The sequence below is a fragment of the Streptomyces sp. TOM-9 genome (assembly GCF_056858595.1).
This window is the reverse complement of the sequence record NZ_JBXEQB010000001.1, coordinates 4032501-4263186: the sequence shown is the minus strand read 5'-3', so window position 1 is coordinate 4263186 and position 230686 is coordinate 4032501. Positions and strand designations below refer to the sequence as shown.

The 230686-nt window shown below is 73.1% G+C and carries 192 protein-coding genes, 3 tRNA genes and 1 pseudogene (1 of these 196 running past the window's edge); 116 read left to right on the top strand and 80 right to left on the bottom strand.

The window, feature by feature from the left end; translation table 11 throughout:
- Window positions 1–73 precede the first annotated feature (73 nt).
- The 4 genes from sepX (at window position 74) to AC1VWI_RS19665 (ending at window position 5124) form a co-directional block, all read left to right on the top strand.
- Entirely contained in the window at window positions 74–946 is an 873-nt protein-coding gene (gene sepX, locus AC1VWI_RS19680) for a divisome protein SepX/GlpR (RefSeq protein WP_499512325.1), read from the top strand.
- A 61-nt stretch (window positions 947–1007) separates the two neighbouring features.
- Window positions 1008–1081: transfer RNA gene (locus AC1VWI_RS19675), tRNA-Ala, on the top strand.
- 213 nt (window positions 1082–1294) lie between these two features.
- Window positions 1295–1627 carry a nuclear transport factor 2 family protein gene (locus tag AC1VWI_RS19670; protein WP_499516860.1) on the top strand — a complete coding sequence of 111 codons (333 nt, stop codon included), beginning with the start codon at window positions 1295–1297 and terminating at the stop codon, window positions 1625–1627.
- A gap of 443 nt (window positions 1628–2070) precedes the next feature.
- Complete coding sequence (locus AC1VWI_RS19665; RefSeq protein WP_499512324.1) at window positions 2071–5124, top strand: FG-GAP-like repeat-containing protein; 3054 nt, start codon at window positions 2071–2073, stop codon at window positions 5122–5124.
- Window positions 5125–5280: 156 nt separating this feature from the next.
- Here AC1VWI_RS19665 and AC1VWI_RS19660 read toward each other — a convergent pair whose 3' ends face one another.
- Window positions 5281–5484 carry a cold-shock protein gene (locus AC1VWI_RS19660; RefSeq protein ID WP_499512323.1) on the bottom strand — a complete coding sequence of 68 codons (204 nt, stop codon included), beginning with the start codon at window positions 5482–5484 and terminating at the stop codon, window positions 5281–5283.
- A 236-nt stretch (window positions 5485–5720) separates the two neighbouring features.
- Between AC1VWI_RS19660 and AC1VWI_RS19655 the strand changes: the two genes are divergently transcribed.
- From AC1VWI_RS19655 to AC1VWI_RS19635, 5 genes are all read left to right on the top strand, one after another.
- Entirely contained in the window at window positions 5721–6347 is a 627-nt protein-coding gene (locus AC1VWI_RS19655; RefSeq protein ID WP_499512322.1) for a PadR family transcriptional regulator, read from the top strand.
- 251 nt (window positions 6348–6598) lie between these two features.
- Window positions 6599–7339 carry an ABC transporter ATP-binding protein gene (locus tag AC1VWI_RS19650; RefSeq protein ID WP_499512321.1) on the top strand — a complete coding sequence of 247 codons (741 nt, stop codon included), beginning with the start codon at window positions 6599–6601 and terminating at the stop codon, window positions 7337–7339.
- Window positions 7336–10197, top strand: a complete 2862-nt coding sequence (locus tag AC1VWI_RS19645; protein ID WP_499512320.1) for an FtsX-like permease family protein — start codon at window positions 7336–7338, stop codon at window positions 10195–10197. Before AC1VWI_RS19650 ends, AC1VWI_RS19645 begins: the two co-directional genes overlap by 4 nt.
- 73 nt (window positions 10198–10270) lie before the next feature.
- Window positions 10271–11014, top strand: a complete 744-nt coding sequence (locus tag AC1VWI_RS19640; RefSeq protein ID WP_499512319.1) for an aminoglycoside 3'-phosphotransferase — start codon at window positions 10271–10273, stop codon at window positions 11012–11014.
- A 75-nt stretch (window positions 11015–11089) separates the two neighbouring features.
- A complete protein-coding gene (locus AC1VWI_RS19635; protein ID WP_499512318.1) occupies window positions 11090–11809 on the top strand; it encodes a vWA domain-containing protein in 720 nt (239 codons plus the stop codon).
- Here AC1VWI_RS19635 and AC1VWI_RS19630 read toward each other — a convergent pair.
- Window positions 11796–12380: a hypothetical protein gene (locus AC1VWI_RS19630; RefSeq protein WP_499512317.1), complete on the bottom strand. Its 585-nt coding sequence runs from the start codon at window positions 12378–12380 to the stop codon at window positions 11796–11798. The genes AC1VWI_RS19635 and AC1VWI_RS19630 overlap by 14 nt on opposite strands.
- Before the next feature lie 207 nt (window positions 12381–12587).
- Here AC1VWI_RS19630 and AC1VWI_RS19625 point away from each other — a divergent pair, with 207 nt between their 5' ends.
- Entirely contained in the window at window positions 12588–13943 is a 1356-nt protein-coding gene (locus tag AC1VWI_RS19625) for a hypothetical protein (protein ID WP_499512316.1), read from the top strand.
- A gap of 303 nt (window positions 13944–14246) precedes the next feature.
- Here AC1VWI_RS19625 and AC1VWI_RS19620 read toward each other — a convergent pair whose 3' ends face one another.
- Window positions 14247–15905, bottom strand: a complete 1659-nt coding sequence (locus tag AC1VWI_RS19620) for an IucA/IucC family protein (protein WP_499512315.1) — start codon at window positions 15903–15905, stop codon at window positions 14247–14249.
- Window positions 15906–15979: 74 nt separating this feature from the next.
- Between AC1VWI_RS19620 and AC1VWI_RS19615 the strand changes: the two genes are divergently transcribed.
- Entirely contained in the window at window positions 15980–17581 is a 1602-nt protein-coding gene (locus AC1VWI_RS19615; RefSeq protein ID WP_499512314.1) for an IucA/IucC family protein, read from the top strand.
- Here AC1VWI_RS19615 and AC1VWI_RS19610 read toward each other — a convergent pair.
- From AC1VWI_RS19610 to AC1VWI_RS19595, 4 genes are all read right to left on the bottom strand, one after another.
- Window positions 17530–18294, bottom strand: coding sequence for a peptidoglycan-binding domain-containing protein (locus tag AC1VWI_RS19610; RefSeq protein ID WP_499512313.1), 765 nt, complete (start codon window positions 18292–18294; stop codon window positions 17530–17532). The two genes, AC1VWI_RS19615 and AC1VWI_RS19610, sit on opposite strands and share 52 nt — an antisense overlap.
- Window positions 18291–19244, bottom strand: a complete 954-nt coding sequence (locus tag AC1VWI_RS19605) for a hypothetical protein (protein ID WP_499512312.1) — start codon at window positions 19242–19244, stop codon at window positions 18291–18293. Before AC1VWI_RS19605 ends, AC1VWI_RS19610 begins: the two co-directional genes overlap by 4 nt.
- A gap of 76 nt (window positions 19245–19320) precedes the next feature.
- The gene (locus tag AC1VWI_RS19600; RefSeq protein ID WP_499512311.1) at window positions 19321–20799 is read right to left on the bottom strand and encodes a dihydrolipoyl dehydrogenase family protein; all 1479 of its coding nucleotides are present in this window, start codon (window positions 20797–20799) and stop codon (window positions 19321–19323) included.
- Between the two features lie 259 nt (window positions 20800–21058).
- A complete protein-coding gene (locus AC1VWI_RS19595) occupies window positions 21059–23593 on the bottom strand; it encodes a SpoIIE family protein phosphatase (RefSeq protein ID WP_499512310.1) in 2535 nt (844 codons plus the stop codon).
- Between the two features lie 229 nt (window positions 23594–23822).
- Between AC1VWI_RS19595 and AC1VWI_RS19590 the strand changes: the two genes are divergently transcribed.
- Together AC1VWI_RS19590 and AC1VWI_RS19585 are read left to right on the top strand one after the other, a co-directional pair.
- Window positions 23823–24263, top strand: a complete 441-nt coding sequence (locus AC1VWI_RS19590; protein ID WP_499512309.1) for an OsmC family protein — start codon at window positions 23823–23825, stop codon at window positions 24261–24263.
- 144 nt (window positions 24264–24407) lie between these two features.
- A complete protein-coding gene (locus tag AC1VWI_RS19585) occupies window positions 24408–25019 on the top strand; it encodes a TetR/AcrR family transcriptional regulator (protein ID WP_499512308.1) in 612 nt (203 codons plus the stop codon).
- 85 nt (window positions 25020–25104) lie between these two features.
- Here AC1VWI_RS19585 and AC1VWI_RS19580 read toward each other — a convergent pair whose 3' ends face one another.
- Together AC1VWI_RS19580 and AC1VWI_RS19575 are read right to left on the bottom strand one after the other, a co-directional pair.
- On the bottom strand, window positions 25105–25413 hold the full coding sequence (locus AC1VWI_RS19580; protein WP_499512307.1) for a GNAT family N-acetyltransferase: 309 nt from the start codon (window positions 25411–25413) through the stop codon (window positions 25105–25107).
- On the bottom strand, window positions 25410–25679 hold the full coding sequence (locus AC1VWI_RS19575; protein ID WP_499512306.1) for a DUF2630 family protein: 270 nt from the start codon (window positions 25677–25679) through the stop codon (window positions 25410–25412). The genes AC1VWI_RS19580 and AC1VWI_RS19575 overlap by 4 nt, the downstream gene beginning before the upstream one ends.
- 186 nt (window positions 25680–25865) lie before the next feature.
- Here AC1VWI_RS19575 and AC1VWI_RS19570 point away from each other — a divergent pair, with 186 nt between their 5' ends.
- The 3 genes from AC1VWI_RS19570 to AC1VWI_RS19560 all read left to right on the top strand — a co-directional run bounded on the left by AC1VWI_RS19570 (window position 25866) and on the right by AC1VWI_RS19560 (window position 29943).
- A complete protein-coding gene (locus AC1VWI_RS19570; protein WP_499512305.1) occupies window positions 25866–27389 on the top strand; it encodes an MFS transporter in 1524 nt (507 codons plus the stop codon).
- 274 nt (window positions 27390–27663) lie between these two features.
- Window positions 27664–28860, top strand: coding sequence for a MarP family serine protease (locus AC1VWI_RS19565; RefSeq protein ID WP_499512304.1), 1197 nt, complete (start codon window positions 27664–27666; stop codon window positions 28858–28860).
- 177 nt (window positions 28861–29037) lie between these two features.
- Window positions 29038–29943: a DMT family transporter gene (locus tag AC1VWI_RS19560; RefSeq protein ID WP_499512303.1), complete on the top strand. Its 906-nt coding sequence runs from the start codon at window positions 29038–29040 to the stop codon at window positions 29941–29943.
- Between the two features lie 21 nt (window positions 29944–29964).
- Here AC1VWI_RS19560 and AC1VWI_RS19555 read toward each other — a convergent pair whose 3' ends face one another.
- The 4 genes from AC1VWI_RS19555 to AC1VWI_RS19540 all read right to left on the bottom strand — a co-directional run bounded on the left by AC1VWI_RS19555 (window position 29965) and on the right by AC1VWI_RS19540 (window position 32898).
- On the bottom strand, window positions 29965–31044 hold the full coding sequence (locus tag AC1VWI_RS19555) for a glycerophosphodiester phosphodiesterase family protein (RefSeq protein WP_499512302.1): 1080 nt from the start codon (window positions 31042–31044) through the stop codon (window positions 29965–29967).
- Between the two features lie 139 nt (window positions 31045–31183).
- Window positions 31184–31834 carry an HAD family acid phosphatase gene (locus tag AC1VWI_RS19550; protein ID WP_499512301.1) on the bottom strand — a complete coding sequence of 217 codons (651 nt, stop codon included), beginning with the start codon at window positions 31832–31834 and terminating at the stop codon, window positions 31184–31186.
- 60 nt (window positions 31835–31894) lie between these two features.
- Entirely contained in the window at window positions 31895–32089 is a 195-nt protein-coding gene (locus AC1VWI_RS19545; protein WP_499512300.1) for a DUF397 domain-containing protein, read from the bottom strand.
- The gene (locus AC1VWI_RS19540) at window positions 32086–32898 is read right to left on the bottom strand and encodes a helix-turn-helix domain-containing protein (RefSeq protein ID WP_499512299.1); all 813 of its coding nucleotides are present in this window, start codon (window positions 32896–32898) and stop codon (window positions 32086–32088) included. Before AC1VWI_RS19540 ends, AC1VWI_RS19545 begins: the two co-directional genes overlap by 4 nt.
- A gap of 179 nt (window positions 32899–33077) precedes the next feature.
- Between AC1VWI_RS19540 and AC1VWI_RS19535 the strand changes: the two genes are divergently transcribed.
- The gene (locus AC1VWI_RS19535; protein WP_499512298.1) at window positions 33078–33293 is read left to right on the top strand and encodes a DUF4287 domain-containing protein; all 216 of its coding nucleotides are present in this window, start codon (window positions 33078–33080) and stop codon (window positions 33291–33293) included.
- An 8-nt stretch (window positions 33294–33301) separates the two neighbouring features.
- On the opposite strand, the gene AC1VWI_RS19530 is transcribed toward AC1VWI_RS19535, so the two are convergent.
- The 3 genes from AC1VWI_RS19530 to AC1VWI_RS19520 all read right to left on the bottom strand — a co-directional run bounded on the left by AC1VWI_RS19530 (window position 33302) and on the right by AC1VWI_RS19520 (window position 36972).
- A complete protein-coding gene (locus tag AC1VWI_RS19530; RefSeq protein WP_499512297.1) occupies window positions 33302–34126 on the bottom strand; it encodes an arylamine N-acetyltransferase family protein in 825 nt (274 codons plus the stop codon).
- Between the two features lie 51 nt (window positions 34127–34177).
- Window positions 34178–36211 (bottom strand): MDR family MFS transporter, encoded by a 2034-nt coding sequence (locus AC1VWI_RS19525; RefSeq protein WP_499512296.1) that lies wholly within the window; start codon window positions 36209–36211, stop codon window positions 34178–34180.
- Window positions 36212–36282: 71 nt separating this feature from the next.
- Window positions 36283–36972, bottom strand: a complete 690-nt coding sequence (locus AC1VWI_RS19520) for a MerR family transcriptional regulator (protein WP_499516859.1) — start codon at window positions 36970–36972, stop codon at window positions 36283–36285.
- Window positions 36973–37138: 166 nt separating this feature from the next.
- On the opposite strand from AC1VWI_RS19520, the gene AC1VWI_RS19515 reads away from it, so the two are divergent.
- The 4 genes from AC1VWI_RS19515 (at window position 37139) to AC1VWI_RS19500 (ending at window position 40828) form a co-directional block, all read left to right on the top strand.
- Window positions 37139–38650, top strand: coding sequence for a flavin-containing monooxygenase (locus tag AC1VWI_RS19515; RefSeq protein ID WP_499512295.1), 1512 nt, complete (start codon window positions 37139–37141; stop codon window positions 38648–38650).
- Window positions 38647–39579, top strand: coding sequence for an alpha/beta fold hydrolase (locus AC1VWI_RS19510; protein ID WP_499512294.1), 933 nt, complete (start codon window positions 38647–38649; stop codon window positions 39577–39579). Before AC1VWI_RS19515 ends, AC1VWI_RS19510 begins: the two co-directional genes overlap by 4 nt.
- On the top strand, window positions 39576–40469 hold the full coding sequence (locus AC1VWI_RS19505; RefSeq protein WP_499512293.1) for an SDR family oxidoreductase: 894 nt from the start codon (window positions 39576–39578) through the stop codon (window positions 40467–40469). The genes AC1VWI_RS19510 and AC1VWI_RS19505 overlap by 4 nt, the downstream gene beginning before the upstream one ends.
- Window positions 40470–40567: 98 nt before the next feature.
- Complete coding sequence (locus AC1VWI_RS19500) at window positions 40568–40828, top strand: hypothetical protein (protein WP_499512292.1); 261 nt, start codon at window positions 40568–40570, stop codon at window positions 40826–40828.
- A gap of 81 nt (window positions 40829–40909) precedes the next feature.
- Here the strand turns inward: AC1VWI_RS19500 and AC1VWI_RS19495 are convergent, their stop codons facing one another.
- The 3 genes from AC1VWI_RS19495 to AC1VWI_RS19485 all read right to left on the bottom strand — a co-directional run bounded on the left by AC1VWI_RS19495 (window position 40910) and on the right by AC1VWI_RS19485 (window position 47288).
- A complete protein-coding gene (locus AC1VWI_RS19495; protein WP_499512291.1) occupies window positions 40910–44281 on the bottom strand; it encodes a S41 family peptidase in 3372 nt (1123 codons plus the stop codon).
- A gap of 50 nt (window positions 44282–44331) precedes the next feature.
- A complete protein-coding gene (locus AC1VWI_RS19490) occupies window positions 44332–45531 on the bottom strand; it encodes a serine hydrolase domain-containing protein (protein WP_499512290.1) in 1200 nt (399 codons plus the stop codon).
- A 101-nt stretch (window positions 45532–45632) separates the two neighbouring features.
- Window positions 45633–47288, bottom strand: coding sequence for an FAD-binding dehydrogenase (locus tag AC1VWI_RS19485; RefSeq protein WP_499512289.1), 1656 nt, complete (start codon window positions 47286–47288; stop codon window positions 45633–45635).
- Between the two features lie 109 nt (window positions 47289–47397).
- On the opposite strand from AC1VWI_RS19485, the gene AC1VWI_RS19480 reads away from it, so the two are divergent.
- Window positions 47398–48177: an SDR family NAD(P)-dependent oxidoreductase gene (locus tag AC1VWI_RS19480; protein ID WP_499512288.1), complete on the top strand. Its 780-nt coding sequence runs from the start codon at window positions 47398–47400 to the stop codon at window positions 48175–48177.
- A 488-nt stretch (window positions 48178–48665) separates the two neighbouring features.
- Here AC1VWI_RS19480 and AC1VWI_RS19475 read toward each other — a convergent pair whose 3' ends face one another.
- The 5 genes from AC1VWI_RS19475 to AC1VWI_RS19455 all read right to left on the bottom strand — a co-directional run bounded on the left by AC1VWI_RS19475 (window position 48666) and on the right by AC1VWI_RS19455 (window position 56074).
- The gene (locus AC1VWI_RS19475) at window positions 48666–49508 is read right to left on the bottom strand and encodes an EamA family transporter (protein ID WP_499512287.1); all 843 of its coding nucleotides are present in this window, start codon (window positions 49506–49508) and stop codon (window positions 48666–48668) included.
- Entirely contained in the window at window positions 49505–49990 is a 486-nt protein-coding gene (locus tag AC1VWI_RS19470) for a YbaK/EbsC family protein (protein ID WP_499512286.1), read from the bottom strand. Before AC1VWI_RS19470 ends, AC1VWI_RS19475 begins: the two co-directional genes overlap by 4 nt.
- A gap of 54 nt (window positions 49991–50044) precedes the next feature.
- A complete protein-coding gene (locus tag AC1VWI_RS19465) occupies window positions 50045–51664 on the bottom strand; it encodes a penicillin-binding transpeptidase domain-containing protein (protein ID WP_499512285.1) in 1620 nt (539 codons plus the stop codon).
- Between the two features lie 167 nt (window positions 51665–51831).
- The gene (locus AC1VWI_RS19460) at window positions 51832–54252 is read right to left on the bottom strand and encodes a SpoIIE family protein phosphatase (RefSeq protein ID WP_499512284.1); all 2421 of its coding nucleotides are present in this window, start codon (window positions 54250–54252) and stop codon (window positions 51832–51834) included.
- A 91-nt stretch (window positions 54253–54343) separates the two neighbouring features.
- Window positions 54344–56074 carry a dolichyl-phosphate-mannose--protein mannosyltransferase gene (locus tag AC1VWI_RS19455; protein WP_499512283.1) on the bottom strand — a complete coding sequence of 577 codons (1731 nt, stop codon included), beginning with the start codon at window positions 56072–56074 and terminating at the stop codon, window positions 54344–54346.
- 90 nt (window positions 56075–56164) lie between these two features.
- On the opposite strand from AC1VWI_RS19455, the gene rsmI reads away from it, so the two are divergent.
- The 11 genes from rsmI to AC1VWI_RS19400 all read left to right on the top strand — a co-directional run bounded on the left by rsmI (window position 56165) and on the right by AC1VWI_RS19400 (window position 69247).
- Window positions 56165–57049 carry a 16S rRNA (cytidine(1402)-2'-O)-methyltransferase gene (gene rsmI / locus AC1VWI_RS19450; protein WP_499512282.1) on the top strand — a complete coding sequence of 295 codons (885 nt, stop codon included), beginning with the start codon at window positions 56165–56167 and terminating at the stop codon, window positions 57047–57049.
- A 191-nt stretch (window positions 57050–57240) separates the two neighbouring features.
- Entirely contained in the window at window positions 57241–57639 is a 399-nt protein-coding gene (locus AC1VWI_RS19445) for a hypothetical protein (RefSeq protein WP_499512281.1), read from the top strand.
- Window positions 57640–57670: 31 nt separating this feature from the next.
- On the top strand, window positions 57671–58576 hold the full coding sequence (locus tag AC1VWI_RS19440; RefSeq protein ID WP_499512280.1) for a TatD family hydrolase: 906 nt from the start codon (window positions 57671–57673) through the stop codon (window positions 58574–58576).
- Window positions 58577–58807: 231 nt separating this feature from the next.
- Window positions 58808–60055 carry a resuscitation-promoting factor gene (locus tag AC1VWI_RS19435; RefSeq protein WP_499512279.1) on the top strand — a complete coding sequence of 416 codons (1248 nt, stop codon included), beginning with the start codon at window positions 58808–58810 and terminating at the stop codon, window positions 60053–60055.
- A gap of 39 nt (window positions 60056–60094) precedes the next feature.
- The gene (rsmA, locus tag AC1VWI_RS19430) at window positions 60095–60988 is read left to right on the top strand and encodes a 16S rRNA (adenine(1518)-N(6)/adenine(1519)-N(6))-dimethyltransferase RsmA (protein ID WP_499512278.1); all 894 of its coding nucleotides are present in this window, start codon (window positions 60095–60097) and stop codon (window positions 60986–60988) included.
- 106 nt (window positions 60989–61094) lie between these two features.
- A complete protein-coding gene (locus AC1VWI_RS19425; RefSeq protein WP_499512277.1) occupies window positions 61095–62030 on the top strand; it encodes a 4-(cytidine 5'-diphospho)-2-C-methyl-D-erythritol kinase in 936 nt (311 codons plus the stop codon).
- Between the two features lie 82 nt (window positions 62031–62112).
- Complete coding sequence (locus AC1VWI_RS19420) at window positions 62113–63414, top strand: acyltransferase family protein (protein ID WP_499512276.1); 1302 nt, start codon at window positions 62113–62115, stop codon at window positions 63412–63414.
- Window positions 63415–63464: 50 nt separating this feature from the next.
- Window positions 63465–64643 carry a hypothetical protein gene (locus AC1VWI_RS19415; protein WP_499512275.1) on the top strand — a complete coding sequence of 393 codons (1179 nt, stop codon included), beginning with the start codon at window positions 63465–63467 and terminating at the stop codon, window positions 64641–64643.
- A 114-nt stretch (window positions 64644–64757) separates the two neighbouring features.
- Entirely contained in the window at window positions 64758–66548 is a 1791-nt protein-coding gene (locus AC1VWI_RS19410; RefSeq protein ID WP_499512274.1) for an ABC-F family ATP-binding cassette domain-containing protein, read from the top strand.
- A gap of 106 nt (window positions 66549–66654) precedes the next feature.
- A complete protein-coding gene (locus AC1VWI_RS19405; protein ID WP_499512273.1) occupies window positions 66655–68238 on the top strand; it encodes an outer membrane protein assembly factor BamB family protein in 1584 nt (527 codons plus the stop codon).
- 277 nt (window positions 68239–68515) lie between these two features.
- Entirely contained in the window at window positions 68516–69247 is a 732-nt protein-coding gene (locus AC1VWI_RS19400) for a response regulator transcription factor (RefSeq protein WP_499512272.1), read from the top strand.
- On the opposite strand, the gene AC1VWI_RS19395 is transcribed toward AC1VWI_RS19400, so the two are convergent.
- Both AC1VWI_RS19395 and AC1VWI_RS19390 read right to left on the bottom strand, forming a co-directional pair.
- On the bottom strand, window positions 69171–69503 hold the full coding sequence (locus AC1VWI_RS19395; RefSeq protein WP_499512271.1) for a hypothetical protein: 333 nt from the start codon (window positions 69501–69503) through the stop codon (window positions 69171–69173). The genes AC1VWI_RS19400 and AC1VWI_RS19395 overlap by 77 nt on opposite strands.
- Before the next feature lie 11 nt (window positions 69504–69514).
- Window positions 69515–71185, bottom strand: coding sequence for a sodium:solute symporter family protein (locus AC1VWI_RS19390; protein ID WP_499512270.1), 1671 nt, complete (start codon window positions 71183–71185; stop codon window positions 69515–69517).
- Window positions 71186–71288: 103 nt separating this feature from the next.
- Here AC1VWI_RS19390 and galT point away from each other — a divergent pair, with 103 nt between their 5' ends.
- From galT to AC1VWI_RS19370, 4 genes are all read left to right on the top strand, one after another.
- The gene (gene galT, locus AC1VWI_RS19385) at window positions 71289–72338 is read left to right on the top strand and encodes a galactose-1-phosphate uridylyltransferase (protein WP_499512269.1); all 1050 of its coding nucleotides are present in this window, start codon (window positions 71289–71291) and stop codon (window positions 72336–72338) included.
- Window positions 72339–72437: 99 nt separating this feature from the next.
- Complete coding sequence (galE, locus tag AC1VWI_RS19380; RefSeq protein ID WP_499512268.1) at window positions 72438–73427, top strand: UDP-glucose 4-epimerase GalE; 990 nt, start codon at window positions 72438–72440, stop codon at window positions 73425–73427.
- Window positions 73424–74569, top strand: coding sequence for a galactokinase (galK, locus tag AC1VWI_RS19375; RefSeq protein ID WP_499512267.1), 1146 nt, complete (start codon window positions 73424–73426; stop codon window positions 74567–74569). The genes galE and galK overlap by 4 nt, the downstream gene beginning before the upstream one ends.
- 445 nt (window positions 74570–75014) lie before the next feature.
- Window positions 75015–75830 (top strand): LuxR C-terminal-related transcriptional regulator, encoded by an 816-nt coding sequence (locus AC1VWI_RS19370; RefSeq protein WP_499512266.1) that lies wholly within the window; start codon window positions 75015–75017, stop codon window positions 75828–75830.
- Window positions 75831–75905: 75 nt separating this feature from the next.
- Here AC1VWI_RS19370 and AC1VWI_RS19365 read toward each other — a convergent pair whose 3' ends face one another.
- Both AC1VWI_RS19365 and AC1VWI_RS19360 read right to left on the bottom strand, forming a co-directional pair.
- Window positions 75906–77393 carry an SH3 domain-containing protein gene (locus tag AC1VWI_RS19365; RefSeq protein ID WP_499512265.1) on the bottom strand — a complete coding sequence of 496 codons (1488 nt, stop codon included), beginning with the start codon at window positions 77391–77393 and terminating at the stop codon, window positions 75906–75908.
- A 242-nt stretch (window positions 77394–77635) separates the two neighbouring features.
- Window positions 77636–78133 (bottom strand): MarR family winged helix-turn-helix transcriptional regulator, encoded by a 498-nt coding sequence (locus AC1VWI_RS19360; RefSeq protein ID WP_326575414.1) that lies wholly within the window; start codon window positions 78131–78133, stop codon window positions 77636–77638.
- A 121-nt stretch (window positions 78134–78254) separates the two neighbouring features.
- Between AC1VWI_RS19360 and AC1VWI_RS19355 the strand changes: the two genes are divergently transcribed.
- Window positions 78255–79076, top strand: a complete 822-nt coding sequence (locus AC1VWI_RS19355) for a trans-aconitate 2-methyltransferase (RefSeq protein WP_499512264.1) — start codon at window positions 78255–78257, stop codon at window positions 79074–79076.
- A gap of 5 nt (window positions 79077–79081) precedes the next feature.
- On the top strand, window positions 79082–79450 hold the full coding sequence (locus tag AC1VWI_RS19350; RefSeq protein WP_499512263.1) for a VOC family protein: 369 nt from the start codon (window positions 79082–79084) through the stop codon (window positions 79448–79450).
- A gap of 65 nt (window positions 79451–79515) precedes the next feature.
- Here the strand turns inward: AC1VWI_RS19350 and AC1VWI_RS19345 are convergent, their stop codons facing one another.
- From AC1VWI_RS19345 to AC1VWI_RS19320, 6 genes are all read right to left on the bottom strand, one after another.
- A complete protein-coding gene (locus tag AC1VWI_RS19345) occupies window positions 79516–80010 on the bottom strand; it encodes a hypothetical protein (RefSeq protein WP_499512262.1) in 495 nt (164 codons plus the stop codon).
- Window positions 80011–80058: 48 nt separating this feature from the next.
- Window positions 80059–80646 (bottom strand): aminoacyl-tRNA hydrolase, encoded by a 588-nt coding sequence (gene pth / locus AC1VWI_RS19340; RefSeq protein ID WP_499512261.1) that lies wholly within the window; start codon window positions 80644–80646, stop codon window positions 80059–80061.
- Between the two features lie 85 nt (window positions 80647–80731).
- On the bottom strand, window positions 80732–81340 hold the full coding sequence (locus AC1VWI_RS19335) for a 50S ribosomal protein L25/general stress protein Ctc (RefSeq protein ID WP_499512260.1): 609 nt from the start codon (window positions 81338–81340) through the stop codon (window positions 80732–80734).
- A gap of 187 nt (window positions 81341–81527) precedes the next feature.
- Entirely contained in the window at window positions 81528–82505 is a 978-nt protein-coding gene (locus AC1VWI_RS19330; protein ID WP_329187428.1) for a ribose-phosphate diphosphokinase, read from the bottom strand.
- A 139-nt stretch (window positions 82506–82644) separates the two neighbouring features.
- The gene (glmU, locus tag AC1VWI_RS19325) at window positions 82645–84084 is read right to left on the bottom strand and encodes a bifunctional UDP-N-acetylglucosamine diphosphorylase/glucosamine-1-phosphate N-acetyltransferase GlmU (protein ID WP_499512259.1); all 1440 of its coding nucleotides are present in this window, start codon (window positions 84082–84084) and stop codon (window positions 82645–82647) included.
- Window positions 84085–84191: 107 nt separating this feature from the next.
- Window positions 84192–84262: transfer RNA gene (locus tag AC1VWI_RS19320), tRNA-Gln, on the bottom strand.
- A 245-nt stretch (window positions 84263–84507) separates the two neighbouring features.
- On the opposite strand from AC1VWI_RS19320, the gene AC1VWI_RS19315 reads away from it, so the two are divergent.
- Window positions 84508–85497: an acyl-CoA desaturase gene (locus AC1VWI_RS19315; protein ID WP_499512258.1), complete on the top strand. Its 990-nt coding sequence runs from the start codon at window positions 84508–84510 to the stop codon at window positions 85495–85497.
- A gap of 76 nt (window positions 85498–85573) precedes the next feature.
- On the top strand, window positions 85574–86176 hold the full coding sequence (locus tag AC1VWI_RS19310) for a TetR/AcrR family transcriptional regulator (protein WP_018559808.1): 603 nt from the start codon (window positions 85574–85576) through the stop codon (window positions 86174–86176).
- An 89-nt stretch (window positions 86177–86265) separates the two neighbouring features.
- Here the strand turns inward: AC1VWI_RS19310 and ppc are convergent, their stop codons facing one another.
- Complete coding sequence (ppc, locus tag AC1VWI_RS19305; RefSeq protein WP_499512257.1) at window positions 86266–88995, bottom strand: phosphoenolpyruvate carboxylase; 2730 nt, start codon at window positions 88993–88995, stop codon at window positions 86266–86268.
- A gap of 139 nt (window positions 88996–89134) precedes the next feature.
- On the opposite strand from ppc, the gene AC1VWI_RS19300 reads away from it, so the two are divergent.
- A complete protein-coding gene (locus AC1VWI_RS19300; RefSeq protein WP_499512256.1) occupies window positions 89135–90484 on the top strand; it encodes a sensor histidine kinase in 1350 nt (449 codons plus the stop codon).
- A gap of 649 nt (window positions 90485–91133) precedes the next feature.
- Here AC1VWI_RS19300 and AC1VWI_RS19295 read toward each other — a convergent pair.
- Window positions 91134–91613: an SUKH-3 domain-containing protein gene (locus AC1VWI_RS19295; RefSeq protein ID WP_499512255.1), complete on the bottom strand. Its 480-nt coding sequence runs from the start codon at window positions 91611–91613 to the stop codon at window positions 91134–91136.
- Complete coding sequence (locus AC1VWI_RS19290) at window positions 91610–92104, bottom strand: YwqJ-related putative deaminase (protein WP_499512254.1); 495 nt, start codon at window positions 92102–92104, stop codon at window positions 91610–91612. Before AC1VWI_RS19290 ends, AC1VWI_RS19295 begins: the two co-directional genes overlap by 4 nt.
- Before the next feature lie 309 nt (window positions 92105–92413).
- Between AC1VWI_RS19290 and AC1VWI_RS19285 the strand changes: the two genes are divergently transcribed.
- The 4 genes from AC1VWI_RS19285 (at window position 92414) to AC1VWI_RS19270 (ending at window position 97495) form a co-directional block, all read left to right on the top strand.
- Window positions 92414–92980, top strand: a complete 567-nt coding sequence (locus AC1VWI_RS19285; protein WP_499512253.1) for a hypothetical protein — start codon at window positions 92414–92416, stop codon at window positions 92978–92980.
- Window positions 92981–93057: 77 nt separating this feature from the next.
- Window positions 93058–94044 (top strand): HNH endonuclease, encoded by a 987-nt coding sequence (locus AC1VWI_RS19280; RefSeq protein ID WP_499512252.1) that lies wholly within the window; start codon window positions 93058–93060, stop codon window positions 94042–94044.
- Window positions 94045–94052: 8 nt separating this feature from the next.
- The gene (locus AC1VWI_RS19275; RefSeq protein WP_499512251.1) at window positions 94053–96443 is read left to right on the top strand and encodes an SUKH-4 family immunity protein; all 2391 of its coding nucleotides are present in this window, start codon (window positions 94053–94055) and stop codon (window positions 96441–96443) included.
- Window positions 96444–96532: 89 nt separating this feature from the next.
- Window positions 96533–97495, top strand: a complete 963-nt coding sequence (locus AC1VWI_RS19270; RefSeq protein ID WP_499512250.1) for a DivIVA domain-containing protein — start codon at window positions 96533–96535, stop codon at window positions 97493–97495.
- Here AC1VWI_RS19270 and AC1VWI_RS19265 read toward each other — a convergent pair.
- Entirely contained in the window at window positions 97480–97836 is a 357-nt protein-coding gene (locus AC1VWI_RS19265; RefSeq protein WP_499512249.1) for a hypothetical protein, read from the bottom strand. The genes AC1VWI_RS19270 and AC1VWI_RS19265 overlap by 16 nt on opposite strands.
- Window positions 97837–97840: 4 nt before the next feature.
- Window positions 97841–99325 carry an MFS transporter gene (locus AC1VWI_RS19260; RefSeq protein ID WP_499512248.1) on the bottom strand — a complete coding sequence of 495 codons (1485 nt, stop codon included), beginning with the start codon at window positions 99323–99325 and terminating at the stop codon, window positions 97841–97843.
- A gap of 368 nt (window positions 99326–99693) precedes the next feature.
- On the opposite strand from AC1VWI_RS19260, the gene AC1VWI_RS19255 reads away from it, so the two are divergent.
- From AC1VWI_RS19255 to mfd, 3 genes are all read left to right on the top strand, one after another.
- Window positions 99694–100482 carry an ABC transporter ATP-binding protein gene (locus tag AC1VWI_RS19255; protein ID WP_499512247.1) on the top strand — a complete coding sequence of 263 codons (789 nt, stop codon included), beginning with the start codon at window positions 99694–99696 and terminating at the stop codon, window positions 100480–100482.
- Window positions 100479–103058 (top strand): ABC transporter permease, encoded by a 2580-nt coding sequence (locus AC1VWI_RS19250; RefSeq protein ID WP_499512246.1) that lies wholly within the window; start codon window positions 100479–100481, stop codon window positions 103056–103058. Before AC1VWI_RS19255 ends, AC1VWI_RS19250 begins: the two co-directional genes overlap by 4 nt.
- 692 nt (window positions 103059–103750) lie before the next feature.
- Window positions 103751–107290 carry a transcription-repair coupling factor gene (gene mfd / locus AC1VWI_RS19245; protein ID WP_499512245.1) on the top strand — a complete coding sequence of 1180 codons (3540 nt, stop codon included), beginning with the start codon at window positions 103751–103753 and terminating at the stop codon, window positions 107288–107290.
- 85 nt (window positions 107291–107375) lie between these two features.
- On the opposite strand, the gene AC1VWI_RS19240 is transcribed toward mfd, so the two are convergent.
- Window positions 107376–108461 (bottom strand): acyltransferase, encoded by a 1086-nt coding sequence (locus AC1VWI_RS19240; RefSeq protein ID WP_499512244.1) that lies wholly within the window; start codon window positions 108459–108461, stop codon window positions 107376–107378.
- 524 nt (window positions 108462–108985) lie between these two features.
- Here AC1VWI_RS19240 and AC1VWI_RS19235 point away from each other — a divergent pair.
- The 5 genes from AC1VWI_RS19235 to AC1VWI_RS19215 all read left to right on the top strand — a co-directional run bounded on the left by AC1VWI_RS19235 (window position 108986) and on the right by AC1VWI_RS19215 (window position 112942).
- Window positions 108986–109633: a DUF4956 domain-containing protein gene (locus tag AC1VWI_RS19235; RefSeq protein WP_499512243.1), complete on the top strand. Its 648-nt coding sequence runs from the start codon at window positions 108986–108988 to the stop codon at window positions 109631–109633.
- On the top strand, window positions 109630–110460 hold the full coding sequence (locus AC1VWI_RS19230; RefSeq protein ID WP_499512242.1) for a polyphosphate polymerase domain-containing protein: 831 nt from the start codon (window positions 109630–109632) through the stop codon (window positions 110458–110460). Before AC1VWI_RS19235 ends, AC1VWI_RS19230 begins: the two co-directional genes overlap by 4 nt.
- A complete protein-coding gene (locus AC1VWI_RS19225; RefSeq protein ID WP_499512241.1) occupies window positions 110457–111350 on the top strand; it encodes a hypothetical protein in 894 nt (297 codons plus the stop codon). Before AC1VWI_RS19230 ends, AC1VWI_RS19225 begins: the two co-directional genes overlap by 4 nt.
- Before the next feature lie 167 nt (window positions 111351–111517).
- Complete coding sequence (locus AC1VWI_RS19220; protein ID WP_499512240.1) at window positions 111518–111820, top strand: hypothetical protein; 303 nt, start codon at window positions 111518–111520, stop codon at window positions 111818–111820.
- 6 nt (window positions 111821–111826) lie between these two features.
- The gene (locus AC1VWI_RS19215; RefSeq protein WP_499516858.1) at window positions 111827–112942 is read left to right on the top strand and encodes an acyltransferase; all 1116 of its coding nucleotides are present in this window, start codon (window positions 111827–111829) and stop codon (window positions 112940–112942) included.
- Window positions 112943–113026: 84 nt separating this feature from the next.
- Here AC1VWI_RS19215 and AC1VWI_RS19210 read toward each other — a convergent pair whose 3' ends face one another.
- Complete coding sequence (locus AC1VWI_RS19210) at window positions 113027–115345, bottom strand: glycosyltransferase (RefSeq protein ID WP_499512239.1); 2319 nt, start codon at window positions 115343–115345, stop codon at window positions 113027–113029.
- Window positions 115342–116730 (bottom strand): glycosyltransferase family 29 protein, encoded by a 1389-nt coding sequence (locus tag AC1VWI_RS19205; protein WP_499512238.1) that lies wholly within the window; start codon window positions 116728–116730, stop codon window positions 115342–115344. The genes AC1VWI_RS19210 and AC1VWI_RS19205 overlap by 4 nt, the downstream gene beginning before the upstream one ends.
- Before the next feature lie 453 nt (window positions 116731–117183).
- On the opposite strand from AC1VWI_RS19205, the gene AC1VWI_RS19200 reads away from it, so the two are divergent.
- Window positions 117184–118152 (top strand): glycosyltransferase family 2 protein, encoded by a 969-nt coding sequence (locus tag AC1VWI_RS19200; protein ID WP_499512237.1) that lies wholly within the window; start codon window positions 117184–117186, stop codon window positions 118150–118152.
- Between the two features lie 2 nt (window positions 118153–118154).
- Window positions 118155–119546, top strand: coding sequence for a polysialyltransferase family glycosyltransferase (locus tag AC1VWI_RS19195; RefSeq protein WP_499512236.1), 1392 nt, complete (start codon window positions 118155–118157; stop codon window positions 119544–119546).
- Here AC1VWI_RS19195 and AC1VWI_RS19190 read toward each other — a convergent pair.
- From AC1VWI_RS19190 to AC1VWI_RS19180, 3 genes are all read right to left on the bottom strand, one after another.
- The gene (locus AC1VWI_RS19190; protein WP_499512235.1) at window positions 119543–121072 is read right to left on the bottom strand and encodes a protein kinase domain-containing protein; all 1530 of its coding nucleotides are present in this window, start codon (window positions 121070–121072) and stop codon (window positions 119543–119545) included. The genes AC1VWI_RS19195 and AC1VWI_RS19190 overlap by 4 nt on opposite strands.
- Window positions 121069–121662 carry a hypothetical protein gene (locus tag AC1VWI_RS19185; protein WP_499512234.1) on the bottom strand — a complete coding sequence of 198 codons (594 nt, stop codon included), beginning with the start codon at window positions 121660–121662 and terminating at the stop codon, window positions 121069–121071. The genes AC1VWI_RS19190 and AC1VWI_RS19185 overlap by 4 nt, the downstream gene beginning before the upstream one ends.
- A gap of 100 nt (window positions 121663–121762) precedes the next feature.
- Window positions 121763–123772, bottom strand: a complete 2010-nt coding sequence (locus AC1VWI_RS19180; RefSeq protein ID WP_499512233.1) for an N-6 DNA methylase — start codon at window positions 123770–123772, stop codon at window positions 121763–121765.
- Window positions 123773–123993: 221 nt separating this feature from the next.
- Here AC1VWI_RS19180 and AC1VWI_RS19175 point away from each other — a divergent pair, with 221 nt between their 5' ends.
- The 15 genes from AC1VWI_RS19175 (at window position 123994) to AC1VWI_RS19105 (ending at window position 138943) form a co-directional block, all read left to right on the top strand.
- Entirely contained in the window at window positions 123994–124731 is a 738-nt protein-coding gene (locus AC1VWI_RS19175; protein WP_499512232.1) for a hypothetical protein, read from the top strand.
- A gap of 77 nt (window positions 124732–124808) precedes the next feature.
- On the top strand, window positions 124809–125540 hold the full coding sequence (locus AC1VWI_RS19170; RefSeq protein ID WP_499512231.1) for a DUF6585 family protein: 732 nt from the start codon (window positions 124809–124811) through the stop codon (window positions 125538–125540).
- Window positions 125541–125599: 59 nt separating this feature from the next.
- Window positions 125600–126517, top strand: coding sequence for a GmrSD restriction endonuclease domain-containing protein (locus AC1VWI_RS19165; protein WP_499512230.1), 918 nt, complete (start codon window positions 125600–125602; stop codon window positions 126515–126517).
- Window positions 126518–126647: 130 nt separating this feature from the next.
- The gene (locus AC1VWI_RS19160) at window positions 126648–127289 is read left to right on the top strand and encodes a SurA N-terminal domain-containing protein (RefSeq protein WP_499512229.1); all 642 of its coding nucleotides are present in this window, start codon (window positions 126648–126650) and stop codon (window positions 127287–127289) included.
- Between the two features lie 74 nt (window positions 127290–127363).
- Window positions 127364–128389 carry a nucleoside triphosphate pyrophosphohydrolase gene (locus AC1VWI_RS19155; RefSeq protein ID WP_499512228.1) on the top strand — a complete coding sequence of 342 codons (1026 nt, stop codon included), beginning with the start codon at window positions 127364–127366 and terminating at the stop codon, window positions 128387–128389.
- A 65-nt stretch (window positions 128390–128454) separates the two neighbouring features.
- Window positions 128455–128976: a DUF6479 family protein gene (locus tag AC1VWI_RS19150; protein WP_499512227.1), complete on the top strand. Its 522-nt coding sequence runs from the start codon at window positions 128455–128457 to the stop codon at window positions 128974–128976.
- A 45-nt stretch (window positions 128977–129021) separates the two neighbouring features.
- Window positions 129022–129723, top strand: a complete 702-nt coding sequence (locus AC1VWI_RS19145) for an endonuclease V (RefSeq protein WP_499512226.1) — start codon at window positions 129022–129024, stop codon at window positions 129721–129723.
- Window positions 129716–130981: a cytochrome P450 family protein gene (locus AC1VWI_RS19140; RefSeq protein WP_499512225.1), complete on the top strand. Its 1266-nt coding sequence runs from the start codon at window positions 129716–129718 to the stop codon at window positions 130979–130981. Before AC1VWI_RS19145 ends, AC1VWI_RS19140 begins: the two co-directional genes overlap by 8 nt.
- A gap of 117 nt (window positions 130982–131098) precedes the next feature.
- On the top strand, window positions 131099–132121 hold the full coding sequence (locus AC1VWI_RS19135) for a transglycosylase family protein (protein ID WP_499512224.1): 1023 nt from the start codon (window positions 131099–131101) through the stop codon (window positions 132119–132121).
- Window positions 132122–132303: 182 nt separating this feature from the next.
- The gene (gene eno / locus AC1VWI_RS19130; protein ID WP_499516857.1) at window positions 132304–133584 is read left to right on the top strand and encodes a phosphopyruvate hydratase; all 1281 of its coding nucleotides are present in this window, start codon (window positions 132304–132306) and stop codon (window positions 133582–133584) included.
- Window positions 133585–133667: 83 nt separating this feature from the next.
- The gene (locus AC1VWI_RS19125; RefSeq protein ID WP_499512223.1) at window positions 133668–134171 is read left to right on the top strand and encodes an FtsB family cell division protein; all 504 of its coding nucleotides are present in this window, start codon (window positions 133668–133670) and stop codon (window positions 134169–134171) included.
- 30 nt (window positions 134172–134201) lie between these two features.
- A complete protein-coding gene (locus AC1VWI_RS19120) occupies window positions 134202–134750 on the top strand; it encodes a DUF501 domain-containing protein (protein ID WP_499512222.1) in 549 nt (182 codons plus the stop codon).
- On the top strand, window positions 134747–135688 hold the full coding sequence (locus tag AC1VWI_RS19115) for a Ppx/GppA phosphatase family protein (protein ID WP_499512221.1): 942 nt from the start codon (window positions 134747–134749) through the stop codon (window positions 135686–135688). Before AC1VWI_RS19120 ends, AC1VWI_RS19115 begins: the two co-directional genes overlap by 4 nt.
- 364 nt (window positions 135689–136052) lie before the next feature.
- The gene (locus tag AC1VWI_RS19110; protein WP_499512220.1) at window positions 136053–137420 is read left to right on the top strand and encodes an NAD(P)/FAD-dependent oxidoreductase; all 1368 of its coding nucleotides are present in this window, start codon (window positions 136053–136055) and stop codon (window positions 137418–137420) included.
- A gap of 197 nt (window positions 137421–137617) precedes the next feature.
- Entirely contained in the window at window positions 137618–138943 is a 1326-nt protein-coding gene (locus AC1VWI_RS19105; protein ID WP_499512219.1) for a class I SAM-dependent methyltransferase, read from the top strand.
- A gap of 58 nt (window positions 138944–139001) precedes the next feature.
- On the opposite strand, the gene AC1VWI_RS19100 is transcribed toward AC1VWI_RS19105, so the two are convergent.
- Both AC1VWI_RS19100 and AC1VWI_RS19095 read right to left on the bottom strand, forming a co-directional pair.
- Window positions 139002–141503, bottom strand: coding sequence for an ABC transporter permease (locus tag AC1VWI_RS19100; protein WP_499512218.1), 2502 nt, complete (start codon window positions 141501–141503; stop codon window positions 139002–139004).
- A gap of 45 nt (window positions 141504–141548) precedes the next feature.
- Window positions 141549–142367 carry an ABC transporter ATP-binding protein gene (locus AC1VWI_RS19095; RefSeq protein ID WP_499512217.1) on the bottom strand — a complete coding sequence of 273 codons (819 nt, stop codon included), beginning with the start codon at window positions 142365–142367 and terminating at the stop codon, window positions 141549–141551.
- A 316-nt stretch (window positions 142368–142683) separates the two neighbouring features.
- Between AC1VWI_RS19095 and AC1VWI_RS19090 the strand changes: the two genes are divergently transcribed.
- Window positions 142684–142766 (top strand) — tRNA-Leu (locus AC1VWI_RS19090).
- 37 nt (window positions 142767–142803) lie between these two features.
- Here the strand turns inward: AC1VWI_RS19090 and AC1VWI_RS19085 are convergent.
- Together AC1VWI_RS19085 and AC1VWI_RS19080 are read right to left on the bottom strand one after the other, a co-directional pair.
- A complete protein-coding gene (locus AC1VWI_RS19085; protein WP_499512216.1) occupies window positions 142804–143670 on the bottom strand; it encodes an AraC family transcriptional regulator in 867 nt (288 codons plus the stop codon).
- A gap of 31 nt (window positions 143671–143701) precedes the next feature.
- Window positions 143702–144634 (bottom strand): LysR family transcriptional regulator, encoded by a 933-nt coding sequence (locus AC1VWI_RS19080; protein WP_499512215.1) that lies wholly within the window; start codon window positions 144632–144634, stop codon window positions 143702–143704.
- A 116-nt stretch (window positions 144635–144750) separates the two neighbouring features.
- On the opposite strand from AC1VWI_RS19080, the gene AC1VWI_RS19075 reads away from it, so the two are divergent.
- The 4 genes from AC1VWI_RS19075 to AC1VWI_RS19060 all read left to right on the top strand — a co-directional run bounded on the left by AC1VWI_RS19075 (window position 144751) and on the right by AC1VWI_RS19060 (window position 149361).
- Window positions 144751–145146, top strand: coding sequence for a VOC family protein (locus tag AC1VWI_RS19075; RefSeq protein WP_499512214.1), 396 nt, complete (start codon window positions 144751–144753; stop codon window positions 145144–145146).
- A 53-nt stretch (window positions 145147–145199) separates the two neighbouring features.
- Window positions 145200–146711 (top strand): metallophosphoesterase family protein, encoded by a 1512-nt coding sequence (locus AC1VWI_RS19070; RefSeq protein ID WP_499512213.1) that lies wholly within the window; start codon window positions 145200–145202, stop codon window positions 146709–146711.
- A 271-nt stretch (window positions 146712–146982) separates the two neighbouring features.
- Window positions 146983–148278, top strand: a complete 1296-nt coding sequence (locus AC1VWI_RS19065) for an alkaline phosphatase (protein ID WP_499512212.1) — start codon at window positions 146983–146985, stop codon at window positions 148276–148278.
- Between the two features lie 219 nt (window positions 148279–148497).
- A complete protein-coding gene (locus tag AC1VWI_RS19060; RefSeq protein ID WP_499512211.1) occupies window positions 148498–149361 on the top strand; it encodes a Bax inhibitor-1/YccA family protein in 864 nt (287 codons plus the stop codon).
- Between the two features lie 85 nt (window positions 149362–149446).
- On the opposite strand, the gene AC1VWI_RS19055 is transcribed toward AC1VWI_RS19060, so the two are convergent.
- Complete coding sequence (locus AC1VWI_RS19055; RefSeq protein WP_319161564.1) at window positions 149447–149677, bottom strand: DUF4287 domain-containing protein; 231 nt, start codon at window positions 149675–149677, stop codon at window positions 149447–149449.
- Between the two features lie 106 nt (window positions 149678–149783).
- Between AC1VWI_RS19055 and AC1VWI_RS19050 the strand changes: the two genes are divergently transcribed.
- Window positions 149784–150107: a hypothetical protein gene (locus tag AC1VWI_RS19050; protein WP_499512210.1), complete on the top strand. Its 324-nt coding sequence runs from the start codon at window positions 149784–149786 to the stop codon at window positions 150105–150107.
- Between the two features lie 15 nt (window positions 150108–150122).
- Here AC1VWI_RS19050 and AC1VWI_RS19045 read toward each other — a convergent pair whose 3' ends face one another.
- Together AC1VWI_RS19045 and AC1VWI_RS19040 are read right to left on the bottom strand one after the other, a co-directional pair.
- Window positions 150123–150935, bottom strand: coding sequence for a hypothetical protein (locus AC1VWI_RS19045; protein ID WP_499512209.1), 813 nt, complete (start codon window positions 150933–150935; stop codon window positions 150123–150125).
- 250 nt (window positions 150936–151185) lie between these two features.
- Window positions 151186–152406 (bottom strand): acetyl-CoA C-acetyltransferase, encoded by a 1221-nt coding sequence (locus AC1VWI_RS19040; protein ID WP_499512208.1) that lies wholly within the window; start codon window positions 152404–152406, stop codon window positions 151186–151188.
- Window positions 152407–152581: 175 nt separating this feature from the next.
- Here AC1VWI_RS19040 and AC1VWI_RS19035 point away from each other — a divergent pair, with 175 nt between their 5' ends.
- Together AC1VWI_RS19035 and AC1VWI_RS19030 are read left to right on the top strand one after the other, a co-directional pair.
- Entirely contained in the window at window positions 152582–153019 is a 438-nt protein-coding gene (locus AC1VWI_RS19035) for a helix-turn-helix transcriptional regulator (RefSeq protein ID WP_499516856.1), read from the top strand.
- Between the two features lie 61 nt (window positions 153020–153080).
- Complete coding sequence (locus AC1VWI_RS19030) at window positions 153081–153497, top strand: VOC family protein (protein ID WP_499512207.1); 417 nt, start codon at window positions 153081–153083, stop codon at window positions 153495–153497.
- 580 nt (window positions 153498–154077) lie between these two features.
- Here the strand turns inward: AC1VWI_RS19030 and AC1VWI_RS19025 are convergent.
- On the bottom strand, window positions 154078–155103 hold the full coding sequence (locus tag AC1VWI_RS19025) for an SGNH/GDSL hydrolase family protein (RefSeq protein ID WP_499516855.1): 1026 nt from the start codon (window positions 155101–155103) through the stop codon (window positions 154078–154080).
- A 116-nt stretch (window positions 155104–155219) separates the two neighbouring features.
- Window positions 155220–156056 carry a helix-turn-helix transcriptional regulator gene (locus AC1VWI_RS19020; protein ID WP_499512206.1) on the bottom strand — a complete coding sequence of 279 codons (837 nt, stop codon included), beginning with the start codon at window positions 156054–156056 and terminating at the stop codon, window positions 155220–155222.
- A 201-nt stretch (window positions 156057–156257) separates the two neighbouring features.
- Here AC1VWI_RS19020 and AC1VWI_RS19015 point away from each other — a divergent pair, with 201 nt between their 5' ends.
- Window positions 156258–157643 (top strand): cystathionine beta-synthase, encoded by a 1386-nt coding sequence (locus AC1VWI_RS19015; protein WP_499516854.1) that lies wholly within the window; start codon window positions 156258–156260, stop codon window positions 157641–157643.
- Between the two features lie 367 nt (window positions 157644–158010).
- Window positions 158011–158832: an inositol monophosphatase family protein gene (locus AC1VWI_RS19010; RefSeq protein ID WP_499512205.1), complete on the top strand. Its 822-nt coding sequence runs from the start codon at window positions 158011–158013 to the stop codon at window positions 158830–158832.
- Between the two features lie 124 nt (window positions 158833–158956).
- Here the strand turns inward: AC1VWI_RS19010 and AC1VWI_RS19005 are convergent, their stop codons facing one another.
- Window positions 158957–159403, bottom strand: coding sequence for a hypothetical protein (locus AC1VWI_RS19005; RefSeq protein ID WP_499512204.1), 447 nt, complete (start codon window positions 159401–159403; stop codon window positions 158957–158959).
- A gap of 85 nt (window positions 159404–159488) precedes the next feature.
- Here AC1VWI_RS19005 and AC1VWI_RS19000 point away from each other — a divergent pair, with 85 nt between their 5' ends.
- Together AC1VWI_RS19000 and AC1VWI_RS18995 are read left to right on the top strand one after the other, a co-directional pair.
- A complete protein-coding gene (locus tag AC1VWI_RS19000) occupies window positions 159489–160841 on the top strand; it encodes an acyl-CoA synthetase (RefSeq protein WP_499512203.1) in 1353 nt (450 codons plus the stop codon).
- A gap of 75 nt (window positions 160842–160916) precedes the next feature.
- Complete coding sequence (locus tag AC1VWI_RS18995) at window positions 160917–161792, top strand: MurR/RpiR family transcriptional regulator (RefSeq protein WP_499512202.1); 876 nt, start codon at window positions 160917–160919, stop codon at window positions 161790–161792.
- Between the two features lie 37 nt (window positions 161793–161829).
- On the opposite strand, the gene AC1VWI_RS18990 is transcribed toward AC1VWI_RS18995, so the two are convergent.
- From AC1VWI_RS18990 to AC1VWI_RS18980, 3 genes are all read right to left on the bottom strand, one after another.
- The gene (locus AC1VWI_RS18990; protein ID WP_499512201.1) at window positions 161830–163050 is read right to left on the bottom strand and encodes a cytochrome P450; all 1221 of its coding nucleotides are present in this window, start codon (window positions 163048–163050) and stop codon (window positions 161830–161832) included.
- A gap of 73 nt (window positions 163051–163123) precedes the next feature.
- The gene (locus AC1VWI_RS18985; protein WP_499512200.1) at window positions 163124–164488 is read right to left on the bottom strand and encodes an NAD(P)/FAD-dependent oxidoreductase; all 1365 of its coding nucleotides are present in this window, start codon (window positions 164486–164488) and stop codon (window positions 163124–163126) included.
- Complete coding sequence (locus tag AC1VWI_RS18980; RefSeq protein ID WP_089222253.1) at window positions 164478–164687, bottom strand: ferredoxin; 210 nt, start codon at window positions 164685–164687, stop codon at window positions 164478–164480. Before AC1VWI_RS18980 ends, AC1VWI_RS18985 begins: the two co-directional genes overlap by 11 nt.
- A 154-nt stretch (window positions 164688–164841) precedes the next feature.
- On the opposite strand from AC1VWI_RS18980, the gene AC1VWI_RS18975 reads away from it, so the two are divergent.
- Entirely contained in the window at window positions 164842–165420 is a 579-nt protein-coding gene (locus tag AC1VWI_RS18975; protein ID WP_499512199.1) for a hypothetical protein, read from the top strand.
- Window positions 165421–165459: 39 nt separating this feature from the next.
- On the opposite strand, the gene AC1VWI_RS18970 is transcribed toward AC1VWI_RS18975, so the two are convergent.
- The gene (locus AC1VWI_RS18970; protein WP_499512198.1) at window positions 165460–166749 is read right to left on the bottom strand and encodes a type III PLP-dependent enzyme domain-containing protein; all 1290 of its coding nucleotides are present in this window, start codon (window positions 166747–166749) and stop codon (window positions 165460–165462) included.
- Between the two features lie 197 nt (window positions 166750–166946).
- Here AC1VWI_RS18970 and hutU point away from each other — a divergent pair, with 197 nt between their 5' ends.
- Genes hutU through AC1VWI_RS18945 form a run of 5 tightly spaced genes read left to right on the top strand, consistent with a single transcriptional unit; the run spans window position 166947 to window position 174033 of the window.
- Window positions 166947–168641: a urocanate hydratase gene (gene hutU, locus AC1VWI_RS18965; protein ID WP_499512197.1), complete on the top strand. Its 1695-nt coding sequence runs from the start codon at window positions 166947–166949 to the stop codon at window positions 168639–168641.
- Entirely contained in the window at window positions 168638–169846 is a 1209-nt protein-coding gene (locus AC1VWI_RS18960; protein ID WP_499512196.1) for an allantoate amidohydrolase, read from the top strand. Before hutU ends, AC1VWI_RS18960 begins: the two co-directional genes overlap by 4 nt.
- Window positions 169843–171201 (top strand): formimidoylglutamate deiminase, encoded by a 1359-nt coding sequence (locus AC1VWI_RS18955; RefSeq protein WP_499516853.1) that lies wholly within the window; start codon window positions 169843–169845, stop codon window positions 171199–171201. The genes AC1VWI_RS18960 and AC1VWI_RS18955 overlap by 4 nt, the downstream gene beginning before the upstream one ends.
- Complete coding sequence (gene hutI / locus AC1VWI_RS18950) at window positions 171198–172370, top strand: imidazolonepropionase (protein WP_499512195.1); 1173 nt, start codon at window positions 171198–171200, stop codon at window positions 172368–172370. Before AC1VWI_RS18955 ends, hutI begins: the two co-directional genes overlap by 4 nt.
- Before the next feature lie 49 nt (window positions 172371–172419).
- The gene (locus AC1VWI_RS18945; RefSeq protein WP_499512194.1) at window positions 172420–174033 is read left to right on the top strand and encodes a beta-N-acetylhexosaminidase; all 1614 of its coding nucleotides are present in this window, start codon (window positions 172420–172422) and stop codon (window positions 174031–174033) included.
- Window positions 174034–174103: 70 nt separating this feature from the next.
- Here the strand turns inward: AC1VWI_RS18945 and AC1VWI_RS18940 are convergent, their stop codons facing one another.
- Window positions 174104–174988, bottom strand: coding sequence for an RNA polymerase sigma factor SigF (locus tag AC1VWI_RS18940; protein ID WP_499512193.1), 885 nt, complete (start codon window positions 174986–174988; stop codon window positions 174104–174106).
- Between the two features lie 196 nt (window positions 174989–175184).
- On the opposite strand from AC1VWI_RS18940, the gene AC1VWI_RS18935 reads away from it, so the two are divergent.
- The 7 genes from AC1VWI_RS18935 (at window position 175185) to AC1VWI_RS18905 (ending at window position 181945) form a co-directional block, all read left to right on the top strand.
- Window positions 175185–175553 carry an STAS domain-containing protein gene (locus tag AC1VWI_RS18935; RefSeq protein WP_499512192.1) on the top strand — a complete coding sequence of 123 codons (369 nt, stop codon included), beginning with the start codon at window positions 175185–175187 and terminating at the stop codon, window positions 175551–175553.
- A 142-nt stretch (window positions 175554–175695) separates the two neighbouring features.
- The gene (locus tag AC1VWI_RS18930) at window positions 175696–176196 is read left to right on the top strand and encodes an ATP-binding protein (RefSeq protein WP_499512191.1); all 501 of its coding nucleotides are present in this window, start codon (window positions 175696–175698) and stop codon (window positions 176194–176196) included.
- Window positions 176197–176338: 142 nt separating this feature from the next.
- Window positions 176339–176980, top strand: a complete 642-nt coding sequence (locus tag AC1VWI_RS18925) for an LPXTG cell wall anchor domain-containing protein (protein ID WP_499516852.1) — start codon at window positions 176339–176341, stop codon at window positions 176978–176980.
- A 116-nt stretch (window positions 176981–177096) separates the two neighbouring features.
- Window positions 177097–178422, top strand: coding sequence for a beta-xylosidase (locus AC1VWI_RS18920; RefSeq protein WP_499512190.1), 1326 nt, complete (start codon window positions 177097–177099; stop codon window positions 178420–178422).
- Between the two features lie 72 nt (window positions 178423–178494).
- The gene (locus tag AC1VWI_RS18915; RefSeq protein ID WP_499512189.1) at window positions 178495–179646 is read left to right on the top strand and encodes a DUF916 domain-containing protein; all 1152 of its coding nucleotides are present in this window, start codon (window positions 178495–178497) and stop codon (window positions 179644–179646) included.
- A 5-nt stretch (window positions 179647–179651) separates the two neighbouring features.
- Window positions 179652–180662, top strand: coding sequence for a hypothetical protein (locus tag AC1VWI_RS18910; protein ID WP_499512188.1), 1011 nt, complete (start codon window positions 179652–179654; stop codon window positions 180660–180662).
- 44 nt (window positions 180663–180706) lie between these two features.
- Window positions 180707–181945: a hypothetical protein gene (locus tag AC1VWI_RS18905; RefSeq protein WP_499516851.1), complete on the top strand. Its 1239-nt coding sequence runs from the start codon at window positions 180707–180709 to the stop codon at window positions 181943–181945.
- Window positions 181946–181961: 16 nt separating this feature from the next.
- On the opposite strand, the gene AC1VWI_RS18900 is transcribed toward AC1VWI_RS18905, so the two are convergent.
- Genes AC1VWI_RS18900 through AC1VWI_RS18890 form a run of 3 tightly spaced genes read right to left on the bottom strand, consistent with a single transcriptional unit; the run spans window position 181962 to window position 184837 of the window.
- Window positions 181962–183158: a dipeptidase gene (locus AC1VWI_RS18900; protein WP_499512187.1), complete on the bottom strand. Its 1197-nt coding sequence runs from the start codon at window positions 183156–183158 to the stop codon at window positions 181962–181964.
- Window positions 183159–183161: 3 nt separating this feature from the next.
- A complete protein-coding gene (gene purE / locus AC1VWI_RS18895; protein ID WP_361797940.1) occupies window positions 183162–183665 on the bottom strand; it encodes a 5-(carboxyamino)imidazole ribonucleotide mutase in 504 nt (167 codons plus the stop codon).
- Between the two features lie 32 nt (window positions 183666–183697).
- Window positions 183698–184837 (bottom strand): 5-(carboxyamino)imidazole ribonucleotide synthase, encoded by a 1140-nt coding sequence (locus AC1VWI_RS18890; protein WP_499512186.1) that lies wholly within the window; start codon window positions 184835–184837, stop codon window positions 183698–183700.
- A gap of 106 nt (window positions 184838–184943) precedes the next feature.
- Between AC1VWI_RS18890 and AC1VWI_RS18885 the strand changes: the two genes are divergently transcribed.
- Complete coding sequence (locus tag AC1VWI_RS18885) at window positions 184944–185501, top strand: GtrA family protein (RefSeq protein ID WP_499512185.1); 558 nt, start codon at window positions 184944–184946, stop codon at window positions 185499–185501.
- A 7-nt stretch (window positions 185502–185508) separates the two neighbouring features.
- On the opposite strand, the gene AC1VWI_RS18880 is transcribed toward AC1VWI_RS18885, so the two are convergent.
- Both AC1VWI_RS18880 and AC1VWI_RS18875 read right to left on the bottom strand, forming a co-directional pair.
- Window positions 185509–186777 carry a sensor histidine kinase gene (locus AC1VWI_RS18880; protein WP_499512184.1) on the bottom strand — a complete coding sequence of 423 codons (1269 nt, stop codon included), beginning with the start codon at window positions 186775–186777 and terminating at the stop codon, window positions 185509–185511.
- A 37-nt stretch (window positions 186778–186814) separates the two neighbouring features.
- A complete protein-coding gene (locus AC1VWI_RS18875; protein ID WP_018559726.1) occupies window positions 186815–187489 on the bottom strand; it encodes a response regulator transcription factor in 675 nt (224 codons plus the stop codon).
- A gap of 343 nt (window positions 187490–187832) precedes the next feature.
- Between AC1VWI_RS18875 and AC1VWI_RS18870 the strand changes: the two genes are divergently transcribed.
- Window positions 187833–189335, top strand: coding sequence for a peptide MFS transporter (locus tag AC1VWI_RS18870; protein WP_499512183.1), 1503 nt, complete (start codon window positions 187833–187835; stop codon window positions 189333–189335).
- A gap of 817 nt (window positions 189336–190152) precedes the next feature.
- Here the strand turns inward: AC1VWI_RS18870 and AC1VWI_RS18865 are convergent.
- The gene (locus tag AC1VWI_RS18865; protein ID WP_499512182.1) at window positions 190153–191496 is read right to left on the bottom strand and encodes a UDP-glucose dehydrogenase family protein; all 1344 of its coding nucleotides are present in this window, start codon (window positions 191494–191496) and stop codon (window positions 190153–190155) included.
- 180 nt (window positions 191497–191676) lie between these two features.
- On the opposite strand from AC1VWI_RS18865, the gene AC1VWI_RS18860 reads away from it, so the two are divergent.
- A complete protein-coding gene (locus AC1VWI_RS18860) occupies window positions 191677–192744 on the top strand; it encodes an LCP family protein (protein ID WP_499512181.1) in 1068 nt (355 codons plus the stop codon).
- 84 nt (window positions 192745–192828) lie between these two features.
- Here the strand turns inward: AC1VWI_RS18860 and AC1VWI_RS18855 are convergent, their stop codons facing one another.
- On the bottom strand, window positions 192829–194058 hold the full coding sequence (locus AC1VWI_RS18855; RefSeq protein ID WP_499512180.1) for an LCP family protein: 1230 nt from the start codon (window positions 194056–194058) through the stop codon (window positions 192829–192831).
- Window positions 194059–194176: 118 nt separating this feature from the next.
- Window positions 194177–194440: a DUF1876 domain-containing protein gene (locus AC1VWI_RS18850; protein ID WP_499512179.1), complete on the bottom strand. Its 264-nt coding sequence runs from the start codon at window positions 194438–194440 to the stop codon at window positions 194177–194179.
- A gap of 118 nt (window positions 194441–194558) precedes the next feature.
- On the opposite strand from AC1VWI_RS18850, the gene AC1VWI_RS18845 reads away from it, so the two are divergent.
- Entirely contained in the window at window positions 194559–195101 is a 543-nt protein-coding gene (locus AC1VWI_RS18845) for an acyl-CoA thioesterase (RefSeq protein ID WP_018559720.1), read from the top strand.
- Window positions 195102–195121: 20 nt separating this feature from the next.
- Here the strand turns inward: AC1VWI_RS18845 and AC1VWI_RS18840 are convergent, their stop codons facing one another.
- A complete protein-coding gene (locus AC1VWI_RS18840; RefSeq protein ID WP_499512178.1) occupies window positions 195122–196567 on the bottom strand; it encodes an LCP family protein in 1446 nt (481 codons plus the stop codon).
- Between the two features lie 83 nt (window positions 196568–196650).
- Here AC1VWI_RS18840 and AC1VWI_RS18835 point away from each other — a divergent pair.
- A pseudogene (locus AC1VWI_RS18835) lies at window positions 196651–197694 on the top strand (glycosyltransferase family 2 protein); the annotation flags it as partial.
- A gap of 16 nt (window positions 197695–197710) precedes the next feature.
- On the opposite strand, the gene AC1VWI_RS18830 reads toward AC1VWI_RS18835, so the two are convergent.
- The 5 genes from AC1VWI_RS18830 to AC1VWI_RS18810 form a co-directional block, all read right to left on the bottom strand.
- A complete protein-coding gene (locus AC1VWI_RS18830) occupies window positions 197711–199600 on the bottom strand; it encodes an LCP family protein (RefSeq protein WP_499512177.1) in 1890 nt (629 codons plus the stop codon).
- A 205-nt stretch (window positions 199601–199805) separates the two neighbouring features.
- Window positions 199806–201479: an LCP family protein gene (locus AC1VWI_RS18825; protein ID WP_499512176.1), complete on the bottom strand. Its 1674-nt coding sequence runs from the start codon at window positions 201477–201479 to the stop codon at window positions 199806–199808.
- A gap of 54 nt (window positions 201480–201533) precedes the next feature.
- The gene (locus tag AC1VWI_RS18820) at window positions 201534–203318 is read right to left on the bottom strand and encodes an LCP family protein (RefSeq protein ID WP_499512175.1); all 1785 of its coding nucleotides are present in this window, start codon (window positions 203316–203318) and stop codon (window positions 201534–201536) included.
- 120 nt (window positions 203319–203438) lie between these two features.
- Window positions 203439–204674, bottom strand: a complete 1236-nt coding sequence (locus tag AC1VWI_RS18815) for an LCP family protein (RefSeq protein WP_499512174.1) — start codon at window positions 204672–204674, stop codon at window positions 203439–203441.
- Window positions 204675–204803: 129 nt separating this feature from the next.
- Window positions 204804–205556 carry a TIGR03089 family protein gene (locus tag AC1VWI_RS18810; protein WP_499512173.1) on the bottom strand — a complete coding sequence of 251 codons (753 nt, stop codon included), beginning with the start codon at window positions 205554–205556 and terminating at the stop codon, window positions 204804–204806.
- A gap of 116 nt (window positions 205557–205672) precedes the next feature.
- On the opposite strand from AC1VWI_RS18810, the gene AC1VWI_RS18805 reads away from it, so the two are divergent.
- From AC1VWI_RS18805 to AC1VWI_RS18795, 3 genes are all read left to right on the top strand, one after another.
- Complete coding sequence (locus tag AC1VWI_RS18805; RefSeq protein ID WP_499512172.1) at window positions 205673–207202, top strand: peptidoglycan recognition protein family protein; 1530 nt, start codon at window positions 205673–205675, stop codon at window positions 207200–207202.
- Window positions 207203–207266: 64 nt separating this feature from the next.
- Window positions 207267–208349: a mannose-1-phosphate guanylyltransferase gene (gene manB, locus AC1VWI_RS18800; protein WP_499512171.1), complete on the top strand. Its 1083-nt coding sequence runs from the start codon at window positions 207267–207269 to the stop codon at window positions 208347–208349.
- A gap of 107 nt (window positions 208350–208456) precedes the next feature.
- Window positions 208457–209434, top strand: a complete 978-nt coding sequence (locus AC1VWI_RS18795; protein ID WP_499512170.1) for a DNA-3-methyladenine glycosylase family protein — start codon at window positions 208457–208459, stop codon at window positions 209432–209434.
- A gap of 52 nt (window positions 209435–209486) precedes the next feature.
- Here the strand turns inward: AC1VWI_RS18795 and AC1VWI_RS18790 are convergent, their stop codons facing one another.
- Complete coding sequence (locus tag AC1VWI_RS18790; protein WP_499512169.1) at window positions 209487–209819, bottom strand: hypothetical protein; 333 nt, start codon at window positions 209817–209819, stop codon at window positions 209487–209489.
- Window positions 209820–210407: 588 nt separating this feature from the next.
- Between AC1VWI_RS18790 and AC1VWI_RS18785 the strand changes: the two genes are divergently transcribed.
- Window positions 210408–211328 (top strand): hypothetical protein, encoded by a 921-nt coding sequence (locus AC1VWI_RS18785; protein ID WP_499512168.1) that lies wholly within the window; start codon window positions 210408–210410, stop codon window positions 211326–211328.
- A gap of 536 nt (window positions 211329–211864) precedes the next feature.
- Here AC1VWI_RS18785 and AC1VWI_RS18780 read toward each other — a convergent pair.
- From AC1VWI_RS18780 to AC1VWI_RS18770, 3 genes are read right to left on the bottom strand one after another with little or no spacing between them, the layout of a single operon-like run.
- Entirely contained in the window at window positions 211865–213133 is a 1269-nt protein-coding gene (locus AC1VWI_RS18780; protein WP_499516850.1) for a coenzyme F420-0:L-glutamate ligase, read from the bottom strand.
- Between the two features lie 32 nt (window positions 213134–213165).
- Window positions 213166–214137, bottom strand: a complete 972-nt coding sequence (gene cofD, locus AC1VWI_RS18775; protein WP_499512167.1) for a 2-phospho-L-lactate transferase — start codon at window positions 214135–214137, stop codon at window positions 213166–213168.
- Between the two features lie 25 nt (window positions 214138–214162).
- Entirely contained in the window at window positions 214163–214672 is a 510-nt protein-coding gene (locus tag AC1VWI_RS18770) for a cysteine dioxygenase (RefSeq protein WP_499512166.1), read from the bottom strand.
- 590 nt (window positions 214673–215262) lie between these two features.
- Between AC1VWI_RS18770 and AC1VWI_RS18765 the strand changes: the two genes are divergently transcribed.
- The 3 genes from AC1VWI_RS18765 (at window position 215263) to AC1VWI_RS18755 (ending at window position 220952) form a co-directional block, all read left to right on the top strand.
- Window positions 215263–215526: a WhiB family transcriptional regulator gene (locus tag AC1VWI_RS18765; RefSeq protein ID WP_018559705.1), complete on the top strand. Its 264-nt coding sequence runs from the start codon at window positions 215263–215265 to the stop codon at window positions 215524–215526.
- Window positions 215527–215679: 153 nt separating this feature from the next.
- Window positions 215680–219474, top strand: a complete 3795-nt coding sequence (locus AC1VWI_RS18760; protein ID WP_499512165.1) for a glycosyltransferase — start codon at window positions 215680–215682, stop codon at window positions 219472–219474.
- The gene (locus AC1VWI_RS18755; RefSeq protein ID WP_499512164.1) at window positions 219471–220952 is read left to right on the top strand and encodes a DUF5719 family protein; all 1482 of its coding nucleotides are present in this window, start codon (window positions 219471–219473) and stop codon (window positions 220950–220952) included. Before AC1VWI_RS18760 ends, AC1VWI_RS18755 begins: the two co-directional genes overlap by 4 nt.
- A gap of 46 nt (window positions 220953–220998) precedes the next feature.
- On the opposite strand, the gene AC1VWI_RS18750 is transcribed toward AC1VWI_RS18755, so the two are convergent.
- Window positions 220999–221451, bottom strand: a complete 453-nt coding sequence (locus AC1VWI_RS18750; protein WP_499512163.1) for a metallopeptidase family protein — start codon at window positions 221449–221451, stop codon at window positions 220999–221001.
- A gap of 302 nt (window positions 221452–221753) precedes the next feature.
- Between AC1VWI_RS18750 and AC1VWI_RS18745 the strand changes: the two genes are divergently transcribed.
- The 8 genes from AC1VWI_RS18745 to AC1VWI_RS18710 all read left to right on the top strand — a co-directional run bounded on the left by AC1VWI_RS18745 (window position 221754) and on the right by AC1VWI_RS18710 (window position 230016).
- Window positions 221754–222173, top strand: coding sequence for a DUF3499 domain-containing protein (locus AC1VWI_RS18745; protein ID WP_499516849.1), 420 nt, complete (start codon window positions 221754–221756; stop codon window positions 222171–222173).
- A 139-nt stretch (window positions 222174–222312) separates the two neighbouring features.
- Window positions 222313–223671, top strand: coding sequence for a phosphomannomutase/phosphoglucomutase (locus AC1VWI_RS18740; RefSeq protein WP_499512162.1), 1359 nt, complete (start codon window positions 222313–222315; stop codon window positions 223669–223671).
- 189 nt (window positions 223672–223860) lie between these two features.
- Window positions 223861–224040 (top strand): Trm112 family protein, encoded by a 180-nt coding sequence (locus AC1VWI_RS18735; RefSeq protein WP_431967699.1) that lies wholly within the window; start codon window positions 223861–223863, stop codon window positions 224038–224040.
- A 128-nt stretch (window positions 224041–224168) separates the two neighbouring features.
- Window positions 224169–225320, top strand: coding sequence for an SIS domain-containing protein (locus AC1VWI_RS18730; protein WP_499512161.1), 1152 nt, complete (start codon window positions 224169–224171; stop codon window positions 225318–225320).
- Between the two features lie 4 nt (window positions 225321–225324).
- Entirely contained in the window at window positions 225325–226533 is a 1209-nt protein-coding gene (gene manA, locus AC1VWI_RS18725) for a mannose-6-phosphate isomerase, class I (RefSeq protein ID WP_499512160.1), read from the top strand.
- A gap of 95 nt (window positions 226534–226628) precedes the next feature.
- Window positions 226629–227573, top strand: coding sequence for a cation diffusion facilitator family transporter (locus AC1VWI_RS18720; RefSeq protein ID WP_499512159.1), 945 nt, complete (start codon window positions 226629–226631; stop codon window positions 227571–227573).
- Window positions 227574–227811: 238 nt separating this feature from the next.
- Window positions 227812–229263, top strand: a complete 1452-nt coding sequence (ahcY, locus tag AC1VWI_RS18715) for an adenosylhomocysteinase (RefSeq protein ID WP_499512158.1) — start codon at window positions 227812–227814, stop codon at window positions 229261–229263.
- A gap of 129 nt (window positions 229264–229392) precedes the next feature.
- The gene (locus AC1VWI_RS18710) at window positions 229393–230016 is read left to right on the top strand and encodes a hypothetical protein (protein ID WP_499512157.1); all 624 of its coding nucleotides are present in this window, start codon (window positions 229393–229395) and stop codon (window positions 230014–230016) included.
- Window positions 230017–230039: 23 nt separating this feature from the next.
- Here the strand turns inward: AC1VWI_RS18710 and AC1VWI_RS18705 are convergent, their stop codons facing one another.
- Window positions 230040–230686, bottom strand: the 3' portion of a protein-coding gene (locus AC1VWI_RS18705; RefSeq protein WP_499512156.1) for an RDD family protein. The gene runs 376 nt beyond the window's last position; the window shows 647 of its 1023 coding nt (coding positions 377–1023); the start codon falls outside the window, past its right edge; it ends in the stop codon at window positions 230040–230042.

Below are 230686 nucleotides of genomic sequence, written 5' to 3'. Positions count from 1 at the left end.
TATCAGCCAGATCGTGCGACACACCGCGCCAAATTGCGTATGCCCTGTCGCGAACCCCCCTACCGTGTGATGCGTGAGCAGCAGCGGCCTCATCTACGCAGTCATCGTCGGGGCCTGGGCTGCCTACTTGGTGCCGATGTGGCTCCGTAGGCAGGACGAGCTCAACGAAGCGCGCCCGACGGAACGCTTCAGCACCGCCATCCGGCTGTTGTCCGGACGTGCGGCACTGGAGCGCAGGTACGCCAAGACGGAGGACCCGGAGTCGGAGGCCGAGGCGGAGCCCGCGGTCGACGTCCGGGCCCTTGCCGTGCCCGCGACGGAAGTGAAGCCGAAGTCCCGGCAGGGCGGTCAGGCGGGCGCGTCGGGGAAGCCGGCGAAGCAGGGCGGCCAGGCGAAGCCCGGGAAGTCGAAGAAGCCCAATCCGCGGGCCAAGGTGCTCGCCGCCCGCCGCCGCACCATCACGCTGCTCTTCCTGGGCTTCACCGCGGGCATGATCGTCGCCGCCGTCGGCGGCGTCTCCTTCCTCTGGGCCCCGGCCGCGCCCGCCGTGCTCCTCACGTTCTACATCGCCTACCTGCGCGCCCAGGAACGCCGCCGCTTCGTGGTCAAGCTCGACCAGCGCCGCGCCGCCGACGCCGCCAAACGGCTGCGTGAGGCCCGTACGACCCGCGAGCCCGCCCCCCTCGAAGCGCACGACGTGGTCGAGCCCGCACCGCCCGCAGAGGAGCCCGCGACGGCCGACCGGCGCGCCCTCGTGGAGCAGACCGACCACGCCGAGTGGGTCGACCAGCAGCGCGTCCCCACCGAGGACACCTGGGAAGTCCCGGCCCCGCGGCCGAGCTTCTCCACCGCCCCGGTCACCCCGCGCCGCTCCCGCGACCGCTCCCGCACCCCCCTGTTCGACCAGCACGCCGACCGCGACCGCCCCCGCGCCGCCAACGAATGACCTCCCGGCGCCGGGGGCGCGGAGCACCCCCGCCGGGATGCTAGAGTTTTCCTCGTTGCAAGGGCCTGTGGCGCAGTCCGGTAGCGCACCTCGTTCGCATCGAGGGGGTCAGGGGTTCGAATCCCCTCAGGTCCACAGCAGCTCGAAGCCCCTGTCGGAGAGATCCGGCAGGGGCTTTGTCATGCCGTACAGCAGCGAAGTGCAGCAGCCACCGTCGCCTCGACCACGCTCAGTCGGCACACCAGTTGCGCGGCACCTGCCTACCTGAGCAAAGATGCGCGCGTGAGCCATGAACCGGACGAGGTGAACGAGGCGATAAACGAGGCGATAGCGGGCGAGCTGCGTCTCATGGATCCCGGCGTGCGGGCGTCACGGTCCCTGACCGGGCAACTGCTCGACCCTGAGTTCGTCGAGGTCGGCTCCTCGGGCCGGCGATGGACTTATGCGCACATGCTGGCCGAGCTGTCGGACATGGAAGGCAGCTCCGAAGACGGTCCCCGTTACGAGCCCACGGACGTCACGGGAGTCGTCCTGGCTCCCGGACTGGTGCACCTCACGTACGAGACGACGATCAACGGCCGGCGGGCGCGTCGCAGCTCACTCTGGCGTCAGCGGAGCAGCGGAGCGGAGTGGCGGATGTACTACCACCAGGCCACTCCTGTGCCGCCGGAAGTCGAATAGCGGGGATTCCGCATCGAGCGGGTCACCAGCGCGGAGGCCGTGCCACTCTTGCGCCGGAACGGGCGGGGAGTCAGGGGGAATCCCGGTGCGCAGAGAGAATCCCCCCAGGTCCACAACACATGAGATCCCGGTCCGGCGGTCACCGTCGGGTCGGGGATCTCGGCGTTCGGGCCTCGGGTCGTGGGGTTCCCGCCCGGCGAGCCGTGCCGGGGGCGGAAGGGCTGACGCCGATGGAACGGAAAGAGCCCGGTGGGTGAACATCATCCGCCGGGCCCGTTCGGGTGCTGCCGCCGCTTCCGGGGCCGCTGGGGCGGCTGTTACGGTCCTTGACAATTGCGTGGGGGGTACAAGCCGGGGGGCTTGGGGAATCGCGCGGCGCGGGAGCGCCGCGCACGGCTGCCGCTGTGCCGCTCCGCTTTCTTCGTGACTTCCAGGAGGAACGGGTGGCCAGACGTGCCCTCGTCCGTATCGCCGCCGTGACCGCCGCCCTGGCGTGCGCGGTTGCCGTGGGCTACGGTCCGCCGCCGACGCCGGCCCGGGCCGCGACGTCGCAGGAGACGGTCATCCCGGCCGAGCCCCGCTCGATGCCGCAGCGGGCCTCGCTGCAGAGCGCAGGTGTCTCCGGGTTCCTCGAGTACCGCTCCGTCTCGGCGCGCGGAGCCCTGTGGTGGACCCGCAACGACGGTACCCGGGTGCAGATGGACGACCCGGGACGACACGGCCCGGCCTCGTTCGGCACCTCCGGCACCTCGGACGTCGTCGCCCTGGAATACCAGCACCACGTCGTCCTGCGGGACATGACGGACGGCACCGTGGACACCGTCACCGTGCCCGGCGAGCAGTACTACATGCAGACGTACGGACGGACCGTGATCAGCGGCCAGAACACCAACGGGGAGCACACCGGACTGCACCTCCTGCACGACGACCACGGCACCACGGTGGACGTCCCGGTCACCGGGCTTCCGGAAGGCGCGGTCTTCCCCCACTTCCCGCACGGGTCCAGCGACGGATTCCTGCTGTTCGTCTCCCTCCCCGGCACCTCCACCGGCTCCTACGCCTGGGTCGACGTGGCCACAGGCAAGGCCGTCCTCCTTCCCGCAGGCGTCGCCGACTCGGCCTCGGTGGTCGATTCGCGGTACGTCCTGAGCCGGGCGCCGGGCACGGTGGCGGCCTACGCGCGCGGCAGTTGGGACGCTCCCGCGCACACCGTCGCGCTGTCCGACGACGCCAAGGTCCTGGGCGCGGTGGGGGACGCCCTCGTCGTGGCGCGCCATGTGCCGGAGTACGGCGTGGCGGACTCGAACACGGCCGTGTGGCGGTTGTCCGCCGTGCCCTTCGACGGCTCTGCGGAGCGCACGCTGGTCACCCGTGCGTCCGCGACGGCGGTCCCGGCCCCGGACGGGAGCCTGGTCTTCGCGGGAGGCGAGTCGGCCACCGACTACGGGATCGGGAGGATCACCGCCGACGCCGACGGGCGTCCGAAGGCCACGCGCATCACCGACCTGCCGCCCGTGCCCATGGCCGTCGAGCAGGTGGCGGTGTCCAACGGACGGCTCGTCACGCTGGAGAACGGCAACGGCCTGACGGCCTTCTACAGCCGTGACCTCGGCGGCACCGCCCAGGTGACGTACGGCGAGCGGCGGCAGGTGGCCCCCGTCGCGCGCCGGCACAGCAACTGCACCACCGGGTGCCCGCTGATCAAGGCCACCGGCGACGGGCGCGTCGTCTACACCGGCTTCGCGAACGCCGGCGAGGCCGACGAGCAGAGCCTCTACGCCACGGGCGACGGCCCGGCGAGCGCGGTGACCGAGCGCGACACCGGCTTCTCCGGCCCCGAGGACGTCGCACTCAGTGCCGCTTCCGGCCGGACGGCGGTCGTCTGGTACCGGCACGGCAAGGACAACTACAACTTCACCGACCTGGACACCGGGAGCGTGCTGCGCAAGCTCCCGGAGGGGTCGCGCTGGGCCCTGTGGGGGCGCACCCTGTGGACGCCGACGGGGACGACGGGTGTGGCCGCCCAGGACCTCCGTACCGGCGCACGGATCACCAGCTTCCCGCTGACGGGATGCTCCGACACCGCGGCCCTGGCGGCGGTGGGCCGCTGGGTGCGCTGGGCGTGCCGGAGCGGGGACACGGTCAAGGGCGGCGTCTACAACACGGTGACCAAGAAGCAGGTCGCGCTGCCCTCCACGGGCGTCCAACGACTCGGCGACGGCTTCGTCGTCTCGCGTGAGAGCGACGGTGTCCTGACCCTGTACGACGTCCACAGCGGCACCGTGGTGAAGCGGACGCTCGCGGGCAACTCCGTCTCCTGGTCGGTGGACCCGTACACCGGCTACATCGCCTACACCGACACCGCCCAGAACGTCCACGTGCTCGACGTCGCCGTACCCGCGTCCGCGTTGAGCGTGCCGGACGCGCAGGTCGGCACGACCGTCGACACCGACTCCACCCCCGTGGGCTGGCGCGGGAAGTGGTGGCTGTCCAAGCCCGCCGCGTCGTGGCAGCTGGTGCTCAAGCGCAAGGCGACCGGCGCGGTCGTGCGGACGGTGAGCGGGGGCGCGGCCCGGGCCACGATCAGTGCCGTCTGGGACGGCCGGGACGCCAAGGGTGCCCTGCTGCCCAACGGCGCCTACACCTGGACGCTCAGTGCCGTCCCCGCCGACGGCGCCGGCGCGGCACTGACGACCTCCGGAAGCGTGAAGCTGAGCGGTGGAGCGGCCGTACGACGGGACTTCGCGGGCGGTGACGGCTTCGGCGAGCTGCTGACGCTCACCTCCTCCGGCACCCTCGCCTTCCAGAAGGGCAACGGCACCGGGAAGTTCTCGGGCACGCTCTCGGGCGCCGGGTGGCCCGCCACCATCACCGCGGTCCCCTACGGCGACGTGAACGGTGACCGGTGCAACGACGTGATCGTGCGCTTCGGCAGCGGCACCCTGCGGGCGTACAAGCCGGGCTGCGGCAAGGCGGTCACGACGTCGACGCCGTACACCTCCCTGGGCACAGGCTTCCAGCAGTACAACGTGCTGACCTCGCCGGGGGACGTGACGGGCGACGGCCGTGCTGATCTGATCGCGCGCAAGTCCTCCAACGGTGACATCTACCTGTTCGCCGCGACGAGCGGTGGGAAACTGGCGGCGGGCAAGCGGATCCGGGCGTCGTGGGACGAGTACAAGAGGCTCATCGGCGCGGGCGATCTGAACGGGGACGGGTTCGGCGATCTGCTGGCCCAGGACAAGTCCAACGAGCTGTGGCGCTACGAGGGCGACGGCAAGGGCGCGTTCAAGGCCCGGGTCCTGGTCGCGAAGGACTGGGGCACCACGTACAACGCGGTCGTCGGCGTCGGTGACATCACGGGCGACGGCAAGGCCGACCTGGTGGCCCGGGACACCGATGGCGTCCTCTACCGGCAGACCGGTTACGGCAAGGGCACCTTCGCCGCCCGTGTGAAGATCGCGACGGGCTGGAAGGCCTACAAGAGCGTGTCCTGAGTCGTTCCCGGCCGGCGGACACGCCCGGCTGACATGCCCGGCGGACACGGTCCGGCGGACACGGCCCGGCAGACCGAGTTCCGGTCGGCCGGGCCGTCGCGCCTGACGTCAGCACCACCGCAGGCGGGGTGACTCAGTGCGCGGGGCAGGTGCCCGTCAGCCGCGGACGATGTTCTCCGCCTGCGGGCCCTTCTGTCCCTGCGTCACGTCGAAGGTGACGTGCTCACCCTCGGTGAGCTCGCGGTAGCCGTTGCCGGCGATGTTCGAGTAGTGGGCGAACACGTCCGGCCCTCCCCCGTCCTGCTCGATGAAGCCGAAGCCCTTCTCCGCGTTGAACCACTTCACGACGCCAGATGCCACGGTGTTCGTCCTTCGCATGCTGCTGCTGCGGCGCACCCAGGGCGCGCCGGCGGACCCTCGATTCCGGGCCGCCGCTCCTTGCTTACCCGATGATGCGCTGCCTTCGCCAGCGAATACGCCTGCGTCGGCGCAGGTGTCTTCGCGCGCCCTGTGTTTCGCGGAGGCGGACACCCTCGCAGGGCACGCCCTCGTGACGGACGTTGGCGGGGTCGACATACTTGGTATATATACTCGGTATGTCGATCCGTCACGGGCTGCTCGCCCTGCTGGAGCACGGGCCTCGCTACGGGGCCCGGCTGCGCGCCGAGTTCGAGAGCCGCACCGGTGCGACCTGGTCCCTCAACGTCGGCCAGGTCTACACGACCTTGAACCGGCTGGAGCGCGACGGGCTGGTCGCGCAGGACGGTGAGGACGGCTCGGGCCACGCGCTCTACCGCATCACCGAGGCGGGTCACGCGGAGCTCGGCTCCTGGTACCGCAGCCCCGTCGACCGCAGCAACCCGCCCCGCGACGAACTCGCGATCAAGCTCGCCATGGCGGTGAGCGCGCCGGGGGTCGACGTCCGGGACGTCATCCAGCTGCAGCGGCGCCACACCCTGCGGGCGATGCAGGACTACACCCGGCTCAAGGCCCGGACCCCGGAGCCGCCGTCGGACCGGCCGGAGGAAGTGGCCTGGGCGCTCGTTCTGGAGCAGCTCATCTTCCAGACCGAGGCCGAGGCGCGCTGGCTCGACCACTGCGAGGCGCGGCTGGTCAGGGTGGCGGCGGCCGCCCGGGCCCGGCAGGCGGATGCGGATCCCGGGCGGGAGGCCGCGGACGGGGGCGCCCCCCGGGGCGGCCGCCGCCGCGCATCGCGCCCCTAGGCCGTGTCGTCAAAGTCCCGCCTGCCCAGCGGCGCCTGGCACGGCACCTCGCTGCGTTGTCGAATCGTCCGAGTAGCCCACTACGAGGACGACTCTCCGCCTTGCGATGCACCGCACCAGACGCCGCTGGGCCCGCCCTCCGGGCGGCCGGCGCTCCTTTGACGACACGGCCTAGCCCCGCCGCCGACCACCGCGCCCCGGATGCCCCCGCGGCCTCCCGGGGCCCCGTACGCCCTTCGAAGAGGACCGCCTTGTCCCTGCTCGCCACCGAACCCCTCCTGCGCATACGCGACCTGACACGGACGCACGGCAGCGGAGCCACCGAGGTGCACGCCCTGCGCGGTGTCGACCTCGACGTCCACGCGGGCGAACTCGTCGCCGTCATGGGACCGTCCGGCTCCGGCAAGTCCACCCTGCTGGCGATCGCGGGCGGTCTGGACGCACCGACGTCCGGCAGCGTGACGGTGGAGGACACCGAGCTCACCACAGCGGGCCCCAGGGAGCTCGCGGCACTGCGCCGACGCCGTATCGGCTACGTCTTCCAGGACTACAACCTCATCCCCGCCCTCACGGCCGCCGAGAACATCGCCCTCCCCCGCGAACTGGACGGCGTCCCGCTGCGCCGGGCGCGCAAGGAGGCCGTCGCCGCCCTGCGCGACGTCGGGCTGGAGCACCTGGCGGACCGCTTCCCGGACGAGATGTCCGGCGGCCAGCAGCAGCGCGTCGCCATCGCCCGGGCGCTCGTCGGGGAGCGCCGTCTGCTGCTCGCCGACGAGCCGACGGGCGCGCTGGACTCGGAGACGGGGGACTCCGTCCTCGCCCTGCTCCGCAGGAGGTGCGACGCCGGAGCGGCCGGCGTCCTGGTGACCCACGAACCGCGGCTCGCCGCCTGGGCGGACCGGATGGTCTTCCTGCGGGACGGCACCGTCGTCGACGAGACCAGGAGGACGTACGCCGAGGCGCTGCTCACGGAGGGGACGGGAGGCCGGTGACCGCCCGGATCCACGCCTGGCGGGCGGCGCTGCGGATCGCCGGCCGGGACGCCCGGCGGACCCCGGGCCGCACCCTGCTCGTCGTCGTCATGCTCGCCCTGCCCGTCTTGGGCGCGTCCGCCGCCGACGTGACGCTGCGCAGCTCGCAGCTCTCGCCGGAGCAGCAACTGGACCGCACCCTCGGCCAGGCGGACGCCGAGCTCCGCTACCCGCGCTTCGGCCCCGTCCTCCAGGGGCCCGACCCCGACGACGTCGCTGTGGACCGCACGCCTGTCGAGGGGGCGACGGGCGGCGCAGCCGACGAGCCGGCCGGCGCACCGTCCCCGGCCGTCGCCGCGCCCGTCCTCGCGCGGGCCGTGCCGGCGCACGCCCGGACGCTCGAAGAGATCACCGGCGTCGCCAAGGTGCGCACGGGACATGGCACGTTGAACGCGGACGTCCTCGAGCTCAGGACCGCCGACCCGATGACCCGCGGCATCATCACGCTCAAGCGGGGCCGCTACCCGGTCCGCCCCGACGAGGTCGCGGTGACCGCCCACCTGCTGGAGGTGAGCGGCCTGCGGGTGGGTTCACGGCTCACCGTGCGGGACCTCACCCGCCCCTACCGCATCGTCGGCGCCTACGAACGTCCCGGGGACCTGACCGCGGACGAGGTCAACGCCCTGCCCGGAACGCTGCTCGCGCCCTACGGCCGGATGCTCGCGGCGGCCGGCACGCCGCCGCTCGAACCGCCGACCGGGACCCTCCTGGTGGCGGTGCCCGGCGGGTACGGCTGGGCCATGGTGAAGGAGGCGAACACCCGGGGCGTGACGGTGCTCTCGCGGGACGTCACCCTGCATCCGCCGGCCCGCGCCGACGTGCCGCTGTACCGGGAGCACCCGGAGCTGCCCAGGCCCCGGCCGGTGTCCCCGCGGGCCACCCAGGCGGCGACCGCCGTCGCTCTGGCGCTCGCGGAGGTCTGCCTGCTCACCGGGGCCGCGTTCGCCGTCGGCGCCCAGCGTTCACGCCGGCAGTTCGGTCTCGTCGGCGCGGGCGGCGGCGAGGCGAGGGACATCAGGGCCGTCGTCCTCGGCGGCGGTCTGGTCACCGGGGTGGTCGCGGCCGCGGTGGGGAGCGTCCTCGGTCTCGGCCTGGCCGCGGCCCTGCGCCCCGTGCTGGAGGAGTGGGGCGGCGCGCGGTTCGGAGGTCTCGACCTGCGCCCGCTCGACCTGCTCGGCATCGCGCTCCTGGCCGTGCTCGCGGGTCTGGTGGCCGCGGCCGTGCCCGCCGCCGCGGCGGCGCGGCAGCCGGTCCTCGCCGCGCTCACCGGTCGCAAGGGGGTACGGCGTTCCGGACGGCGGCTCCTCGTCGCGGGACTGGGCGCGTTCCTGCTCGGGACGGCGATCGCGCTGTTCGGGGCGGTGAGGACCGAGTGGAAGGTCGTCGTCGCGGTGGGCAGTGTCATCGCCGAGACCGGCGTCGTCGCGATGACCCCGACGTTCATGGGCGTCGCCGGCCGGCTCGGGCGCCGGTGGGGCCTGTCGCCGCGCCTGGCGCTGCGGGACGCCGCACGCAATCGCGCGCGTACCGCCCCCGCCGTCGCGGCCGTGCTCGCCGCCGTCGCCGGCACCGTGACCGTCGCGGCCTACACCGGCAGCACGGCCGCCCAGGAGCGCGCGGAGTACGAGGCCTGGCTGCCCACCGGAGCCGTCTGGGTGACGGTGGACGAGGACCGCGGCCGCGACGCCCCGGCTGCCAGGAGCGCCGTCGCCCGGCACCTGCCCGTCGGCGTCGAGGCGGACGTGGACCAGTTGTCCACCGGCCGTGCCGGCTGCGACGAGGACGGGATGTGCGGTCACGTGGACGTCCTGAGGCCTCCCGCCAAGGAGTGCCCGCTGTACGACATGGGTCCCTCGAACCCGCTGTCCTCCCTGCCCCGTGCCGAGCTCAGGAAGCTGGCCTATGACTGGCGCTGCACGTACGACAGCGCGGGCATGACCACTCCCAGCGGTGTCCTGGTCGGCGACGCGAAACTGCTGACCGTGCTCGGCGTCGACGACCCCGGGGCGGTGGCGGCCCTGGCGCAGGGGCGGGCCGTCTCCCTCGACCGCCGCAACGTCGACACCCACGGCAGGGTCGCCGTCCGGTTGGTCACCGACGACCTGGCGGCGAACGCCGCCGAAGCGCGGGGGAAGGAGCCGCCGGGCAGGGTCGTCGAATTCCCCGTCCACCAGGTTCCCGGCAGCCCGCGCAACTACGGCGTCGACGTGGTCGTACCCCGGGCGGCGGCCAGGTCGGCGCACGTCGGGACGGTGCCGCTCGGCGCGTACTTCACCACCACGCACCCGCCGACCGACACGCAGCGGCAGATGACGCAGCAGGCCCTCGACGACACCGGAGCCGACGTCCGGTTCCATCTGGAGGAGGGCCCCGACGACCCGACCGGCGTCGTGCCGCTGGCGCTGGGGATCTTCGCCGCGGTCATCACACTCGGCGCCGCCGGAACCGCGACCGGCCTGGCACGCGCCGACGCCGAGACCGACCTGGCCACCCTCGCCGCGGTCGGCGCGCCGCCCGGGATCCGCCGACTGCTCAGCGCCTTCCAATGCGCCGTCGTGGCCGCCACCGGCGTCGTGCTGGGCGCCGTGACCGGGATCATCCCGGCCATCGGCCTTCGCCTGGTCGACCGGCGCATCATGCTGGCCTTCCACCAACGGCAGCTCGACGAGGGCACCGCGCCCCGGATCACCGAGCACGTGTTCATCGTGGTCCCCTGGGGGCTGCTGGCCGCCCTGCTGATCGCGGTGCCGGTGGTGGCGGCCTGCCTGGCGGCACTGGCCACCTCGTCGAGACCGACGACCACGCGCCGGGCCGCGTAGGGCACTTCTGCCGTACGCCCCGGCCGGGGGAAATGGGCTGGCCTTCGGCGGGGTTCGGGGGGAACATGCGGCGGTGGGGATTTCGGGGCCGCCGGACGGCGAGGTGGAGGTGCCCGCGCCGATCGGGGCGCTGGCGGGGGAGCGGACGCCGCTGCCCGTGTGGCGGAACGAGGCGGGCGGGGTGACGTTCCGGCTGGGGGCGGGGGAGGACCGGCTGTTCGCCAAGTGGGCGCCGGCGGGCTCGGGGCTGGATCTGGCGGCCGAGGCGGAGCGTCTGGAGTGGGCGGGCCGCTTCACGCCCGTGCCGCCCGTCCTGGAGCACGGGGCGGACGGGGACGGGGCCTGGCTGGTGACGCGCGGGCTGCCCGGGGAGAGTGCCGTCAGCCCGCGCTGGACGGCGGATCCCGGCACCGCGGTGCGTGCGCTGGGCGCCGGGCTGCGTGCGTTGCACGAGCGGCTGCCCGTGGACCGCTGCCCGTACGACTGGTCCGTCGGCACCCGGCTGGAACGCGCCCGGCGGTCGGGCAGGGACGTGCCGGGGGACCTGCCGCCGGCGCCGCCCGTCGAGCGGCTCGTGGTGTGCCACGGCGACCCCTGCGCGCCCAACACGCTGCTGGGGGACGACGGGACCTGGTCGGGCCACGTCGACATGGGCGCCCTCGGGGTGGCCGACCGCTGGGCCGATCTGGCCGTCGCCACCTGGAGCACCGAGTGGAACTACGGCCCCGGCTGGGAGGACGCGCTCCTGGACGCGTACGGCATCGCCCCCGACCCGGAGCGGACCGCCTTCTACCGGCGGCTGTGGAGCGTCACCTGACCGGTGACCCCGGGCGGGCGGAGGTGGCACGATCGGGGAGGAAGCGGAAGCGCGAGCGTGAGGGGGCGGGGCGCGATGGCCATCGGTCTGGAGAAGGTGCAGGCGGCGGCGCCCGGGCTGGTGAGCCTGTACAAGGGTGCCCGGGTGTCGCTGGAGAAGGCCGGGGTCGCGGGGGAACGGGCCGCGGTGTACCTGGTGCTGGACCGGTCCGGCAGCATGCGGCGGCACTACCGGGACGGCACGGTGCAGCGGCTGGCCGAGCAGGCCCTGGGGCTCGCGGCGAACCTCGACGACGACGGGGTCGTGCCGGTCGTCTTCTTCTCCACCGAGGTGGACGGCGTCGCCGAGATCGGCCTCGACGGCTACGAGGGGCGGATCAACGCGCTCCACGACAGCTACGGCCACATGGGCCGCACCAACTACCACCTGGCGATGCAGGCGGTGATCGACCACTACCGGGCGTCCGGCGCGACGCAGCCCGCGTTCGTCATCTTCCAGACGGACGGCGGCCCTTCCTCACGCACGGCCGCCGAGCGGCTGCTGTGCTCCGCGGCCGGGTTGCCGCTCTTCTGGCAGTTCGTCGGCTTCGGGGACCCGGAGGGCAAGGACTTCGACTTCCTGCGCAAGCTGGACGAACTCCCGGTGCCTGCCAAGCGGGTGGTGGACAACGCCGGTTTCCACGCCGCCGGGGAGGAGCCCGCGGCGGCGTCGGACGCCGAGCTGTACGCGGCACTGATGGAGGAGTTCCCGCAGTGGCTGGCGGCGGCGCGGGCGGCGGGCGTCATCCGGGGCTGACGGTCACCTCGGCGGGACCGGCGGTGGGACCGGCGGTGGGTGCGGCGGCCGCGTCGACGAGGCGGTCGAGTTCGGCGGCCGACCCGGGTGCGAGCCGGTAGACGCCCTGGAGGCCGACCGACCGCATCAGACGGCCGTCCTCGACGAACCGCAGCCGGCGTTCGGCGCGGCGCGAGCGGTAGGTGAGCCGTTCCAGCAGCTCGCCGGGGACGGTGGTGCCGAAGTCGAGCGGGGTGCCGGGCGGGCCGAGAAGCACCTCGGACACGCAACCGCCCTCCAGCGGCGACCAGTCGGGCAGCTTCGCCAGCTCGTCCGCGGCCTCCTCGTACGGGATGATCCGCGCCACCTCCAGGCGGCCCAGCACATGGAGCCTGGTCCGGTGGACGCGCAGCGGGAAGACGCGGTCGCCGGGCCGTACGCCCGCGAGCCGGAAGCTGGGCAGGGACTGGTGCGGGCCGCCGAACAGGACGCGGAGCGGGCGTCCGGCGTAGCCGTCGTGCGTCAGCCGGCGGCAGAGGTCGTTGGTCCACAACGTCGTGAAGGACTGCGGGGCGTCGGACGGTTGCGACATGGCGGCCACCGTAGGGGGCGGGACCGACAACGGCCGCGAGGGGGCGGGGGCGTGCCGTGTGACCGAGGTCATGGCAGGGCCGGTGGTGGATCCGCCACGGGGCGCCCGGGCCACGTGGGATGCTCGGGGCGGTTGTTACCCGCCGGTAAGTCGCGGGTCGCCCTCTCTGCCGTGCGTACCCCCCACCACACGCTCCGAGGACCCTCCATGCGCGCATCCGCCTCCAGGCACGTCCGCTTAGCCGCCGCCGCGGCCGTCTCCCTCCTGCTCGCCGGGTGTTCGGCCGCCGCCGTCCCTTCGGCCGCCACCCCCGCCCAGGCCGCGCCGCCGTCCGCCACCGCGCGGGCCGCGGCCGGTGTCCAGGCCGCGCCGTCCCATGACCTCACCGTCAAGGCGGCGCCCACGAACACCTCGACCGCCGTCGCCCGGGCCGGCGGCGACGGGCACGCCCGGCGGGCGGCGCTCAAGGTCGCCTCGTACGACGGCACGACCCGGCGGGCCGTCATCTCCGCCGCCGAGGCGCCGCGGACCGGCGACGTGATCGCCAGCGGTCCTGCCCCCGGAGCCCCCGACGGGCTGCTGGCCGAGGTCACCCGCGTCCTGGACGGCGACGGCGCACGGACCCGGGTCGAGACGGCGCCCGCCACGATGAGCGCCCTGCTCGGCGGGGACAAGGCCGAGGGCACCGTGCCGGTCGACCCCGCGGACGTGGACGTCGAGCCCCTGGTGGCGGACGTCGAGGTCTCCCGGGCCACGGCGGGCGGCCGTACGACCGGCCCGGGCGGTGCCCGGTTGCCCCTGGGCAGCCTGCGCGTGGACGTCGGCGCGGAGGCCGGGGTGCCCGCCGCGGGCCTGCGGGTGTCCGGTTACGTCGAGGTCGCTCCCGAGGTCGAGTTCTCCTACGACGGCGGTCCGGCGTTCTCGCCCGACGCCGCGTTCCTCGGCCTGTCGGGACGGTGGACCTCCGGCTGGGAGGTGCGCGGCCGGGCCGCCGTCTCCGCGGACGGCGGCCGGCCGCTGCGGGTGCCCTTCGCCAGGCTGCACGCGGACCCGGTCATCCAGGTCGGGCCGGTCCCGGTGGTCGTCAACCTCGACCTGACCTGCTACCTCCAGGTCGAGGCGGACGGCACGGTGAGCGTCGACGTACGGCAGGACCTCAAGGGCGGCTTCCGCCTCGGCGGCGACTACGAACGGACCGCGGGCTGGCGGCCGGTCACCGCGGCCGACATGACGAGCACCCCGGTCCGCGCCGCGCTGACCGCCACCGGCCGGGTCAAGGCCACGGTCGGCGCCGAGGCGAGCGTCGGCCTGTACGGGGCGGTGGGCGTCACCGCCGACCTCGCGCCCTACCTGCGCGGTGAGGCCACGGCCGGCGCCGCGTCCCGGGGCAGCGCCGGCTCCGCGGCCCTGGCCTGGAGGCTGTACGGCGGTGTGGACCTCACCGGGGCGCTGCAACTGCGCCTGGGCGTCTTCGGCACCCCGCTCATGGAGCAGCGCGTCCCGCTCGGCGCCGTGCACCGCGAATGGCTCCTGGACGACGGCTCCCTCCGGCCGAGGGCCTGACTCCGGCCCGGTGCCCGCTCCCGGTTCGGGCCGTCAGAGCAGGGGGTTGGGCAGGCCCGTCCAGTGGTCGCCGTTGGTGGCCCCGGCAGGGTGCCCCCGTGTGCTGGTCGCCCCGTGCGCCTCCGTCCTGGCCTTCTGCCTGGCGGCGGCGTCTCGTCGGGGCCGTCCCGCTAGAGCCTGTCGTCAAAGGAGCGCCGGCCGCCCGGAGGGCGGGCGCCGCTGGGCAGGCGGGACTTTGACGACACGCTCTAGGGGGAGCGGTGCGCTGCTCCCGCTGTTCGGCGACGCTCCCGGTTCGGGCCGTCAGAGCAGGGGGTTGGGCAGGCCCGTCCAGTGGTCGCCGCTCGCGGAAGTCTCCAGCCGCATCAAGGTGAGTGCCTTGACGGGGAGTTCGGGGGCGGAGAGCAGGGCCGCGCGGTCGGTGCGGGTGTCCGCCGTGGCGGGAAGGGCGTCGAAGGCGCGGGCGGTCTCGGTGCGCACCGAGGCCCACAGCCGTGCCTCGGTGGGGCGATGGGCCTCGCCGAGCGCGGAGACGAGGCTGCCGAACGTGGTGGCGACCAGGGATCCGTAGAGCTTGGCGTGCAGGACCGCGGGGTCGTCGCTCAGGCCCCGGCCGAGCGGGGGCACGGTGACGCCGTGCCGGGCGAGGCGGGCCGGGCTGATCCGGACGTCGGCCAGGTCGCGGTAGACCAGCCGCAGCGGCCGGGCGTGCCGGTCGAGGATGACCAGGAGGTTCTGCCCGTGCGCCTCCAGGGCGACGCCCTGGGACAGCAGCCGCAGCATGACCGGCAGCGCGAGCCGGGCGAAGGCGGTGAGCCAGGCGGTGCCGTCCTGCGGGGCGCCCGGTCCCGCGGCCGTGAGCAGTGAGCGGAGCAGGGGCGGTCCGCCGTCGGCGGGCCGCCCGGTGAGCGCGGCGACGGGCAGCACGCTCTCGCCGGCCGCCGGGTCGGCGAAAGCGGACGGGGACTCCCGCAGCAGCGCCGCGAGGTCGGGGCTGGCCTCACCGCCGACGACCGCGGCGGCCGCCGCGAGGTTGCGGGTGACGCGCAGCGTGCCGCCGCCGAGCCGCAGGGTCAGCTCGTCCAGCAGCGCGGACAGAGGCTCGCTGTCGGTCACCGAGCGGGCCGAGATGTCGCGGACGGCCGAGGTCATCCGCATGCTCAGCGCCGTCTTCAGATGCGGCCCGCCGTCGAGCGGGGCGAGGGTGCGCACCGACATCAGCGGCCGGGTGGGGACCGCGGCCTCGGCGTACGGGCGCAGCCCCAGGGCTGGCAGGATGTGCCGGGTCTGCCAGGGGTGGACGGGCAGCAGGAGCCGGTCGCCGTCGCGGAACCGGTCCGGCCAGGCGCCCGTGACCAGGGAGCCGGCGGCCGGGACGGCGACGAGGTCGAGGGCGACGACGGGCCGGTGCTCGGGCCCGAAGGCCAGTTGCTCGGCCACGGAGAAGCCGGGACGGCTGCGGCAGCACGGGTGGTAGGGATGGCCGTCGACGACGCCCTGCTCGAAGGAGGCGAGCGTCGGCGGCCGGCCGCCGTGGCCCGCCATGCCCGCGGCGCCCGCCCGGGACAGGGCCAACGAGGCGACGCTGTCGTCGAGTTCGTCGCGCAGCAGGCCCGATCCCGGCAGCCCGAGGGCCTCCACCAGGGCGGCCGGGTGGTCGTGGGGCCGGCCGTCCAGCAGCAGGGCGGGCTCGTCCTTCGGCGACCCCAGGTCGTGCGGCAGCCGCCGCGGCCCGGTGAGCACCCGGCCGTCGAGGAACAGCACGCGGTCCGGGCCGCGCGAGGCGACGCCCGGCAGGGGTTCCAGGAGCAGGGCACGCCACAGACGGCCGAGGACGGCGGCGCGGGCACCGGGGAGCGCGGCGGTGTACGCGTCGTGCAGGTCAGGGCGGAGCGGCGCCAGCTCGGTGGCGAACGCCGTCTCCAGGGGGCGCCGCGTCGCAGCCGCCGAGTGCGGGTACATGATGGGTCCCTACCCTACGAGGAGGCGGCCGACCGTGCATCGACCAGCGCACCGACCAGCGGGAACGAGCCGTCGTGGGTGACGCCTGGGACCGCGCCGAGGCGCTCTCCGCGACGGCCCTGCTGAACTGCCTGCTGCGCGAGCTGGCCGAGGCCGCGGGCGAGGACGGGGGCCGTCCGGTCCACCGGCTGCCCGCGACCGGCCGGCTGCTGCGGGTGCGGGCCGGGCGCCATCCCGCCGGGCCCGAGCTGCGCGCCGGGGACGGCTGGCGGCCGCTCCCGCTGGAGGCGCTGGTCGACGTCGCCGCCGCGGAGCTCACCGCGCGCACCGGTGTCGCGGGCACCGGGCTGCCCGCCGAGATCGGCGACAGCCGCGACGTGCTCGCCGCCCTGCTGGAGGCCCGCGAGCACGCACCGCCGCCCGCCGATCCGTACCTGCGTTCCGAGCAGGCCCTGGTGGCCGGTCACCGCCACCACCCCGCCCCCAAGACCCGCGGCGGCGGCCCGCCGGAGAGCTGGCTGCCCTACGCGCCGGAGGCGCACACGAGCTTCCCGCTCACGCTGCTCGCGGTCCGCGCGGACCTGCTGGCCGGTGAGGGCGACACCTCGGTGCTCGACCGGCTGTACCCGGACGTCCCCGAGGGCCACCGGGTCCTGCCCGCGCACCCCTGGCAGCTGGCCCTGCTGGGCGACCTCCCCGCGTTCCGGGACGGACGTCTGCTGCGCCTGGGGCACACCGCCGTACCGGCCGTGCCGACGGCGTCCCTGCGGACGGTGTACCTGCCGGACGCCGACCTCTTCCTGAAGTTCAGCCTCGACGTGCGGATCACCAACGACATCCGCCGGCTGTGGCGGCACGACCTGCGCTGGCTCGGGCCGGTGGACGAGGTGCTGCGCGCGGTCCCGGAGGCGGACGTCCTGTCCGACCGCGGCTACCGGACCGCCGACCTGGGCGGCCTCGACGCGTTCGAGGGGCTGGCCGTGCTCGTCCGGGACGGCTTCGGGGAGCACCTGCGCCCCGGGCTGACCCCGCTGCTCGCGGCCGCCGTCGCCGAGGGGTACGAGGGCAGCCCGCTCGCCGCGCCGGGCCTGACCGCGGACGGCGCGCTGGCCTGGTGGGAGGCGTACCTGCGGCAGGTCGTGCCGCCGGTGCTGCACGCGTACCTCCGGCACGGGGCGGTGCTGGAGTGCCACCTGCAGAACGTGCTCGTCGCCGTGGACGCCGACGGCGTGCCCGGCCAGGCGCTCTTCCGCGACCACGAGGGCGTCAAGCTGGTCGAGGAGCGGCACCACGAGCTGCTCCGCCGCCACGCACGTCCGGACGCGCCCGGGCCCGGAGTGGACGCCGCCCACGGCTGGGAACGCCTGGTCTACTGCCTCGTCACCAACAACCTGCTGGAGATCGCGGGCGCCGTCGCCGAACGCCACCCGGAGCTCACGCCGGTGCTGTGGGCGCGGGCCCGGGCGTTCCTCGCGGAGTGGGCGGCCGGGCAGGGGGACCCGGCGCCCGTGCGGGAGCTGCTCGCCGCCCCGTACGTCCCCGCGAAGACCAACCTGCTGCTGCGCTGGACCGGCGCGGACGGCGCCGCCGCCCGCTACCTGCCGCTGCCGAACCCGCTGCGGCCTCAGGGCGCCGTGGTGACCGACTCCAGCGAACGGCGCGTGGCGGGGCCGTAGAACCCGGAGGTGTCGCCCGTGACGCCGTAGCCCATCTGGTACCGCTGGACGGCGTACTTGACGCCGCCGTCGTACTTGCCGTCGGCCGGACCGTCGTAGAGCTGGACCTGGGCGAGCCGCTGCTGCAGCGCCAGGACCTCGGGGCCGCGCGAACCGGGCTTGAGCACCGCGCCGGAGCCGGCGGTCGCGGTGCCGGTGGCCCCGCCCGGGGCGGTCGCGGTGCCCGTGGCGGAGGCCCGCGGCAGGGTGCCGGACGCGGAACCGGAGCCGGACGGGGAGGCCTCGCCCGCGCCCGTACGCGCCGACGGGACCGGGGCGCCGCGCGAGGGCTCCGCGGTGCCGTCGGAGTCCGGCAGGCTCGGCAGCGTGAGCCGCGGCGGCGAGGTGCTCGGACCGGGCAGCGCACGGTCGGCCTCGCCCGGACCGGTGACGAGGTGCCCGAGCAGGGCCAGGACACCGACGCCGGCGACCGCCCCGGCCACCGTGACGACGGCCCGCAGGCGCCGCCGGGAGCGGGCCGCCCCGCCGCGCGCCCCGCGGCGCCCGCCCGCCGGGTGCGGTACCCGCGGCGGCGGCTCCTGCGGGTCGCCGGGGCCACCGCCCGTGCCGTGCGGCGTGTCGGGGAACACTTCGGCGTAGTCGGGCGTGGGCCCCTCGGAGCCCACGCCTATCAGCGGTCTGGCGGTCGTCCCGCCCGCCCGGCCGTCGTTCATCTCTCCTCGCCCGCCTGGTCGGGCACGAGACGTTCGAGGACGTCCTGGAACTCCTCGCCGACGGTGATCAGCAGCCCGTCGCCGTCCTTCCGGCTGAGCTGGGTCAGCACGCCGTCCCGCCACCAGTAGACGTACGGGCTGATGGGGCCCACCGCGTCCTCGTGGCCCGCCGCCGCGAAACCCGCCATGCCGTTGAGCGCCGGGATGACGCCGCTGTCACGGATGGCGTGGAAGGCCAGCTGGTGCCGGAACGGCATGGCCACCAGCGCCCCGTCGGCGGTCAGTGGCTCCCCGGTGACCCGTTCCACCAGCTCGTCCAGGACCAGCACCCGGGCGGCGGTGAAGAAGGAGTCCCCGACGAGGACGTCGAAGCGCACGTCGGCGTGCCGGACCACCTCGTGCCGTTCCACCGGCAGGTCGCGCAGGTTGAGCAGGGCGCGGCCGCGCAGCTCACGGGCGTCGCCGAGCGGGACCAGGGCGTGGTCGGCGAGCGTCATCACGCTCTCCGGGAGGTCCAGGGCGAGCACCTCAAGCAGCCCGGGCGCGGCGATCCGGGCGTAGCGGAAGGTCTCCGGGTCGACGGCGTCGGGGGTGACCAGACGCGGGTAGAGCCGTTCGCGGATCTCCTCGGCGGGCAGGGTCTCCAGCGGCGAGGGCCCGTCGAGGGTGCGCAGCACCGCACCGATGTGCTCCCGCGCCAGCAGCGGCCACACGCGCGGGCCGCGCCGGTCGTTGTGGCACAGCGCGGCGAGGTTGCCGAGCCCGAAGCGACGGCCGGAGTCGTCGGTCACCATGTCGGCGAAGACCGTGACCTCCAGCCCGAGTTCGGCGAACGACTCGCGCACGATCGCGCGGAAGCGCGCGCCCTCGTCCACCGAGAAGAAGGCGTACTCGGGGTCGCGGGGTGCGTCCCGCTGGTCACGCTTCGGCCCGCGCCGGAAAATCCCCACCTCAACTGTCCCCTCGACCTGGACTCGACGAGCAGGGCGCGATCCTATCGGCAGGCGCCCGGGGCCGCCGTCTCCGTCAGGCTTCGCCGTCCGGCGCGTCCCGGTAGGTCTCCAGCAGCCGCAGCCACACCTCGCTCATCGTGGGGAAGGCCGGTACGGCGTGCCACAGCCGTTCCAGCGGCACCTCGCCGGCGACGGCGATGGTGGCGGAGTGCAGCAGTTCGCCGACCGACGGGCCGACGAAGGTGACGCCGACGAGGTGACCCCGGTCCAGGTCGACGACGGCACGCGCCTTGCCCTTGTACCCGTCGGCGTACAGCCCGGCTCCGGAGACGTTGCCGATGTCGTAGTCCACGACCTTGACGCGGCGGCCCTCCCGCTCGGCCTGCTCGGCGGTGATGCCGACGGCGGCGGCCTCGGGCTCGGTGAAGACGACCTGGGGGACGGCGACGTTGTCGGCGGTGGCCGCGTGCCGGCCCCAGGGGGCGGTGTCCAGGGGTTCCCCCTTGGCGCGGGCGGCGATGGCGGCGCCGGCGATACGGCCCTGGTACTTGCCCTGGTGGGTGAGGAGGGCGCGGTGGTTGGTGTCCCCCGCGCAGTACAGCCAGCCGCCCTCGACGCCCTTGACCAGGCAGGTGTCGTCGACGTCCAGCCACGCCCCGGGGGTCAGGCCGACCGTCTCCAGGCCCAGGGCGTCGGTGTGCGGGACGCGGCCGGTGGCGAACAGGGCCTCGTCGGTGACGAGTTCCGACCCGTCGGAGAGCACCAGGGTGACCGGCCCGGACTCCGACGCCCTCCGCAGTTCGGTGACCGACACGCCGGTGCGGATGTCCACCCCGGCGGCGCGCATCCCGTCCGCGACGAGCTCGCCCACGAACGGCTCCCAGCGGGGCAGCAGCCCGGAGCCGCGGACCAGCACGGTCACCTCGGAGCCGAGCGACCGCCAGGCGGTCGCCATCTCGACGCAGACGACGCCTCCGCCGACCACCGCGAGCCGCCCCGGCACCTCGGGGGAACTGGTGGCGTCGCGGCTGGTCCACACGTGGTCGTCGGCGATGCCGGGCAGGTCGGGCAGTTGCGCGCGGGTACCGGTGCAGACCGCCACGGCGTGCCGGGCGACCAGGACGCGCTCGCCGCCGTCCGGGGTGTCGACCACGACCCGGCGCGGGCCGTCGAGCCGGCCGCGGCCCCGGACGAGGTCGATGCCGGCCGAGTCCAGCCAGCCCACCGCCCCGTCGTCCTTCCAGTTCCCCGTCCACCAGTCGCGGCGGGCCAGCACCGCGGCGGCGTCGAGCCGCCCGCCGGCCGCCTCCCGTGCCCCCGCGACCGCTCGCGCCGCGTCCAGGGCGGCCTGCGGGCGCAGCAGCGCCTTGCTGGGGATGCACGCCCAGTACGAGCACTCGCCGCCGACCAGTTCCGCCTCGACCACCACGGTGGTCAGTCCGGCCTGCCTGGTGCGGTCGGCGAGGTTCTCCCCGGTGGGGCCCGCGCCGATGACGATGACGTCGTAGGTGTCCGTGCTCGCGTTCGTGCTGCTGTCTGCCGCCGTGGTCATGGTTCCACCGTAGGCAACACCGCGTCCGCGCACAGCCGGAACCAGCGTGTCCCGCCGCTTCACCCGTATGGCGAGGGGCGTCCCCGCCGTGGTGACCGGCCCCAGGGGGTGGGACGGGCGGCGGCGCCGGGAGCCCGCCTCGTGGACATCGCCCGGGGCGGATGGGGAGCGGGACCTCGCGCGACTGGGGGGCCATCAGGGCGAGGCCGGAGGCGGCGCCCGAGGGTGCCGGCGTCTGCGGCCGCCGGTCGGGGGCGCTTCACGCGGGCAGTTGCTGCTCCGTCCAGATGACCTTGCCCCGTTCGGTGTAGCGGGTGCCCCAGCGGCGGCAGAGCTGGGCGACGAGGAAGATCCCGCGGCCGCCCTCGTCGGTGGTGGCCGCGCGGCGCAGCCGGGGGGAGGTGCCGCTGGCGTCGGCGACCTCGAAGACCAGCGCCCGGTCGCGCAGCAGCCTGGCCTGCACGGGGCCGGCGCCGTGGCGGATGGCGTTGGTGATCAGCTCGCTGGCGATCAGCTCGGTGGTGAAGGTGAGCTCGTCGAGGCCCCAGGCGCGCAGCCGGCGGGTGATCGCGGAGCGGAGCGCGGAGACGGCCGCGGGGTCGTCGGGCACGTCCCAGCAGGCGACCTGACGCTCGTCCAGTGACCGGGTGCGGGCGACGAGCAGGACGACGTCGTCGGCGGAGGGGGCGGGGCGCAGCGCGGCCTCGAGCGCCGCGCAGACCTCCTCCGGCGGGCAGCCCCGCGGGACGGCGGTGAGGGCGCGGCCGAGTCGGCGCATCCCGGTGTCCGGGTCGAGGTGGCGGCCCTCGATGAGGCCGTCGGTGTACAGGACGAGGCCGCTGCCCTCGGGGACCGCGAACTCCGCGGCCTCGAAGGGGAGTCCGCCCAGGCCCAGGGGCGGCCCGGAGGGCAGGTCGGGGAAGCGCACCTCGCCGTCCGGGGCGAGCAGCGCGGGTGGCGGATGACCGGCCCGGGCCAGCTGGCAGCGCCGTGCGACCGGGTCGTAGACCGCGTAGAGGCAGGTCGCGCCGGCGAGGCCGGGACCGGCGCCGCTCTCGTCGTCGAGGCGGACGACGAGGTCGTCCAGGCGGCCCAGCAGCTCGTCCGGGGGCAGGTCGAGGGCGGAGAAGTTGTGCACGGCGGTGCGCAGCCTGCCCATGGCGGCGGCGGCGTGGATCCCGTGCCCGACGACGTCACCGACGACCAGGGCCACCCGCGCGCCGGAGAGCGGGATGACGTCGAACCAGTCGCCGCCGACCCGGCCGCGCGCCGCGGGGAGGTAGCGGTGGGCGACGTCCACGGCGTGCTGCTCCGGTACGCCGCGGGGGAGCAGGCTGCGCTGGAGTTCGAGGGCGAGGTGGTGCTCGCGGGTGAAGAGCCGCGCGTTGTCGATGCAGACGGCGGCGCGGGCGGCGAGGTCGCGGGCGAGGGTGAGGTCGTCCTCGGCGAACGGTTCGGTCCGCGCGGCGCGTTGGAAGGTGGCGACGCCCAGCAGGGTGTCGCGGGCGCGCAGGGGTACGGCGATGACGGCGCTCGGCTCGCCGTCGGGGCCCGGGGCGGTGTCGCGGACCGCGGAGCCGCCGTACAGCGCTCTGGCCTGGGGGCTGTCCGGGACGAGGTGAATCGGTTCGCCCCTGGCGTACGGGCCGTGGCCGCGGGCCGCGCCGTCCGCCGCCACCCGGCGCAGCCCCGCCCCGGGGCCCCCGGGGGCACCGGGGGCCGTGCCGTCCAGGACGGGGCAGTACAGGTCGACGGTCGCGTGGTCGGCGAACCGGGGTACGGCGGCCTCGACGATCTCGCGGGCGGTGCGGGCGACGTCGAGCGTGGTGCCGATCCGCAGGGCGGCGTCGCTGAGCAGTTCCAGGCGGCGGCGCGCGGCGACGGCCAGGCGGCCGACCCCCGGCTCGCCGACCAGCAGCGGGCGGCGTGCGGCCGCGCCGGGGGCGTCGCCGCGCGAGCCGGCGTCGCCGGGCACGCTGACCTCCACGACGGAGCCGCCCGCGAGGGGCCGGCACAGCAGATGGGCCGTGCGGCCGTGGGAGAGGGGGAGTTCGAGCGCCTCCCGCCGGCCGGCGGCGATCAGCCCGGCCGCGGTCTCGGCGAGCACCGACTCGTCCCCGTCGGTGAGCCCGGCCGGGGGGCCGACGCCGGGGATGTGCCCGGCGCCGTCGAGCCGCAGGGGGGCGGCCGCGGCGCCGCGGTGCTCGGCGGTCAGGTAGCCCTGCAGCAGGGCGCGTTCGCGTTCGCCGCACTCCTCCAGGAGCCGCTGCTCGATGGCGAGGGCGCAGCCGCGGGCGAGTTCGGCCATGAGGGGGTGCGCGTCGCCGTACAGGCTGGTGAGGTCGAGCACGCCCTCCACCCGGCCGCTGAGGGGGTGGCGGACGGGCACGCCGAAGCAGGTGAAGCCGCGCAGGGCGGCGGAGAAGTGCTCCTCGCCGGAGACGCGGACGGGGTGCCGGGCGGCCAGGGCGGTGCCGATGCCGTTGGTCCCGGCGTCGAGTTCGTGGTAGCTGAAGCCCGGGGCGAGCCGGACCCGGTCAAGGGCGGGCAGCAGCGGCGGCTCGGCTGCCCGGCGGTCGATCACCAGCCCCCGGTCGTCGGTGAGCAGGACGGCGGTACGGGTGCCGGAGAGCGTGCCGGCGAGCCGGTCGAGGACCGGACCGGCGGCCCGGACCAGTGCCCCGGTGGGGTCGACGTCGTCGGTGTACGGGACCTCGAGCCGTTCGGGGTCGAGGCCGGCGGTCTGACAGCGTTCCCACGAAGCGAGGATGGGTACCCGCACGGATTCGACCACCAGGCTCACTCCTTGACGTCCGCGTCCCAGGTCCCGAACGTAGGGCGGCGGCACGGCGACGGGGGGCGGGTCGGTGAAATCCCCGCGTACAGCCACCCTTGTGGGTGACGGCCCGTTTGACAGGGGGCAACACGACCGTCACGGCGGGGGAGATCGCTTCGCGAAGCGGCGTGCGGTGGTGAAGACTTGGACCCGCCGCAGCCGTACGCCGTACTTGGGAGGATCCACCATGTCCACCACGCCCCACTCCACCACGCGGGTCGCGCACACCGTCTGGGACGGCAGTCTGACGGAGGGCAGCGGGGTCGTGACCCTCGACTCCTCCGGCATCGGGGAGTACCCGGTGACCTGGGTCGCCCGTTCCCAGGAGCCGGGCGGGAAGACCAGCCCCGAGGAGCTCATCGCCGCCGCCCACTCCAGCTGCTTCTCGATGGCCCTGTCGGCCGGCCTGGGCAAGGCGGGCACCCCGCCGACCCGGCTGCGCACGCAGGCCGACGTCACCTTCAAGCCGGGCACCGGGATCACCGGCATCCACCTGACCGTCGAGGGCGAGGTGCCCGGGATCGACGAGGCGGAGTTCGTCAAGGCGGCCGAGGACGCCAAGGCGAACTGCCCGGTGAGCAAGGCGCTCGCGGGCACGGAGATCACGCTCACGGCCTCGCTGGCCTGACGCCGCGCGGCGCCGGCCCGTGAGCCGGCCCGCGAGCCGGACCGCGTGCACCGCCCATCGAAACGTTTCGGTTTCGGTGGGCGGTGCCATATTGTCGTTGGGATACGAAACCGTTTCGCAGGGGACGAGAGACGGAGCAGGAACATGACGACCGACGCGAGCGCACCGGCGCGCCGCACCCGGCTGACGCCCGAGCGGGAGCAGGAGCTGTACGGCGCGGTGATCGACCTGCTGCGCGAGGTCGGGTACGACGCGCTGACGATGGACGCGGTCGCCACCCGCACCCGGTCCAGCAAGGCCACCCTCTACCGGCAGTGGAAGAGCAAGCCGGAGCTGGTCGTGACCGCGCTCAGGTGCACCAAGCCGGTGCACGTGGAGAACGTGGACACCGGTTCGCTCCCCGGCGACCTGCACGAGCTCGCCGACCGCATCGGCGACGGCTCGGACGTGGACACCCCGCTGATCCGGGGCCTGGCCCACGCCTCCGCCACCAATCCCGACCTCGCCGAGGCGATGCGCCAGCACCTGATCGAGCCCGAGCTCACCGGGGTGCGGCAGCTGCTGGGGCGGGCCGCCGACCGGGGGGAGATCGACGCCGCCGTCCCCGCGGCCGAGTTCATGCCGCACATGATGCTCGGCGCCGTGATCACCCGCCGCCTGCTGGAGGACGTGGAGGTCGACGCCGCCTTCATGCACCGCTACATCGACGCGGTGGTGCTGCCGGCCCTCGGCATCGGGCCGGGGCGCGGGCGCTGACGCCCGTTCCGGCCGGTTGTCGTGTGCGGGTGCGTTGCGCCTGCGGCGGGCGGGGGAAGACCAAACCGCAGCCGCGCCGCAGGCGTCAGTCGCTGACCGTGCTGCGCGGCCGGTACTCCAGGTCCTCGTACTCGGGGTGGTGCGCGATCCAGCCCGCGATGAACGGGCAGGCCGCCAGCACGCTCTGGCCGTGCTCCCGCGCCTCGTCCAGCGCGTGGCGGGCGAGCGCGGAGCCCACGCCCCGGCCCTCGAACTCCGGGTCCACCTCGGTGTGCAGGAAGGCGATCATCTCGGGGGTGCGGATGTACGTGGCGAAGCCCGCCAGCCTGCCGCCGACGTGCGCCTCGTAGCGGCGCGCGCCGGGGGTGTCCGTCACCTGTGCGGCGCTCTTCACGACTGGTAGCCCTCCACGGTGTGGGAGGGGCGCACCTTCGCCTCGCCCGGGTCCCCGCCCGCCTCGGTCTTGGCGCGGCGCTGGCGGAGCAGGTCCCAGCACTGGTCGAGCTCGCGCTCCAGCTCGTCGAGCCGGGCCTGCTCGGTGCCGCTGTCCACCCTCCCCTCGCTGAGGAGTTCGCGCAGGGTCCGCTCGTCGGAGACCATCGCGCTGATCCGTTCCAGGATCGCCCTCTCGGGGCGATCTCCCGTGTGCTGCTCGGCCACGGCCGCACCTCCCTCGGTCCTCGGCTCCCACTCTAGGCAGCCGGTTGCGCCCCTGCGATCGAAACACTTGCGTTTCGATAAGGCGGGCCCTAGTCTCGACGTGTACGAAACGGTTTCGTATCTCGTCGGGTTCCCGGCGTCCCGACCCCTCCCTGCCTCCCCGTGACCGACTGGAGCGCGTCCCGCATGTCCCAGAGCACCGCCGACCCGAAGGCCGGCACCGGCCTACCCCCCGTGGGGGCCGAGACGAAGGCGCCCGACGCCCCGGCGGCGCAGCGCTGGTGGGTCCTCGCCGTCATCGGCATCGCCCAGCTGATGGTCGTGCTCGACGCGACCATCGTGAACATCGCCCTTCCCTCGGCCCAGGCCGACCTGGGATTCACCGACGGCAACCGGCAGTGGATCGTCACCGCCTACGCCCTCGCCTTCGGCAGCCTGCTGCTGCTCGGCGGCCGGATCGCGGACCTCTTCGGCCGCAAGACCGCCTTCCTCATCGGCGTCGCGGGCTTCGCCGGGGCCTCCGCGCTCGGCGGCGCCGCCGGCAGCTTCGAGATGCTGGTGACCGCCCGGGCCCTGCAGGGAGCCTTCGGAGCGCTCCTCGCGCCCGCCGCGCTCTCGCTGCTCACCACGACCTTCACCGACGCCAGGGAACGCGCCCGCGCCTTCGGCATCTACGGCGCCATCGCCGGCTCCGGGGCGGCCGTCGGCCTGCTGCTCGGCGGGGTGCTGACCGAGTACCTGAACTGGCGCTGGACCCTCTACGTCAACCTGGCCTTCGCGCTGGTCGCCTTCCTCGGCGGCGCGGCCCTGCTGCGGCGGGCGAGCCGCCGTCCCGGCGCGACGATCGACCTGCCCGGCACCGTGCTGGTCTCCGCCGGGCTGTTCGCCGTCGTCTTCGGCTTCTCCAACGCCGAGAGCCACGACTGGAGCTCGCCGCAGGTGTGGGGCTACCTGGCCGCGGGCGCGCTGCTGCTGGCCGCCTTCGCCTGGTGGCAGACCCGGGCGCGGCACCCGCTGCTGCCGCTGCGCGTGCTGCTGGACCGCAACCGGGGCGCCTCCTTCGCCGCCTCACTGGTCTCCAGCGCCGGGATGTTCGCGGTCTTCCTCTTCCTCACCTACTACCTGCGGCTCACGCTCGGCTACTCCTCGGTCAGGACGGGCCTGGCCTTCCTCCCGCTGGTGGGCGCCCTGATGGTGGGCGCCCAGGTCGCCACCACCGTGCTGGTGCCGCGGGTGGGCCCGAAGCCCGTGGTGCCGGCCGGTTTCGGCCTCGCGGCGGCGGGCCTGGCCTGGCTGACCGGGCTCGGCCTGTACAGCGGCTACGCGGCCGACGTGCTGCCGCCGCTGCTGGTGATCGGCCTGGGCATGGGCCTGATCTTCCCGCCCGCGATGAACCTGGCCACCACCGGTGTCGGTGCCGAGGACGCGGGCGTCGCCTCCGCCGCCGTCAACGCCATGCAGCAGGTCGGCGGCTCGATCGGCACGGCGCTGCTGAACACCCTGGCCACCGGTGCCGCCACCGACTACGCCCTGGCCCACCGCACCGATCCGCTGGTGAAGGCGCAGGCCGCGCTGGAGGGCTACGGGACGGCCTACTGGTGGGCCGCGGCCTTCTTCGCCGCCGGCCTGGTGATCAGCTTCCTGCTGTACCGGCGTGGAATTCCCGCTCAGGACGGGAATGCTGAGGCCGCCCCGGTCGTCCACATGTAGGGGGGATGAGCTGCGGGGCCGCCCCTGAGCGGTGGGAAGGTCCCGCACGCGCCGACCCGTGGGGACGGGGTGCGGTGCGACGGAGGGCCCGGTGCCGGCGTCCGTGGTTGCACACGGAAGCCGTGCCGGGCCTTTCCCATGCGATTCCACGGTGATCCGGGGAGCCCGGGGCGGATGTGACGGAATCTGCGTGCGGTGCACCGCAAAAGGGAACCTATGGTCAGTTAATGTGCGTTTTCACTGGTCCATAGGGTTTCGTCGAAAGGCCCCTCGGTTGAACCTGCTCGACCTCCTGCTGCTGGTGCTGACCGTCGCCTACGCCGTCGCCGGCTTCCGGCGCGGACTGGTCGCGGGCTGCATCTCGCTCGCGGGCTTCCTCGGCGGTGCGGTGGTCGGCGTGTGGCTGCTGCCGTACGTGCTGCAGTACGTCGAGTCGGGCACGCCACGGGCGACGCTGGTCGCGCTGCTGACCGTCCTGGTGCCCGCGGCCGGCGGGCACGCCCTCGCCTCCGGGGTCGCCTGGAAGGTGCGGACGGGTCTGGACTGGGGTCCGCTGCGCTGGTTCGACGGGGTGGGCGGCGCGGTGGCGAACGCCGTGGCCGTGCTGCTGGTCGCCTGGGTGGCCGCGAGCGTGCTGGTGACGTCCTCCTCCAGCGTGCTGGCGCAGTCGATCCGCGGGTCCGAGGTGCTCGGCACGGTCCAGGACACCATGCCCCGGCAGGCACCCACCTGGTTCAGCAGGGCGACCAGCGCACTGGCCGAGGCCGGGTTCCCGCAGGTGTTCAACCCCTTCGAGTCCGAGCCCGTCAACGGGGTGCCCGCGCCCTCCGGGGACAACGTCACCACCGCCGCGGCCGGCGCGGCCGCGCGCAGCACCGTCAAGATCGAGGGCGTCGCCTTCGTGGACGGCCGCCGCCAGGGCCAGGAGGGCACCGGTTTCGTCTTCGCCGACGAGCACGTCATGACCAACGCCCACGTGGTGGCCGGGGTGGACGAACCCGCGGTGCAGGTCGGCGGGCTCGGGCGGGCCTACCGGGCCACCGTGGTGCTCTTCGACCCCGGCAAGGACGTCGCCGTCCTGGACGTCCCGGGGCTGGACGCGCCCGCGCTGAGCTTCACCGACGACGCCGTGAGCGGTGACGGCGCGGTCGTGGCGGGCTACCCGCAGGACGGCGGCCTCGACCTGCGCGCCGCGACGGTGGCCGGCCGGATCCGCGCCACCGGCCAGGACATCTACGGCGACGGCACGGTCACCCGCGACATCTACCAGGTCCGGTCCGTGGTGCGCCCGGGCAACTCCGGCGGCCCGCTGCTGGACACCTCCGGACGTGTCTACGGGGTGGTCTTCGCCCGCTCCACCGCCGACTCCACGACGGGCTACGTGCTGACCGCCGACGAGGTGCGCTCCGACGCGCAGCGCGGGGCGCACGCCAAGGAGCCGGTGGACACCGGCGACCGGGCCGCGCTGTGACGGGCGCACGGTGACCGCAGGACCGCGGCAGGCCTCCGCATACGTTCGACGTTAGACTTTCCCTTTACGCGGAAAACCGGGCGAACCCATCGAAATCGTCGAACCCATCGGGCGTCGTCCGGCGCCGAGCCGGACGAGGACGACCGCGGCCGAGCACGCCGGAGTGGTGCCGTTGTCATGATCTCCATCCTCTTCGCCGTCCTCGCGGCCTGCAGCAACGCCTTCGGGACGGTCCTGCAGCGGCGCGCGGTGCTCACCGTCCCCGCCTCGAAGTCCCTGCGCCTGGGCCTGATGAAGGACCTGCTGCGCACCCCGGTCTGGCTCGCCGGCATCCTCGGCGTCATCCTCGCCGCGATCTTCCAGGCGCTGGCGCTGGGCAGCGGTTCCCTCGCCGCGGTCCAGCCGGTGTTCATCCTGGAACTGCCGCTGGCCCTGGTGATCGGCGGCATGGTCTTCCACGTGGAGCTGTCCCGCAAGGCCTGGGTCAGTGTGGCGTGCATCGCCGGGGGCCTGGCGCTGTTCCTCTTCTCGATGGCGCCCAGCGGGGGGCGGGACCAGGTGCCGGGCATCTGGTGGGTGCCGACGCTGCTGATCGTCGGCGGGCTCGGCGCCGTGCTGGTGCTCGCCGGGCTGCGGCGGCCCACCGGCCTGATGCGCGCCGCCTGCCTCGGTGGGGCGGCGGCGGTCGGCAACGCCCTCACGGCCGCGCTGATCAAGTCGTCCATGGACGTCCTGGAGCACCAGGGGATCGCGGCCTGGCTGCTGTCCTGGCAGACCTACGCCTTCGCCGCGGCCGGCGGGTTCTCGTTGTTCCTGCTGGGGACCGCGATGCAGGGGGGACCGCTGATCGCCTCGCAGCCCGCCCTGACGCTCGGCGACGCCGTCGTCGGCTTCTGCCTGGGGGTCACGCTCTACGGCGAGCAGCCGCGCACCGGCTTCTGGCTGCTGCCCGCGCTGGCGGGGTTCGCGGTGCTCAGTTACGGCGTCTTCGCGATGTCCCGCACGCAGTGCCTGTACAAGTGCGTCCACCCCGAGGAGCACCTGGCCAGCCCGGCCGGGGAACCCGCCACCTCGACCATGTGAGCCCCACGCGCGGACGCCTCGTCAGTGGCGCGGGGCGGGGTACGCCTTGGGCAGGCGCATGCCGCGGTCGGCCATGATCTGCCGGACGTGGTTGGGGTAGTCGGTGATGATGCCGTCGATGCCCATGTCCATCAGGGCCTCGATGGTCGGGTTGTCGTCACAGGTCCACGGGATGACCTTCAGGCCGCGCTTGTGGGCGTCCTCCACCATCTTCTCGGTGACGTAGAACGTGAAGTTCGGGTCGGCGATGGTGCCGTTCTGCGGCATGCCGTAGACCGGGGAGAGCGCCTTGACGCCCGGTATGGCGGCGGCGGCCTTGACGAAGTCGCCGTCGTAGTCGTCGGCGTCGATGCCGCCGAGCCACGGGGAGGCGCCGGGCTTGCCGACCTGGAGGAAGTCGTAGTTGGTGAGCGCCACCAGCGGGTACTTCGGCGCGAGCTTGTGCATCTCGTTCAGGGCGCCCCAGTCGAAGGACTGGATGGTGACCTGCTTCTCGATGCCCGAGCGGTGGATCTCCTCGAAGACCCGGCGCACGAACAGCTCGCGCGGCGCGGTCTGCTCGGGAGCGCCGGCCTCCACCTTGGTCTCGATGTTGAGCTTGACCTTCTTGGCCTTGTAGCTCTTGACCAGGCCGAGGACGTCCTTGAGCTCCACCATGCGGTGGCCCTTGATCTGCTCCTGCTCGGGGAAGCCGGGCAGCTGCTGGTAGCCGCAGTCCATCGTCTTGATCTGGGCCAGCGTCAGGTCCTTGATGTACTTGCCGACGTACGGGTACATCGGGTCGCCGGCCGTCACGGGGCCGGTGTCCTTGCACTTCTGGGCGCTGATCTGGCGGTCGTGGTTGACGACGACCTTCTGGTCCTTGGTGACGTGGGTGTCCAGCTCCAGGGTGCTCACCCCGAGGCGCAGGGCCTTGCCGAAGCCCTCCAGGGACTCCTCGGTGGTCATGCCGATGCCACCGCGGTGGGCCTGCAGGTCGAAGGAGGCCTTGGGGGAGTGGCCGTGGCCGTGACCGTGGTCGGCCGTGGCCGCCTGGGCGGCGGTGGGGACCACGAGCGCGGGAACGACGGCCAGGGCTGCGATTGCGTGCCGGAGGGACATTTACACCTCGTCTACATCGGACGAACAGGACCTGGTGACGCTAAGCCGCAGGTCGAGCGCGTACGAAGCCCGCGCGTGAGGGCATGGTGAACGCCCGGGGAACGATCGTCCCCCGGGCGTGGCCCGGTCACGGACGGTGTCAGTCCAGGAGGCCGTCGTAGTCGGGGAGCTTGAAGGTGCGCTCGGCGTGGCCGCCCACCAGGTCGGTGGTGTTGTTGCCGATGTTCGCGACGATCGTGTAGCCGCGCTTCTCGACGGCGGCGCGCTGCGCCGTCTTGTACGCGCTGACCTCGTCGAAGAGGTCCGGGATCGAACGGCCGTAGAGCCCGGCGACCGGGTAGCCCTCGCGGTCGAGGTTGTAGTGCGTGGCCGGGTAGATGAAGTCCGGCCGGGCGGTGACGAAGAAGACGTCCACGCCACGGGAGTCCGCGTACCGGGCGAGGTCACGCGTCGGCGCGACGGCCGGCGGGAACCACCAGTCGAAGTACGTCTCCAGCGCGGTGTTGTCGATGTCCAGCACGATCGCCAGCTTCTCGCCGGGCTTCCGGGCGGCGGTGCGGTCCTGGACGTAGGTGTGCGCCTGGTCGATCACCGGGCGCACGTCCCGCAGCCAGGTCTCGTGGTCGACCGAGGCGGCGGTGGCGGAGGCCGTGGTGGCCGCCGCCACCGGGACGCCGGTGGGCTCGGCGGCGTGCGCGTCGGCGGGGAGCGCGATGCCGGACACCCCGGCGGCGATGATCGCCGCGACGACGGCGCCGCGTCTCCAGGTGAGGGTTTTGAGGGTTGTCATGCACCGTACGTTCGCTGGTGCGGGTGAGCGGAAACTGGCGTTCGGATTACCGGTTGGTAACTATCCTTGGGGCTCGGACAATTGGCCGGCGAAGGCCACGAACGCGGTCCACGCGTCCGGCTCGAAGGCCAGAACCGGGCCGGACCTGTCCTTGGAGTCCCGTACGTGGACGGCGGCCGGGCCGACCGCCACCTCGACGCACTGACCGCCGTCGCTGCCGCTGTGACGGGACTTGAACCACACGAGAGCGCTCACAGTTCACCCGCAATCTGCTCGATCACCTTGGCCGAGTCCTCCGGCGTGAGGGCCTGCGCCCGGATCATGCCATAGCGCTGGTGGAGCAGACCGGCCCTTTTCCGGTCATCGGTGAGCAGGCCCCCGGCCTGGCCCTCGGCGTAGGCGAGCAGGTGGCGTTCGGGGTTCTCCAGCAGGGTGAAGGGGCCGTCGAGTCCGGCGTGGGTCCCGTAGCGTGCCGGCATCACCTGGATCTGGACGTTGCGCCGCCGCCCCACCTCGACGAGGTGCCGCAACTGCTCCCTCATCACGGCCGGTCCACCCGTCGGGCGGCGCAGGACCCACTCCTCCAGGACGAAGGAGAGCATGCACACCGGCTTGCGGGTGAACAGCGCCTGGCGGGCCAGCCGGTCCTCGGTCCAGCGCTCGGCCTCGTCCTCCTCCAGGGCCGGACAACGGGCCGCGAAGACCGCGCGCATGTAGGCCTCGGTCTGCAGCAGGCCGTTGACGACATGGGAGTCGTACGCGCCCAGGCTCAGCGCCCGGGCCTCCTCGTCCGCGTACTCCCCGTACCCCACGGGCAGCCTCTCCCGGGACAGATGGGGTGCCACCGCCTTCAGCACCCCGGATGAGCCCAGCAGTTGCTCGGCACTGTCGATGAACGCCGTGCTGGCGATGCGCTCACCGCACTCGATCTTGACGGTCTGCGACTTCGAGTAGCCCGTGTGCGCCGCCACCGCGTCCAGGGTGAGCCCCTGGCCCTCGCGCAGCGCCTTGAGCAGGTCCCCGAAGATCCTCATGCTCACCGAGCGCTTGTCCTCGACCGTCACGCGGCCACCCCCGTCCGGCTCCCCTGGCGTCGTCCCGCAGCGCCACGCTAGGCACGCGGCGGCCGGCGGCGCGCCGGGAACCGGCGGAATTCACCTGACGCGGGGAATCGCGGACCGGGTGTGACGCAGGCCACGCCACGGTGTCGATGGATTCACGGCGCCCGCGCGGTCCACCGGGCATGACAGAAAACGTGAAGGGCCCGGCGAGTTACTTCCCGTCGATTGAGAAGAAGTACGGCCGGCCGGTCGAGGAGTGGAAGGAGCTCATCCGCTCCTCCCCGCTGACCCGGCACATGGAGCTCGTCGGCTGGCTGAAGGCCGAGCACGGACTCGGGCACGGACACGCCAACGCCCTGGTGGCGCACACCCTCGCCGAGGGGAAGGACGCGTCGTAGCCACCGGGTCACTCCGGCAGTCGCGTCCCCTCCGGAAGCCGTACGGCGAAGTCGTCCGCCAGGACCCGCAGCACCTCGTCCGCGTCCGCCAGTTGCCGTTCCTTGCGGGTGCCGTCGGCCGTGGTCTCCGTCAGGCGGCGTCCGGTCAGGGACAGGTGCGCGTCGCCGGTGGTGCGCTGGGCGTAGACGCCGCGGGAGAAGGGGGAGCGCGGGTTGGTCGCCACGTGCCAGTTGATGACCTCGTAGTCGGGGGCCTGGAAGGGCTCCACCGTGAAGGCGTACTGGTCCTCCCAGCCGTCGTCACCGGTGCCGGGCGGGTACGCCTGGAGCTTCCACAGTTCCAGCGGCCCGTCGTGCGGCGCGTGGACCAGCCGGTGGCGGCGCGGCGCGTCGTGCAGTTCCACGTCCGGCACCAGCGGCAACGGCTCCAGCAGGGCGCCGATGCTGCCGAAGCCGACGTCGCTCACGTACGGCACCGGCTCGCCGGGCACCCCGGCGAGCATGAGCATGTGCGTACGGGGGCGGACGTCCCCCGGCTTCGCCCCCACCAGCACGCGTGCGGTGAGCAGCGTGACCCGGAACCCGAGGGCGGTGAGCGCCGCGGCGAACAGGGTGTTGTGCTCGTAGCAGTAGCCCCCGCGCCGGCCGTGGACGAGCTTGGCCTCCAGGTCGGGCAGCGCGAGCGAGGGCGCCCGGCCCAGGACGGGGTCGAGGTTCTCGAACGGGATGCCCAGCATGTGGGCGCGGTGCACGGACCGCAGCACCTCCGCCGTGGGGCGGCGTTCACCGGCCCAGCCGATGCGGGCGAGATAGGCATCGAGATCGAGCGTCATACGACCACCCTACGGATGCGCGGCGATTCCTTCGCCCCACGGACCGGGCCCCTACACGGGCGCGGGGTGGCGGTCGTCCTCGCTCTCCTCCAGGAGTTTGCGGGCGAGGCTGTCGACGGCGCGGTCCATCAGGACACGGTCGGCGGGGTCGGCGATCGTCCAGTCGTCGAGCCGGGAGTCCAGCCAGCGGCGCCAGGCCGCGGCGAGGAGGTCGAGCTGGGCGCGGCCGGCCGCGGTGAGGGCGAGGGCGTCGCCGTCCATGCGGGCCCAGCCGCCGCGGGCCACCTTGGCGAAGGCGGGTTCGAGGACCTCGCCGGGCATGCGGTGGGCGCGGGCGACGGCGTCCAATGAGGCGCCGCCCTGGAAGCGGTCGCGCCAGTGGATCTGCCCGAGCGCCCAGGCCTCGCCCGGGGTGAGTGGGGAACCGGAGTCGGCCAGGATGCGGAGGGCGACGGCGGGCTCCGCGGCGTGTTCGCGGCGCATGACGCCCGCGACCGCACGCTCCAGTTGGACGACGGCGTCGGGGGAGTCGGGGGCGGAGAAGCCCTCGCCCATGTCCGAGGCGCCGGCGCGGGCGCTGTCGCGCAGCGGCACCTCCTTGAGGAACCAGGCGATGACGAAACCGGCCAGGGCCACCGGGGCGACCCACAGGAAGACGTGCTGGATCGTGTCGGCGTAGGCGTCGACGATCGGGGCGGCCCGGTCGGGCGGGAGCGCCCGCAGGGCCTGCGGGTCCTGCGCCGCGGCGGCCGGGACGCCGGGCACCTCGGCGAGGGCGGCGGACAGGGCGGGGCCGAGCCGGTTGCCGTACAGGGTGCCGAAGACGGCGGTGCCGAAGGCGCTGCCGAGGGTGCGGAAGAAGGTCACCCCGGAGGTGGCGGTGCCCAGTTCCGCGTACGCGACGGTGTTCTGGACGGCGATCGTCAGGACCTGCATGGCCAGGCCGATGCCGAGGCCGAAGACGAGCATGTACAGGGACTCCAGCCACGGCCCGGTCGCCCGGTCCATGGTGGACATCAGGTACAGGCCGAGCGCCATGACGGCGGTGCCCGCGATGGGGAAGGCCTTGTAGCGCCCGGTGCGGCCGATGACGGTGCCGGAGGCCATGGACGTGCCGAGCAGTCCGGCGACGAGCGGGAGGGTGCGGACCCCGGACTCGGTGGCGGAGACCCCGTCGACGAACTGGAGGTAGGTCGGCAGGTAGGTGAGCGCGCCCAGCAGCGCGAAGCCGACGATGAAGCTGAGCAGCGAGCACACGACGAAGACCGGGTTGCGGAACAGGTGCATGGGGAGCATCGGCTCCTTCGCGCGCAGCTCGACCAGGACGAACGCGGTCAGCAGCACGGCCGAGGAGACGAACAGCCCGACCACGACGGCGGAGTCCCAGGCGTACTGGCTGCCGCCCCACTCCAGGGCGAGCACCAGTCCCGAGGCGCCCAGGGCGACCAGCGCGATGCCCGCGTAGTCGACGACGGGGCGGACGGCGGCCCGGACGACGGGGACGGTACGGGCGGCCATCACGACCATCACGATCGCGACGGGGACGTTGACGTAGAAGCACCAGCGCCAGGTGGCGTGGTCGGTGAACAGACCGCCCAGCGTCGGGCCGACGACCGTCGTGACCCCGAAGACCGCGCCCAGCGCGCCCTGGTACTTGCCGCGCTCGCGCAGCGGGATGACGTCGGCGATCAGGGCCATTGCCGTGACCATGAGCCCGCCGCCGCCGATGCCCTGGACGGCGCGGGCGACGATCAGCATGAGCATGCTGGTGGCGGCGCCCGCGAAGACGGAGCCCGCGACGAAGACGACCGCGCTGACCTGGAAGACGACCTTGCGGCCGAACAGGTCGCCGAACTTGCCGACCAGTACGGTGGAGACGGTCTCCGCCAGCAGGTAGGCCGTGACCACCCAGGCCATGTGCCCGGCGCCGCCGAGGTCCGCGACGATCGTCGGGAGCGCGGTGGAGACGATCGTCTGGTCCAGGGCCGCCAGCAGCAGGCCGAGCACGATCGTCACGAAGACGACGTTGGTCTGGCGGCGGCTCAGGGCGGGCGGCCGGCCGGCGGTGGGGACGGTGACGGCCATGGCTCCACCCTCGCGCGGGCCCGCCGGTGCCGCCCGGCCACACGCCCGTACGGGCTATGCGTCGGCGTCCGCTACCGCTTGAGCTCCTCGCGCAGCCTGCGGTCGATCGCCAGGGCGAGCTCCGCCTCGACGACGGCCTGCACCAGGGGGCGCAGCCGGGCGATCGCCTCGCTCAGCCGGGTGGTGTCGCCGGACTGCAGGTCGGCCTCCGCGTCCGGCAGGACGTAGGTGCGGGCCAGCTCGACGAAGAGCTCGGCGAGCAGGTCCATGCGGCCCCGCATGGCGCGGCCCGCGGCGAGCACCTCGGCGAGCGGGACGCCCTCCCTGACCAGAGCGGCCGAGGCCTCCAGCAGCCGGCGGCTGACGTGGACGACGTCATCGCCGTCCACGGCGAGGTAGCCGATGTCCAGGGCGGTGGCCAGGTTCTCCGCGGTGGCCTGGTCGCCGTAGTGGTCGGCGAGGCCCTCCGGGGTGAGCCGCAGCGGCTCCTCCTCCGACCAGCGGGTGGGCAGTCCCGGGTCCAGGCCGAGCAGTTCGCCGACGTCGCGGCGGCCGCTCTCCCAGGCGTCCATCAGTTCGGCGATGCCGCCGAGGGTGTGGCCCCGTTCCAGCAGGGCCGTGATGGTCCGCAGCCGGGCCAGGTGGTGGTCGTTGTACCAGGTGATGCGGCCCTCGCGGCGCGGCGCCGGGAGCAGCTTGCGCTCCCGGTAGAAGCGGACGGTACGCACCGGGACCCCGGCCGCTTCGGCCAACTCGTCCATCCGGTACTCGCGCTCGTGCGTCGCCACGCCGATCAGCCTATGCGGTGTGCGCGTCACATCGCGCGGTCCGCCCTCTACCCCTGGTAACGCCTTCTGGTCTACGCTCCGAACCGTGCCAGTGAACACTGGCGCGATTCGGCAAGGGGCGGCACCGAGAGGCGGCGGTATGGCCGGACACAGCGAACACGTGCGGGTTGCGGTGATCGGATCGGGGTTCGGCGGACTCGGCGCCGCCGTACGGCTGCGACGCGAGGGGATCACCGACTTCGTCGTCCTGGAGCGCCGGGACTCCGTCGGCGGGACGTGGCGGGACAACAGCTACCCGGGGTGCGCCTGCGACGTGCCCTCGCACCTGTACTCGTTCTCCTTCGCGCCGAACCCGCAGTGGCCGCGCACCTTCTCCGGCCAGCCGCACATCCGGGCCTACCTGGAAAGGGTCGCGGACACCTTCGGCCTCCGCCCGCACCTGCGCCTCGGCACGGAGGTCACCGAGGCCCGCTGGGAGGCCGGCGCCCGGCACTGGCGCATCACCACCTCCCGCGGCGAACTCACCGCCGACGTCGTGGTCTCGGCCACCGGGCCGCTGTCCGACCCCAAGCTGCCGGACGTCCCCGGTCTCGACGCCTTCCCGGGGAAGGTCTTCCACTCCTCGCAGTGGGACCACGACTTCGACCTCAAGGGCAAGCGGGTCGCCATGGTGGGCACCGGGGCCTCGGCCATCCAGATCGTGCCCGCCATCCAGCCCGAGGTGGAGCGCCTGACCGTGGTGCAGCGGACGCCCCCGTGGGTGATGCCGCGCATGGACCGCGGGATCAGCCGGGCCGAGCAGTGGCTGCACGGCAAGGTGCCGGCCACCGCCAGGGCGCGGCGCGGACTGCTCTGGCTGATCCGCGAGTTCCAGGTCGGCGCGTTCACCAAGCGCCCGGCGATGATGCGCGGCGCCCAGGCCATGGCGGCCGCGCACCTGCGCAAGGCCGTCAAGGACCCGGCGCTGCGGGCCAGGCTGACCCCCGACTACCGGATCGGCTGCAAGCGCATCCTGCTGTCCAACGACTACTACCCGGCGCTCGCGCGGCCCAACACCGAGGTCGTCGCCTCCGCGCTGAAGGAGGTGCGCGGCTCGACCCTCGTCATGGCCGACGGCACCGAGCGCGAGGCCGACGCCATCGTCTTCGGCACCGGCTTCCACGTCACCGACATGCCCATCGGCGAGCGGGTGTTCGGCGCCGACGGCCGCTCGCTGACCGAGCACTGGAAGGACGGCATGGCCGCGCTGCGCGGCTGCACCGTCGACGGCTTCCCCAACCTGCTGTTCGTCATCGGACCCAACACGGGCCTCGGGAACAGCTCGATGATCCTCATGATCGAGTCCTCGCTGAACTACGTCGCCGCGTACCTGCGCGCCCTGGACACCACCGGCGCCGCCGCGCTCGACGCCCGCCCGGAGGCCGTGCGGTCCTGGAACGAGGAACTGCAGCGCCGCATGGCGCGCACGGTCTGGAACACCGGGGGCTGCGTCAGCTGGTACCTGGACGACCAGGGCCGCAACACCACCGTCTGGCCCGGGACGACCTCGGAGTTCCGGCGCGCCACGCGCCGGCTGGAACTGCAGGAGTACGAGATCGTGCCCGCCGGTGCCCCCGGGGAGCGCACCGAGCGCGTGGAGGTGGCCTCGTGACCGCGTCCGTCTTCGACCTCCCGGCCGCCCGGCGCACGCACCGCGTGCGGTCCGCGGACGGCACCGCGATCCACGTGGAGGAGTACGGCCCCGAGGCCGGCACGGCGCCCACCGTGGTGCTGATCCACGGCTGGACGTGCAGGACCCTTTTCTGGGCCCCGCTCATCCACGAACTCGCCGGGGAGTACCGGGTCGTGGCGTACGACCAGCGCGGCCACGGCGCCAGCGGGACCCCGCGCCGCGGCGGCTACGGCACCGGCGCGCTCGCTGACGACCTCACCGCGGTCCTGGAGGCCGTCGTCGAGGGCGACGAGAAGGTGGTGCTGGTCGGCCACTCCATGGGCGGGATGACCGCGATGGCGGCCGGCGACCGCGCCGCCGTGCAGACCCGCACGGCCGCGGTGCTGCTGGCCAGCACCGGCAGCGGGCGGCTGCTCGCCGAGGCGGCGGTGCTGCCCCCGCGGGTGCGCAGCAAGCGGGTGCGCGACGCCTTCCACCGCTTCCTGCTGGTCAGTTCGGCGCCGCTCGGCCCGCAGTCCGCGGTGACCCGGGCCGCGCTCAAGTACGGGATCCTGGGCGCGGCGTCGAGCAAGGAGCTGGTGGCCGCCACCGCCCGCATCGTGCACGCCTGCGGGCGCCGGCAGCGCGCGGCGTGGGGCCGGGTGCTGGCCGGGCTCGACCTGGACGCGGGCGTCCGCGCGCTGCGCGCGCCCACCGCCGTGCTCGTGGGCGGCGCCGACAAGCTCACCCCGCCGGCGCACGCGCACGGCATGGCCGCCCGGCTCTCCCGGTTCGCCGGGCTCACCGAACTGCCGGGCCTCGGCCACATGACGCCGCTGGAGGCACCGGCCGCGGTGGCGGGCGTCGTACGCACCCTCGTAGAGGACCACCTGCGGCCCGGGGCCCAGGTCAAGGAGGAGACGGCATGAGCAGGTCGCTGAACGGGCAGGTCGCGGTGGTGACCGGTGCCGCCCGCGGGGTGGGGGCGCTGCTGGCCCGTAAACTCGCCGCGCGCGGCGCCCGGTTGGCGCTGGTGGGGCTGGAGCCGGACGAACTGAAGCGCGTCGCCGCGGAGATCGGCCCCGACACCGGGTACTGGACGGCCGACGTCACCGACCGGGAGGCCATGGCACGGGTGGCCGGGGAGGTCGTCGAGCGCTACGGCCGCGTCGACGTCGTCGTCGCCAACGCCGGTGTGGCGACCGGCGGTCCGTTCCTCGACGTGGACCCCGCCGACTTCGAGCGCGTCATCCAGGTCAACCTGCTGGGCAGCGTGGTCACCGCCCGCGCGTTCCTGCCCGCCCTGCTCGCCTCGCGCGGCTACCTGCTGCAGATCGCCTCGCTCGCCGCGATCACCCCGGCGCCGCTGATGACCGCGTACTGCGCGAGCAAGGCGGGGGTGGAGTCCTTCGCGCACTGCCTGCGCGCCGAAGTCGGCGTCAAGGGCGTCAAGGTCGGTGTGGGGTACCTGAGCTGGACCGACACCGACATGGTGCGCGGCGCCGACGAGGACGAGGTGATGCGCGAGGCCCGCGCACGGCTGCCCTGGCCGGCCAACCGCACCTACCCGCTGGAGCCGGCGGTCGAGCGCATCGCGGACGGGATCGCCCGCCGCTCGCCGCACGTCTACGCCCAGTGGTGGCTGCGTGGAATGCAGTCCGTGCGCGGGTACTTGCCGGGCCTTATCGGGGGTGCCCTGGGGCAGCGCGAAATGCGCCGCCTGGAGCCGAGGATCGCCGCCGCGGGCGGCATCCGGCACGGACTCGTCGGCCGCGGCGGCGCCGCGGACGAGCGGGCCCGGTCGGAAAGACCCGTCTGACCAGCGCTGTTCACGGAACGCGTTCGTCCGAAATGCGTACTGTGTCCGGCCGTGTCAGCCTGGTCGAGGCCCATTCCATACATCACGAAGGAGTGATCATGGGCAAGAACGACCCCACGCGAAACAAGGCCGGGCAGCAGAACCGCCCGCAGGCTCAGCCCCAGTCCCAGGAGCGCATCGGCCAGACCCGCGAGCGCGTTCCGGGCACGGCAGGCGAGCCGATGCGCCAGCAGGGCAAGCAGCAGCACCGCGAGCCCGGCCACGGCCAGCCGTCCAGGACGTCCCCGCAGTCGATGCCCAAGGGCGACCGCCAGCGCTCGCTGGAGGAGATCGACGAGCGGCAGGACCGGGACAGCTGACCCGCGTGGTCCAGGCGTGAGCGTGGAGGGGCGCGCCCGTTCAGGGCGCGCCCCTTCCGTCGTCCCTGACGGGGGAGGGACTCAAGGACGCGGGGGGAGCGGGGGCCGACGCCGGTCCGGGCGGTCGGACAGATCGGGCGGTGTGGAGGCCGGGTGCTTCTCCAGCAGGTCGAGTGCCGTCTGCACGGCGACCTCCAGGTCGGTGCGGCGACCCTCCGCCCAGTCCAGCGGGGTGCGGATGATCGGGATGTCCGGCTCCACGCCGTAGTTCTCCACCGACCAGCCGTAGGCCTCGAACCAGGCGGCGTTCATCGGCACCGTGATCACCGTGCCGTCGCCCAGCCGGTGCCGGCCGGTCATGCCGACCACGCCGCCCCAGGTGCGGTGGCCCACCACCGGGCCGATGCCCAGCAGCCGGAACGTGGCGGTGATCATGTCGCCGTCGGAGGCCGTCGCCTCGTCCGCCAGCGCCACGATCGGCCCGCGCGGGGCGTTGCCCGCGTAACTCACCGGCTGCGCGTGCCGGGTGTGGTCCCAGCCGAGGATCTTGCGGGTCAGGCTCTCCACCACCAGGTCGCTGATGTTGCCGCCCGCGTTGCCGCGCACGTCGACGATGAGCGCCGGGTGGACGATCTCGATGCGCAGGTCGCGGTTGAACTGCGCCCAGCCCGAGCCCCCCAGGTCGGGGATGTGCAGGTAGCCGCACCTGCCCTCGCTCAACGCCCGGACGACCGCGCGTCGTTTGGCCACCCAGTCCTGGTAGCGCAGCGGCCGTTCGTCCACCAGCGGCACCACCGCGACCCGGCGCGGATGTCCGCCGTCGGGCGGGGTGAAGGTCAGCTCCACCGTGGTGCCGCCCGCGGCCGACAGCAGCGGACCGGGTCCGGCGACCGGGTCGACGGCACGGCCGTCGACGTGGGTGAGCGTCGCGCCCTCCAGGACGCCGGTGCCGGCCAGCGGAGAACGGGCCCTGGAGTCCGAGGACTCGCCGGGCAGGATGCGCGCGAGCACCCACCGGCCGTCCTTGGTGTGGACGAAGTTGATCCCGAGCAGCCCGATCGGCCGCTGGTAGTGCGGCGGCCCCTCGCTGCGGCGGGCGGGCGCCACGTACGCGTGCGAGGTGCCCAGTTCGCCCAGGACCTCGCGCTGCAGGTCGGCGAACTCGTCCGGGGTGGCGACCCGTTCGACCAGCGGACGGTACTGGTCGAGGATGGCCGGCCAGTCGATGCCGCACATGTCCGGCGCCCAGAAGTAGTCGCGGATGATCCGCCCGGCCTCGTCGAACGCCTGCCGCCACTCGGCGGGCGGGTTCGCCTCGTGCAGGATCCGGCGCATGTCGATGTAGACGGTGGAGTCCAGGTCGCCCGGCTCGTACGCCGGGACCACGGTCAGGTCGCCCTCGTCGAAGACCACCAGTTGCGTGCCGTCGCCGCTGACCCGGTACCAGTCCATGTGCCGCACCAGCTCGACCCGCTTGGACTTGGCCAGGCCGAAGTACTCCAGCGTGGGGCGCGCGGAGGGGTCGGTCGGATTGACGAAGGTCTCGCCGAGCGCGCCGGAGATCGGCCAGCGCAACCAGGTCAGCCCGCCCCGCACCGCCTCCAGCGAGCTGTACTTGGAGGCGGGCACCGGGAAGGGCGTCACCCGCATCGGCAGTCCGGCCGCCTCCACCGCCAGCGGCCCCTCGGCGAAGCCGGTCGGGTCCAGCCCGCCCCCCGGCGGGCGGCCCTCCACGGGCAGCGCGAAGGGCGAGGGCGTCGCCGAGTGCAGCGGCACCAGGTGCGGGCGGCAGCCCAGCGGGAAGGACAGGTCGCCGGTGTGCACGTCGTACACCGGGTCGAAGCCGCGCCAGGACAGGAAGGCCAGGTAGCGGCCGTCACGGGTGAAGACCGGCTGCTCGTCCTCGAAACGGCCGTTGGTGACGTCGATGAGGGTGTGCTTGCCGGTCTCCGGGTCCGGGCTGAGCCGGGCGATCCGGATCTTCCGCAGCGAACGGCCGATGACCGGGTGGGACCAGGCGATCCAGTTGGAGTCCGGGGAGAAGGACAGGTCACGGACGGGGCCGTTGGTGGAGCGGACGAGCTCGGCCACGACGCCCGACTCCGCGTCGACCATGAGCAGCCGCCCGTCGTGGGAGGCGACGGCGAGGATCTGGCCGTCGGGCGAGGGCACCAGTTCGTGGACGCGGCCGAGCAGCCCGCACGCCAGCCGCGTGCCGCCACTGCGGCACGGGGGCCGCGGCAGCGTCTGCCCCTCGGCGGACGCCGGGTCCTGCGCCGTTTCGTCCTCCGCCTCCTCCTCCACGGACCGCAACGCCTGTGCGACGGCGTCGTCGGCGTCGGCGATGTCGGCCGCGGCCAGCGCCGCGGGGCGGCCCGGCAGCGCGGCGATCTCGATGGCGTCCTCGCCCTCGGCGTCGGTGACGAAGGCGATCCGCCCGGTGTCGCCCAGCATGACCGGCAGCCGGACCCGCGACCCGGGCACGTCGGAGATGGTGCGCGCGGGCCCGTCGCGGTGGGTGAGCCAGTACAGGCTGCCGCGCACGCACACCGCGCTGGCGCGGCCGGTGCGGTCCACGGCCAGCCCGTCCAGGTACGCCGAGGCCGGGACCTGGTACGGGCGCCGGCCGGCGCGCGGGCCGCCGAGGTCGACCGCGACGCGGTGCGGCACCGACCCCGGGCCGAGGTCGTCGACCAGCCACACCTCACCCGCGCACTGGTAGACCACGCGCGTGCCGTCGGTCGCGGCGCTGCGGGCGTAGAAGTCGGCGTGGTCGGTGTGCCGCCGCAGGTCCGTGCCGTCCGGCAGGCAGGAGTACAGGTTGCCGACGCCCTCGTGGTCGGAGAGGAAGGCGATGCGCCCCGCCACGAACATCGGCGACTCCAGGTGGCCGTCGACCTCCGGCACCAGCCGCCGGCACTGCAGCCACAGCCGCCCCGTCGCCCCGCCCCGGTACCGCTTCCACGAGGCCGGTTCGTGCGGCGCGGTCGCCGTCAGCAGCAGCGTCCGGTGCTCGCCGCCGGCGCTGTCGTCCACGGCGATGTCCGACACCGGGCCCCAGGGCAGACGGCTGCCCGGGCCGCCCTCGTCGGGGATCGCGTAGGCCCACGTGTAGTGCGAGAACGGCTCGCCGTGCGACGAGACCGCCAGGATCCGGCCGTCCGGCGTCCATGAGCGCACGCGCGTGTCGGTGCTGCCCCAGTAGGTCAGCCGGCGGGCCGGGCCGCCCTCGACCGGCGCGACGTACACCTCGGGGTCGAGGGAACGCCAGCTGTTGAAGGCGATCACGGAGCCGTCGGGCGAGAAGCGCGGATGCCCGACCCGGATCCGGTCGGCCGTCACCCGCCACGCGCGCCCCTCGTCCAGGGGCGCGACCCAGATGTCGTCCTCGGCGACGAAACAGAGCCGCTCGCCGTGAACATGCGGAAACCGGAGGTATGCGGCGTCGCTCACTCATCCATCGTTCGCGGCTCCCGGAGCCCGGGCAACTTTTCCGGTCCGCGTCAGCGCAGGCACTCCCGTACCGCGCGGACCAGTGCCTGGGCGCGGGGATCGGCGGTGACGTTCTTCTGCATGCCGTTGGTGACGTATCCGAAGGCCACGGCCTCGCCGGGGTCCGCGAAGCCCAGCGACCCGCCGCGGCCGGGGTGGCCGAAGGAGCCGGGGGACAGGAGCGGGGCGGCCGGGCCGTGCAGCATGAAGCCCAGGCCGAAGCGGGTGTTCACCACCAGCACGCGGTCCGGGCCCTCCGACTCCGGGGTGCGTGCCGAGGTGAGCGTCGCCGGGGCGAAGAGCCGCGCCCCCGGGCCCTCGACCTCCCCGATCAGCGCGGCGTAGAAGCGGGCCAGCGAGCGCGCGGTGGCGATCCCGCCGGAGGCCGGCAGCTGCGCCGCGTGGTACGCGGGGTCGTTCTCGTCCGGCAGCGGGTCGATCGCGCCGAACGCGCGCCGGGTCAGCGACGACGGGTCCTCGTACGCCTCGGTCACGTTCCGCTTGGGTCGCGCCCGCAGCCCGGCCGCGGCCGGCGGCGGCGGGGTCTCCACGGCGGCGATCCGCCCGACGCGGCGCTCCTCGCCCGCGGGCAGCCCGACCCACAGGTCGAGGCCGAGCGGGCGGGCGATCTCCTCCGCCACGTAGCGCCCTATGGACCGGCCGCCGCTCGCCCGCTGCACCAGCTCGCCGATCAGCCAGCTGTAGGTCTGCGCGTGGTAGCCGTGGTCCGTCCCCGGTGCCCAGAACGGGGCCTGGGCCGCGAGCGCCCGCGGTCCGCTGCTGCCGTCCTGCGCCTGGCCCGGGCTCAGCGGGGTGTCCAGCGCCGGCACACCGGCCCGGTGCGCCAGCGCGTCGCGGAACGTGACCCGCTCCTTGCCGGCGGTCTTGAACTCGGGCCAGTACGTGCCGACGGGCGCGTCCAGGTCCAGCTGGCCCCGCTGGTGCAGCAGGAGCAGGCACGCCGCGGCCACGCCCTTCGTCGCCGAGCGCACCACCTGCGCGGTGTCCTGCACCCAGGGCGCGCCCCCGTCCCCGTCCCCGTCGGCGGAGCCCGCCCACAGGTCCACGACCTTGCGGCCGTCCCGGTACAGCGCGACGGCCGCGCCGCGCTCGCCCCGCTCCTCGAAGTTCCGGACGAAGGCCTCCCGGACCGGCTCGAAGCCTTCCGTCACTGCCCCGTGGACGTCCACCACAGCCCGTGCTCCCACCATGCGCCGCCGTTGTTGCTCCTCCCATGGTGCCTCCCGCCCGCGACCGGTCAGGACCGGGGTCGGCACGGCGCGGCAGCGCCAAGGGGTGTCCCGGGAAGCGGTCAGGCGGTCGCCTTCGCCGCCGCGCGGCCCGCAGTACGGCCGGAGAAGATGCAGCCGCCGAGGAAGGTCCCCTCCAGCGAGCGGTAGCCGTGCACCCCGCCGCCGCCGAAGCCGGCCGCCTCACCCGCCGAGTACAGCCCGGGCAGCGGCTCGCCGTCGGCGCGCAGCACCCGCGCGTCCAGGTCGGTCGCCATCCCGCCGAGCGACTTGCGGGTCAGGATGTTCAGCCGTACGGCGATCAGCGGGCCCGCCTTCGGGTCCAGCAGCCGGTGCGGCGCCGCGGTGCGGATCAGCTTGTCGCCGATGTAGTTGCGGGCCCCGCGGATCGCGGTGACCTGCAGGTCCTTGGTGAAGGTGTTGGTGATCTCGCGGTCGCGGGCCTCGATCTCGCGGCGCAGCGCCGTCTCGTCGATCAGGTCGTCCTTGGTGATCGCGTTCATGCCGCGCACCAGCGCCGCCAGGTCGTCCTCGACGACGAAGTCGACGCCGTGCTCCTTGAACGCCTCGACCGGGCCCGGCGCGCCCGGCAGCGCGCGCTTGAGCACGTCGCGCACGCTCTTGCCGGTCAGGTCCGGGTTCTGCTCGGAGCCCGACAGCGCGAACTCCTTCTCGATGATCTTCTGGGTGAGGACGAACCACGTGTACTCGTGCCCGGAGCGCATGATGTGCTCCAGCGTCCCCAGGGTGTCGAAGCCCGGGAAGAGCGGCACCGGCAGGCGCTTGCCGGTCGCGTCCAGCCACAGGGAGGACGGCCCCGGCAGGATGCGGATGCCGTGCCTGGCCCAGATCGGGTTCCAGTTCTCGATGCCCTCGGTGTAGTGCCACATCCGGTCGCCGTTGATCAGGTGTGCCCCGGCCGCCTCGGCGATCCCCAGCATCAGGCCGTCCACGTGTGCCGGAACGCCCGACAGCAGCTTGCGCGGCGGCGTGCCCAGCCGCTCCGGCCAGGCCTTGCGCACCAGGTCGTGGTTGCCGCCGATCCCGCCCGAGGTGACGACCACCGCCTGCGCCCTGAGCTGGAACTCCGCGCGGATCTCCCGCGAACTCGCCTGGCCGCGCTCGGCGTCGCTGTCCACCAGGACCTCGCCCGCCACGCCGTCCACCGCGTCGCCCGTCGTCGTCAGCGCCGTCACGCGGTGCCGGAAGCGCAGCTCCACCAGCCCCTTGGCGACCGCCTCCCGCACCCGGCGGACGAACGGCGCCACGACACCCGGCCCGGTGCCCCAGGTGATGTGGAAGCGGGGCACCGAGTTGCCGTGCCCGGTGGCGAGGTAGCCCCCGCGCTCCGCCCAGCCGACCACCGGGAAGAACCGTATCCCCTGCGCGTGCAGCCAGGACCGCTTCTCGCCGGCGGCGAAGTCCACGTACGCCTCGGCCCACTTGCGCGGCCAGTGGTCCTCGGCACGGTCGAAGCCGGCGGTCCCCATCCAGTCCTGCAGGGCGAGTTCGCGGCTGTCCTTGATCCGCATCCGGCGCTGCTCGGGGGAGTCGACGAGGAACAGCCCGCCGAAGGACCAGAACGCCTGACCGCCGAGGTTGCTCTCCGGCTCCTGGTCGAGCAGGAGGACCTTGCGGCCCGCGTCGGCCAGCTCGGCCGTCGCGACCAGACCGGCCAGCCCCGCTCCGACGACGATGACGTCCGCGTCCAGCGCCATGGTGTGCCTTTCCGCTCCCCTTTGGTGTGCAGGCACGTTACGCTACGCGCGAGTAAGGAGGCGAGAGGGCAGCGCCTCTCAACATCGCTCGCCCGCGGGGGATGACGCCATGCGCAGGTTCGAGGGACACGTCGCCGTCGTCACCGGAGGCGCCCAGGGCATCGGCGCGGCGACCGCCCGGCGCCTGATGTCCGAGGGCGCGGACGTCCTGCTGGCCGACCTGGACGGGGAGCGTGCCGCCGCGACGGCGGAGGCCCTCGGCAAGGAGACCGGCGGCCGGGCCGCGGCGGTGGCGTGCGACGTCGTCGACCAGGCCGCGGTGGACGCCGCCATGGCGTACGCCGCCGAGCGCTTCGGGCGGCTCGACGTGCTCGTCAACAACGCCTACGCCTGCCACGTGGACCCCCCGCGGTTCGAGGACCTCCCCGACGCGGAGTGGTACGAGGACCTGGAGGTCACCCTCACCGGGGCCATGCGCTGCGCCCGCGCGGCGCTGCCGCTGCTGGCGCAGGCGGGCGGGCGCGGGGCGATCGTCAGCATCGGCTCCGTCAACGGGCACATGAACTTCGGCAACCACGCCTACAGCGCCGCCAAGGCGGGCCTCGCGTCGCTGACCCGCACGCTGGCCGTGCACGCCGCCCCGCGCGGCGTCCGGGTCAACCTCGTCGCCCCCGGCACGGTGCGGACGCCCGCGTGGGCGGGGCGCGACGAGGCCCTCGACCGCCTCGCCGGGGTGTACCCCCTCGGGCGGGTCGGCGAGCCCGACGACATCGCGGCGGCCGTCGCGTTCCTCGCCTCCCAGGACGCGTCCTGGATCACGGGCCTCACGCTCCCCGTCGACGGGGGCATCCTCGTCAACGGGTCCGGCTTCCGCGCGGCGTTGGACTGACGCCCGGGGTGCGTTCTGTGGGGCCCGGTGTCTGTGTGCCGCCCGGTGGTTGTGTGCGGCTCAGTTGCGCCTGCGGCGGGCGGTTTCCCCGCCGCCCGCCCTCCCCCAGCCTTCGGCCGGGGGGGACCCCCATCCGGCGCGGTCAGTGCGGGCCTGCGCTCCGTTGGAGTGGGGTCGGGGCCGCGGCGGCGCACTCCCCCAGCCTTCGGCCGGGGGGACCCCCATGGGCGCACCCCGCCACACCCCCTCCCGTCGTATGGGCGCATGACGGCCGGTGGGGGGTATGTAGGGCACTTGCGGCAACCCCGGACCGCTCTCTGAACCCCCAACGGCCGTTGGTCGCGGAACCAACTGAGGGGGCGGGGAAGTTGGGGGCACCCCCGGCCGAAGGCTGGGGGAGGGAGGGAGGGAGGGAGGGCGGGCGGGGGATGCCCGCCGCAGGCGCAACGCACCCGCGCACAACCACCGGGCCACAGACGAACGCGCCGTCACACGTGAAGCATGAGCCCGATCCCGGCCACGACCACAAGCGCCGCGACGATGCGCGGGCGCCCCAGCCGCTCCTTGAAGAAGACCGCCCCGATGACCGCCCCCGCGATGATGGAGGTCTCCCGGAGGGCGGCGATCGGCGCGAGGGCGCCCCGCGTCTGGGCCCACAGGACGAGGCCGTACGCGGACATGGACAGTGCCCCGCCGAGCAGCCCGCGGGCGGCGACCGGGCGCAGCTGCGCGGGGAGCGCGGCGCGGCGCACCGCGAGGGCGCAGCACACGAGCAGGACGCCCTGGATGAGCAGGAGCCAGGCGACGTAGCCCAGGGCGGTGCCGGACGCGCGGACGCCGACCCCGTCGACCACGGTGTACGCCGCGATGGTCAGCCCGGTGCCCACGGCCGCGCCCACCGCCGGCCAGTCCTTGCTGCGGCCGCGCATGCCCCACAGGGCGGCCCCGCCCAGCCCGGCGGAGGCGACGAGGACGCCCGCGGTCTGCAGGGCGTCCGGCACCTCGCCCACGAAGACCGCCGCCAGCAGCGTCACGACCATGGGGGCGACACCGCGCGCGATGGGGTAGACCTGCCCGAAGTCCCCCAGCGTGAAGGACTTCATCAGCAGGTACATGTACGCCATGTGGATCCCCACCGACACGATCAGGTAGGGCCAGGCGTCCCCCGCGGGCAGCGGGGCGAACCCGGCGATCGCCGCGCCGCAGATCGCTCCGCCGCCCCCGACGAGGGTGAACGCGACGAGCTGGTCCTTGATGCCGTGGGCGATGGCGTTCCACGCCGCGTGGGTGACCGCCGCGAGCAGGACGGCCGCCGCTATCAGGGGCGTCACGCGGTGCGTTCGCGGACGTCGGCGAGGGTCGCCCCGGCGTGCCCGACCAGTTCGGCCGGGGCCATGGGGAAGACGGTGTGCGGGGTGCCGGCGGCCGCCCACACGGTGCCGTGCGCCAGCAGCCCCCGGTCGGCGAGGACGGTGGTGCGGGTCCGGTGCCCGAAGGGGGGTACGCCGCCGATGGCGTACCCCGTGGTCTCGCGCACCAGGTCCGCGTCGGCCCGGCGTACCTCGCCCGCGCCGAGTTCGGCGCGGACCCGCTCCACGTCGACCCGGGACGCGCCGTCCATCAGCACCAGCACCGGGACCCCGTCCGCCGCGAAGATCAGGGACTTGACGATCTGGCCGAGCTCGCAGCCGATCGCCGCGGCGGCCTGCGCCGCGGTGCGGGTCGCGTCCGGGAAGGCGCGCACGGGTACCTGGAGCCCCAGCGCGGTGAGTGCCTCCGCGAACCGGGGATGGGCTGCAGCTGATGTCGACATGACCAGCACGCTAGCCCTCGGCGGGGCCAGGGTGCCAAGCCATTTGCGGGCGGGTCACGAGGCGGCCTTCAGCACCGAGGCCACGATCGGCCCGGCGGAGTCGCCGCCGTGCCCGCCCTCCAGGACCATCCCGGCGGCGGCGACGTCACCGCGGTAGGCGAGGAACCACCCGTTGGGCTGTTCCTGGCCGCCGACCTCCGCGGAGCCGGTCTTGGCGCCGACGTCGCCGTAGACCCCGCGCATCGCGCCGGCGGCGGTGCCGCTCGACGCGGTCAGCCGCATCATCGACTTGAGGTTGCTCCGTACGCCGGACGGGAGGGCGCTGCCCGCCTTCGCCAGCGGACCCTCGATCAGGCCGGCGGCCACCAGCCGGGGCTGGCGGAACACCCCGTTCTGCACGGTGGCGGCGACGGAGGCCATGTTGAGCGGGCTCATCTGTATCTGGCCCTGGCCGATCATCTCCTCCGTCATCTCGTCGCCCGGGCCGCCGGGGACGCGGCCGTCCCAGGCCGGGACGCCGACGTTCCAGGTCCGGCCGAAGCCGTAGTAGCGCTGGGCGACCGAGGGGACCGAGGACTCGTCGAGGTGGCCGGCGAGCTTGATGAAGCCGGTGTTGCAGGAGATCGCGAAGTCCCGCTGGAAGGTGGCCGAGGGGTCGGAGGAGCTCTCCACGTTGTGGAACATCTTGCCGTTGTCGAAGTTCGCGGTCGCCGGGCACGGCGCCGGGGTGCCCGGGGACACGCCCTTTTCCAGCAGGGCGGTCGCGGTGACGACCTTGAAGGTGGAGCCGGGGGCGACCTGCGCGTTGAAGGCGTTGTTGTTGTCGCTCGCCGGGTTGTTGGCGAAGGCGAGGATCTCGCCCGTGCCGGTCCTGACCGCGGCGACCGAGGACTGGCTGCTGCGCTTGACCGCCTGCTCGGCGGCCTTCTGCAGCGTCGCGTCCAAGGTGGTGGGGAGCTTCGCGGCCGTGCCCTTGGTGATCACGTGCAGCGTCTGCCCGGGGCCGTCGGCGCCGTTCACCCAGGTCTCGATGCCCGGCTTGCCGCCGGAGAGCTTGGCCCCGTAGCGCTCGCGCAGCTGCGGCAGCACCGAGGCCAGGGACGGGTAGTCGTCGGCGTCCAGCTCCTTGCCGTTGCGGTCGACGACGACCACCGGCGGCGAGGCGGCCTCACCGGTCTCCAGCGACTGACCTTCCGTCAGTTTGGGGTGCAGCACCGCGGGTTCCCAGTCGACCAGGGGGCGATGGGTGGTCTCGCCGCGGAAGACGGTGAGGGCCGAGGAGTACGTCCACGTGGAGGACTTGCCCTGGTAGGAGAGCGAGGCCACGACCTTGAACGGCACCACGGCCCCCTGGGCCGTGCCCGGCGTCAGCCGTACGCGGGCGACGTGCGCCTGCTCCCGGTACGCGGACAGGTCCCCGGAGGCCGCCGCCGCGTGGTTGGTGAGGGCCCCTGCCGCGGTGGTGTCCCCCTTGGCCCACGCGGCCAGGAAGTCCGCGGCGGTCTTCTTCACCTCCGCCGCGGTCGGCGGCCCGGTCTCCACCGGGGCGGCCTCCGTGGCGAAACCGCCGCCCCCGGCCAGCCCGTTGTAGATGTTGTACGCCCCGTACCCCGCGGTCCCCACCAGTCCCGCGGTCAGCGTGGCGACGATCCCCAGCTTCACACCTCGGCGCATGGCACCGACCCTCCCCGTGGTCCCCCTGAACGTGTTCAAAAATGAGGCAATGCAAGCGCACTCTACGGGACGGAGAGGGACCTGAGGCTGTCGACCGGGTCACAGCTTCGGCACGCGCTTCCCATCGATCGGGAAAGTCCGCCGGTCGGGGCCATCGCGCGGCGGGGTCACCGTTCCGGCCCCGGCGGCAGCCGTTCCTCGTCGGTGAGGGCCAGTTCCGCCCAGACGATCTTGCCTCCCGCGGTCCTGCGGACACCCCACCGCGTGCACAGCTCCGCGACGATCAGCATGCCCCGGCCGCCCTCGTCGGTGGGGTCGGGACGGCGCGGCAGCGGCGGGCCCGGACCGGCGTCGAAGACCTCGCAGGCCAGCTTCATGTGCCGGATGAGCCGCATCCGTACGGGTCCCGCCCCGTGCAGGACGGCGTTGGCCAGCAACTCCGCGACGATCTGCTCGGCGGCCGCCCGCAGCCGGTCCAGCCCCCAGACGGACAGCTGCCGGGCCGCCTCGGCCCGCACCCGTCCGACCGCGGCCGGATCGGCGGGCACCTCCACGGTGAACACCCGGTCGGGGCTCAGCCGGCAGGTCTTGGCCAGCAGCAGGGCGACGTCGTCGTCCTGCCCGCGCTTGGGCAGCAGGTCGACCACCGCGGTGCACAGGTCCTCCAGCGACGTGCCCGGCGGCCGGCTGAGCGCGGTCCGCAGGCGCTCCAGACCCTCGTCGATGTCACCGTCCCGGGTCTCCACGAGCCCGTCGGTGTACAGGGCGATCACGCTCCCCGCGGGCACTTCCAGGTCGACCGACGGGAAGGACCGCAGTCCCACGCCCAGTGGCGCGCCGGCGGGGATCTCCGGGAAGGCCGCCGTGCCGTCCGGGGTGATGATCACCGGCGGCGGATGCCCGGCCCGGGCGATGGTCAGGCGCTCGTCGGTGGGGTCGTAGACCGCGTACAGGCAGGTGGCGCCGAGGATGCCGGCGGCGGGCGAGGGCTCGTCGGAGTCCTCGAAACCCAGCCGGACGACGAGGTCGTCCAGCGCGGACAGCAGCCGGTCGGGGGGCAGGTCCAGGCCGGCGAGGGTGCTCACCGCCGTGCGGATCCGCCCCATGGCCGCGGCGGCGTTGAGCCCGTGCCCGACGACGTCCCCGACGACCAGGGCCACCCGGGCACCGGACAGCCGGATCACGTCGAACCAGTCGCCGCCCACGCCGTCCTGCGTGTCCGCCGGGAGGTAGCGCCAGATCGTCTCCAGGGAGAACCCGGCGCTCGGGTTGCGGGGGAGCAGGCTGCGCTGCAGCGTCAGGGCCATGGTGTGCTCGCGCGTGTAGCGGCGGGCGTTGTCCAGGCTGAGGGCGGCCCGGCTGACCAGCTCCTCCGCGAGCGTCCTGTCGTTCTCGTCGAACGGCGTGGGGTTCTCGCTGCGGACGAGCACGGCGACACCGAGGATCTCGTCCCGCGCGACAACCGGGAGGATCAGCAGGCTGTGCATCCCGAGGTCGAGGACCCGCTCCAGTCGCCGCGGGTCCTCCTCCAGCCACGTGCCGGGCTCGGTGTCCAGCTCCGTCTCCATGTACGTCCGGCCGGAGCTCAGCACCTCGATGAACGGCGAGTGCGGGGGGACGAAGACGGGGCTGCCGCGTGCGTAGAGCGACTCCCGGAAGTCGTGGTGGACCGAGGCGATCCCCGCCCGGTGGAAGACGGGGACGTTGCCGTCCTCCAGCGGGCCGAGCCGGGTGAGCGGGGCGTCACCGAGCCGCACCGATTCCGCGAGGTCGATCGTCGCGTAGTCGGCGAGCAGCGGCACCAGCAGGTCGGCGAGGTCCTGCGCGGTCTGCAGGACGTCCAGGTTGGTCCCGATGCTGGTCGCCGCGCGGCCGAGCACGGTCATGCGGTCCCTGGCCCGCCGGCTCTCGGTGACGTCCACGTTGACCGAGCAGACGCCGGCCCGGCCGTGGCGGACGTCCTCGATGCGGAAGACGGAGAGTGCGTAGGCGCGGTGCCGCAGCCGGTCCAGCTGGCTCAGCTCCCGGTCGATCACCGGGACGCCGCTCTCCAGGACCTCGCGCAGCAGGGCCTCGACCTGCTCGGTGTTCGAGTAGAGCGGTGACTCGTCCAGGTGCCGGCCCAGGCGCTCCTCCCGGGAGAGGCCGAACGCCTCGGCCAGGGCGTCGTTCAGCCACGCGGTGCGCAGGTCGCTGTCCCAGATCGCCATCGGGAAGGGGCACAGCTCCGCGGCCGACTCCAGCACGGACGCAGGCACCCCGGCCGTCGCGACCAGCCAGTCCGTCGTGCCCGAGGCCCCCGGCAACCCGGTCACCCGCAGGTCCACGTCCAGCAGCCCGCCGTCGCGGTGCCGCAGCGCGACCGGACCGGCCCACTCCCACGTGAACCCCCGCGGCCCGCCCGCCGGGCCGTCCAGCAGCATCGAGGCCGGCCTGCCCAGGACGTCCGCCGCCGCGTACCCCAGCAGCCTCCGCGCGACCTCGGTCCAGCGGACGAGGACCCCCTCCGCGTCGACCACCGCCAGAGCCGCGCCGACGCTGTCGAGCGCCGACGCCTGACCGGGCACGTTGCGATCGGGGGCGGACATACGTGACATTCCCTCGGGGTTCACGCTAGGTCCGTGGTCGTCCCCCTGCAAACGGTCACCGAGCAGGTCAGCGGCCCCGCGGCCGGGCGGGTCAGATCCAGGTGTCCAGCCACATCCGGTCGCGCCAGGCGTCCATGGGGATCGTCTGCCCGGTGTAGAGCGGGAAGAAGTAGATGAAGTTCCAGACGATCAGCAGCACCAGCGTGCCCGCGCCGACCGCGCCCCACATGCGGCGGCGTTCGCTCGCGCCGGGGGGTCCGAGGAGCGCGCCGAGCATCATCGCGAGCGCGAGGCAGAGGAAGGGCACGAAGACGACCGCGTAGAAGAGGAAGATCGTCCGGTCCTGGTAGAGGAACCACGGCAGGTACCCGGCCGCGATGCCGCAGGCGATCGCACCGGCGCGCCAGTCGCGGCGGAAGATCCAGCGGTACAGGACGTACAGCAGGGCGAAGCACCCGGCCCACCACAGCAGCGGGGTGCCGATCGCGAGCACCTCGCGGGCGCAGCCGCCGGCCGCGGTGCAGTTGTCCTCGCCGAGCTTGGGGGACTCGTAGAAGTACGACACCGGGCGGCCCAGGACCAGCCAGCTCCACGGGTTGGACTGGTAGGTGTGCGGGGAGTGCAGGTTGACGTGGAAGTCGTACACCTGCGACTCGTAGTGCCACAGGCTGCGCAGCGCCGCCCAGGACCGGGAGGGGAAGCCGCCGTCGCTCTTGGCCCAGTCACGGTCGTAGCCCTTGTCGGTGGTGAACCAGCCGAGCCAGGACAGCAGGTAGGTGACGACGGCGACGCCGACCACGGACAGGCCCGCCCACAGCCCGTCCAGCCAGAACGCCGTCAGCCGGGGGTGGCGGGCACCCGCCAGGCGGCGGGCGCCGGCGTCCCACAGCACGGTGAGGACGCCGAACAGCGCCAGCACGTACAGGCCGTTCCACTTGGTGCCGATGGCCAGGCCCAGGCAGATCCCGGCCGCGATCCGCCACGGGCGGACGCCCAGCCACGTGAAGGAGGCGACGCGGTCGTCAGGGCGTCCCTCGGGCAGGGCGGCGGCGAGCCGGGCCCGTGCGCGGTCCCGGTCGATCAGCAGGCAGCCGAAGGCGGCCAGCACGAAGAACATGACGACGAGGTCGAGCAGGGCGACGCGGCTCATGACGAAGTGCAGGCCGTCGACCGCCATCAGGCCGCCCGCGAGGCAGCCCAGCGCGGTCGAGCGGAACAGCCGGCGGCCGATCCGGCAGAGCATCAGCACCGACAGCGTCCCGAGCACCGCCATCGCGAAGCGCCAGCCGAAGGGGTTCAGCCCGAAGATCCACTCACCGGAGGCGATCACCCACTTGCCGACCGGCGGGTGCACCACGTACGAGGGGGCGTCGGAGAGCGGGATGGAGGGCGGGGTGGCGAGGATCAGGTCGTTGGCCTTGTCCGGCCAGCTGCCCTCGTAGCCGTACTGCAGGAGCGACCAGGCGTCCTTCGCGTAGTACGTCTCGTCGAATATCACCGCGTGCGGGCTGCCCAGGTTCCAGAACCGCAGCAGGCCCGCGAAGAACGCCACGAGCAGCGGCCCGCCCCAGCCCGTCCAGCGGGCCAGCCGGCGCGCCGTCGCCGGGCCCACGCCGAGCGCCGCCCACGCCCGTGTCCCCGGCTCGGGGAACGGCGGGACCAGGCGCTCGCGCACGTCGGGGCGCGGGCGGTCCACGTAGCCGAAGCGGCGCAGCTGCCGCTGCCAGGGGCTCTGCTCCTCCGCGGCCTTGGGGGCGTCCTCGACCCGGTGCGCATGCGTCGCGGTGTCACTCGTCACCGGGCCATCGTAGGGAAGCCGCATGTGTATGTGCTGAGGACCGGGCCAACCGGGGGTACGCCGCCGTGCCGCGGCAGGCCCGGCCGGGTGTGCCGCGGATGGGAGACTGGGGCGGTGACTAGCTCCGCAGGACCGGCCGCAGGCGTACTCGTGCTCGCAGGGACCCCCATCGGTGACGTCGCCGACGCGCCGCCCCGGCTCTCCGCGGAGCTGGCCGGGGCCGACGTGATCGCCGCCGAGGACACCCGGCGGCTGCGCCGGCTCACCCAGTCCCTGGGCGTGACCACCACCGCCCGGGTCGTGTCCTACTTCGAGGGCAACGAGACGGCCCGCACCCCGGAGCTGGTCACGGCGCTGGAGGAGGGCGCCCGGGTGCTGCTCGTCACCGACGCCGGGATGCCCTCGGTCTCCGACCCCGGCTACCGGCTGGTCGCGGCCGCCGTCGAGCGCGACATCCGGGTGACGGCCGTCCCCGGACCGTCCGCCGTGCTGACTGCGCTCGCCCTCAGCGGCCTGCCCGTGGACCGCTTCTGCTTCGAGGGCTTCCCGCCCCGCAAGGCCGGCGAGCGGCGGGCCCGGCTGGGCGAGGCCGCGGGGGAGCGGCGCACCCTGGTGTACTTCGAGGCCCCGCACCGCCTCGCCGACACCCTCGCGGCGATGGCCGAGGCCTTCGGCGCCGGGCGCCGGGCCGCCGTCTGCCGCGAGCTGACCAAGACCTACGAGGAGGTCCGGCGCGGTCCCCTGGAGGAACTGGCGGCCTGGGCCGCCGAGGGGGTGCGCGGGGAGATCACCATCGTCGTCGAGGGCGCCCCGGAGACCGGGCCGCAGGAACTGGACGCCGCCGAGCTGGTGCGCCGGGTCCGGGTCCGTGAGGAGGCGGGGGAGCGGCGCAAGGAGGCGATCGCGGCCGTGGCGACGGAGGCGGGGCTGCCCAAGCGGGAGGTCTTCGACGCCGTGGTGTCCGCGAAGCACGCCGCGAACCAGCCCACAACCGGCTAAACGCGGCGCGGTGCAAAGTCCTATCGTAGGAGAGGGAAAAACCTGGGCCGCCTGCTCGGCCCCGCGTCACATACTCCCCAAAACTGGCTCAAGAAAGGGCACCCCCGCTATCGCCGGCGCCTTCCCGGGCGTTCGCTGATGGAGGGAAGTCCCGCTCCGGACGCCTCGTCCGGAGGGCAACAGGAGCTGCCATGAGCGAGACCATCGGAACCGATGGCACGGTTCGTGAGGCGTACGCCTTCGTCTGCATCAGCTGCGGACGGGGATGGGAGCAGGCGTACGAGATCGAGCACCACGTCGACGCGCAGGGTCACGAGGTCGTCTGGTACATGGCGGACGGCAAGCGGGTCCCGTCCCCGCTGACCCGGCCGACGTGCGTGGAGTGCGAGAGCCACAAGGTCCGCATCATGCGGGCCGGACAGGTCTCCGATGTCGCCGGGTCCTGGTCGGCCACCGCGGCCGCCGGTCCCCTGCCCGCGGCCTCCGACATGCGCCGGGTGCCGGCCGCGCCCGCCGTGGAGGACGCAGAGCGCCGCGCACGGCACTGGTCGCCCCGCAACCTGCTGCACCGCAGGAGGGACGCCCGGTAGCCGCCGCGGCCCCCCGCCTAGGATCTGGGGCATGCCCGAGCAGAACCAGAGCCAGAGCCGGCGCCCGAAGAAGGACGCGTCCGCCGCCCCTCCCCTCCCCGAACCGCTCGCGGTCCCGGTGGCGGACTCGCACACCCACCTCGACATGCAGGAGGGCAGCGTCGAGGAGGCGCTGGCGAAGGCGGCGTCCGTCGGCGTGACGACCGTGGTCCAGGTCGGCTGCGACGTCGACGGCTCCCACTGGGCGGCGCGCACCGCCGGGGCGCACGACCAGGTGTGGGCGGCGGTCGCCCTGCACCCCAACGAGGCCCCCCGGATCGTCCACGGCGATCCGGACGGGTGGTCGCGCCAGGGGGCCCGCGAGGCGGGCGGGCTGCCCGCGCTGGACGCCGCCCTCGCGGAGATCGACGCCCTCGCCGCGCTGCCCCAGGTGCGCGGCGTCGGCGAGACCGGGCTGGACTACTTCCGCACCGGGCCCGACGGCGTCGAGGCCCAGCAGTACTCCTTCCGCCGCCACATCGACATCGCCAAACGGCACGGCAAGGCCCTGGTCATCCACGACCGCGAGGCCCACGCCGACGTGCTGCGCATCCTCGACGAGGAGGGCGCGCCCGGCACCGTCGTCTTCCACTGCTACTCCGGCGACGCGGAGATGGCCAAGCTCTGCGCCGACAAGGGCTACTACATGTCCTTCGCCGGCAACGTCACCTACAAGTCCGCCCAGGACCTGCGCGACGCAGTGGCCGTCGCCCCCGCCGAGCTCCTCCTGGTCGAGACCGACGCGCCCTTCCTCACCCCCGTACCGCACCGCGGCCGCCCCAACGCCCCCTACCTGATCCCGGTCACCGTGCGGGCCATGGCCGCCGCCCGGGGTGCCGCGGAGGACGAGCTCGCCGCGGCCATCGGGGCCAACACGGCCCGTGCCTTCGGCTACTGACGCCGCGTCGCACGGTTCGCGCGGTCGGCGTAACGCCGGATGTCCGATTCCGGACGCCCGGTGGCCGCGCCGGCGGCCGCCGGGGGCGGCGCAGGGCGCGCTGACCACGGTCACGATGGGTGTCGCGGCCCCTTCGTCCGGCGACACGGCGTGACCGTCCGGCTTGGGAGAGTGGCGAATCCTCCGCTATGGTCCCGGTTCGGTCCGATCGGACCGGGCCGGAGGTACGCCGTGAGCAACATGAGCAAGGCGGGCACGACGCAGGCCGGAACACGGTCCTACGCGGACGGCCCCTACCGCAGGACACCGGGCACGGCCCCCGCCGACGAGGACGTCGAGCCGCGTCCCGGACGCGCGGCCGCCCGGCGCAGGCGCGCCGCACGGCGCCCGGACGCGCTGAGCAGGCTGCTGCCCCAGGCCCTGGTCGTCGCCTGCCTGGCGGGCGGCAGCACCGCCTACCTCGCCGGCGGCAAGGCCGTGCAGCTCAGCGTGGACGGCCGGCCGAGCACCCTGCACACCTTCGCCGGGAGCGTGGAGGAACTGCTGCAGCGCCAGGGCATCGAGGTCGGCGACCACGACATCGTGGCCCCCGACCCCGACGCGGAGCTGCAGGACGGCGACACCGTCGCCGTCCGGTACGGCCGCCCGATCGCGCTGACCCTCGACGGCCGGCCCCGCCGGATCTGGACCACGGCCGGCACCGTGGACGGCGCCCTGCGCCAGCTGGGCGTGCGCGCGGACGGCGCGTACCTGTCCGCCTCCCGCGGCGAGGCGATCGGGCGGCACGGGCTGGAGCTGGACGTCCGCACCGAACGCCAGGTGACCTTCCTCGTCGACGGCCACGAACGGCCGGTGCGCACCAACGCCGCCACCGTCGGCGAGGCGCTGCGTGACGCCGGCATCGCCCTGCACGGCCTCGACACCACCTCCGCCGACCCCGACAGCTTCCCGCGCGAGGGCCAGACGATCTCCGTCCGGCGCATCCGGGGCCACGACGAGGTCCACGAGGAGCCGGTGCCCTTCCCCGTCGAGCGGACGCAGGACCCCTCGCTGTTCGAGGGCACCACCGCCGTCGACACCCGGGGCAGGAACGGGCTGCGCCGCGTCACGTACGCGTACCGCACGGTCGACGGGGTCCGGCGCAAGCCGCGGCGCATCGCCGAGGAGGTGCTGCGCGAGCCCGTGCGGCAGGTCGTGCGCGTCGGCACCAAGCCGCTCCCCGACAGCGTCCAGGGCGCCGACCACCTCAACTGGAAGGCCCTCGGCCGGTGCGAGGCGGGCGGCCGCCCGAACGCGGTGGACGCCTCCGGCACCTACGGCGGCCTCTACCAGTTCGACCAGCGCACCTGGCGCAACCTGGGCGGCCACGGCCGCCCCCAGGACGCCTCCGCCAAGGAGCAGACGTACCGTGCCAAGCGCCTGTACATCCAGCGCGGTGCCAGCCCCTGGCCGGTGTGCGGCCGCAAGCTCTACTCCTAGCCCGCCGGAGGTCCCGCCGGGCCCGGATACCCTGGAGCGGTGAGCACCACCGACCACTCCGGTCCCGCCGACGACGCCCTGCTCGGCCCCGCCGACATCCGTGAGCTGGCCGCCGCGCTGGGCGTCCGCCCCACCAAGCAGCGCGGCCAGAACTTCGTCATCGACGCGAACACGGTGCGCCGCATCGTGCGCACCGCGGACGTCCGGCCCGACGACGTGGTCGTCGAGGTCGGCCCGGGGCTCGGCTCGCTCACGCTGGCGCTGCTGGAGGTGGCCGAGCACGTCACCGCCGTGGAGATCGACGACGTGCTGGCCGAGGCCCTCCCCTCGACCGTCGCCGCCCGCCTGCCGGGCCGGGCCGGCCGCTTCGCGCTCGTGCACCGCGACGCGCTGCGCGTCGAGGAGCTGCCCGGTCCGCCGCCCACGGCGCTGGTGGCCAACCTGCCGTACAACGTGGCCGTCCCGGTGCTGCTGCACATGCTCGCGACCTTCCCGAGCATCGAGCGCTCCCTGGTCATGGTGCAGTCCGAGGTCGCCGACCGGCTGGCCGCAGGGCCCGGCTCCAAGGTGTACGGGGTGCCCTCGGTGAAGGCGGCCTGGTACGCCGAGGTGAAGCGGGCCGGGGCCATCGGCCGCAACGTCTTCTGGCCCGCCCCGAACGTGGACTCCGGCCTGGTCTCGCTCGTCCGCCGCAAGGAGCCGCTCGCCACCACCGCGACCCGCGAGCAGGTCTTCGCGGTCGTGGACGCCGCCTTCGCGCAGCGCCGCAAGACGCTGCGGGCCGCGCTGGCCGGCTGGGCGGGCTCGGCCGCCGCCGCCGAGGAGGCGCTGGTGGCCGCGGGGGTGTCGCCGCAGGCGCGCGGGGAGGCACTGACCGTGGAGGAGTTCGCGGCGATCGCCGAGCACGGCGGTGGCGGCCGCTCACTGCGGTAACAGAGGGCACAATGGGGGCGCCGCCGTGCCCCACGCACCGAAGGCCCACGCACCGACGGCCCCGCATCGAGTGCGCCACGCTCACGCTCCGAGGAGAACCGCGCAAGTGACCCGCCGACCCGCGTCCGTGACCGTCCGCGTCCCCGCCAAGGTCAACGTCCAGCTCGCGGTGGGCGGACCGCGCCCCGACGGCTTCCACGACCTGGCCAACGTCTTCCTCGCCGTCGGCCTGTACGACGAGGTCACCGTCACTCCCCTGGCCTCCGGCATGGGCGACCCCACCGCCGAGGAGCTGCGGATCACGGTCGCCGGACCGGACGCCGACCAGGTCCCGGCCGACGCGAGCAACCTCGCCGCCCGCGCCGCGACCGCGCTCGCGGCGCGGCACGGGCTGGAGCCGCACGTCCACATCCACATCGCCAAGGACATCCCCGTCGCGGGCGGCATGGCCGGCGGCAGCGCCGACGCGGCGGGCGCCCTGGTCGCCTGCGACGCACTGTGGGGCACCGGCGCGAGCCGCGAGGAGCTGCTCGCGATCTGCGCCGGACTCGGCAGCGACGTCCCGTTCAGCCTGGTGGGCGGCGCCGCCCTCGGCCGGGGCCGCGGCGAGCTGCTGGAGCCGCTGGAGACCGGCGGCACCTTCCACTGGGTCTTCGCCGTCGCCGACGGCGGCTTGTCCACGCCCGAGGTCTACCGCGAGTGCGACCGGCTGCGCGGCGACGCGGAGGTGCCGGAGCCCCAGGCGTCCCCGGCCCTGCTGGAGGCGCTGCGCACCGGTGACGCCGTGGCCCTCGCCGCCTCCCTGGCGAACGACCTCCAGCCGGCCGCGCTCTCCCTGCGCCCCTCGCTGGCCGCGACCCTCGCCGCGGGCGCCGAGGCCGGCTCCCTGGCCACCCTGGTCTCCGGCTCCGGGCCCACCACCGCCTTCCTCGCCAAGGACGCCGAGTCCGCGCAGGCCGTGGCCGGCGCCCTCGCCGCCTCCGGCACCTGCCGCGCGGTACGGGTCACCACCGGCCCCGTGCAGGGCGCGACCCTGCTCTGAGTACCCGTACTCACCGTCTTCCGGGGCGAGTTGAGTAGGGCGGGCCTGACGGAGCGGCGCCCCGGCGCGGGATCGTGCCGTCATGGGGATGACAGCCGGAGAGATCGCCGCGACCACGCCCGCGGCACGGGACCGTTACGTCGACTTCCTGCGGGTGGCGTCGCTGGCCACGGTCGTGCTGGGGCACTGGCTGATGGCGGCGGTGACCACCGGGGCCGGCGGTGGCGTCGAGGTCGGCAACCTGCTGGCGCTGCGCCCGGCGCTGCAACCGCTGACCTGGGTGCTGCAGGTCATGCCGGTGTTCTTCTTCGTCGGCGGCTTCTCGCACGCGCTCTCCTACCGCTCCGTCGCCCGCTCCGGCGGCGGGTACGCGGCCTTCCTGCGGGCCCGGCTGCGCCGGCTGCTGCGGCCGACGATGCTGTTCGTCGCGGTGTGGGCCGCGGGCGCGCTGCTGCTCCCCGTGCCGGACGTGGCGGCGCGACTGGTGGCGCAGCCGCTGTGGTTCATCGGGATCTACCTCGGCATGGTGGCCTTCACCCCGCCGTTGCTGCGGCTGCACGAGCGGTACGGCTGGGGCGCCTTCGTCGCGCTGTCGGCCGGCGCGGCCGTGGTGGACGTGCTGCGCTTCGCCCTCGACGTGGCCTACGTGCCGTTCCTGAACTTCGCCTTCGTCTGGCTCGCGGTGCACCAGTTGGGCTTCCTGCGGGCGGACGGCAGGCTGCGCCTGCCCGCGGCGGCGGCCGCGTGCGGGCTGGCCGGGGCGGTCGCGCTGGTGGCGCTCGGGCCGTACCCGCTGTCCATGGTGGGCATGCCCGGCGAGCGGATCTCGAACATGGCGCCGCCCACGCTCGCCCTGCTCTGCCACGGCGTGTGGCTGGTCGGCGCGGTCGAACTGCTGCGGCGCCCCGCCGCGCGCCTGCTGGAGCGCCCGCGCGTGTGGCGCGGCGTGGTCACCGCGAACGGCATCGCGATGACGGCCTTCCTCTGGCACCTCACGGCCATGCTCGCCGTGTACGGCGCGCTGACCTCCCTGGGCCGCACACTGCCCGCCCCGGCAACCGCCGCCTGGTGGGCCCAGGTGCCGCTGCGCGTGGCGGCCGCGACCGCCCTCACCGCCGCCCTGGTCGCCGTCTTCCGCCGCGCCGAACGCCCCCCGGCCCCGCGCCCCGCCCGGGCGCCGGGCCCGCTCTCCGGCCCTGGTGCCGCGTTCGGCGTCGCCCTCGCGCTGCTGGGCGTCCTCGGCCTGTCCGCCGTCGGCTTCGGCGGCCTCCTCGACGGCCACTCGGCCACCCTGATCGCCTTCCGCGTCACGGCCCCGGCCGCCGTCCTCATGGCCGTCGCCGGCTGGGCCCTGGTGGAGCGGTCGGGCCGCAGCCGGGGCTGAGGACGACACCTCGGCGTGGCCCGCCGTACCGAGGCCGATACGGTCTGCGTGTGAAGCAGCAGATCCTCGCCGAGATCGACGGCATAGCCTGGGACCGGTTCTTCCACGCCTACCAGGTGGCGACCGACACCCCCGGCCATCTGAAGGCCCTGCTCGGCGACGACGAGAAGGCCGCGTCCACCGCGGCGGACCACCTGTGGTCGGCGATCCTGCACCAGGGCACCGTCTGGCCCGCGACGGCACCTGTGGCGAGGATCGCCGCCCGGATGCTGGCGATCCCCGAGATGCGAGAGGGTGCCCTCACCTTCCTGAAGGATGTGGCGGCCGCCGTCGATCTCGCGGACGCCGTTCCCGAGTTGCGGGCCCGGGCGTATCCCGCCGTCCCGGAGTCGGCATCCGCGATCGACACCTGGCTCGCCCGGTACCTCGCCGAGGACGAGGACGGGCAGGTGGATCTCTGGACGGAGGACGGGGAAACGGGCGACCTCGTGCTCACGCGCGCGGCACTCGACTGTTACGACGCGCTCCCCGACCTCTTCGACCCGGTGGCGGAGTTGCTCGACGACCCCGATGCGGACGTCCGCACCGCGGCATGGGCCGCCGCCGCCCCGCTGCTGCGTCATCCGGCGACGGCTCCCCGGGCCGCCGGCCTGAGGGGGCGCCTGGAAGCCCAGGCCCACGCGACCGGGTCCGTCGAGGCACGCGCCTCGCTGCTCCTGGATCTCGGCGAACTGGGCGGTGAGCCCCGTGCCTGGCTGGCCGACCCCGACCCGGCGGTGCGGACGGCCGCCGCGCTCGCGCCCGCTCTGGCGGACGACCCGCACGCGCTGGACGTACTCGTGGACGCGACCCGCTCCCCGCGGGCATTCGACAGGCTCTCCGCGCTGCCCCGCTTCGGTGGCGAGCCTCCGCGCTGGACCCTGGTCGCCGTGCTCTGCGCCCGGGTCACGGACTTCGCCGCACTGTACGAGAGCGCGGCGGCGGCGGTGCCGCTGGGCTTCCGGCTCGCTCCGTGCCCGGACCTGGGGCCGTATCTGCGGGTCGCCTTCCCCGAAGGCCTGCCCGAGGCGCCGACCGCCCAGCAGAGCGCCTTCGCCCGCGATGTCGCGGCCCGTGACGATCTATGGGACGCGGTCAACGGCAACCGGAAGATCACGTTCGCCCGGCTGGGCCTGCCGGACGACCGTGAGGCCTGGCAGCGACTGGGCGCGCGAGGCACGGTCGGCTGACCGGGAGCGGGGCGGGACCACCCGCACTGGTGTCCGGGGGGCGGTCGCCGTACCCGGGGGGTAGGCGGGCCGCACTACCCTGGGAGGTCGTTCTTTCGTAGTGACAGGAGTCCCATGGCCGTCAACCTGGTCAACGTCGAGTCCGTCAGCAAGGTGTACGGAACACGCACCCTGCTGGACGGGATCTCGCTCGGCGTGTCGGAGGGCGACCGCATCGGCGTCGTCGGCCGCAACGGCGACGGGAAGACGACCCTGATCCGGATGCTGGCGAAGCTGGAAGGCCCGGACACCGGGCGGGTGACGCACACCTCGGACCTGCGGCTGGGCGTGCTGACGCAGCACGACAGCCTGGACCCGCAGGCCACCGTCCGGCACGAGGTGGTCGGCGACCGCGCGGACCACGAGTGGGCGGGCGACGCGAAGATCCGGGACGTGCTCACCGGCCTCTTCGGCGGGCTGGACCTGCCCGGCTTCCCGCAGGGGCTGGACACGGTGATCGGGCCGCTCTCCGGTGGTGAGCGCCGCCGGATCGCGCTGGCGAAGCTGCTGATCGCCGAGCAGGACCTGGTCGTGCTCGACGAGCCCACCAACCACCTCGACGTCGAGGGCATCTCCTGGCTGGCCGGCCATCTGCGGGCACGGCGCTCGGCCCTGGTGTGCGTGACCCACGACCGCTGGTTCCTGGACCAGGTCTGCACCCGCATGTGGGACGTGCAGCGCGGTGACGTCCACGAGTACGAGGGCGGTTACAGCGACTACGTCTTCGCCCGCGCCGAGCGCGAGCGGATCGCCGCGACCGAGGAGGTCAAGCGGCAGAACCTGATGCGCAAGGAGCTGGCCTGGCTGCGCCGCGGCGCCCCCGCCCGCACCAGCAAGCCGCGCTTCCGCATCGAGGCGGCCAACGAGCTGATCGCCGACGTGCCGCCGCCGCGTGACAACGCCGAGCTGATGAAGTTCGCGACGACCCGGCTGGGCAGGACCGTCTTCGACCTGGAGAACGTGACCGTGCAGGCCGGGCCCAAGGTGCTGCTGAAGCACCTGACCTGGCAGCTGGGCCCCGGCGACCGGGTCGGCCTGGTCGGCGTCAACGGCGCGGGCAAGACGTCCCTGCTGCGGGCGCTCGCGGACGCCGCCGTCAGCGAGGGCGAGCAGCAGCCGGTGGCCGGCAAGGTGGTGGTCGGCAAGACCGTACGGCTGGCCTACCTGTCGCAGGAGGTCGCCGAACTCGAGCCGTCGCTGCGGGTGCTGCAGGCGGTGGAGTCGGTGCGCGGCCGCGTCGACCTCGGCAAGGGACGGGAGGTGACGGCGGGTCAGCTCTGCGAGAAGTTCGGGTTCACCAAGGAGAAGCAGTGGACCCCGGTCGGTGACCTGTCCGGTGGCGAGCGGCGCCGGCTGCAGTTGCTGCGGCTGCTGATGGACGAGCCCAACGTGCTCTTCCTCGACGAGCCCACCAACGACCTGGACATCGAGACCCTGACCCAGCTGGAGGACCTGCTCGACGGCTGGCCCGGCTCGATGGTGGTCATCTCCCACGACCGGTACTTCCTGGAGCGCACCACCGACCGCACCTTCGCCCTGCTCGGCGACGCGACGCTGCGCATGCTGCCGCGCGGCATCGACGAGTACCTGGAGCGGCGCCGCGCCGCCGTCGAGGCCGCCACCCCCGCCCCCGCCCCCGCCAAGCCGAAGGGCGGCGGCGACAGCCGCGCGGCCAAGAAGGAACTGCAGCGCATCGAGCGGCAGCTGGACAAGATCGGCGAGCGGGAGTCGAAGCTGCACGCCGCCATCGCCGAGAACGCCACCGACTTCGAGAAGGTGGCCGAACTCGACATGGAGCTGCGGTCGCTGGCCGCCGAGCGCGAGGAACTGGAGATGCGCTGGCTGGAGCTGGCCGACGAGGTGTAGCAGTGCCGTAACGGTCCTTCGGCGCGGGGCGGAACGGTGCGTCACCGGTGGTACAAAGAGGGTCACCGTCCGCCCCCGCACACCTGTGCCCGAAAGGTGCCCGCTGATGTCGCAGCCGCCGCCTCCCCCCGGCAACCAGCCCGGATTCGGGCCGCAGCCGCCTCAGTACGGTTACCCGCCGCAGCAGCCCAACCCCTACGCCCAGCCGCCGACGCACCCCCAGGGGCAGCAGCAGCCGCCCCCGCCCCCGCCCCCGCCGCCGGGCCCGTACGGCCCCAACCCGTACGCCCAGGCGCCGACCCAGCCCCTCCCCGGGTACGGCTACCAGCCGTACCCGCAGTACCCGCAGCCGCCGAAGCGCGGCAACGGCAAGGTGGCCGGGATCGTGGCGGCGGCGATCGCGGCCGTCCTGGTCGTCGGCGCGGGGGTCTTCCTGGCCGCGGGCGGCGGCGAGGACGGGCCCGCGGACACCCCGGCGAAGGGCGGCGGCAGCAGCCGCCCGGCCGGCGACGGCCCGCTGAAGGCCCGCGCGTTGTGGGACAAGAAGGCGGTGCGCCCGCCCAAGTCCGAGATCACCGCCCCGGTCGCGGAAGCCTGGTTCACCGGCAACGCCGTCGTGAAGACGATGCCGGACGCGCTGCGTTCCTTCGACCTCGACAGCGGCAAGGAGAACTGGTCGATACCGCTGGAGGGGGAGTCCTGCCCGGGCCCGGAGTCGGCGGCCGGTGACCGCCTGGTGCTGCAGTACGGCACGGACTGCGACAGCGTGATCGCCGTCGACATCGCCCACGGCAAGAAGCTGTGGGCGAAGAAGCTGCCCGACCCGGACGGCCGGACCTCGCACAGTTACTCGCAGATCGCGCTCACGGGCGACACGGCGGCGGTCTCCTGGATCGGCGGTTCGGTCGCGTACAAGATCAGCACCGGGGCCGTGCTGTGGACGCCCAAGGCCGGTTCGGAGTGCACCGACAAGGGCTACCACGGCGGCACCGCGCTGGTCGCGGTCGTCGAGTGCGGCGGCTTCGGCGGTGACGAGTACGTGCAGGGCCTGGGCGCCGGCGGCGCCAAGAAGTGGTCCTGGCAGGTGCCGAGCGGCAGTGAGGTGTACAGCGTCATCTCCACGGACCCGGTGGTCGTGGGGCTGTCGGCGGGCAGCCTGTCGATGACCGACATCGTGTACCTGGACGGCGGCAAGATGAAGAGCCGCATCTCGCTGGGCGCGGGCGGCGCGGACGCCACGTACCGGATCCACTGCGAGGACAACCGGTGCACCAACGTCGCCGTCGACGGCACGACCATCTACCTGCCCACCAAGACCCATTCGGGCAGCGGCACCTCCTACTCGCAGACGAACGAGATCGCCGCGCTCGACCTCACCACCGGCAAGCCGAAGTGGCTCGCCAAGCCCGACCAGGAGCGCGAGCTCAAGATCGTCGGCGTCAGCGGCGGCAAGGTCGTCGCGTACCAGAAGAACACCTACGACAAGCCGGGCCGCCTGCTGCGGCTCGATCCCGCGACCCGCGGGTTCACCGTCTTCATGGAACTGCCGGAGAGCGGCAAGGACCTGGAGAACGACTTCCTGGACAGCGGTTCGGGCTGGTGGCTGTACCAGGACCACTTCTTCCTGACCTCCGACCACATCTCCGCCTCCGCCAACCTGACGGACCGGTCCATCGCCGCCTTCGGCTGACCGGGCCGCGGGGAGAGCGACGGCGCGCGGGCCCGCAAACAAGCACACCCGGTCGCAAGTCGGCCATGTTTGGAGATAATGCGGATTTAGGGAGGCTTCTGCCGAGTAGGGGGCGCAAAGCGTCGAACAAGCGTGTACCTTCCCGGGCATGGCCCGGGGCCGCCGCGGGGGCACAGGCGGTATGCCGGAGGGGCTTCGCCGCGGCATGTGAAGGGGGACCGGCTTGGACTCGGTGGGCAGGCCCGCACCAGTCCATGGGGGGATGAGGGGGACGCCCATGGGCGTACGGCTCGTCGTCGTCGACGACCATCGTCTGCTGGCCGAGGCGCTCGCCTCGGCGCTGAAGCTGCGCGGGCACCGGGTGCTCGCGGCGGCCGCGCCCGCGTCGGGCGCGGCGGATCTCGTACTGAGCCGGTCGCCCGAGGTGTGTCTGATCGGGACGGCGGCGCCGGCCGAGCCGGGCGCCTTCGACGCGGTCGTGCGCATCAAGCGGGAGCGGCCGGGGGTCGCGGTGCTGGTCCTGGGGCCGGTGCCCAACCCGCGCGGGATAGCCGCCGCGTTCGCAGCCGGCGCCTCCGGCTACGTACGGCACGACGAGCGGATCGAGGGCGTCGAGCGGGCGATGGCCAAGGCGCGTGCCGGCGAGGTGGCCGTTGCGCCCGCGCTGCTGCAGGGCGCGTTCGCCGAGTTGCTCAACCCGGTGGCCGAGCCGGACGACGAGGGCACCAGACTGCTGCAGATGCTCACCCCGCGCGAGGTCGAGGTGCTGCTGCGGGTCGCGGAGGGTGAGGACACCCGGCTGATCGCGGCGGGCATGCGGATCGCGCCGAGCACCGCCCGTACGCACGTCCAGCGGGTGCTGATGAAGCTGGGGGTGGGCTCCCGGCTGGAGGCCGCCGCCCTGGCGGCCCGCACGGGGCTGCTGGACCGGGTCAGTCACCATCTCCCGGGCGGTGCGATCCCGGCTCAGGCGTCTCCTGCGCAGCGGGCGGCGGAGGAGGGGGACTGAGCTTCATCCACAGGAGGAAGAGCAGTCCCAGCACCAGCATGCCGATCCCGGTCCAGAGGTTGATGTTGATGCCCTGGGCCTTGGCGATGTCCGCGTCGGACGCGGTGATCCCGGCGATGGTCACGATCACCCCGTAGACCACGAAGAGGCCGCCGATCACACGGCGCACGTCGAACAGGCGTGCCGCCGAGGCCGACTTCTGCTCCAGGTCCTCGATGCGGTGCTGGAAATCCGGCTCGTTGCCGTACTCGCTCACGACGCGTCACCTCACAGGGAGAAGGGGATGTAGCACAGCACGGCCAGGAGGACGGCGCCCCAGCCGAGCAGTGCGGGCCTGCGGTACCAGGCGTCGTCGCCCTGGGCGGGCGGCTCGGCCATGCCGGGGGAGGTGGTCCCGTAGACGAGTCCGGCCAGTGATTCGACGGGCTTGGGCTTGGTGAACCACGAGACGAGGACCATCACCACACCGCCGACGACGAAGGCGGCGATGGCGGAGACGAAGTTGGCGCCCTGGTCGCTGGGGATCGAGATCAGTCCGCCCTTGTAGAACCCGAAGTAGTTGATCATCGCGGCGACCGTGCCGCTCAGCAGCCCCCAGAAGCCGGCCGCGGCGGTGGAGCGCTTCCAGAACATGCCGAGGATGAAGACGCAGAACAGCGGCACGTTGAAGAACGAGAACAGCGTCTGCAGGTAGTTCATGATGTTGCTGAAGGACGAGGCGATGAAGGCCGTGCCCATGCCGATCAGCACGCCGATCGCGGTCACCACGCGGCCGGTGGTGACGTAGTACAGGTCGGGCCGGTCACGCCGTACGTAGGCACCCCAGATGTCGTACGTGAAGACGGTGTTGAAGGACGAGACGTTGGCCGCCATGCCGGCCATGAAGGCGGCGAGCAGCCCGGTGATCGCGATGCCGAGGACGCCGTTGGGCAGCAGGTCGCGCATGAGCACCGGGATCGCGTCGTTGTACTGGAGCCCGCTGCCGGGCTTGCCGATGCCCGGCTCCATGACGAGCGCGATCAGCCCCGGCAGGACCACGATCAGCGGGATGAAGATCTTGGGGTACGCGGCGATGAGCGGGGTGCGCTGGGCGGCCGAGAGGTTCTTCGCGGACAGGGCGCGCTGCACCTCGGCGAAGTTGGTCGTCCAGTAGCCGAAGCTGAGGACGAAACCGAGGCCCAGCACGATGGTCAGCCAGTTCGCCCCCAGCGGGTTCGGCGAGCCGATGCCCGTGCCGTCCCAGGCGGTGAGGAACGCGGCGCCGTGCGAGTCGGTGAGCGAGTCCGTCAGCCCGGACCAGCCGCCGACCCGCTTCAGGCCGACGACGGTGAGCGGGATCAGCGCCGCGAGGATCACGAAGAACTGCAGCACCTCGTTGTAGATGGCCGAGGACAGGCCGCCGAGGGTGATGTAGAAGAGCACGAAGAAGCCGGAGACGACGATCGCCACCCACTGCGGCCAGCCGATCAGCGCCTCCAGCACGATCGCCATCGCGTAGAGGTTGACGCCCGCGATCAGCAGAGCGGACACCGCGAAGATGATCGAGCTGAGCAGGTGCGAGGCCGGTCCGAAGCGGTGCAGCAGGAACTCCGGCACGGAGCGGACCTTGGAGCCGTAGTAGAACGGCATCATCACCAGGCCGAGGAAGACCATGGCCGGAATGGCGCCGATCCAGTACCAGTGCACCGTGTACGCCCCGTACTGTGCGCCGTTGGCGGCCATCCCCAGGATCTCGGTGGCGCCCAGGTTGGCGGCGATGAACGCCAGACCCGTGACCCAGGCGGGCAGTGACCGGCCGGACAGGAAGAAGTCGAGGCTGGTCCGGACGGCGCGGCGGGCGGCGAAGCCGATGCCGAGGACGACGACGAAGTAGATCGCGAGGATCGAGTAGTCGAGCGCGTTCGTGGGGAGCCGTAGCCCTTCTGCCAGGTTCTGCATGGTGTGATCACTCCCCGCAACGGGGTCTCCGTTGACGTTGCTGTTGCGTTGTGGTTCATTGTGTTTGGTTCTGTTTGTTGGCGTGGTGTGAGGAGCCCGCAGGGTGAAGAAGACATCGACCCGGCTCGCCGACGGGCGCGAGCTGATCTACTACGACCTGCGCGACGACGAGCCCCGCGACGCCGTCGACCGCCGCCCGCTGGACCCGGTGACCAGCGCCTCGGAGATCCGTCAGGACCCGCTGCTCGGTGACTTCGTCGCCATCGCCTCCCACCGTCAGGCCCGCACCTACCACCCGCCCGCGGACGAGTGCCCGCTGTGCCCTTCCCGGGACGGCCGGTTGAGCGAGATCCCGGAAGACCACTACGACGTGGCCGTCTTCGAGAACCGCTTTCCCTCGCTCACCGGAAAACATGGCCGTTGCGAGGTCGTCTGCTTCACCGACCGGCACGACAGGTCCTTCGCCGACCTCACCCCCGAGCAGGCGCGGCTGGTCCTCGACGCCTGGACCGACCGCACGGCCGAACTCTCCCGGCTGCCCGGCGTCGAGCAGGTCTACTGCTTCGAGAACCGCGGTGAGGAGATCGGCGTCACCCTCGGCCACCCGCACGGCCAGATCTACGGCTACCCGCACGCCACCCCGCGCACCGAGCTGATGCTGCGTTCGCTGGAGCGGCACCGCGAGGCCACCGGCGGCCGCAACCTCTTCGACGACCTCGTGGCGCGCGAGCGCGAGGACGGCAGCCGTGTCGTCCTGGAGGGCGAGCACTGGACGGCGTTCGTGCCGTACTCCGCGCACTGGCCGTACGAGGTGCACCTCTACCCCCGCCGCAGGGTGCCGGACCTCACGGCCCTGGACGAGGCGGCCCGCGCCGAGTTCCCCGGGCTCTACCTGGAACTGCTGCGCCGCTTCGACCGGCTGTTCGGCCCTGAGGGGGCACCGCCCACCCCGTACATCTCCGGCTGGCACCAGGCGCCGTTCAGCAGCGCCCAGCGCGAGGAGTTCGCGCTCCACCTGGAGCTGTTCACGATCCGCCGCACCGAGGGGAAGCTCAAGTACCTCGCGGGCTCCGAGTCCGGCATGAGCGTCTTCATCAACGACGTGCCGCCGGAGACCGCCGCGAGCCGCCTGAGGGAGGTCGCCTCCCCGTGAGCGGCGCACCCGTGATCGTCACCCCGCCCCCTACCGGCGAGTGTTCATCCGGCGCCGCTACCGTGGCCCCGAGTCGAACCCGAGAAAGGCTGTGACCCTGTGAGCGACCCGAGCACCAAGAAGGTTCTGGTCACCGGAGGCGCCGGTTACGTCGGCAGCGTCGTGGCGGCCCATCTGCTGGAGGCGGGCCACCGGGTCACCGTCCTGGACGACCTGTCCACCGGCTTCCGGGACGGCGTCCCCGAGGGCGCCGACTTCGTCGAGGGGCGGGTCCAGGACGCGGCGAAGGTGCTCGACGCCACCTACGACGCCGTGCTGCACTTCGCCGCCAGCTCCCAGGTCGGCGAGTCCGTCGTCCACCCCGAGAAGTACTGGCGCAACAACGTCGTGGGCACGCTCGACCTGCTCACGGCGATGCGTGACGCCGGGGTCCGGCGGCTGGTCTTCTCCTCCACCGCCGCCACCTACGGCGAGCCGAAGTCCGTCCCGATCACCGAGGACGACCCGACGCTGCCGACCAGCCCGTACGGCGCGTCCAAGCTCGCCGTCGACCACATGATCACCAGCGAGGCCGTCGCCCACGGCCTGGCGGCGGTCTCCCTGCGCTACTTCAACGTCGCGGGCGCCTACGGGGCGTTCGGCGAGCGCCACGACCCCGAGTCGCACCTCATCCCGCTCGTGCTGCAGGTCGCCCAGGGACGCCGGGAGGCGATCTCGGTCTTCGGCGACGACTACCCCACCCCCGACGGCACCTGCGTCCGCGACTACATCCACGTCGCCGACCTGGCCGAGGCGCATCTGCTCGCCGTCGACGCGCCCGCCTCCGGCGAACACCTGATCTGCAACCTCGGCAACGGCAACGGCTTCTCCGTACGCGAGGTCATCGAGACCGTCCGCCAGGTCACCGGTCACCCCGTCCCCGAGGTCGTCGCCCCGCGCCGCGGCGGCGACCCGGCCGTCCTGGTGGCCTCCGCCGAGCGGGCCAAGGAGCGCCTGGGCTGGCGTCCCTCGCGCACCGACCTCGCCGAGATCGTCCGCGACGCCTGGACCTTCGTGCAGGACCTGCGGGACCGGGAGGGCGCCAAGTGAGCGAGGACGGCTTCCGCGCCACGTACGGCACCGGCCCCGAAGGGGTCTGGGCCGCCCCCGGCCGGGTGAACCTGATCGGCGAGCACACCGACTACAACGACGGCTTCGTGATGCCGTTCGCGCTGCCGCACACCACCGTCGCCGCGGTCGCCCGCCGCGCCGACGGCCGGCTGCGGCTGCACAGCGGCTCGCCGGACGTCCCCGCCGGCGTCGTCGAACTGCACGTCGACGAACTCGCACCCGACGGCGGTGCCGGCTGGGCCGACTACCCCGCGGGCGTCATCTGGGCGCTGCGCGAGGCCGGGCACGAGATCACCGGCGCCGACATCCACTTCGAGAGCACCGTCCCCACCGGCGCCGGCCTGTCCTCCTCGGCGGCCCTCGAGGTCGTCACCGCCGTCGCCCTGAACGACCTCTACGGCCTGGGCCTGGAGCGGTGGCGGATCGCCCGGCTCTGCCAGCGCGCGGAGAACGTCTACGTGGGCGCCCCCACCGGGATCATGGACCAGACCGCCTCGGCGTGCTGCACCGAGGGGCACGCCCTGTGGCTCGACACCCGCGACCTGTCGCAGCGCCAGATCCCCTTCGACCTGGCCTCCCAGGGCCTGCGGCTGCTCGTCGTCGACACCCGGGTCACCCACGCCCACAGCGAGGGCGAGTACGGCAAGCGGCGGGCGGGCTGCGAGGAGGCGGCGGCGCTGCTCGGCGTGGACGCGCTGCGGGACATCCCGTACGAGGGGCTCGACGAGGCCCTCGCCCGCGTCGAGGACCCCGAGCTGCGGCCGCTGGTACGGCACGTGGTCACCGAGGACCGCCGGGTCGAGCGGGTCGTCGAACTGCTGGAGACGGGCGACGCCCGTGCCATCGGGCCGGTGCTGACCGAGGGCCACGCCTCGCTGCGCGACGACTTCAAGGTCTCCTGCCCGGAACTCGACCTGGTGGTGTCGGCCGGTGTGGAGGCGGGTGCCCTCGGCGCGCGCATGACCGGCGGCGGCTTCGGCGGTTCGGCGATCGTGCTGGTGGAGGAGTCCGCCGCGGAGAAGACCGCCGAGGCGATCGCCGGTGCCTTCGCCACGGCAGGCCACCGCGAGCCGCGCATCTTCACCGCGGTGCCGTCCGCGGGGGCCCGCCGGCTGGTCTGACCCGCTGCGGAGACAGGGAGCCGGCCCCGGCACCGGGGCCGGCTCCCTGCCGTGGGACGCCTGCACGGCAGGAAGTCCGTCCCGCCCGGCGGGTGGTCGGACACCGCGGGGACGACGACAGGGAGTCCACGGCCCGCGCCCCGACCGGCGCTGCCGCGGTCCGGCACGCCTTTCTCCGTCCACCGCTGTGGAAAACCGCACCGTGGGCCACAGTCCGGCACGTCCCGGGGGAACTCCGTCCCGCAAGTTTTTCCATTCGGGCGCCTTTGTCTGCTCCTGCCCCTACGCTTTTTGGCAGCGCCGGTGGGGGCCGGCGGCATCAGGGGGCGAGACACAAGGGTTCGGTACCTGGTTGGGGACGGCTGCTAGCCCGGCGGCGTGCGGCGTCCGCTCCAGGTGCCGGGCCTCCGTGCACATCGACCTCGTCCGTGGGGGGAAGTGCCGAATGCCGGGAGTGGGGCCCGTGGGACGAATCCGCGTTCTCGTCGTCGACGACCACCGCATCTTCGCCGAATCGCTCGCGGCCGCCCTCGCGGCCGAGCCCGATGTCGACGTCTCGGCCGCCGGGAGCGGGGCGGCTGCCCAGCGCTGCCTGGAACGCGCGGCCTCCGACGGCCGCCGCTACGACGTGCTCCTGGTCGACGCCGACCTGGGGACGACGTCCGCCGTGGGGGTCCGGGTGATGGGCGCACCCAGGGCCGCCCCGCTCGGCGCGGCCGACGGCGGCGCCCAGGCCGGACTCGACGGCATCGCCCTGGTGGAACGCGTACGGTCCGAACACCCCGCCACCCGGACGGTCGTGCTCGCCGAGCGGGACGATGCGCGCCGCGCCGCCCGGGCCCTGCAGGCCGGCGCCTGCGGCTGGGTCGCCAAGGACTGCTCGCTGTCCCGGCTGCTGGCCGTGATGCGCGGCGTGCTGCGGGACGAGACGCATCTGCCGCCCGCCCTGCTCACCGGCGTCCTGCGGGAGTTGACCGCCGCGCGCCGGCACCGGACGGAGAGCGAGCGGCTGGTGGAGTCGCTCACCCCGCGCGAGCAGGAGGTGCTGCGCTGCATGGTGGCCGGCCTGGGCCGCAAGGCGGTCGCCGAGCGGCTGTACCTGTCGCCGCACACCGTCCGCACCCACATGCAGAACGTGCTGGGCAAGCTGGGCGTGCATTCGACGCTGGCCGCCGTGGCGCTGGCCCGGCGGGCCGGGGTGCCACCGGCCGACGGAGAGGGCGGCCGGGTGGGTTCCGCGGCCCCGGTCCAGCACGTCTGACGGCATGGAGCGCGGCGGATCGCCCTCCCCGTGACCGGGGAGAGCGACCCGCCGGGTCACCGCGGATACCCGCGGTCATTCACCGCCGACGCCGGTGGCCGGCGCCGGGCGGTCACCGCTGACGCCGGTGGTCGGCGCCGAGCGGCTGGTGTCACGGTCGTTGGCACGGTCGCGGTGACCGTTCTCCTGACCGCGGTCATTGAGGCCGTCGAACGGGTCGCGGCCGTTGTTGTCGCCACGGTGGTTGTCACCCGCGTCGTCGAAGGGGTCGCGGTTGTTGTCGCCGCGGTTGTCGCCCCGGCCGTTGCCGCCGCGGCCGTTGTCCCCGCCGTTGCCGCCGCCGTTGCCGCCGCGGCCGTTGTCCCCATGGTTGCCGCCGCGGCCGTTGTCACCGCGGTTGCCGCCCCGGCCGTTGTCGCGGCAGTTGAAGCCACCGTTGAAGCCGGGGACGCCCACGAAGCCGGGACCGGCGATACCGCCGACTCCGCCGACGCCGCCGACGAAGCCCGGACCGCCGACGCCACCAACGCCGCCGACGCCGCCGACGAAGCCCGGACCGCCGACGCCACCAACGCCGCCGACGCCGCCGACGAAGCCCGGACCGCCGACGCCACCAACGCCACCGACACCGCCAACACCGCCGATGCCACCGACGCCACCGGGACCGCCGACGAAGCCGGGACCAGCGATACCGCCGACGCCACCGACACCGCCGACACCGCCGACACCGCCGACACCGCCGACGCCGCCGACACCGCCGACGCCGCCCACAAAGCCGGGGCCACCGCGACCGCCGGGGCCGTCGCTGCGCTTGGCGAGGGCGACGCTGTCCAGGGGTTCCTCGGCGCGGCTGTCCTCGCGGAACGGGTCGTCCACGCCGTTGAAGCGCTCGTCGCCGCGACCGTGCTCGCGGCCGCCGCGCCCGTTGTTGCGGCAGATGCCGACGCCGCCGATGCCACCGACGAAGCCGGGGACGCCGATGCCGCCGACCCCACCGACGCCGCCGACCCCACCGACACCGCCGACACCGCCGACGCCGCCGACGCCGCCGACACCGCCGACGCCGCCGACGCCGCCGACCCCACCGGTGCCGCTGCACCAGCCGGGCACGGGACCGACGTTGGCGACGAAGCGGGCCGAGGACCAGGCCCAGAGGTTGCCGCTGAGCTGGTACCAGCGGGGGTTGCCGCCGATGGGGCTGCCCACGGACTTGCAGACGATGGCCACCAGGGCGTTGAAGGGGATGACGCCGACGCTGCCGAATTGGACGCCCGGTCCGCTGCGGACCCGCAGACCCGTACGGGCGACGACGCGGCCCTGGAACAGGGCTGCGTTGGGGGAGCGTGCGGACTTCACCGCCACTTCACGGGACAGGTCCCGGAGACGCTCCGAGGGGGAAACGAGTTCACTTTGGCCGTCCGGTCCAGGAGCGGCAGGCACCCCGGCGGCAGGCCGGCCGTCGGTGGCGAAGGCGGTGCCCATGGTGCCGATGGCGAGGGTGCCGGCCAAGGCGCCGGTCACCGCGGTTGCGGCTATCTTGCTTGCGCGGGTGTGCAGAGTCATCTGCATCTCCAAGGTGGAGCGGGACCCGGCGGGGTCCAGGGAAATGGAAGCCGGACGCGCCCCGACCGCCTTCCACTTGACGTTGTCGGAATGTGGTGCGCCGGCAGCCGCAAAAGTGGCCATTTGAGCCTTTATGCGGCGTTCACGGTCATCACGCTAAGTGCGCCACTTTGTGTGCGCAACCGGTGGCGGAGCGTGGCCGTTTGTGATCACTCCCTGGCGGTTACGCCGGGTAATCGCCGTCAGCCGGGGACGTTGTCGAAGGGTGCGGTCAACTGTCGGAGCAGGTTCGCGAGTTCCCCCCGCTGGCGGCCGGAGAGCTCGCCGAGGATGGCCCGCTCCTGGGCCAGCAGGCCCGCCAGGGCCTGGTCCGCCCGGTCCCGTCCCTCCGGGGTGAGCCGTACGAGGACGCCGCGCCGGTCCGAGGGGTCGGGTAGCCGCTCCACGAGCCCCTTCTTGGTGAGCCGGTCGATCCGGTTGGTCATCGTCCCCGAGGTGACCAGCGTCTGGGTCAGCAGCTGTCCGGGGGAGAGCTGGTAGGGCGCGCCCGCGCGGCGCAGGGAGGTCAGCACGTCGAACTCCCAGGGCTCCAGACCGTGCTCGGAGAACGCCAGTCGACGGGCCCGGTCCAGATGCCTCGCCAGCCTGCTGACCCGGCTGAGCACCTCGAGCGGTTCGACGTCGAGGTCAGGGCGCTCCCTGCGCCACGCAGCGACCAGCCGATCGACCTCGTCCTCCATGGAGATCAGTGTAAGGGTTGTGTCGACATGAAGTCTCTTGACATCAAGAGATTAGCTCTGGAACCTTGTGGGCAAGGTCGGCGGCAGGAAGAGATCCATCTCTCGCCAGGGAGTTCGAAACATGCCCGCAGCAGCCTGGGATCCCCAGCAGTACCTCCACCACTCCACCCACCGGACCCGCCCCTTCCACGACCTGCTGGCCCGGATACCGGAGCTGCCCGGCGCGAGCCCGCGGATCGCGGACGTCGGCTGCGGTCCCGGCAACGTGACCGCCCTGCTCGCGCAGCGCTGGCCCGATGCCCGGATCACCGGCCTCGACAGCTCCGCCGAGATGCTGGAGGCCGCCCGGGCCTACGAGGGCCCCACCGCAGGGGGCGGCAGCCTCACCTTCCGCCCCGCCGACGCCGGCCACTGGGTCCCCGACGGCACCTACGACCTGATCGTCTCCAACGCCGCCCTCCAGTGGGTCGAGGGCCACGCCGAGCGCTTCCCCCTCTGGGTCGAGCACCTCGCTCCCGGCGGCGTCCTCGCCTTCCAGGTCCCCGGCAACTTCACCTCGCCCAGTCACGCGCTGCTCGGCGACCTCTGCGACTCCCCGGCCTGGCGCGACCGCCTCGGCGAGGGACACGGCCGCCGCTACGTCCACATCCTCCAGCCCCCCGGCTACCTGGAGCGCCTCATCGAGATCCCCGACGTCGAGGTGGACGTCGACGTCTGGGAGACCACGTACGTACAGCTCCTGCAGGGCGAGGACGCGGTGCTCGAATGGACGAAGGGAACGGCGCTGCGCCCGGTGCTGACCGCCCTCGAGGACGACCCGGAGGCCACCGGGGAGTTCCTCGGCCAGTACCGCGACCTGCTGCGCAAGGCCTACCCGGCGGGGCCGCACGGCACCGTCTTCCCCTTCCGGCGGATCTTCGCCGTCGCACGGAAAGCGGGGTGATCCCGATGATCACCGCCCTCGACCACGTCCAGCTCGCCGCCCCGCCCGGCTCCGAGGAGATCCTGCGCGCCTTCTACGCGGGGGTCCTGGGGATGAGCGAGGTCCCCAAGCCGCCGGTGCTCGCCGCCAGGGGCGGCTGCTGGTTCGCCGCGGGCCCGGTCCAGTTGCACATCGGCGTCGAGGAGGACTTCCGCCCCGCCCGGAAGGCCCATCCGGGCTTACGCGTGAGCGGCATCGGGGTCTACGCGGACCGGCTGGAGTCCCGCGGCGCCGCGGTCGTCTGGGACGGTGACCTGCCGGGCCATCGCCGTTTCTACACCGACGACCCGTTCGGCAACCGTCTGGAGTTCCTGGAGCCCGTCGACGCCGTGTGACACCCCGGCGGCGCCGGTCCCCCCGCGGGGCCCGGCGCCGCCGGGCGGCACAGCCGGCACAGCCGTCACAGCGTGAGGAAGGCCGCCCCCAGGAGCGCGGCGCCGGCCAGGGCGGCGGTCCAGGCGGTGCGGGGCCAGCGCAACCCCCCGGCCAGGACCAGGGAGGCCAGGAGCAGGGCGCCGCCCAGCGGGACCCAGGCGTGCAGCACACCGGCGAGCCCGGTGCGCACCACGTCGTCCGTGCCGGGCTTGACCGCGACCGGTATCCGCTCGCCGGTGCGGTGGGTGACCGCCTTGTCGATCGTCACCTTCCCACGGAGGGAGCCGAGACCCTCCGGCACGAAGGGGCCGGTGCAGGTGTCGGCGCCGCAGGTGGAGACCGTCATCGTGCCCTGCTCGCGGCCCTTGGTGAGCATGACGTGCTGGGCGGTCTTCCACGAGGTCCACACCCCGGCCGCCAGCATGACCAGGACCAGCGCGCTCAGCACCACGATGCGGCCGACCAGCAGCAGCCCCCAGGCGCTCTCGGCGGTGCGGCGGGCGAGACTCCGTTTGACCATGCGGGCGATCCTTGGCCATTGCATGGCACTCGGTCAACCTTTCGATGGTCAACCGTTGTAGGTGCCCTGCGCCCTCTCCAGCCCCTCGCAGACGAGCGACTCGACCGCGTCGGCCGCGCGGTCCACGAACCACTCGAGCTCCTTGCGCTCGGTGGAGGAGAAGTCCTTCAGGACGAAGTCCGCGACCTGCATCCGCCCCGGCGGGCGGCCGATGCCGCAGCGGACCCTCAGGTACTCGGGGCCGAGGGACTTGGTGATCGACTTCAGGCCGTTGTGGCCGTTGTCGCCGCCGCCCTTCTTCAGGCGCAGGGTGGCGTAGTCGATGTCCAACTCGTCGTGGACCGCGACGAGGTTGCCGAGCGGCACCTTGTAGAAGTCGCGCAGCGCCGTCACCGGGCCTCCGGAGAGGTTCATGTACGTCATCGGCTTGGCCAGCACGACGCGGCGGCCGCCGATGCGCCCCTCGACGACCTGGGACCGGCTCTTGTGGGTCTTGAAGCGCCCGCCGATCCGGTCGGCGAGCAGGTCGGCGACCATGAAGCCGATGTTGTGCCGGTTGCCGGCGTACTCCGGTCCGGGGTTGCCCAGACCGGCCACCAGCCAGGGCCCCTCGGGGGCGCTTTCCGCTGCGCTCATGCTCATGTCGTCCATTCAACAGGACCGCCGCCCCGCTCCTTGCGGAGCGGGGCGGCGGACGGGGAACTGCGGGTGCTGCCCGTACTTACTCGGCAGCGGCCTCGGCGCCCTCGCCCTCGGCGCCCTCACCCTCGCCCTCGGCGGGAGCCTCGGCCTGGGCGGCGACGACCTGCAGGACGACGGTGTCCTCGTCGACGGCCAGGGTGGTGCCCTTGGGGAGCGGGATGTCCTTGGCGAGGATGGAGGTACCGGCCTCCAGGCCCTCGACGGAGACGGTGACGCCGTCGGGGATGTGGGTCGCCTCGGCCTCGACGGGCAGCGCGTTGAGCACGTGCTCCAGCAGGTTGCCGCCGGGGGCGAGCTCGCCCTCGGTGTTGACCACGATCTCGACGGTGACCTTCTCGCCGCGCTTGACCGCGAGCAGGTCGACGTGCTCCAGGAAGCCCTTCAGCGGGTCGCGCTGCACGGCCTTGGGGATGACCAGCTCGTTGCCGTCACCCTCGATGTCCAGGCTGATCAGGACGTTCGGGGTGCGCAGGGCGAGCAGCAGGTCGTGGCCCGGCAGGGCGACGTGCTTGGGGTCCTGGCCGTGGCCGTAGATGACACCGGGGACCTGGTGCGAGCGGCGGATGCGGCGGGCGGCGCCCTTGCCGAACTCGGTGCGCAGCTGCGCGGAGATCTTCACCTCGGACATGGGGATCACACTCCTCGTGATGACGACGGGACTTCGGTCGGTCGCCCAGCCCACGACGGGCCGTTCCACTTACGAGGAGCGCGTCGATAACGGAGTCCGCCGTCGAAACGGGAACGGCCTCCCTCGCCGAGCAACTCGCAGAGTCTACCCGGCGGGGAGGCCGCCCCGGAAATCGATCAGACGGTGATCAGTGCGCGTCCTCGAAAAGGCTCGTCACGGAGCCGTCCTCGAAGACCTCGCGGACCGCGTTGGCGATCGTCGGTGCGATCGACAGCACCGTGATCTTGTCCAGGTCCAGCTCACCCGGCGTCGGCAGGGTGTCGGTGAAGACGAACTCGCTCACCTTGGAGTTCTTCAGCCGGTCCGCGGCCGGGCCGGACAGGACGCCGTGGGTGGCGGTGACGATGACGTCCTCCGCGCCGTTGGCGAACAGGGCGTCCGCCGCGGCGCAGATGGTGCCGCCGGTGTCGATCATGTCGTCCACCAGGACGCAGATGCGGCCGCGCACGTCACCGACCACCTCGTGCACGGTGACCTGGTTGGCGACGTCCGGGTCACGCCGCTTGTGGACGATGGCCAGCGGCGCGCCCAGGCGGTCGCACCAGCGGTCGGCCACGCGTACCCGGCCGGCGTCGGGGGAGACGACGGTCAGCTTCGAGCGGTCGACCTTGGCGCCCACGTAGTCCGCCAGTATGGGCAGCGCGAACAGGTGGTCGACCGGGCCGTCGAAGAAGCCCTGGATCTGGTCGGTGTGCAGGTCGACCGTGAGGATCCGGTCGGCGCCCGCGGTCTTCATCAGGTCGGCCACCAGGCGGGCCGAGATCGGCTCGCGGCCGCGGTGCTTCTTGTCCTGGCGGGCGTAACCGTAGAACGGGACGACCACGGTGATGCGCTTGGCGGAGGCCCGCTTCAGCGCGTCGATCATGATCAGTTGCTCCATGATCCACTTGTTGATGGGAGCGGTGTGGCTCTGGATGACGAAAGCGTCCGAGCCGCGGGCCGACTCCTCGAAGCGGACGTAGATCTCACCGTTCGCGAAGTCGAAGGCCTTCGTCGGCACAAGGTTGACGCCCAGCTCACGTGCCACCTCCTCCGCGAGCTCGGGGTGTGCGCGGCCGGAGAAGAGCATCAGCTTCTTCTCACCGGTCGTCTTGATCCCGGTCACTGCACCGTCTCCTTGGTGTTCAACGCAGCTTCGCCCTCGGTGAGGGAGCTGGCGGAATTGTGTGCACCTCACACGGTACGCGCTGCGTGGCGCGACCGCGCACGTGGGGAAGGCCACCCCGCACGCGCTCCCCTGCCGGTCAGGCCTCCGGCGCGGCCTGCTGGGCCTGTTCGGCGGCGTGGGCCGCCGCACTGCCGGGCCGCTTCCTGGCCACCCAGCCCTCGATGTTGCGCTGCTGGCCGCGCGCGACGGCGAGCGAACCGGCCGGCACGTCCTTGGTGATCACGGAGCCCGCGGCGGTGTAGGCGCCGTCCCCGACTGTGACGGGGGCCACGAACATGTTGTCGGAGCCGGTGCGGCAGTGGGAGCCGATCGTGGTGTGGTGCTTGGCCTGCCCGTCGTAGTTGACGAAGACGCTGGCGGCGCCGATGTTCGTGTGGTCGCCGATCGTCGCGTCGCCGACGTAGGACAGGTGCGGCACCTTGGTGCCCTCGCCGAGGGTGGCGTTCTTCATCTCGACGTAGGTGCCGGCCTTCGCCTTGGGGCCGAGCTTGGCGCCCGGGCGCAGGTAGGCGTACGGGCCGACCGAGGCGGCCTCGCCGATCTCCGCGCTGACGGCCACGGTGTTGCTCACCGTGGCGCCGGGGCCGACCAGGGTGTCGGTCAGCGTGCAGTTGGGGCCGACCACGGCGCCCGAGGCGAGGCGGGTCGCGCCGTACAGCTGGGTGTTCGGCAGCACCAGGGTGTCGGGTTCGAACTCCACGGTGACGTCCAGCCAGGTCGACGCCGGGTCCATGATCGTCGCGCCCTCCAGCATCGCCCGGTGCAGCAGGCGGTCGTTGAGGATGCGGCGGGCCTCGGCGAGCTGCACGCGGTTGTTGATGCCGGCGATCTCGCGGTGGTCCTCGGCGACCGAGGCGCCGACGCGGTGGCCGGCCTCGCGCAGGATGCCGAGGGTGTCGGTGAGGTACTCCTCGCCCTGGGCGTTGTCGGTGGTCACCTTGGCCAGCGCGTCGGTCAGCAACTGCGCGTCGAAGGCGAACACCCCGGAGTTGATCTCGGGGATGGCCCGCTGCTCGTCGGTGGCGTCCTTCTGCTCGACGATCGCCAGCACCGAGCCGTCGGCGCCGCGCACGATGCGGCCGTAGCCGGTCGGGTCGGGGACCTCGGCGGTCAGCACGGTGACGGCGTTGCCGTCGGCGGTGTGGGCCTCGACCAGTGAGCGCAGGGTGTCCGGGGTGAGCAGCGGGGTGTCGCCGGCGGTGATGACCACCGTGCCGGACAGCTCCGGGAGTTCCGCCAGGCCCGCCCGGACCGCGTGGCCGGTGCCGTTCTGCTCGTACTGCACGGCGGTGCGGACCGCGGCGTCGGTCCCGGCCAGGTGGGCGGTCACCTGCTCGCGGGCGTGGCCGACCACGACCAGCAGGTGCTCGGGCTCCAGGGCGCGGGCCGCGGCCACGACGTGTCCGACCAGGGAGCGGCCGCTGATCGTGTGCAGGACTTTGGGGGTCGCCGACTTCATACGGGTGCCCTCACCCGCGGCAAGGACGATGACGGCGGCCGGGCGGTGGGCGCTCACGGAACGGACTCCTCGGCGTGGGGTGAAGGTCACCCGAAGGATACCGGGGCGTTTCGGGCGGTGAACGCGGAAGGGTCGCGACGGTTGCCGCGACCCTTCGGTCAGTGCTCCGCTGCCAGGATTCGAACCCGGACTTAAGGGACCAAAACCCTCAGTGCTGCCGTTACACCACAGCGGAAGGAAACCCCGGCCGAACAGGACATCCGGTCAGGGTGCCCGTCTGGCCTCCACCACTATGCCGCACCGGCGGCCTCCAATGCGACGAGAAAGATCGGTACTTCCCCTCGTCAAAGGTGGGTACAAGTGCCAAGAGCCGTATTCCCGCCGACACGCGTGCTCTGTTCGGCCTTCACTTAGCCCTGCCATACTTACGAAGCCGTAAGTTACGGTGGCGTAGCCCCCGACCTTCATTGAGGGACCACCATGACCACACAGACCGACGTGATCACCGAGTCCCCGGAACCCGGGGCCGGCTCCGGGGCCCCGCTTCCCCGTGCCACGCTCGGTGGTGACAAGAAGCAGTCACTCGAGCAGATCACCCTCGGACTCTTCATCGGCATCCCCTTCCTCGCCCTCGTCGCGGCGATCCCGCTCGCGTGGGGATGGGGCCTGAGCTGGCTCGACCTCGGCCTGATGGTGGGGATGTACTACCTCGGCTGTCACGGCATCACCATCGGCTTCCACCGCCACTTCACCCACGGCTCCTTCAAGGCCAACCGCCCGCTGAAGATCGCCCTGGCGATCGCCGGGTCGATGGCCGTCGAGGGACCGGTCGTGCGGTGGGTCGCCGACCACCGCAAGCACCACAAGTTCTCCGACGCCGACGGCGACCCGCACAGCCCCTGGCGCTACGGCGAGACCGTCCCCGCCCTGATGAAGGGCCTGTGGTGGGCCCACATGGGCTGGTTGTTCGACGAGGAGCAGACCCCCCAGCACAAGTACGCCCCCGATCTGATCAAGGACCCGGCGATCCGCCGGATCAGCCGTGACTTCTGGCTCTGGACGTCCGTCTCGCTGCTGCTCCCGCCGCTGATCGGCGGCCTGGCGACGATGTCGTGGACCGGCGCCGCCACCGCCTTCTTCTGGGGCTCCCTGGTCCGTGTGGCCCTGCTGCACCACGTCACCTGGTCGATCAACTCGATCTGCCACGCGGTCGGCAAGCGGCCCTTCCGCTCCCGCGACAAGTCCGGCAACGTCTGGTGGCTGGCCGTGCTGTCCTGCGGCGAGTCCTGGCACAACCTCCACCACGCCGACCCCACCTCCGCCCGGCACGGCGTGCTCCGCGGCCAGGTCGACTCCAGCGCCCGCATCATCCGCTGGTTCGAACTGCTCGGGTGGGCCAGTGACGTACGGTGGCCGACCGCTGACCGGATCGCCGCCCGCCGTAAGGAGAGCGTCAGCGAAGCGGCATGATTGACGGGTGAGCGACGGCAGAAGCAGCAGCAGGGGCAGCGAGGGTACGCCGTCGCGGCGTGCCCGACGGGTCCGCATGACGGGCAAGGAGCGCCGCGAGCAACTCCTCGACGTGGGGCGCACGCTCTTCGCCGAACGCGGTTTCGAGGGCACCTCCGTCGAGGAGATCGCGCACAAGGCGGGCGTCTCCAAGCCCGTCGTGTACGAGCACTTCGGCGGCAAGGAGGGCCTCTACGCCGTCGTCGTGGACCGCGAGATGCGGTGCCTGCTCGACATGGTCACCGGTGCCCTCACCGGTGGCCATCCACGCGAACTGCTGGAACAGGCGGCCTTCGCGCTGCTGGACTACATCGAGCAGTACACCGACGGCTTCCGGATCCTCGTGCGGGACTCGCCCGTCGCCCAGTCCACCGGCACCTTCGCCTCACTGATCAGCGACATCGCCACCCAGGTGGAGGACATCCTGGGCATGGAGTTCAAGCAGCGCGGCTTCGACGCCAAGCTCGCCCCGCTCTACGCGCAGGCGCTGGTCGGGATGGTGGCGCTCACCGGGCAGTGGTGGCTGGACGCCCAGAAGCCCAAGAAGGCGGAGGTCGCCGCACACCTGGTGAACCTCTCCTGGAACGGCCTGTCCGGGCTCGAGCCCAGGCCGCGGCTGATCGGCCACCGCAAGAACTGACGCCGCGCCCCGCTCCGCACGCACAGGACGAAGGGCGGTGCCCCCCGCCGCGGGGGGCACCGCCCTTCGTCATGACCTGCCGCGGGTGGTCAGCCGGTGTTGCGCAGGCCGGCCGCCACGCCGTTCACCGTCAGCAGCAGCGCGCGGGCGAGCAGCGGGTCGGGCTCCTCGCCGCGGGCGGCGGCCTCGCGCTGCCGGTGCAGCAGCGCCACCTGGAGGTAGGAGATCGGGTCGAGGTAGGCGTCCCGGATCCGGAAGGTCTGCTGGAGCACCGGTTGCGCGTCCAGCAGCTTCGCCTCACCGGTGATCCGCAGCACCTCGGCGACCGTCAGCTCGTGCTCGGCCTTGATGACGTCGAAGACGTGCTTGAGTCCGTCGGGCACCAGGGTGCCGACGTAGTGCTCGGCGATCCGCAGGTCGGTCTTGGCCAGCGTCATCTCGACGTTGGACAGGAAGTTCCGGAAGAAGTGCCACTGCTCGTACGCCTCGGCGATGTCCGCCTCCCGGCCCGCCTCGCGGGCGGCCTTCAGGCCCGAGCCGACGCCGTACCAGCCCGGCACGATCTGCCGCGACTGCGTCCAGCCGAACACCCACGGGATGGCCCGCAGCCCGTCCAGGCCCGCCCCGCTGTCCGGGCGGCGCGAGGGGCGCGAGCCCAGGTGCAGTTCGGCCAGCTGGTCCACGGGGGTGGAGGCGAAGAAGTACGCGGGCAGGTCCGGGTCCTCCACCAGCCGCCGGTAAGCGGAGTGCGCGGCGTCGGAGACCACGTCCATGGCCGCGTCCCAGCGGGACAGCGCCTCCTCGGACTGGCGGGGCGCGGTGTGCAGCGCCGAGGCCTGCAGCGTGGCCGCGACCGTCAGCTCCAGGTTCTCCCTCGCCAGGGACGGGATCAGGTACTTGTCGGAGATGACCTCGCCCTGCTCGGTCACCTTGATCTCACCCTCCAGCGTGCCCCACGGCTGCGCCAGGATCGCGTCGTGCGTCGGGCCGCCGCCCCGGCCGACGGTGCCGCCGCGGCCGTGGAAGAGCCGCAGCCGCACCCCGTGGCGGTGCGCCACGTCGCGCAGGCTCCGCTGCGCCCGGTGGATCTCCCACTGCGAGGTGGTGATGCCGCCGAACTTGGAGCTGTCGCTGTAGCCGAGCATGACCTCCTGCACGTCGCCGCGGAGCGAGACGAGCTTGCGGTACGAGGGGTCGGAGAGCATCTCGTCGAGCAGCCTGTCGGCGACCTTCAGCTCGTCGGTGGTCTCCAGCAGCGGCACGATGCCGATCTTGGCGATCCCCGCGTGCAGGTCGATCAGCCCGGCCTCGCGGGCCAGCACCGCCGCCGCGAAGACGTCGTCGGAGCCCAGGCACATCGAGATGATGTACGACTCGACCACCTCGGGCCCGAACCGCTCGAAGGACTCCCGCACCGTGTCGAAGACGCCCAGCGTCTTCGCCCCCGCCGCATCCAGCGGCGCCGGGGACGGCGCCAGCGGCCGCCGCGAGCGCAGCTCCTTGGCGAGCAGCCTGCGCCGGTAGTCCCGCGGCATGTCCGCGTACCGCCAGGACTCCTCGCCGAGCCGGTCGAAGAGCTGGCCGAGGGCGTGGTGGTGGGCGTCGGCGTGCTCGCGGACGTCCATCGTGGCCAGCTGAAGACCGAAGGCGGCCAGCGTGCGGATGGTGCGGTCCAGACGGCCGTCCGCGATCAGCTCACCGCGGTTGGCGCGCAGCGAGTCCTGCACCAGACGCAGGTCGGCCAGGAGGCCGCCGGTGCCGAGGTAGTCGCGGCCGGGCACGTGCGGTGTGCCCTTGGCCAGCCGCTCCCGGGTGTTGAGCAGCTTCTGCCGGATGCAGGTGGCCTTGAGGCGGTAGGGCTCCTCCGCGTTCAGCCGCTTGTAGCGGGGGCTGATCTCCGGGAGGCGCTGCAGGTCCTGCTCCAGGTCGGCCAGCAGCTCCGGCGAGGCGCCCGAGTTGCGGATCGAGTTGGACAGCGCCGCGCGCAGGTCGTCGACCAGCTCCAGGGCGTCGGTGATGCCGTGCTCGTGCTGCAGGATCAGCACGTCCCAGGTGACCTGCGGGGTGACGTTGGGGTTGCCGTCCCGGTCGCCGCCGATCCAGGTGCCGAAGGTCAGCGGGCGGGTCTCCGCGGGCAGCGGCACACCGACCCGCTCCAGCTCGACCGCCAGGTCCTCCAGCACGTCGCCGACCGCGCCCGCGTGCAGCTCGTCCAGGTAGTAGATGGCGTTGCGCGCCTCGTCGGCGGGCTCGGGGCGCACGACACGCAGTTCGTCGGTCTGCCAGAGCAGGTCGATGTTCTCCGCCAGACGCAGGTCGCTGCGGCGGCGGTCCCCGCCCGCCTCGACGGACTCGTCCAGCAGGGCGGCGATCACCCGCAGCTTGTTCAGCACGCTGCGGCGGGCCGCCTCGGTCGGGTGGGCGGTGAAGACCGGACGCACGTTGAGGTTGCGCACGGTCTGCCGCAGGTGCTCCGGGTCGGCGTCCTTGAGCAGGTCGGCCGTACGGGCCAGCAGCCCGCCGTCGGCCGCCCTGCGGGAACGCAGCTCACGGCCCCGGTGCACCTGCTCGGTGACGTTGGCGAGGTGGAAGTAGGTGGAGAACGCCCGTACCAGCTTGGCCGCGGTCTCCAGATCGGTCTCGCCGAGCAGGGCGGCGGCGGCCTCGCCGTCGCTGCGGGTCAGCGCCCGCACCCTCTCGACGAGATCGAGGAGCTCCGGGCCCTCCTGCCGGACGAGCGTCCCGCCGAGGAGGTCTCCCAGGCGGCGGATGTCCGCGCGGAGGGGGGCGCTGCCGGTGGTGTTGTCGGCGCTGCTCACAGGTGCGGCTCCTCGTGCAGTGGAATGGTCGGCGGCATTGTCCGGACCGCGCTGTCCGACGGCACAAGGATAGGTCGGGGCCGCCCCACGGACCGGGGCTGACCGCCAGGCGGACACCGTCGCGTCTAGGCTGGTCCGTATGAGTACGACGGGGGAGTACGTACCGGACGGGGCCGGCGGACGAAGCCGGGTGGTCGCCGGGCCGTGGTGGTGGCCCAGGCGGCGCAGCATGGTGCTCGACGTGTCCCTGGCCTTCGTCTCGGCCGTGGAATGCCTCCTGGAAGGCGCGGCCTTCGCCGAGAAGTCCGGGGTCTCGCCGGTCGTCACGGGTCTGTTCGGCCTGCTGGTCGGCTCGGTGCTGGTGCTCCGCAGGCGCTGGCCGGTCCTGGTCGTCCTGGTCTCCATCGCCGTCACACCGGCCCAGATGGGCATCCTGCTGAGCATCGTGGGCCTCTACACCCTGGCCGCCTCCGACGTACCGCGGCGGATCATCGCGGTGCTGTCGGGGATGACCATGCTCGGCATGCTGATCGTCACCTTCCTGGAGATGCACGGTGACCTCGGCGGCGCGGCGTACCACGCGCCGCTGGCCGTGGTCGTCCTCACCTCCGTGCTCGCGGCGGTCGGCGTCACCGCGCCGCCGGTGCTGCTGGGCCTGTACGTCGGCGCCCGGCGCCGGCTCGTGGAGAGCCTGCGGGAACGGGCGGACGGCCTGGAGCGGGAGCTGTCCCTGCTGGCCGAGACGGCCACGAGCTCCGCGGAGCGTGCCCGCATGGAGGAGCGCACCCGCATCGCGCGCGAGATGCACGACGTCGTCGCACACCGGGTGAGCCTCATGGTCGTGCACGCGGCCGCGCTGCAGGCGATCGCCGTCAAGGACCCCGAGAAGGCCTCGGCCAGCGCGCAGCTCCTCGGGGACATGGGCCGGCAGGCGCTCAACGAACTGCGCGAGATGCTGGGCGTCCTGCGGGCGGAGCCGGTGACGGCGGCGCGGGCGGCGTCGGCGGGTGCGGCGGTCCGTGTCGTGGCCGCTGCGGAAACGATTGCGCCCGCCCCGTCCCCGGTCGCGGCCGCGACCGGGGACGCCGAGACGGAGGACGAGCAGGGGCCGTGCCTGGCCGAGCTCAGGCGGCTGCTCGACGAGTCGCGTGCCACCGGGATGGACGTCGAGCTCACGGTGGAGGGGGAGGAGCGTCCGCTGGCGGCGCGGGTCGAGGCCACGGTCTACCGCGTCGTGCAGGAGGCGCTCACCAACGTCCACAAGCACGCGCCCGGCGCGTGGGCCCGCATCCGCCTCGCCTACCGCGAGGCGGAGGTCGCGGTCCTGGTGCAGAACGGGCCCTCCGACGGGGCGCCCGCGCTGGTGCTGCCCAGCGGGGGCAACGGGCTGGTCGGCATGAAGGAGCGCGTCACGGCGCTCGGCGGGGGGTTCGCCGCCGGCACGACCCACGAGGGCGGGTTCCGCGTCTCCGCAATGCTTCCCGCCTAGCGGTACGGCCCGGGGTCGTGGTTGCGGCCGGTGGTTGTGCGCGGGTTGTTTGCGCCTGCGGCGGGCATCCCCCGCCCACCCGCCCTCCCCCAGCCTTCGGCCGGGGGGACCCCCATCCGGCGCGGTTGGTGCGGGCCTGCGCGCGTGTGTGGTGGGCCGGGGTCGGGGCCTCCGGGGCTGGGCATTCCGTACCGCATATTTATGTGCATGGCGGGCGGTCCAGGTCGTGCCGTCTGTGCCGCACAACACATACACGTCAGCGTCCAGAACGCCCACCCTCCCCCAGCCTTCGGCCGGGGGTGCCCCCAACAACCCCGCCCCCTCCGTATCGCCGGGCGACCAACGGCCGGACGAGGTGGGGGTTGTGGGAAGTCGTTCCGCAAGGCATGGGGGTTCCCCCCCGGCCGGAGGCTGGGGGAGGGTTGGCACACCCCCACCACCGGCGTGCACACGCCGACGAAACCCCAGCCACCGGGCAGGTGCGGCGCCGCTGTGAGGTTGCGCCAACCCTCCCCCAGCTACCGCTGGGGGTGCCCCCAGCCTCCGGCGAGGCCGACCCGCAACCAGGTCACCGCGCGGCCGCAACGCGTACGCGCACAACGACGGGCCGCAAGGGGCACCCCCCACAACAACGAACCGGCGGGCGCGGTCAGGTCGTGAGGCGGTGGGGACGGGAGCCCGTCGTGAGGGCGCCCAGGGCCGCGTCGATGGTCGGGCCCAGGTAGTAGTCGCCGGTGTGGTCGAGGCAGTAGACGCGCCCCTCCGCGTCGATCGCGAGCTGCCCGTGGCCCGCGGACTCCTCCCCGAGCGGTGCGACCTCCGTGTCGAGCGCGCTGCCGAGGTCGCCGAGGGTGCGCGCGAGGTGCAGCCCGTGGAGCGGGTCGACGCGGACCGTGCTGGGTGCGACGTGGCGGCCGGGGGAGGTGACGGCCGGCACGGTGAGGCCGCCGAACTCGGCCCAGGCCTCGACGGCGGCGGGGAAGACGCTGTGGCGGTGGCCGCCGGGGGAGACGTAGGCGCGGAGCGTGTCGGCCCAGACCTCGGCCTGCCGGATGTCCCAGCGGCCGGGCTGCCAGCCGGCGGCGCGCAGGGCCACGTCGACGCCGACGGGGAAGCGGGTCGAGTTCATTCGGCGTCGGCTCCCGGGTCGAAGGCGCGGACGCCGAAGTGGGCGAGCAGCGCCTCGCAGGAGCGGCAGGGCGGGGTGTAGGTGCCGTGGGCGGGGTCGCCGTCCTCGCGTATGCGGCGGGCGGTGAGCTTGGCACCCTTGAGGGCCTTGCGGGCCTCGCCGTTCGTGAGCGGCTTGCGCGCGGCGCGTTTGCTGCGGGCGCCGTCGACGGTGGTGAGGTGGCGGGACAGCAGCACCGGCTCGGGACATCGCCCGGTGAAGCGCTCACGCTGGGCGACGGGGAGGGCGTCGAGGACGTCCTGGACGAGCGGGTGGAGCGGGGGCGGCTGGTCCGCCTTGGCGCCGGTGCAGGTGAGGACCTCGTCCTTGACGGAGAGCGCGGCGGCGACCGCCGGCAGGATCCCGTCGCGCCGATGGCGCAGCGCCGGTGGCGCGGGCGCTTCGTCGGCTCCCCAGTTGAGCCGCGGATCCGCGGCGTCTCTCGTCAGCATCTTCGTACGGCCCTCCGATCCGTCCTCGCGTCGAGGACGTCCCCCTATGTGCGTAAGACTGCCAAACGGACAAGGCGTTACGGAAGTCGGTTGTGAGGTGAGAGGTTTACTTTGTGCCGGATGTCACGGCACTGTGGGGAGATGCGTATCGTCGTCCGGTGTGCTGCCGCAGCGGTGCTCCTTGCGTTGGCCATTGGTTGTACGGATAGTAGCGCCGGGTCGGACGGGAGGGCCAAGCCCACGGAGAACGGCCGGGATTCGACCACGGCCTCCACGAGAGGGGCACAACGCGCGCTCACCGCGGCCCGGTTGAAGGCGGCGCTGATCACCTCCGCCGATGTGCCCGGTTACGTGGTGACGGGCGGCGCGGGCGTGCCTGTCCCCGAGGAGGCGCTGACCGCGGACCGGCCCGGGTGCCGTCCCCTGTCCGACCCCGTGAGCAGCCGTCCCGTCCGGCCGCGCACGGCCCAGGTGACGGCCGCCGTCACCAGGCGCGGGGCGCTCGGCGGTGACGGCGGGCTGGACCTGCTGCTGCTCGCCGCGCACCGGCCCGGCGAGGCGGGCGAGGTCGTCGCCGGGATCACCGCCGCCCTGAGGCAGTGCCGTTCCTTCGGGACGACGGACGGGGAGGGACGCGCCCGGCACTTCGCCGTCCGTCCCGTGCGGGCCCCCGCGGTGGGCGACGAGGCGGTCGCCTACGTGATGACCGACACCGCCGACGCCACGCGAGGCACCGCCACCGTCACCGTCGTGCGCACCGGGGGCAGCACGGCCACCTACGTCACGGTCAAGCCGTCCGGGGACCCCGGGGGACCGCCCCCGGCCGTCGCACGCGCCCAGCACGGGAAGCTCGCCGCGGCCGCCGTCCAGCCGTGACCGGAACCAGCTCAAGCGCCTCTTGCCACACCCCATAGGCTGTGCCCAACACCGGATCCAGCATGGGGGCATCGGCAATGACGACAGGTCGGCCCGGGTATCGGGCCGCGCCACCGAACGCGGCTTACGCCGGTCAGATCGTGCACTTCCCGGACCCGGTGCGGCGCGCCCGCCACCCGCAGGGCGTACGCGTGGACGAGCGCGGCTTCCCCGACTTCTCGCCGTACGCCCGCGCGGCGGCCGAGATCGCCGAACCGCCGGACGGCTTCGGAATCGACGAACTCCGGCTGACCGACTACGTGTCGGCCAACGCCGCGCAGCACGCCGCCGGTCACGAGCTGTGGGGCAGCCTGTCCCCCGTCGCCACGCCGCACGGGTGGAGCTGGCACCACGTCGCCGGCAGCCGTCGTCTGGAGCTGATCCCCGCCGAGGTCAAGTCGTTGCTGCGGCACCACGGGGGCCTGGCCACCACCGCCTCCGCCGACCACGACAAGCGCGGTACCCGGCCGCTCCAGGAGACCCGGCCGGTCCACTTCGGCGTACGCAAGGACGGGGTCGCCGTCACCGAGCAGCAGGTCCGGGACGTCGAGGAGGAGCTCGGCTACCGGCTGCCCGGCGCGTACCGCACCTTCCTCAAGGCGGCGGGCGGCAGCGCACCGCGCGGTGTCGCCCTGCTGCCCATGCTGGGACTCCTGGTCGACCAGCCCTTCTTCACCGTGCGGGACGAGGCGGCGGCCAACGACCTCGGCTACGTCAACAAGTGCCTGCGGGACCACCTCACCAAGGACTACCTGGCGATCTCCTACGTCCAGGGCGGTGTGCTCGCCGTGAAGGCGCGCGGCGCCGACCTGGGTTCCATGTGGCTGTGCCCGTACGACGACGTGCGGGACGCCGACGGCGCCTTCGGCTCCACCGAGGAGCGGGTCACCGGGCTGCTGCTGCCCTGCGGCGAGGACTTCGACGCCTTCCTGGCCGCGCTCGCCGGCGACCCGCCGGAGCTGGAGACGGTGGCGAACCTGATGGTGGACGGCGGCTTCGCCCGTGCCGTCCCGGTGGAGGGGTGAGGCAGGACATGGTCACGTTCGCGCAGGCGCAGGAACGCGCCGAGCGGTGGATCAACGCCGACGTCCCGGCCTACCTCGCACGTGAGGTGCAGGTGCGGGAGTTCGACCGGGGCTTCGTGGTCTGGTCCGAGCCGAGGGACGGCGGCCCGACCTCGGACGACGGGGAGACCCGCATCGTCATCGCCCGGGACAGCGGCGACGCCACGCTCTGGCCCGCGCTGTCCGTGGGCGAGATCATCCGCCGCTGGGAGGAGGTCTACGGCGCCGCGGCCGGCGCGGTCGCGGACGCCGTGCCGGAGCGGCCCAAGCGGATCGACCTGGAGGCGACGTCCTTCCTGCTGAGCCCGCCGCAGTGGCTGCAGGACGCCGCCGACCGGCTCGGCATCCCCGACCGCCGTGACGTTCCGGACGGCGCCCTGGCCGAGACCGTCCCCACACCGCCGCGCGCCCCGGCCCCGGTCACCACGCCCGGTCCCGCCACGCCCACCCAGCCGTACGTCCCGACCCCGACCCCGCCGATGCCGACCCCGTACGGCGGCGCGCCCACCCCGCCGCCCGCCGCGTGGCGGGACGCCAACGACAGCCAGGGAGCGGGGGCGTCCGTGCCGCCGCCGGCGACCGTCTACGCGCCGCCGATCAGCGACTCGGACGACGCCCACACCCCGCCGCCGATGACGAGCGCCGAGGCCAGCACCGAGCGGCTGCCCGGTGTGGCGGAGGCCGGGACGCCGCTGCCGGGGCCCCAGGCGCAGGGCGGTTACGGCTACCCCGTCGCCGGCGGCGGCACGCCGCCCCCGCCTCCGCCGCCCCCACCGGCCCCCGGGCCCGGCGCCTACGGCTACCCGGGCGGCTCGTCCACGCCCCCGCCGCCGGGGCCCCCGCCCTCCCCGTTCGGCGGTCCGGCCGTGGCCCCGCCGCCCCCGCCGCCGGTGGCCCAGCAGGGCCCGCCCCCGCCGCCGCCCGCGCCTTCCACCCCCGCCAGGCCCGGCCCCGGGGACGTGCACCAGGCCGCGACGATGCTGTCCCGCCCGGACGGCCCGCCTCCGCCGCCGCCCCCGCCGCCGCCCGGTCCCGGCCGCGGCGCCGCCGACGTGTCCGCCGCCGAGACCTCGAAGGCCGGCCCTCCCGGACCGCCCGGACCGCCCGCGCCGCCGCCCGGTCCGGGCGTGCCCGGCACCCCGGCTGCCGGGTACGTGCCCACGCAATTGGTGCAGCAGCTCCCCGCGAACGACCGGCCGGCGGCCGGGGACGTGCACCAGGCCGCGACGATGCTGTCCCGCCCGGACGGCGCCGCCGGGGCGTCGGCACCGCCCCCGCCCCCGCCGCCGCCCGGTCCGGTCGCGGCGCCGCCGCAGCCCCCGGCGTACGGCTACCCCCAGCAGCCGCAGGCCCAGCCGCAGCCGCCCACCGGGGTGCCCACGGTCGGCCCCGGCTACCTGGCCGTGCTCCGCTACCGCGCGCAGGACGGCTCGGAACAGCAGCTGATGCGCCGCTCCGCACCCGGTACGCCGCACCCGGAGTGGCAGATCCTGCACGAGCTGCGCGCCCTCGGCGTGCCGCCGCAGGCGGTGCTGGAGCTGCACACGGAGCTGGAGTCGTGCGACCTGCCGGGCGGCTACTGCGCCCGGATGATCCGCGAGACCTGGCCCCAGGTGCGGATCAGCAGTACCGCCCCCTACGGCAAGGACCACGCGAGCCGTCGCGCGGGCGTGCAGCACCTGCTGACGCACCTCGGCGAGCTGCACCAGGTGGCGAGCGCCCCGGCGCACGCGCACCCGCACCGGGTGCCGCTGCCCGAGCCGCACCAGGTCCAGCGGGTCCCCCCGGTCCCGCTGGACGCGATCGGGCAGGAACTGGCGCAGTCCTTCGGGCCGCAGGGCGTGTTCCGCTTCGACCAGCGGGCGGTCGCCCGCCAGGGCGTGCCGGACCTTGTCGCGCAGACGCTCACCTGGTCCGGGCTGCCGGTGGACTTCGGGCCGTTCTTCTGGGCGCAGGCCCAGCCGGGGCGGCCGGTGCCGACCCTGGCGGAGCTGGCGGCCGAGCGCGGCGTGCAGCCGGCCCCGGACGCGGGCTCGTACCTGGTGATGGGCAATGACTTCGGCCGCCAGCTGTGCGTGCAGTACGGCACGGCGCACATCGTCGCGGTGCCGCTGGAGGCCGGGCCGGGCGGTACGGCTCCCGTGCCGCAGTTCGTCAACACCAGCCTGCCGGAGTTCGTCCGCTGCCTGGCACTGCTCGGGAAGATGTGGCGCTGGCGGCTCGGCCTGACGCCCGAGCAGGCAGGCCGCTGGACGGTCGACTTCCAGAACCAGCTGGCCGCGCTCGACCCGGCGGCGGTGGCGTCGCCCGAGCACTGGTGGCCGGTGCTGATCGAGCAGATGTGGGACGGGATGCTCTAGGTCCCCGTACGGCGTCGCTCCGGCTGGTCTGCGGACCGGTCGGAGTGTCGCGTTATGGGTAAATCCGGCAAATCCCCGAGAATAGGGGTATGAGTACGGCACACCCCCGCGGCGGCCACGGCTTCGCCACCGTCCGTGGCCGCGGGTACCGCACCGAACAGGTCGACCGCTTCCTGGAGGAGCTGTCCGAGGACCGCGACGCTGCCTGGGAGCGTGCCGCGCGGCTCACCGTCCTGGCCAACGAGATGACCGCGGAGTGCGCCGCGCTGCGCGAGGCGGTCTCCACGCTCTCGCCGCCCACCTACGAATCCCTCGGGAAGGGCGCACTGGACCTGCTGCGGCTGGTCGAGGATGAGGCGGCCTCCGTACGCGAACAGGCCGAGGAGGAGGCCCGGCACGCGCACGACGCGGCCGCGGCCGCCCGCCGCACCCTCATGGACGAGGCCCGCGCGGCCGCCCACGCCCGCCGCGGCACCACCGATGAGCAGGCCGAGCAGGTGCTGGAGCAGGCCCGTGCCGACGCCGGGCGCGTGCTCGGCGAGGCCCGCGAGGAGACCGGCCTGCTGCGGGACGAGGTCGCCCGGGAGCTCGACGCCGCGCGGCGGGAGGGCGAACAGGCGCTCGCCGAACTGGAGAAGGAGCACCGCGAGCGCTTCGACACCCAGGAGCACGAACTCGCTGAGGGCGAGGCCGGGGTCGACTCGCGCCTCGCCGAACTCACCTCGTACGCCGAGGCCATGGTGGACGACGCCCGCCGGGCCCTGGCGGAGACGGAGGAGGCCGCGCGGCGCCGCCAGGAGGAGGCCGACGCCGCCGCCGCGGATCTCCTCGCCCAGGCCAGGGTGCGGGAGGAGCGCATCCGTCTGGCCGCCGAACGCGAACTGCGCGAGCACGAGGTCCGCCGGGAGGAGATCCGCGAGCACCTCGCCCACGTCCGTGGCAGCCTCGCCGCCCTCACCGGGCGCGAGGCCCCCGACGCCGAGGAGGAACCGGGCCCCGCCGCCCCCGACGTGCCCTCCCCCTCACCCGGGGACGATCAGGAACCGCCGTAGGCGGGGAACTCCCCGCTGTCCAGGACCCACGGCCCCACGGGGACGGCGTCCCCGAAGGCGTAGTCGTGGCGCGCCCGGTAACGGGGGCTGTCGTCGCCGGGCGCCGGCCCCGGATCGGAGAGGACGGCCAGAGTCTTGTCGCGCGTGGCCGGCCCAGTCCGGATCGTCGGCCATCTGGCCTCGATCTGCCGCCGCAGCCGCAGGGCGATCAGCTCGTGCCGGTTGAGCGGCGGCATCGTCAACGTGATGACGCCCTCGCCGATCTCCACGGCCCGGGTGTCCTCGCGCCCCATCAACTCGGCGGCGATGGCCCGCATGCGCGCGTAGCTCTTCGCGTCCACGGCGTCACCGTACCGCCGGGTCCTCCTCCAGGACCGGGAAGCGGCGGGGCGCCACCAGCAGGACGGCGGCCAGGGACAGGACCGCCGCGACGGCCGCGCCGGCGTAGACGTGGTTGACCGCCGCCGCGACGGCGCGGCGCACGTGGTCGTCGACGTGCGCGGCGCCGGCGATGGAGTCGAGGTCGGTGCCGGAGCCGTGCAGGCGGGAGGCGAGGGTGGCGTTGGCGACGGCGCCGAAGACGGCCGCGCCGACGCTCTGGCCGACCTGGCGGCAGAAGAGGATCGACGAGGTGGCGGTGGCCCGTTCGCTCCACGGGACGGTGGACTGCACGCCGACGATCAGGGGGAGCTGGAAGAGCCCGAGGGCGGCACCGAGCAGCAGCATCACCAGGGTGGGCTGCCAGGCGGGACCGGCGTACGGGAGCAGCACCAGTACGACGAGGACGACGGTGGCGGCCGCCATGCCCAGGGCGGCGGTGTTGCGGAAGCCGATGCGCAGGTAGACGCGGTTGCTGAGGGCGGCGGACAGCGGCCAGCTGAGCGTCATCACCGACAGCACGAAGCCCGCCGCTATCGGGCCGAGCCCGAGCACGGTCTGGGCGTACGTGGGGAGGAAGACCGTCGGGGCCACCATCAGGACGCCGAGCATGCCGAGGGCCAGGTTGACGGCGACGATCACCCGGCGCCGCCAGACCCAGCCGGGGATGATCGGCTCGGCGGCCCGGCGCTCGGCCCACACGGTGAGGGCGCCCAGGACGAGGCTGCCGCCGAGCAGCCACCACCGGGCGGGCCCGCCCTGCACGAGGCCGGTGATCAGCAGCCCGCCGGAGAGGAAGAGCAGCAGCGCGCCGGGCCAGTCCACGCGGTGCCGGGTCCGCTCGCCGACCCGCTCGCGCAGATGACGGGAGATGAGCAGGAGCGCGACCGCCCCGACGGGCAGGTTGATCAGGAAGATCCAGCGCCAGCTGGCGTAGCCGGCGAACAGCCCGCCGCACAGCGGCCCGAGGACGGCGGAGACCGCCCAGACCGTGGAGATCGCCGCCTGGATGCGGCCGCGCTCCTTGAGCGGGTACAGGTCGCCGGCGATCGTCTGCACGGTCCCCTGGATGGCGCCGCCGCCGAGCCCCTGCACGATGCGGAAGGCGATCAGGCCGGCCATGTTCCACGCCCCGGCGCACAGCACGGAACCGAGCAGGAAGATCCCGATGCCGGTCAGCAGCACGGGCTTGCGGCCGAAGGTGTCGGCGAGCTTGCCGTAGACCGGGAGGGTCACCGTGACCGCGAGCAGGTAGCCGGAGAAGAGCCAGGAGAAGACGGAGAAACCGCCCAGCTCGCCGACGATCTGCGGCACCGCGGTGGAGATGATCGTGGAGTCCATCGCCGCCAGCGCCATGGCCATCATCAGCGCGGCGACCACCGGGCCGCGCCGCTGCGGCCCCGTCCCGGAAGCGGTGGCGGCTGCGGTCGCGGGCTGCTCGGTGCGCTCCACGGGACCCCCTGGTTGTGTGTACGACACACGATTTCATGCCGGGCCCCCGCGCGCACAGGGGGTTCCCGCAGGCCGGACGGCGGGGCTTGAACCTCCCGCGACCGGAGGCTGCAGGCTCGACCCCGAGCCGGGTCCGCCGAAAGGTGCAGTCCCCCTAGGGGTCCCACCGAACTTTCTCCTACCCCCGGTTCGTACCGGCGGAGGACGAGGGAGCCCTCCTGGGCTCCCTAGCCTTCTGGTGGGGCTAACCCCCGGGCCGATACGGAGACCCGCACCATCGTTCCGGCCCCCTCCCCGAAGCCAGTCTTGGTACGCGACGCAGCCCGCCCCGAAACGGCGGCGACGACCACTCGAACAGGAGCAGTCCAGTGACAACGGCAGTATCGATTCCCAAGTCCGGGGGCAGCGGAGAACGTACGGCCGTGGCCGCCCGGGCCCGTCAGGTCACCAAGGCGTACGGCTCGGGCGAGACCCGGGTCGTGGCCCTGGACGCGGTCGACGTCGACATCGACCGCGGCCGCTTCACCGCGATCATGGGGCCCTCCGGCTCCGGCAAGTCGACCCTGATGCACTGCCTCGCCGGTCTCGACACCGTGACCGACGGCCGGATCTGGGTCGGTGAGACCGAGATCACCAAGCTGAAGGACAAGAAGCTCACCCAGCTGCGGCGGGACAAGATCGGCTTCATCTTCCAGGCCTTCAACCTGCTGCCGACCCTGAACGCGGCCGAGAACATCACGCTGCCCATGGACATCGCCGGCCGCAAGGCCGACCCCCAGTGGCTGCAGCGGGTCGTGGAGACCGTCGGGCTGGCCGGCCGCCTCAAGCACCGGCCCGGCCAGCTCTCCGGCGGTCAGCAGCAGCGCGTCGCGGTGGCCCGCGCCCTCGCCGCCCGGCCGGAGATCATCTTCGGTGACGAGCCGACCGGCAACCTCGACTCGCGCGCCGGCGCCGAGATCCTCGGCTTCCTGCGCCGCTCGGTCGACGAACTCGGCCAGACCATCGTCATGGTGACGCACGACCCGGTCGCCGCCTCGTACGCCGACCGCGTCCTCTACCTCGCCGACGGCCGGATCGTCGACGAGATGCGCGACCCGACCGCCGACTCCGTCCTGGAGCGCATGAAGGACTTCGACGCCCGTGGGAGGACGTCGTGACCGTCGTCAAGACCTCGATGCGCAACTTCGTCGCGCACAAGGGACGCATGGCGCTGTCCGCCATCGCCGTCCTGCTGTCGGTGGGCTTCGTCTGCGGCACGCTCGTCTTCACCGACACCATGACGTCCACCTTCGACAAGCTCTTCGCCGCCACCGCCTCGGACGTCACGGTCACGCCCAAGGGCGCGGCCGGCAACGACGAGATGCAGATGACCACCAAGGCGGCCACCGTGCCCGCCGCCACCGTCGCGCGGCTGAAGGAGGTCGACGGCGTCAAGTCCGCGTCGGGCGAGGCCAACAGCCAGACCCTGACCGTCACCGACGCCGCCGGGGAGAACCTCGGCCCGACCTCGGGTGCCCCCACCATCGGCACCAACTGGGACTCCACCGAGCTGCGTTCGGTCGACGTCACCTCCGGCCACGCCCCGCGCGGGCCCACCGAGGTGATGGTCGACGCCGACACCGCCGACAAGAAGCACCTCGAACTGGGCGACGAACTGCGGGTGATCGCCATCCCCGGCGAGTTCCGGGCCCGGATCAGCGGCATCGCCACCTTCAAGGTCACCAACCCCGGTGCGGCGATCTTCTACTTCGACACCGCCACCACCCAGACCAAGCTCCTCGGCGCCAAGGACGTCTTCAGCAGCGTCGGGCTGACCGCGAAGCCCGGGGTCAGCGACGAGCAGCTGAAGAAGAACGTCACCGCCGCCCTCGGCTCCACCGCCGGCTACAAGGTGCAGACCCAGGCCGAGTGGACCGCCGAGAACCAGAACGACATCGCCGGCTTCCTCGACGTCATCAAGTACGCGATGCTCGGCTTCGCCGGGATCGCCGTCCTCGTCGGCGTCTTCCTCATCGTCAACACCTTCTCGATGCTGGTCGCCCAGCGCACCCGGGAGATCGGCCTGATGCGGGCCATCGGCGCCAGCCGCCGCCAGGTCAACCGCTCGGTGCTGGTCGAGGCCCTGCTCCTCGGCGTGGTGGGCTCCGTGCTCGGCATCGGCGGCGGCGTCGGGCTCGCCGTCCTGCTCATGAACCTCATGGGCAGCGCGGGCATGAACCTCGACACCTCCTCCCTGACGATCAAGGCCTCCACCCCGGTCATCGGGCTCGTCCTCGGCGTCGTGGTGACCGTCCTCGCCGCCTACCTGCCCGCCCGGCGGGCCGGCAAGGTCTCCCCGATGGCCGCGCTGCGCGACGCCGGCACCCCCGCCGACGCCCGCGCCGGCAGGGTGCGCGCCTCGATCGGCGTCGTCCTCACCCTCGCGGGCGCCGCCGCCCTCGTCGCCGCCGTGCAGGCCACCAAGGCCGCGGACGGCTCGATGTTCCTCGGCCTCGGCATCCTGCTCACCCTGGTCGGCTTCGTGGTCGTCGGGCCGCTGCTCGCCGGTGTCGTCGTCCGGGTGATCAGCGCGGGCGTCCTGCGGGCCTTCGGCCCGGTCGGCCGCCTCGCCGAGCGCAACGCGCTGCGCAACCCCCGGCGCACCGGCGCCACCGCCGCCGCCCTCATGATCGGCCTCGCGCTCGTCGCCGGCCTGTCGGTGGTCGGCTCCTCCATGGTGGCCTCGGCGACCGACCAGCTCGACAAGTCGGTCGGTGCGGACTTCATCATCGCCTCCGACAGCGGCCAGCCGATCACGCCGCAGATCGAGCAGGCCATCAAGGCCGCGCCGCACCTCGCCCACGTCACCGACTACAAGTCCCTCGACGTCAAGCTCACCGCCCCCGACGGGTCGGTGTCCGACACCTCCCTGTCCGCCGCGGACCCGACGTACGCCCAGGACCTCCAGGTCAAGACGGTCGCCGGCGAGCTGTCGGCCGCCTACGGCGCCAACGCGATGTCGGTCGGCGAGAACTTCGCCGACAAGCACAAGGTCAAGCTCGGGGACGAGCTCGCCGTCCGCTTCGCGCACGGCGAGACCGCCACGCTGACGGTCGCCGCGATCACCTCCGCGGACACCGTCTTCGACCAGGGCGCGATGTACACCAACATCACGACCGCGGCGCGCTACGTGCCGGCCGACCGGATGCCGATCAACGACATCATGTTCGCCGCCGCCAAGGACGGGCAGCAGGACGCGGCCTACGCCGGGCTGAAGAAGGCGCTGCACGACTTCCCGCAGGTCCAGGTCCGCAACCAGGCCGACTACAAGCAGTTGCTCAAGGACCAGATCGGCCAGCTGCTCAACCTGATCTACGGCTTGCTGGCCCTGGCGATCATCGTCGCCATCCTGGGCGTCGTGAACACCCTCGCCCTGTCGGTGGTGGAGCGCACCCGGGAGATCGGCCTCATGCGGGCGATCGGCATGTCGCGGCGGCAGCTGCGGCGCATGATCCGCCTGGAGTCGATCGTCATCGCCCTCTTCGGCGCGGTGCTCGGCCTCGGCCTCGGCATGGGCTGGGGCGCCTCGGCCCAGCAGCTGCTGGCGCTCCAGGGGCTCGGGATCCTGGAGATCCCCTGGCCGACGATCATCACCGTCTTCATCGGCTCGGCCTTCGTCGGACTCGTCGCGGCGCTGGTGCCGGCGTTCCGGGCGGGGCGGATGAACGTGCTGGGTGCGATCGCGACGGAGTAGCGCGCGGAGCGCGCAGCGGCCCCGGGTACGCATCTTGCGTGCCCGGGGCCGTCGTCGTGTGCGGGTGCGTTGCGCCTGCGGCGGGCGGTTTCCCCGCCGCCCTCCCGATTGCCCGGCGCGGTCAGTGCGGGCCTGCGCTCCGTTGGGGTGGGGTCGGTGCCGCACCGGGGTACGCCCCCAGCCTTCGGCCGGGGGCGTACCCCGCCACACCCCCTCCGGTCGTGTAGGCGACTAACGGCCGGAGGGGGTGAGAAGGCGGTCCGGGGTTGCCGCAAGTGCCCCACTGACCCCCCCCCACCGGCCGTCAGTCGCCCCATCCCGTGGGAGGGGGTGTGGCGGGGTGCTCCCCCCGGCCGAAGGCTGGGGGAGACGAGCGGCGGACCCGGCGCCGAATAACGTGGACCAGCACCGCGAGCGCTGTGGGGTCCCCCCGGCCGAAGGCTGGGGGAGTGCGCCGGCGCGGCACCGACCCCACAACGACCGCGCGAGGCGGTCACTGACCGCGCCGGGCAATCGGGCGGGAGGGTGGGAGCACCCCCCACGGCCACCCCCGGGGCCCGCGCGCAAACGACCCCGGACAGGTTGCGGCGCCGGCTGTCCGCGGAGCGTCGTACGCTGGGACACCCCGGCTCGTTCGACGCGTCGGGCTGTTCGCGTTGCCCCGCCTGTCTGCCTCTGGGACGGAAAGCCACATGAGCCTGAACGGTCTGCTCGACGTCGTCGTGGACGACCCCGCGCTCGCGGAGGCGGTCCGCGGTGCCGCGGACGGCAACCGCCCGCACGTCGACCTGGTGGGTCCGCCCGCCGCCCGCCCGCTGGCCCTGGCCGCGCTCGCGGCCCGCGCCGGCCGCACCCTGCTGGCGGTGACGGCGACCGGTCGTGAGGCCGAGGACCTGGTCGCGGCCCTGCAGTCGCTGCTGCCCGAGGACTCCGTGGTGGAGTACCCGGCCTGGGAGACGCTGCCGCACGAGCGGCTGTCGCCCCGTTCGGACACCGTGGGCCGCCGCCTGGCCGTGCTGCGCCGGCTGGCGCACCCCAGCAAGGACGACCCGACCGCCGGCCCGGTGCGGGTCGTGGTCGCGCCGATCCGTTCCGTGCTGCAGCCGCAGGTCAAGGGTCTGGGCGATCTGGTCCCGGTGGCCCTGCGCACCGGGACGACCGCCGATCTGAACGACGTCGTGGACGCCCTGGCGGCCGCCGCGTACGCCCGGGTGGAGCTGGTGGAGAAGCGCGGCGAGTTCGCCGTGCGCGGCGGGATCCTGGACGTCTTCCCGCCCACCGAGGAGCATCCGCTCCGGGTGGAGTTCTGGGGCGACGACGTCGAGGAGATCCGCTACTTCAAGGTGGCCGACCAGCGCTCGCTGGAGGTCGCCGAGCACGGCCTGTGGGCGCCGCCCTGCCGGGAGCTGCTGCTCACCGACGAGGTGCGGGCGCGCGCCGCCGAGCTGGCCGAGGAACACCCGCAGCTGCGCGAACTGCTGGACAAGATCGCCCAGGGCATCGCCGTGGAGGGCATGGAGTCCCTCGCCCCGGTGCTGGTGGACGACATGGAGCTGCTGCTGGACGTGCTGCCGGCCGGGTCGATGACCGTGGTCTGCGACCCGGAGCGGGTCCGTACCCGGGCCGCCGACCTCGTGGCGACCAGCCGGGAGTTCCTGGAAGCCTCCTGGGCGGCCTCCGCCGGGGGCGGTGAGGCCCCGATCGACCTGGGCGCGGCCTCGCTGTGGAGCATCGCCGACGTACGCGACCGGGCCCGTGAGCTGGGCGTCCCCTGGTGGTCGGTGAGCCCGTTCGCGGCCGATGACGAGCTGGAGGCGGACACCCTCAAGCTCGGCATGCACGCCCCCGAGGTCTACCGGGGCGACACCGCCCGGGCGCTGGCCGACACCAAGGGCTGGCTCGCCGACGGCTGGCGCGCGGTCTACGTCACCGAGGGCCACGGTCCCGCCGCCCGCATCGTGGAGGTGCTGGGCAACGAGGGCATCGCCGCGCGCCTCGACACGGGTCTGGACGGGCCGGTCGAGCCCTCCGTGGTCCATGTGGCCTGCGGCCCGCTGGAGAGCGGCTTCGTCGACCCCGCCCTGAAGATCGCGGTGCTCACCGAGACCGACCTGTCCGGCCAGAGGTCCTCCACCAAGGACATGGGGCGCATGCCGTCCCGGCGCCGCAAGACCATCGACCCGCTGACGCTGCAGGCGGGCGACTTCATCGTGCACGAGCAGCACGGCGTCGGCCGCTACGTGGAGATGGTGCAGCGCACCGTCCAGGGCGCCACCCGTGAGTACCTGGTGGTCGAGTACGCGCCGGCGAAGAAGGGCCAGCCGGGGGACCGGCTGTTCGTGCCGACCGACCAGCTGGAGCAGATCACCAAGTACGTCGGCGGCGAGGCGCCCTCGCTGCACCGCCTGGGCGGCGCGGACTGGACGAAGACCAAGGCGCGCGCCAAGAAGGCGGTCAAGGAGATCGCCGCGGACCTGATCCGGCTGTACTCCGCCCGCATGGCCGCGCCCGGCCACAGCTTCGCGCCGGACACCCCCTGGCAGCGGGAGCTGGAGGACGCGTTCCCGTACGCGGAGACCCCGGACCAGCTCACCACGATCGCCGAGGTCAAGGAGGACATGGAGAAGACGGTCCCGATGGACCGGCTGATCTGCGGCGACGTCGGCTACGGCAAGACCGAGATCGCGGTGCGGGCGGCCTTCAAGGCGGTGCAGGACGGCAAGCAGGTCGCCGTCCTGGTGCCCACCACGCTGCTGGTGCAGCAGCACTTCGGCACCTTCTCCGAGCGCTACTCGCAGTTCCCGGTCGTGGTGAAGGCGCTGTCCCGGTTCCAGAGCGACAGCGAGGCCAAGGCGGTCCTGGAGGGCCTGCGCGAGGGGTCCGTGGACGTCGTCATCGGCACCCACCGCCTGTTCTCGTCGGAGACCAAGTTCAAGGACCTGGGCCTGGTCATCGTCGACGAGGAGCAGCGCTTCGGCGTGGAGCACAAGGAGCAGCTGAAGAAGCTCCGCGCCAACGTCGACGTGCTCACCATGTCCGCCACGCCCATCCCGCGCACCCTGGAGATGGCGGTCACGGGCATCCGCGAGATGTCGACGATCACCACCCCGCCGGAGGAGCGGCACCCGGTGCTGACCTTCGTCGGCCCGTACGAGGAGAAGCAGATCGCCGCCGCGGTCCGCCGCGAACTGCTGCGCGAGGGCCAGGCCTTCTACATCCACAACCGGGTGGAGAGCATCGACAAGGCCGCCGCGCGGCTGCGCGACCTGGTCCCCGAGGCGCGGATCGCCACCGCGCACGGGCAGATGGGCGAGTCGGCGCTGGAGCAGGTCGTGGTGGACTTCTGGGAGAAGAAGTTCGACGTGCTGGTCTCCACGACGATCGTCGAGTCGGGCATCGACATCTCCAACGCCAACACCCTCATCGTCGAGCGGGGCGACAACTTCGGCCTCTCCCAGCTGCACCAGCTGCGGGGCCGGGTCGGCCGCAGCCGCGAGCGCGGCTACGCCTACTTCCTGTACCCGCCGGAGAAGCCGCTCACCGAGACCGCCCACGAGCGGCTGGCGACGATCGCCCAGCACACCGAGATGGGCGCCGGCATGTACGTCGCCATGAAGGACCTGGAGATCCGCGGCGCGGGCAACCTGCTCGGCGGCGAGCAGTCCGGCCACATCGCGGGCGTCGGCTTCGACCTGTACATCCGCATGGTCGGCGAGGCCGTGGCCGACTACCGGGCCGGCATGGAGGCGGGCGGCGGCGAGGTCGAGGAGGCCCCGCTGGAGGTGAAGATCGAGCTGCCGGTCGACGCGCACGTCCCGCACGACTACGCGCCCGGCGAGCGGCTGCGTCTGCAGGCGTACCGGTCGATCGCCGCGGTGAACTCCGAGGAGGACGTCAAGGCCGTCCGCGAGGAGCTCACCGACCGCTACGGCAAGCTCCCGGAGCCGGTGGAGAACCTGCTGCTGGTCGCCGGGCTGCGGCTGCTGGCCCGCCGTCTGGGGGTCTGCGACATCACCCTGCAGGGCAACAACGTGCGGTTCTCGCCCGTCGAGTTGCGCGAGTCGCAGGAGCTGCGGCTGAACCGCCTCTACCCCCGCACGGTCGTGAAGCAGGCGGCCAAGCAGATCCTGGTGCCGCGCCCCACCACGGCGCGGATCGGCGGCAAGCCGGTGGTCGGCCGGGAACTGCTCGCGTGGACGGCGGAGTTGCTGACCACGGTCCTGGACAGCTGAAGCCTCAGGGGACGCGAAAGGGCCCCGTCCGCGCGAGGTCGAGCTGCGCGGACGGGGCCCTGTCGCTCCGGAGGCTTCCCGAGGTTCAGCCCAGCAGGCGCCGCAGGTTCAGCCGGCCCCACAGCAGGCTGGTGGAGAACGACAGCACCATCACCGCCAGGACCAGCCCGACCAGCAGCACCGCGGCCACCGGTCCGCTCAGGTCCGGCGAGACCACGCGGTGGACCAGTTCCTCGACGAAGAGCACGTGCACCATGTACGCGCCCAGCGCCGCGCCGGCCAGGTGCTTCAAGCGCGGCTGGAAACGCTCCGGGATGCGGATCCGGCTGACCAGCAGCAGGACGCAGACGCTCATCGCGGCCACGAAGAGGTGGGCGTTGGGGATCACGTAGTGGACCCGCGTGTTGTACCAGAGGCACCCGGCCATGGTGAGCGGCAGCAGCACGACCAGCCACCGGCGCCACGGGACGGCGCCGGCCGGCAGGGCGAAGAGCATGGCGCCGCCGACCGCGTACACCAGGGAGTAGGTGCCGAAGCCCCAGGCCACGGGGGGCAGGTCGGTGTGGGTCAGGTCCCCGGCCAGGGCGAGGACGCTCGGCAGGACCGCGATGCCCAGCAGCACCGCCCCCAGCCCCCAGGGCCGCTTGCCGTCCTTGATCAGCATCGCGAAGGCGAGCAGCACGATGATGGGGATGTAGTTGTACATGAACCACAGGTGGTAGGCGGGCTGCACGGAGCCGATGAGGGAGTCCCTCGCGAGCTCGGTCATGGGCCGCTCGTTGCGGTCCCGCAGCCAGGCCCACACCAGGTAGACCGCCGTCCACGCGAAGAGCGGGACGGTGTTGCGGACGATCCGCTGCCACATCCGGGCGCTGTCCCGCGGCGGGGCGCCGACCAGCACCGCCCATCCGGCGATGGCGAAGTACATGGGCACCGCGAACGGGTTGACCGCCTCGGCCACGTGCCCCGCCCAGTACGTCGCGGCCCCGTGGGACGCGTCGTTCCCGGTCGAGCGGATGAACTGGGAGCCCACGTGGCCCAGCATGACGGTGGCGGAGCACAGCAACCGCATCAGGTCGATGTCGTAGCGGTGTTCCCGCGCGTCGGCGGAGTGTCCGGGGGAGGCGGAACTGCGCTGCAACGGCAGTCGCACGGCTGTTTCATTCGACACCGCGTGATGATCGGGCACATGGGTGTCGTGGAGCCGAACGGTCACCCAACTCCCCGGGGCCCGGCGGTATCGGAACGGTCTCGGTCCGCCGGGCGGTGTGCCCGTTCACCCGTGATTCGCCGTGATGTGGCGGGGGGTTCGTCCGGCGTCATCGGAGCGGGCTTTCCCTCACCCCTTCGGGTGTCATTGTCCGATGGCCGGAACGCGTGTGTGGCGCCGGGTCCCCTCTTCCCGCCTGGCGTTTCCCGCCCGGCCCGGCGTCCGGGGGTGCCGGTGGGCGGTTTGCCCGGCGGGGGGCGCGGGGCTAGCGTCCGGCATCGCTGGACGGATCGTCCGGCGTGGATGGACGGCGCCGGGACGCCCGCCCACGCCGGGGTGGTCCGTCCCGCGCGCCGATGACTCCCGGGCCCGGGGATCCGCCGTCCCATCCCCCTTTCCATGGACGGATCCCCGGGACCCGGGCCCACCATCCAGCCCCCGGAGGAACACGTGCCCGGACCACACCCGCCCGCCCGGCGCCGCGCATGACGCACGGACCCTGGGACCTGCTCGCCCGCGGTGGAGTGGACGTCCTGTCCCTCATGGCGCTGGTGGGCCTGCTCTACCGGCGCGGCTGCCCGGCCCCGCAGATGCCGCTGGTGCTGACGGCGCTCAACGTCGGCCTCTTCGCGGCGATGAGCGCGATGGGCGCGGGATCGTTCCCGGCCGGGGTGGGCTTCGGGCTGTTCGGGATGCTCTCCCTGGTCCGGTTGCGCAGCACCGCCTTCACCGCCCGGGACGTCGCGTACACCTTCACGGCGCTGGTGATCGCCCTGTGCGGAGGCCTGCCGCAGCGGGAGATCTGGTTCGTCGTGGCGCTGGACGTGCTGGTGCTCGCGGCCGTCCTGGTCGTCGACGACCCGCACGCCCACCGGCCGACCCGGGTGGTGCGCCTCACCCTGGACCGCCTGTACGCCGACCCCGCGGCGGTCCACCGGGAGGTCGTGCTGCGGTTCGGCCAGGAACCGCTGGCGGTGCTCGTGGACGAGGTCGACTTCGTGCGCGAGACGACCCGGGTCTCGGTCCGCTACCGCGGCGACTCGCCCCTGGGCTGGGGGCTGCCGGACGACGGTGCGGGGCCCGCCGCCGGACGGGGCGGCCAGGACAGCCTGCTCGAGAGCAGGCTCGTGTGACCGGCCCGGAGGGTTTCGCCGAGGCGCTGGGACTGGCCCCGCTGCGCGGGGCGACCCTCGCCGAGGTCGACGCCGCCGCGGCACTGCAGCACCGGGTCGACCGCAAGTACCTGCTGCCGGCCCTGTCGGCACGCTGCCTGGTCGCCGCCCTGGCGCCGACGCACCACGTGCTGGACGTCGGCGGCCGCCGCACCACCGGGTACCGCAGCACGTACTTCGACACCGCCGGGCTCGGCGCCTGGTACGCGCACGTGCAGGGGCGCAGGCGCCGCTGGAAGGTCCGTACCCGGCTCTACGTCGAGGACGGGCTGTGCCGCGTCGAGGTCAAGACCAAGGACGGCCGCGGCGCCACGGTCAAGCACGCCCGCACCCTGGCCGCCCGGGAGTACGGCCTCATCGGCGCCGGGGCGGCCGCCTTCGTCGACGACGTGCTCGGCGCCGCCGGGGTCCCGGTCCGCTCCGGGCTGCTGTCCCCCGCCGGGGAGATCCGCTACGTCCGCGCGGCCCTCGCCGACCTGGCGGCCGGCAGCCGGGTCACCCTCGACGGCCGGCTCACCTGCCACCGCGGCAGGGCGACGGCCGCGCTGAACCACGGCTTCGTCCTCGTCGAGACCAAGGGCGGTCCCCGTCCGGGCGCGGCCGACCGGCTGCTGATGGGCCTGGGGGTACGGCCGCTGCCGCTCAGCAAGTACGTCGTGGGGCAGGCCCTGCTCGTCCCGGGCCTGCCCGGGAACGACGTGCGCCGCCTGGTGCGGTACTGCTTCCACGCCCCCACGCGCGCCGAACCGGAGGCCCGGGTCCCCGGCCCGGCCGGACCGGCGTGGTGAGCACGGCCCACCGCAGGGCGCCCGTCCGCCCCCGGGCCCCCCGCACGGGCCGCCGGTACCCCGCCGTCGCCGTCGCCGCCGTGGCCGCGGCGGTCCTCGGCCTGATCGGCACCCACGTCACCGCCCCCGCGGACCCCGGGGCGGGCGGCGCGGTGCGGCGGATCGAGCAGGACCCGCCGCCCCCGCTGTTCCCCGACGCCGAACTGCGCGGCTGGACCACGCGGCTCGACGCGCAGCAGCGGGCCGCCGACGCGCTCTACGCCCGGTGGCGGTCGGGGCACGGCACCGCCCGCGACGACCCGGCGTTCGTCCGCTGGGCGGCGGCCCGGATGCCCGATCCGCCCGCGGAAGCCGCACGCGCCGCCGGACTCGGGGAGGTCAGCCGTCTCGCCCGTACGCGCACCGCCGCCGGCCGGACGGCCGCCGCGTGGCTCGCCGCCCACGGGGAGCGGGACATCTGGCGCCTGTACCTGGACGACCGGCGCGAACTGATGCCCCGCGCCGAGGGCGAGGCCGCCCGGGTCCGCCTGGACGCGGCGCTGGAGCTGGCCGGCACGATCAGCGGCCGGCTCGCCGGGCACTACCGGCGGTCCCGCCCCTCCGCCCTCGATCCCGCCCTGGGCCCGGCCCGGAAGGCCACCCCGGCCGCCGATTGCGCCTGCGCCTACCCGGCGGCGCCCGCGGCGCTCTCCTCCGCGGCCGTCGCCGTCCTCACCGCCCTGGCCCCGCGGCGCGCCGCCGAGTACCGCTGGATGCAGGTCCAGGTGGTGCACGCCCGGCTCTACACCGCCGACCACCTACGGGACGACCTCCTCGCCGGCGCCCTGCTCGGCGCACTGGTCGGCGACTACATCCGGGCGGCGGACACCACCCCGACGAACCGCGCATGACCCAACGGCACCCCGTGTGACCTGCGGCGCCAGCTCGTCCGCACACCAGGTTCACCTGGACGCCACCCCGGGAACGCCGGTGTTCACCACATTCGCACCCCCCTCCCCCCGTGGCGTCCCATAGTCTGCCGGGGCAGGTGATATCGGACAGCGACCGGGACGGATCCATGCACATCGCCGTCTTCGCCGAGGTGCCGGAGGCCGTGGGCCGGACCGGGTGGGCGGACGTGCCCGGCGAGGAAGCCGGGGAAACGGGGTACACGGGGGTCCAGGAACTGTTCGACATCACCCGGTTCGGAGAGCGGACGGACCGCGCGTGGGGGCCGGCGGTCACGGACGGCCGGGCCGTCCCACCCACCGGCCCGCTGCCCACCGTGCCCGCGATGACGGACCGGGCCCCCGTCCACGACCATCCGATCCCGGAGCCCGGCCGGACCCCGGCCGAGCTCCGCGAGCGCACCCGGGAGTGACCCCCGATCTCCGCCCAGACGACCACCGCCGCCCCCGCCCTCACCACCGGTCACGCGACCGGGACGAGCGAGGCGTCCACCACGCCCGTCGCCCGGCCGCGTGAGCACAGATACGACATCGACCTGCTGCGCGTCCTGTGCTCCATCGGTGTCATCGTCTGCCACGCCGCCGGCCAGCTCCTCAACGCCGTGGGCCGAGAGCCCTCCGGCGGCCGGCCCGTCTACTGGACCGGGCTGGTCTCGGACGGGCTGACCCGGTGCGCGGTGCCGCTGTTCTTCGCGATCGCCGGCTGGGTGGTGCTGGTCGGCGCGACCCCCCGGGACGGCACGCAGGTCCGCAGACGGCTGACCCGCATCGTGGTGCCGATGGGCGTGTGGACCGCCGCGTACCTCGTCTGGGACTGGATCCGGGACACCAACTCCCGTCCCACGCAGCGGCTGGCCCTCGAGTCGCTGTTCGGCTCGATCCAGCCCGCGTACCACCTCTGGTACCTGTACGCCTACGTGCCGGTGATCCTGCTGCTCTCGCTCGCCGCGCTGATCAAGGCGGGGAAGCGGCCCTGGGGCCTGGGCGTGCTGCTCGTCCTGCTGGCCATCGCGCCGACCTTCATGGGCGACCTCGGCAAGGTCGTCCACGTGAACCTGCCCGACTTCGAGTGGAACCTGTCCCCGTACCAGGTCGCGTACGCCGCCGCCGGGTCCGCGCTGCTCGCGCTGCCGCTCGCGGCCACCACCGGCCGCGGCCGGCGGCTGAGGTGGCTGGCGGCCGGGGTCTGCGCGTGGGCCGCGGTGGTCGCGTACGAGCACTGGGTGCACTACCCCTCGCCCTACGCGGGCCTGGCCGTGCCGTTCCTGGCGGGCGCGCTGGTGATGGCCCTCAACCGGATCAGCATCCCGGAGCGCCTGCGCCCGCTGGTGTCCCGGCTCGGCGGTGCGGCCTTCGGCGCCTACCTGGTGCACCTGATGTTCCTGCGGGCGCTCGCCCCGCACCTCGTCTCCGCCGACGCGGGCTGGCCGGGCGCCGTCCTCATGATCACGCTGCTGGTGACCGGGACCGTGGTGCTCTCCTTCGCCGCCAGCCTGCTGTGGACGCGCCTGCGGCTCAACCGCTGGCTGGGCTGACCCCGAAGGCCCGGAGCACGTGACGGAGGGGCGCCGTGTCACCGACACGGCGCCCCTCCTGAAGGACCGGTTCCCCCGGGAGGCTCAGCCGAGGACGGTCTTCAGCTTCGCCACGTTGTCCTGCGTCACCTTCCACAGCGCCTCCTGGCGCCCGTGGACGTCGGCGACGGTCGCCGACAGGTTGTCCAGGATGCCGATGGAGCGCTCCGCGAGGATCGCGCCGAGGTTCCGGTCGTGGACGGAGACGCCCCACTCCGGGCGCTCGATGTCGGACAGGAAGTACGCCATCTTCGGGTGGGAGATCAGGCTGATGATGGGCGTGCCGCAGCCGAACGGGATCATGCCCGCGTGGCCGCGCATGCCGATCACCAGCTTGGTGCGCGCGAAGGCGGTGCGCAGCTGGTCGGTGTCGAAGTCGTACATGGGCTCGACCGGCAGCGAGATGCCGTACTCACGCCGCAGGTCGAAGACGAAGCGCTCGTCGTCCAGCGCGTGGGCGGCGTAGCGGACCTCGGCGTGCTTGCCGATGGCACGGACCGCGGTGGCCATCTCCCGGAGGAAGTGGTCGTAGTCGTGGCCGAAGCGCAGCCCGGCGCGGTCGTAGGCGCAGTTGATCAGCACCGTGTCGTCCCGCTCCACCGGGTCCTGCCAGCCGGGCACCAGCTGGCGGGAGACGGTGGTCGGGCAGGGCTGGAAGAGCACCCGGTCCTGCAGCTCCGCGGGGAGCAGCGCGCGGACCTTCTCCACCGAGCCGTGGTTGCGCAGACCGAAGAACGCCGACTTGGAGACCAGCAGCCGCAGGCTCTCCTCGAACCGGCGGCGCGTGTACGACTGGCCGTCGAAGGCGTTGTAGCCCACCGCGAAGACCGCCAGCGGGACGTCGATCTTCTCCAGCAGCCGGTCCGGCACGTTCCACTGCCAGGCGCTGTTGCCGTTCGGCGAGGTGTCCGGGATGAACAGGCCGCCGCCGCCGATGACCAGGCCGCGGCGGGAGTTCACCCGCTCCAGGGCCGCCTCGTCGAACAGCTTGTGCGCGTGGATGGAGTGCCAGCCGCGGTCACCGGTGTCCGGGCCGAAGCAGAGTCGGACCGTCTCGGGCAGGATCTTGTCGCCCGCGTTGCCCTGGCGCTCCATGTAGAACGCCACGTGCGCCAGCTGCTCGGAGGGGGTGCCGGTCTCGGCCGGGCGGGCGGCGATCGCCTCCGCGCGTTCGTACGAGATCCGGCAGGCGCGGTCGCTGACGTCCGCGTTGAGGCCGGCCAGGGCGTACTCGCGGGAGGCCGTGTTGTCGCCCAGGATCCACGCCATGTTCGCCAGCCGGCCGAAGGGGCGGGCGGCGGCCGGGGCGTGGGCCGTGGAGAGCAGCAGGTGGGCCGTGGCCTCCTCGTAGCGGGAGGTCGACATCAGGGCCTGGCCGAGCAGCTCGTGGGAACGGCTCTCGTCGGCCGGGATGGGCGAGCGGCCGAGGATCTCCACCGCGTCCTCGTACCGGCCCTTGGACAGGTACGCCTCGGCGACCTCGCGGATGCCGTCGTGCCGGCTCTCGCTCGCCACGAGGTGGCGGCCGAAGTGGATCAGCAGGTCCGGGTGCTTCTCGTCCTCCAGGGCCAGGAAGCGCTCGACGAAGTCCGCGTGGGGGAGGTCGTACTCTCGCCACGCCGCCTCGGCGCCCGAGTAGCCGTGCTCGCCGCCGTTCCACGGCTTGTGACGGCCGGTGAAGTGCAGGATGACGACGTCTTCCTCGTCGGGGGAGCGGTCGCCGGACAGCCGCCGCTTGACGAAGTTGTAGCGCGGGTCGATCTTGACGAACTTGCCCGCGAGCAGGGCGTTGAGGATGCCCTGGTCGTGCTTGTCGAGCTCGTACGTGCCGGAGGTGCCGACGGCGTCGATCTGCGCGCAGAACTCGTCGGTGAGGTACTCCTTCTGGATGACCAGCAGGCCGCTGTTGAGCTTCGACTGGTCCAGCAGGAACTGCGGCACCGCGCCGACGCCGTGCCGCATCCGCAGCAGCTCGCCCAGGTCGCCGAGGACGACCATGTCGGTGTCGAGCGTGATGACCGTGTCGTAGTCGCGGATCCGGAAGACGTCGAGGATGAAGTACGCCTTGCGGATCAGGTAGTTCTCCGGGTCGCCCTTGACGAAGTCGTCGTAGCGCTCGGGGACGACACGGCGCATGACGACGCGCGGGTGCAGCTTGCGGATCTCGGTGACCGAGGCCGGCTGCAGGTCGTCGTAGAGGACGACGAAGTCCTCGCAGAGGCCGGGGTTGGTCAGGGCCAGGCTGCGCAGCAGGGTGAGGAAGCCGGGCAGGTAGTTCTCGTCGACGTACGACGCGAAGGCGACGCGGCGCTTGCCGGTCAGCGTTTCGCTCCGGGGCGCCGGAACCGGGACAGAGGCGGTCATCGGAGCGATATCCTCATTTCAGTGACGTCCTGGGCGCGGGCCATGACCCATTCCTTCTCGTCCGCGTAGCCGTGCGCGGTGGCGATCGGGAGCTTCATCGCTTCCTGCAGGCGGTAGGCACCGCTGTCGTAGAAGTCGAACCCGATGAGGTCGATCTTCGGGTTGACGTCCAGGAAGTCCAGCAGCCACAGCATGTTGAAACCGCTGGTGGGGATGGACGGCATCGCGTCCTCGCCGATCCTGCCGATCTCGCGCACCGGCCAGCGCAGCGTGCGGTCGCCGACGTAGCGCTGGGCGCCGGGGACCAGGCGGCGGCGGACCGAGTTGCGCCACTGGTGGTGGCTGCCGCTGAAGACCAGCCGCGTCTGGACCTTCTTGTCCCAGTTGAAGTTGTGCAGGTGGATCGTCGCGTGGATGTCGGTCTTGGTGCCATTGGCCGGCGCCTCGATCCGGTACGAGTTGAAGCGGACGACGAGGTCGTAGGAGTCGATCTCCTGACCCATCGTGCTGGAGCCCACCCGCTGGGAGTTGGCGACCAGGCAGATCGTCTTCCCCGCGATGAGGTTGCGGAAGTCGCTGAGGCCGACCATCTCGGAACCGGTCAGCGCCGGGTCCGGGATCGGGTCCAGCTCGCGCAGCCGGCGGTCGTCGGCGTACAGCTCGAGCAGCTCGGTCGAGCCGGCCAGCCGGCCACGGTCCCGCTCCAGACGGATGTTCACGTAGTCGGTCAGCGCCGCGCGCACCGAGGTGGCGGAACCGTCCTGCTCGCTCATCCCGACGAGCGCGGCCACGAGCCGGGGCTCGGCGCGCTCCCAGTCGCCGGCGTCCTTGAGGGCCAGGCCCTCGGCCCACAGCTCGGTCTCCGGGACGCCCGCGAACTCACGCGAGCCCGGGGCCTGCTTCTGGAGCAGCTGCAGCGTCTGCGCGAGGCGCTCGCCGCTCTCCCGCAGCTTGGTGATGCGGCCCGCGATGTTGAGGTCGTCGTTGGGGGTCAGCGCCAGGAAGCGCTCGTACGCGGCGATGGTGGCCGCGTCGTCACCGAGCGCGTCCATCAGGCGCGCCCGCAGGCGCCAGCCGGCCCGGGACTGCCTGCGGACGCCGAGGACCGTCTCGGTGATGCGCGACGCGAGCTGCAGCTCGTCGGCGCCCTGCACGTCCACGGCCTTGTTGCCCACATCGAGCAGGGCGTCGAAGACCTCGGGGTTCGACTTCGGCCAGGTGCTCTTCCCGCCGGTGAGCGCGGCGGCGTCACCCGGATCGGTCATCGCGGCCGCGTACCGGGCCAGCAGTTCCCGGATCGCCTCGGCGAGCTGGCCCTTTCTCCAGTCCAGGTTCTTGGCGAGCTTGCCGCCGTGGACCGCACAGGACCGGACGCACTCGGCCACGGAAACCGAAGCGATCGGAATATCCGCGCCCGCGGAGTTGTCCAATCTTTTCTCGAGCCATCCAGCCCGGAACTTGACCATGCTGCTCCCAACAATGACACGGCCGCTGGGGAGAACTGCATGGGTTTCCCGCGCGGATCAACAGACGCCGCCCGGGCACCTCGACGCACATGGACACGCGCACGGCACATGGGGCGGAGGCGATCACCATAGGGAGTGGATGTGACGTTCAAGTGAACGAGGATCTAAGCGGATGCGAACGGGGAAGGCGGCGGCCGGGGGATACCGTGGACGACGTGGGGAAAAGCGGGAGTTCGTATTCCGTATTCCCTGCGTTCACCTTGCCGAAGCATTCCCGACGCCCCCTCTGGATCTAGTCCGATACGCTTGTCCTCCGGCACCGTCCGGGGGGCCGGAGTCCGTGGCCCGCGTCGAGATCGTCTGGATTCCCAGGTGCCCAAACTTTCGGTAATCGTCCCCTTCCGCAATATTCAGCCATACGCGCACGACATGTTGTGCGGGCTGGCCAACAATGCGGGGGCGGACACCGAGTTCATCCTCGTAGACGATCACTCGACAGACGGCACCCCGGAGATCCTGGACCACTGGGAGCGCCGGCTGCCGGGCATGAGGGTGATCCGGCACGAGCAGAACAAGGGCGTCGCCCAGTCCCGCAACAGCGGACTGGACGCGGCCGGCGGGACGTACGTGACCTTCCTGGATGGCGACGACTGGTACGCCCGCGGCTACCTCGACGAGCTCGTCGCCGGCATCGAGCGGCTGGACTGCGACTTCGTGCGCACCGGGCACGTCAAGGCCACCGGCACCGAGCGGGTCGTGCACCGCCCCCCTGCCAGGCGCTGGGACGCCGTGCTCCACCCGCGCGACGCGATCACGCCCTCGCACGTGTCGACCATGGTCGACTACCCCTTCGTCTGGGCCGGGATCTACCACCGCCGGCTCTTCGAGGACGGCGGCATGCGCTACAACACCGGTCTGCGGACCGCGGAGGACCGCGAGTGGGTCTGGCGGCTGCACCTGACGGCCCGGTCCTTCGGGGTGATCCGCCCGCTCGGGGTCTTCTACCGGCGCGGGGTCAGCGACTCGCTCACCCAGATCAGCGACGGCCGGCAGCTGGACTTCATACCCGCCCACGACGCGATACTCGACGACGTGCTCGCCGACCGCGAGGCCGAGCGCTTCCTGCCCAAGATCGTCCGCACCTACTGCGCGCTGATCGCCTTCCACATGTCCAACGTGCGGCGCTACGACACCGGGACCGGCAGGCAGCTCAAGCGGCAGTCCGCCGCCGCCCTGGCCCGCATGCCGCAGGACGTGCTGGACCGGACCCTCGCCGAGATGGACATCCAGCGCGCCCACGTGCTCCAGCGGCTGCGCGGCGACGCGCCGAAGGCGGCCTGACGATGACCCTGCCGACGGCCGAACGGGCTGAGGAGAGCATGAACCACGACCGGGCCCAGATCTTCGAGGTCTCGACCCTCTACGGCGCCGCGACCCTCGCCGCCGCCCTGGACGCCGGCGCCTTCGGGCCCCGCACCGGCACCCGGCGCATCCTGCTGGTGAGCAACAACGCCCCGGTCCCCGAGACGGTCGTCCAGCTCTCCGACATGCACGGGTACCAGCGGATCGTCACCCGCTTCGACGAGGTCGTCTCGTGGAACGAGGTGATCCACCCGCACCGGCCCTCCAAGTGGGCCCCGCTGGAGGACGAGAGCTCCATCTGGCAGCGGTTGTTCCGGCATTCCTGGGGCCTGGGCGACGTCCCCGTCGAGCTCGTCGTGGAGTCGATCCAGGTCAACCCGGCACGCGCGCTCGCCACGATCTTCGCCGAGAGCGCCGTCCACGTGTACGCGGACGGCCTGATGAGCTACGGGCCCACCCGTGAGAAGCTCCCGGGCCCCCTCGGCAACCGCGTCCAGCGGGTCCTCCACCTCGACCTGGTCCCCGGACTGCGCCCGCTGCTGCTGGCGGAGACCGGCGCGGAGCCCGAGCTCGTCCCCGACGACGCCTTCAGGGCCGTGCTCAAGGAGATCGCCGTCGAGGCGGCGGACGACCCCCGGCTCACCGCCCTCGCCCAGGACCCGCCGACCGCGGTGCTGCTCGGCCAGTACCTCGCCGCCCTGCGCATCCTCACCCCGCAGGAGGAAGAGGAGCTGCACGTCACCATGGTGCGCGGCGCGATCGCCGCGGGTCACCGCTCGATCGTCTTCAAGCCCCACCCCACGGCGCCGGCCGGCTACTCCAAGGCGATGGAGGAGGCCGCGGCGGCCGAGGGCGCGCGGCTGCGCGTGCTGGACGGCCCGCTGCTGGCCGAGACGCTGTACGAGGTCTGCCGGCCGGAGCTGGTCGTCGGCTGCTTCTCCACCGCGATGCTCACGGCGAGCGCCTACTACGACGTCGCGATCGCGCGGGCCGGGACCCGTCTGGTGCTGGACCGGCTCACGCCGTACCAGAACAGCAACCGCGTCCCGCTGACCATCGTCGACCACTTCGTGCCCGACGTCGACACCCCGGGTGCCCAGGGCGGCGCCGCCGGGGAACTCGCCCCGCTCGTACGGGCCGTGGGCTTCTGCATGCAGCCCAGGATGCACCCCGGGCTGCGCGAGGAGACCGCGGCGTGGCTGCGGGACCACCTCGGCCCGGACACCGAGTACTACTTCCGGCGCCGCCGCCTCACCGCGCTCGGGCTGCCCGGCGGCGGCCCGCTCAGCGCCGCCCAGCGGCTGCGCGGCAACACCACCGTGCGCCGCATGGCACGCGTGGCCCGCCGCCTGCGCTCCCGGCCCAGGCGCTAACGCCCGACCTGCCCCAGCCAGGTCAGCGTCCGCCGCACCTCCAGCGAGAACGGGTGGTGCGGCCCGTGCACCCGGTCGGAGTCGTACAGCAGGCGGGACAGCACGTCGTGGGCGGCCATGCGGTCGCCCACCGACAGCAGCAGGTGGCCGATGCGGCGCCGCACCTCCAGCGGCAACTCCGGGTCGGTGGCGCGGTACTGCTCGAAGGAGGGCAGCAGCGCCCGGTACTCGGCGAGTGCCGCCGGGGCCTCGCCCAACTGCTCCAGGCACTGCGCGGCCTCGTAGCGGTACTGCAGCGACTGGCGGCCCAGCGGCCCCGACTCCGCGGCCAGTTCGTCCGCGAGCCGGCGCAGCTCCGGCAGGGCGCGGCGGTACTGGCCGTCCTCCATCAGCGTGGCCGCGTACTGCTTGCGCAGCATCCGCACCACCGGTGACTGCTCGCCGTGCTTCTCCGCGGCGGCCGGCAGCACGCCGCCCAGGATGTCCACCGCCTGCGTGATGCGTCCGGCGTCGAGCAGCCGCTTCACCTCGTCGACGGCCTCCGCGATGCCGTGGCCCGCGGGGGCCCCGGTCGCGCCCGGGGCGGGGGTGGGCTGCGAGGGGGCGGCCGGCCGGTCGGGCCAGGGCGCCAGCGGACGCAGGAAGGGGCGGGTGGGGTCCATCGGCCCGAGGGAGCGGTGGACGACGCCGGGCACCGGCAGCAGCGGCGCCAGCCGGCGGTAGGTCTCCTGGGCGTCGGCCGGGCGGTGCTGCGGGTCCTTCGCCAGCAGTTGCAGCACGAGCGCCTCCAGTGGTTCCGGCACCTCCGGGCGCACCTGCCGCAGCGGCACGGGCTGCTCGTACAGGTGCCGGTGCAGCACGCCGAGAGCCGTGGCGCCCGCGAACGGGACGGTGCCGCTGACCAGTTCGTGCAGCAGCACCCCGAGCGCGTACAGGTCGGTGCGGGGCCCGACGGCGCCGCTCATCGCCTGCTCGGGCGCCATGTACGCGGGCGTCCCGATGGGCGTGCCGGTGTGGGTGAGCCGTGTCGTGTCGGTGTCGAGCACGGAGGCGACGCCGAGGTCGAGGACGACCATGGTGCCGTCCGGACGCACCATCACGTTGCGGGGCTTGAGGTCGCGGTGCACGATCGGCACCGCGTGCACCGCCGACAGCACGGCGCACAACTGCGCGGCCACGGCGACCGCCCACGGCCAGGGGTAGGGGTCGTGCTCGGCGAGGTGGTCGGCGAGGTCGGCGCCCTCCACGTACTGCATGACGAAGTACAGCTCGTCCGCGTCGCTGCCCGCGTCGTGGACGGTGACCAGCCCCGGATGGTCGACCTGGGCGGTGACCCGGCACTCCCGCTCGAAGCGCCGGCGCAGCTCCTCGGCGTCGGCGCCGCCGGCCACCTTGTCCGGGCGCAGCAGCTTCACGGCCACCCGCCGGTCCAGCCGCCGGTCGTACGCGGTCCACACCTGGCCCATGCCGCCCTGACCGAGGACCGTGGCCAGCTCGTAACGGCCGGCGACGATCCGTCCGTTCACTGACCGCCCTCCTGCTTGCGCAGCAGGTCGCTCAGCTCGTCCAGTTCGGCCCGCACCTGGTTGATCCGCGGCGGGTGCGGGTGCGGGTGCGTGTGCGGGGGCGCGGGCGACTGCGGCGGCACGGGGGCCTGCGGCGCGGCGGGCGGGGGCGGGGTCGTGCGGTAGGGGTTGAAGTCCACCGGCGGCTGCGGCGGCGCCTGCTGGTGCGGCGGGGGGTACGGCACGGTCGTGGCGTACGACGGGTAGCCGGGCACCGCGGCCGCCCGGTGCAGCGCCAGGTCGGCCACCAGGTAGTGGACGCCGACCAGGGGGACGAGGGCGATGGCGGTGAGCATCGCCACGTCGGTCCAGGGGCTCTCCTCCGGCAGCGTGCCGACGGTCGCGAAGGAGGCGATGCTCACCGCGGTGCAGATCCAGAAGAACACCCAGTCCATGGTCCGGCGCCGCTGGATGGCCAGGTGCAGCAGCGGGAGGCCGGACAGGAAGCCGCAGCTGATCGCGGTGATCGTGAGGAAGATGACACGGAGCGTGATCGCCGTGGCCTTGGACTGAGCGGGTGGGTACGGCGGGACCGGGCCGGGGCCGTTCATCACTGCTCTCGTACTCCCTGGACATCAGTGCGGAGGACAGCTGCGGGTGGTATCGCGAGAGTATCCGCCGTCGCCGACGGGCTGTCACCCGATCCCGTAACTATTCGGGACGCACCGTGCCGTCGGTCAGCCCGTCGTAGAGCCCCTGCACCAACTGCTCACCCAGCTGTCCCGCCAGCCGCAGGGTCTCCTCGAAGGCGGCCAGGGTGCGGAAGCGTTCCCCGTACCGGCGCTGGTCGGCCGGCGGCAGCCGCGGCACCTGGAGCCGGCGGACGTCCAGCCGCGTCGCGGTGGAGGCGTAGCTGCTGGCCTGGCGGTTGTTGGCGGTGCCGCGCAGGAAGCCGGCGAGGAACCAGGGGTCCAGGGCGGCCGGGTCGGGGCGCAGCAGGTGGAGGTTGCGGCCGAGGGCCGCCCCGGCGGTGGCGGCGTCGACGACGCGGGCGGCCGAACCCCGGCCGAGCACCGGGACGACCACGTCGCCCTCCCGCGTCAGGACCGGCTCCTCCTCGGGCGGTCCCTCGGGCAGGCTGCCGCTCGGCGCGCCACCGCCGAGGACGTCGTGCTCGGTGAGCACGGCGGGACCGCCACCGGGGCGGGCGCTCCCGGTGCCGCCCGCTCGCAGCACCAGCGCCCCGGCACGGGCCAGTTCGCCGACCGTGGTGAGCGGCCAGCGGGCGGGCTCGGCCGCCCCGGCGGGGGCGGGGGTGAGCTCGGCGGTGCGCAGCAAGGTGGCGGCCAACCGGTCGCGCACCCCGGCGAGTTCGGCCGCCCCGCCGCCCGCGGCGGGCGGCGGCAGGTGGCGGGCGGGGGCCAGGTCCACGTCGTCGTCGAGCAGGTCGATGACCTTCAGGGCGCGGCTCACACCGGGTCGTTCCTCCGTGGTGCCGTGCCGGTCGAAGGAGTGCCAGGCGTCCAGCACGGTGGCGCGCACCGACTGCCAGGGCACCTTCTCACCGCCGGGGGCCGCGTCCTGCGACCCCGCGGTGTCGACCAGCAGCAGGTGCGGGGAGGCCGCCGTGCCGGCGCCCGGCCTGCGCAGCACCCACAGGTGGAGCGGGATGCCGTACGGGGGCGCGGCGCCGGCCGGGAGCGCGACCACCGCGCGCAGGGCGCCGCGCCGCAGCAGGTCGGCCCGGATCCGGCGGCCGGAGCGGCGCGAGGCGGCGGCGGGCGGCATGAGCAGCACGACGGTCCCGCCCTCCCGGACCCGGGCCAGGCAGTGCTGCACCCAGGCGAGTTCGGACTCGGTGCGGGCCGGGAAGCCGTACTCCCAGCGGGGGTCGTAGGCGAGGTCCTCGTGGCCCCAGTTGCGCTCGTTGAACGGCGGGTGGCACAGCACCGCGTCGGCGGCGAGCCCGGGGAAGGCGTCGGCGCGCAGGCTGTCGCCGCCGGCGACCCGCACCACCGCGGCGGGGTCGGCGTGCAGCGCCAGCCGCAGCGCCGCCAGCGCCGCCAGGTCCGGGTCGGCCTCCTGGCCGTACACCTCGTGCGGGGCCTCGACAGCACGCAGCAGGGTGCCGGTGCCGCAGGCGGGGTCCAGCACGGTACGGGCGGGACCGGCGAGCGCGGCCATCAGCTCGGCGGCCGCGGCCGGGGTCAGCGTGTACTGCCGGGGGTTGGCGTCCAGGTGGCGTCCGAGCAGGAACTCGTAGGCCTGGCGCGGGCCCATCCCGGCGGCGAGCTCGGCGGCGCCGTGCAGCAGTTCGGCGTCGACGGGGGCGCCGAGGGCGAACCGCCCGCCGAAGTGCCGCTCGAAGAGGTCCCGTACGGCGTCCTCGGCCGCGGCGCCCTCCATCCGGGGCCCGTCGGCGGGGTGTTCACGGACGAGCAGGCAGACGGCACCGGCCTGCCGGAGCGCGGCCGCGGTGCCCGAGGGATGGGACTCGGCCCGCTGCCAGACCCGTTCACGCAGCGGGACCTCGGCGAGTTTGCCCTGGGCGCGGAGCCAGCTCTCGACCTCCGGCAGCGCGAAGGCCGGGCTGGTGTCGGTGCCCCCCACCGGCTTGGGGAAGTCGGCATGCCTGCGGCGCCAGTTGCTGACGGCCGCCCGCCCCACCCCGGCCAGCCGTGCGATCCCGGCGGCGGTCACCTCGCTTGCGTTCTCCGGCACCTGGCTGGCTCCCTTCCCGCGGCGGGGTACGGCTGTGGCCCCGAGCATACCGGTGAACGAAAGTTCCGACCCTTCACGCGTGAACTCGCGCGAATCGAGATTCCATGTTGACTCGGTTCACAGCTCATGCTGTCATTGACTCATCGGTTCACGGAGTCCCCGGGCGTTCCGCCGGCCCGCAACCGTCATCCACACGCTGTCCACCAGGGGGGACGATCCTCATGACCACCACTCGCGGAGCGCTCACGGCGCTCGGCTGCGTCACCGCCGCCCTCACGATGGCCGCCTGCGGCCCGCTCGGCGGCACGGCGGAACCGGCCGCCACCGGCCTCGCCGACCAGCCGGCCGCCACCATCGAGAAGAAGGCCGTGGCCGCCATGAAGTCCGCCCCGGCGATGACCGTCGACCTCGACGGCATCTCCGACGGCGAGCGGATGAAGTTCCGCATGACGATGAGCAGGACCGGCGACTGCAAGGGCGAGGTCACCGCCGAGGGCGGCACCGTCCAGCTCGTCAAGGCGGGCCCCTCGCTCTACATGAAGGGCGACGACGCCTTCTGGAAGAGCCAGGGCTCCGACGGCGCCGCGATGAAGGACCTCCTCGCCGGCCGGTGGATGAAGACCAAGGCCGACACGCCGGACAACAAGGACCTCGTCGAGGCCTGCGACCTGAACGCGTTCCTCGTCGAGGTGGAGAAGGACTCGGACGGCGAGCTGGGCGGGAAGAAGGGCGAGCCCACCACCGTGGCGGGCACGCCCGCCGTGCCGATCACCAGCAAGGACGGGTCCGAGACCACCACCGCCTACGTGGCCACCGAAGGCAGGCCGTACCTGCTGAAGCTGGTCGTCAAGGGCGGCAAGGAGCCCGGCACGATGGTCTTCTCCGACTTCGACGAGGCGGCCGCGATCACCGCCCCGGCGGCCAAGGACACCGTCGACATCGACAAGCTCGCCGGCTGAGCCACCGGCTACGATCCCCGGGCCCTGGCGCGCGCCGCGCCAGGGCCGTCCCCTTCCCGAGAACGGCGGAACGCACCATGGAAGACCGGATACCCGACGACATCGCCGCCCTCGCCGCGGCCGAGGGGCTCGGGCGGCACCGCCTCACGATCATGCCGAAACGGCACGGCTTCCTGATGACGTGCAACTTCGTGTTCATGATTCTCGTGGGGCTGGCCTGCTTCGTGCTGCCCGGCCTCTGGTTCCTCCACCATGCCCTGCGCACCCCCAACTTCTCCCGCAAGGCCGCCGCCCGGCGCCTCCACTTCTTCGAGTCCGGGCTGGTCGAGATCGACCACGCCGGCGTCCCCGCCGCCTTCCGCTGGGACTCGATGACGGTGCTGCAGGAGATCACCGAGTCCTACGTCAACGGCGTCCACGTCGCCACCGGTTACCGCTACACGCTGCACAAGCCGGACGGCACGGTCCGGAAGATCCTCAACTTCTACGCGGAGCCGGAGCGGTGGGGGCCGTTCATCCAGCAGGAGGTCGCCGGCTTCCAGCTGCCGGGAATGCTGCGGATGCTGGCGGAGGGGCGGACGCTGACCTTCGGGGACATCTCGGTCAACCGCTCCGGCGTCGCGACGCCCCGGCGCGGTGCCGTCACCTGGCAGGAGATCGAGGGCGTCCGGGTCACCGACGGCGTGCTCGTGCTGAAGAAGGCCGGCAAGTCCCTGTCCTGGTCGTCCAAGAAGGTCAAGGACATCCCGAACTTCCTCCTCTTCCTCTCCCTTGTGGACGAGCTGCGCCGAACCGCCGTCGCGCACTGACCGTTCGGGCGCCGTACGCCCCCTGCCCGGCCCCACCTGCCACCCCCTAGAGTGCCAAGGTGCTTACAACCAGGGCGGGAACGGCAGCGGCAGCCGTCGCCGTGCTGCTCGGCGTGGGTCTGGCCGGGTGCACGGGCGAGGGCCTCGGCAGCGGCACGGGCAGCGGGGCCGGGAGCGACGGGGCACCGAAGGGCAGCGCGCTCAAGGCGGTCGGCGACCTGGCGGTGAAGGGCCGGGCGCCCAAGACGGGCTACGCGCGGGACGAGTTCGGCGCGGCCTGGGCGGACACCGACCACAACGGCTGTGACACTCGCGACGACATACTCCGCCGGGACCTCACCGGCACCTCCTTCCGTGCCGACCGGGGCGGGGACTGCGTCGTCGCCTCGGGCACCCTCGACGACCCCTACACCGGGAAGCGGATCGACTTCACGCGCGGGCGCAGCACGGTCGACATCGACCACGTCGTGGCGCTCAGCGACGCCTGGCAGAAGGGCGCCAAGTACTGGTCCCCCGACAAGCGCAAGCAGATCGCCAACGACCCGCTGAACCTCCTCGCCGTCGACGGCCCGACCAACCGCGGGAAGGGCGACGGCGACGCCGCGACCTGGCTGCCGCCGGACAAGGCCTTCCGCTGCCCGTACGTGGCCCGCCAGGTGGCAGTGAAGAAGAAGTACGGGCTGTGGGTCACCGGGGCCGAGAAGGCCGCCATGGAGAAGGTGCTGGACACCTGCCCCGACGAGCCCCTGCCGGACGCCGGCAGGCCGGTGACGTCCGGCGGCGGGAACGGCGGCGGCGGCGACAGCGGCGGCTCCGGTCCGGGCGACGGGAAGGAGGGCACCGCCCCCTCCCCGGGTGCCTCGTACGCGAACTGCGCAGCGGCCCGCGACGCCGGCGCGGCCCCGCTGCACCGCGGCGACCCCGGCTACTCCCGGGCGCTGGACCGCGACGGCGACGGGGTCGCCTGCGACACCTGAGGTGCCGCGGATCGTTTGCGCAGTGTGTTGTGCGGATCGCTGGATATCCCGGTGCCCTGCTCAATATCCTCGATCACTGCATCACTGCCAGGTCGTGCACCGTCGCTCGATCCCTTGCCGGGAGGCAAAAATGCTCCGCCGCAGGACTGCTCTCTCCGCCACCGCCGCCGCAGCCGTGCTGCTCGCAGCGCCACTGCTGACCTCCTGCGGCACGCCGCACGCGGGTGCCGCGGCCGTCGTGGACGGCCGGCAGATCACCGTGGAGACGGTCCAGGCGAAGGTCGCCGCGGTGCGCGCCGCGCAGGAGAAGACCCCGCAGGCCGCCCAGCTCATCGAGGCCAGCAGCGACCTCCAGCGCAACGTCGTGCACCGGCTGGTGCAGAACGAGGTGATCGAGAAGGCGGCGCAGGACGTAGGCGTCTCCGTCACCCGCAACGAACTCCAGGAAGCCCGCGGGGACACCGAGAAGCAGGCGGGCGGCAAGGCGGCGCTGGAGGCCCAGCTGCTGCAGACCTACGCGATGGTGCCCGCCGACATCGACGAGAGCATCCGCACCGACCTGCTGATGCAGAAGGTCGCCGCCCACTACGGCGCCGACGTGCAGACCCCCGAGGGCCAGACGGCGCTGATCAAGGTGCTGCGCGACACGTCGAAGAAGCTGAACATCGACGTCAACCCGCGCTACGGGAAGTGGAACTCCGACAAGCTCGACCTGGACGACACCAAGGACCCGTGGCTGACCGAGGTGAGCCGCCGCGCCGCCCAGGCCTGATGCACCGGAACCGGGGCCGGGTCCGACCTCGGACCCGGCCCCGGCGCTGTCGCACGGCGAGGTAGTTTCGTCGGGTGGACCACTCCGATGACTCCGCCCGTCCGGGCCGCCTGGTACTGCTGACCACCACCCACCGGGTCGCCCCCGGCCTGCTCTCCTGGCCCGCCTGGGAGCTGCTGCGCGCCGCCGACCTGGTCGTCTGCCCCGACCCCGGGCACCCGCAGCTGCCGTACCTGCGTGAGGCCGGGGTCGCCGTCGAGCCGTCCGCGCCCACCGGGCGGGAGCTGGTCGACCTCACCGAGGGCGGCCGCACCGTGGTCTACCTGGCCGGCGGCGAGGGCGACCGCGGCGTCACCGACGAGCTCGCCCGGCTCGGCGGCTCCGGCCGGGTCCGCATGCCGGACCTGGAGCTGCTGCCCGGGTCCTACGACCTGCCGGGCGCGCGGCTGCTCGACCTGGTGCAGGTGATGGACCGGATCCGCCGCGAGTGCCCCTGGAGCAGCGTCCGTACCACCCAGGAACTGGTGAAGTACGGCATCGAGGAGGTCTACGAGCTCGCCGAGGCCGCCGAGGAGGGCGACCGGGAGGCCCTGCGCGAGGAACTCGGCGACGTGCTGCTGCAGGTCGTCTTCCACGCGCGGATCGCCCAGGACGACCCGGAGGAGCCGTTCTCGATCGACGACGTCGCCGCCACCATCGTGGAGAAGCTGATCCACCGGCACCCGCACGTCTTCGGCGACGAGGTCGCCGAGACGCCGGAGGACGTCCGCGAGCACTGGCTGCGCACCAAGGCCGAGGAGAAGCGGCGCGGCTCGGTCACCGAGGGCATCCCCCTCGGCCAGCCCGCGCTCGCCCTCGCCGCCAAGCTCGGTTCCCGGGCCCGCCAGGCGGGCCTGTCCGTGGCCGTCCCCGGCCAGGACGCCGCCGACACCGGTGAGCGCCTGCTGGCGCTCGCGCTCGCCGCCCAGGAGGCCGGCATCGACCCGGAGTCCGCCCTGCGCGCCGCCGCGCGCCGCTACCGGGACGCGATCCTGGAGGCCGAGAAGCCCGGGGCCGGGAAGCCGGAGGCCGGGGAGCGGGAGGCCGAGAAGCAGGGCTGACCCTCCGTTCCGGGTCATCCCCGCTGTCCCGAGTGAATTTGGGGCAGATCGGGTAAATGGGTCATATGATGCGAGCACTGGAACAGATCCAGCTGGCCGTGCCGCACGACTACATCGTCGGCATCGCGCCGCTGGTAGTGGGCATTTTCCTGGTCGGGATCCTGGTCGGCGCGGTGTCGATCGGGATGTGGGCCCGGGGCAAGGAACCGCCCCCCGAGCAGAAACCGCAGCCCCGTGGCGGGGCGTGGCACACCCGCCAGGAGTACGGCCGCGAGACCCCGGCCGACCACGGCCCCGGCCACCAGGACGGTGAGCGGCACACGCTCACCGAATGGCGGGAGCCGGACGAATGGCCGCAGGACGGCGTCCGGCGCCTCCCACACTCCCTGAAGGGCTTCGGCAACTGGGGCTCCCACGGCGTGCCCGGCCCCGAGGGCGCCACCCGCGGCCCCGCGGGCACCCGCAGCCCCGAGGGCGGCACCCGCACCCCCGCCGGCACCGCGGGCGGGTCCCCGGGCGCCGCTCCCAGAGGCGCACCGACCCGTTCCGGGCCGGGACAGGAGGAAGGCGGCAAGGAGGAGCACTGAGCCGCGGCCGCCGGGCCCGGCCGTGGCCGCTCTAGGCTGGCGGCCATGCGCATCGACGTAGGGCACGCGTGGCCGCGCGACGAGGCGGAGGCCCGGGCCCTGCAGGACCGGCTCCGTCCGCTGGCGGACCACCGCGGGCCGGGCCCGCAGCGGCCGCGATACGTGGCCGGACTGGACGTCGCCTACGGCGGCGGTCACGGTGTCGAGGGCGACACCGTCGCCGCCGCCGTCGTCGTGCTCGACACCGCGACGCTGGCCCCCGTCGAGCAGGTCACGGCGACCGCCCGGGCCACGTTCCCCTACGTCCCCGGGCTCTTCGCCTTCCGCGAGCTGCCCGTGCTGATCGACGCGCTGGAGAAGCTCTCCGTCACGCCCGACCTGCTGCTCTGCGACGGCCAGGGGCTGGCGCACCCGCGGCGCTTCGGGCTCGCCTGCCACCTGGGCGTGGTCACCGGCCTGCCGGCGGCGGGGGTGGCGAAGACGCCCTTCGTCGGCACCTGGGACCCGGCCGCGCTCGGCGACGCCCGGGGATCGACCGCACCGCTGGTGGACGCGGGTGAGACGGTGGGCCGGGTGCTGCGGACCCAGGCCGGGGTGAAGCCGGTCTACGTCTCGACCGGCCACGGCGTCGACCTGGACACCGCCTGCCGTCATGTGCTCGCCCTGGCCCCCTCCTACCGCCTCCCGGAGACGACCAGGCTCGCCGACCGGCTCAGCCGCGACCGGCTAACGTCATGGGGTGCATGAGAGCGTGACCCCCGACCCCGGCATCCCGGCCGCCCCCGAGCTGTTCACCTGGCAGTTCGCGACCGATCCGTACCCCGCGTACGCCTGGCTGCGCGAGCACTCCCCGGTGCACCGCACGACCCTGCCCAGCGGGGTGGAGGCCTGGCTGGTCACCCGGTACGCGGACGCCAAGCAGGCGCTCGCCGACGCACGGCTCAGCAAGAACCCCGTCCACCACTCCGAACGCGCCCACGCCAAGGGCAAGGTGGGCATCCCGGGCGAGCGCAGCGCCGACCTGATGACGCACCTGCTCAACATCGATCCGCCCGACCACACCCGGCTGCGGCGGCTGGTCTCCAAGGCCTTCACCCCGCGCCGGGTGGCGGAGTTCGCGCCGCGGGTGCAGGAGCTGACCGACCGCCTGATCGACGGTTTCGCCGCCAAGGGCGAGGCGGATCTCATCCATGAGTTCGCGTTCCCGCTGCCGATCTACGCCATCTGCGACCTGCTGGGCGTCCCCGCCGAGGACCAGGACGACTTCCGCGACTGGGCGGGCATGATGATCCGGCACGGCGGCGGGCCGCGCGGGGGAGTGGCCCGCTCGGTGAAGAAGATGCGGGCCTACCTGCTGGAACTGATCCACCGCAAGCGCTCGGAGCTCGGCGACGACCTGATCTCCGGACTGATCCGGGCGAGCGACCACGGTGAGCACCTCACCGAGAACGAGGCCGCCGCGATGGCCTTCATCCTGCTCTTCGCGGGCTTCGAGACGACCGTCAACCTCATCGGCAACGGCACCTACACCCTGCTGCGCCACCCCGAGCAGCGGCGGCGGCTCCAGGACTCCCTCGCCCGCGGCGAGCGCGAGCCGCTCGCCACCGCCGTCGAGGAACTGCTGCGCTACGACGGGCCGGTGGAGCTGGCGACCTGGCGGTTCGCGACCGAACCCCTCACCGTCGGCGGGCAGTCCGTCGCCACCGGCGATCCGGTGCTGGTCGTCCTGGCGGCCGCCGACCGCGATCCGGAGCGCTTCGCCGACCCGGACACCCTGGACCTGTCGCGCCGCGACAACCAGCACCTGGGGTACGGCCACGGCATCCACTACTGCCTGGGCGCCCCCCTCGCGCGGCTGGAGGCGCAGTGCGCCCTGGCGACGCTTCTGACCCGGCTGCCGGACCTGCGACTTGCCGCCGAGCCGGCCGACCTGAGGTGGCGCGGCGGCCTGATCATGCGGGGCCTGAGGACCCTGCCGGTCGCCTTCTCACCGGAACGTGACTGACAGGACGTCAGAACGTGATCTTCGCGTGATCCGTGGGACACCGACTTGTGATGCATGGGCCAAGACCACTACCGTCGGGCGCCATCGCAGTATTCGAATGTGAAAGGCGATGCCGCAATGCTGAAGTCCGGGAACGGCCGACACCGCAAGCCGCGTCAGGCCCCGACCGCCATGGTCGCGGTCGCGGCGACCGGGGCGGGCCTCACGCTCCCCCTCTTCGCAGCGAGCGGCGCCAGCGCCGCCGACGCCAACAGCACCTGGAACGCGGTCGCCATGTGCGAGAGCGGCGGTCTGTGGAGCTCCAACACCGGCAACGGGTTCTTCGGCGGCCTGCAGATCACCGAGGAGACCTGGGAGCAGTACGGCGGCGCCCAGTACGCCGAGCGCCCGGACCTCGCCAGCCGCAACGAGCAGATATCCGTGGCCGAGAAGATGCTCGCCGAGCTCGGCCCGGACGCGTGGTCCGGCTGCGCCGACTCCTCAGGACTCACCGACGCCCTCGACGACCTGCTGCACGGCGGCCAGGACCAGGACGGCCAGGGAACGGGCGACTCCACCGGCTCCGGCGACCAGGACACCGACGGGGACGGCACCACCACCGGCGACGACAGCACGGGCACCACCTCCCCGGGCACCGACGAGGACACCACCGCCACCCCGGACGCCGACGCGACCGAGGGTCCCGACGCCTCCGCGACCCCCTCCGCCGACGACAAGGGCAAGGGCAAGGGCACCGGCAAGCACCGCAAGCCGGAGACCGGCACCGGCACCGGCACCGGCACCGCCACCGACGGCACCGCCACCGGGAACACCGCGGGTTCGACCGGTACGCAGAGCGGCGACCCCGCCGGCCTGCCGGCCCACTTCGTGGAGGGGGAGGCCGCCTGGGGCGTCCTCCCGCTCACCACCGACACGCGCGCGGAGACCAAGAAGGCCGACACCGGCCGGGACAGCGGCACCAGCGCCAAGACCACCACCGGCAGCCGCTACCTGGTGCAGGAGGGCGACTCGCTCTGCGAGATCGCGATGGAGCAGCACGTCGGCGGCGGCTGGCGCGGCCTGTACGACGCGAACCGCGACGTCATCGGCGACGACCCGAACGTGATCAGCCCCGGCTCGTACCTGGACCTCGGCCGCTGAGTCCGCCGCGCGCCGCCGGGCCGGGAGTCCACCCCCGCCCGGCGGACACCGGCTGACATCGGGCTGAACTTTCTCCTCCGTTCCGCAGCAGGGCGCGTCCATCCCCCGAGCGTGCCCGGCCGGGGCTTTTCGGGTCGGTTAGGCTCATGCCGAAACGAAGAGACATCCAGAAGGAGACCCACGTGCCGTCCATCGACGTCGTCGTAGCCCGGGAAATCCTCGACTCGCGAGGCAACCCCACCGTCGAGGTCGAGGTCGGCCTCGACGACGGCAGCACGGGCCGTGCAGCCGTCCCCTCCGGTGCGTCCACCGGTGCGTTCGAGGCCCTCGAGCTCCGCGACGGTGACAAGAGCCGTTACCAGGGCAAGGGCGTGGAGAAGGCCGTGCTGGCCGTCATCGAGCAGATCGGCCCGGAGCTGGTCGGCTACGACGCGACCGAGCAGCGGCTGATCGACCAGGCGATGTTCGACCTGGACGCCACCCCGGACAAGTCCTCCCTCGGCGCCAACGCCATCCTCGGTGTCTCGCTGGCCGTGGCCCACGCCGCCTCCGAGGCCTCCGACCTGCCGCTCTTCCGCTACCTGGGCGGCCCGAACGCCCACGTGCTGCCGGTCCCGATGATGAACATCCTGAACGGCGGCTCGCACGCCGACTCCAACGTGGACATCCAGGAGTTCATGATCGCACCCGTGGGTGCGGAGTCCTTCTCCGAGGCCCTGCGCTGGGGCGCCGAGGTCTACCACACCCTCAAGGCGGTCCTGAAGGAGCGCGGCCTGTCCACCGGCCTCGGCGACGAGGGCGGCTTCGCGCCGAACCTGCCGAGCAACCGCGACGCCCTCGACCTGATCGTCGAGGCCATCAAGAAGGCCGGCTACCAGCCCGGCCAGGACATCGCGCTCGCGCTCGACGTGGCCGCCTCCGAGTTCTACAAGGACGGCAGCTACTCCTTCGAGGGCAAGTCCCTGTCGGCGGCCGAGATGACCGCGTACTACGCCGAGCTGGTGGCGGCGTACCCGCTGGTCTCCATCGAGGACCCGCTGAACGAGGAGGACTGGGACGGCTGGAAGACCATCACCGAGGAGCTCGGTGACAAGGTCCAGCTGGTCGGCGACGACCTGTTCGTCACCAACCCCGAGCGTCTGCAGCGCGGCATCGACAGCGACACCGCCAACGCGCTCCTGGTCAAGGTCAACCAGATCGGTTCGCTGACCGAGACCCTCGACGCGGTCGAGCTGGCCCAGCGCAACGGCTACAAGTGCATGATGTCGCACCGCTCCGGCGAGACCGAGGACGTCACCATCGCCGACCTCGCCGTCGCCACCAACTGCGGCCAGATCAAGACCGGCGCCCCCGCGCGCAGCGAGCGCGTCGCCAAGTACAACCAGCTGCTGCGCATCGAGGAGATCCTCGACGACGCCGCGGTGTACGCCGGCCGCTCCGCGTTCCCCCGCTTCAAGGGCTGACCCCGTCCGGTGCCGCCCGCCGCGTCCGCGGCGGGCGGCACCGTGCGCCAGCAAGGGCCACCCGAACCCCACCGGAGGTGCACGTGCCGGATCGCTTCTCCACCGCGACGCGCATCCGTGCCCTCGGGGCACAGGCGCAGGCCCGCGTCTACCGCGCGGCCGGCCGCCCGCGACCCGCGCTGCCCCGTGGCCGCAACCGGCTGACCGGCCGGGCCGCGCTGCTGGCGCTGGTCGTCTGCGCCCTGGTCGTCGCCCTCGCCTACCCCATGCGCCAGTACGTGGCGCAGCGCTCGCAGATCGCCGACCAGCGCAAGCAGGCCGAGCAGGCGCGCAAGCGGGTGGACGAGCTGCGGGAGGAGAAGGCCCGCTGGCAGGACCCGGAGTACGTCAAGGCGCAGGCCCGGGCCCGGCTGCACTACGTACTGCCGGGCGAGACGGCGTATACGGTGGTGGAGCCCACCGGGGCCGCGGCTCCCGAGGACTCCGGCGCCCGCCGCAGCGACAGCGCGGCCCGCCGCCCCTGGTACGCGAACCTGTGGGACGGCGTCGACCACGCGGACGCCGCCGCCACCGCAGCACATCGTTGACGCAAGCCCCTGAGAGAGACACGCCCAGGCATGGAAAAGCCCCCGCCGCAGACCGAGCACGCCCCGCCCACCGAGGCGGACATCGCCGCCTTCAAGGAGCAGCTCGGCCGTCCGCCGCGCGGCCTGCGGGCCATCGCGCACCGCTGCCCCTGCGGCAACCCCGACGTGGTGGAGACGGCGCCGCGCCTGGAGGACGGGACGCCGTTCCCGACGCTGTACTACCTGACCTGCCCGCGCGCCGCCTCGGCGATCGGCACCCTCGAGGCCGAGGGCGTCATGAAGGAGATGACGGCCCGCCTCGCGCAGGACGAGGAGCTGGCCGCCGCCTACCGCGCCGCGCACGAGGACTACATCGCCCGCCGGGACGCCATCGAGGTCCTGCAGGGCTTCCCCAGCGCCGGCGGCATGCCGGACCGGGTGAAGTGCCTGCACGTCCTGGTGGGCCACTCCCTCGCGGCCGGCCCCGGGGTGAACCCGCTGGGCGACGAGACGATCGCGATGCTGCCCGAGTGGTGGCGCAAGGGCCCGTGCGTGAGCCCGTGCGGCGCCGCCGGGCAGGAGGAGGGCGAGGACCGGTGACCCGGGTCGCCGCCATCGACTGCGGTACCAACTCCATCCGCCTGCTCGTCGCGGACGCGGACCCCGCGACGGGTGAGATCAAGGACCTGGACCGCCGGATGACCATCGTCCGGCTCGGCCAGGACGTGGACCGCACCGGCCGGCTCGCCCCCGAGGCCCTGGAGCGCACCTTCGCGGCCTGCCGCGAGTACGCGGGCGTGATCGGGGAACTGGGGGCGCGCAAGGTCCGTTTCGTGGCCACCTCCGCCTCCCGTGACGCCGCCAACCGGGACGACTTCGTGCGCGGCGTGGTGGACATCCTCGGCGTGGAGCCCGAGGTGATCACCGGCGACCAGGAGGCGGAGTTCTCCTTCACCGGCGCCACCAAGGAACTGACCGGACGTACGGACCTGCAACGGCCCTTCCTGGTCGTGGACATCGGCGGCGGCTCCACCGAGTTCGTCGTCGGCGACCGCCACGTCACGGCCGCACGTTCGGTCGACGTCGGCTGCGTGCGGATGACCGAGCGCCACCTGGTCCGCGACGGCGTGGTCACCGACCCGCCCACCGCCGCGCAGATCGCCGCCATGACGCGGGACATCGACGCCGCCCTCGACCTCGCCGAGCGGACCGTCCCGCTGCGCGAGGCCCGCACCCTCGTCGGCCTGGCCGGGTCCGTCACCACGGTCGCCGCGATCGCGCTGGACCTGCCCGAGTACGACTGGGCCGCCATCCACCACTCCCGCGTCCCGGTCGGGACGGTGCGGGAGATCAGCGCGCGCCTGCTGGCCGCCACGCACGCCGAACGCGCCGCGATCCCGGTGATGCACCCGGGACGGGTCGACGTGATCGGCGCGGGTGCCCTGGTGCTGCTGCGGATCATGGAGCGCACGGGCGCCCGGGAGGTCGTGGTCTCCGAACACGACATCCTCGACGGGATCGCCTGGAGCATCGCCTGAGCAGGGCCTTTTCCAACTGAGCGGACCTTGGGGGCGGGCGTGACACGCCCGCCCCACAAAGTTCGTGAATTTCTTCACATGAAAGTTCCCGCCGGACGGCCCAACTTTCCGGGGCCGGGACCCCGCGAGCCCTCCAAAACCCTTGGTGCGCCCGTGTTTCGGCGGTGTTGCGGGACGGTGGCGGGGTGCCCCCGGATGCCGATCGCCGCTGGTCGGACGGGGCGCTCAACGCCCGCGGCACCCACCGGGTTCCCCCTGGGTGCTGTGGCCCTGGTCACGAAGCGGCGCAGTGTAGCAGAGGGCACCGCAAACCTTGTGAAGGGGCTCACGAGGTACCCCCTGGGGCGTGGTGAATACTCGAAGCATGAGCACCACGGAGCGTCCCAGGATCCTCGTAGTAGGCGGAGGGTACGTCGGCCTGTACGCGGCGCGGCGCATCCTCAAGAAGATGCGTTACGCGGAAGCGACGGTGACCGTCGTCGACCCGCGCTCGTACATGACGTACCAGCCGTTCCTGCCGGAGGCCGCCGCCGGCAGCATCTCTCCCCGCCACGTCGTGGTGCCGCTGCGCCGCGTGCTCCCCAAGGCGGAGGTCCTCACCGGCCGGGTCACCACCATCGACCAGGACCGCAAGGTCGCGGTCGTCGAGCCGCTCGTGGGCGAGACCTACGAACTGCCCTTCGACTACCTGGTGGTCGCGCTCGGCGCCGTCTCCCGCACCTTCCCGATCCCCGGCCTCGCCGAGCACGGCATCGGCATGAAGGGCGTCGAGGAGGCCATCGGCCTGCGCAACCACGTGCTGGAGCAGCTCGACAAGGCCGACTCCACCAACGACGAGGACGTCCGCCGCAAGGCGCTCACCTTCGTCTTCGTCGGCGGCGGCTTCGCCGGCGCCGAGACGATCGGCGAGGTCGAGGACATGGCCCGCGACGCGGCCAAGTACTACACCAACGTCAAGCGCGAGGACATGCGCTTCATCCTCGTCGACGCCGCCGACAAGATCCTCCCCGAGGTCGGCCCGGAGCTGGGCACCTGGGGTCTGGAGCACCTGCGCGAGCGTGGCATCGAGGTCTACCTCGGCACCTCCATGAGCTCCTGCGTCGACAAGCACGTGGTGCTCGCCAACGGCCTGGAGGTCGACGCCTCCACCATCGTGTGGACCGCGGGCGTCAAGCCCAACCCGGCGCTCGCCCGGTACGGCCTCCCGCTCGGCCCGCGCGGCCACGTGGACACCGCCCCGACGCTCCAGGTCCAGGGCACCGACTACATCTGGTCCGCCGGTGACAACGCCCAGGTCCCCGACCTGGCCTCCGGCCCCGGCGCCTGGTGCCCGCCGAACGCCCAGCACGCGCTGCGCCAGGCCAAGGTGCTCGGCGACAACGTGGTGTCCGGCATGCGGGGCTTCCCGCAGAAGGAGTACAAGCACGCCAACAAGGGCGCGGTGGCCGGCCTCGGCCTGCACAAGGGCGTCGCCCTCATCCGCTTCGGCAAGCTCAAGCTGAAGTTCAAGGGTCGTCTGGCCTGGTACATGCACCGTGGCTACCACGGCATGGCGGTCCCGACCTTCAACCGCAAGATCCGGGTCCTCGCGGACTGGACGCTGGCGATGTTCCTCAAGCGCGAGGTCGTCTCGCTCGGCGCCATCGAGAACCCGCGCGAGGAGTTCTACGAGGCCGCCAGGCCGGTCCCGGTCGCGGCGGTCGCCGCCGAGGCCACCAAGGCCAAGGCCTGAGCAGGTAGCAGTCCGGCCGAAGGGCGTCCGCCATCCGTGGGGCGGGCGCCCTTCGCCGTGCCCGTGTCCCTGGCCCCGGGGCACAGGACATGAGATGGGTAGAGGTAAAGAAGCGGTAGTGCGGGAATGTCGGTGTATCCCGCATCCGTTTCCCAGCCCAGTGGACCCGTCTTCATGGAGGCACGGAGGTACCCGCCATGGCCGATGCGGCCGGACGACTGACCGCTCTCGCCGAGCAGGCGCTCGGCGTTCCCCTCCCGCTGCGCATCCGTGCGTGGGACGGCAGCGAGACCGGACCGCCCGACGCCCCGACGCTGGTCGTGCGGCACCGCCGGGCGTTGCGCCGGCTGCTGTGGAAGCCCGGCGAGCTCGGCCTGGTGCGCGCCTGGGTGGCCGGTGAACTCGACGTCGAGGGCGACCTGTACGAGGCGCTGGACCGGCTCTCCGGGCTCGTCTGGGATCGCCCCACCGAGGACGACGGGGCGTCACCGCGCCGTCTGCTCGGGCTCGCGCGCGACCCCGAGACCTACCGGCTGGCCCGGGAGGCCCTCGCCCTCGCCGGCCCAGGACTGCCGCCGCCCCCGCCGCCGGAGGAGGTCCGCCGGCGCTCCGGGGTGCTGCACAGCCCGGTCCGCGACCGGCAGGCGATCAGCCATCACTACGACGTCGGCAACGACTTCTACGGGCTGGTGCTCGGCCCGTCCATGGTCTACTCGTGCGCCTACTGGGAGGGGCCCGACGCGACCCTGGAGGACGCCCAGCGGGCCAAGCTCGACCTGATCTGCCGCAAGCTGGAACTGCGGCCCGGGCAACGGCTGCTGGACGTCGGCTGCGGCTGGGGCTCCATGGTGATGCACGCCGCCGAGCACTACGGCGTCCACGCCACCGGCGTCACGCTCTCCACCGAGCAGGCCTCCTCCGCGCGCAAGCGGGTCGCCGACGCCGGCCTCGCCGACCGGATCGACATCCGCGTGCAGGACTACCGGGCGGTCGACGACGGGCCGTACGACGCCATCTCCTCGATCGGCATGGCCGAGCACGTGGGCCGCGAGCGCTACCGGCAGTACGCCGGGGTGCTGTACGGGCTCCTGCGGCCCGGCGGCCGGCTGCTCAACCACCAGATCGGCCGCCGCCCCTGGGCCGATGAAGAGGCCTATCACGTCGACGAGTTCATCGACCGGTACGTCTTCCCCGACGGCGAGCTGGCCCCGGTCGGCTCCACCGTCTCCCGGCTGGAGGAGGCCGGGCTCGAGGTACGGGACGTGGAGGCGATCCGCGAGCACTACGCCCTGACCCTGCGGCAGTGGGTCGCCAACCTGGAGGCGCACTGGCCGGAGGCCGTCCGCCTCGCCGGAGCCGGCCGCGCCCGTGTCTGGCGGCTGTACATGGCGGCCTCCGCGCTCTCCTTCGAGCAGAACCGCATCGGCGTCAACCAGGTGCTCGCCGTCCGTCCGACCAAGGACGGCGGCTCCGGGATGCCCCGCACCCGGGCCGACTGGCTGGGCCCGGGCCGGCAGGACTGACGCGCCGGGGGCGGAGGCCGTCGCGGCCTCCGCCCCTCGGGCGCCTCCCGCCGTTCCGCTACTCGGCCTTGATGGCCTCCAGCATGTTCAGCCTGGCCGCCCTACGGGCCGGCCACAGCGCGGCCAGGACGCCCACCAGGGCGGCCATCGCCAGGAACACCCCGATCCTGTCCCAGGGCAGCGTCATCGCATAGCTCGGCAGCTGGGGCTTGATCAGCCCGCCGACGGCCCAGGCGAGGAACACCCCGAGCCCGAGGCCCAGCACCGCGCCGAACAGCGAGATCACCAGGGACTCCAGCCGGATCATCCGCTTGACCGCGGCACGGTCCAGGCCGATCGCGCGCAGCATGCCGATCTCGTGCTTGCGCTCGAAGACCGACATCGCCAGCGTGTTGATCACACCCAGCACCGCGACCAACACGGCCATCGCGAGCAGCCCGTAGAGGATGTTCAGCATCAGGTCGATCGTGGAACTGAGCTCGCGGGAGATGGCCGCCTTGTCCTGGACCTTGATCACCGGGTTCTCGCCGAGCGCCTCCACCAGCGCGTCCTGGTTGGCCTCGTCGGCGCCGCCGGCCATCCGCACCAGCACCCGCATGTCCCCTGCCTCGGGGGTGTGCGGGGTGACCGTGGCGTTGTCCATGATCACGCCGTTGATCAGGTCGCCGCCCTCGTAGACGCCGCCGATCGTCAACCGCCCCTTGGTGCCGTCGTCGTAGCGCACCGGCAGGCTCTGCCCGGTGTGCCAGCCGCGCCGCTCGGCGGTGTCGGAGTCCACGACGACGGAGTCGCCGTGCACCGCGGCCAGGGAGCCGTGGGTGAAGTCGAAGGTGAGCAGCCGCCCGATCTGCGGCGCGTCGACGCCGGTGACCCACTCGTCCTCGCCGCCCAGTTCGGTGTGCGCGTCGCGCACCGCGCTGGAGTCGCTGACGCCGTCGGTGCCGGCGACCTTCTCGGCCACCTCGGGGGAGAGGTTCCGGCCGGTGGCCATCGTGATCTGGTAGTCGGCCTTCAGGTGGGCGGCGGCCAGTTCGTCCACGGTGGTCTTGACCGAGATGGCCACCACCGTGAGGGCGGTGATCAGGGTGAGACCGATCATCAGGGCCGACGCGGTGGCGGCGGTGCGCCGCGGGTTGCGCACCGAGTTCTGCCGGGCGAGCTTGCCCGTGACCCCGAAGGGCCGCAGCAGCGGCGCGGCCGCGGCGACCACCGGCCGGGACAGCAGCGGCGTGAGGACGAAGACGCCGATCAGCAGTAGCCCGGCGCCGCCGCCCAGGACCATGTTGCCGTTGTCCTTCATCCCCGAGCCGGCCAGGACCAGGACCACACCGGCGGCCGACAGCAGCGCGCCCAGGGTGTTGCGCAGGAGCAGGCCCTTGACGGTGGCCGGGGCGTGCACGCTGCTCATCGCCGCGACCGGCGGGATCTTGGCGGCCCGGCGGGCCGGCAGCCATGCGGCGAGCATGGTGACGCCCACACCGACGGCGAGCGCAGCCCCGGCCGTGCCGGGCTGTACGGACAGGGCGCCCTCGGGCAGTTCCGCCCCGGCCGAGCCGAGCGCCGCCCGCATGACGGCCGCGATGCCGATGCCCAGCAGGAACCCGGTGGCACCGGCCACCACGCCCACCACGAGGGCCTCGACCAGCACCGACCGCGTCACCTGCCGGCGGCTGGCGCCGACGGCGCGCAGCAGTGCGAGTTCCTTGGTGCGCTGGGCGACGAGCATGGTGAAGGTGTTGGCGATGATGAAGATGCCGACGAAGAGCGCGATGCCGGCGAAGCTGAGCAGGGTGGTGTTGAAGTTGCTGAGGTCGGAGGCGATCTGCCGGGCCTCGTCGTCCGCCAGTTTCTGCCCGGTGGTCGCGGTGGCGTCCTTGGCGTGGCGCGGCAGCAGCTTCTCGATCTCGGCCCTGAGCGCGGCCTGCGCGGTGCCCGGCGCCGCCTTGACGTCGATCTCCTCGTACGTGCCCGGCTTGCCGAAGAGCTTCTGGGCCGTGGCCGTGTCGAAGAGCACCAGGCTGCCGCCCGCGGCGACGTTGCCGTCGTCGGTGGAGAAGACGCCGGTCACCTTCTGCCGCATCACCGGGCCGTCGATGGACATCCGGACGGTGTCGCCGACGGCGTAGCCCGTCCGCTCCGCGGTCTTGGAGTCCAGCGCGATCTCGGAGGAGGTCCGCGGGGCGCGTCCCTCGCGGATCGGATAGCGGTCCGCACCGGCGTAGTTGCCGCCGCGGGTGGACCAGCCGTCGCCGACCAGCCGGCCGTCCTTGCCGGCGATCGCGGTGAAGCCGGTGACGGTCGCGGTGGTGGACGCGGTGCCGGGCAGCCGGCCGATCTCGTCCACCAGCCGCTGGGGGAGCGGGTGGTCGGCGTCCCCGTAGGTGACGGCGACCGAGACGTCGGAGTAGCTCCTCGCGGAGGCCTTGCGGAGGGCATTGCCGATGGTGTCGGTGAACACCAGGGTGCCGGAGACGAAGGCGACGCCGAGCATCACGGCGAGCACGGTCATCAGCAGTCTGGCCTTGTGCGCGAGCACGTTGCGCAGGGCGGTACGGAACATGTCAGGGCTTGTCTCTCGGTCGTGGCTCGTGGTCGGCGGCGCGGATCAGCTGGTACGGCCCTTGGCGTCGAAGCGCTTCATGCGCTCCAGCACCGTGTCCGCGGTCGGGCCGTGCAGCTCGTCGACGATCCGCCCGTCGGCGAGGAAGACCACGCGGTCGGCGTAGGAGGCGGCGACCGGGTCGTGGGTGACCATGACGACCGTCTGGCCGAGCTCCTTGACGGAGTTGCGGAGGAAGCCGAGGATCTCCGCGCCGGAACGGGAGTCGAGGTTGCCGGTCGGCTCGTCGGCGAAGATGATCTCGGGCCGGCTGGCCAGTGCCCGGGCGACGGCGACCCGCTGCTGCTGTCCGCCGGACAGCTGGGACGGCCGGTGCGACAGCCGCCCGGACAGTCCGACCGTCTCGACGACCCGGTCCAGCCACTGCTTGTCGGTCCTGCGGCCGGCGATGTCCATCGGGAGCGTGATGTTCTCCGCGGCGGTGAGCGTCGGCAGCAGGTTGAACGCCTGGAAGACGAAGCCGATCTTGTCCCGGCGGAGCTTGGTGAGCTGCTTGTCCTTCAGCGAGGACAGCTCGGTGTCGCCGATCCGCGCCGAGCCGGACGAGACGGTGTCCAGGCCCGCCATGCAGTGCATCAGCGTGGACTTGCCCGAGCCCGAGGGCCCCATGATCGCGGTGTACTCGCCGGCGCGGAACTCGACCGTCACCGCGTCGAGCGCGACGACCCGGGTCTCGCCCTCCCCGTAGACCTTGCTCAGGTCGGTGGCGCGGGCGGCCGTGGCCGTGGCGGTGGGGTGTGCGGTGGTGGTGGTCACGGCACGCTGCTCCTGTCGGGACGGGGGGAGTCGATCGGACCCCTCCATCGTCCCGACGGGAGACGTCGCCGGGATCCGTCCACATCGTGGTTCTGCAGGCAGTCCCGAGAGGTACACGCGGACCCCCGCGTCCTACTTGGGGATGACGGGGACCCCGACATCCCGCCCCCGGGTGGAAGCGATTTCGCGTCATATGCAGCGGGCGCGGTCCGCCGCCCGGACCGCCCCGGGCCTGTGCTTTCCTCCGGGCGGAACGTATCTGATGGTCCGTCAGTCAGCCTTAAAATCAGACAACATGACGAATCCTGGGCCCTGTTCCACCCGCCCCGCCGGATAGGCTCGTACTGCGCTCTCGCACCGCCACGCCCGGATGGTGGAATGCAGACACGGCGAGCTTAAACCTCGCTGCCCCTTGCGGGCGTACCGGTTCGAATCCGGTTCCGGGCACTCACTTCCTCACCGGCGTGACACCACCGCCACGTTCTCAGCCCCGTTCGCGTTCCACCGGGAGCCACAGTTCGGCCTCCGCCTCGGTCCCGTCCGCGGAAGGACGGGCGCGCAGGATCTCGGGGCCGGGGCGGCTGCGGTACGGGTTGGAGGGGAACCACTGGGTGAACACGTCCCGCCACAGCTCCTGGATGGCCTGCGGCGCCGGCCCGGAGGTGGTGAAGACCGCCCAGGTGCCCGCGGGGACGGGGAGGACCGTGGTGCCGTCGGGCGCGGCCGCCGAGGTGATCACCCCCTGGTGGTAGTCGAGGAAGGTGCCTTCGGCGCGACTCGGGTCCAGGTCGTCGCAGACCGCGACGACCCCCCGCGGTTCCTGGTCCGACAGCTCGTCCAGACGTGCCACGAGCCGCGGGTCGATCCCGCGGACGAAGTCGACGATCGCCTGGTTCGGCCCCGAGTGCACCAGGGGGACCCGGGCCTTGAGCCCGACGACCCTGAAGTCCGGCCTGTCCACGACGCGGTAACGCATGCTGCTGCTCCCTTCGACGGTGAGGCGGAAGGCCAACCGGGGCTGGGAGACCAGCGCGGCGCCGGTGCGCCGGGCCTCGCCCGGTCCGACCCCGTGCACGGCGCGGAACGCCCGGGCGAAGGCCTCGCCCGATCCGTACCCGTAGCGCACCGCGACCTCCAGCAGCGTCGCGGGCCCCGCGAGCACCTCCGCGCCGGCGACGGTCAGCCGGCGGCGCCGTACGTACTCCGAGAGCGGCATGCCCGCGAGCGCGGAGAACATCCGGCGCAGGTGGTACTCCGAGGTGCCCGCGACACGTGCCAGCGCGGCCACGTCGACCTGCCCGTCGAGATGGCGCTCGATGTGCTCCAGGGCCTGGTTGAGACGTTCCAGCACTCCCGGTCCCCTTCCTCTTCCACGACCCACGCTAGGCGTCGGGCACCCCGCCGGACCCGACATCCTGTGCCCGGTCGGGTCGGGTGGCAGCGACGTCCGCCGCCGCACGGGCGAACGCCCGGACCCGGGCCGTGGTGTTGCCGTGCCGCCACACCAGACCGCGCTCGATGGGCGGTGCGTCGTGGAGGGGGACGTAGGCGAGGTCCGGCCGGGGGTAGTAGCGGCGTGCGTGCTCCCCGACGGGGAGGACGCCCCGGCCCAGCGCCACCAGGGTGAGCATCTCGGAGAACGACCCCCCGGACGGCCCCTTCGGGACCGGGCGGCCCGACGGGGTGCGCTCCGGGGTGCGGTCCCGCTTGAAGGCCACCGAGGTCACCTCCGGGTACTGCACCACGGGGTGGTCCGCGAGCACCTCGAGCGACACCGACTCCCGGCCGGCCGCCGGGTGCCCCGCGGCCACCGCGAGCACCCGGCGCTCCCTGAGCAGCACCGGTCCGCGGACCATCCCGTCGAAGGGGAAGGAGGCCAGGAGCACGTCGACGGAACCGTCCAGCAGGCTCGCCCGGGAGGTGGCCAGCTGGACCTCGCGCACGTCCACCCGGCAGTCGGGATGGCGCTCGGAGAACAGGCGGACCACCCTCAGCAGCGTGGGCGCCGTGCCCTCGCCGAGGAAGGCCACGCGCAGTGCGCCGGTGATGCCGCGGCCGGCGTCGGCGGCCCTGCGCAGCGCCTCCTCCATCCCGGCGACGAGGGGGAGCAGGTCGTCCGCGAGCCTCCTGCCGACCGGGGTGATCCGGACGCTGCGGCTGTTCCGCTCGAAGAGCGGGCAGCCGATGCTGCGTTCCAGCTTGCCCACCACCTGGCTGACCCGCCCGGTGGTGACCCCCAGGCGCTCGGCGGTCCGGCCGAAGTGCAGCTCCTCGGCGAGGGTGAGGAAGGCCTCGATCTCCACCCGCTCCAGCACGCTTCCCCCTCGGCGTTGAACTCCGCTCAACGATCGTACGGTGATCATGTCTTGATGGCGGCGGCCCCCCGGCGGATCGTGGAGGACGTCCACGGCACACCACCTCTGGAGGAGACATGACCGTGCTGCGCGTGAAGGCCTTCGACCACCTGGTCCTCAACGTCGCCGACGTCGAGCGGTCCCTGGCCTTCTACACCGGACCGCTCGGGCTTGAACCGGTGCGCGTCGACGAATGGCGCGCGGGGAAGGCCCCGTTCCCGTCGGTGCGGGTCACCCGGGAGACCATCATCGACCTGGTCGCCGGGCCCCGCGGCGAGTCCAACGTCGACCACATCTGCCTCACCGTGGAACCGCTGGACTGGGAAGAGGTCGTCGCGTCCGGGGTGTTCACGGTGCTGGAGGCCAACGTGCGGAGGTTCGGCGCGCGCGGCTCGGCCCTGTCGACCTACGTCCAGGACCCGGACGGCAACACGGTCGAACTGCGCTGGTACCCGCAGGACGCGCAGGACTGAGCGCGGCTCCGGGCGCCGCCTTCGGCGCCCGGCCCGGTTGCTACAGTGCGCCCGTGTCCGACTCCTCGCGTGAATCCCTGGCCGGCGCCGGCTGGGAGAGCCAGCAGCCCGGCGCCTACCGGGAGTTGATGCCGGCCCGGGTGGTCAACCTGTCGTGGCTGGACCCGGTGACCCTGTGGAAGGCCCGCAACGGCCCGCTCGCCTCGCTGTTCGGCGACCCGACCGGCCGGGACCGGCAGCGCTGGGTCAACGGCCAGCTGGAGCGAGGGGCGTCCGGCACGGACCTGGTGATCGAGCGGGACGACCCCGACACCTTCTCCTTCCTCCTCCTCGGCGACACCGGCGAGGGCGACGACCCGCAGTACGCCGTCGTCCCCGGGATGCTCAAGGCGGGCGCCGGCACGCGCTACGCCGTGATCTGCAGCGACGTCCTCTACCCCGTCGGCAGCGCCGACGAGTACGACACGAAGTTCTTCCGGCCCTACCGGGACTACGACGCCCCCGTCTACGCCATCCCCGGGAACCACGACTGGTACGACGGGCTCAACGGCTTCATGCGGGTCTTCTGCCGCGCCCCCGCCCTGCCGCCCGCGCCGCGCCCCCGCCGGTTGACCCGGGCCTGGTGGCGCACCCTGCTGTGGGCGAAGCCCGACGTGCCGGACGACGCCCGGCTCGACGAGGCCCGGCGGCTGCGCTCCGCGCCCTCGCAGACGGCCTCCCAGCCCGGCCCGTACTGGGCGATCGACTCGGGGCCGATACGGATCATAGGCATCGACACGGGGCTGCTCGGCGACATCGACAGGGAGCAGGGCGAGTGGCTGCGCCGGGTCTCCCTGGGGCCCCGCCCCAAGATCCTCGTCACCGGTTCCCCGATCTACGTGGACGGCGAGCACCACCCCTGCGCCATCGAGGGCGGCGGCACGGTCGACGAGGTCGTCCGCGACCCGGAGCGCAACTTCGTCGCCGTGATCGGCGGGGACATCCACAACTACCAGCGCTACCCGGTGGACGTGGACGGCCGGAGGATCGAGTACGTCGTCTCCGGCGGCGGGGGCGCCTTCATGCACGCCACCCACACGATCCCCCGGGTGGCGGTCGGCGGCGTCACCGAGGACCGCTTCCGCTGCTACCCGATGCGCGGCGACTCCCTCGCCTTCTACAGCCGGCTCTACGGCCGCCGGCTCCACCTGCGCCGCCTGTTCGACCTGACCCCGGACGAGGCGTCCGCGGTCCTCGCCCGGCGCCTCGGCATCCCGGCCACCCGGGCCACCGGCGCCCGCGTGACCTGGCGGACCCGCTTCGTCGCGAGCGTCCTGGGTGCTCCGCCCCGGCCGGACCGCAGGCGCCGGCTGCGCCTGCCCGTCCGCCGGGTGCTCACCCGTCTGCTCTCTCCGGGCTCGGCGACGTACAGCCCGCCGTTCTTCAAGAGCTTCCTGCGGCTGGACGTCAGCCCGGCCGCCGTCCGCGTGCGGTGCTTCGCCGCCACCGGCCTGCTGGCGCACGAACTGGACCCGCCGGTCGAGGACGACTTCACCGTCCCCTTGCCGTACGCGAACGGTACGTGAACGCCGGGGTCCTTTCCCCGGCCCTTCCCGCTGCGCGCATCACGATGCCCCGCGACGGCGGTGATCTGCACGAACGCGCCGGATGCGGCGGTGCGGGGCGGCCCGCGGACGGAGGCGCCGCGACCACCTGTACGGACAAGTCCGGGCCTAGGCTTTTACCGTCACCTGAAGGTCCCGTCGCGTTCTGGACATCTGCGCTTAGTCAACCTTCCCCCTAAGGCTCCTAAGTTCACAGCCAAGCAATGGCAAGCAGTGAGCAACGGAGGTCGTTGTGTCCGAGGGTGTTCGCAGGGCCCGGCGGTACGCCGCGCCCGTGGCGGCTGCGGCCGCCGCCGCGGTCGTGACCATGGTGGTCAGCCCGACGCTGGGTGCGTCGGCCACGGCCCCGCAGACCGCAAGCAAGGGCAAGGCCCCGGCTGCGAAGAACGTCATCTTCATCAACGGCGACGGCATGGGTGCCGCCGCCCGGCAGGCCGCGCGCCTGCACCTGACCGGTCTGAGCGGTCAGCTCGCGATGGACAAGCTCCCCTACTCGGGTCAGCTGACCACCGAGCCGGACGACCCGAAGGCCGTCGTCACCGACTCCGCCGCGGCCGCGACCGCGTGGGCGACCGGTGAGAAGACCTACAACGGCGCGATCAGCGTCGACGTGGACGGCAACCCGCTGGCCACCCTGGGCCAGCAGGCCAAGGCCGCCGGCAAGGCCACCGGCCTGGTCACGACCGCGCAGGTCACCGACGCGTCCCCGGCCGCCTTCTTCTCCAGCACGGCCAACCGGTCGGCGCAGGACGAGATCGCCCGCCAGTACATCGAGGTCAGCAAGCCCGACGTCATCCTGGGCGGTGGCGAGGACTGGTGGCTGCCCGCGGGCAGCCCCGGCGCCTTCCAGGACAAGCCCGCCGAGGACACGTCCGAGGCGAGCAAGGGCACCAAGGGTGACCTGATCAAGAAGGCCCAGAAGGCCGGCTACTCCTACGTCTCCAGCGCGGACCAGCTGAGCCGCGCCAAGGGCGGCAAGCTCCTCGGTCTCTTCGCCAACGAGGAGATGTTCCAGCAGCGTCCCGAGGGCCAGGGCGACGTGTACAACCCGGTGGTCGGCCTGTCCACCATGACCAGCAAGGCCCTCAGCACGCTGGACAAGAACAAGAAGGGCTTCTTCCTCATGGTCGAGGAGGAGGGCGTGGACGAGTTCGCGCACTCCAACAACGGCGCCCGCGTCCTGCAGTCCATGCAGGAGCTGGAGAAGGCCGTCGCGGTGGCCCGCGCCTACGTGGCGACCCACCCCGACACCCTGCTGGTCGTCACCGGTGACCACGAGACCGGCGGCCTGGCCGTGGAGGAGGCCGACTCCGCCGACGAGTCCGGCGACGGCATCTCCGCCGAGGACGGTCCGTTCAGCATCCACGGCAGCGACAAGTCGTTCTACATCGACTGGACCACCTCCGGTCACACCGCTGTGGACGTCCCCGTCACCGCGGCCGGCCCGCTCGCGGACCGCTTCACCGGCAAGCACGCCAACACCTATGTGCACGACGTGCTGAGCCAGATCCTGGCGACGCGTCGCTGAGCGAGGATCCACGTGCGGCGGGTGCCGGGGAGGGGACGTCCCCTCCCCGGCACCCGCCGTTCCTCCCCGGCGGTGTGGCGCCGCGGGGACGGGGAAAGCCGTGGTGACAGGCATGGTGCGCGGGCCGCAAAAGATCCTCCTTGAGGCGTAGGCGACCCGCTTTGCCATACCATTACTCTTGGTGCGAAGCCGTATCGCGCGGCCATGGAGGAGTGACAGATGAGGAGCAGCAACCCGGTCTTCTCGCGGCGTGGGTTCTCCCGCGGGGAGGGCTACGCGGGCTTCGGCGGTCAGCCGCAGACGCAGGGCGTCCCCCAGACGGGCGGCAACCCCTACGCGGGCACGAACCCGTACGCGGGCAGCAACCCCTACGACACCACGTACCAGGCCCCGCCGGGCGCCCCCGTGCAGACCGGCCGGATGACGATGGACGACGTCGTCATGCGCACCGCCATGACCCTGGGCACCGTGGTGCTCGGCGCGCTCGTGGCGTGGTTCGTGCTGCCGGTCTCGGAGAAGAGCTACGGCCTGGCGATCGGCGCCTCGCTCGTGGCCCTGGTCCTGGGCCTGATCCAGTCGTTCAAGCGTGAGGCCTCGCCCGCGCTGATCCTCGGCTACGCGGTCTTCGAGGGTGTCTTCCTCGGCATCTGGAGCAAGATCCTCAACTTCATGTGGCCGGGCATCCCGCTCCAGGCCGTGCTGGGGACCATGGCGGTCTTCGTCGGCATGCTGGTGGCGTACCGCACCCGCCTGATCCGGGTCACCGCCCGCTACACCCGCATCGGCATGGCGATCGCCATCGGCTTCGTCATCCTGACGTTCGTCAACCTGATCGCCGCGATGATCGGCGGCGGTGACGGCCTCGGCCTGCGCAGCGGTGGGCTCGGCATCGTGGTCGGCATCATCGGGATCGCGCTGGGCGCGTTCTTCCTGTCGCTGGACTTCAAGCAGATCGAGGACGGCATCCAGTACGGCGCTCCGCGCAAGGAGTCCTGGCTGGCGGCCTTCGGGCTCACGCTCTCCCTGGTCTGGATCTACCTGGAGATGCTGCGGCTGATCGCGATCCTGCGCGGCGACGACTGAGTGCGCTGACCCGCGAGGGACATTCAACGGGCCCCGGAGGCAATGCCTTTCGGGGCCCGTTCGCATGTGCGGGAGGGGAGGCGCGTCAGCCGAACCTCCGCGCGGCCCGCCTCAGGTCGTATTCGTGGACGATGGCCTTGGCGTGTCCGTAGGACAGGTCGTGCTCGCTGCGGAGCCAGCTGACTTTCTCTTCGAAGCGGAGGAAAGCGGGCCCGTCGTCGACCGTGCGAAGCCATTCGCCGATCTCGCGGCCGGTGCAGTGGGGGATGTGGGAGAGCAGGTTCCGGTGGGTCTCTTCCGAGAAGGTCTGTGACATCGGCGCCTCCGGTATGCGTTCCGGTCACCCCACCGTGCCTGAGCCGTCGACCGTTGGCAACAGTGCAACGCACTCGGTTGTGTGTACGCACCGGTAGGCTCGCGTGGTGCTGGACTGTACGACGCTCCGCGACGCCGCCGGACTCCTGGCGGCGCGTTACCGCTCCCTGCCGCAGAGCCGGCTCCGTGGCGAGGTGGCCCGGGCGGGCCTGGAACTCGCCCGTGAATTGGCCGCGATGGCACAGCGGATCGAGTTCCCCGGGCGGGAACCGCTGCCGGTGCCGGACGAGGGGGTCTTCGTGATCGGCGACCAGATCTCCGTGGCCGCCCACGACCTGGCCGCCGCCCTGGAACCGCATCCGGAACTGGCGCACGTACGCGACGCGGCCGTGTCCCGGATCGGGGACACGGCCGCGCGGTGCGGTCCGTAGGACGGGCAGGACGGGCTACAGCGAGGCGACCACCCGGTCGGCGAGCACGTAGACGGACTCCTCGCCGTAGGTGAAGGTCAGCGCGTAGCCGCCGGCGACGGCGGAGCCGCCCAGCAGTATCGGGGACTCGCCCTGGTCCAGGGCGTCGCAGAGGCGGTCGGCGGTGTCCCGGTCGCCCGGGGTCATGCAGAGCGTGGTGCCGTCGGCGAAGACGTACACGTCGAGCGTGCCGAGCGGGCCGGGACGGACGTCGGCGAGCGGCATCCGCAGGTCCGCGAGTTCGGACAGGCGCTCGGCGGTCTGCTCCTGGTTGGCCACGACCGGTGCCGGGACGCCGAACTCGGCGTCGGAGGGGTGCCGGAAGGGCGCCGGGCCACCGGGCTCCAGGCCCGCGAGGTCGGCCTGGCGGGGCAGGAACGGGCCGTACGGCAGTACCTCGTAGTCGGTGCCGGCGACGCCCGGGACCGGGCCGGCCCCCTGGCCGCCGAAGAGCTGGGCGTCGAGCTGCGGGTCCACGAGGGCCTCGCCGGACTCGCCCGTCCCGTAGCCGAGAGGGGCTTCCTGAGCGGCCCAGAAGGCACGTGCCTCGGCCAGTTCGCGCTCCCGCTCGTCGGCGAGCGCGTCGGCGACGGCGGTGCGGATGGCCTCGGCGTCCGGAGTGGTGCGTGCGGCGGGAACCCCGGCCGCCCGCCCGGCACGGGCCTCGGCCAGGTCCGCGCGCAGGGCCGCGACGTCACGACGTACGCCGCGTGTGGCGAACAGCGCGGCGGAGCCGGCGGCCACGGCGGTTGCCGCGCCCGTCAGCAGGACGAGGAACATGGCGCTCACTGGCGTACTCCCGACTGTGCTTTCCCGAGCCTGGCCCCCTGTACACCACCACTCTGCACCGGAATCCATGGCCTCTGCAGTGCGGAACGTCACGAAATGGGAGGGTACAAAGTCTCGCCCCGTACCGGTGGCACGCCTCTGACCTGCCTAAACGACCGCCCCCGGGATTAGGTCACATCCAGGGGGCGGTTCGATTGCGACTTGTGTCTCGAACGTACGTCCGAGGACCGGGAAGGGCCCGCGGGGCCCGTTACGACAGGCGCTCGATGACCATGGCCATGCCCTGACCGCCGCCGACGCACATGGTCTCCAGGCCGAACTGCTTGTCGTGCCACTGGAGCGAGTTGATCAGCGTGGTGGTGATGCGGGCGCCCGTCATGCCGAAGGGGTGACCGACGGCGATCGCACCGCCGTTGACGTTGAGCCGGTCGATGTCGACGCCCAGGTCCCGGTAGGAGGGGATGACCTGCGCCGCGAAGGCCTCGTTGATCTCGACCAGGTCGATGTCGTCGATGGTCAGCCCGGCACGCTTGAGTGCCTGGCGGGACGCCTCGACCGGGCCGTGGCCCATGATCTCGGGGGAGAGGCCGGAGACGCCGGTGGAGACCACCCGGGCGAGCGGGGTGATGCCGAGCTCGCGCGCCTTGGTGTCGCTCATGACGACCAGCGCCGCGGCGCCGTCGTTCAGCGGGCAGCAGTTGCCGGCGGTCACGGTGCCGTCGGGGCGGAAGACCGGCTTCAGGCCCTGCACGGCCTCCAGGGTGACCCCGGCGCGCGGGCCGTCGTCCTTGGCGACGACCGTGCCGTCGGGCAGCGTCACCGGGGTGATCTCGCGCTCCCAGAAGCCGTTCTTGATGGCCTCCTCGGCCAGGTTCTGCGAGCGGACGCCGAACTCGTCCTGGTCGGCACGGGTGACGCCCTTGAGGGCCGCCAGGTTCTCGGCGGTCTGGCCCATCGCGATGTACGCGTCCGGGACCAGCCCGTCCTCGCGCGGGTCGTGCCACTCTCCCCCACCCTGCGCGGCGCGGGCCGCGGTGCGGGCCTCGGCCTCGGCGAAGAGCGGGTTGTGGGTGCCGGGCATGCCGTCGGAGCTGCCGTTGACGAAGCGGGACACGGTCTCGACGCCGGCCGAGATGAAGACGTCGCCCTCGCCCGCCTTGATGGCGTGCAGCGCCATCCGGGTCGTCTGCAGCGAGGAGGAGCAGTAACGCGTGACCGTGCAGCCCGGGAGGTGGTCCATGCCCATCTGCACGGCCACGATCCGGCCCAGGTTGTGACCCTGCTCGCCGCCGGGCAGGCCGCAGCCCAGCATCAGGTCGTCGATCTCGCGCGGGTCGAGCTGCGGCACCTTGGCGAGGGCCGCCTGGATGATCGTGGCGGTCAGGTCGTCGGGACGCAGGTCCTTCAGGGACCCCTTGACGGCCCGGCCGATGGGGGAGCGGGCGGCAGAGACGATCACGGCTTCGGGCATCGCGACTCCTCGACGAGGCGGCGGGGGTACGGCTGGGACTCTCTGGGAAGTTACCTGTACGTAGCGGAGGGAGTCACGGCCTGGGGGCTGTGACGCGGACCTCTTTCTGAGCGCTTGCTTAGTCCATGATGGCGCATCCTCGTGGCGAACGCGCCCCCCGTGCGATGCTGACGTGGTGAATCCGGACGACCTGGTACGGCTGCGGCGCGCCCGTGACGCGATGGACCGCGACTACGCGGAACCCCTCGACGTCACCGCACTGGCCCGCGCGGCGCTGATGTCCCCCGGCCACTTCTCGCGCAGCTTCCGGGCCGCGTTCGGCGAGTCCCCGTACAGCTACCTCATGACGCGCCGGATCGAACGCGCCAAGGCCCTGCTGCGACGCGGCGACCTCACGGTCACGGAGGTCTGCTTCGCGGTCGGCTGCACCTCGCTCGGCTCCTTCAGCTCGCGCTTCACCGAACTCGTGGGCGAGACCCCGAGCGCCTACCGCGCCCGTGACCACGAGCCGGGCGCACCCATCCCGGCGTGCATCGCGAAGCGGTACACCAGGCCGGTCAGGAACAAGGAAGCGAAGACCGCGGCGCGGGCCCAGGCCCTGTCGTCAAAGTAACGCCGGCCGCCCGGAGCGCGGGGCAGGCGGGACTTTGACGAGAGGGCCTAGCGTGGTCCGCATGGACATCACGCTGTCACAGTGCTTCATCGCCGTCGACGACCACGACAAGGCGCTGCCCTTCTACCGCGACGTCCTCGGCCTGGAGGTCCGCAACGACGTCGGCTTCGAGGGCATGCGCTGGGTGACGGTCGGCTCGCCCGACCAGCCGGGCGTGGAGATCGTGCTCGAACCGCCCCTGGCGGACCCGGGCGCCTCCGACGCGGACAAGCAGGCCATGAGCGAGCTGCTCGCCAAGGGCATGCTGCGCGGGGTCATCTTCGCCACCAGTGACGTCGACGCCACCTTCGAGCGCATCCGCGACGCGGGCGGCGAGGTGCTCCAGGAGCCCATGGACCAGCCCTACGGCGTCCGTGACTGCGCCTTCCGCGACCCCTCCGGCAACCTGCTCCGCTTCAACCAGCGCAAGGCCGGCTGACGCGGGTTCCAGGTGTCACGGTCGCCGGAGCAGCCGGCGGCGGACGTAGGTGCGGGGTGCCGTGCGGCGCGTATCGCCGCCCCCGGGGGCCCGCACCACGCCGGGGTTGACCCCCTGCGGCGAGCGGACGGCGGCGGTCCCCGACGGGTGCCCTCGCGGGTGGATGGGAGACAGCCCCCGCCGCAGGCGCAGCGACCCGCGGACGGCGGCGGCGGGTTGCCGCACGGCGCATGCCGCCGCCCGAAGGGCCGCACCACGCCGGGGTTGACCCCCTGCGGCGAGCGGACGGCGGCGGTCCCCGACGGGTGCCCTCGCGGGTGGATGGGAGACAGCCCCCGCCGCAGGCGCAGCGACCCGCGGACGGCGGCGGCGGGTTGCCGCACGGCGCATGCCGCCGCCCGAAGGGCCGCACCACGCCGGGGTTGACCCCCTGCGGCGAGCGGACGGCGGCGGTCCCCGACGGGTGCCCTCGCGGGTGGATGGGAGACAGCCCCCGCCGCAGGCGCAGCGACCCGCGGACGGCGGCGGCGGGTTGCCGCACGGCGCATGCCGCCGCCCGGCCCGCAACCCGCCGGAGGCGCTAGTTCTGGGCGGCCTCGGCCGCCGCCGTGGCGGCGGGTTCCGTCGCGTCGGGGAGGCGGCGACGGCGGCGGCGCTTGAGGAGGGCCCAGCGGCCGCGGGGGCCGGAGACCGTGCCGGCGGCCGCGGTGACCTCGGTGCCGGCCTCGCCCGCGGCTTCCGCGGCGGCCTGGGCCACCGGGAGGAAGCCCTCGCCGCGCCGGGCGTCGGGGCGCTCGTCCTCCTCGGGCCAGAGCCCGACCGCGGAGCACAGCGTCGGCAGCATCGCCATGGCCGCGGTCGCGTAACCCTCGGCCGACGGGTGGTAGTTGTCCGGGCCGAACATCTCGCGGGGGCGAGACTCGAACTCGGGCCCGAGCAGGTCGCCCAGCGACACGGTGCGGCCGCCGAGGCCCACCACCGCGATGGTCTGCGCGGCCGCGAGCTGTCGGCTCAGCCGCCGCGCGATCCAGCGCAGCGGCTGGTAGACCGGCTCGATCGTGCCCAGGTCGGGGCAGGTCCCGACGATCACCTCGCAGCCCGCCTCGCGCAGCCGCCGCACCGCGTCGGACAGCATCCGCACCGAGACGGCCAGCGGCATCCGCCGGGTCACGTCGTTGGCTCCGATCATGATCACGCACAGACCGGGCGCGGTGCCGGGAACGGGCCCCAGCAGAAGATCGACCTGGCGGGCCAGGTCGTCGGACTGTGCGCCGGGATTGGCCACGTTGACCAGCCGCACCGGCCGTTCCGCCACCGCCGCCACCCCGGAGGCCAGCAACGCGCCGGGGGTCTGGCTCGCCCGGTGCACCCCCTGCCCCGCCGCCGTGGAGTCGCCCACGAGGGCCAGCACGATCGGCCGCTCGTCGGTGCTCAGCGCGAAGGCGGCGCCGTAGACGCCGTCCGCGCGGGGCGGGACGGCGTCGGAGCCGCCCACGGTCCTGCGGGCGAGCGCGGCCTCGGTCAGCACCAGGCCGACCGCGGCGCCGCCCAGCAGCCCGATGCCGCCACCTCCGTACGCGGCGGCCGTCGCGATCCGCCGCGCCACCCTTGCCCTGGACAACGTCCACCTCCCGCGCCGGGTGTGCGGACCCTCGTGGCCCGACCCGTACAACGATTTGTTGCCCCGTCCGATGCCCGCCGCAACCGCTGGGAGGCCCCGACTCAGGTCAGCCGCTGCTGTGCGACGAACCAGGCGAGCTGGGTGCGGTTGGCGGTTCCGGTGGACTCCATCAGGGACCGGATCCTGCGCTGCAGCGTGCGCAGGGATATCCCCAGCTGGGAGGCGATCGCCTTGTCGGGCAGCCCGGACATCAGCAGCGAGAGCAGCTGCTCGTCGAGCTCGGGGGAGCCGGGGAACTCCGGGTCCTCCTCGGTCTCGCCGAGCGAGGGCATGCGCAGCGGCGTGCCGCGCAGCCAGCGGTCCTCGAAGAGCTCCAGCAGCGCGTCGACCAGCACCGAGGGGTGGAGCAGCAGCAGGCCGGCGGAGGAGACCACGGAGCGGTCGCGGCCGCCGGACAGCGGCAGCAGCGCCCGCTCGGCGTCGACGATCATCAGTTTCATCGGCACGGTCGGCGCCGCCCGGGCCAGCTCGCCCGGCTCGACGAAGCCCGGCATGTCGGCCGCGCCGGGGTACACCAGGGCCGTCGTCTCGTACAGGGAGCGGTACTCGACCCCGGCGGTCAGCCGCTCCTTCTGCACGACGTTGCCCGCCGCGGCGACGTACGGCGGCCGCACGAAGGTCAGCACCTCCTTACGGGCCTCGCGCTGCAGCTGCTCGATCATGTGCTGCTGCTCCGTCTCGCCGTGGATCACCTCGGCGATCCCACCCGGCATCACGGGCTCGGCCGGCCGGGACGGGCGCACGGCGGCGAGCGCCGTGAGCCGTTCCCGCACGGAGGCGAGGCCGGACTCCACGGCGGCCAGGCCGCTGAGCGCGGCGGCGTAGTCGGCGTTGCCCGTGCCCGCTTCGATGGTGTCCGGGTGTTTCTGGTCAGGCATGGCCCACCCCCCGGTTGTATAAGCCCGGTGTCGTAACAGCGACGTGTCGTGATCGCGCCACGGTGTGACTCTACAACCGGACCTTCCGGGGCGTACGTAACACCAATGTGAAGCATGCGACGCCCGGTGCCGGCGTGGGCGACCCCCCACCGGAAAACCGCTTACCCTGGCCTCACAATCACGGAGAACCCGGAGACAATGGTGCAGTTCCACGACTCGATGATCAGCCTCGTCGGCAACACCCCGCTGGTGAGGCTCAACAGCGTGACGGCAGGAATCCAGGCGACCGTCCTGGCCAAGGTCGAGTACTTCAACCCCGGCGGTTCGGTCAAGGACCGCATCGCGCTGCGGATGATCGAGGCCGCGGAGAAGAGCGGCGAGCTCAAGCCCGGCGGCACGATCGTGGAGCCGACCTCCGGCAACACGGGCGTCGGCCTGGCGATCGTGGCCCAGCAGAAGGGCTACCACTGCATCTTCGTCTGCCCCGACAAGGTCTCCGCGGACAAGATCAACGTCATGCGGGCCTACGGCGCCGAGGTCGTGGTCTGCCCCACCGCCGTGGACCCCGAGCACCCGGACTCGTACTACAACGTCTCCGACCGGCTGGTGCGCGAGACCCCGAACGCCTGGAAGCCCGACCAGTACAGCAACCCCAACAACCCGGCCTCGCACTACCACTCCACCGGCCCGGAGCTGTGGGAGCAGACCGAGGGGAAGATCACGCACTTCGTGGCGGGCGTCGGCACCGGCGGCACCATCTCCGGCACCGGCCGCTACCTGAAGGACGCCTCGGACGGCAGGGTGAAGGTCATCGGCGCCGACCCGGAGGGCTCCGTCTACAGCGGCGGCTCCGGCCGGCCGTACCTCGTCGAGGGCGTCGGTGAGGACTTCTGGCCCACCGCCTACGACCGCACCGTCGCGGACGAGATCGTGGCGGTCTCGGACAAGGACTCCTTCCAGATGACCCGCCGCCTGGCCAAGGAGGAGGGCCTGCTCGTCGGCGGCTCCTGCGGCATGGCGGTCGTCGCGGCGCTGCGCGTGGCCGAGCGGCTCGGCCCGGACGACGTCGTGGTCGTCCTGCTGCCGGACTCCGGCCGCGGCTATCTCTCGAAGATCTTCAACGACGAGTGGATGGCCGACTACGGCTTCCTGGAGGAGGGCACCGGCCAGGCCCGCGTCTCCGACGTGCTGGACCGCAAGGACGGCGGCATCCCGCAGCTGGTGCACATGCACCCCGAGGAGACCGTCGGCCAGGCCATCGAGGTGCTGCGCGAGTACGGCGTCTCGCAGATGCCGATCGTGAAGCCGGGCGCCGGGCACCCCGACGTCATGGCCGCCGAGGTCACCGGTTCGGTCGTGGAGCGGGAGCTGCTCGACGCGCTGTTCACCAAGCGCGCCACCCTGGACGACCCGCTGGAGCGGCACATGAGCGCGCCGCTGCCGCAGGTGGGCTCCGGCGAGCCGGTCGGCGACCTGATGGCGGTGCTGGGCTCGGCCGACGCGGCGATCGTGCTGGTCGAGGGCAAGCCGACGGGTGTGGTCAGCCGCCAGGACCTGCTCGCCTTCCTCGCCGAGGAGGCCAAGTAGCGGCACCCGGGGCGCACCCGGGGACGTCCCCGGGAGGTCCGCCACGGGTTCGCGGAAGTGGTACACCCACGTCACGTGGCCGCAGCACGCGCTTAACACGCGTCCGGCACATTGGTGGATGTCGGCGGACGGCACACCGGTCGCCCGGCCGACACCACGGATGTGGCGCCAAGGACCTCCGGAGCGGCTCCCGGACCTCCATGGTGACCCCAGGACGTGTGGCCCGGCCCTGATCCGGCCCACGTCCCTCGCGGGGACCGCCGTCGTCCCGCCCCCCGGGTGACCGGGGGTGCGGCGGTTCCCGCGCAATCTGTGGAAGAGCGGTCCGCGTCCCCGCGCGGGCCGCTCTTCTGGTTGAGTGGCCGCCGTGATCAGCGCACAGACGTTCGCAGCCGTCGAGGAGTCCATACGCACCGTGGCCGACGAGGAGGCGCTCGCCCGCTTCGGCCGCCTCGCCGAGGGCGACGTCGACGAGAAGAAGGGCCCGCTGGACCTCGTCACGGTCGCCGACCGCCGGGTCGAGGAACGCCTCACCCGTACGCTCACCCGCCTGCTGCCGGGCTCCGCCGTCATCGGCGAGGAGGCCGTGCACGCCGACCCCGCGCTGCTCGGTGCGCTGCTGGGCGAGGCTCCGGTCTGGATCGTCGACCCGGTCGACGGCACCTCCAACTTCGTCCGCGGCGACTCCTCGTTCGTCACCCAGGTCGCCCTCGCCGCGCGCGGTGAGCTGCTCGCCTCCTGGACGTACCGGCCCGTCGACGGGGTCCTCGCCACCGCCCGGCGCGGCGAGGGCGCGCACGTGGGCGGCCGTCCGCTGCGGCTGGGCACCGGCGGCGCCCAGGACGGGGACGAGGTGCTGCTGGTGGCCGGCGCCCGGCCCGCGCACCTCACCGCCGACCAGCACCGGAGGCTGTACGAACTGGGGGCCGCGCACGGCGTCAAGCCCTGGGCGAGCGGCTCCGCCGGCTGCGACTACCTCGACGTCGCGCTCGGGCGGCTCGACGCGGCCACCTACGCCTACGACAACCCCTGGGACCACTCCGCCGGCGTCCTGCTGGTCGCCGAGGCGGGCGGAACGGTGCTGGGCGCGGACGGGCTGCCGTTCCGCATGGCCGCCGGGCCGCTGCCCTTCGCCGCGGCACGCGACGAGACCGCGGCCCGCCGCGTCGTGGCACTGCTCACCGCGTAACGCGGCGCCGGCTGCGACCGCGGAGCCGGGCACACCGCGGGTCGGGCCATACGGCCTCGACCCGTGCGGCGCCCGCCGCGGACGCGTTCCGGCCCGGGCGGGGCCGCCCGCCGCCTCAGGGCCGTCAGTCCTCCCAGGCGTCCGGGTCCTTGCCGCGGCGCGGCGCGCTGCCCCGCTCGTTGAACAGCCATCCCAGCGAATGGGCGGCGTTGACGGCGACGATGCCGACCCAGGCGACGAGGAGCCCGGGCAGGTCGCCCTTGTCGGCCGCGATGGCGGACAGCGGGATCGCCATGATCAGGGAGAACGCCCCGAAGCCGTAGCGGGCGCCGAAACGGCCGCCCCCATGGCCGCGCGCCTCCGGGCCGACCCGGCGCCCGGCACGGGCGAACGCCGTCTGGTGCTCGGCCAGTTCGCGGCGTACCCGCCGCTCGACCTGGGAGTCGATGCGCCGGTCCATCTTCTCCAGGAAGGAGTCGATGAGGGCCGACTCGTACTCCTCCCCCAAGTCCTTGCGCGCCTGGATGGTGGCGGCGAATTCCTTCTTGAGCTCTGGGTCAAGGGCGTCCATGACGCCACCGTACGGACCGGTCGGCCCGGTGGCACTGGGGGAAACCCCCGAACGTTCCCGGGGGTCGCCCCAGTAGGGTCGTGGGGTGACCGGACACGCGCCGCGCCTGCTGACCGCCCTCCACCACGCCCCGTCCGACCGCCCCGACGCGGTCACCGTCGACGGGCGCCCGAGCTCGCGCGAGGAACTGCTCGGTGCCGCGGGCGCCTTCGCGGCGCGCGTCGCGGGTGCCCCGGCGGTCGCCGTGCACGCGGCGCCGTCCCTGGAGACGGTCGTGGCGGTCGTCGGCGGCCTCCTCGCGGGTGTCCCGGTCGTCCCGGTGCCGCCCGACGCGGGACCGGCCGAGCGCGACCACATCCTGCGCGACTCCGGGGCCGTGCAGGCGCCCCCGGTCGTGCTCACCGAGCGCCGGTCCTGGGACGGCCCCGAGCCGGACCCGGACACGACGGCCCTCGTCCTGTACACCTCGGGCACCACCGGGGCGCCCAAGGGCGTTCTGGTCCCCCGCCGCGCGGTCGCCGCCGGACTCGACGCCCTCGCCGGGGCCTGGGAGTGGACGCCGGAGGACACCCTCGTCCACGGCCTGCCGCTGTTCCACGTGCACGGTCTCGTGCTCGGCGTGCTCGGCGCGCTGCGCACCGGGAGCCGTCTGGTCCACACCGGCCGCCCCACCCCGCAGGCGTACGCGGCGGCGGGCGGCAGCCTCTACTTCGGCGTGCCGACCGTCTGGGGCCGGGTCGCGGGGGACCCGGAGTCCGCCAGGGCGCTGAGCGGCGCCCGGTTGCTGGTCTCCGGCAGCGCGCCGCTGCCGGCGCCGGTCTTCCGTGAGCTGGAGGCGCTGACCGGGCAGCGGCCGGTAGAGCGCTACGGCATGACGGAGACCCTGATCACGGTCAGCACCCGGGCCGCCGGTGAGCGGCGCCCCGGCTCCGTCGGGCTGCCGCTGTCGGGGATCCGCACCCGGATCGCGGCCGAGCCGGGCGCGGAGATCGGCGAGCTCCAGCTGACCGGGCCCACCCTCTTCGACGGTTACCTGGGACGGCCGGAGGCGACCGCGGCCTCGTACACCGAGGACGGCTGGTTCCGCACCGGGGACATCGCGGCGATCGAGCCGGACGGCATGCACCGGATCGTCGGCCGGGCCTCCACCGACCTGATCAAGTCCGGTGGCTACCGGATCGGCGCGCGCGAGGTGGAGAACGCCCTGCTGGACCACCCCGCGGTGCGGGAGGCGGCCGTGGTGGGCGCCCCGCACACCGACCTCGGCCAGGAGATCGTGGCCTACGTGGTGGCGGACGGGGTGGGCGAGCGCGAGCTGATCGACTTCGTGGCCGGTCACCTGTCGGTGCACAAGCGCCCGCGCAAGGTCCGCTTCCTGACCGAACTGCCGCGCAACGCGATGGGCAAGCCGCAGAAGAAGCTGCTGCCGCCCGTGTGAGCCGGGGCGCCTTGCCCTCCTGCATAGAATCATGCAGAGTCATCGGCACATGAATGGCCGACCGGAGAGGGCGTCATGGCCACCGAGAACGCCACCGGAGCCGACGGGACCGACACCGCGTCCGCGCGCCTGATGAAGCTGTTCGAGGCGCACCGGCTCACGCCCACCCAGCGCCGCATCGCGCACTGCCTGGTGCGGCGGGCCGCCGACGCGCCCTTCCTGTCCAGCGTCGAGGTCGCCGAACTGGCCGGGGTCAGCCAGCCCTCCGTGACCCGCTTCGCCGTCGCGCTCGGCTTCGACGGCTACCCCGCGCTCCGCCGCCACCTGCGCGACGTCGCCCCCGCTGCGGCGCCCCAGGGGCAGCCGGCCGGCGACCGGTACAACGAGTACCAGGAGGCCGTGCAGGCCGAGATCGAGAACCTGAGGCACCTCGCCGCGCTGCTCGCCGACCCCGCCCCGGTCGCCCGCGCGGGCGCCCTGCTCGCCGCGTCCCGGCCGCTGCCCGTGCTGGGGCTGCGGGCCGCGGCCGCCCAGGCCCGCGGCTTCGGCTACTTCGCGGCCAAGGTGCACCCCGACGTCCGTCTCCTCGACGAGGGCGGCAGCATGCTCGCCGACCGCGTCGACGCGGCCGTGCGGGCCGGGGCGAGCGCCCTGCTGTGCTTCGCGCTGCCCCGGCATCCCCGTGAGGTGGTCGAGGCGCTGGAGTACGCCCGCTCCGCCGGGCTGACCGTCGTCACCGTCGCCGACAGCGCCTTCGCGCCGGTCGCCGCCCACTCCGACGTCCTGCTCCCGGCGGCCGTCGGCACGGGACTCGCCTTCGACACCGCGTGCGCGCCGATGCTGCTCGGGCGGGTGCTGCTGGAGGCGATGTGCGACGGGCTGCCGGACGCGCAGGCGCGGCTGGAGGAGTTCGACGCCAAGGCCGCGGCGCAGGGCCTGTTCGTGGAGTGAGCCGCCCCGCGGCCCGGGGCCGGACGTGGACGCCGGGTCAGGCGCGCACCCCGTCGTGCTCCACGATCAGATGGCGGGGACCGCGCAGCACCGGGCTTCGCCGGTACGGCGGCGGGTCCTCCGCCAGCCGGAGGCCGTCCAGGTCGCGCAGCAGCGCGGTGAGGGCGATCTGCGCCTCCAGCCGGGCGAGCGGCGCCCCGAAGCAGCTGTGCACACCGCTGCCGAAGCCCAGGTGCTGGTTGTCCGTGCGCTGCGGGTCGAAGCGGTCGGGGTCCCGGAAGCGCTGCGGATCACGGCTGCCGGAGGCGAGCACCAGGATCAGGGGCGCCCCCTTGGGCACGGTGACCCCCGCGACCTCGACGTCCACCAGCGGGGTGCGCTGGGGCAGCATCTGCACGGGCGGCTCGAACCGCAGCAGTTCCTCCACCGCCTGCGGCATCAGGGCCGGTTCGCGGCGCAGCAGGTCCAGCTGGTCGGGCCGGCGCAGCAGGGTGAGCATGCCGTTGGTGATCAGGTTGACGGTGGTCTCGTGCCCGGCGACGAGCAGCAGCACCGAGGTCACCATCAGCTCGATCTGCGTCAGCCCGCCGGCCGGGTCCTGGTCGTTGACGAACGCCGCCAGCAGGTCGTCGGAGGGCTTGCCGCGCCGCTGCTCGGCCAGCCCGCCCAGGTAGACCCCCATCGCCCTGCGGGCCTCGGTGGCGGCCTGCGTGCGCTGCGTGGGGTCCTCGTCGGGGTTGAGGTCGAGTCCGCCGACGATCGCGTCCGACCAGCCGCGGAACATCGGCTCGTCCTCCCGGGGCACGCCCAGCAGCCGGCAGATCACGGTGACCGGGAGCGGGTAGGCGAAGTCGTCGACGACGTCGATGCGCTGCTTGTCCCGGAGCCCGGCGACGAGGCCGTCGGCGATCCGGACGATCTCGCCGTGCATGGCGTCGACCCGGCCGGGGGTGTGCGGCGGGCCGAAGGGCCGCATGGCGGTGCGGCGGAGCCGGTCGTGCTCGGGATCGTCCACGCCGATGAAGGACGGCGCCAGTTCCCCGGCCAGCCGGGCCTCCTGCGGGTCGCTGCGGTGGCGCCGGTCGGAGCTGATGCGCGGGTCGTGGAGCAGGGCCTTGATCTCGTGGTACGTGCCGACGAGGTAGCTGCCGTCGTCCTGCGGCGCCACCTTGCTCTCGCGGAGTTCGGCGTAGAGCGGGTAGGGATCGGGCCGGCTGGCGTAGTCGGTGATCCTTCGGAACAGCGTGTCCGCAGCCATGCGCGGGGGCTCCTCGTCGTCGTGGGCCGCGGCGTCCTGCCACGGCCCGTCCGCGGCGCTGGCGGCGGCGGCCTCAGCCGCCGTGCCGCACCAGGGTCAGGCGCCGGTCCGGCAGATGACCGGTGAGGGCGACCGTCGGGCCGTGCGAGAGCACCGCGGGATCGGGCACGTCGGACGGCAGGGGGATCATCGGGGCGGTCCGGTCGGCGGCCCCGGGCTCGGGCGGGAACGGCGCGGCCGTCTCGATCAGGTTCTGGTAGTAGTCCAGCCACTTGGCCCGGTTCACCGACACCGCCGCCGTGATGCGGCCCTTGTAGCCGTAGACGACGACCAGCCGGGCCTCGCGCAGCGAGCCCTGGGCGACGACGACCTGGTCGGAGTAGGTCGGCACGCCCACCGACTTGATGTTGTGGCCGAACTGGCTGGACCAGAAGGTCGGCACGGCCAGGTGCGGCCGCCGGAACGGGCCCGCGCTGACCATGTTGTGCGCCGCCACCTCGGCCTGCGCGACCGCGTTGCCCCAGTGCTCCAGGGCGAGCAGCTGGTAGCCGAACAGGGGGTGCGGGAAACGGGCCACGTCGCCGGCGACGAACACGTCGTCGGTGACGATGCCGTACATGTTGAAGGCACGGCAGCCGGCGTCGCAGGTCACGCCGCGCGGGCCGGCGGCCAGGCCGGACTCGGCCAGCCACTCGGTGTTGCGGACCGCGCCGAGGGCGACCACCGCCACGTCCGCCTCGACGGTGCTCCCGTCGGAGAGCCGGGCGCCGGTCAGCCGGCCGTCTCCCTCCAGGGAGGTGACCTGCACCCCGCAGCGGAGGTCCACCCCGTGCCTGCGGTGCATCTCGGCGGCGACCGCGGCGAGCGTCCCGCCGAGCGCCCCCACCAGGGGCGCGGGGCCGCGCTCCACCACGGTCACGGGGATGTCCCGCTCCCGGCAGGCGGAGGCGATCTCCGAGCCCGTGAAACCGGCACCGATCACCAGCACACGCCGGGGCCCGGCGTCCAGCCGTTCGGCGAGCCCGGCCGCGTCGTCGCTGGTCCGCAGCGCGAACACACCGTCCAGGGCGGCCTCGGCCGGGTTCGGCCAGGGCCGGGCGCGGGTGCCGGTGGCGATCAGCAGCCGGTCGAAGGGCAGTTCCTCGCCGTTCGCGAGGAAGACGCGCCGGCCGATCCCGTCGACCCCCGTGGCGGCGACGCCCAGCTTCCACTGCGCGTCCACCTCCCGGCGCGCCGGGAGCCCGGTCGCCGTCGCGGGCACGCGCCCGAGCAGCACCTGCTTGGACAGCGGCGGCCGGTCGTACGGCGGGTGCGGCTCGTCGCCCACCAGCGTCAGCGACCCCGCGAAACCCTCGTCGCGCAGCGTCTCGGCGGCCCGCAGGCCGGCCAGGGACGCGCCGACGATGACGATGCGCCCGTCGCGCAGTTCACCGGACATCGGCACCCGCCGCCCCGCCCACCAGGATGGCCTGCACCGGGCACGCCACCGCGGCCCGGTGGACGCGCTCTTGCTGGTCCTCCGGGACGGCCGGGACGTACAGCAGGGCCTCCTCGCCGTGCAGTTCGAAGACCTCGGGAGCGAGGAACGCGCACTGCGCGTAGGCCTGGCAGCGATTGAGGTCGACCACGATGTTCATACGCACCACTCCAGCCCCGAAGGCCCCCGCTCTCAGTGGTAGCACTGCCTCCGCGGCCCCGCATGCGGTGCCGTTCTCACGGAATTTTGATGTTCCGTGAGTAACCTCCCTCCCCAGCACTGACGGAACGAGCCGTGGAGGAAGGGAGACAGCGGTGGTGCGCGGAGCGTATGCGCTGGCGCGGGTGGCGGTCCTGGTACGGGTGCCGGCGCGGTGGCTGTGGTGGCTGGGGGTCGTGGCGGCGGGTGCCGGGGTCTTCGTGCCCGGACTGACCGGACGCCGCATCGGGGTGCTGGGTGGCGCCGCACTCTTCGTGGTCGCCGCGGTGGTGGCCTTCCTGGTGCGCCGGCGGCGGTACACGGCCCTCGCGGAGGCGGCCGAGCGCGCGCCCCGGGGCGTCTTCCTGCAGGACCGCCGGGTCACGGCGCGCGCCTGGACCCGGGCCCGGCGGTGGTGGCTGCTCGCGGCGTTCGTGGTGGCCCTCGCGTCCGGCGCGGCCGCGCCCGCCGCGGCGGGGATGCTGCTCGCGGGCGCCGGAGCGGGGCTGTGGGCCAAGGCGGTGCGCCTGGGGCGCTGGGAGCGGGCGCACGAGACGCTGCTGTGGGTCAGGCCCGAGTACGTGGGACGCGGCCCCGCCGCGGCGGCCGTCCCCGGTTACGAGGCCACCGGCCCGGTGGCCGGCGACGCGGGCCCCGGCGGGTCGTCCCGCCGTCGCGCCGCGGCGGCCCGCTGAGCCGTCCGGGTGAACGAGCCGCGGCCGCGCGGCCGCGGCTCAGCCGCCGCTCTCCCGTACGAGGTCCTCGATCGTCTGGGCACGGCGCAGGGTGCGGAAGTCCGGACCGGGCCCGCAGTAGCCGTGGACGGCGGGGCGGGGCAGCGAGTTGTACGCGAAGTGCGTCGAGAAGTAGTACGCCCCCGTGTCGGGCAGCGCCACGAGGTCGCCCTCCGCGAGCAGCGGCAGCTCGCGCGCCGTGGCGACGAGGTCGCCCGCGAAGCAGCACGGCCCGGCGACGTCCTGGACGACCGGGGTGCCGTCCTTGGGGCGTCCTTCCGGGTCGAGCGCCAGGACCCGCAGCGGCCAGGCGCCGGGCGCGAAGACGGTGCGCGTGGCGACCTGGGCGCCGGCGTGCGTCACGGCGATCGCGCGGCCCCCGGCCGTCTTGGCGTACTCCACGCGCGCCAGGATCGTGCCCTGCTTGGCCACCAGTGACCGCCCGAACTCGGTGACCAGCGCGTACCGCCCGTCGAAGAGTCCGGGCACGGCCGCGCGGAGCACGTCGGCGTAGGCGCGGAAGCCCGGCCGGACCTCGTCGGAGGCGAAGTTGACCGGCAGGCCGCCGCCGATGTCCAGCGTGGTGACCTGCCGGCGCCCGGCCGCCGCGTTGATCCGCTCGGCGAGCTCGTACGCCGCGCGGACGCCGGCCGCCATCAGCTCCAGGGGCACGCCCTGCGAACCGGTGTGGGTGTGCAGCCGGGTGAGCCAGGGACGGTCGAGGTAGGCGCGGACCACCCACTGCGCCGCGCCCTCGTCGCGCAGGGCGACGCCGAACTTCGACGTGGCGGTGGCCGTGCTCATCGCGCCGATGCTGCCCGCGCCGACCTGGGGATTGACCCGCAGGCCCAGGGGGGCGGCGGTGGTGCCGGGCGGCACGAGCCGGTCCAGGCGCGCCAGCTCCTGCGGGTTGTCGGCGTTGAGGGCGATGCCGAGGGCCAGCGCCTCCCGCAGTTCGTCCGGGGTCTTGGCGGGGGAGTCCAGCACGATCCTCGCGGCGGGTACGCCCGCGGCCCTGGCCAGGGCGAGCTCGCCGGGGCTGGCGACCTCCGCGCCGATGCCCTCCTCGCAGAGCAGCCGCAGCACCGGCACCAGGGACGCGGCCTTGACCGCGAAGGTGTGCGTGACCTCCACCCCGGGCGTCGCGAAGGCCGCCCGCAGATCGGCGGCGGCCGCCCGGACGCCGTCCAGGTCCAGCAGGCCCACCACCGGCCTGTCGGTGCCGACCAGTCCCTGCCCGACCGCCGCGCGAAGTGCCCGTTCCCGTCGTACCGCGGGTTCCTCCGTCATACCGCCATCGTGTCAGGCCGAGGCCGTCGGGGCGGGTCCGTGACGGACGGGCCCCGGTGGGTACGACCTGCCCGTGGGGGCCGTGACCCGGAGACGTCCCCGCGGGGACGCGCCGGAGGCACGTCGGCCCGGTTGACTAGTGCTATTCAGGAGGCAAGGATGTGAATGACTCAATCCAGTCGCGAGGAGGCAGGGGCATGACCGGAACCGGCGCCGGACCGAGGACCGTACGCGCACCGCGCGGCAGCGCGCTCACCGCGCAGGGCTGGCAGCAGGAAGCCGCGCTGCGCATGCTGCAGAACAACCTCGACCCCGAGGTCGCCGAGCACCCCGACAAGCTCGTGGTCTACGGCGGCACCGGCAAGGCCGCCCGTGACTGGCGGTCCTTCGACGCGATGGTGCGCACCCTCCAGGGCCTCAAGCAGGACGAGACGATGCTCGTCCAGTCCGGCCGCCCGGTCGGCGTGATGCAGACCCACGAGTGGGCGCCGCGCGTGCTCATCGCCAACTCCAACCTCGTCGGCGACTGGGCCACCTGGGAGGAGTTCCGCCGCCTGGAGGCGCTGGGCCTGACCATGTACGGCCAGATGACGGCCGGTTCGTGGATCTACATCGGCACCCAGGGCATCCTGCAGGGCACGTACGAGACCTTCGCCGCCGTCGCGGAGAAGAAGTTCGGCGGCAGCCTGGCCGGCACCATCACCCTCACCGCCGGTCTCGGCGGCATGGGCGGCGCCCAGCCGCTCGCCGTCACCATGAACGGCGGCGTCGCCATCTGCATCGACTGCGACCCGCGCGCCATCGAGCGCCGCATCGAGCACCGTTACCTGGACGTGCGCGCCGACTCCCTGGAGCACGCGCTCGCCCTCGCCACCGAGGCCCGCGACCAGCGCAAGCCGCTGAGCATCGGCGTCCTGGGCAACGCGGCCGAGCTGGTGCCGCAGCTGCTCGCCATGGACGCGCCCATCGACGTCGTCACCGACCAGACCTCCGCCCACGACCCGCTGGCGTACCTGCCGATCGGCGTCGACTTCGAGGACATGACCTCGTACGCGGCCGAGAAGCCCGCCGAGTTCACCCAGCGCGCCCGCGAGGCGATGGCCAAGCACGTCGAGGCCATGGTCGGCTTCATGGACGCGGGCGCCGAGGTCTTCGACTACGGCAACTCCATCCGCGGCGAGGCCCAGCTCGCGGGCTACGACCGGGCGTTCGCCTTCCCCGGCTTCGTCCCGGCCTACATCCGCCCGCTGTTCTGCGAGGGCAAGGGCCCCTTCCGCTGGGCGGCGCTGTCCGGCGACCCGGCCGACATCGCCAAGACCGACAAGGCGATCCTGGAGCTCTTCCCGGAGAACGAGTCGCTGGCCCGCTGGATCAAGATGGCCGGTGAGCGGGTCCACTTCCAGGGCCTGCCCGCGCGCATCTGCTGGCTCGGCTACGGCGAGCGCGACAAGGCCGGCGAGCGCTTCAACGAGATGGTCGCCGACGGCACCCTGGCCGCCCCCGTCGTCATCGGCCGCGACCACCTCGACGCGGGCTCCGTCGCCTCCCCGTACCGCGAGACCGAGGCCATGCTCGACGGCTCCGACGCGATCGCCGACTGGCCGCTGCTCAACGCCATGGTCAACGTCGCCTCCGGCGCCTCCTGGGTCTCCATCCACCACGGCGGCGGCGTCGGCATCGGCCGCTCCATCCACGCCGGCCAGGTCACCGTCGCCGACGGCACCAAGCTGGCGGGCGAGAAGATCCGCCGCGTGCTCACCAACGACCCGGGCATGGGCGTCATCCGGCACGTCGACGCCGGGTACGACCGCGCCGACGAGGTCGCCGCCGAGCGCGGTGTGCGCGTGCCCATGCGCGAGGGCGGCGAGGGCGTCGAAGGCGGGGAGGCGTGACCTCCTCGTTCCACGAGATGTGGAGGGAGTTGCGGCCCATCGGCCGCGACTCCGGCTCCGGCGGCTACCGCCGCTACGCCTGGACCGGCGCGGACGCCGACTGCCGCGCCTGGTTCACGGCGCAGGCCGAGGGCCGGGGCCTGACGTACGAGCTGGACCGCAACGGCAACCAGTGGGCCTGGCTGGGTGATCCCACCGCCGGCGACGCCGTGGTGACCGGTTCGCACCTGGACTCGGTGCCGGACGGCGGCGCCTTCGACGGCCCGCTGGGCGTCGTGTCCTCCTTCGCGGCGCTGGACGAGCTGCGGGCCCGCGGCGCCGCGCCCGCCAAGCCGCTGGCGATCGTCAACTTCGGCGACGAGGAGGGCGCCCGCTTCGGGCTGGCCTGCGTCGGCTCCCGGCTGACCGCGGGACAGCTGACCGCCGAGAAGGCCCACGCGCTGCGCGACGGCGACGGAGTCACCCTGGCACAGGCGATGGAGCGGGCCGGGCACGACCCCGAGGCGATCGGCCCGGACCCCGGACGCCTCGCCCGTATCGGCGCGTTCGTCGAGCTCCACGTCGAGCAGGGCCGCTTCCTGGCCGACACCCCGCACGCGGTCGGCGTCGCCTCCGCCATCTGGCCGCACGGCCGCTGGCGGTTCGACTTCCACGGCGAGGCCAACCACGCGGGCACCACCCGCCTGGAGGACCGCCGCGACCCGATGCTGACGTACGCCAACACGGTGCTCGCCGCCCGCAAGAAGGCCCGGCTCGCCGGCGCGCTGGCCACCTTCGGCAAGGTCGGCGTCGAGCCCAACGGTGTCAACGCCATCGCCTCCCTCGTGCGCGGCTGGCTGGACTCGCGCGCCGCCGACGAGGCCACCCTGGCCGAGGTCGTCGGCGAGATCGAGCGCGCGGCGGTCGAGCGGGGCGAGCGCGACGGCGTCCGGGTGGAGGTCACCCGGGAGTCCTTCACCCCGGTCGTGGAGTTCGCGCACGGCCTGCGCGACGAGCTCGTCAAGCTGCTGGGGGAAGTGCCCGTGCTGCCGACCGGGGCGGGACACGACGCCGGCATCCTCTCCGAGGCCGTCCCGACCGCCATGCTGTTCGTACGGAACCCCACCGGGGTCTCGCACTCCCCGGCCGAGACGGCCACCGAGGACGACTGCCTGGCCGGGGTGACCGCACTCGCCGATGTACTGGAGGGCCTGGCGTGTCGCTGACGCCGCAGAGCTACTGGGCCGAGTACGCGTGGACCGGCGGCCGCGTCGAACGGGGTGTGGTCGTCGACACCACCGCCGACGGCCGGATCGCCGCCCTGCGCACCGGGGCCGCCGCGCCGCCCGTCGGCGCCGTGACGCTGCGCGGGCTCACCCTGCCGGGGCTGGCCAACGCCCACAGCCATGCCTTCCACCGGGCCCTGCGCGGCACGGTGCAGCAGGGCAGCGGCACCTTCTGGACCTGGCGCGAGGTCATGTACCGGGTCGCGGCCGCGCTGACCCCCGACACCTACTTCGACCTCGCCCGCGCCGTGTACGCGGAGATGGCCCTGGCGGGCATCACCTGCGTCGGCGAGTTCCACTACGTGCACCACCGGCCCGGCGGCGGCCCCTACGAGGAGCCCAACGCCATGGGCGAGGCGCTGATCGCCGCCGCGGACGAGGCGGGCATCCGCATCACCCTCCTCGACACCGTCTACCTCTCCTCCGGCTTCGGCGCCGCCCCCGAACCGCACCAGCTGCGCTTCGGCGACGGCGACGCCGAGGGCTGGGCCGAGCGCGCGTCCGCCCTCGCCGACCGGCCCCACGCGCGGATCGGCGCGGCCGTGCACTCGGTGCGCGCGGTCCCGGCCGGCCAACTGGCCACCGTCGTCCGATGGGCTGAGGACCGGCAGGCGCCGCTCCACGTCCACCTGTCCGAACAGCCCGCCGAGAACGAGGCCTGCCTCGCGGCGCACGGCGTCACTCCCACCCGGCTCCTTGCCGACCACGGTGTGCTCGGTCCGCGCACCTCGGCCGTGCACGCCACCCACCTCACCGACGAGGACATCGCGCTGCTCGGCGGCTCCGGCACCACGATCTGCATGTGCCCCACCACCGAACGGGACCTCGCCGACGGGATCGGCCCGGCCAGGCGGCTGCAGGAGGGGGGCAGCCCGCTCAGCCTCGGCAGCGACAGCCACGCCGTGATCGACCTGTTCGAGGAGGCGCGGGCCATGGAGCTGGACGAACGGCTGCGCACCCGCACCCGCGGCCACTGGACCGCCGCCGAACTGCTGCGCGCCGCCACCGCGGACGGTCACGCCGGCCTGGGCTGGGCCGACGCCGGGCGACTGGAGGCGGGGGCGCTCGCCGACTTCACCACGATCGCGCTGGACAGCGCGCGCACCGCGGGCCCCCCGGCCCGGCTCGGCGCCGAGACCGCCGTCTTCGCGGCCACCGGCGCCGACGTCCGCCACACCGTGGTCGGCGGCCGCCACGTCGTCCGCGACGGCGCGCACCAGCTCGTCCACGACGTGGGCGCGGCCCTGGCCGCCGCGATCTCCGCCGTATCCGCCGCCGAAGGAAGCCCGTCATGAGCAGCAGCGTCATCACCAACATCGGCAGCCTGGTCACCAACGACCCGGCGCTCGGCGAGGGCCCGCTGGGGTTGCTGGAGGACGCCGCGCTCGTCATCGACGGCGAGCACGTGGCCTGGGTCGGCCCCTCCGCGGCGGCGCCCGCGGCGGACGAGTCGTACGACGCGGCCGGCCGGGCCGTCATCCCCGGCTTCGTCGACTCCCACTCGCACCTGGTCTTCGCCGGAGACCGCACCCGCGAGTTCAACGCCCGCATGTCGGGCCAGGCGTACACCGCGGGCGGCATCCGCACCACCGTCGCCGCCACCCGGGCCGCGAGCGACGAGGAGCTGCACGCCAACGTCGCCCGCTACGTCGCCGAGGCGCTGCGCCAGGGCACCACGACCATCGAGACCAAGTCCGGCTACGGCCTCACCCCGCACGACGAGGCCCGCGCCCTGCGCATCGCCGGCGCCCACGCCGACGAGGTCACCTTCCTCGGCGCGCACATCGTCGCCCCCGAGTACGCCGACGACCCGGCCGGCTACGTCGACCTGGTCACCGGCCCCATGCTCGACGCCTGCGCCCCGTACGCCCGTTGGGTCGACGTCTTCTGCGAGCGCGGCGCCTTCGACGGCGACCAGGCCCGCGCCGTCCTCACCGCCGGTGCCGCCCGCGGTCTGGTCCCGCGGGTGCACGCCAACCAGCTCGGCCACGGGCCGGGCGTGCAGCTCGCCGTGGAGCTGGACGCGGCCTCCGCCGACCACTGCACCCACCTCACCGACGCCGACGTCGACGCGCTCGCGGGCAGCCGCACGGTCGCGACGCTGCTGCCCGGCGCCGAGTTCTCCACCCGCGCCGTCTACCCCGACGCGCGGCGGCTGATCGACGCGGGCGCCACCGTCGCGCTGTCCACGGACTGCAACCCCGGCTCCTCCTTCACCAGTTCCATGCCCTTCTGCGTGGCCGTCGCCGTACGGGACATGCGGATGACCCCCGACGAGGCGGTACGGGCCGCGACCCTGGGCGGGGCGCTGGCGCTGCGCCGGGACGACGTCGGGCGGCTCGCGCCCGGCGCGCGGGCCGACGCGGTGGTCCTGGACGCCCCCTCGCACGTCCACCTCGCCTACCGGCCCGGTGTGCCGCTGGTGTCCGCCGTGTGGCGGCGCGGGGTGCGCGAAGCGACGTGATCCGCACGCATGTGGTGCGCACGGCTGTGCTGGTGATAGACGTTCGGGAATGAGATCTCGACGTGTGCTGACCGTGGCCCTGCTGTCCCTGGTGGCCGCGGCCCCGTTCGCCACGGCGGTACCGTCCCGCCCGGCCGCCGACGAGGTCCGGCCGCTCGGGCAGGTCGTGCCCGCGCCGTCCTCGGTCGAGCCGGACGGGACGGCGTTCACCCTCGGGGACGCCGCCGGGATCCACGTCCCCGGCGGCTCCGCGCAGGCCGGGGCGATCGCCGGCCAACTGGCCGCGCTTCTGCGCCCGTCGACCGGGTACGCCCTGCCCGTGACGGCGGACCGGGCCGAGGAAGGCATCGTGCTCGCGCTCGACACCGCCGCCCGCACCGGGGCGGAGGGCTACACCCTGCGGTCCACCGCCCGCTCCGTCGTCATCCGCGCGGCCACGGCCGCCGGGCTCTTCCACGGGGTGCAGACGCTGCGGCAGTTGCTGCCCGCCGACGTCGAGCGCCGGTACGTCGTCCGGCGGCCGTGGACCGTCCCGGGCGGCACGATCTCCGACGCCCCGCGCTACGGCTACCGCGGCGCGATGCTGGACGTGGCGCGCCACTTCTTCACCGTGGACGAGGTCGAGCGCTACATCGACCAGCTCGCCCTCTACAAGATCAACCGGCTGCACCTGCACCTGACCGACGACCAGGGCTGGCGCATCGCCGTCGACGGCCTGCCCCGGCTGACCGCCCACGGGGGCAGCACCGAGGTCGGCGGCGGCCCGGGCGGGTTCTACAGCAAGGCCGACTACCGCGAGATCGTGGCGTACGCGGCGAGCCGCTACATGACCGTCGTGCCCGAGATCGACATGCCGGGCCACACCAACGCCGCCCTCGCCTCCTACGCCGGGCTCAACTGCGACGGCGTGGCCCGCGAGCTCTACACGGGCACCAAGGTCGGCTTCAGCTCGCTCTGCGTGTCCAGGCCCGCCACCACCGCCTTCGTGGAGACCGTCCTGCGCGAGGTGGCCGCCCTCACCCCCGGCCCGTACCTGCACATCGGCGGCGACGAGGCGCGGGCCACGCCCCACGCCGACTACGTCGCCCTCATGGACCGCGCGCAGGCGGTGGTCCGCGGGCTCGGCAAGACGCCCGTCGGCTGGCACCAGCTGACCGGCGCCCACCCCGTCCCGGGCGCCGTCGCCCAGTACTGGGGGACCGGCGCCAAGGACCAGGCCGACGTCGCGGCCGCCGCCCGCGCGGGCACCCGGCTGATCCTGTCGCCGGCAAACCGCGCCTACCTCGACATGAAGTACGACGAGGACACCCCGCTCGGTACCTCCTGGGCGGGCCGGACCGACGTCCGGCGCGCCTACGACTGGGACCCCGCGGACCTCGTCGCGGGCGCCCCGGCCGACGCCGTCCTCGGTGTCGAGGCCCCGCTGTGGTCCGAGACGGTCACCAGCAGCGCCGACGTCGAGTACCTGGCCTTCCCCCGCCTGCCCGCCGTCGCCGAACGCGGCTGGACCCCCGCGGCGCGCACCGGCTGGGCCTCCTTCCGGGAGCGCCTGGCGGCCCAGGGCCCGCGGTGGACGGCGATGGGGATGAACCACCACCGGGCTCCCGGCATCGACTGGCCGGCCGCCGGCACCGGCCCCGGCGACGTCGTCGGACTGTCCTGACGAAAGGCCGGGCCCGGTGAGAGGGAACTCTCACCGGGCCCACTGCGCCGTGCCGGGGAAGGGGAGCGGGTCACTCCTCCACGAGCAGTCCCCGTCGCAGCCGCCCGAGGGTGCGGCTGAGCAGCCGCGAGACGTGCATCTGGGAGATGCCCAGCTCCTCACCGATCTCGGACTGTGTCATGTTGCCCACGAAGCGCAACGAGAGGATCTGCCGGTCGCGTACCGGGAGCTCGGCGATCAGCGGCTTGAGGGACTCCACGTACTCGATCCCCTCCAGACCGTGGTCCTCGTAGCCGATGCGGTCGGCGAGCGCCCCCTCGGAGTCGTCCTCCTCGGGCTGGGCGTCCAGCGAACTCGCGGTGTACGCGTTGCTGGCGCTCATGCCCTCGACGACCTCGGACTCGGTGATCTGCAGCCTGTCGGCCAGCTCGGCGACGGTCGGCGCGCGGTCCAGCTGCTGCGCGAGCTCGTCACCGGCCTTGGCCAGGTCCAGCCGCAGCTCCTGGAGCCGGCGCGGGACCCGCACGGACCAGGAGGTGTCACGGAAGAAGCGCTTGATCTCGCCGATGATCGTCGGCATGGCGAACGTGGGGAACTCGACCCCGCGGCTCAGCTCGAAGCGGTCGATGGCCTTGATCAGCCCGATCGTGCCCACCTGGATGATGTCCTCGACGGGTTCGCTGCGGGAGCGGAACCGGGAGGCGGCGAACTTCACCAGGGCGAGGTTGAGCTCGACCAGCGTGTTGCGTACGTAGCTGTACTCGGGGGTGCCCTCCTCCAGCGTCTCGAGCCGCTGGAAGAGCGTCTTGGACAGGGCCCGAGCGTCGACCGGACCCACCTCGTCGAAGGGCGGGATCTCCGGGAGGTCCTCCAGGCCCTCCGGTGTTCCGTGTTCCTCGTGGACGCTGGCCTCGGTGGTCGCCGACGCGTCGCGCGCGTCGAGCCGGGATGCCATGCTCTCCTCCTCGGTGCGGCGGCAGGGCAAGCGGAGCGTGAAATTCAGCCCACACTCAACGCCTACCCCGTTCGGCGCGGATATTGCAACCCGGCGGTCATCGATCTCCGGGCCGCCGCCGGAGCGACTACCGCCCTGATCAGGAAGCGCGTAGGGTGCGAGATGCGGATCGCCGAGTCGTCCGGGAGGAGTGTGCATGGACCGCGAGATGGTCGACACGGCCGGGCGGGACCGGCTGCACGTTTCCGTGCAGCGGTACGGAACGAAGGCGGTCGTGGCACCTGCCGGTGAGCTGGACCACCACACCGCCGACCTGCTGCGCGAGCCGCTCGACACGCTGATCGAGGACGGCTTCGGCACCCTCGTGGTGGACTGCACGCATCTGGAGTTCTGCGACTCCACCGGACTCAACGTCCTGCTCGGCACCCGGCTGAAGGCCGAGGCCGCGGGCGGGGCGGTCCATCTGGCCGGGATGAAGCCGGCCGTGGCCAAGGTCTTCGCGATCACCGGGGCCGAGGCCGTGTTCACCGTCCACGACACCCTGGACGACGCCCTCAAGGAGTGACCCTCCGCAGCGGCTCCCCACGGGGGCCGTTGTGGCACGCCCTGTTTCGTCCGCATCCGGAGGTGTTCACCGGAGCGGCCCGGGCAGGAGAGACCTCGGGATCACTTCGGACACTGGCGGACATCGGTGAGTGGAGGCGCTGATGAGCACCACCCGGCCCCCTACGGCCGACGACCGCGACCCGGATCCGGGCGATGCGGCACTGCCGCCGCGCGGTCAGGGCGCCCAGGACGCTGAGACACGGCGGCTTTCCCTTGCCGACGTGGCCGGCGTGGTGCCCAGCGCCCGCGACTTCACCCGCCAGGCCCTCTACGACTGGGGCTGGCTGCCGGCCGAGACCGCGGACCGCCGCGCGGCGGCCGAGGACGTGCTGCTGGTGGTGTCCGAGCTGGTCACCAACGCCTGCCTGCACGCGGGCGGTCCCGAGGAGCTGCGGCTGTTGCGGCACTCCAAGGCGCTGCGCCTGGAGGTCGCCGACGGCGGCTCCGGCAGTCCCGCCCCGCGGACCCCGCACCGGGCCGGACGGCCGGGCGGGCACGGGATGTTCATAGTGCAGCGGCTCTGCCTGGACTGGGGGGTCGTACGCCACGCCGACGGCCGGCCGGGCAAGACGGTCTGGGCCGAGGTCGCCGCCCCGGCCTGAGCCGGATCTCTTCCCCTCTTTCCCTGACGGGCGTACTGTCGCGCCACATCTGATGGAGCGTCAGTAACTTCTGGGGGAAGGGAGACATCCGGTGTCGCTCTCCAAGCGCAAGGCGGCCGCGGTGTCGACCGTCGGCGCCGTCATGGCGGCGGCGGCCGTCCTCGGCAGCGCCCCGGCCGCGTACGCGAAGGTCGTGGACGTCAGGTACGACTGCAAGACCCCGATCGGCGACAAGAGCGCCGTCTCGCCCATCGACATCACCGCCACCAAGTCGGGGTCGGGCTACAGGATCGTGATGTCGTTCCGCAAGGGCGTCTCCTCCAGTCCCGTCGACCTGGGGAAGGGCGCCATGAATCCGAGTGCCCTCATCACCCTCGGCGGGGCCGACAGCGGGTCGCTCAAGGTGTCGGGTCCCGCGAACGCCGCGACCGTGCCCGCCAACACCCCGATCAAGATCAACGACTTGTCGGGCACCTACGTCCCGCGCGGCAGCGGCAAGGTCACCTTCACCGCGGGGGTGCTCACCATCAAGGCCCTCGGTACGACGACGACCTGCACCCCGGGGAACGGCCCGGGGCCCTCGCTGACCCTCGACGTCACCGCGGCGGCCGGGTCCAAGGGCGGCTCCGCCTCCGGCGGTTCGGGCGGGTCCGGCGGCGAGTCCCTGCCGCAGACCGGGCCCGAGGACGGCGCCGTCGCCCTGGGCACCCTCGGTGGCACCGTCCTGCTCCTGGGCGCCGCCGGCGTGCTCTGGCTGACCCGCCGTCCAGGGCACCGAATCTGACGCTCCGTCAAATTCGGTCAGGCTTTCGCATTGACTTCTCTTGATCGCCGGACGTCAATGACCGTCGGCGGTACAGAAAGGGACTCTGTACCAGAAAAGTGATCAAGAGGTGCAAAATGATCGCGTTTCCTCGCAATGGCGCCTTATGGAGACGGAGGTCCGCCGCCGTGCTCGGGGCGTTCGCCCTCGCGCTGGGCGGCGGGACCCTCCTTGCCGGGCCCGTCGCCGCGGCGACCTCCACCTTCCAGGTGCACTGCATTCCGCCGGGCATCTCCGGCATCCCGCCGTTCGACGGGCCGACCGTCGCCGACGTCTCGGTGAGCGACACGACCCCGCAGCTCGGCGACACGGTCACCGTCACCTACGTGCTCGACGGCCCCATGGCCAACACCAGCAGCTTCAACCTCCCCATCCCCGAGGACCAGATCACCCCGACCGTCAAGGTGCGGCTCGGCGGCGCGCAGACGCAGGAGCTCACCCTCGTCGGCCCCAAGGAGAACCCGGTCATCCCGGCCGGTGCCGACTTCCCGGACTTCACCATCACCGGCACCTTCACGGTCACCGCGCCCGGCCAGATCACCCTCACCCCGGGCGACTACAACGTCCACTCCGACTACGGCATCTCGGCCGACACCCCCTGCACCGTGCTCAACCCGCCCGCCCCCGTCGCCGAGACCATCACCGTGGCCGCGCCCAACGGCCGGCACATCGCGCTCGGTTCCTCCTCCGGCCCGATCGGGGCGCAGGTCACGGTCACGGGCGCCGGCTTCACCGCGGGCGCCGCCGTGACCGTCGCGGGCGTCCAGGGCGCCACCGCCACCGGTGAGTTCACCTCCGCCACGGCCGACGGCTCCGGTGCCTTCAGCGCGACGCTGGCCGTCAGCGACCTCGACACCACCGGCATCGTCGCGTTCGAGGGCGGCGGGTACGACCCGGCGACGGCCGCCGGGCCGGTGGCCTACACCGTCATCGACACCACCCCGCCGCCACCGGGCAGTCAGAAGCTCACCACCTCGGTGAAGGCGGGCACCCTGTCGATGACCCAGGCCGGGGACACCGTCGAGATGACCCCCGTCGACTTCGGCGAGGGCGGCCCCTCCACGGGCGCGCTGCAGACCGTGACCGTCAAGGACTTCCGCGGCGGGAGCACGGGCTGGTCGCTCACCGGCAAGGTCACCGACTTCAAGGGGCCCGGCGGCACGCTCATCGGCGCCGACCGGCTCAGCTGGCAGCCCGCGTGCGTCGCGGCGTCCGGCAGTCCCAGCACCTGCGCCGCGGGCTCCGCCGGCGCCGTGGGCAGCGCGGGCGCGACGCTGGCCCAGGCGTCCGACGGGACCCTGACCGGCGGCGAGTTCACCGTGGACGCGGGGCTGTCGCTGGACGTGCCCGCGTTCTCCGCCACGGGAAGCTACTCCGGAGTCTTGACCCTCACGCTTACCTGACGCACAGTCAGATAGCTCGGGTGGGCCGGCCGCCGCGACCGGCCCACCACCGGACCGCGAGGGAGCGCCGCCATGACCAGAGCCAGGGCCGGAGCCAAGGCGTCCGGCGTGCTCCCGACCGTCCTCCCCGTCCTCTTCGTTCTCTTCGTCCTCCTCGGTCTGCTCGGCCTCGGCGCGGCATCCGCTCCCGCCGCACTCGCCGCGGACAACGGCCGCTGGTCGGTCTTCCCGGCCCCGGCCGCCGGGGCGAAGGACCGCAGCCCCACCGCCCAGGAACGGCCCTTCTTCACCCTGGAGGCCGACCCCGGCACCACGCTCAGGGACAAGGTCTCCGTCTCCAACCTCTCGGGCGAGCCGATGACCTTCCGGCTCTACGGCGCCGACGCCTACAACACCCCCCGCGACGGCGGCTTCGCCGTGCGCGGCGCCGACGAGGAGAACACCGACCTCGGCTCCTGGGTACGGCTGGCCCGGAGCAGCATCACCGTCCCCGCCCGCACCCGCGCCGACATCCCCTTCACCGTCACCGTCCCCGCCGACGCCTCGCCCGGCGACCACCCCGGTGCGATCGTCGCCCTCGACACCCGCGTCGGCGCCGCCCCGGGCGACGTACGGGTGGGCGTGCGCAGGGCCGTCGGGGCCCGCGTCCACCTGCGCGTCGCGGGACCAAGCCTCGCCGCCCTGTCCGTGGAGCACGTCACCGTCGGCCACGGCGGACCGCTGTTCCCCGGCACCGGCGACAGCCACGCCAGCATCCGCTACACCCTCGTGAACCGGGGCAACGTCACCCTCACCCCGCGGCTCGCCGTCACCGCGCGGGGCCTGTTCGGCCGCACGCTGCTGGACCGCCCGGCACGCACCCTGCCCCTGGAACTGCTGCCCGGCCAGCGGGTCGAGCTCACCGAGCCCTGGGCGGACGCCCCGCAGTTCGACCGGGTCGGCGTGCGGCTGCGCGTCACCGCGGTACGCGCCGACGTCGACGAGACCGCCGGCGCCTCGTTCCTCGCGGTGCCCTGGGCGGCCGTGGGCCTCGCCCTGGCCCTCCTCGGGGGCCTGCTCAGCCTGCTGGTGCGGATCCGCGCGCGGCGCCGGACGGCGCAGGCGGACCCGGCGGCGGGGGAGGAGCCGTACGAGGCCGGCGGCACCGACCTCGCGGCCCGCGCGGGCGGCGGACCCGACGACCCCGGCGCCACCGGCGCGACCCTCGGCGGCAGGACGGCGTGAGGCCCATGCGACGGCGCACCCACCGGATCCCCGCGGCAGCCCTCTGCCTCCTCGCGCTGCTCCTCCTGAGCACCCCCGCCCCCGCCGCGGCGGCTCCCGGCCCGGCCGTGACCGTCAGCCCCGAGCAGGCCGGCGCCGGCGGCGACATCACCGTACGGGGCACCGGCTGGCGTCCGGACACCCTGCTCACGCTGCTGATCTGCGGCCAGAACGCGATCGGCGGCACCAACTCCTGTGCCAACGCGTACGGCCGGGCCGTCACCACCGACGCCCACGGCGCCTTCCGCCGCGCGATGCCGGTCGCGGAGCCGCCCGAGCCCTGCCCGTGCGTCGTCCACGTCGCCACCGTCACCGGTGAGCGCACGGTGGTGGACGCGCCCTTCGTCGTCGCCGGTCACCCGACCGCCCCGCTGCCCGAGCGCACCGGCGGCGGCCGGCTCGCCGTGCTCAGCGCCCGGCTCGACGGCCCGAACGGCCTGCTCACCTGGTTCGGCGCCCCGCCCGGCCGGCGCCTGGTGCTCACCGTCGGCAACCTCGGCACGGGCCCGGCCAAGGACCCCGTCTTCCGGGTCGGCACCTCCCACGGGCTCTTCGGGCCCCAGTGGGAGGAGCGCACCTGGCGCGGCACCGTCCAGCCGGGCAGGAAGGCCCGGGTCGAGCTGCCCGTCGAGCTGGCGGCCGGCGCCCACGGCGACTACACCGTGACCCTGGAGCACGGCGGCAAGGTGCTGGTCACCGAGCCCTGGGACGTCCCGCGCCCCTGGGGCGTGACCCTCTTCTGGCTCCTGCTCTGCGTCGTCGTGCCCGCCGCGCTCTTCCGGCTCTGCATGGCCGTCGTCAACCGGGTCCGCCCGCGTGCCCCGGGACCTGCGGGACCGCCCCCCGGCCCACCGGCCGGCCCGGCGCCCGCCCTGCCGTGGTTCAGCCACGACCACCAGCCGCAGCACCGCACCGCTGAGGGCAGCACTCCATGGGGGGACGGCACCGCCCACCGCCACGAAAGGAACCACACGTGACCCACCGACGATCCCGGGCCGCCACCGCCGTCGGCCTCGCCCTGATGCTCAGCGGTGCGGGCGTCCTCGCCGCGGCACTCCCGGCCGCGGCCGCCGACGTCGCGTACGCCACCGAGTGCACCCCGCCCGCGGCGTCCGGCCTGCCCAAGGTCAACGGGACCACCAAGGCCGACATCAGCGCGCCCGCCACGGCCGCGGTGGGCGACGAGGTCGAGGTGGTCTGGAAGTTCACCCAGGCCGCCTCCAAGAACCCGGACCTCATCGACCTCCCGGCGAACAGCGTCAAGCCGTCCGGTGAGATCACCGTCGCCGGCGCCCAGAGCGGCGGCCTGGCCGTCGAGGGACCGCGCGAGAACCCGGCGATCCCCAAGAACAGCGAGATGAAGCTCTCCGACATGAAGGGCACGCTGAAGCTCACCGCACCCGGCGACGTGACGCTCACCCCCGGCGGCTACGCCATCAACGCCTTCTCCACGGACACCACGTGCGTGCCCACCGGCACCGTCCCGGTCGCCGCGACGATCAAGGTGACCGCGGACGGCGGCGGCACCGGCTCCCCGACGACCACCCCGACCACGACCCCCACCACCACGCCGAGCACCACCCCCACGACGACGCCGAGCACCACGCCCAGCGGCACCGCCACCGGCGGAACCTCCCACACCGGCAAGGAGGTCGACGTCTCCTACGCCTGCAAGACCCCGATCGGCGACAAGAGCGCGGTCTCGCCCGTGCGGATCGACGCCGAGGAGAAGGGCGGCGCCTACGACCTCACCGTCCACTTCGGCGAGTCCGTGATGGACAGCCCCGCCGACATACCCGCCGACTCCGTCAAACCCTCCATGAAGGTCGAGGTCGGCGGCGTGGACCAGGGCGAGGTCGCCGTCGAGGGTCCCACCAACAAGGACCCCATCAAGGCGGGCGACCCCATCGAGATCCCCGACCTCACCGGCAGGTACACACCCGCCCACGACGGGCAGGCCACCCTCACCCCGGGCGTGCTGACCGTCGAGGCCCTCGGCACCACCACGACCTGCACCCCCACGGAGGACCCCGGAGTCTCCCTGACCCTGGACGTCACCGGGCAGGAGGGCGGCATCACCGGCGGTTCCGGCGGGTCGTCCGGCACGTCGGGCGGCACGACCGGCACCTCCGGCGGCCTCGCCGACACCGGTTCCTCCGACCGGGCCGCCCTGAACGCCCTCGCCCTCGTCGCGGGGACCGTGCTCCTCCTCGGCGGCGCGGTCTTCACCTTCACCCCGTGGAGCCGCCTGCGGCGCTGACCCTGGCGCGCACCGGCTACCGCGCGGTGGGGCCGTCCAGCTCCTCGATCGAGGCGTTGGACGGCCCGCGCTCGCCCCGCAGACCCTCCGCCACCGATTCGGCGTCGCGCAGCACCCGGACCGCGTTGCGCCACGCCAGCTTCGCGAGGTCGTCCTCGGACCAGCCGCGGCGCAGGAGTTCGGCGAACAGCCTCGGGTAGCCCGAGACGTCGCCGAGGCCCTCGGGGAGGTGGACGACGCCGTCGTAGTCGCCGCCGAGGCCGAGGTGGTCGACACCGGCGACCTCGCGCATGTGGTCGAGGTGGTCGGCGACGGTGCCGATGTCCGCGACGGGCCGGGGGTGGCCGGCCGCGTAGGCCTCCTGGACGGCCTGGGCCTCGGCGGACTGGTCGAGCGGGTGCAGGCCGTGGGCCTTCATGTTCTCGTTCGCGCCGACGATCCACTCGGCGGCCGCCGGCAGGATGAACTGCGGCACGAAGGTGGCCATCGCGACACCGCCGTTGCGGGGCAGTTGCTCCAGGACGTCGTCCGGGACGTTGCGGACGTGGTCGCAGACGGCGCGCGAGGACGAGTGCGAGAAGAGCACCGGGGCCTCGCTGACCCGCAGCGCCGCCCGCATGGTGCCGGGGGAGACGTGGGAGAGGTCGACGAGCATGCCCAGGCGGTTCATCTCGCGGACGACCTCCTCGCCGAAGGCGGTCAGGCCGCCGTGCCGCGCCTCGTCCGTGGCCGAGTCGGCCCAGTCGATGGTGTCGTTGTGGGTGAGCGTCATGTAGCGCACGCCCAGCGTGTACAGCATCCGCAGCACACCCAGGGAGTTGGCGATGCTGTGCCCGCCCTCGGCGCCCATCAGGGAGGCGATGCGGCCCTCGGCGCGGGCGGCCTCCATCTCGTCCGCCGTCACCGCGAGGCGCAGGGCGTCCGGGTGACGGTCGACCAGGCGCAGCACGCAGTCGATCTGCTCCAGCACGGCGACGACCGCGTCGCCCCCGGTGAGGTCGCTGCGGACGTACACCGACCAGAACTGCGCCCCGACGCCGCCCGCCCGCAGCCGGGGGATGTCGGTGTGCAGGTGGGCGGACTGGTCAGCGGCGATGTCCCGCCGGTCGAGGTCGTAGCGGACCTGCTCGCGCAACCGCCACGGGAGGTCGTTGTGGCCGTCCACCACGGGGTGGGCGGTGAGCAGCTCCTGTGCGCGTGCGAGCAGGTCCATGGACTACTTCTTCCCTCCGAAACCGAAGCCGGCCGACCCCTCCACCTTGGCACGCAGGCGCTTGCCCTTCTCGGTGGCCTGCTGGTTCAGCTCGTCCTGGAAGTGCCGCATGCGCTCCAGCAGTTCGGCGTCGTGCGCGGCGAGCATGCGCACCGCCAGCAGGCCCGCGTTGCGCGCGCCGGCCACCGAGACCGTGGCGACCGGGACACCGGCGGGCATCTGCACGATGGACAGCAGCGAGTCCATGCCGTCCAGGTACTTCAGCGGTACGGGCACGCCGATCACCGGCAGCGGCGTCACCGACGCCAGCATCCCGGGCAGGTGCGCCGCGCCGCCGGCGCCCGCGATGATCGCCTTGAGGCCGCGCTCGGCGGCCTGCTCGCCGTACGCGACCATCTCGCGCGGCATGCGGTGCGCGGAGACGACGTCGACCTCGTACGGCACCTCGAACTCGTCCAGCGCCTGGGCGGCGGCCTCCATGACCGGCCAGTCGGAGTCGGAGCCCATCACGATGCCGACCAGCGGCCCAGCGGGATTGCTCACTCTTGGATCGTCCCTCGCAGGTAGTCGGCGGCGTGCCGGGCGCGTTCGCGCACCTCGGCCAGGTCGTCGCCGTAGGTGTTGACATGGCCCACCTTGCGGCCGGGCTTCACGTCCTTGCCGTACATGTGGATCTTCAACTGCGGGTCCCGGGCCATGCAGTGCAGGTACGCCGCGTACATGTCGGGGTAGTCGCCGCCGAGCACGTTGGCCATCACCGTCCACGGCTGGCGCGGGCGCGGATCGCCCAGCGGCAGGTCCAGCACCGCGCGCAGGTGGTTGGCGAACTGCGAGGTTATGGCGCCGTCCTGGGTCCAGTGGCCGCTGTTGTGCGGACGCATGGCCAGCTCGTTGACGAGGATCCGGCCGTCCCGGGTCTCGAAGAGCTCCACCGCGAGGTGACCCACCACGCCCAGTTCCTTGGCGATGGTCAGCGCGAGCTGCTGGGCCTGCGCCGACCGGGCCTCCGGCAGCTCGGGCGCCGGCGCGATCACCGTGTCGCACACGCCGTCGACCTGGATGGACTCCACCACCGGGTAGGCGACCGCCTGCCCGTGCGGGGAGCGCACGACGTTGGCCGCCAGCTCCCGTACGAAGTCGACCTTCTCCTCGGCCAGCACCGGCACGCCCGCCCGGAACGGCTCGGCGGCACCGGCCTCGTCGCGGACGACCCACACGCCCTTGCCGTCGTAGCCGCCGCGCACCGTCTTGAGCACGACGGGGTAGCCGTCGCCCTCCTCGGCGAAGCGCGTCACGTCCGCGGGGTCGGAGACGATGCGGTGCCGCGGGCAGGGCACGCCGATCGAGTCGAGCTTCGCCCGCATCACGCCCTTGTCCTGGGCGTGCACCAGCGCGTCGGGCCCGGGGCGGACGGCGATGCCGTCGGCCTCCAGCGCCCGCAGGTGCTCGGTGGGGACGTGCTCGTGGTCGAAGGTGATCACGTCGCAGCCGGCGGCGAACGCGCGCAACGTGTCGAGGTCGCGGTAGTCGCCCACCACGACTTCCCCGGCGACCAGGGCCGCGGAGTCCACGGGCGTGTCGCTGAGGAGCTTGAACCTGATGCCGAGGGGGATGCCCGCCTCGTGGGTCATACGGGCGAGCTGGCCGCCGCCGATCATGCCGACTACCGGGAATGTCACAGTCACCAGGATATCGGGGCACGAATGTCCCACCGACCGCCGTCCCGCGGGGGCCCCGGATAGCATGAAGGTCACTGACCAGACACAGACGGGGCCGAACGATCACATGGACGGTGCGACCGGGTCCAGCACCCGCGCAGGACTGCGGAACCGGCTGACCGCGATGACCCGCGAGATCGCCAAGTTCGGGGCGGTCGGCGGGGCGGGAGTCCTGGTCAACATCGGGGTCTTCAACTTCGTCCGGCACGTCACCGACCTCCAGGTCGTGCGGGCCAGCATCATCGCGACCGTCGTCGCGATCGTCTTCAACTACGTGGGCTTCCGCTACTTCACCTACCGTGACCGCGACAAGTCGGGCCGTACCCGCGAGCTGACCCTCTTCCTGTCGTTCAGCGCGGTGGGCCTGGTGATCGAGAACGGGGTGCTCTACACGGCGACCTACGCCTTCGGCTGGGACAGCCCGCTGCAGAGCAACGTCTTCAAGTTCATCGGCATCGGCGTGGCGACCCTGTTCCGCTTCTGGTCCTACCGCTCCTGGGTGTTCAAGGCGCTGCCCGTCCGCGAGACGGTGCAGCAAGCAGAATCGTTCCTGGTCACGACGGGCACCGAGACCCCCGGCGGCGCCCGGACCGGAACCCCCGGCGCCCGGTCCTCCGCGCGCTGAAGACCGGCTAGCGCTTCTCCGCGCCCCTCCCGCGGGTGGCCCGGTCCTCCCCTGCCAGGAAGAGCGCGAAGACCGGAGGACGCTGCTGCAGCAGCTCCAGCCGGCCCCCGTCGGCCTCGGCCAGGTCGCGCGCGACCGCGAGGCCGATGCCGGTGGAGTTGCGGCCGCTGACCGTGCGCTCGAAGACTCTGGCCCCCAGCTCCGGCGGCACGCCCTGCCCCTCGTCCGTGACCTCGACCACGACCTGCGTCCCGGTGACCCGGGTGGAGATCGCGACCGTGCCGGAGCCGTGCATCAGCCCGTTCTCGATCAGCGTCGCCAGCACCTGGGCCACCGCCCCGGGGGTGCCGACCGCGCGCAGCCGCTTCTTGCCCGCGGAGGTGATGGCCCGGCCCGCGCTGCGGTATGCCGGGCGCCACTCCTCGACCTGCTGCTTGATCACGTCGTCGATGTCGAACACCACCGCCGAGCCGGTCCGCGGGTCCCGCGCGTTGGTGAGCAGCCGCTGCACGACGTCCGTGAGCCGTTCCACCTGACCGAGTGCGATCGTCGCCTCCTCCTTGACGGCGTCCTCGTCCTCGGCCGTGGCGATGATCTCCTCCAGCCGCATCGACAGCGCCGTCAGCGGCGTCCGCAGCTGGTGGGAGGCGTCGGCCGCCAGGCGCCGCTCGGCGGTCAGCATCCGGGCGATCCGCTCGGCGCTGCGGTCCAGCACGTCGGCGACCCGGTCCAGCTCCGGCACCCCGTAGCGCCGGTGGCGCGGTCTCGGGTCGCCCGAGCCCAGGCGCTCCGCGGTCTCCGCCAGGTCGGTCAGCGGGCTGCCGAGCCGGCGCGCCTGGCGCACCGCGAGCACGACGGCGGCCAGCACCGCCAGCAGCGCCACCGCGAGGATGATCAGCAGGGTGCGGCCGATCTCCTGGCTGACCTTGCTGCGGGACTCCTCGACGGTGACGATCTCGCCCTGCTCGCCGGTCTGCCGGGAGGAGATCACCTGGCCCGTGGGCCTGGTGCCGATGGTGATCGGGTCCGCCCCCGGGATCTGCACGAGCGCGTACCGCCCGGGGGCGATCTGCTGGGCCAGCACCTCGCGGCTGATCCGCTCCTCGCCGATCATCCTGCTCTCGACGATGCCGACCAGCCGCACCGCCTCCGAGTCCACGCTCTCCTTGGCGCTGTTCTCGATCGTCCGGGCCTCCACCAGGACGAGGGAGACACCGAAGACGGCGATGACGACGAGCACCACGGCGAGCGTGGACTGGATGAGACGGCGGCGCATGAGTGAAGCGTCTCAGACCGCGAGGGCCCCGGGCGTGCTAGTTCTTCTCGAACCGGAAGCCGACACCGCGCACCGTGGAGATGTAGCGGGGGGCCGCCGCGTCGTCGCCGAGCTTCTTGCGCAGCCACGAGATGTGCATGTCCAGGGTCTTGGTGGAGGACCACCACGTGGTGTCCCAGACCTCGCGCATCAGCTGCTCCCGGGTGACCACCCGGCCGGCGTCGCGCACCAGCACCCGCAGGAGGTCGAACTCCTTCGCGGTGAGCTGCAGTTCCTCGTCGCCCATCCACGCGCGGTGCGACTCGACGTCGATCCGCACGCCCTGGGTGGAGGGATGCTGGGCCTCGGCGGTGCCACGCCGCAGCAGCGCCCGCACCCGGGCCAGCAGCTCGGCCAGCCGGAAGGGCTTGGTCACGTAGTCGTCGGCGCCGGCGTCCAGGCCGACCACCGTGTCCACTTCGTCGGCGCGGGCGGTGAGCACCAGCACCGGGAAGCCATGGCCTTCGGTGCGCAGCCTCCTGCACACCTCCAGCCCGTCCATTCCGGGCAGCCCCAGGTCGAGCACCAGAAGATCGAAGGAGCCGAGCAGGGCGGCTTCGAGCGCCGCGGGTCCGTCCTCGCGCACCTCGACCTCGTACCCTTCGCGGCGCAGCGCGCGTGCGAGCGGTTCCGAGATGGATGCGTCGTCCTCGGCGAGCAGTACGCGGGTCATGGGCTGATGGTAGTCCGCCCGGAGAAACCGCACGCCGGGCGGGCCGTCACTGTTGTGAGGTACATCTCAAGTCATCCCATATAGCACATCTCGCGCTGTCATAAGGTAACGAAAGGCCCGAAACACCCCTTGGGACCTCTGGCGCGCCCCACGCGTCGAAGGACCCTTCTGTGACGGGACCGGTCCCCACCAGTATTTCAGTCAACGACCTGTAGGCCGGGGCCGCGCCTGTGAAGGCGTCGGCCGTGGATCCCGGGTGCGCCTTGGTGCGCCCCGGTGCCGGTCACCCCCCACCCGGGCGCGCACCGCTCTCGCAGCGCGTCCCGAGAAGCAAGGAAAGTCCATGGCGTCCAGCCTGACTGAGGGCCTTGCCGCGCCGAACCCCGGATTCAGCGGCAGGAACTTCCTCGGCCACCCCCGCGGCCTGGTCACTCTCTTCCTGACCGAGACGTGGGAGCGTTTCAGCTACTACGGCATGAGGGCGCTGCTCGTCCTCTACCTGACGGCCTCGGTCGCGGACGGCGGCCTCGGCATGAAGGCCGCCACCGCCTTTGCCATCTACAGCGTCTACACCGCCACGGTGTACCTGCTGGCGATGCCGGGCGGCTGGTTCGCCGACCGCTTGTGGGGCCCGCGCCGTACGGTCGCCATCGGCGGCGCGATCATCATGATCGGCCACTTCCTGCTGGCCGTGCCGGTGAAGGCCTCCTTCTTCGTCGGCCTGGTCTTCATCGCCGTGGGCTCCGGCCTGCTGAAGTCGAACATCTCGACGATGGTCGGCCAGCTCTACCCGGACCGCAACGACCCGCGCCGCGACGGCGGCTTCACGATCTTCTACATCGGCATCAACCTCGGCGCCTTCCTCGCCCCGCTGGTCATCGGCACCGTCGGCCAGCAGGTCAACTGGCACCTGGGCTTCGCCCTCGCCGGTGTCGGCATGGCGCTCGGCCTCGCCCAGTTCCTCATCGGCACCAGGAACCTCGCGCCGGTCTCCAGCGTGGTCCCCACGCCGCTGGACGCCGCCGAGCGCGCCGGCCTGATGAAGAAGGCGCTGCTGTGGCTGGTCGCCGCCGTCGTCTTCTACGGCGTGGTCACCTTCACCGGCCACTTCACGATCAAGTGGGTGCTGTGGCCGCTCTCCCTGCTGGGCCTGGCCGTGCCGAGCTTCTACTTCTGGCGCATCCGACGCGACCAGGAGCTCACCTCGGACGAGAAGACCAAGGTCACCGGCTACATCTGGTTCTTCATCGTGGCCGCCCTGTTCTGGATGATCTACGACCAGTCGGGTTCCACGCTGACGGTCTTCGCCTCCGACCACACCTCGTCCACGCTGTGGGGCTTCGACTTCCCCGAGAGCTGGTTCCAGTCGCTGAACCCGCTGTTCGTGATGGCCCTGGCCCCGGTCTTCGCCGCGCTGTGGATGCGGCTGCGCCGGAAGAACCCGAGCACGACCGTGAAGTTCGCCCTCGGGCTCATCGGCATCGGCGCCTCCTTCGTCGTGATGATGCTGGCGCAGGCCGCCGCCTCGGGCGACGCCAAGGTCACCCCGCTGTGGCTGGCCGTGGTCTACCTGATCCAGACCACCGCCGAGCTGTGCCTGTCCCCGGTGGGCCTGTCGGTCACCACCAAGCTGGCCCCGGCCAAGTACGCCAGCCAGATGATGGGCCTGTGGTTCCTCGCCGTGACGGCGGGCGACTGCGTGGCGGCCATCCTCCAGCTGGTCATCGGCGACGGCTTCCTGTCGGAGACCTCCTTCGCGGTCCAGGGCTTCGTGGCGCTTGCCGCGGGCGCGGCCTTCATCGCGTACCGCAAGCGTGTCATCCGGCTCATGGGGGACGTCCACTGACGTCTGCGCCCCGCGCACGCGCCGAGGGCCCGGAGCGGCACGCTCCGGGCCCTCGGCGCGTCTTTGCGCGGGGCGGCTGCGTCGGGCCGCCCGGCGCCTCGTGCGCGGGTGCGTTGCGCCTGCGGCGGGCGTCCACCCGCCCTCCCCCAGCCTTCGGCCGGGGGGACCCCCATCCGGCGCGGTTGGTGCGGGCCTCGCGGGGTTCGTGGGTGGGCCGGGGTCGGGGCCTCCGGGGCTGGGCATTCTGGACCGCATATTTATGTGCATGGCGGGCGGTCCAGGTCGGACCCCGGATGCCGCACAACACATACACGTCAGCGTCCAGAACGCCCACCCTCCCCCAGCCTCCGGCCGGGGGTGCCCCCAACTCCCCTGCCCCCTCCGTTGGTTCCGCGACCAACGGCCGGTGGGGGGTTGAGAAGGCGGTCCGGGGTGGCCGCTAGTGCCTACTCACCCCCACCGGCCGTCATGCGCCCGCACAGCGGGAGGTGGTGTGGCGGGGTGCGCCCATGGGGGTCCCCCCGGCCGAAGGCTGGGGGAGACGAGCGGCGAACCCGGCGCCGAATGATGTGGACGTACACCGCGAGCGCTGTGGGGGTCCCCCCGGCCGAAGGCTGGGCGAGTGCGCCGGCGCGGCACCGACCCCACAACGACCGCGCGAGGCGGTCACTGACCGCGCCGGATGGGGGTCCCCCGGCCGAAGGCTGGGGGAGGGCGGGCGGCGGGGAAACCGCCCGCCGCAGGCGCAACGCACCCGCACACAAACAACGGGCCGCAAGGGGCACCCCGGGCCGCAAACACACCGCACCCCGGAGGGCTACGCGTGGGGGCGGCCCATCGCCCGGAACGTCCAGCCCGCCGCGCGCCATGCCGCCGGCTCCAGCGCGTTCCGCCCGTCGATGACGTGTCGGCGCCCGGCCACCGCCCCGAGCACCGCCGGGTCGAGCTCGCGGAACTCCCGCCACTCCGTGAGGTGCAGCACGACGTCGGCCCCGCGGACCGCCTCCAGCGCCGTCGCGGCGTACCCGAGGGTCGGGAAGAGCCGCCGTGCGTTGTCCATGGCCTTGGGGTCGTACACGGTGACCTGGCCGCCCTGGAGGTGGATCTGCCCGGCGACGTTGAGCGCGGGGGAGTCCCGCACGTCGTCGGAGTCGGGCTTGAAGGCCGCGCCGAGCACCGCGATGCGCTTGCCGAGGAAGCCGCTGCCGCCGCAGGCCTCGCGGGCGAGCTCGACCATGTGGCTGCGGCGGCGCATGTTGATGGAGTCGACCTCGCGCAGGAAGGTCAGCGCCTGGTCGGCGCCGAGCTCACCGGCGCGGGCCATGAAGGCGCGGATGTCCTTGGGCAGGCAGCCGCCGCCGAAGCCGATGCCGGCGCGCAGGAACTTGTTGCCGATCCGCTCGTCGTGGCCGATGGCCTCGGCGAGCTTCACCACGTCGCCGCCGGCCGCCTCGCTGACCTCGGCCATGGCGTTGATGAAGGAGATCTTGGTGGCGAGGAAGGCGTTGGCCGCCGTCTTGACCAGTTCCGCGGTCGGGTAGTCGGCGACGACGAAGGGGGTGCCCTCGCCGATGGGGGCCGCGTAGACCTCGCGCAGCAGCTTCTCGGCGTGTCCGGAGGCGACGCCGACCACGATCCGGTCCGGGTGGAGGGTGTCCTGGACGGCGAAGCCCTCGCGCAGGAACTCGGGGTTCCACGCCAGTTCCGCCCCGTCCCCGGCGGGGGCGAGCTCGGCCAGGCGGGCCGCCAGCCGTGCCGCGCTGCCGACCGGGACGGTCGACTTGCCGACGACCAGTGCGGGCCGCTGCAGGTGCGGGGCGAGCAGCTCGAAGGCGCTGTCGACGTAGCTCATGTCGCAGGCGTACTCGCCGTGCTTCTGCGGGGTGTTCACGCAGACGAAGTGGACGTCGCCGAAGGCGGCGACCTCCTCCCAGGAGGTGGTGAAGCGCAGCCGCCCGCTGGAGTCCGGCAGGCCGGCGACGTGGCGGCGCAGCAGTTCCTCCAGGCCCGGTTCGTACATGGGCACGCGGCCCGCCGCGAGGGTCTCGATCTTGGCGGGGTCGATGTCCAGGCCCAGCACTTCGAAGCCCAGCTCGGCCATCGCCGCGGCGTGCGTGGCGCCGAGGTAGCCGGTGCCGATCACGGTGAGCTTGAGCGCCATGCGGACGGTCCCTCCCAGGTCGTGGCCTGATTGCGAGGTTGAGCATAGCCCCGGGCGGTGACCGGGCTTTCCCCGGCGCGTGCACCGAAGGGGGCCGGGGCATGGGCACGGCACCGTCCCAGGCGCCACAATGCCCCCTACGCACGCGTGGGGAGCGGGTGCACAGGGTGGGGGTGGATCATGACGACGACGGATCCGGTGGGCCACGAGGAGACGGCGGTCCCGGAAACGGAGCGGGAAGCGGCGCCGGGGGAGACGGCGGAGCCGGCCCGCAGGGGGCGCAGTCGCACCCGGAGGGTGCTGCTGGGCGCGCTGGTCCTGCTGGCCGTGGGGGTGCTGGGGGTGGCGGGGACGCTGTGGTGGACGGTGGACCACTACACCGGCAAGGTGGACCGCATTCCCAACGTGTTCCCGACGAAGGTGCCCGAGAGCGAGCAGCCGCAGGCCGCCAAGGGCGGTGAAACGTTCCTCCTGGTCGGTGTGGACACCCGTTCCGAGCTGCCGACCACCGGCCGGGACGCCAAGGCCCCGGAGTGGAAGCGCGGCGCCCAGCGCAGCGACACGATGATGCTGGTGCACCTGCCGGCCGACCGCGAGCACGCTTACGTGGTCTCGCTGCCCCGCGACAGCTGGGTCCCGATCCCGGGGAACGGCACGGCCAAGCTGAACGCCGCCTTCTCCTGGGGCGGCCCGCCCTTGCTGATCGACACCGTGCAGCGGCTCACCGACGTGAAGGTCGACCACCTCGCCGTCATCGACTGGAGCGGCTTCAAGACCCTCACCGACGACATCGGCGGCGTGGACCTGGACGGGAAGCACATGAACGGCGAGGAGGCCCTCGCGTACGTCCGCTGGCGCTACGACCTGCCGCGCGGTGACCTGGACCGCACCCACCGCCAGCAGGCCTTCCTGCGCGCGGTGATCGCCAAGACGCTGACCAAGGACTCCATGAGCAACCCGCTGAAGGCGAAGGAGCTGCTGGACCGGGTCACCGGTGTGGTCAGCGTCGACGACCGGCTCTCCGACGGGGACCTGCGCGACCTGATGTGGAGCATGCGCGGGGTGCGCCAGGGCGACATGGTCTTCATGAACGCCCCGGTCGGCGGGCTCGACATGATCAAGGGCCAGTCGGTGGTGCTGCTCGACGAGAGCGGCACCGCGCGGCTGTGGGAGGCCATGCGCAACGACACCATGGCCGAGTACGTGGCGAACCACTCCCTCGACCGTCTGGGCTCCTCCACCCCGTGAGCCCCGAGGGCGCGGCGGGGAAGAGCGGAGGGGCCGGCCGGGCGCGGTGTGCGCGCCCGGCCGGCCCCCGGCCGTCCTACGGGGTCAGGAGTCGGGCGTGACCGTGACCTTGTCGTCGTTCTTCAGCTCCGAGACGAGCTGCTTGACCTTCGGCATGTCCCACTTGAGGGCGCTGCCCACGTTGGTGCTGATGGAGCCCGAGGTCGGCATGTTCATCGAGACGCCCTCACCGCCGGAGACGCTCTTCATCGCCCAGAACATCGACACCAGGTCCCACAGGCTCATGTCCTTGTCGACGATCAGCGTGTCGAGGCCCGCGCCCATGGTCGGGTAGAGCTTGAAGGGGTTGAGGACCGTGCTCGGCGTGGCCGTCTGGCCCGCGAGCGCGGCGAGGAACTTCTGCTGGTTCTTGGTGCGGCCCAGGTCGCCCTCGGCCTCCTGGTAGCGCTGGCGGACGAAGGCCAGGGCCTCGTCGCCGTTGAGGGTCTGCTTGCCCTTCTTGATGTGCAGGCCCGAGTTCTTGTCGTTGATGTCGCGGGGGATGTCCAGCTCGACACCGCCGACCGCGTCGACGAGGCCCGCGAAGCCGGCGAAGCCGATCTCCGCGTAGTGGTCGATGTGCAGGCCCGTGTTGTACTCGACCGTGCGCACCAGCAGCGTCGGTCCGTCTATCGAGTAGGCGGCGTTGAGCTTGTTCTGGCCGCGCGAGGCGAACGTCTTGCCGGACTCGGAACCCTTGAACTCGGGGATCGTGACGTAGGAGTCACGGGGGAGCGAGATCAGCGAGTTCCCGTTGTCACCCACGTGCAGGATCATCATCGAGTCGGTCCGCTTGCCCTCGGCGGAGCCGGTGTGCAACTGCTTCTTCTGCTCGCCGGACAGGCCTTCACGGCTGTCGGAGCCGACGATGAGGTAGTTGGTGCCCTCGCCGGTCTCCGGGCGGTCTATGACCGTGCCGAGGTCCACCTCGCGGCGCACCTTGCCGTCCGCCCAGAAGTAGGTGCCGATCGACCAGGCGGCGACCACGACGACCAGACCGATCAGGACGGCCTTCACCCGCCGCTTGCGGCTGCCGGGCGGTGAGGTGCGGCCGCCGGTGGACGGCGGGCCGTACGAGCCGCCGCCGTAACCGTCGTGGCCCGCGCCCGGGCCTGCGTGACCGGGGACGCCGCTGCCGTACGCCTGCTGGCGGGGCACGCTGCCGGGAGCCGCCGCCGCACGGCGCGGGGACAGCTCGGGGGGCAGCGGAGGCTCGGAGATCTGCTGCTGCCGCTGGTTCCTGTTGTCGGACCAACCGTCGGGCCATGCGTTCATGTACCGCAGTGTGCCCTGCCGCCCTGCCCGGCAGTGCCTCCGTGGCGCTTCTGAAGCAGAGCTGATGCAAAGGTCACAGGACCGCGGTGATGCGGTGACCAGTTGTGTCCGGGTGCTCTCAGCCGGTGAGGTGCGTCGGGGCGTTGGTGTGGGTCTCGATCATTCCGGCGGCCTGTTCCAGCAGTTCGTGCGCCAGGTTGGAGCAGGCCCGGGAGGCGGCCACGTCCTCCCCTATGCGCATGTCCGGCTCGTCGTTCGGATTGCGCCGCGAATAGCCGTGGCCCACCACGCCCGGGGCGCCGTCCCCGGAGAGCGAGGCGGTGCAGGCGGTGCGGCTGCCGTCCTCCTCCAGCGACAGCTTGATCGTCCACGTCTTCTCCATGGCGGATCACCTCTCGGACCTCGGGACGTCGGCCCCTTTCTCAGCATCCGCCCGGCCCCGCCGCCGGGCAAGGTGTGCCCGGCGGGGAGCACGGCACGGCAGTGCTTAGGGTGGAGCCATGTTCGAGGAGCCACCCCCGCACCCTGTCCCGTTCAAGCCCACGTCCGCCTCGCGGATCACGCTGGCGCACATCATGACCCACCACGACACGAACCTGCTGGGCACCGTGCACGGCGGCGTGGTCATGAAGCTCGTGGACGACGCGGCGGGCGCCGTCGCCGGACGGCACTCCGAGGGGCCCGCGGTGACCGGCGCCATGGACGAGATGGCCTTCCTGGAACCGGTGCGGGTCGGCGACCTGCTCAAGGTGCAGGCCCAGGTCAACTGGACCGGGCGGAGCTCCATGGAGGTCGGCGTGCGCGTGCTCGCCGAACGCTGGAACGAGTCCGGCCCGGCGACCCAGGTCGCCAGCGCCTACCTGGTCTTCGTGGCCGTGGACGCCGAGGGCGCGCCGCGTCCGGTGCCCCAGATCGAGCCCGAGACCGACCGGGACCGGCGCCGTCTGCAGGAGGCGCAGATCCGCCGCACGCACCGGCTGGCCCGCCGCCGGGCGATCATGGAGCTGCGCGAGAAGCGCGCCGCCGAGGGCTTCGAGGACTGACGGCGCCCGGCGCCCGGCCCTCAGCCGCACGCGACGCGGTCGCCGCGCGCGGGCGGGAGCTCCACCGGCGGCGCCGCGGGCGGGTCCGGCTCACCGGCCCGCACCGGGGTCAGGCCGTCGTAGTCCGCGCCCACGGTGATCCGCAGCGTCGACCCCAGCCCGGAGACCGCCCGCAGCTCGGCGTACGGCAGGGCCGTCCCCAGGGCCTTGGCGGAGCGGTCCCAGCCCGGGTCGTAGTGGATGACCGTGTACTCCGCGTCGTGCCGGACGGTGTTGCCGGGCGTACCGGTGGTGTGGAAGCCCAGGCGGCGCAGTTCCTTGTCCACGCGCGCCCCCAGTCCGTTGACCGTCGTCCCGTTGTTGACCTGGACGCGGATCGACTTGGGCGGCACGTCGACCTGTTCCGGCTCGGGCGCCGAGGGGCTGGGCGTGGCCAGGGGGCCGCCGTCAGGGCCGGTCAGCGGGCGGTCCTCGCGCAGCGCGTCGAAGATCCGCCCGGCGCCCTTCACGTCCCAGCGCAGGGTCGTGCCCACGCCCTGCACCCGGAACGGCGTGGCGTCCACCGGCACCGACGCGAACTCCACCGAGCTCGCCCCGAAGCCGCCCCGCAGCCCCGTGGCGAGCGCGATCAGGTCGTCCGGCTTGGTCTGCCGGTCCGCGCGCACCGAGCCCAGCGCGGCCTTGGCCACCTGGTCGAGCTTGACGGGGTTCTGCAGCAGCCCGATGTCGGTGACCCGGCGGACCAGGGCGGCCAGGAACCGTTGCTGGTTCTGCATCCGCGGGAGGTCGGGGCTCCCGGGGTAGTGACCGGAGCGCACGTACCGCAGCGCCGTGCCGCCGTCCGCGCGGACCGTGCCGGCGGGCAGGTCGAGGCCGGTCAGGGGGTCCCGAAGCGGCTGGGCGAAGCAAAGGTCGACGCCGCCGATCTTGTCGACGGTCTTCATGAAGGAGCCGAAGTCGAACTCGGCGTAGTGGTCGACCTTGATCCCGGTCATCTTCTCGACCGTGCTGACGGCGAGCGAAGGGCCGCCCACCCCCCAGGCCCACTTCAGCTTGCCGGGGCGGGGCAGCTCCGCGTACGAGTCCCGCGGCAGGGCGACCACGCTGACCCGCCTGCCGTCCCGCGACAGGTGCGCCAGCATCATCGTGTCGGTGCAGTCGCAGGGCTCCCCGCCCAGGCGCAGCGCGGTGCGCTGCGCCGCGGTCAGCCCGCGGCGCACGTCGGTGCCGACCAGCAGGAAGTTGGTGCCCTTGGTGGGGTTGGGCCGGTTCTTCATCCCGGCGAAGGCGTCCACCCGCGCGAGGCGGTCGTCCATGTGCCCCAGGACGGCGTGCCCGATCCCGCTGGCGGTCAGGATGCCCAGCGAGACGGCGCCGAGGACGCGCATCCCGCGGCGCACGGGCGACCGCTTCCGGGCCCGGCGGGCGGCTGCGATGGGCTGCTGACGGCGACGAGCGACGGTCATGGAGTCACGCTAAGGAGTCATACCGTCGTACGGGATGAGCCCCGCCCGGCTGCACGTGTTCGTATCATCCGTTCGCGGTAACGTGTCCGGCTGTGAACGCTGCGACCCCCCACGTGCTGCCCGCCGTCTCCGTGATCATGCCGGTGCTCGACGAGGAGCGGCACCTGCGCAACTCCGTCCGCCACATCCTCGAACAGGACTACGCGGGCGAGCTCGAGGTCGTCATCGCCCTCGGCCCCTCCACCGACCGCACGGACGAGATCGCGGCGGAGCTGGTGCGGGAGGACCCCCGCGTCCACACGGTGCCCAATCCCACCGGCCGCACCCCCGCCGCCCTGAACGCCGCCATCAAGGCCTCCCGGCACCCGGTCGTGGTGCGGGTCGACGGCCACGGCATGCTCTCGCCCGACTACATCGAGACCGCGGTGCGGCTGCTGGAGGAGACCGGCGCCGCCAACGTCGGCGGCATCATGCACGCCGAGGGCGAGAACGACTGGGAGCGTGCCGTCGCCGCCGCCATGACCTCGAAGATCGGCGTCGGCAACGCGGCCTTCCACACCGGCGGCGCCGCCGCCCCCGCCGACACCGTCTACCTCGGGGTCTTCCGCCGTGAGGTGCTGGAGCAGCAGGGCGGCTACAACGAGGAGTTCATCCGCGCCCAGGACTGGGAGCTGAACTACCGCATCCGCGAGGCCGGCGGCCTGATCTGGTTCTCGCCCGAGCTGCGCGTCTCGTACCGCCCGCGGCCCAGCGTGCGCGCGCTGGCCAAGCAGTACAAGGACTACGGGCGCTGGCGCCGCGTGGTCACCCGTTACCACCAGGGCTCGGTCAACCTGCGCTACCTGGCCGCCCCGGCCGCCGTCGTGGCCATCGCGGCGGGTGTGGTGGTCGGCGCCGCGGTCACCCCGCTCGGCTTCGTCGTCCCCGGCGGCTACCTCGCGGCCATCGCGCTGGGCTCGCTCCCGGCCGGCAAGGGCCTGTCCGCCGGTGCGCGGCTGCAGATCCCGGTGGCGCTCGCCACGATGCACATGGCGTGGGGCTACGGCTTCCTGACCAGCCCGCGCTCGCTCGCCCGGCGGGTCATCGCCAGCCGCCGCCCGGCGGTGCGGGCGGCGGCCGACGCGTGATGCGGCGGGTGGACCCCTACCAGCTGTAGTAGGAGTTCACCTTCATGCACGCCGAGTCGTCGGAGGCGTTGAGCGCGCTCGCGCTGTCCAGCACTTCCTTGGTGTCGGTGCTGCTGGCCGCCGGGTAGGTCGACCCGGCGGTCCAGTCGGCGCCGATCACCAGCGTGATGCCCTCGGCGGACGAGGACTTCTTCACCGCGCCGGTGGGCAGCTTCAGCGCCTTCGCCACGGCCAGGGCGTCGGCCTGGTCGTCGTCGCTCGCGTAGGTGATCGTGCTGCCGGACTGCGACTGCGGCGTGGAGTCGGACTCGGCCTGGGTGAAGCCCAGGGTCTTCAGCTTCTCCGTGACCGTGCTCGCCCGGCCGGGGGTGGCGGGCACCGAGGTGCTGCCGGTGCCGTTCTGGACCGTCACCGCGATCTCGCCCTTGGGCGAGGCCTTCGCGGTGGCCGTGGCCGTGCCGGTCTTCTTTTTCTTCTTCGAGGCCTTGCCGTCCACGGCCTGGTCGTTGCGGAGCAGCGTGAAGAGCTTGGTCGCCGCGGAGGTCGGCACGACGTGCGCGGTCGGGTTCTGCGGGTCGGCGCCCCAGGGCATCGTCGTCATGGTGATGCGGTCGGTGGGAACGCCCTTGAGGTCGTTGCCCAGGTCGTAGAGCTTCTTGACCGTGCCGAGGCCGGTGTCGACGGTCAGCGCCTTGGTGGCGGCCTCCGCCAGGCCCGTCAGCTTGCCCGGGTCGTTGAGCTTCGCGCTGGACTTCAGCTGGCGCACCATCGCGTTCATGTACATGTGCTGCGCGTGGGTGCGGCCGATGTCGCTGCCGTCCTCGAAGCCGTGCCGGGTGCGGAGCCACTGCAGGGCCTGCTTGCCCTTGATGATGTGGTCGCCCTTGGTGAGCTTGAGCCCGGACTTGCGGTCCCAGACGTTCCCCTTGACGCAGACCGGGACGCCGCCGACCGCGTCGGCCATGGACACCACGCCGGCGAAGTCGATCATCATGAAGTGGTCGATGGATATGTCGGTGAGCTTCTCCCAGGTGGCCACGGTGCAGCCGGGGCCGCCGTGCTGGAGGCTCGTGTTGATCGTCTCCGAGGTGGTCTCGGGGTAGACCTGCCCGTCGTCCGGGTCGGTGCACTTGGGGATGGTGACCCGGGTGTCGCGCGGGATGCTGACCACGGTCATGTTGCTGCGGTCCGCGGAGACGTGCAGCAGCATCTGGACGTCGGCCAGCGGCTTGCGGTCGGCGTCGGCCTTGGCGCCGCCGAGCTTCTGGTTCGCCTTGGACGCACGGCTGTCGGAGCCCAGCAGCAGGATGTTCAGCGGGGTCTGGCCGGCGGCGTTGGCCTTGCTCTTGGCGGCCTGGCTGTCGCCGAGGTTCAGCGCGTCCTTCTTGATGTTCGCGTTGAGGTGCTGGTAGTACGCGTAGGCGGCGCCGGCCGAGCCGAGTATCGCCACCGACGTGACGATCGCCACCCAGCGCAGGGCGCGCCTCTTGCCCTTCTTGCGGCGGCGGTTGCCGCGGCGGCCGCCGCCGTCGTGGTCGTCGTTCGCCCCGTCGCCCTGCGTCGCGGTCAGGGTGCCGGTGGACGCCCTGTTGCCCCCGTCGTCCTCGTAGGCGTCGTAGTCGGCCCGGTGGCCGTCGTCGCCGTAGCCCCCGGTGTCGTAGCCCGTGGCGTCGTAGTCCGCCGGCTGGTAGGGCGCGTACGGCTCCTGGGGCGGGTACCCGCCGCGCTGCGGCTCCTCCGGGCGGTAGCCGCCGCGCTGGGGCTGCTGCGGGACCGTCGGGTGCGGGGTGGGCTGCTGCGGGATGTACGGCTGCCCGTGACCGTTTCCGTACGGAGAGTCGTCCCATCCGGGTTCGTGAGGATCGTAGGGGGCGTTCCGCCCTCCAGGGATGCTGCCGTGGCGCATGTGTGCCCTCCCATGACGCGCTGGTCACTACGGTCACCGGTTGCGCCGCAGCGCGCGGATCGTGGGTGATTCTCAGCTGTGCGACTGTCAAGGTCCTGTGGAACCGGAACAGCCCTGCTCGCGGATGGTTGGAGGTCACGATACATAAACCGCGACGGGGTCAAGGCATTCGCTTCTTATCGCCTGTGTAAAACGATCGTGCGCATTACCCCAAACCGGGATCCCAGCGATATGGCCTGTACACGTCCATGCAGGCTGAATCATTCGCTCCGTTCAGGGCCCCGGCGCTCGTGGGCAGCGATCCGTCGTCGTCGGAGGCACCCTGGAAGGCCGTCCCCTCCTGCCAGTCCGCGCCCACGACGAGTGTGACGGAGGCGACATGTGAGGATTCCTTCACAACACCGGCGGGGAGCTTGAACACCTTCGCCACGGCGAGCGCGTCCGAGCGGCCCTGCGCGCCCTCGGCGGCCGGGTACTCGATCACGGTGGCCGCCGACGGCTGCGGTGCGGTGGCCGCAGCCGCCTTCCCGAACCCGCCTTGGGCCAGCGCCGTGGCCAGGGCGCGCGCCCTGCCGTTCACGGGAGTGCCCGTGGCGTCGCCCGCGGTGCCGTTGACGACCGAGACCGGGATGTCCGCGGCGGGCCGCGCCGCCGGTCCGGTGGGCTCGTTCTTCGCCTTCTTCTTCCCCTTGTCGTCGAAGGGGAGGTCGTGGACGAGCCGCGACCACACCTTGGGGGCGGCCACCGGGTCCGGCATGTAGTGCTGGTCGTTCTCGGTGTCCGTGACCGGCGGCATGGTCAGCATCGTGATCCGGTTCGACGGGACGCTCTTGAGCTGCATGCCGAGGTCGAAGAGCTTCTTCGGGGTGCCGATCTCCTCCGACACCTGCAGCGCGTTGGTGGCGGCCTCGGCGAGGCCGCGCAGCCGCCCGCCGTCGGTGAAGACGTTCTGCGAGCGCAGCTCCCGCACCATCGAGTTCATGTACATGTGCTGCGCCTTGGCGCGCCCGAGGTCGCTCTCGAAGGCGTGCCGGGTGCGCAGCCACTGCAGGGCCTTCTTGCCGGTGATCTTCTGCGTGCCCGCCTTCAGCTTCAGCCCGGAGCCGCCCGGCTGCTGCGGGGTCGGGTGGTCCCACACCGGCTGCTTCACGCAGACCTCGACGCCGCCGACCGCGTCGGCCATCTTCACCACGCCCGCGAAGTCGATCATCATCCAGTGGTCGATGTAGACCTTGGTGAGGTTTTGCACGGTGGCGAGCGTGCAGCCGGGGCCGCCGCGCGCCAGGCTCTCGTTGATGATCGCGTGCGTGGTGGCGGCGAACTTCTTGCCCGTCTTCGGGTCGGTGCACTTCGGGATCGGCACCCGGGTGTCGCGCGGGATGCTCACCACGGACATGTTGCTGCGGTCGGCGGAGACGTGCAGCAGCATGATCACGTCCGCGCGGGGCGGTTCGTCCTTGGTGTACCTGGCGCCGCCGAGCTTGAGGTTCTCCGCGGAGTTACGGCCGTCGGCGCCCAGCAGCAGGATGTTCAGCGCGTTCGTCGGCGCCTTGGCCACGTCGCTGTCGCCGCTGTTGCGCTTCCCCTTGCGGAGGTTGTGGCTGAGGTGCTCGTAGTACGCGTAACCGGCCCCCGCCGTCCCGAGTATGAGCACCGCGAGGGTGACCGCGATCCACCGGACGACCCGGCGTCTGCGGCGCTGCGGCGGCCGTGCGCCCGGCTCTCCGCCCGGCCTTCCGCCCGGCTGTCCGCCGCCGCGTCCCGGGTCCGTGTGCGGGGCCCGCGCCGCGTCCGTGCCCCGCTGCGGCGCCCCGTCCCGCGGGTGGTCGTCGTAGAGGCTGTCGTCCCAGCCGAGATCGCGCACACGACTGTCCGTCATCGTCCGGTTCCCACCCCTGATACCCCTGTCGACCCTGGTGCCCTTGCCGGGCGGCTACTTGGCGCACACGCTCTTGTCGTCCGCCTCGACCTTCTGGATGCCCTCGGGCGCCTTCGTCGGCGGGGCGATCGGCGTGCCCGCCTGCGTGAAGTCCTTGCCGAGGGTGAGCGTCATGTTGGCGCGCGGGGCGGCGTCCTCGGTGCCCTGCTTGAGCGCGGAGGCCGGCAGCCCCATCATGTCGGCCAGCCTGCGTGCCTGGTCGGCCTGGTTGGGGGCGTACTCCAGCGTGGTCTTCTGCAGTTCGGTGGGCGCGTTGCCGCCGTTGGTGGAGCGGGTGACGCCCTCCTCGTTCTGCAGCCAGTTGACGGTGTCCTGGGCGGCGCCGAAGACCCCGCTGCCGTTCAGCACCTCGACCCGCACGTTGATCGCGTCGGCCTTGGGGCCCTTGAGCTTGGCCGCATCGGAGGCCTTCTGCTTCTTCTTCACCTCGGTGAGCGAGACGTCGTTGCGCACCATGGTGAACAGCTGCGGCGCCTTGGTCTCGTCCAGCACCACCGTGGCGTGCACCTTCTCGGCCGGGTTGTCTATCACCGGCACGGTCGCGAAGGTGATGTTCTTGGTGTCGACCCGGCTCAGGTCCTTGGCGAGTTGGCTGAGCTTGGGCACGCTGCCGATGCCGGTGTCGACGGTGAGCGCCTTCGTCGCCGTGTTCGCCAGCTTGAGCAGCTTCGTCGGACTGGTCAGCGTGTCGCCCGACTTCATCGTGCGCATCATCGAGCTGAGGAACTGCTGCTGCAGCTGGATGCGGCTGAGGTCGCCGCCGAAGCCGACGCTGTGCCGGGTGCGGACGAAGGCCAGCGCCTGCTCGCCCGCGACGATGTGCCGGCCCTTGTCCAGCTTCAGGTGCGAGTCCGGGTCGTCGATGTCCTTGGCCAGGCACACCTCGACGCCCCCGACCGCCGTCGACAGGTCCTTCACCGCGTCGAAGTTGGCCATCATGAAGTGGTCCGGGGTGATGCCCGTCAACGCCTTGACGGTGCGCATCGTGCAGCCCGGGTCGCGGCCGTACTGGCCCAGGCTGGTGTTGAAGCGGACGTCGCTCTCACCCGGGATGATCTTCGTGGAGCCGTCGGACTGCTTCGTCGGGCAGTCCGGGATGTCCGTGATGATGTCCCGGGGGATGCTCAGCGCCGTCGCGTTGGAGCGGTCCTTGGAGACGTGGAAGAGGATCGTGGTGTCGGCGTGGCCGACGTTGGCCGCGTCGCCGTACTTGCCCTTCAGGCCCTGCCGGCTGTCGGTGCCGATGACCAGGATGTTGACCGGTCCGGTGGACGTGGCGTTCTTGGAGCCGATGCCCGGGTCGATCGTGTGGATGTTGCCGTTGAGCTGCTGGTACAGCGCGTAGACGCCCACGCACGCCGCGATGACCACGACCCCGAGCGTGCCGGCGGTCCAGATCAGGGCGCGCTTCTTGGTGGACTTCCGGGACTTGGGCCGGCGCCGGCTGGTGCGCGCGGCCGCCCGGCCGCCGCCCTCGCCCCTGGTGCCGCCTGCCCGGCTGCCGCCCGCCGCCCTGCCGGTGCCCGCCGCGCGGCCGCCCTCGGGGGAGCGGCCGCCCGTCGTGGCGCGGCCCTCGCCCTCGGCGCCGGAACGGCCCTGCCGTGCGCGGCTTCCGCCCTGCGGCTGGACGCGCTGCGTCCGCCGGCCCGTCCCCTGCGCGGGGACGCCGGGCTCCGGCTGCTGCGGGGGGTCCAGCCGCAACTGGTAGCTGCCCGTCTCGGGATCGAAAACCCACTGATCCGCCGGGTCGACGTGCTGCCTACGGCCTTGCGTGTCCACGGTCGATCGAGTCCTCCGTCTCGGCCGCTGCAACAGGCCGGATCGCTCACACTAACCCCACAGTTCAGCGTGTACGCCCGTCGCTGACAAATTCCGCTCTCCTACACCTGGACAAACTGTTCAATCCCCACTGCCGCCGCACACGTCGCGGTCGGCGGTGGTGCCGCGGTACGAGGGGGAGGCGCTCGCCGACCCCGACGGTGTGGGAGATGCGGGAGAGGCGGTGGAGGTTCCGCCGGCCGTCGGGCGGGCGGAGCCGGAGCCGGTGCCCTCGTCGCCCTCGACGGTCACCTGCCCGTCCTCGCGCAGGGTCGTGAACAGTTCGTCCGCGGCGGGTTGCACCAGTTCGTCACGGTTGGGGTCCGCCGTGTACGGACGCCGCGGCACGGTCAGGAAACGCACCTGGTCCGTGGGCGTCTTGCGCAGGCTCTGCGCCAGCTCGTACAGCTCGGCCAGCGAGTCGAGGCCCTCGTCCGCGGTGAGCGAGGAGGTCGCGGCGTCCAGCAGCGGGTAGAGCTTGGCGGGGTTGAGCAACACGCCCGTGGAGTCGACCTTCTGCACCAGGGAGGCGAGGAACTGCTGCTGGCGGTCCATGCGCTGGGTGTCGCTGCCGTCGCCGATGCCCTTGCGGGCCCGGACGTAGCCGAGTGCCTGCTCGCCGTGCAGCTCCTGGCGGCCGGCCTCCAGGTCCAGGTGCGCGTCCTGGTCGTGCACGGCGTGCGGGACGCAGACCTCGACGCCGTCGACCGCGTCGACCATCTTCTTGAAGCCGTTGAAGTCCACCACGAGGTGGTGGTCGACGCGGATCCCGGTGAGCTTCTCCACCGTACGGATCGTGCAGGCGGCGCCACCGAACTCGAACGCCCAGTTGAACTGGGCGAACTGGGGGTTGGTCATGCTGCCGTCGGACCGCCGGCAGGAGGGGATGTCGACCATGAGGTCGCGCGGCAGGCTGACCGCCGTCGCGCTCTTCCGGTCCGCGGCCAGGTGCAGCAGTATCGCCGTGTCCGACCGCTGGGTGCCGGTGTCCTGGCCGTACTTGCCGTTTCCGTCGCCACGGTTGTCCGAACCCAGGAGCAGGATGTTCTCGGCGGTGGTCGCCTCGGGCAGCACCTTGGGCCGCTCGGACTGCACCCGCATCAGCTCGTGGGCGGTGTCCGTGTCCGTGTGGATGTTCCCGTCGAGCTGCTTGTACAGGTACCAGGAGATCCCGGCCCCCGCCAGCAGCACCAGGGAGACGACGACGGCGAGGACGCGCAGCCAGGTGCGGCGGCGCTTCCTCGGCGCGGTGTCGGCGGGAGGGGTGTCGGCGGGAGGGGTGTCCTCGGCTTCCGGCGAATCGGCTGGCGTGGTCACGTCCGGGCCCGTCCTTACAGGTGCTGCTGATGATCAGGTCACCTATAGAGACCGTCCAAACCCGTACTCGGTTGTGCGGAGTTGTTCAGTTCCGTCCGAGGTCTTCAGGAACGGTGGGCCGGTGCGCGGTCAGGCCGTGTGGGTCACCCGCTCGCTCTCCCGGCGTTTGTCCAGGTCGGCGGGGGGAAGCCGGTCCAGGTTGCGGCAGAGCACCACGGAGGCGTCCGCCGCCAGCGGTGCCAGCAGCCCGGCGGCCAGACCGTCCCAGTCGTCGTACGGCCGGCCCGAGAGCAGCCGCGCCCCGGCCGTCAGTCCCAGGGCCGCGGCGGACGCGCGGGCCCGTTCGACCACCTGCGCGCCGGTGAGCTCCTCCCCGCCCGGCAGCTGCAGCGCGGGCGCGTCCGCGCCCACCGGCGCGTACGGGACGAAGCGGTCGCCCTGGGAGGGGACCTCGACCGCGTAGTCGAGGAAGCCCTCCGGCGGCTGCGGGAAGCGGCCGCCCAGTGGGCGCAGCGCCAGCGCGACCCGCTCGCCGGAGCAGGCGCGGGCCTCCTCCAGGGTGTCCGGGCCGGAGACCACGAGGTCGGCCTCGCCCGGGTCGCCGCCCGGCACCACGACCACGCCGGTGGAGAAGCAGGCGAGCACCCATACCGCGGTCTGCCAGTGCGCCGGCAGCAGCAGTGCCGCACGGTCACCCGGCTGGGCGCCCAGTTCGTCCTGGATGAGGTTGGCGGTCTTGGCCACCCAGTTGCCGAAGGTGGCCACCGACAGTTCGACGCGTTCGCCGGTGGCGTCGTCGTAGAAGGTGACCAGGGGCCGGGCGGGGTCCGCCGCGAGCGCGGAACGCAGCAGGTCGGCGGGTGTACGGGCAGTCGATGTCACGCGGCCCAGGCTACGTCAGGCGGGGGCGTCCCGGGTGCCTCTGATGGGCCGGCAGAACAGGACGGCCCGTCAGATCCCGGCTGCGCGTTCTGGGGCCTTATGTAACTGTTCTTCCCATGCGTGCACTTCTTGCGACGTCGATCTCCGCGGCGTGCATGGCTGCCCTCGCCCTGCCGCTCGCCTTCCCCTCCGGTGCCACCGCCACCATCCACGCGCCGGTGCGGGCGGCCGCCCCCGGCACGCCCCCCGGCGACACCCACACCCTGCCGCTGGCCCCGCTCGCCACCTCCGGCCGTGCCATCGGCACCCCGCTCGCCCAAGGGCTGCCCGCCCGTGCCGTGCGGCCGTTCTCCCTGATCGGCATCACCTGGGACGACGTCGGCACCGACCTACGGGGCACCGTCCAGGTCCGGACCCGCGCCACCGGCACCGGCATCTGGTCCGGCTGGCGCACCGTCGAGGCGCACAACGACGACGCCCCCGACGCCGGCTCGCCCGAAGGCTCGGCCTCCGCGGTGCGCGGCGCGACCGCCCCGCTGTGGGTCGGCCGTTCCGACGGGGTCGAGGTGCGGGTCGTGCCCGAGGCCCCCACCGGCAGGCGCGGAGTGCGGCCCGGCCTGCCCAGGGGACTGCGACTGGAGATGGTCGACCCCGGGGACGAACCGGGTGACGGGTCCGGCGACGGCCCCGGCGACGACCTGGGCGGCAGCTACCTCGACCCCGACGCCGCGCTGGACCCCGGGCCCGCCGGTCCGGGGGGCGGCGGTCCGGACGGCGGCGGTCCGGACGGCGGTGGCACCACGGGCGGCCCCTACGACGGCGGCGACCCCTTCGACGGCGTCGGCCCCAGCGATGCGGGCGACCCGCTCGAAGGCGTCGGGCCCAGCGAGGGCGGTGACCCGCTCGGCGGCCGCCACCCGCAGGACGGCACCACCACCGACACCGCCGCGGACCCGAGCGACACCTCCGGCACCCCGGTCGAGTCCCCCTTCGTCCCCGCGCTCAGCCGGTCCCAGACCGAGACCCTCACCGGGCAGCGCTTCACCGGCGCGCGCCCCCGCATCGTCACCCGGTTCGGCTGGGGCGCCGACGAGCAACTGCGCAGCGAGGAATCGGAGTTCACCGACGACGTCAGCGCGATCTTCGTCCACCACACCGCCACCGGCAACGACTACGAGTGCTCCGACTCCCCCTCGGTCATCCGCGGTATCTACCGCTACCACGTCAAGAGCAGCGGCTGGCGCGACATCGGCTACAACTTCCTCGTCGACAAGTGCGGAAACATCTACGAAGGCCGCAGCGGCGGCGTCTCCAAGGCCGTCTTCGGCGCGCACACCCTCGGTTTCAACGAGCACACCATGGGCATCGCCGTGCTCGGCGACTACTCCGAGGAGCAGCCCACCCGTGAGGCCCTGACGGCCGTCGCCCGGCTCGCCGCGTGGAAACTCGGAATTTACGGCCGTGATCCGGAGGGCATGACATACCTGGTGTCCGGAGGGAGCAACAAGTACCCGAAGGGTACGCGGGTCCGCATGAACGTCATCTCGGGCCACCGGGACGGATTCGCCACGCAATGCCCAGGAACGGAGTTGTACGACGATCTCGGCATCATCCGCCGCACCGCGGCGGGGCTCCAGGGCCGCTGATCGCACCCTGCATAGGATTGGCCGCTCACGCGTTCGGCCCGCCAGGAAGCGGAGACAAACACAGGTGACTGAAGCGATCCTCTTGGTCGGTGGCAAGGGCACCAGACTGCGCCCCCTGACGGTGCACACGCCCAAGCCGATGGTCCCCGCGGCCGGCGTCCCGTTCCTCACGCACCAGCTGGCCCGGGCGCGCGCGGCGGGTGTCGAGCACATCGTCCTGGCGACCTCCTACCTCGCCGAGGTCTTCGAGCCGCACTTCGGCGACGGGTCCGCCCTCGGGCTGCGCCTGGAGTACGTCACCGAGGACGAGCCGCTCGGCACCGGCGGGGCCATCCGCAACGTCGCCGACCGCCTGGACTGCGCCCCCGGCGACCCGGTCCTCGTCTTCAACGGGGACATCCTCACCGGCCTCGACATCGCCGGCCTGGTCGCCACCCACCGCGACTCCGGCGCCGACGTCTCCCTCCACCTGACCCGGGTCGAGGACCCGCGTGCCTTCGGGCTCGTGCCGACCGACCCCACCGGCCGCGTCACCGCGTTCCTGGAGAAGCCGGAGACGCCCGAGGAGATCGTCACCGACCAGATCAACGCGGGCGCCTACGTCTTCGACCGCTCCGTCATCGACTCCATCCCCACCGGCCGCGCGGTCTCCGTCGAGCGCGAGACCTTCCCCGGCCTGCTGGCCGACGGCGCCCACCTGCAGGGCATGGTCGACTCCACCTACTGGCTCGACCTCGGCACCCCGCAGGCCTTCCTCCGCGGCTCCGCCGACCTCGTCCTCGGCCACGCGCCCTCCCCGGCCGTCCCCGGCCGCTGCGGGGAACGCCTCGTCCTGGAGGGCGCCCGGGTCGCCGACGACGCCAAGCTCACCGGCGGCACCGCCGTGTCCGCGGGCGCCGTCATCGGCTCCGGAGCGGTCGTCGAGGGCAGCCTGGTCCTGGCGGGCGCCGTCGTCCACCCCGGCGCGACCGTCGTCGACTCCCTCATCGGCGCGGGGGCGGTCATCGGCGAGCGCACCGTCGTCCACGGCTCCGTCATCGGCGACCTCGCGCACGTCGGCGCCGACAACGAACTGCGGCACGGGGTGCGCATCTGGTGCGGCGCGGTCATCCCGGACGGCGCGGTCCGCTTCTCCTCCGACCAGTAGGCGACCGGCCGCCGGCCGCCGGCCGCCCAGGACCCCGGCCGGCGGGCGTACCCCGCCCACCGGCCGGAAACCCGGAAGCCGGACGGCCCACGCCGTACCCTCGGAGGGTGCACCCCGAGCAGAGCCGACTCCTCCGCGCCGCGACCGGCCGCGTCCCCGGCCCCCGCACACCCGGCCGCACCCGCCGCTGGACCCCCCGCGGCCCCCTGGACCTCGGCCTCACGCTCGGCCCCCTGCGCCGCGGCCCCGGCGACCCCGCGTTCCGCGTCGGCGCCGACCGCGCGGTCTACCGGGCCTCGCGCACCCCCGAGGGCCCCGGCACCCTGCGCATCGCCCGCCCCTCCGGCGGCGAGGTCGAGGCCGAGGCCTGGGGCCCCGGCGCCGAGTGGCTCCTGGACCGCCTCCCCGGCCTGCTCGGCGACGCCGACGACCCCGCCGCCTTCACCGCCCGGCACCGCGTCGTCCACGAGGCCCACCGCCGCAACCCCGGGCTGCGGCTGACCCGTACGGGCCTGGTGCTGGAGTCCCTCATCCCCGCGATCCTCGAGCAGAAGGTCACCTCCGACGAGGCCTACCGCTCCTGGCGGGTCCTGCTGTGGCGTTTCGGCGAGCCCGCCCCCGGCCCCGGCGAGGAACTGCGCATGCGCGTGATGCCCGACGCCCGCGGCTGGGCCATGATCCCCTCCTGGGAGTGGCACCGCGCCAACGTCGACGGCAAGCGCTCCGCCGCCGCGGTCCGGGCCGCCCGCGCCGCCGCCCGCATGGAGCAGGCCACCACCCTCGCCCCCGCCGACGCCCTCGCCCGCCTCCAGGCCGTTCCCGGCATCGGCCCCTGGACCGCGGCCGAGACCCTGCAGCGCAGCAACGGCGACCCCGACGCGATCACGGTCGGCGACCTCCACCTGCCGCACACCGTCGGCTACGCCCTCACCGGCGCCCACCGCTGCGACGACGCCACCATGCTCGAACTCCTCGAGCCCTACGCCGGCCAGCGCCACCGCGCCGCCCGCATCATCCTCCTCACCGGCCGCCGCCCCCCACGCCGCGCCCCGCGCATGGCCCCGGGGAACATCGTGGCCCTCTGACCCGCGCGGACACGGGTCAGAGGGCAGGGGAGGCCGTGGGCCGGCCGACGGGTCAGCCCATGGTCATCTTGGTCTTCCAGCCCACCCCGTCGGTGTTGGTGATGACGACGGTGCCGGCGCCGCCTTCCGAGTTCACCGCCGCGGCCAGTGAGTCGAGCTTCACCCCGCCCGTCGTCGGGTCCTTGATGCCGGTGCGCAGCAGGAGCCGGGCACTGACGTCCGTCCGGTAGACCAGGTCGGTCTTGCCGTCCCCCGTGGCGTCCCCGGCGGAGACGATCTGGGTGATGGTGGCTGGAGCCGGTGCGTTCGAGCGCAGGTTGCCGTTGGCGTCCACGACCATCAGGTCGGGGAATCCGTCGCCGTCGCCGGCCCGGACGTACAGCACGTTGGGGGCCGGCCAGCGGCGGCTTCGCGCTCGACCAGGTCGTCGGCGTCGATGTCGGCGCCCCTTTGGCGCACGTGACCGATCCGGTGTACAAGGCCGAGTTGAAGCCGTCGTCGCTCGCGTCGGCGTCCGGGAACTGCGTCGCGTCACGGTGGGCGGGGTGGGCCGGGCGCTGTCGAAGACGAACCGGCACGGTGTCGAGGTGGGGGTGTAGGCCGAGGTGGTGCCTGCTTGTCCAGCGACTTGGCCCGCCAGGAGTAGGTGGTGCCGTTCTTCAGGCCACTGGTCGAGAAACGTCAAGGAACTGATCACGGTTTCTTCCTCGACGCCGGACGCCGGTATCGAGGTGTACACCCACCGGAAGGCGAAGGACCCGAAGGACGACTGGAAACCGATACCCCATCCGGTGCCCGAAAAGGTGAATGAGCCCTCCTGCAAGAGGGCGTGGCACGGATTCCAGGACTGGTGGCATGAAAACATCGAGAACCATGACTGGTCGCAAAATCCGCTTACTCTGGAATCCGGTGGCGGTCCGATCTTCGTCCCGCCCCTGTCACCCGTGTTCTGAGCCTGTGTTATATTCCGCGCATGGCTGAGGGATTTCGAGTGAATTCCAGTGTCCGGGCAGAACTCGACTTCGCGCTCCCGGAGGGCGGCACCGCCCTCCGGGAACTGGTCGAGCCTTGGTTCGCCGACGCGGTCCGAGAGTTGGCCGGAAGCGCCATGGACCCCTTCGTCGGCGCGCTGGACCTGACGGACCGGGAATCCGCGCTGACGACGGCGGGCGCCCCCTACGGCCGACCCGGAGAATTGTGGGGATCGCTCTGGATCGCGCGAGTTCTGAAAAGCGGCCGCAAGCGTTCCGGACGGATCTTTTCCCCGAAGAATTGGGAGAAATTCCTGCGGGATCTGGAGTCCGTGCCGCTCGAGGCGGAGCTGAGACTGGCCGTCCTCGGTCCTGACGGTTATCCCGGCAGCACCTGGATCACCATCGGCGCCAGGCGGGACTACGAAGCACCCGAGTGGGTGGCCCTGACGGTGGACAGGTCGAGCGAGGAATTCGAGAAGGCCCAGTCCGCCTGGCACGACTTCATCATCCGGCACGCGGATTCCGGAAGGGGTACGGCGCTTTTCGGCTGTATCGCCGACGACACGGACAGCACCACCGGCCGGAGCTCCCTGGAAGCGGCACTCGGCCTCTTCCAGGACGAGACGTTTCCCGTCCTGGACCGGAATGTGCGGGGCTATTCGTGGATCACCGTGTGCTCGCCGGGTGTCGCGGAGCTGCTCGGCGGCGCGGAGGCGGTCCGTAGGGACGGAACCTTCGCGCAGGTTCGTGGGGTGGCCGGCGGGTCGCTGTTCCTCAAAGCCACCGAGGACGTCCGTGAGTACGGGGACGACAGAGTCCTGGCCGTGTTCGAGTCCCTGCGCGCCGTACTCCCGGCAGGGACGCCCTCCTCGTTCATCTCGGACAGGAAAGTCCGTCTCGTCTTCCGCGACGCACGGTGAGACGGACGATCGCCCTCGCAGGGGCCGTGATGCTGCTGGGGTCCCTCATGGGATGCGGTACGCGACAGGCCGACGACCCTGGGGCCGGTTCGAGCGCGCCCCGGCCGGCCGACGCGAACAGTGTCGCCGCCGACGTGAGCGGTGCGGCGGAATCCGCTGGACTCAAGGCCGCGGCCTAGGTGTCGCCCGAGGACCACGGCTGTGTCGTCGGTCTCATGGCGCAGCCGATCGGGGAGGAGCCCGCCCGGACGATCGATGCGGCACTCGACTGGCTCCACGAGAACGGGTGGAGCGGTGAGGAGCGATCGCTTCCGCAGGGCATCTCTCAGGTTCGCCTGACGCGCCAGGGCTGGACACTCCTGATCCGGGACTACTCGCAACCGTCCGACGCGGTACGCGACATCACGGGTCTGGTCGCTCTCAAGGCCACCAGGGACGACTGTCGGCCCACCTCGGAGCCGCACCGGTCACCGCGTTCGCCACGGTGACCGGCCCCGACCCGCAGCCCGGGAGGCGCGTGCGGGCCGAACGGCCCGTCACCGCACCTCGATGAACGCCTCCGCGCTCCGCCCCGGCCGCTCCTTCGGCGGCGCCGCGGGCCGGCCGACGGCGACGGCGCCCATCGGGTCCCAGTCCTCCGGCAGGTCCAGCACCTTGCGCACCACGTCGCGGCAGAACATCGTGGAGGACACCCACGCCGACCCCAACTGCTCGCCGGCCAGCGCCACCAGGAAGTTCTCCACGGCCGCGCCCATGGCGACCACGAACATCTCGCGCTCCGCCGCCGACCGCCGCGGGTCCGGGTAGTCGTGCGCCCCGTCCGCGACCAGGCAGGGCACCACCAGGTACGGCGCCTTGCGCAGGACGTCGCCGCGGCGCACCCGCTTGGCGATGGACTCCTCGCTGCGGCCGTCGCGGCGCAGGTCCGCGATCCACGCGTCGCGCATGGCGTCCAGCAGCCGGACCCGTGCCGGTTCCGACTCCAGCAGCACGAAGCGCCACGGCGTCGTGTGGTGCGGCGCCGGCGCGGTGACCGCGAGGGCCACGGCGCGCCGTACGGCCGCCCCGTCGACGGGCTCGTCGGTGAACTCGCGGATCGTGCGCCGCAGGGAGACCGCCTCGCGGACGGCCTCCGAAGTGCCCAGCCGGAACATGTCGTTGGCGGCGACCCGGACGAGGGCGCGGCCGCCTTCGCCGTCCTCCTCGGAGGGCAGCACCAGGCCGTCCAGACCCCGGACGAGGGCGACGGGCGCCCCGGTGGACTTGCCCTTCACCAGGTCGCCGGCCGCGGCGAGCTCGTCGGCCAGGGCCGTGACCGTGACCGCCAGTTCGTTGCCGTGGGAGTCGGTGGCGCCCCGCAGGTCGTCCAGCACGCGCAGTCCGGCCGCGCCGATCGCCACGTCGGTCAGGCCCTCGCGCCAGGGCCGCCCGAAGGTGTCGGTGACGACCACGCCGACGTTGACGCCGAGCGCGTCCCGCAGCCCCGCCCGGATGGCGCGGGCGGAGGCGTCCGGGTCCTCGGGCAGCAGCAGCACCGTGCCGGGGGCCGTGTTGGAGGCGTCCACGCCGGCCGCGGCCATGACGAAGCCGTGCCGGGTCTCCACGATCCGGGTCGGCCCGCGCCGTGCGACGAGCCGCACCGTCTCGGCGTCGATCGCGGCCTCGCGGTCGGTGGCGCGCACCACGCGCCCCTCCGCCTTGCTGACGATCTTCGAGGTGACGACGAGGACGTCGCCGTCGGCCAGTTCCGGCGTGTTCGCCGCGATGAGCTTGGCCAGGTCGGCGCCGGGCTCGACCTCGGGCATGCCCGTGACGGCCCACACGCGGTAGGAGGCGATCACGCCCGCACCTCCCCGGCCAGCGTCAGCGCCTCGTGGGCCATCGCGGCCGTCGCGTCCAGGTCCGTCATCATCAGCGGCACGGCCCGGCACCGGATGCCGGCGGCCTCGACCTCGTCCACCGCCCCGGCGTCGACGGTGTCGACCAGCCAGCCGTCCAGGAGGCCGGAGCCGTAGTGCGCGGCGACCGCCGCCGCCGTGGACTCCACGCCGACCGCCGCCAGCACCTTGTCGGCCATGCCCCGCACCGGCGCGTTCCCGACGATGGGGGAGAGGCCCACCACCGGCACGCCCGCCTCGGCGATGGCCTCGCGGATGCCGGGGACGGCCAGGATCGTCCCGACCGACACCACCGGGTTGGACGGCGGGAAGAGGATGACGTCCGCCTCGCCGATCGCCTCCAGCACGCCGGGCGCGGGCTTGGCGCCCTCCGCGCCGACCGGCAGCACCGCGTACGCCGGGACGGAGGCCCGCAGCCGCACCCAGTACTCCTGGAAGTGGACCGCCTTGCGCCCGCCACCGGGGCCCGCGTCCGGGTCGTCGACGACGACGTGCGTCTCGATCCGGTCGTCGGTCATCGGGATCAGCCGCACTCCCGGCTTCCAGCGCGCGCACAGCGCCTCGGTGACCGCGCTGAGCGGATAGCCCGCGCCGATCATCTGGGTGCGCACGATGTGCGTCGCGAAGTCGCGGTCGCCGAGGCCGAACCACTCGGGCCCGACGCCGTAGGCGGCCAGTTCCTCCTTGACCGTGAACGTCTCGTCGGCGCGGCCCCAGCCCTGTGCCTCGTGGATCCCGCCACCGAGGGTGTACATGACGGTGTCGAGGTCGGGGCAGACCTTGAGGCCGAACAGGTGGATGTCGTCGCCGGTGTTGCCGATGACGGTGATGTCCGCCTCCGGCGCCGCCGCCTTCAGGCCGCGCAGGAAACGGGCTCCCCCGATGCCGCCGGCCAGTACCACGATTCGCATGCGGACAGTCTGTCAGCCCGCCGCGTCAGCCTGCGAACGTCCCCTCGCTTGCCGGCTCCCCGGAGGTGCAGGCGTACGGGGTCATCTCCGTCAGGCCGGGGAAGTAGATGTGCAGGCTGACCGCGCCGTCCAGCGAGTCGTTGACCACCTCGTGGACGTAGCCGGGGGCGAACACCCGCTGGTGCCCCGGCAGGAGTGAACGGCGGGTCCCGCCGTTGCCGCCGAGGGCGTGCTCGGTCAGTTCGCCCTCGAGGACGGTCAGCACGCCCGAGGAGCGGCCGTGGTCGTGCAGCCCGCTGCCCTGCCCCGGCACCCAGCTGAGCAGCCAGACCTCGTAGCCGGGTCCGGTCTCCAGGCGGTCGTACCAGCGGGTGGTGGCGTCGTAGCGGACGCGCGGTGCCCAGCGGCCGCGGTCGGCCGCGATCCTGCGGGCCAGCCCGGCGAATTCCGCGACGGTGGCGGGGTGGGCGGGAGCGGGCGGGAGGAGGTGGGGGATGGCGAGGGGGTCGCCGGCGATCGAGACGTCGCTGTTCATGGGTGCGGGAGTTCCTACGGGAAGTGAGGAGCGTCAGGCATGCGCATGAGGCTGTGCGGGCTGGGAAGAGTCCTTCAGCGGCAACAGCTGGAACAGCGACAGTGAGCTTCCACGGCACGACGGAACTCGCCGAGGCGGCGGATCCGGGCAGGCGCGTGGGTCACTGACATGCGCCCTAGCACACCGGGTCCTCGGCGGCCTGTCAACTTGATGTCGGGTTTGTCGTAAATCTTTCACCTGATCCGGCTATTCGACATGGCGAAAGGTTTGTGCGCCGAAGACCCAGGAAAAGTGCCGACGCAACCACACGGCTACGCAGGAACGTCTCCTCGTGAAACGTCGTTGTGTTTTCGTGATCGCATCGTGATCGCCGCCCCCCAGGGGCGTCGACCGTGGTTGACGTATGCGGACGTTTGGGCTGATTTGAACACTTTCTGTCAGGCCTTGGTTCCGCAGGGTGAATAACGGGCCCAATAGCAGATCTCGGCTTGACTGGCCCGTATCGGCACACTTGTAATTTCACTCGTGTCGTTCGACCGTCGCAGGTAACGGCAACATCACGGGGACGCGAAAACAGACGAGGGGCGCGCATGACCGAGCTGTTCCAGCTGTTGCTGGCCGAAGAGGCCGACGAAGAGCTCGGGTGGCAGGAGCGCGCGCTGTGCGCGCAGACCGATCCCGAGTCCTTCTTCCCCGAGAAGGGCGGCTCCACCCGCGAGGCCAAGAAGGTCTGCCTCGCCTGCGAGGTCCGTTCCGACTGCCTCGACTACGCCCTCGCCAACGACGAGCGCTTCGGCATCTGGGGCGGCCTGTCCGAGCGCGAGCGCCGGCGACTGAAGAAGGGCGTGGTCTAGAGCCCTCCCCGGGCTGCCGCCCGGCACATCGGGGTTCGTACGTATATGTGCCCCGGACCCGGAAGGGCCGGCTCCCGCAACCGTTAGTGTGGGGGCCCGTCCGAGACGCCCAAGGCGTCGTCCGAAGTCCAGCGAACCGGGGCCCGAACCTCGATGTCCGTGAACAGTTCAGCCGGGACTCAATACGCCGCCCAGGCACCGGAGTTCCCGCGCCACGTCGTCACCGCCGTGCTCGTCGCCCACGACGGTGCCCGCTGGCTGCCCAACGCGCTCTCGGGTCTGGTCTCCCAGGACCGCCCGGTCCAGGACGTCATCGCCGCCGACACCGGCAGCGCCGACGACTCCGCCCGCCTGCTCGCCGAGAGCCTCGGCGACCACCGCGTCCTGCACCTCGCCCGGCGCAGCGGCTTCGGCGCCGCCGTCGACGAGTGCGTGCGCGCCGCCGAGCCCCTGACCGCGGAGCAACTGCCCTACCTGGGGCGGCCCAGCAGCTGGGACCCGGTCTCCCGCACCTGGAACGACGACGCCTATGACGAGCCCGAGGAGCCGCACGGCGAACCCGTGCAGTGGCTGTGGCTCCTGCACGACGACTGCGAGCCCGCCCCGGACGCCCTCCTCAACCTCCTGAGGGTCGCCGACGCCTCTCCGTCCGCCGCGATCATCGGCCCCAAGCTGCGCAGCTGGTACGACCGGCGCCAGCTGCTGGAGGTCGGCGTCTCCATCGCCCGCAGCGGCCGCCGCTGGACCGGCCTGGAGCGCCGCGAGCAGGACCAGGGCCAGCACGACCAGGTCCGCCAGGTGCTCTCGGTCTCCAGCGCGGGCATGCTGGTGCGCCGCGACGTGTGGGAGGACCTCGGCGGGTTCGACCGCCGGCTGCCGCTCATGCGCGACGACGTCGACTTCTGCTGGCGCGCCCAGTCCGCCGGCCACACCGTCCTCGTCGCCCCCGACGCCGTCCTGCGGCACGCCGAGGCGGCCTCCCGCGAGCGCCGACCCGTCGACTGCGCCGGCCGCTCCGTCGTCAACCCGCACCGCGTCGACAAGGCGGGCGCCGTCTACACGCTGCTGGCCAACACCCGCGGCGCCCTCCTCCCGTACGTCTTCGCGCGCATCGTGCTCGGCACGGTGCTGCGCACCCTCGCCTACCTCGTCGGCAAGGTCCCCGGACAGGCCGTCGACGAGATCACCGGCCTGCTGTCGGTCCTGCTGCGCCCCGGCCGCCTCCTCGGCGCCCGCCACCGGCGCTCCCGGCCCGCCGTCCCGGCCTCCGAACTGCGGACGCTCTTCCCGCCGCCCGGCGCGACCGTACGGGCCACCGTCGAGCAGGTCGTCAGCAACGTCTCCGGCCGTGCGGCCGCCGACGCCTCCTCCGCCGGACGCCACGGCGGGCTGGACTCCGGGCCCAGCGGGGGCGACGACGACGGCGAGTACCTGGAGGTCGAGCAGTTCGCGCTGCTGAAGCGCGTCGCGCGGCAACCCGCCCCGATGCTCTTCGCCGTCCTGCTGCTCTTCTCCCTCATCGCCTGCCGCGCGCTCCTCGGCGGCGGCGCCCTGTCCGGCGGGGCACTGCTGCCCGCCCCCGCCGACGCCTCCGACCTGTGGGGCTCCTACCTCGGCGCCTGGCACGCCCTGGGCGCCGGCAGCACCGAGACCGCGCCGCCCTACCTGGCGATCGTGGCCACCCTGGCGAGCGCCCTGCTCGGCAGCACCGGCCTCGCCCTGACCGTGCTCCTCGTCGCCTCGGTACCGCTCGCGGGCCTCAGCGCGTACTTCGTGTCGCGGCCGCTGGTCGAGTCCCGGCTGCTGCGCGCCTGGGGCGCCGTCGCGTACGCCTTCCTGCCCGCCGCCACCGGCGCCCTCGCCGGCGGCCGGCTCGGCACCGCGGTCCTGGCCATCCTGCTGCCGCTCATGGCCCGCGCCGCCGTCTCCGCGGCGGGCCTGCGGATGTCCGCCGACGCCGTCGAGCGGGGACTGCGGCCCGGCTGGCGCGCCGCCTGGGCCGTCGCGCTGCTGCTGACGATCACCACCGCGTTCACCCCCATCACCTGGCTCGTCACCCTGGTGCTCGCCGGCGTCGCCATCGCCACGCGCGTCGTGCGCGGGCAGGGCCGGCTCCTCGTCCCGCTGGCCATGCGCGCCGTGGCCGTCCTCGGCGCCCCCGTGGTGGTGCTCGCGCCCTGGTCGATCGGGCTGCTCACGCACCCCAAGCGGTTCCTGGACGAGGCCGGTCTGCCGTTCGGCGCCAAGTCCGCCACCGCCACCGACCTCCTCCTGATCAACCCCGGCGGCCCCGGCGCCGCCGGCGGCTACCTGCTCGCGGGCATCGTCCTGGCCGCGCTGGCCGCACTGGTGCGCGGCGAGCGCCGCTCGGCCATCGTCACCGCCTGGGCGGGCGCCCTGACCGGCCTGGTATTCGCCGTCCTCGCCAACAGCACCTCCTGGGCCGGCCCCGCCACGCTGGTGTACGGCCTGGCCCTGCTCGCCGCCGCCGCGGTGGGCGCCGAGGGCGCCAAGGAACGGCTCGCCGCCTCCGGCTTCGGCTGGCGCCAGCCCGTCGCCGCGCTCGTCGCCCTGGCCGCCGTGCTCGCCCCGCTGTCCGCCGCCGTCGGCTGGATGGCCGGTGGCGCCGACGGCCCGCTGGAGCGCCGCGACCCGACCCAGGTGCCCGCCTTCGTCGCCGAGGAGAGCACCACCCGCGACCAGGCCCGCACCCTCGTCCTTTCGGGCACGCCCGCCCACGTCTCATACGCCCTGGTCCGGGGCGCCGGAGCCCGCCTCGGCGACGCCGAGATCGCCGCCGCGGCCGGCAGCGACGCCCGGCTCGCCAAGATCGTCGGAAATCTCGTGGCCGGCTCCGGCGCCGACCAGGCCAGCCAACTCGGCGGCTACGCCGTGCGCTACGTCCTCGTCCAGAGCGGCGCCCCGCGCGAGATGAGCCGCACCCTCGACAGCACCCCGGGCCTGTCCCGGCTCAGCCAGGCCGACGGCAGCGCCCTGTGGCGGGTGGACGACGACGTCGCCCGCATCACGATCGTCGAGCCCTCCGGCAGCGGCGACGACAGCGGCTCCGGCGACGCCGCCGGCACCGGCTCCGGTGAGGATGCCGACGCCCCCGCCGACGTCGTCACCGTCGCCTCCGGCAAGGTGGAGGCCCACACCACCGTCCCGGCCGGCGCCGACGGCCGCGTCCTGCGCATCGCCGACCGCGCCGCCCCCGGCTGGACCGCCACCCTCGACGGCAAGGAGCTCACCGCCACCACCGTCGACGGCTGGGCCCAGGGCTTCCGGCTCCCCAGTAGCGGCGGCCGTCTCGACCTCGTCTACGACGACCCGTTCACGCACACCGTGTGGGTGTGGGTCCAGGGCTTCCTCGGCCTGGTGCTCGTGGTCATGGCCCTGCCCGGCCGGCGCCGCGAGGTCGACGACGACCTGCCCGACGCGGAGGCCGCGCCCGTGGCCGAGGCCGCGGCCGCCGGCATCCCGGCGCAGGGCGGCGGCGACGGCCGTCGCGCCCGCCGGCTGCGCGCCGCCGCCGAGGCCGAGGGGGAGGCGGACGACGCCCCCGCGGAGCCCGAGGCCGCCGGGCCCCCGCACCAGGAGCAGGCCGAGTACGCGCAGTACGCCGAGTACGACCCGTACGCCGCCGGCCCCCAGCAGGACGACCCGTACGGCCAGGAGCAGTGGGCCGCGGAGTACACCAGCACCTACGGCTACGAGCAGCCCGCCCAGCCGCAGGAGCAGGTCTACGACCCGTACGGCTACGGCCAGGAGTCCCAGCAGCCCGGCTACGACCGGCAGGGCTACGAGCAGCAGTCCCAGCAGCCGCAGGGGTACGAGGAGCAGCCCCGGCAGCAGGGCTACGACGCTTCGTACGCCCCCTACGGCACCTACGACACGGACGCTTACGACACGGACGGCTACCGCCGCGACGGGAGCAACCAGCAGTGAACCGCAGCACCCTCTCCCTGATCGGCGTCACCGCCGCCCTGGCCGCGGTCGCAGGCGTCGCCACCGTCTCCGGCGCGGGCACCCCGGACGCGGCGCCCGCCGTGAGCGCGGCGCGGCTGCCCGTCGAGCGGTCCACGCTGGCCTGCCCGGCCCCGTCGGACTCGGACTTCGCCACGACCACGTACACCGCCTTCACGCCCAAGGGCGACTCCGCCGGCTCGGGCGGCGCCGCCGCCCTGCTGGCCGCCGCCGACCAGGACGGCAAGGCCGCGGCCAAGCGCAAGCCGGTCGCACCACTGAAGGAGGCCGGCCTGCCGGTCACCGCGGTCACCGAGGCCTCCGACGCCCCCGCGCTCATCGGCACCGCCGACGGGGCGCTCGCCCCCGGCTGGACCGTGCAGCAGACCACGGTGGTCGACGCGGGCCCGGCGCGGGCGGTGCTGGGTGCCTCCTGTGCCGTGCCGGACAGCGAGTTCTGGTTCCCCGGGGTCAGCACCGGCGCCGGCCGGCAGGACTACGTCCACCTGACCAACCCCGACGACACCTCCGCCGTCATCGACCTCGCGCTCTACGGCGACAAGGGCGAGGTCAAGACCAGCACGACCGACGGCATCACGGTGCCGCCGGGCGCGACCGTACCCGTCCTGCTCTCCACGCTCACCACGGAGAAGTCCGACGCCCTCACCCTGCACGTCAGCGCCCGCAGCGGCCGGGTCGGCGCCACCGTGGAGGCCGAGGACGCCAAGGCCGGCGGCGACTGGCTGCCCGCCTCCACCGACCCCGCCGCCGAGGCCGTCATGCCCGGCATCCCCGGCGACGCCTCCGATGTGCGCCTGGTGGTCTTCGCGACCGGCGACAGCGACGCCGATCTCAAGCTGCGGCTCGCCTCCTCGGGCGGCGAGATCACCCCCGCCGGGCACGAGACCGTGCACGTCAAGAGCGGCATGACCACCGCCGTCGACCTCGGCGACGTCACCAAGGGCGAGGCCGGCTCGCTGATCCTCAGCCCGACCGACCCCTCCGACGAGGCCCCCGTGGTCGCCGCCCTGCGGATCACCCGCGGCAAGGGCGCCAACCAGGAGACCGCCTTCCTGCCCGCCACCGCCCCGATCGGCGACCGCGCCAGCGCCGCCGACAACCGCACCAAGGGCTCGACGCTCGCCCTGACCGCGCCGGAGGGCGACGCCACCGTGCGAGTCGTCACCTCCGCCTCGACCAAGGGCGGCGAACCCGTCACCAAGAACGTCCCGGTCAAGCGCGGCACGACGGTCGTCCTGTCACCGCCCGCCCCCTCCGCGGGCAAGGGCGCCTTCGCCGTCACGGTGGAACCCGCCTCGGGCGGCCCCGTCTACGCCTCCCGGATGCTCGCGCTGCCGGAGGGCGGCGTCCCGATGTTCACCATCCAGACCATGCCGGACGACCGGGGTCTGGTCGCCGTGCCGAAGTCGGAAGAGGACCTGTCCATCCTCAACCGCTGACGATCCCCGACCGGCACGGGCCCGCGGGCCCGTGCCGGTACCGGGATCAGCCCTCCCCGTACCGGGGGTCGACGTTCTCCGGTGACAGTCCGAGCAGTTCGGCCACCTGCTCCACGACCACGTCGTGCACCAGCAGGGCCCGTTCCTCGCGGCTCTTGGCCCGGATCTCCACCGGTCGCCGGTACACCACGATGCGGTGCGGGTTGCCCTTCTGCCCGCCGAGGAGCCGCCCCAGCGGCACCCCGTCGTCGAACCGGCCGTCGGCCGCGGCGCCGTCGGCACCGTCCGCCGGCCAGGGCACCTCCTGCACCGCGAACTCCACCTCCGCCAGTTGCGGCCAGCGCCGCTCGAGCCGGTCCGCCGCGTCGCGCACCAGGTCGTCGAAGGCGTCGGCGCGGGTGCGTGCCAGGGGCACCTGCGGGGGCGCGATGGGGCCGCGCATGCCGCGGCCGTGTCGGTCGCGGTGGCGCTGGCGCGGTGCGGGCGAAGGGGTGTCCATCACCTCTGAGAGTAGCCGTCGGGAGCCCCGGTTATGCGGCTCCGTGACCGCTGCCACCACCACGGGGGACGAGGACCGGACATCCCCGTTGATGTCGCAGAATGTACGGTCGATCGCCCCTGGCGCCCACGTGATTCCCCTGGCCTGACCGCTTCACCGATCGCAATTGGCGTCATTTGCAGCGTTTGGTGATCGGTGTCCTCGGAGGGGTGCCCGTACATTTCCGGCCCTTTGCAGGTCAGGTGTGTTGACCCCAGGTCGGACCTTCCCGGCCAACCCGGACGACACGACGGGGTGAGCTCCTGGGGAGTCGTCGCGGCCCGCTCAAGAGTGCGGTACCGTCCAACGTCGTGAGCCTTGTACGTCGCTGTTCGCGCACCGCGTGTGGCCGTCCCGCCGTCGCGACGCTGACGTACGTCTACGCGGACTCCACCGCCGTCCTCGGCCCGCTCGCCACCTACGCCGAGCCCCACTGCTACGACCTGTGCTCGGAGCACTCCGAGCGCCTCACCGCCCCCCGCGGCTGGGAAGTCGTACGGCTCGCCACGGACACCGGACCCAGCCGCCCCAGCGGTGACGACCTCGAAGCGCTCGCCAACGCCGTTCGCGAGGCCGCCCGCCCCCAGGAACGCGAGGGCAACGGCACCAACGGCCGCGGCGGCGACCCCATGGAGATCGCCCGGCGCGGGCACCTGCGCGTCCTGCGCTCGCCCGATTCCTGAACCGGCACCCCCCGCCATACCCCGCCCCGGGTCCGCACGTGCACCCGGGCTCCTCATCGGCCCGTTCGGATCCGCCCGGTAGGTTGGCTCTTGCCACGATCCATCCACCGGCAACCGGATTCAGAGCGGAGCACATGCGGTGACCGACCTCTCCCAGCTCGTGAAGGCGTACGACGTCCGCGGAGTCGTCCCCGACCAATGGGGCGAGCCGCTCGCCGAACTCTTCGGCGCGGCCTTCGTCACCGTGACCGGTGCCGACGCGATCGTGACGGGCCACGACATGCGGCCCTCCTCGCCCGGCCTGTCCCGGGCCTTCGCCCGCGGCGCGGCCTCGCGCGGCGCCGAGGTCACCGAGATCGGCCTCTGCTCCACCGACCAGCTGTACTTCGCCAGCGGCAAGCTGGGCCTGCCCGGCGCCATGTTCACCGCCAGCCACAACCCGGCCCGGTACAACGGCATCAAGATGTGCCGCGCCGGCGCCGCCCCCGTCGGCCAGGACACCGGCCTCATCGAGATCCGCGAGCTCGTCGAGCAGTGGTCCGACACCGGCCTCCCGGCGAGCGACGCCACCCCCGGCGAGGTCACCCAGCGGGACATGCTCGCCGACTACGCCGCCCACCTGCGCACCCTGGTCGACCTGAGCTCCATCCGGCACCTCAAGGTCGTCGTCGACGCCGGCAACGGCATGGGCGGCCACACCGTCCCCACCGTCTTCGACGGCCTGCCCGTCGACCTCGTCCCGATGTACTTCGAGCTCGACGGCACCTTCCCCAACCACGAGGCCAACCCCCTCGACCCGAAGAACATCGTCGACCTGCAGGACAAGGTGCGCGAGACCGGCGCCGACATCGGCATCGCCTTCGACGGCGACGCCGACCGCTGCTTCGTCGTCGACGAGCGCGGCGAGCCCGTCTCCCCCTCCGCGATCACCGCCCTTGTCGCCGCCCGCGAACTGGCCAAGCACCCCGGCTCCACCGTCATCCACAACCTGATCACCTCGTGGTCCGTGCCCGAGGTCGTCAAGGAGCACGGAGGGACGCCCGTCCGCACCCGCGTCGGCCACTCCTTCATCAAGCAGGAGATGGCCCGCACCGGCGCCGTCTTCGGCGGCGAGCACTCCGCGCACTACTACTTCCGCGACTTCTGGAACGCCGACACCGGCATGCTCGCCGCGCTCCACGTCCTCGCCGCCCTCGGCGGCCAGGACGGCACGCTGTCCGGACTCGTCGCCGAGTACGACCGCTACGCCGCCTCCGGCGAGATCAACACCGCCGTCGACGACCAGGCCGGCCGCACCGCCGCCGTCCGCGCGGCCTACGCCGACCGCCCGGGCACCGGCCTCGACGAGCTCGACGGCCTCACGGTCACCGGCGACGGCTGGTGGTTCAACCTGCGCCCCTCCAACACCGAGCCGCTGCTGCGCCTCAACGTGGAGGCCCGCGACACCGAGCTCATGGCCGGCGTCCGCGACGAGGTCCTCGCCATCGTCCGCGCCTGACGGCCACCCCGCCGGAGGAGGCACCGCACCGCACCGCCTCCTCCGACGGGGGACCGGGGCCCCCGACACGGTCACGCGGGCCCGCCCGCCCGGCGATAGGCTGAATCGGCCGGTCCGGACACGTACGCCCGCACACGGCGGACGCCCGGAAACCACGACCACGACACGACCACACGGGAGAAGCCACCCATGCCGCTCGTCGAAGCCAGCCTCCTGGAGATCCTCGCCTGCCCCGCCTGCCACGCGCCGCTGCGCGAGGACGTCGAGGCCACCGAGCTCACCTGCACCTCCGCCGACTGCGGCCTGGCCTACCCCGTGCGCGACGACATCCCCGTCCTCCTCGTCGACGAGGCCCGCCGCCCCGCGTAACGCGACCCGGCCGCCCGCCACCGCACGCCCGCCCGCGCCGTACGCACACCGGCGCCGGCACGGGCACCCGCACCGCACGGCGCCCCGCGACACCTGACACAACCGGACCGGACCGGAGGTCACCCCCGATGCTGGACGAGACGCTGCTCGACGACCCCGACGCCCTCGCCCGCGCCGACACCCGCGGCCTCCTCCTCGGCGTCGCCGCCGCAGGCGCCCGCGTCCGCACCGCCGCCCGCCTCGCCCAGGAGGCAGGCGTCGGCGAACTCAAGCCCGACGGCCGCCCCCGCAGCGTCCTGGTCGCCGGCCCCGGCGCGGTCGCCGTCGCCGCCGTCGCCGAACTGCTGGCCGCCCTCGGCAACGGCAGCGGGCCCGTACTGCCCCTGCACCCCACCGGCCCCGCCCCGTACGACCTGCGATGGGCCCTCCCCGGCTGGGCCGGCCCCATGGACCTGCTGCTCATCGCCAGCCCCGCCGGCACCGAGGCGGGCCTGGCCGACCTCATCGAGCAGGCCTACCGCCGCGGCTGCACCGCCGCCGCCGTCGTCCCCGCCGGCTCACCCATCGCCGAGGCGATCCAGCAGGTACGGGGCATGGTCCTGCCGTACGCCCCCGCGCCCGACCCGGCGTCCGTCGCGGGGGTCCTCGGCGAGGCCGCCGACCCTGCCGAGGACCTCGGCGCCTTCTGGGCGCTGCTCACCCCGCTGCTCGCCCTCGGCGACCGCATCGGCCTGCTCGCCGCCCCGCCCGACGCCATCGAGCGCGTCGCCGACCGCCTCGACGAGGTCGCCGCCCGCTGCGGCCCCGCCACCGCCACCTACAGCAACCCCGCCAAGGCACTCGCCTCCGAACTCGCCGAATCCCTGCCGGTGATGTGGAGCGAGGGGCCGGTCGCCTCCGTCGCCGCCCGGCGCTTCGCCGCGGCCATCGCCGCCCGCGCCGGACGCCCCGCCCTGCACGGCGAACTCCCCGAGGCACTCGACACCCACGGCGCGCTGCTCGCCGGCTCCCTGGCCGGCGCCCTCGACCCCGAGGACTTCTTCCGCGACCGCGTCGACGAGCCCGAGGACCTGCGCCTGCGCGTCGTGCTCCTGCACCGCCCCGGCAACGCCGCCTCGAGCTCCGCCCCGCTCGCCCGCGAGCTCGCCACGACCCACGACACCCCGCTGAGCGAGCTCGCCCCCGCCGAGGGAGGCGACCTGGAATCCGCCGTCGAACTCCTCGCCGTCACGGATTTCGCCTCCGTTTACCTCGCCATCACTTCCACCGGGAGATCATGACCGCATGGACCGCCTGACCAACACCATCCGCCCGTACGCCTGGGGTTCCACCAGCGCGATCCCCGAACTGCTCGGCACCACCCCCACGGGCGAGCCGCAGGCCGAACTGTGGATGGGCGCCCACCCCGGCGCCCCCTCCCGCATCGACCGCGGCAACGGTCCGGTCCCGCTCGACCAGGTCATCGCCGCCGACCCGGACGGTGAACTCGGCGCCCCTGCCGTCGAACGCTTCGGCCCCCGGCTGCCGTTCCTGCTCAAGCTCCTCGCCGCCGGCTCCCCCCTCTCCCTGCAGGTCCACCCCGACCTCGCCCAGGCCGCCGCCGGCTTCGCCGACGAGGAGGCCCGCGGCGTCCCCGTCGACGCCCCGCACCGCAACTACAAGGACGCCAACCACAAGCCGGAGATGATCGTCGCGCTCACCCCCTTCGAGGGACTGTGCGGCTTCCGCCACCCCGAGGAGACCGCGGCCCTCCTCTCCGGCCTCGGCGTCGACTCCCTCAAGCCCTACGTCGACCTGCTGCGCGCCCACCCCGAGGAGGCCGCCCTCCGCGAGGTCCTCACCGCCGTACTCGGAGCCGAACACGACGCCATGGCCGGCACCGTGGACGAAGCCGCCGAAGCCGCCGGCCGGCTCGCCACCGAGGGCGGACCGAACGCAGACGCCTACGCCGCCTACGCCGCCATCGCGCACGCCTACCCCGGCGACCCAGGCGTCATCGCCGCCATGCTGCTCAACCACGTCCGACTCCAGCCCGGCGAGGCGCTCTTCCTCGGCGCCGGCATACCGCACGCCTATCTCAGCGGCCTCGGCGTCGAGATCATGGCCAACTCCGACAACGTCCTGCGCTGCGGCCTCACCCCCAAGCACGTCGACATCCCCGAACTGCTGCGCATCGTCCGCTTCCACGCGGGTGACGCCGGTGTCCTGCGCCCCGAGGCGTCCCCCGACGGCGAGGAGCTCTACGGCACCCCCATCGACGAGTTCCGGCTCTCCCGGTACTCGCTCGCCGCCGGCGCCGCCCCCCGCACCCCCCACGACCGCACCGCCCAGATCCTGCTCTGCACCGAGGGCACCGCCACCCTGCGCACACCCGGCGACCCTGCGGCCCCGGAACTCACCCTCGGCCGCGGCCAGTCCGCCTACGTTCCCGCAGGCGAACAGGTCGAACTCACCGGCGAGGGGACCGTCTTCCGGGCCACCGTGGTGGCCTGACGCACCACGCGAAGCACGGCCTGCAAGAATGTCCCGCCGTAACGCCGTAAAGACCGGGCAAAGACCAGGGCCGACGGAAGGGACCATCAGCACCTATGAGCGCGTCAGGCGGAACCAAGGCGATCGTCGCCGCATTGGGCGCCAACCTCGCCATCGCGGTGAGCAAGTTCGTGGCGTTCGCCTTCAGCGGCTCCTCGTCCATGCTCGCCGAAGGCGTGCACTCGGTGGCCGACTCCGGCAACCAGGCGCTGCTCCTGCTCGGCGGCAAGAAGGCACAGAAGAAGGCCACCGAGGAACACCCCTTCGGCTACGGCCGTGAGCGGTACATCTACGGCTTCCTCGTCTCCATCGTGCTGTTCACCATCGGTGGCGTCTTCGCCCTCTACGAGGGCTACGAGAAGGTCCAGCACCCCCACGAGATCGAGCACTGGTACTGGCCCATCGGCGTCCTGGTCTTCGCGATCGTCGCCGAGGGCTTCTCTTTCCGCACCGCCATCAAGGAATCCAACGTGGTGCGCGGCAAGCAGACCTGGAGCCAGTTCATCCGCACCGCCAAGGCCCCCGAACTCCCCGTCGTCCTCCTCGAGGACTTCGGCGCGCTCGTCGGCCTCGTGCTCGCCCTCGGCGGCGTCGGCCTGTCCCTGCTCACCGGCGACGGCATCTGGGACGGCATCGGCACCCTCTGCATCGGCGTCCTCCTCGTCGCCATCGCGCTCGTCCTCGCCTCCGAGACCAAGTCGCTGCTCCTCGGCGAGGCCGCCGGACCCGAGGTCGTCGCCCGCATCCGCGCGGCCATCGTCGACGGCGACACCGTCACCCGCCTGATCCACATGCGCACGCTCCACCTCGGCCCCGACGAGCTCCTCGTCGCCGCCAAGATCGCCGTGCAGCACGACGACACCGCCACCGACGTCGCCCGCGCCATCGACGCCGCCGAGGCCCGCATCCGCGAGGCCGAGCCCATCGCCCGCGTCATCTACCTCGAACCGGACATCTACCGCGAGCCGTCGGCCGCCCCCACCGCCCCCACGGCGGACTGACCCCCTCCACACGACCTCCACGCACCTTCCGGACGCGCCCGGCCACTCGGTGTAGATTCGTCCCTAGCCAGACGTCGCTGCTGATGGCGGTCGGGCGGTCCGGACACGGACCGGCCGAGGGAGAGAGGGCCTCCGACGGGCTGAGCTGCGGTCGAGGGAGACGTATGTCCGCATGCCTCCCCCCGCCCCGCAGCGGAAAGCCGATGTCCGTTCTGGAAGCACCCCACGAGGAGACTGCATGTCCCCCGTCACCAACGACTTCAAGGTCGCCGACCTCTCCCTGGCCGCCTTCGGCCGCAAGGAGATCACCCTCGCCGAGCACGAGATGCCCGGCCTGATGGCCATCCGCGAGGAGTTCGCGGCCTCCCAGCCGCTGGCCGGCGCCCGCATCACCGGCTCCCTGCACATGACCGTGCAGACCGCCGTCCTCATCGAGACCCTCGCCGCCCTCGGCGCCCAGGTCCGCTGGGCCTCCTGCAACATCTTCTCCACGCAGGACCACGCCGCCGCGGCCATCGCCGTCGGCCCGCACGGCACCCCCGAGAACCCGCAGGGCATCCCCGTCTTCGCCTGGAAGGGCGAGACCCTCGCCGAGTACTGGTGGTGCACCGAGCAGGCCCTCACCTGGCCCGACTCGCCCACCGGCGGCCCGAACATGATCCTCGACGACGGCGGCGACGCCACCCTGCTCGTCCACAAGGGCGTCGAGTTCGAGAAGGCCGGCCAGGCCCCCGACCCCTCCACCGCCGACAGCGAGGAGTACGAGCAGATCCTGCTGCTCCTCAACCGCACCCTCGGCGAGAACCCCCAGAAGTGGACCCAGCTCTCCTCCGAGATCCGCGGCGTCACCGAGGAGACCACCACCGGCGTCCACCGCCTGTACGAGATGCAGCGCGACGGCACCCTGCTCTTCCCGGCGATCAACGTCAACGACGCCGTCACCAAGTCGAAGTTCGACAACAAGTACGGCTGCCGCCACTCCCTCATCGACGGCATCAACCGCGCCACCGACGTCCTCATCGGCGGCAAGGTCGCCGTCGTCTGCGGCTACGGCGACGTCGGCAAGGGCTGCGCCGAGTCGCTGCGCGGCCAGGGCGCCCGCGTCATCATCACCGAGATCGACCCCATCAACGCCCTCCAGGCCGCGATGGACGGCTACCAGGTCACCACGCTCGAGGACGTCGTCGAGACCGCCGACATCTTCGTCACCACCACCGGCAACCGCGACATCATCCTCGCCGAGCACATGCAGCGCATGAAGCACCAGGCGATCGTCGGCAACATCGGCCACTTCGACAACGAGATCGACATGGCCGGCCTCGCCAAGATCCCCGGCATCGTCAAGGACGAGGTCAAGCCCCAGGTCCACACCTGGACCTTCTCCGACGGCAAGGTCCTGATCGTGCTGTCCGAGGGCCGCCTGCTCAACCTGGGCAACGCCACCGGCCACCCCTCGTTCGTGATGTCCAACTCCTTCTCGGACCAGACCCTGGCCCAGATCGAGCTGTTCACCAAGCCCGAGGAGTACCCGATCGGCGTCTACGTCCTGCCCAAGCACCTCGACGAGAAGGTCGCCCGGCTCCACCTCGACGCCCTCGGCGTCAAGCTCACCACCCTGCGCCCCGAGCAGGCCGCCTACATCGGCGTCCCGGTCGACGGCCCCTACAAGCCGGACCACTACCGCTACTGACGCCGCCCGGGCCGCCCGCACGACAGCGCGCCACCGGCCCCGATGGCACCACAGGAGCCACCCCGCAGGCCCCCGCCCCCGGCGGGGGCCTGCCCCGTCGGGTCCCCGCCCGCTTTGTAAGGTCGAACCATGCCCCGCGGCCGCTACTCGTTCCACGACACCCACGACCACACCCCCCTCGGCGAAGAACACTTCCACTGCGCCACCGGCCCCACCGGCTGGCGCTACACCGCACAGAACACCCACCCCGACGGCGGCCACGCCGGCTCCGTCGACCTCACCATCGACGAACTCGGCCGCCCCATCCGCCTGGAACTGCACGCCGCGAGCTGGCAGGTCCGCGGCGCCGCCCTCGACGGCCTCACCTGGGTCCGTACCGACCCCTCCGGCGAACACGCTCAGGAGGGCAACGTCCCCGCCCACGCCTTCACCGGCGCGTCACCCGCGTTCTACGTCGCCACCGCGCGGCTGCTCCGTCTGCAGCCCGGCTCCCCGGCCACCCGCGTCCGCCTCGTCGCATTCCAGCCCCCCGTGCTCGCACCCCGCACCCTCGACCAGTCGTGGGCCCTGATCAAGAGCGATGCACACACCACCGACAACGCCCCCCTGCTCGTGGACGAATACCAGGTCAACGACCTGGAGACCGGTGAACAACACACCGTCCACATCGCCGGCGACGTCGTCCTCTCCGCCCCGGGCATCGAACTCGAGGACCTCGAGTCACCCCCGTCCCGGTTCCCCGCGACGGACTGACCCGCCGACGCAGCGGCGACCCCTCACGCCGGAGGCGTGAAGCCCGTCGACGAGGACGAGGACGAGGAGGAGGACGTCGAGGACGGAGGCACCGGCGCCTGCGGGGCCTGCCCCCCGCCCCCCGGCGGCACCGCGTCCCCCCGCACCCCGCCGTCCGTACCGGGCACCACCCAGCCCGCCGCAGGCGGCACCGGCGCCCGGCCCTTCCCCGGCTCCGCGACCCAGAAGCCCCCCGGCTCGACGACCCCGTCGACCGGAGCGCCGTCCGGAATGCCGAAGACCCGGCGCGCGTCCCGCGCCTGCCGCTCCGCCACCGCCGCCGCCAGGAACCCCGCCGGCGGCGTCCCCTCCGGCACCGTGGCCCCCGTGCACGCCACGACGTCCCCCGCGAGCCGTTCCGCCATCGACCAGCCCACCTGCGGATCCAGCTGATGCATCCGCGACAGGTACTGCCGCACCGCCAGCCACAGCCCCTCAGGCACCGCCGACAGGTCCACCCCCGCCAACTGCCCCGCCAGCCACGGCGGCGCGGGTGGCATCGGCCGCGGTGACCGCGTCACCGGGATCCGTTCCCGCACCACCAGCGTCCCCGCGAAGACGTCCCCGATCCGCCGACCGCGCGCCGACACCAGCGAGGCGATGCAGGCGATCACCCCGAGGAACATCTGGA

Excerpts from the sequence above, each read along its gene's own strand:
- AC1VWI_RS19670 (WP_499516860.1), top strand. The coding sequence starts at position 1,295 with ATGGATCCCGGCGTGCGGGCGTCACGGTCCCTGACCGGGCAACTGCTC.
- AC1VWI_RS19655 (WP_499512322.1), top strand. The coding sequence starts at position 5,721 with ATGTCGATCCGTCACGGGCTGCTCGCCCTGCTGGAGCACGGGCCTCGC.
- AC1VWI_RS19635 (WP_499512318.1), top strand. The coding sequence starts at position 11,090 with ATGGCCATCGGTCTGGAGAAGGTGCAGGCGGCGGCGCCCGGGCTGGTG.
- AC1VWI_RS19630 (WP_499512317.1), bottom strand. The coding sequence starts at position 12,380 with ATGTCGCAACCGTCCGACGCCCCGCAGTCCTTCACGACGTTGTGGACC.
- AC1VWI_RS19625 (WP_499512316.1), top strand. The coding sequence starts at position 12,588 with ATGCGCGCATCCGCCTCCAGGCACGTCCGCTTAGCCGCCGCCGCGGCC.
- AC1VWI_RS19620 (WP_499512315.1), bottom strand. The coding sequence starts at position 15,905 with ATGTACCCGCACTCGGCGGCTGCGACGCGGCGCCCCCTGGAGACGGCG.
- AC1VWI_RS19610 (WP_499512313.1), bottom strand. The coding sequence starts at position 18,294 with ATGAACGACGGCCGGGCGGGCGGGACGACCGCCAGACCGCTGATAGGC.
- AC1VWI_RS19600 (WP_499512311.1), bottom strand. The coding sequence starts at position 20,799 with ATGACCACGGCGGCAGACAGCAGCACGAACGCGAGCACGGACACCTAC.
- AC1VWI_RS19590 (WP_499512309.1), top strand. The coding sequence starts at position 23,823 with ATGTCCACCACGCCCCACTCCACCACGCGGGTCGCGCACACCGTCTGG.
- AC1VWI_RS19585 (WP_499512308.1), top strand. The coding sequence starts at position 24,408 with ATGACGACCGACGCGAGCGCACCGGCGCGCCGCACCCGGCTGACGCCC.
- AC1VWI_RS19570 (WP_499512305.1), top strand. The coding sequence starts at position 25,866 with ATGTCCCAGAGCACCGCCGACCCGAAGGCCGGCACCGGCCTACCCCCC.
- AC1VWI_RS19560 (WP_499512303.1), top strand. The coding sequence starts at position 29,038 with ATGATCTCCATCCTCTTCGCCGTCCTCGCGGCCTGCAGCAACGCCTTC.
- AC1VWI_RS19555 (WP_499512302.1), bottom strand. The coding sequence starts at position 31,044 with ATGTCCCTCCGGCACGCAATCGCAGCCCTGGCCGTCGTTCCCGCGCTC.
- AC1VWI_RS19550 (WP_499512301.1), bottom strand. The coding sequence starts at position 31,834 with ATGACAACCCTCAAAACCCTCACCTGGAGACGCGGCGCCGTCGTCGCG.
- AC1VWI_RS19535 (WP_499512298.1), top strand. The coding sequence starts at position 33,078 with ATGACAGAAAACGTGAAGGGCCCGGCGAGTTACTTCCCGTCGATTGAG.
- AC1VWI_RS19530 (WP_499512297.1), bottom strand. The coding sequence starts at position 34,126 with ATGACGCTCGATCTCGATGCCTATCTCGCCCGCATCGGCTGGGCCGGT.
- AC1VWI_RS19525 (WP_499512296.1), bottom strand. The coding sequence starts at position 36,211 with ATGGCCGTCACCGTCCCCACCGCCGGCCGGCCGCCCGCCCTGAGCCGC.
- AC1VWI_RS19520 (WP_499516859.1), bottom strand. The coding sequence starts at position 36,972 with ATGGACGAGTTGGCCGAAGCGGCCGGGGTCCCGGTGCGTACCGTCCGC.
- AC1VWI_RS19515 (WP_499512295.1), top strand. The coding sequence starts at position 37,139 with ATGGCCGGACACAGCGAACACGTGCGGGTTGCGGTGATCGGATCGGGG.
- AC1VWI_RS19505 (WP_499512293.1), top strand. The coding sequence starts at position 39,576 with ATGAGCAGGTCGCTGAACGGGCAGGTCGCGGTGGTGACCGGTGCCGCC.
- AC1VWI_RS19500 (WP_499512292.1), top strand. The coding sequence starts at position 40,568 with ATGGGCAAGAACGACCCCACGCGAAACAAGGCCGGGCAGCAGAACCGC.
- AC1VWI_RS19490 (WP_499512290.1), bottom strand. The coding sequence starts at position 45,531 with ATGGTGGGAGCACGGGCTGTGGTGGACGTCCACGGGGCAGTGACGGAA.
- AC1VWI_RS19485 (WP_499512289.1), bottom strand. The coding sequence starts at position 47,288 with ATGGCGCTGGACGCGGACGTCATCGTCGTCGGAGCGGGGCTGGCCGGT.
- AC1VWI_RS19480 (WP_499512288.1), top strand. The coding sequence starts at position 47,398 with ATGCGCAGGTTCGAGGGACACGTCGCCGTCGTCACCGGAGGCGCCCAG.
- AC1VWI_RS19470 (WP_499512286.1), bottom strand. The coding sequence starts at position 49,990 with ATGTCGACATCAGCTGCAGCCCATCCCCGGTTCGCGGAGGCACTCACC.
- AC1VWI_RS19465 (WP_499512285.1), bottom strand. The coding sequence starts at position 51,664 with ATGCGCCGAGGTGTGAAGCTGGGGATCGTCGCCACGCTGACCGCGGGA.
- AC1VWI_RS19460 (WP_499512284.1), bottom strand. The coding sequence starts at position 54,252 with ATGTCCGCCCCCGATCGCAACGTGCCCGGTCAGGCGTCGGCGCTCGAC.
- AC1VWI_RS19455 (WP_499512283.1), bottom strand. The coding sequence starts at position 56,074 with ATGCGGCTTCCCTACGATGGCCCGGTGACGAGTGACACCGCGACGCAT.
- AC1VWI_RS19445 (WP_499512281.1), top strand. The coding sequence starts at position 57,241 with ATGAGCGAGACCATCGGAACCGATGGCACGGTTCGTGAGGCGTACGCC.
- AC1VWI_RS19440 (WP_499512280.1), top strand. The coding sequence starts at position 57,671 with ATGCCCGAGCAGAACCAGAGCCAGAGCCGGCGCCCGAAGAAGGACGCG.
- AC1VWI_RS19420 (WP_499512276.1), top strand. The coding sequence starts at position 62,113 with ATGGGGATGACAGCCGGAGAGATCGCCGCGACCACGCCCGCGGCACGG.
- AC1VWI_RS19410 (WP_499512274.1), top strand. The coding sequence starts at position 64,758 with ATGGCCGTCAACCTGGTCAACGTCGAGTCCGTCAGCAAGGTGTACGGA.
- AC1VWI_RS19405 (WP_499512273.1), top strand. The coding sequence starts at position 66,655 with ATGTCGCAGCCGCCGCCTCCCCCCGGCAACCAGCCCGGATTCGGGCCG.
- AC1VWI_RS19400 (WP_499512272.1), top strand. The coding sequence starts at position 68,516 with ATGGGCGTACGGCTCGTCGTCGTCGACGACCATCGTCTGCTGGCCGAG.
- AC1VWI_RS19390 (WP_499512270.1), bottom strand. The coding sequence starts at position 71,185 with ATGCAGAACCTGGCAGAAGGGCTACGGCTCCCCACGAACGCGCTCGAC.
- AC1VWI_RS19370 (WP_499512266.1), top strand. The coding sequence starts at position 75,015 with ATGCCGGGAGTGGGGCCCGTGGGACGAATCCGCGTTCTCGTCGTCGAC.
- AC1VWI_RS19365 (WP_499512265.1), bottom strand. The coding sequence starts at position 77,393 with ATGACTCTGCACACCCGCGCAAGCAAGATAGCCGCAACCGCGGTGACC.
- AC1VWI_RS19360 (WP_326575414.1), bottom strand. The coding sequence starts at position 78,133 with ATGGAGGACGAGGTCGATCGGCTGGTCGCTGCGTGGCGCAGGGAGCGC.
- AC1VWI_RS19355 (WP_499512264.1), top strand. The coding sequence starts at position 78,255 with ATGCCCGCAGCAGCCTGGGATCCCCAGCAGTACCTCCACCACTCCACC.
- AC1VWI_RS19350 (WP_499512263.1), top strand. The coding sequence starts at position 79,082 with ATGATCACCGCCCTCGACCACGTCCAGCTCGCCGCCCCGCCCGGCTCC.
- AC1VWI_RS19345 (WP_499512262.1), bottom strand. The coding sequence starts at position 80,010 with ATGGTCAAACGGAGTCTCGCCCGCCGCACCGCCGAGAGCGCCTGGGGG.
- pth (WP_499512261.1), bottom strand. The coding sequence starts at position 80,646 with ATGAGCGCAGCGGAAAGCGCCCCCGAGGGGCCCTGGCTGGTGGCCGGT.
- AC1VWI_RS19335 (WP_499512260.1), bottom strand. The coding sequence starts at position 81,340 with ATGTCCGAGGTGAAGATCTCCGCGCAGCTGCGCACCGAGTTCGGCAAG.
- AC1VWI_RS19315 (WP_499512258.1), top strand. The coding sequence starts at position 84,508 with ATGACCACACAGACCGACGTGATCACCGAGTCCCCGGAACCCGGGGCC.
- AC1VWI_RS19310 (WP_018559808.1), top strand. The coding sequence starts at position 85,574 with ATGACGGGCAAGGAGCGCCGCGAGCAACTCCTCGACGTGGGGCGCACG.
- AC1VWI_RS19300 (WP_499512256.1), top strand. The coding sequence starts at position 89,135 with ATGAGTACGACGGGGGAGTACGTACCGGACGGGGCCGGCGGACGAAGC.
- AC1VWI_RS19295 (WP_499512255.1), bottom strand. The coding sequence starts at position 91,613 with ATGAACTCGACCCGCTTCCCCGTCGGCGTCGACGTGGCCCTGCGCGCC.
- AC1VWI_RS19290 (WP_499512254.1), bottom strand. The coding sequence starts at position 92,104 with ATGCTGACGAGAGACGCCGCGGATCCGCGGCTCAACTGGGGAGCCGAC.
- AC1VWI_RS19280 (WP_499512252.1), top strand. The coding sequence starts at position 93,058 with ATGACGACAGGTCGGCCCGGGTATCGGGCCGCGCCACCGAACGCGGCT.
- AC1VWI_RS19275 (WP_499512251.1), top strand. The coding sequence starts at position 94,053 with ATGGTCACGTTCGCGCAGGCGCAGGAACGCGCCGAGCGGTGGATCAAC.
- AC1VWI_RS19270 (WP_499512250.1), top strand. The coding sequence starts at position 96,533 with ATGAGTACGGCACACCCCCGCGGCGGCCACGGCTTCGCCACCGTCCGT.
- mfd (WP_499512245.1), top strand. The coding sequence starts at position 103,751 with ATGAGCCTGAACGGTCTGCTCGACGTCGTCGTGGACGACCCCGCGCTC.
- AC1VWI_RS19235 (WP_499512243.1), top strand. The coding sequence starts at position 108,986 with ATGACGCACGGACCCTGGGACCTGCTCGCCCGCGGTGGAGTGGACGTC.
- AC1VWI_RS19220 (WP_499512240.1), top strand. The coding sequence starts at position 111,518 with ATGCACATCGCCGTCTTCGCCGAGGTGCCGGAGGCCGTGGGCCGGACC.
- AC1VWI_RS19210 (WP_499512239.1), bottom strand. The coding sequence starts at position 115,345 with ATGACCGCCTCTGTCCCGGTTCCGGCGCCCCGGAGCGAAACGCTGACC.
- AC1VWI_RS19195 (WP_499512236.1), top strand. The coding sequence starts at position 118,155 with ATGACCCTGCCGACGGCCGAACGGGCTGAGGAGAGCATGAACCACGAC.
- AC1VWI_RS19185 (WP_499512234.1), bottom strand. The coding sequence starts at position 121,662 with ATGAACGGCCCCGGCCCGGTCCCGCCGTACCCACCCGCTCAGTCCAAG.
- AC1VWI_RS19175 (WP_499512232.1), top strand. The coding sequence starts at position 123,994 with ATGACCACCACTCGCGGAGCGCTCACGGCGCTCGGCTGCGTCACCGCC.
- AC1VWI_RS19170 (WP_499512231.1), top strand. The coding sequence starts at position 124,809 with ATGGAAGACCGGATACCCGACGACATCGCCGCCCTCGCCGCGGCCGAG.
- AC1VWI_RS19160 (WP_499512229.1), top strand. The coding sequence starts at position 126,648 with ATGCTCCGCCGCAGGACTGCTCTCTCCGCCACCGCCGCCGCAGCCGTG.
- AC1VWI_RS19150 (WP_499512227.1), top strand. The coding sequence starts at position 128,455 with ATGATGCGAGCACTGGAACAGATCCAGCTGGCCGTGCCGCACGACTAC.
- AC1VWI_RS19145 (WP_499512226.1), top strand. The coding sequence starts at position 129,022 with ATGCGCATCGACGTAGGGCACGCGTGGCCGCGCGACGAGGCGGAGGCC.
- AC1VWI_RS19135 (WP_499512224.1), top strand. The coding sequence starts at position 131,099 with ATGCTGAAGTCCGGGAACGGCCGACACCGCAAGCCGCGTCAGGCCCCG.
- AC1VWI_RS19120 (WP_499512222.1), top strand. The coding sequence starts at position 134,202 with ATGGAAAAGCCCCCGCCGCAGACCGAGCACGCCCCGCCCACCGAGGCG.
- AC1VWI_RS19110 (WP_499512220.1), top strand. The coding sequence starts at position 136,053 with ATGAGCACCACGGAGCGTCCCAGGATCCTCGTAGTAGGCGGAGGGTAC.
- AC1VWI_RS19105 (WP_499512219.1), top strand. The coding sequence starts at position 137,618 with ATGGCCGATGCGGCCGGACGACTGACCGCTCTCGCCGAGCAGGCGCTC.
- AC1VWI_RS19100 (WP_499512218.1), bottom strand. The coding sequence starts at position 141,503 with ATGTTCCGTACCGCCCTGCGCAACGTGCTCGCGCACAAGGCCAGACTG.
- AC1VWI_RS19095 (WP_499512217.1), bottom strand. The coding sequence starts at position 142,367 with ATGGAGGGGTCCGATCGACTCCCCCCGTCCCGACAGGAGCAGCGTGCC.
- AC1VWI_RS19075 (WP_499512214.1), top strand. The coding sequence starts at position 144,751 with ATGACCGTGCTGCGCGTGAAGGCCTTCGACCACCTGGTCCTCAACGTC.
- AC1VWI_RS19060 (WP_499512211.1), top strand. The coding sequence starts at position 148,498 with ATGAGGAGCAGCAACCCGGTCTTCTCGCGGCGTGGGTTCTCCCGCGGG.
- AC1VWI_RS19055 (WP_319161564.1), bottom strand. The coding sequence starts at position 149,677 with ATGTCACAGACCTTCTCGGAAGAGACCCACCGGAACCTGCTCTCCCAC.
- AC1VWI_RS19040 (WP_499512208.1), bottom strand. The coding sequence starts at position 152,406 with ATGCCCGAAGCCGTGATCGTCTCTGCCGCCCGCTCCCCCATCGGCCGG.
- AC1VWI_RS19030 (WP_499512207.1), top strand. The coding sequence starts at position 153,081 with ATGGACATCACGCTGTCACAGTGCTTCATCGCCGTCGACGACCACGAC.
- AC1VWI_RS19020 (WP_499512206.1), bottom strand. The coding sequence starts at position 156,056 with ATGCCTGACCAGAAACACCCGGACACCATCGAAGCGGGCACGGGCAAC.
- AC1VWI_RS19005 (WP_499512204.1), bottom strand. The coding sequence starts at position 159,403 with ATGGACGCCCTTGACCCAGAGCTCAAGAAGGAATTCGCCGCCACCATC.
- AC1VWI_RS18995 (WP_499512202.1), top strand. The coding sequence starts at position 160,917 with ATGGCCACCGAGAACGCCACCGGAGCCGACGGGACCGACACCGCGTCC.
- AC1VWI_RS18990 (WP_499512201.1), bottom strand. The coding sequence starts at position 163,050 with ATGGCTGCGGACACGCTGTTCCGAAGGATCACCGACTACGCCAGCCGG.
- AC1VWI_RS18985 (WP_499512200.1), bottom strand. The coding sequence starts at position 164,488 with ATGTCCGGTGAACTGCGCGACGGGCGCATCGTCATCGTCGGCGCGTCC.
- AC1VWI_RS18980 (WP_089222253.1), bottom strand. The coding sequence starts at position 164,687 with ATGAACATCGTGGTCGACCTCAATCGCTGCCAGGCCTACGCGCAGTGC.
- AC1VWI_RS18970 (WP_499512198.1), bottom strand. The coding sequence starts at position 166,749 with ATGACGGAGGAACCCGCGGTACGACGGGAACGGGCACTTCGCGCGGCG.
- hutU (WP_499512197.1), top strand. The coding sequence starts at position 166,947 with ATGACCGGAACCGGCGCCGGACCGAGGACCGTACGCGCACCGCGCGGC.
- hutI (WP_499512195.1), top strand. The coding sequence starts at position 171,198 with ATGAGCAGCAGCGTCATCACCAACATCGGCAGCCTGGTCACCAACGAC.
- AC1VWI_RS18945 (WP_499512194.1), top strand. The coding sequence starts at position 172,420 with ATGAGATCTCGACGTGTGCTGACCGTGGCCCTGCTGTCCCTGGTGGCC.
- AC1VWI_RS18940 (WP_499512193.1), bottom strand. The coding sequence starts at position 174,988 with ATGGCATCCCGGCTCGACGCGCGCGACGCGTCGGCGACCACCGAGGCC.
- AC1VWI_RS18935 (WP_499512192.1), top strand. The coding sequence starts at position 175,185 with ATGGACCGCGAGATGGTCGACACGGCCGGGCGGGACCGGCTGCACGTT.
- AC1VWI_RS18930 (WP_499512191.1), top strand. The coding sequence starts at position 175,696 with ATGAGCACCACCCGGCCCCCTACGGCCGACGACCGCGACCCGGATCCG.
- AC1VWI_RS18925 (WP_499516852.1), top strand. The coding sequence starts at position 176,339 with ATGGCGGCGGCGGCCGTCCTCGGCAGCGCCCCGGCCGCGTACGCGAAG.
- AC1VWI_RS18920 (WP_499512190.1), top strand. The coding sequence starts at position 177,097 with ATGATCGCGTTTCCTCGCAATGGCGCCTTATGGAGACGGAGGTCCGCC.
- AC1VWI_RS18915 (WP_499512189.1), top strand. The coding sequence starts at position 178,495 with ATGACCAGAGCCAGGGCCGGAGCCAAGGCGTCCGGCGTGCTCCCGACC.
- AC1VWI_RS18910 (WP_499512188.1), top strand. The coding sequence starts at position 179,652 with ATGCGACGGCGCACCCACCGGATCCCCGCGGCAGCCCTCTGCCTCCTC.
- AC1VWI_RS18905 (WP_499516851.1), top strand. The coding sequence starts at position 180,707 with ATGCTCAGCGGTGCGGGCGTCCTCGCCGCGGCACTCCCGGCCGCGGCC.
- AC1VWI_RS18900 (WP_499512187.1), bottom strand. The coding sequence starts at position 183,158 with ATGGACCTGCTCGCACGCGCACAGGAGCTGCTCACCGCCCACCCCGTG.
- purE (WP_361797940.1), bottom strand. The coding sequence starts at position 183,665 with ATGGGCTCCGACTCCGACTGGCCGGTCATGGAGGCCGCCGCCCAGGCG.
- AC1VWI_RS18885 (WP_499512185.1), top strand. The coding sequence starts at position 184,944 with ATGGACGGTGCGACCGGGTCCAGCACCCGCGCAGGACTGCGGAACCGG.
- AC1VWI_RS18880 (WP_499512184.1), bottom strand. The coding sequence starts at position 186,777 with ATGCGCCGCCGTCTCATCCAGTCCACGCTCGCCGTGGTGCTCGTCGTC.
- AC1VWI_RS18875 (WP_018559726.1), bottom strand. The coding sequence starts at position 187,489 with ATGACCCGCGTACTGCTCGCCGAGGACGACGCATCCATCTCGGAACCG.
- AC1VWI_RS18870 (WP_499512183.1), top strand. The coding sequence starts at position 187,833 with ATGGCGTCCAGCCTGACTGAGGGCCTTGCCGCGCCGAACCCCGGATTC.
- AC1VWI_RS18865 (WP_499512182.1), bottom strand. The coding sequence starts at position 191,496 with ATGGCGCTCAAGCTCACCGTGATCGGCACCGGCTACCTCGGCGCCACG.
- AC1VWI_RS18860 (WP_499512181.1), top strand. The coding sequence starts at position 191,677 with ATGACGACGACGGATCCGGTGGGCCACGAGGAGACGGCGGTCCCGGAA.
- AC1VWI_RS18855 (WP_499512180.1), bottom strand. The coding sequence starts at position 194,058 with ATGAACGCATGGCCCGACGGTTGGTCCGACAACAGGAACCAGCGGCAG.
- AC1VWI_RS18850 (WP_499512179.1), bottom strand. The coding sequence starts at position 194,440 with ATGGAGAAGACGTGGACGATCAAGCTGTCGCTGGAGGAGGACGGCAGC.
- AC1VWI_RS18845 (WP_018559720.1), top strand. The coding sequence starts at position 194,559 with ATGTTCGAGGAGCCACCCCCGCACCCTGTCCCGTTCAAGCCCACGTCC.
- AC1VWI_RS18840 (WP_499512178.1), bottom strand. The coding sequence starts at position 196,567 with ATGACCGTCGCTCGTCGCCGTCAGCAGCCCATCGCAGCCGCCCGCCGG.
- AC1VWI_RS18830 (WP_499512177.1), bottom strand. The coding sequence starts at position 199,600 with ATGCGCCACGGCAGCATCCCTGGAGGGCGGAACGCCCCCTACGATCCT.
- AC1VWI_RS18825 (WP_499512176.1), bottom strand. The coding sequence starts at position 201,479 with ATGACGGACAGTCGTGTGCGCGATCTCGGCTGGGACGACAGCCTCTAC.
- AC1VWI_RS18805 (WP_499512172.1), top strand. The coding sequence starts at position 205,673 with ATGCGTGCACTTCTTGCGACGTCGATCTCCGCGGCGTGCATGGCTGCC.
- AC1VWI_RS18785 (WP_499512168.1), top strand. The coding sequence starts at position 210,408 with ATGGCTGAGGGATTTCGAGTGAATTCCAGTGTCCGGGCAGAACTCGAC.
- AC1VWI_RS18780 (WP_499516850.1), bottom strand. The coding sequence starts at position 213,133 with ATGCCCGAGGTCGAGCCCGGCGCCGACCTGGCCAAGCTCATCGCGGCG.
- cofD (WP_499512167.1), bottom strand. The coding sequence starts at position 214,137 with ATGCGAATCGTGGTACTGGCCGGCGGCATCGGGGGAGCCCGTTTCCTG.
- AC1VWI_RS18770 (WP_499512166.1), bottom strand. The coding sequence starts at position 214,672 with ATGAACAGCGACGTCTCGATCGCCGGCGACCCCCTCGCCATCCCCCAC.
- AC1VWI_RS18765 (WP_018559705.1), top strand. The coding sequence starts at position 215,263 with ATGACCGAGCTGTTCCAGCTGTTGCTGGCCGAAGAGGCCGACGAAGAG.
- AC1VWI_RS18760 (WP_499512165.1), top strand. The coding sequence starts at position 215,680 with ATGTCCGTGAACAGTTCAGCCGGGACTCAATACGCCGCCCAGGCACCG.
- AC1VWI_RS18750 (WP_499512163.1), bottom strand. The coding sequence starts at position 221,451 with ATGGACACCCCTTCGCCCGCACCGCGCCAGCGCCACCGCGACCGACAC.
- AC1VWI_RS18735 (WP_431967699.1), top strand. The coding sequence starts at position 223,861 with ATGCCGCTCGTCGAAGCCAGCCTCCTGGAGATCCTCGCCTGCCCCGCC.
- AC1VWI_RS18730 (WP_499512161.1), top strand. The coding sequence starts at position 224,169 with ATGCTGGACGAGACGCTGCTCGACGACCCCGACGCCCTCGCCCGCGCC.
- manA (WP_499512160.1), top strand. The coding sequence starts at position 225,325 with ATGGACCGCCTGACCAACACCATCCGCCCGTACGCCTGGGGTTCCACC.
- AC1VWI_RS18720 (WP_499512159.1), top strand. The coding sequence starts at position 226,629 with ATGAGCGCGTCAGGCGGAACCAAGGCGATCGTCGCCGCATTGGGCGCC.
- ahcY (WP_499512158.1), top strand. The coding sequence starts at position 227,812 with ATGTCCCCCGTCACCAACGACTTCAAGGTCGCCGACCTCTCCCTGGCC.
- AC1VWI_RS18710 (WP_499512157.1), top strand. The coding sequence starts at position 229,393 with ATGCCCCGCGGCCGCTACTCGTTCCACGACACCCACGACCACACCCCC.